The sequence below is a fragment of the uncultured Alcanivorax sp. genome (genome assembly GCF_947258575.1).
In the GTDB taxonomy this organism is placed as follows: Bacteria; Pseudomonadota; Gammaproteobacteria; order Pseudomonadales; family Alcanivoracaceae; genus Alcanivorax.
This window is the reverse complement of record NZ_CAMYIV010000004.1, coordinates 57672-285469: the sequence shown is the minus strand read 5'-3', so window position 1 is coordinate 285469 and position 227798 is coordinate 57672. Positions and strand designations below refer to the sequence as shown.

Here is a 227798-nt window from a genome sequence, read left to right as displayed (position 1 = left end):
CGCTGAACACGACGAGGCCCCGTTCAACCCCCAGCGCCTGATCCCGGCCCTGGATGCCCTGCTGGACGAGAACAGCCCAGCCCTGACAGACAGCCGGATACTGCTTTGCCTGCCGGCGCCGGACCGGGCACGTCATGAACGCCTGCAGCAGGCCCTACTCACCTGGCTACACAATCGGCTGGCAGAGGTATCCCCTGCCGGCGAAATACGGGTGACCTGCCCCCGCACCCTGCCCGAAGCGCTGGCGGAAGAGTGGCAGCATCTGCAGCAAGGGCACCTCACCGCGCTCACCCTGCTCGGGGTCGACAGCCTGCTTAACGAGGAAACCCTGAACGAACGGCAGCCCGCTAACGACGTACGCACCCATAGCTGGAGCCATGGCCGGATACTCTCGGAGGCCATCGCCCTGGTGAGATTCGAAGCAAGCGACACCCTGCAACCCGGCGACATTAGTTGCACCGGCCTTGGCAGCCACTCGGCATCCGCAACGGATCACCCCCATCAACAGGGCCAGGCCCTGGCCACCGCCGCCCGACAGGCCGTAGAAAATGAGGCCGTTTCCCGTCCGGATCGGCTGGTACTGGCGCACGCACAAACCCGCGACCATGAACTCAGCTGGCATTCCACCCAGACAAGCCTGTGGCCGGTGCGTCTTTCCAACCGCGACAACCTGGCCATGCGAAAAGGGGAAAAAGAAGCGCCGCAACCGACACTGCCAGCACCACTGCATATCCTGCGCCCGGCGCTCACCATCGGCGATAGCGGAGCAGCCACCCTGCCAGTGGGCCTGATCACCGCCTGTGAAGCGCTGCGTTTTCGCATCTGCCCGGCGGATACCGCCCTGGTACTGGACAGCCCCGGCGGCCCGCAGCACCTGGCCATGCAACTGCACCATCAACGACAAGACATCGCACAACACCCCGGTTCAATGGAAGGAACCCGCCATGAGTAATATCCTGATCAACGGCCTCACCGCTGTTCACGCCGGCTCCGGTGGCACCCTTGTCACCATGGATATCTGCAAGACCCCGCCTTTCTGTCAGCCCATTCCCTACAGCAACGTGGCCATGAGCACGGATGCCGCCGGCACCGCCAGCTCCGTTCTGGTCAACGGCAATCCGGTTTGCCATGTGGCCTCCACCTTCGCCAAAAGCAGCGGCGACATGGCGGGAACCTGCGGCGGGATCATGTCCGGCACCATTGCCGGGCAAGCGGAATTTCTCACCTTCTCACCCAACGTCTTCGTGGAAGGCCAGCCCGCCGTGCGCCAGAGCGACATGATGGTGTCCAACATGCGCAACACCGCACCCGCCCCGCTTCAGCAGGCCGGCGCCGGCCTGCCCCAAGGGCTCACACCGGAAGAAACCGAAGAACAAACCATCGCACCGACCCATCGTCTTGATGTGGACAACCAGGCTCCCGCCCAGCCCCGTCGTCGCCACTTCGTGCGCCTGCGCAGGAGGGTAAAATGAACGCCCAAACCCGCTTCCTGGCCGACAATGAAACCGTCGGCAACAGAACTACCGCCTCTTTCTACGTCAACGGGGAAGACGCTTCGGAACTGTTTCTGGAATTCAACGACAACCGCACCCGCTATCCGGATGCCGTTGCAAAAGGCCTGAAAGAAAGCGGTTACCTGAGCAAAGACAGCGACAACCTATATCTGGTGCCACTGGGGCAAGGGCTGCCTGTAGTCCGGGACGACACCAGCACAGACGCCCTCACCGCCCTCGGCCACATCAAACCCGTGCGCTTTGCGGACCCGGAAGGCCAGCATCTTGCGCCCCTTCGCGACAACGGCAGACTGTATATTTTTGTCGGTGGCTACCTGTGGCGGGAACTGGTGGTCAGCGATGACGGTAACACCTTCCGCGACATCAACCTGGCCAAGTACCAGGGCTGCGACCAGCGCCCACCGGACGACGGCATGGAAACCGAAATCGGCGCCATCACCGTCCCCCACCGCCTCAATGGCGGCCCGGTACTACTGCAAATCGCCTTCTCGGAAATCCCCTGGAGCTGGGCCCTGATCGAAATCCTCGGCGGCCTGGCCGATGAAGACCCCCGTTACCTGCCCAGCCTGCCGGAACACGCCCCCTACCAGTGGCATCGCGACAACGTGGACCACGCCCTGCGCCTGCAGCGGACCACGCTGTTAAATGTGAATAGTTTCGATGGCCAGGGCTCGCCGGACACCCTCAAACAAACCGCCCTGATCGGCGCCCAGCAAGCCAACGACCTCTACAACCAGCCCGACGAAAACGGGCTGCTAGCCCTGCCCCAATTGAGCCGCGCAGATATTCAGGACAACCTGCCAGTGGCCGCCCTGCAGGACCCGCTGGGGATTGCCTTTGAAGGAGTCGGCAAACTCACCCTGCTGATGAATGAGCTATGCCAGCATGTAATGGAAATCGACCGGCATGAACATGCCAAAAGTGCGGTGTATGCCTATCAGACGTTTTTCAACCAATCCCTGCACCAACGAGAAACCTACATAGCGGGCCGAGCAGGCGAGCAGAGCCGCTATGTACAACACTCCGACTCCGCCGACAATCTCCGAGATGCCGCCGACAGGTTGGACCGGGACCATCTGGAAGCGATTTTGCGCGTGAAAGAACGCCGCGAACTGCGCCAGACAATCCGCCAGCAACGCCGGGAAACCATCGCTTGGCTGGATAGCAAAACCCCGGAGGGCAACGACGCCAGCCAGGGCTTCCAATACTTCCTCTCCCCCTGGGAAGCCCTGCGGGACTACGCCTGGCTACCCGTTCCCGGTGACGAGCAACGCCACACCCTGAACCCGGACGAAGACCATGCCACCCCGGACTACAGCGCCTTCTGGAAAGCCATCTCCGGCCTGCTGTCCGGCCTGGGCTCGGATCCGTCCGTCATCGACAGTGCCTACGATGCCGACCCGGATCCGGAATGGGATGACGATAACGACCCCGTGCATGCACTGAGAAGTCAGCTCCTGAAGCCAGATCATCCCCTCCACGCCGCCCTGATCCCCGGCGCAGATCAGATCCCTGTGGATGACGACTACCTACCGGAACTGGAAGAAGCAAAAAAACCTGCCACGGACAGCAACTTCCGTCACGCGGCCTATGCCGCCGTCACCGGTAGCCACCCGGACTGGTGGTACTGGCAGCAGACCCGCAACCAGACCGAGAGCATCGTCGCCAGCCTGCTTTTCGGTTTCCAGAAGCAATGGCAAGACGCTCTGGCCAACCAACAAGAAGACACCATTGAAATACTGATGCGCCTGGGAAAAGGGTCCGGCCCGCCGGATCTGCACGGCGCCCGGCTGTTCAAGACAGGCAGCGTCATCCCCGAAGGCTGGATGATCATTGATGCCAAGGAACGCGTCTTCGAACCCCTGAAACGCTCACAACGGCGCGACATCATTCGCCAGGGCGGCCTGGACGCAGAAGGCCGGGTCAAGGTGCTCGACCCCACCGACCCCGGCAAGGTACTCGGCAGCAGCGACGCCACGGAACTGACCTATAACCGGGGCATCCCACGCCAACTGACTAATCAAAACTGGACCGACCTGTATCAGGAAGTCGGCCAGGACGGCTTGACCCGCGTAAAACAGACCGTCATGGCCGTACCGCCCACCAGTGAATATGCACGGCACTGGAATCAGCCGGACAGTCAGGCGAGTACTGGTGCAAGACTCACAACCGGAGCCATCAAGGTAGCGAACAAGACCTTGCCGCCTGCGATGGGGCTTTTGGAGGTTTTTAATTTACTTTCTGTATATGAGAACGGAAAAAAAAATGGCTGGGGTATACGCAACGCCTCTCAATTCTTTATTGGAGGAATTGCATTAACTTACTGCATAGCAGATACCGCAGTCCAGTTAGCCGGGGAGGATAGAGTAGCGAACTGGTTGACCTTTAAAAAATGGAAAAGGGTTTCCAGATTCACCAAAAATATAATTACCGGAACAAAAAACTTTAGAACATTCAAGGTCTATAACTTCAAAATGATAGGGGTGGGACTAACCGGGTTTGGTGCTTTCTTAAGCGCCTGGGATGCCGGCATACAACTGGAGAAGGGAAATTACGAAAGCGCCGCAGCCCATGGAGTGGCCGCCGGGGCCATGGCAGGCGCAACCTTTTCACAACTGGGCCGCTCCCTGGTATTAAACTCCATTAAAAGCACCATGTTCACCCGGGCACTGGTAGTGCTGGGCCCCTGGGGCTGGGCCTTTACCGCCGTAAGCATCATTGCGGTCATTACCGCCGAGTGGCTCAAGCTGAGCCCCTTGGAACGCTGGGCCCAGTTCGGCCCCTTCGGCGACGACCCGGAAGACCGCTTTACGGAAGAATACCGTGACCTGACAGTCGGGCAGGTCTATCAATCCCTGCTGTCCCTGCTGATGACTCCCAAACCCATCATTACCGAAAGCCAAAATCCGTCGAACCAGTTCAAGGTTGAAGTCCATGCCCCGGTGGCCGGCGAAAACGGCAAGATCCACCATGCCGTGGTCTATCAGGATCAACATGGCGACCTGCAAACGCTCAAGTCCCTCGCCTGGGTGCCCATACTGGCGAATAAAGAAGACCCGCAAAGCCGTACCGGCCTGATCGCCTGGTACGAAAAACCGGAATTCTTTGGCACTTGCACTTTCTATGTGCGCGCCCGCTTCTTCCATGAAGAGGAGGAATGCTGGCTTCCGTTCAGGCCCGAAGACGTCGCCCTGGACAGTGGTAATGATCACACAGCGTTAGACCCGGACACCGCCCCAAGAGGCTGGGCTCAGGCCACCCTGACACTGAAGAAAGCTGATCCCAGAACTTTCGCCTTCTAACGCAACCCATGGCTATTGCAAATATTTAATCGATATGGATAGAGAAAGCACTTACCAACCCTCGGCCTACAACAGCCAGATCCCTCGTGATTTACCCAAGGGGAAATCACCGGATGAGCGCGGCGGTTACTTCACCCGAACAGCCTACGGCACACCGCTGCCTCTTCCTGGCGCCCAATGTCGGGAATATATCGCCGAAGCCCAATGCGATGTATTTGACCTGGAGAAAATACAGAATAATGGCTCCGATGAGAAAAAATGTCGTTATATGCGGAATCCACATCTGATGGATTTCTGGCCTACCCTTTTTGAATGGCCGGTTATGGCAAGTACACTCTGTTACGTCGCAGGGTGGTTTTGCTTTGGGGGAGGGTTATCAGTAACAGTTTTATTATTTCTAATGGGGGGAACTGAGGAGCTATTGAAAGCGCTACCCCACATGATGCCTATATTCCTGTTTTTTTTCCTTTCTTGGGTAATATTAATGCTATTAACAAGAGGTGAACCAAAACTAAAAAAAGACACCCGCTTCTACCGCCGCTCCGGCATGGTCAGCATCTACCAGAAAGACGAAGACCGCCTGGAAGTGCCATTCGATGAGTTCGATCCTCATCTGACCCCCCGCACCGGCCCCACCGGCTCAACGGGCTTCCTGCTTCAACTCGTTCACCGTTACTCCGACCTATTGATTCAGCATATCAACGTCTATAACGAAGAATTCGAGGTTTATCTGGAATGGGAGCGGCTGCATCAATTCATGGATATTTCTCAGCCCATTCCGGACCGCGTGATCACCGAACCCGCCCGTCAGTTCGACCCGGTCACCGCCGAATACGACGAGAAACACGATCGACCCAAACACTTCTGGCGCGACATGAGTGATGAAGAGTTTGAAATACGCCGCGAAGCCGCCAGAAAAGCCGCCAAGGACTTCCCCTGGGGAAAAACCCGGAAACAGGCCCTGGCCAGTGGATGGAAACCCTCAGAGCATCGCATCGACTGGCAGGTCCTGAAGGAAAAGCAACAGACCGCATGACTGAAGCCCAATCCACAAAGTCTGTTGCGTACAGCATGGAGCATGAATCGGTTTACGCTGTCACTGCTTACAACAGTCAAAATGAAAATCTCCCTAAGCGTGAGAAGAGCAGAAACAATGACAGTTATTTCACCAAGGTTGCCCGCGGCAACCCGCTTGGCCTTCCAACAGGTACGCACTGCCAAGAATATCTGGCAGAATGGCAATGCAATACTTTCCAGCAAGATGCTTTACAAACCAAAAAATCCGACGAGCAACAATGCCTGGAAATGCGAAACCCCCACCTTATGGAGTTTTGGCCGACACTATTTGAGTGGCCTGTATTTTCACATATTTTAAAACACGGATTCGCATGGCTTACATTTGGAGGAGGAATATCAAGCACAATATTTTTATTTATAATGGGAGGAACTGAAAGCGTAAAACAAGCCGCACCGCACATAGCTCCTCTCTTGTTGTTTTGTCTATCCATATGGCTACTATTAAAAACAATCACTCGAGGGTCTCCAAAACTAAAAAAGGACACCCGCTTCTTCCGCCGCACCGGCATGGTTAGCATTTATCGGAAAGGTCAGGATCGACTGGAAATCCCCTTCGAGGAATTCGAACCTACCATGACATACCGAACCGGGGCTGCCGGCTCTACGGGCTTTATGCTGCAACTGACCCATCGGCAGTCGGATATCGTTATCAGTCATATCAACGATTACCCTGAAGAGTATCAGGTCTATCTGGAGTGGGAACGACTCCACCAGTTCATGGATATATCGCAACCCCTGCCTGACAGAATCGTTACTGAACCTGCCCGCCAATTTGACCCTGTCACTGCTGAATACGACCGGAAAACAGGACGCCCAAAACACTTGTGGCGAGACATGAGCCGAGAAGAGCTCCGTGAGCGCCGTGAAGCAGCCAAGAAAGCAGCCAAAGATTTCCCCTGGGGAAAAACCCGCGCACAGGCCCTAGCCAGTGGATGGAAACCCTCCGAGCAGCGCATAGACTGGAAAGCCCTCGAAGCAACTCGGCAGGAAACCTGAAAGGTCATTCAGGCTGATCATTTTTCTGGATCACCACCGCCACAAAAACGGGCTATTCGCAAAATGGTGTAGAGGAACAATACGCCCGTAGCTGAATCATGCCGTCTGTGTAGGGTGGATTAGCCGCAGGCGTAATCCACAATCCTCTCTCTGCCGGTGGCTCCACGGGTTGGGGATCTGATCACAACTCGTTGGTGGGGACTTGAGGTTGGCGTTACCGGCAGCAAGGTGGATTACGCCTGTGGCTAATCCACCCTACGTATAAACAGGTCTTTGCCGACAAACCTGTGTCACTGCCCCAGCATCAGCCCCGCATAAAACCGCACCATGTGCGGGTACTGCTCACGGGGCAGGCGTTCGTTGTGGCCGTGGAAGCGGGCCAGGTCGTCCTGGCCGAGGGAGACCGGCATAAAGCGGAACACCTGGTCGGACAGGTGCTGGTAGTGGCGGGCGTCGGTGCCGGCGATAAGCAAGTAAGGGGCGACCACCGGTTGTTCCGGTAACGCCCGCGCCAATGCCGCCAGACGGTCAAAGGTGGCTGAGGGAATGTCGGTGACGGCCGATGGGTCGGACAGGAAGGCGCCCCTGGACGTCACGCTGATATTTTCCGGTAATTCGTTTTGCAAATAGGCCTGCAGGCTGTCACGGGTCTCTCCGGGGGCCAACCGGAAATTCAGGGTGGCGCTGGCGGTAGCCGGCAGTACGTTTTCCTTTATCCCGGCTTCCAGCAAGGTAGGTGACATGGTGGTGCGAACCAGAGCATTGGTTTCCGGTTTGCCTTCCAGTTGGCGAATGATCAGCGGCTCGAACAGCCACAAGTTGGCGAACACCAGCCGCTTGGCGAAGGGTTGGTGGGGCGCCACCTGTTCCAGCATCTGCCGGGTGGGCAAACTCAAAGAAGCCGGGCGGGGGTGGGTCTGCAGATGATTGATGGCTGCCGCCAGATCACCGATGGCGGTTCTCTCTGGCGGCCGTGACGAATGCCCCGGCTCGGCCTCTGCCTGCAGCTCCACTGTCATGTAGCCTTTCTCGGCAATGCCCATTAATGCCACCGGGCGATCAAGGCCCAGAGTGCTGCCAGGTAGCATCATGCCGCCCTCGTCCAGGATCAGACCAAACCGCAGGCCCTGCTGTTCCAACCAGGCGGCAATCTTCACTGCGCCCTCGCGGCCACCGATTTCCTCATCGTGACCGAATGCCAGATACACATCACAGGCGGGCGTCTGGCCGTTTTGCAGCAAGGCTTCCGTGGCTTCCAGAATCGCCATCAGGCTGCCCTTATCATCCAGAGCGCCGCGCCCCCAGACAAAGTCGTCATCCACTACTCCGGCAAACGGTGGGTGCTGCCATTGTTCCGGGGACGACACCGGCACCACATCCTGATGGGCCAGCAGCAACTGTGGCGGGCAGTCGTTCTGGCTGTCCCAGTGATACAGCAGGCTGTGATCGAAGGTTTTCAGGGAAAGGGTCTGGTGGGTCAGCGGAAAGCTGGCGCGCAGAAAATCATGGAAGCCCACAAAAGCATCGGGCTGCTCCGGCAGCGTCGCAAAACGCAGGGCGCTGGCCAGTCGCTCCACCATAGCGTCCTCATCCATGGCCTGGTGCAATTCGGGCAGGTCGGCAACGCGGTTATCCGCCTGCGGCAATGTCAGGGTGTTATAGAGCAGGACTGCGAGCAGAATCAGTACGGCCAATACCAGCAATTGTAGCAAGCGCTTCATGTTTTCCCCGCCTTTATTGATGCGTTGTTATTATCACACTCCCAGACTAGCGAAGAGTTCTTCGCTGCAGGCCTGCGCAGACTTTCCCGCCGTATCAATACCAATAACCGGCACCAACCAGGCTTCATACTCCCGGGCCTGAACCGCTGACCAGGTCGGCACAATCAGGCCAGGTAGAGAGGATTCCCGATTTTCCACTCGGCAACGGTGTTCTTCAGCATCGGAACAGATGACTTCGATATTGATGCACGCGGCCCCAGCCGCGTCTGCCGCCTGCTGCCAGCCAACCCGAGAGGCTGCTACCGTGTTGCAGGAATCGCAGATCACCGACAAGCCCTGTTTCAGACAGTCCGTGGCCATGTAGGCCGCCAACTCATAGCCCTCGGCATGGATATGCAGCCCGCAGGTATCGCGCAAGCCCTGCTCCACAGCATCCACACGCAGATAGGTGGCGCCCGTGCGTTGCGCCAGCGCTATGGCCAGTGTGGTTTTACCCACACCGGGCAAACCGGCAAACGCATAGAGCACTGCCATCTGCGGGTCAGACCAGCGCCTTGCGATTGCGCAGCAATTCGCCCAGCCCGGCCTTGTCCAGTTGCAGGTCCACGTAGGCGGCGATGACTTCGCCGTTGTCCATGGCCAGCACTTCGTTGAGCAGCTGGCGGGTGAAGCTGGCTTTGACCTGGCGCACGGCGGCTTTCACCTTGAGCAGGTTGGAAGCATTCATGGACAGGGCATTGACGCCCATGGCCATCAACAGCAGCGCCGAACCCACTTCCCCGGCCATCTCACCGCACACGGACACCGGCACGCCTTCTTCATGGGCCTGCTCGACCACATGCAAAATGGCATGCAGCACCGCCGGGTGATAGGAGTTATACAGCGACGCCACCTGGCGGTTGTTACGATCCACCGCCAGCAGATACTGGGTCAGGTCGTTGGTGCCGATGGACAGGAAATCCACCCGCTGGGCCAGGGCTCGGGCCTGGTAAACGGCGGCGGGGACTTCGATCATCACCCCCACCTGGGGCATGGCAATGTCGAGGCCTTCGTCGCGCACTTCCAGCCAGGCACGGTGAATCAGATGCTGGGCCTCTTCCGCTTCGATCACGCTGGTGACCATGGGCAGCATGATGTGCAGGTTATTCAGACCATCGCTGGCCTTGAGCATGGCGCGCACCTGCACCATGAAAATTTCCGGATGGTCCAGGGTGACACGGATACCCCGCCAGCCCAGGAAGGGGTTGTCTTCCTCGATGGGAAAATAGCTCAACGACTTGTCGCCGCCGATATCCAGGGTACGCATGGTTACCGGGTGCGGCGCAAAAGCGGCGAGCTGCTCCCGGTAGATCACCCGCTGCTCCTCTTCGGAAGGAAAGCGGTCACGCACCATGAAGGGAATTTCCGTGCGATACAGACCCACCCCTTCGGCACCACGCTCGATGGAGCGGTTGATGTCGGTCATCAGGCCGGTGTTCACCTGCAGGGGGATACGGACACCATCCAGGGTTTCTGCCGGCTCATCGCGCAGCTTTTCCAGGCCCGCCTGAAGATTGGCTTCCTCGGCGATGATTTCTTCGAACTGTTCCTTGAGCTCCGGCGAGGCATTGGCCACCACCCGGCCGCGGAAACCATCAACGATGATTTCCTTGTCGTCCATTTGTTTCAGCGGCAGGTTCTGGGCACCCACCACGGTAGGAATACCCATGGCACGGGCGACGATGGCCATGTGCGAGTTGCGCGAACCACGGGTGGTGACGATGCCGCGAATCCGCTCACGGGGGACTTCCATCAGCATGGGCGCGGAAATGTCTTCGCCCAGCAGGATACAGTCATCCGGGAACACGATATGCCGGCGATTCTGGCTCTGCAGTTGCGCCAGTACCCGTCGCCCCAGGTCGCGCACATCCGCTGCCCGTTCGCGCAGATAGGGGTCATCCATCATCTCGAAATTACGCACGTGGGCATCCACCACGGTGCGCAGGGCACCCTGGGCCCACTGCCCCTCGCGAATATGAACGATCACTTCGGCGGGTAACGCATGCCGATCCAGCATGCGCAGATAAACATCAAACAGCGCCTGCTCTTCGGTACCCAGGCTCTTGGATGCGCGCTCGGCAAGATCTCGCACTTCCTGGCGCACGCGCACCAGCGCATCGTCCAGGCGGGCGATTTCCGCGCTGACATCCTCCACCAGACGATCCGGGACGGCAGACAGATCCGCTGCCGGAAACAACAGCACGCCGAAGCCGATGGCCGCACCAGCACAGCCGGGCAGACCATCATAAAAACTGGGCAGGTCTGCCCCTCCCGGATCCAGCTGATCGAACAGCACCCCGGAGGCATGGGCGTGAGCAATCACCGCCGACAACTGGGCGGAGATGGTCACCAGAAAGGCTTCTTCACTCTGATCGAAACGGCGCACATCACGCTGCTGCACCACCATCACGCCAAGCACCTTGCCATGGTGCATCACCGGCACGCCGAGAAAGGCATGGAACGGGTCTTCGCCGGTTTCCGCCAGATAATGGAATTTCGGATGGCTGAAGGCATCTTCCAGGTTCACCGGCTCTTCGCGCAAGCCAACCTGACCCACCAGACCTTCCGACAACCCCAGGCTGACATGCCCAACGGCCTCCTGCTTGAGGCCTTCAGACGCCATCAACACATAACGCTGCTCTTCTTCGTTACGCAGATAAATGGAGCACACCTCGGTGCCCATGGCATCCCGGACCCGTTTGGCCATCAGGTTCAGCGCGGAGGGAATATCCGCCGCGTTGTTCACTTCCTGGACAATGCGTCGCAGGGTATCAAGCATTGGGGTTGTCTCCCGGTGAAATCCGGTTCTTTTCCTGCTCTTCCCGTTCTCCCTTCAGGGCCGGGGCCAGTTCACGCAGGGCGCGGGCATAAACGCCGCGTTTGAAATGCACCACCTTGCGAATCGGATACCAGTAATTGACCCAGCGCCAGGCCTTGAATTCAGGGCTGTCGCTGGCGAACAGATCAATGGCTGCCTCTTCCGCCGTCAGCCGCAACAGAAACCACTTCTGCCGCTGACCAATACAATGGGGACGATTGCGAGGCCGACGCAGAAAGCGGCGCGGCAGACGATAAGTCAGCCACCCTTCAGTGCTGGCCACAATCTCCACATGTTCACGACGCAGACCGACCTCTTCTTCCAGCTCGCGAAAAAGCGTTTCCTCCGGGGTTTCTCCGGGCATCATGCCCCCCTGGGGAAACTGCCAGGCATCGCGGTTACCCACGCGGCGACCCCAGAATACCCGGCCATCCTCGCCGGCAATGATGATCCCGACGTTCAGCCGGAATCCCTTGTCATCAATAATGCCTGTCATGGTGTCTCTACGAGCCGGCACACCATTGCCGACTCTGGCTCCTTGTTGGCCCATTAAACCTTGCCGGGCAACCCGCAATCAATGCACAACCGTGCAACATCTGGTCCAGAAACGCTGTTAGCACGCCTGGCCACTCCCTATAACTTGTCATTCGCTTCGCATAAAATGTGCTGTTCACGTAAGGAGAGGCCATGACGCTCGCAATTTTCGACCTGGACAACACCCTGATCGCCGGCGATTCCGACCACTTGTGGGGGGACTGGCTGGTAGAAAAAGGCATTGTCGACCAGCAACATTACAAGGACACCAACGACCAGTTCTACGTGGATTACCAGAATGGCCGTCTGGATATCATGGCTTACCTGCGTTTTTCCCTGAACGTGCTGGCCGAGCATGACATGGCACAGCTGCATTTCTGGCGTGAGCAGTTCCTGGCAGAAAAGCTGGATGCCATGTGGCTACCCAAGGCAGAAGCCCTGCTGCAGAAGCACCGCGACCAGGGCCATACCCTGATGATCATCACCGCCACCAACGATTTCGTCACCGCACCGCTGGCGGACCGCCTGGGCGTGGATCACCTGATCGCCACCGTGGCCGAGTGCAAGCGTGAGCGCTATACCGGTAACGTGGCCGGCATTCCCAGCTACCGGGACGGCAAGGTGGAACGGCTGGCAGAATGGCTGCGTGCCAACAACGAAAGCCTTGCCGGCAGCTGGTTCTATAGTGATTCCCATAATGACTTGCCGTTGCTCCGAAAAGTGGACAACCCGGTGGCGGTGGACCCGGATGCCACCCTGGACCGGGAAGCACGGGAACAAGGCTGGCCGGTCATCAGCCTGCGCTGAGATTCATAGAAAGGGGAAGGGGAACCATGCGTTATTTTTTGGCCGCACTGCTGGCACTGGTGTTAAGCGGCTGCGACAGCAACACACCGGAGCCGGCGCCGGCCGAAGAGGCCGATCTGTCGGCCACGATGGCGGACATTCCGGCCACCGACTGGCAGCAAAGTGCGGACAAGGCCTTTCAGGACAATGCCGCCGCATGGCAGCAGGCCCTGGACGATTTCACGCAGAATCGCGAGCAGGCGCAACTGGATGAACTGCGCGATCGCCTGCAAAGCTGGTATGCCGCTTTTGTCGACCATTACCTGCTCGCGGCCAGCCGCTCCTGCCAGCTCGGGCAGCAGGAATTGCTCAACCGCATGGACACCTGGCCGCTCTACCCCGGCTATCTGGATGCCCTGCCGCAATGGCCGGAATCTGGCCTGATCAGTGACCCCTATCTGGAAATGACGCGTAAATCCCTGCGCACCCAACACGGCGCCACCGATGCCAGCGAAGCCAGCCTGGGCTTCGCCGCCCTGTTTGTGGCACTCAATGGCACGGAAGAAGCCCCCAAGGCATTGCCCTTGCTGGCCGGCGATGACGAGATCGCCCTGCGCCGGCGACAATATCTTCAGCTCGCCGCCGAGCAACTGGTGACCGATGCCAAGCTGCTGTCCGTGGAGGCGCCCCTTGATTCACAGGCCCTGAAATGCGGCCTGGAACAAACCCTGGCACGCCACGCCCGTAAAGACAGCAGCGATCTGGAAGCAGAAGGCCTGTTTATCCCGGCAACCGTGCGCGACGTGAATGCACAACGGTTGCTGAAGGGTGTGCGCAATATGGATCAGACCACTCTGGAGGCCTGGTCAGAAAAAGCGCCGGGGATTAAAGAGTCCATTGCGGCATCGGAAGAAGCAGGCAGCGAGGCGCTATCAGCCTGGTTGAACCAGCCCTGAAAGAGTAAAGCCTTTGTAGGAGCGGCGCTCGAGCCGCGAACCTGCTTGCGAAAACGCTGGTGAATCTGTTTCCCCTAGCTTCCCTCGGTTCGCGGCTCGAGCGCCGCTCCTACGAAGACAATCAACGCAGGACTGCACGCAGGGACAAACCATCAACCACAAAAAAAGCCCGCCGGACTCTCATCCGGCGGGCTTTTTTTGTGCTGAACGCTATTAGAAATTGTAGCGGCCGAACACACCGTAGGTATCACGGTCGCCACCGACGATAACGCGGGCGCCCAGATCCACCACCGGGGTCAGTTTGAACAGACCCTGGCCGTAAACACCCAGATCATCGTCGTACAGATCCATGTAGGTCAGGCCACCGGACAGTTCCAGCTGTTCAGTAGTGGCATGACGCAGACCACCACGCAGCTCGAAACCGATCTCGTCATCGGAATTGCCCGGATCAAAATCACGGTCATCGTAGATGATGTCGGCAGTCGTCACGAAGTCCAGGCCCCGCTGCAACGGCGTATGGAAGCCGGCACCGGCAGAAAGGCGAGTGCCATCCACATCGCCATCACGGAACGGTCCACGGTCATAATCACCGTCAAAGAAACCCAAGCCACCGCGCAGGAAGATGTGCTCGTCGAGGGCAAATGAGCCCTCTGCGGTCAGCGCATCCACGTCCACATCGTTATCCAGATCCCAACGATCATAGGCCAGCTGGCCGTAGGTGTAGGAAAAACCGTTATCACGGACCATGGACGTCCGCTGCTCAGCCATGGCCGGTGCAGCAACAGCCAGGGCGATCCCTGACACAAGCAAAGTTTTCTTAAACATAGAAAAGGTCCTCTCAATATCGATGAACGGCATCAATGTGCTCGCACTGTAATAGGAACATGGAGTCTCTTTCGCGCGAGCGGTTCCGTCTTTTTGACGGTTTTATAAAAATTTTCAATGCCGTTGGGTCTGCCAAAGCTGCTGTGGCGCTTTCAACCACAGCGGAAGTCTTCTTTATAAGCCTTAACAGGTGCACCCTTATAGCACAGGCTTGACCTTGGGGTTACCCTTAAGTTTGACAATCTGTGACAACACGCATGGTTCCGCCTTTGCAGGCCTATGGAGATCCCGATGCAGACACAGAGGTTCGATATTCAGGGCGCCAGCTGCCAGGGCTGCGTCCGCAAGATTCGCCAAGCGCTTGATCCTGTTGCTGGTGTCGACGATGTGCAGGTGGATCTGGACGCTCAGCAGGTGACTGTCACCGGCACCCCCGACAGTGCCGACGTGCAGGCGGCGCTGGCCAAGGCCGGTTATGCCGCCGAAGACAAACAGCAGACGGCACCATCATCGCCCGCCAGCACCGATCAGGAGCAGCAACTCGCCATTACCGGCGCCACCTGCGCCGCCTGCGTGCGCACCATCGAAAACGCCCTGCGCAACACGCCTGGGGTCACCCAGGCACAAATGAATTTTGCCGACCGCACTGCAAGAGTCAGTGGATCGGCAGACAGCCAGGCCTTGATCGACGCCGTGGAAAAAGCAGGCTATGGCGCCAGCCCGCTGGACGACAGCGATGACGGTAACGCCCGCGAGGAGCAGGAGCAGCAACACTATCGCAGGCTGTTACGTCATATGTGGCTGGGTCTGGGGCTAGGCGTACCGTTAATGGCCTGGGGGCTGCTCGGCGGTGACATGATGGTGCGCCCCGGTGAAGCCAGTCAGTGGGTCTGGCTGGGCATCGGCCTGCTGACCCTGGCGGTGCTGGCCACCGCCGGCCGCCACTTCTTTGTCGGTGCCTGGAAGGCATTTCGCAATCACAACGCCAACATGGATACCCTGATTGCTCTGGGCACCGGCGCCGCCTGGCTCTACTCCATGGCCGTGGTGCTGATTCCCGCTGCCCTGCCGGAAGCCGCCCGGCATGTGTACTTTGAAGCCAGTGCCATGATCATTGGCCTGATCAATCTGGGCCAGGCACTGGAAGTGCGTGCCCGGGGCAAAACCAGCGCGGCGGTAAAACGGCTGCTGGACCTTGGCGCCAAAACCGCCCGGGTGGTCCGCGATGGCAAGGAGCAGGACATTCCGGTGGACCAAGTGCAGACCGACGATATCCTGCGTGTGCGCCCCGGTGAAAAAATTGCCGTGGACGGCATCGTCGAGGAAGGCGAAAGCCGGCTGGATGAATCCATGCTCACCGGCGAACCCATGCCGGTGAGCAAGAGCGCCGGTGACACGGTCAGCGCCGGCACCCTCAACGAAGGCGGCACCCTGCTTTACCGGGCCACCGCCGTGGGCAAGGACACCGCCCTGTCACGCATCGTGGCGCTGGTGAAAAAGGCCCAGGGCAGCAAGCCACCCATCGGCCGCCTGGCCGACGACGTTTCCGCCGTGTTCGTTCCCACCATCATGCTGATCGCCGTGGTCGCTGCCCTGGCCTGGTTCAACCTGGGGCCAGAGCCGCGCATTACCCACATGCTGATCAGTGCTACCACGGTGCTGATCATTGCCTGCCCTTGTGCTCTGGGACTGGCCACGCCCATGTCGATCATGGTCGGCGTCGGCAAGGCTGCCGAGCACGGCATTCTGATTCGTGAAGGCGATGCGCTGCAGACCAGCAGCAAGCTGGACACCATTGTGCTCGACAAGACCGGCACCATCACCGAAGGCAAACCGGCGCTCACCGAGATTCTCTGCGCCGAAGGCCAGCAGGAAGACACCCTGCTGCAGCTGGCTGCCAGCCTGGAGAGCGGCTCTGAACATCCATTGGCACGCGCCATCGTGGAAGCGGCGGAGCAACGTGAGCTTACACCCGACCGTGCCGACAATTTCCAGGCCCTCAACGGCAAAGGCGTCAGCGCCACCCTGGACGGCAAACAATACCGACTCGGCAACCGTCGCTGGCTGGAAAGCGAAGGCATCACCGTCAGCCTGAACAGCGACTCGCTCACCGAGCGTGGCGCCACCCCCCTGTTCCTGGCCGAAGACAACAGCCTGCTCGGCATCCTTGGCGTGGCCGACCGTATCAAGGAGGACTCCCGGGAGGCCATTGCCCGTCTGAAAGATCAGGGCCTCACCGTGGTGATGATTACCGGCGACATCCAGGCCAGCGCCGACGCCATCGCCAAACAGGTGGGCGTGGACCAGGTCATGGCGGAAGTGCTGCCCGAGGACAAGGCGAAAAAAGTGCAGTCTCTGCAGGAAGAGGGACGCATCGTGGCCATGGTGGGCGACGGCATCAACGATGCCCCGGCGCTGGCCCAGGCGGATGTGGGCTTTGCCATCGGCACTGGCACCGACGTGGCCATCGAATCTGCCGCCATCACGCTGATGGGCGGCTCCCTGCACGGTGTGGCCGATGCCATGGCGATCTCCTCCGCCACGGTACGCAACATCAAGCAGAACCTGTTCGGCGCCTTTATCTACAACAGCCTTGGCGTGCCCGTGGCCGCCGGGGTGCTCTACCCCCTCACCGGCAGCCTGCTCAGCCCGGTGATCGCCGGCGCGGCCATGTCGCTCAGCTCAGTCACCGTGGTCAGCAATGCCAACCGGTTGCGGCTGTTCAAAACCCAGCGAGACAAGCGATGACCCCGGAACAACTGGCTGCCCAACTGCGCTGCCCCAGTGGCGATGACGGCGCTCAGGTCGCCGACAACATGAATCAGCATAACCAGCCGATCATTGCGGCCAGCTACCAGGCGCTGGCGCCGTCGGCCGGCGATCATATTGTGGAAGTGGGCCCCGGCACGGCGGGCCACCTGCCGGACCTGTTGGCCATGGCCGACGATCTGCACTATACCGGGCTGGACCTGTCACCGGACATGGTGACCCAGGCGCAGCAGCATCATAGCCATCTGGAGCGGGTACGTTTCCTGGCAGGGGATCTGCATGATGCGCCGCTGGCCCCCGGCAGCGCAGACCATGCTGTCGCCATCAATGTGGTGTACTTCTGGGATCCGCTGCTGCCGGCCTTGCGCGCCATCCGCACACTGCTGCGCCCCGGCGGCCAGCTTTGCCTGGGCCTGCGCGATAGACACAGCATGGCCACCCTGCCGGTGTTCCGGCACGGTTTTCTCACCTACGACGGCCCGGATCTACAACAGGCCCTGAAGACGGCGGGCTTTGTCGACGTTCGCCAGCAGATCATTCCAGAGCAAAGTATCAACGTGATGGGCCAGGTCATGCACAAGACCGGCCTGGTCATCACCGCCCGCAACCCGGAGGTCATACCATGACACTGCTGATCAATCTTGCCGGCCTGCTGCTGATGGTGGGGATCGTCTGGTGGTTCTGGCTGTCCAAATCCACAACACAGAGCCAGCCGGTCAGCGACCAGGGCACCACCATTGTGGTCGCCGACGGCGTCTACAATCCGGCCACCCTGCGCGCCAGGGCCGGCGAGACACTCACCCTGCACTTCGACCGACAGGATCCCTCCCCCTGCGCCGAACAGGTAGTGTTTCACGGGCTCGACGTGAGCGAGTTTCTGGAAACGGGTACCATCACCACCGTGACCCTGAACAACCCGCCCGCCGGCGAATACCGTTTCACCTGTCAGATGCAGATGTATCAGGGCAGATTAATTGTCAGTTGACGGCGGCATACCCACGCAACTGCCGCACGCACAGAAGAGGAAACATCATGAAAGTCTTTTCGGCACTCCTGCTGGCTTTTCTGGTCACCGCCTGCGGCGACGACGGCCCGCCCGAGCCCCAGGCAACAGAAACCACAGCCCCGGCCTCTGAAGAAATGAAAACCGCCAGCACCGACCCGGTCCTGGAAGTGTACAAATCCCCCACCTGTGGCTGCTGTGGCGCCTGGGTGGATCACATGAAAGAAAACGGCTATGACGTGGTGGTTCATGAGCAGCAGAACCTGCAGTCCATCAAGGAAAAGGCCGGCATCCTCCCCGGACAGGGCTCCTGTCATACCGCCTTTATCGGTGACTACGTGATTGAAGGCCATGTGCCCGCCAGCGACGTGGATCGTCTGCTCGCCGAGCGACCGGACGCCAAGGGGCTCACCGTTCCCGGCATGCCGGTGGGTTCCCCGGGCATGGAAATGGGCGACCGCGTGGATGCCTATGACGTGCTGCTGTTCGATGAAGAAGGCACCGAAGTGTTCAGTCACCACCCGGGGAACTGATCCTCCCCTGCAGGAACAGAGCGTAGCGGGGTAACGCCCGGAGGGCGGCCCCGAAGGGGTGAGCGAAGCGAATACAGCCTCTCGAGGTGCGAACCCGAGCTCAGGCGAGGGAAATCTCCGGTAACGTCAAACCTGCTAACCGGTTCGCACCTCGAGAGGTGCTCCTACAGCGGCTTCGTGGACACGGCTGCAAAGCCCTTGCCTGTGCTTCAACCTGTCACACCAACCCGTTACAGTTTCCCCTTTGCGTGTATCGAGACCCTGAATGCTTCCTCTCCACGACTGGCTGCTGCTGGCCAGCGTCTGCGCCCTGGGTGCCATGGCGCCGGGCATCAGCCTGGCGGTGATTACCCGCCACACCCTCCATGGTGGTCCCCGTGCCGGGGCTATCGCCGGCATAACCCATGCCCTGGGGATCGGCATCTGGGCCACCGCTACCGTCACCGGGCTGGCAGTACTCTTTCACCGCTACCCGCCCCTGGAACTGGCATTCAGTCTGACCGGTGCCCTGTTCCTGCTATGGATGGCCTGGAAAAGCTGGCAGGCGGGCAAGCAGCCATTGGCACCGGCCAATGCCGACAGCCAGTTCAACGTCCTGCACGGCGCCGCCCGGGACGGTTTCCTGGTAGCGTTTCTGAATCCGAAAGTGGCGCTGTTTTTCCTGGCTCTGTTCAGCCAGTTTCTGCAAGCGGACATGGCCCAGGCCGCGCGCATCCAGATGGTACTGACCTCCATGTTCATCGATGGCGGCTGGTATGTACTGGTGGCCGTACTGCTGGGCCGAAGCCGTTTCCTGCCCTGGCTGCGGGCCCACCATCACTGGGTGGAAAAAGGCACCGCCGTGTTGCTGGTCGTCATCGCCGCCAGTGTGGTGTGGCAGGCGGCGTAACGTCGGGCGTGCCGCAATTTCCCCTTTGACCTTGGGGTAGCCCCGAGGTTAATAATGGTTTCATGAAACGGTATCTGCGCCTCGATTACCGGTCGTTACTGGCCGGTCTGCTTGCCACCCTGATGTTGGTGGTGACAAGCAGTGTGTCTGCGCAGGTTTCCCTCGGTCATCTGGATACCGCTCCCCAGACCCACTGCCATCACCATGCAGAGATGGCACAGGCGGATCATGGCGAAGACAGCCAGCACTGTCCCCAGGATGATGGCTGCCAGTGCCTGACCCTGTGCCAGATCAGTGCCACCACCGTGGCCCTGTTCAGTGGCCAGGCGGATATCCCCGATCGCCCCTGGCACTCCGGCCTGGAGTCCGGCCTTCACGATGGCATCCACCACCTGCCGTTACGGCCACCGTCCTTGACTGTTTGAGTTCACCCTTCCACTCAAACAATCAGGAGATACATCATGAAAACCGCACACCCGTTTTCCCTGCCGCGACGCCGTTTCGTGCAGGGCCTGGCGCTCGGCGCCACCGGGCTGGGGCTGGGGCTGACACCCGCCCAGCTGCTGGCCCGTCAGGGCCACACCGGTGCCCCCACGCTGACCGGTGACACCTTCCACCTGACCCTGGGTGGCGCCGACGTCAACATCACCGGCAAGACCCGCCCGGCCACCACCATCAACGGCATCGTCCCTGGCCCCACCCTGCGCTGGCGCGAAGGCGACACCGTCACCCTCAAGGTCACCAACCTGCTGCCGGAAACCAGCTCCATCCACTGGCATGGCCTGCTGCTGCCGTTCGAGATGGATGGCGTGCCCGGCTTGTCATTCGATGGAATCAAACCCGGTGAAACCTTCACCTACCGTTTCCCGGTCAAACAGAGCGGCACTTATTGGTATCACAGCCATTCAGGCTTTCAGGAACAGACCGGTCTCTACGGTTCCATCATCATTGATCCGAAAACCCCTGAGCCGCACGCCGTGGACCGGGACCAGGTCATCGTGCTGTCAGACTGGAGTGACGAGGACCCGAAGCACATCTTCGCCACCCTGAAAAAGCTCAGCCACTACTACAATTTCAACGAGCGCACCGTGTTCGATACCCTGCGCGATTTCCGCCACAAGGGCGTAATCCAGACCCTCAAGGATCGCCACATGTGGAACACCATGCGCATGAGCGACCGGGACCTGTCCGACGTGACCGGCTACACCTACACCTACCTGATGAATGGCCAGAGCCCCAACGGCAACTGGACCTGCCAGTTCAACCCGGGCGAGCGCATCCGCCTGCGCTTTATCAACGCCAGCGCCATGACCTTCTTCGACATCCGCATTCCCGGCCTGGACATGACGGTGATTGAAATGGATGGCCAGCCAGTCAAACCGGTGCCTTTCCACGAGGTGCGCCTGGGTGTGGCAGAAACCCTGGACGTGATCGTGGAACCCAAAGCGGACCAGGCCTACACCCTGTTTGCCCAGAGTATCGACCGCAGCGGCTTTGCCCGCGGCACCCTGACGCCGAACCCGTCGATGTCAGCGCCGGTGCCGGACATGGACCCGCCACCCTTACTGGGCCATACCGAAATGGGCATGAGTGCCATGCAGCACAGCGACAACCATGAAGGCATGGATCACGGCCAGATGAACCATGGGCAGATGAACCACGACATGGCAGGCATGGAGCACAGCGATCACGGCAACGCCGTCCCCTTTGCCGTCGATCCCAACAACCCGGACCTGCCTCCCAGAGACAACGCCACCGACCATGCCGACAGCGAATACGGCCCCGGCGTGGACATGCGCGCCATGGCCCCCGGCGAGATGCTTGCCGACCCGGGCATCGGCCTGCGCGACCGGGACTGGAAAGTGCTCACCTATGCGGACATGGAAACCGCAGGCGGGCCACCGGACAGCCTGCACCCGGACCGGGAAATCGTGTTGCACCTGACCGGCAACATGTCCCGCTACATGTGGAGCTTCAACGGTATTCCGTTTGCCGATGCCGTACCGCTTGAGCTGTACCACAACGAACGGGTACGCATCACCCTGGTCAACGACACCATGATGACCCACCCCATCCACCTGCATGGCCTGTGGAGCGATCTGGAAGTGGGCGATGGCAAGCTGCTGCGCAAGCACACCGTCACCGTCAAACCCGGCGAAAAGCTCAGCTACCTGGTACGCGCCGATACCCTGGGCCGCTGGGCCTATCACTGCCACCTGCTCTACCACATGGACGCGGGCATGTTCCGGGAAGTGCGCGTGGTCAAGGCGCAGGTCGACGGTGACCACTCACACCATGGCGCACACGGGGAGGACGCATGATGAAAACACCGACTTTTCTGCTCAGCGCCCTGACAGCCATGATCGTCGCCACGCCGGCTTGGTCCATGAGCGAACACCCGCCCCGCTTCAGCAAAGTACTGGTGGACCAGCTTGAGCTGCGTGACAGCGACGAAGGGACGGTGCTGGGCTGGGATGCCAGCGCCTGGTATGGCGGCGACCTGAACAAGCTTTACCTGTCCACGGAAGGCGAACGGCTGATGGACCCGGAGCACAGCGACGAAGACGCCGGCACGGAAAGCGCACAAACCCGCCTGGCCTGGAGTCACGCCTTCGCCCCCTACTGGGACTGGCAACTGGGCTGGCGCCGCGACTGGCAACCGGACGATCCCAACCGGGACTGGGCCAGCCTGGGTATCCAGGGCCTGGCACCCTACTGGTTCGAGGTGGACGGCCAGCTCTTTCTGGGCGAAGACGGCCTCAGCGAACTGCGTCTGGAGGCGGAGTACGAGCTGATGCTGACCCAGCGTCTGGCGCTGGTGCCGGAGGTGGAAGCCAGCTTTTACGGCAAGGACGATGACGAGCTGGGTATCGGCGACGGTCTTGTCGCCATCGAATCCGGCCTGCGACTACGCTACGAAATCCGCCGGGAGCTGGCGCCCTACATCGGCGTGCACTGGGAAAAACAGTACGGCGATACCGCCGACAGGACCCGGGCAGCAGGCGGTGATCCGGAGGAGGCATCGCTGGTAGCAGGGATCTACTTCTGGTTCTGAATAACCCGAAGGCAGCAATCTTGCGTAGGGTGCCACTGAGCCTGAGGCGAACTGCACCAACCATCACCGGCAAATGGTGCAGTTCGCCTTAGGCTCAGTGGCACCCTGCGGGGATCCTTGCAGACACCTTATGCCGAGGAATTATCGTATTCCTCGTTTTCCAGCGTCCGCAATTCCTGGTTGTTCTGGATCTGGATATCCAGGTCGCGCAGGCGGCCATCGCCGATACCGTAAATCCAGCCGTGGATGGTCAGTGGCTGGTCACGACGCCAGGCTTCCTGAACCACGGTGGTGTTGGAGACGTTGATCACCTGACGGGCCACGTTCAGTTCGCACATGCGATCCAGTTGAGCCTTGTCATCCGGCAGCTTGACCAGATGCTTGCGATTACGCAGATACAGTTCGCGCACCTGCCGCAGCCAGTTGTCGATCAGGCCATGGGGCACATCTTCCATGGACGCCTTTACCCCGCCGCAGCCGTAATGGCCCACCACCATGATGTGCTTCACTTTCAACACGTCTACCGCAAATTGCAGCACCGACAGCAGGTTCAGGTCGGTGTGATTCACCAGGTTGGCCACATTGCGATGCACGAACAGCTCACCGGGCATCAGCCCCACCACCTCATTGGCGGGCACGCGGGAATCCGCGCAGCCGATCCACAGATACTGGGGACTCTGCTGTTCGCCCAGCGCCTTGAAGAAGCCGGGATGCTCCTTCTCGATGTCATGACGCCACTGTTCGTTGTTGGTAAAGAGTTCAGGAAGGGATTTCATGGTCTCTCGCTACATTCATTTGCTGGACGCCGGACGCTTGCGGCCTGACGTTTAACCACCGGTCATATTCATGAACCGTACCAATTGCTCACCCGGGGCCAGATTGAAGTCGTGCCGCTCCGGTTTGATGGCCATGGCATCAATGATTGCCTGACGCAGGGGGGCATCGTCCGTGGGGTGCGCCCGCAGTACTGCCCGCAGGTCCACACTGTGCTCGTGCCCCAGGCACAGAAGCATACGGCCCTCGGCGGTAATTCGCACCCGATTACACAAATGGCAAAAGTTTTGCGAGTGGGGAGAGATAAACCCGATGCGGCTGTCGCTGCCCGGCACCTGCCAGTAACGGGACGGCCCACCGGTCTTTTCCGCCATGGGCACCAGGGTCAGGCGCTCGGACAGCTGATCTCGCAGCTCCTGGGAAGACACAAACTCCAGCCCCCTGTCGTGCTCGCTGATGGCGCCCAGGGGCATCTCCTCGATAAAGGAGATATCCAGCCCCCGCGCCAGGGCAAAATCCACCAGTGCTGGCACCTCATCCTGATTACGCCCGCGCAGGATCACGCTGTTCAGCTTGATACGCCGGAAGCCGGCCCGGCGGGCCGCCTCGATCCCCGCCAGCACCTTGTTCAACTCGCCCGTGCGCGTGAGGGCACGAAACCGCTGCGGGTCCAGGGAGTCCAGGCTGATATTGAGCCGATCCAGCCCACCAGCCTTCAGCTCACCGGCAAAACGGCCCAGCCCCGCGCCGTTGGTGGTCATATTCAGTTCATCCAGCCCCGCAAGCGCACCAAGATCGCTCACCAAGTGCGCCACATCACGGCGCACCAACGGCTCGCCACCGGTCAGGCGGATCCGTCGTACCCCCAGCGACACCAGCACCCGTCCCAGCCGCCCCATCTCCTCCAGAGTCAGCACCTGGGCCCGGGGCACAAAGGTCATATCCTCCGCCATGCAGTACACACAGCGGAAATCACAGCGGTCCGTCACCGACAGCCGCACATAGTCGATGGTGCGGCCGAAACGGTCCTGCAGTAGCGGATTGTCAGTCAAAGTGTCAGCGGCCATGCCGGTACTGTAGCAAATGCGGGGCCAAGCCGGGGAACCGCTGCTGACTCAGACAATAACCTCCGGATTTCGCCCTCCAGCCGAGCTCTTCGTGGCGCCTCAGCCCTATTGGCGACCCCACGCCCGTCGGCCGGGACTGGCTCCGGTTGGTCAGGCCCTTGCCGGTCTTGTTAGAATGTTCGCCGACCTGAATGCGGGGCGCTGCCGGACCATGAAACGCCATGTCCGCCATACCCCTTATTCCGAATTCATCTACCCCTAAAGGGTTTCCATGCAAATTTCAGAAAACTCCGTAGTGTCCATCCACTACACGCTCACTAACAAAGCCGGCGAGACCATTGATTCTTCTATCGAGCGTGGCGAGCCCCTGGCCTACCTGCACGGCGCGGGCAACATCATCCCCGGCCTGGAAAATGCCCTGGTGGGCAAGGCCGCCGGCGACAAGCTGGACGTAACCGTCACCCCGGAAGAAGGCTACGGCGAGCGTCACGAGCAGCTGATCCAGCAAGTGCCGAAAACCGCCTTTGAAGGCAACGAAGAAAATCTGCAGCCGGGCATGCAGTTCCAGGCTCAGACTGAAGCCGGTCCGCGTATCTTCACCATCACCGCTGTGGAAGGTGAGGAAGTGACCGTTGATGGCAACCACCCGCTGGCAGGTGAAACCCTGAACTTCGCCGTGGAAGTCACCGAAGTGCGTGAAGCCTCCGACGAAGAAAAAGAACACGGCCACGTACACGGCCCGGAAGGTCACGACCACTAAGGTCTTTACCTCCCGAAAAAAAGGCGCCTCTGGCGCCTTTTTTATTGCCCCTTGCTCTTCAGGGCCTCCCCAAAAACTCGCCTGACAGTGAAAACCAGGTGAAAATTACACCGTTTTCTCCCTTCTTTTTTATCAAACTGGCTTTCAACCCGAACTTACTTCAGCTTCTTGTTGTGGATTGTGCACAATTTTGTAAAGCCATATTGAATGTATACTCAGCGCCCAAATAGGATCGATGCTCTTTGATATTTCTGTGTTTCACGGGAGAGCGTCATGCGCTACATAACGATACTAATTCTTTCTGCTTTGCTTTCGAGTATTTCCTTTTCCGCTCATGCGCTGGAAAAACGAAAATTCTGTGTTTTCGACATCATCGGCGCCAACGGCGACATCTATAACATCATGAAGGACTACAAGACCGCCGCCGTTGCATGGGGCGTGGATGTGGAACTGAAACCCTTCACCGATGAAAAGATTGCTGCCGAAGATCTGAAAGCCGGGCAATGTGACGCCGCCGTTCTTACCGGTATCCGCGGCCGCCAGTTCAATAGCTTCACCGGCAGCATGGATTCCATCGGCGCCATTCCCAGCTATGAAGCCATGAGAACGGTCATTTCCGTTATTGCCAGCGACGCCCCGTCCATCAAGAAGCAACTGGTTTCCGGCCCCTATGAAGTGGGCGGTGTCGTTCCCATGGGCGCCGCCTTTCTTTTTCTGAAAGATCAGGAAATCGATACCGTTGAAGAACTCTCCGGTAAATCCATTGCTGTTCTGGAATATGACAGTGCCCAGGCAAGCATGGCATCCCGGGTGGGAATGTCGCCGGTGATGTCCGACATCACCAATTTCTCTACTCGCTTCAACAATGATTCCGTGGATATCTGCTTCGCACCCATCATGGGCTTCTCTGCCCTGGAACTGTACAAGGGCATGGCGCCGGATGGCGGCATTCTGGACTACGTGCTGGGTCAGCTCAGCGCCCAGATCATCCTGAAGAAAGACAAGTTTCCTGCCGGCTATGCCCAGCAGTCCCGGGAATTTATGTTTGGTCAATTTGATCGCGCCATGCGCATGATTGATAACGCCAGCAGTGAAGTGGAAGACAAGTGGTGGGTGCGCATCCCCGATGCCGACAAGCTGCGTTACGATGAAATGATGCGCGAAGCGCGAATTGCTCTGACCCAGGATGGCGTCTACGACAAGTCGATGATGGGCCTGCTCAGAAAGGTGCGTTGCAAGCTGGAGCCGTCACGGGCGGAATGCGTCAACCCCATGGAGTAATGTTACTCGGGCCGGGTTTCCCCCGGCCCTTTCTTCATTCTGCAAAACCTCACATCAAGTGCCTCAAGGCCTGATCCCTGAAAACAGTGCCATGCACCCTTCCACCTGAACCTCCACCTGCTCCAACCGGCTTTCCAGTGCCTGCTTCAGACTGGCCAGCGAATCATTCTGATTGGAAAAGATGCCCTTGCGGTTATACACCTTCATCAACCCTCTGGCGGCAACATTACGGGGCACGTCGCCCTGCAGAATCGTGGCACCAAACACCCGGGCACCGGGAGTCAGCAACGGCAGCAGGTGATCAAACGCGCGCGCTTTCTCCACCATGGTTCCAGGCAGGCAATGCAACAGCAGGTTCATGCCGAGCGAATCGAATTTGCCGCCCTGGTAGTCGATGGGTTCCAGCACATTACGTTGCAGCGTTTCCGGCTGATAGCGACTAATGCGCTGAGCGCAATAGTCGAGGCTATTCGGGTTCAGATCCATCAGTGCCACCCGCGGACTCGGAGAGGGGAAACGCGCCTTGTCCAGAAAGTAGCCACTGCCCACGCCCACATCCAGATGGTTGTCGCTGATGTGTTGCTGGTAGTGCGCCAGCAGGGTGGACGCCGGACAGCGCCATAACCAGCGGCAGGACAGGCCGAGTACGCCCAGATCATAGAGAGTAAGCACAAAAGGGCTGTACACCGCCTGGCCAGCGTGAGCATCATCCTTGTGCATGGTTTTCTCCCTTTGTTTAGAAAGAAAAACACTCTAGCAGGCCAGCTTTACAAAGCGGAGAGCAGTTTTTCCGTATCCAGATGCTGATCGATCATATCTGCCAGCCTATCCAGATCCTTCTGCCGATGGGCATCGTAATCCACCGCCCGCTCACTGCGCAGTCCCGCCCACTGCAGGATGGCATTGCCCGCCTCGGCGCTGTCGAACAGGCCGTGCAGGTAACAGCCCATGATCTGGCCATCGTCGCTGATGGCGCCTTCGTCACGGACACCCAGTTTCAGCATGGGCCGCGACAGGGCCGGGCCTTCGCTGATGCCATTGTGAATTTCGTAACCGTGGATGGCGGTCTGGGTTGGCAGGAAACCCCCCTGCACATTGCGCAACTGCTTGCCGGCAATCAGCCGGGTACTCATGGGTAACCAGCCAAGACCAGGGCTGCTGCCGTCATCGCTTTCCAGACCGTCAGGATCATCGATCCGTTCACCCAGCATCTGAAAGCCCCCGCAGATACCCAGCACCTTGCCGCCATAACGCAGATGTTTTTCGATCTGTGTGTCCCAGCCCTGCTCACGCAAGAATGCCAGGTCAGCGCGAGTCGCCTTGCTGCCGGGCAGGATTACCAGATCCGCCGCCGGCCAGGCCTCTCCCATTTTCACAAAACGCAGATCCACCTGTGGATGCAATCGCAGCGGATCGAAATCATTGTGATTGCTCATGCGCGGCAGCAGCGGCACGACCACCTTGAGCGCATCAGTATCATGGTCACCCTGCTCGGCCACCGCGTCCTCCGCATCCAGGGTCAAACCATGCAGGTAAGGCAGCACTCCGAACATCGGTTTGCCGGTGCGATCTTCCAGCCAGTCCAACCCGCCCTGCAATAACGACAAATCACCCCGAAAACGGTTGATGACAAAACCCAGGGTGCGTTGCTGTTCGGTTCTGGAAAGAAGATCCAGCGTGCCGGTGAGATGGGCAAACACCCCGCCGCGATCAATATCCGCCACCAGAATCACCGGGCAATCCACCATTTCGGCAAAGCCCATGTTGGCGATATCATTTTCACGCAGATTGATCTCCGCCGGGCTTCCCGCCCCCTCGGCAATAATCACATCATAGCGGCTCGACAAATCCTGCCAGGCCGCCAGCACCGCGTCGCGGGCGGTTTTCTTGTAGGCGTGATAATCCAGCGCCTGCATATTGCCCAGCACCTGGCCACGGATGATTACCTGGGCGCCCATGTCGGTCTGCGGCTTGAGCAACACCGGATTCATATCACTGTGCGGTTCAATCCCGCAGGCCAACGCCTGCAACGCGGTAGACCGCCCGATCTCCCCGCCGTCCACGGTCACGGCACTGTTCAACGCCATGTTCTGCGGCTTGAACGGCGCCACCGAATACCCCCGCCGCGCAAACCACCGACAAAGTGCCGCAACAACCGTGCTTTTCCCAGCATCCGAGGTACAGCCCTGAACCATCAGTGTTATCGACAAACGACCAGCCATCGCTTTGTTTTCGCTATTAACTATTAACTATTCACTGTTAACTATTAACTAAAGTTCCACGCCCTTCTGCGCCTTTACTCCAAGATCCTTGAAGGCATGCTTCACCACCTTCATCTCGGTAACCGTATCAGCCAGCTCAATCAGCTCTTTCGGCGCATAGCGACCGGTGACAATCGCGTGCTGCATGGCGGGGCGGTTTTGCAGATCGTCGAGCACCCTATCCAGATCCAGATACTCGTAACGCAACGCAATGTTCAGTTCATCCAGCAACACCATGTGATAGCTGTCGTCCTGCAACATTTTTTTGGCGATATCCCAGGCGGCATTGGCAGCGGCCACATCCTTTTCCCGGTCCTGGGTGTCCCAGGTGTAACCCTCACCCATGACGTGATAATCCACGTTGGGCAGGTCACGGAAAAAGGCTTCCTCACCGGTGCTGAACGCCCCCTTGATAAACTGCACCACCCCCACCTTCATACCATGCCCCAGGGCCCGGGCCAGCATACCGAACCCGGAACTGCTCTTGCCCTTGCCGGGACCGGTGAGCACCAACAGGATGCCCTGATCCTTGTCAGCATTGGCAATACGCTCACGCATGATTTGCTGTTTCTTTTCCATCCGCCAGGCATGACGTTCAGGACTCTTCGGGTCGGGTTTCATACTGTTTCCCATTTTCGATTTTGGTTCTTTTCTTTACGCTTTTGACTTTCGCTATTAACTGTTAACTGTTAACTACTCTCATCCCGGCACAAACACCGGCACACCATTGATCTGCCCCACACTGAGTTTCTGGTCATACAACCGCTCCAGTGCTTCCGGCACCAGCATGGTCTCGGCGGGGCCGAAACACAGCTCACCATCGGGATAGAGCAGCAGCAGGTGATCACACCAGCGCGCAGCCAGATTCAGATCATGCAGGCACATAAACACCGCTGCGCCCTGCTCCGCCTGGCGATGCAACAACTCCATCACCGCTACCTGATGATGCAGGTCCAGATGGTTGGTGGGCTCGTCTGCCAGCCAGATGGCCGGCTGCTGGGTCAGGGCCGTGGCGATGGCCACCCGCTGGCGCTCGCCCCCGGAAAGGGTGCTGACCAGCCGATCACTGAGCAGACGCAGGGACAGGGCATCCATGGCCTGGTTGGCCAGACGAAGATCGCTGCCACTTTCCCGCTGCCAGGGAGAAAGAAAGGGATGACGGCCAATCAGTACGGTTTCCTGCACTGTGGCCGGAAAACTGTCCTGGCGTTCCTGAAAGACCACCGCCAGTTTTTGCGCCAGTTGCCGGCGGCGCAGCTGAGTCAGGCAGTCACCATCCAGCAACACCTGACCACTGCGCGGCGGCCTTAACCCCGCCAGGGTATGCAGCAGGGTGGACTTGCCCGCGCCGTTGGGGCCCAGCACGCCCCAGCGCTGGCCCGGCAAGATCCGCGCGGAAAACGGCTGACCTGCCGCACGGCCGGGAATATCCACCACCAGGTTGCTGGCTTCGAGAATCGCCATTACCGACTCCGATACAGCAGGAAGAGGAAGGTAGGCACTCCGAGCAGGGCGGTGATCACACCTACCGGCAACTGCTCTGGCGCCATCAGGGTTCGCGCCAGGGTATCGGCGATGGTCAGCAAGGCGCCGCCGGCCATGACACTGGCCGGCAGAATGATGCGCTGATCATTGCCCAGCACCAGCCGCAGCATATGCGGCACGATCAGCCCCACAAAGCCCACACTGCCGGCGGTGGTTACCGCCACCGCCGTGAGCAGGCTGGCCAGCCCATAGACCAGCCAGGCCAGCGGTTTCACTGCTACCCCCAGGGCCGCTGCCTGCAACGGCCCCCGGGCCAGCACATTGAGGCTGCGTCCCAGCGGCAACGTGACAATCAGCACCGGGATCAACACCAGCCAGGCCAGCCACGGCGAGCGGGCGTAACTCAGGTCGCCCATCAACCAGTAGAGCATGCCGGGCAAGCGGTCCGCCGGGCTCAGCGACAGCATGAAGGTAATCACCGCTCCCCAGCCGGCGGCGATAACCACGCCGGTCAACAGCAGGCGTGTGGGCGTCCAGCTGCCTCGCCCCTGGGCCAGGCCAAAGACCAGCAGAGTGGACAGCAGGGCACCGGCAAAGGCAGAGCCGGACACCATCGCCGTCCCCAGGCCCAGCAGCATGGACGCCAACGCCCCCACCGCCGCCCCACCGGAAATACCCAGCACATAAGGATCGGCCAGCGGATTGCGCAACAGCACCTGCATCAGGGCGCCAGCCAATGCCAGCAAGCCACCGGTGGCAAACGCCGCCAGCGCACGCGGTAATCGCAGGGAAAACACCAATTCACGGAACAAGGGATCGCCGCCACCGCCGATGGCCAGCCACAACTCGGACAGGGTCATGGAAACACTGCCCACCGTCACCGCCACCAACAGGGCCATCGCACCCAGTGCTGCCAGCATCAGCAGGGACGAAACGGATCGGGCACTAATCACGGGCGCGCACGGTGTCGAGATGGCTGCACAGGGTGCGGGTGCCGGCCAGCATCTGTGGGGTGGGCCGCTGCAAGGTGGAGGGCGCCACAAAGAACAGGTTGTCGTACTGCACCGCACGCAGGGAAGAGAACTGTTTCCAGGGATCCAGCCAGGCCGGATCATCCTCGCCCATGCCACCGGCGATGATCACCTCCGGGTCCTTGGCGAGCACCGCCTCGCGGCTAATCTTGGGCGCCAGGGATGCCAGCTCCCCGAACACATTGACGCCACCGCAGATCTCGATCGCCTCGCTGATCAGGTGGTCGTTATTCACGGTCATCAGCGGCTCTTCCCAGACCTGATAGAACACCGTCACCGGTGCCGCCTCCGCATAGCGCTGGCGCAGGGAATCCATGCCACTGCGCAGGGCGTCGGCCGCCCCCTGCCCCACCGCCTCGGTACCGGCCAGCACCGCCAGGCGTTCCAGGGTGGTGCTGATGTCGTCAAAACGGCGCGGCTCGCTGTGGTACACCGGCACGCCCATGGCCTGCAGGCGCTCCACCTGTTCCATGGGATTACCACTGCGCCAGGCGATGATCAGATCCGGCTTCAGCGCCAGCACCGCTTCCAGATCCAGCCGCTTGTAGCTTCCCACCCGCGGCAGTTTTTCCGCCGCCGGCGGATAGTCACTGAAGCTCACCGCCCCCACCACCTTTTCACCGGCACCGGCCGCGAACAGCAGCTCGGTGGCACCGGGGGACAAGGCAATGATGCGGTTGGCCGGCTGCTCCAGGCAGACCTGCCGGCCAGAATCATCCTGTACGCAAGGCGCAGCAAGAGCCGGCACCGCCGCCGTCATCAAACACAAAGAAAGCAAAAAAAACTGACAAGAAGCCGACATCTTTCCGGTTTTTCGGCACATTTTCAGACTCCTTGAATATGACTGGATGGCAGAATTGCCGCCACTCGCGATTGACTTTTCGCCAGCGACCACTAGGATTGCCGCCATCGAATTCAATCCGTGGCAGGTGTCGCCGCTCCCGGTTTCAGGAGCGGAGATTAAACGGGAAGACTGGTGAAAAGCCAGCGCTGCCCCCGCAACGGTAATCGGTTAAGGCTCTGACAGGTTAACAGCCAGCCACTGCGCAAGCGGGAAGGCGTCAGAGCCGGAGCGAGTTTTTTTATCGCCCGACCGAGAGCCCGGAGACCGGCCTGCCACCGGCTATCAACGCGACTGCGGTGGGCAGTAGCGTGGGGTATGTCACCTTTTCCCTTTGGTAGCTAGCACATATGCCTGACCTCTCTGGAGGCCAGGCCTTTTTTGCATGCGTATCAGAGGCGTCATGAAACGGCCCACGTACACATTGGTTTCCCTGTGCCTGCTCGCCAGCCCCTTGCCATGTCTGGCCGAGGCGTTCGTCAGCAATCAGCTGGCACCTGTGGTTGTGACCGACAAGCCGGTGAATCGTGCCGCAACACTGACGCCTTACCAGGAAACCAGCGTGGTTCGCGTGGTCGACCGTGAGCAGTTCGACAATACCACCACCACCCTCGCCGACACCCTGAGCCGCCAGACCGGCGTGCAGATTCGTGAAAGTGGCGGACTGGGCAGTTATTCCACTGTCTCCATTCGCGGCTCCACCGGCAAACAGACTCAAGTCTACCTGGACGGCATGTTGCTCAATGATCCGCTTTACGGTGGCCTGGATCTGAGCTTTTACACCCTGCACGACATCGCAGAGATTCAGATCTACCCCGGTAACGCCCCTGCCCGCTTCGCCCAGGCCGGTGTCGGCGGCATCGTCGCCATGGAATCTCTGGGCCGGCAAACCCGGGACACGACACGGCTCAACCTGGGCACAGGCTCCTTCGGCACACGACGTTATGGCCTGTTCAACAGCGGTAGCCATGAGCGCTTCCACTACTGGCTGTCACTGAACCGCCAGCAGGCCGAAAATGACTTCCGCTATGCCAATGAACCGGAATGGTTCAACCCCACCGACGGCGAAGAAAGCACCCGTCGCAATGCTGATGTGGAGCAGAATGACAGCAGCCTGAAACTCGGTTACCGCTTCACCCCGCAACGCCAACTTGATGCACTGCTGCAATGGTCCGACAAGGACCAGGGCATACCGAGCATCCAGAACTGGGCCAATAATCGGGCCAGGCTACACACCGAACAACAACGACTTCAGCTCCATTACCAGGACAGCAGCTGGCTGGCTGGCGCCGTGCAAAGCAGCCATCGCTTGCTGGTCGGCGATACCGAGGAGCGCTATCGGGATCTTGTCGGCCGCGTCGGTATTGGCACGTATGACACGCGCAGCCGGGTAGACCAGCTTGCCCTGAACAATAGCGCGACCTGGCAACAGGCCAATCATCAATTCAGTGCAGCCGTCGATATTGCCTGGTACGACATGGATCAGCGCGACCGGCTGCAACAGGACCCTGACAGCCACCGCGAGCGACGCGTTATCGCTTCCGCATTAAGCCACGAGTGGCACAGCGATCAGGAGCGCCTGCGCACCCAGCTGGCAATTCGCCAGTTCAATGTGGATGACGACACCGAAAGCGTCGACGTCAACAGCACCCTGGCGCGCACCAACACCAGCAACCGTTATCAGGCCTGGCAAGTCGGCACCCGACTGATTGCCACCGACTCTCTCTGGCTTTACGCAAACCTGGCCCGGCAGATTCGCATACCCACCCTGGTGGAGCAGTACGGTCAGCAAGGGCTGTTTATCGGCAACCCGGATCTGCAAGCAGAAGAATCCTTGAACAAAGACCTCAGCGCCCGCTGGCTATTGGCTCGTGGGCATCTGGAAATCACCGGCTTTCAGCGACATCTCGATCCGGCTATCACCGCCATCTATGACGCCCGCGGCGTGGGTCGCTATATCAACGTGGAAGCAGAGTTCAGCGGCGTGGAACTGGAAGCCCAGTACACCCTCCTGGACAACTGGACACTCACCGCCAACGCCACCTTTCAGGATTCGCAAAACTTGTCCAATCAGATTGCCGATCAGGATGAAAAACGACTCCCCGGCATCTATCACCGGTCCGGCCTGGTCAACAGCCAGTGGCGCTTTTCCCCTTTCACCCTGGACCTGACCTGGCGCTACGACGACAACCTTTATTACGACTCGGCCAACCTGCTTGAAGCCGATGCCCGCAACACGGTAGATGCCGCCATTGGCTGGCAGCACGCATGGAGCACAAACCGGAAAACGGCTCTGCGACTGGAAGTGAAAAACCTTACCGACGAGCTCTACCAGGATTTCAATCGCTTCCCGAGCCCGGGACGTACCTGGTTCCTCAACCTGCAACAGACACTCTGAACCGTAACTGTGAGGAACGCCCATGATTGCCACTGTCTTTACTCACTATCACAGCAAGCGACGTCCGCTGGCTCTGCTTTTTCTGACCCTGGCGCTCACCGCCTGCGGCGGCGACTCCAGCAACCCGGCACCGGCAGAAGTGTCTGCCCGCGAAGGCGTGGTAGTGGTGGCCACCGCCGCCTCGGATTTCAGTTCCGGTGCCGTGGAACTGGTCAGCGTGGCTGACAAGACCAGCTCCGGCAGTTACCACCCCACCATTTCCGACATTGGTGTCACCACCAACGGAACCGACTATTACCTGTATGAACGCTTTCAGGCCGATCGCGTCAAAAAGGTAAATCTCGACAACCCCGCCCTTCTCGAATGGACCTACTCCGCCATCGATGGTGAAGATGGCAATTCCAGCAATCCCTATACCCTGGTGTTTGCCCAGCCGGACAAGGCTTACCTGATTCGTTACGGTAGCGACACCGCCTGGATTGTTGATCCCACCGCCAACACAGAAGGCGATTTCAAGATCGGTGAACTCGACCTCTCTGCCTACACCCCGGACAACGGCGTGGGGGTGCCCAACATGTCCGCCGGCACCATCGTTGATGGCAAGCTCTTCATCTCCCTGCAGCGGCTGGATGGCAGTTTTCAGCCCACCAATACCGCCTATGTGGCCGTGTTCGACACCAGCAGCGATACGGAAATCGACACGAACCAGGACAGCGGTGATCTGAAAGGCATCCCACTGATTGGCAAGAACCCCATGGGTCTGACTCACCACGACAGCCTGGGCTTGCTGGTCCAGAATCAGGGTGCCTTTACGCCGGATTACACCGGCGGCATTGATGTGGTGGATGTGAATAGCTATGCAGTGGAACAGCGCGTGGATGATACCGCCGCCACCGGCCTGATCGGCAGCACCGTGATCGTCGACGCCACCCGCGGCTACTACCTGAGCTATGGCGGTTGGCAGAACATCACCCTGCGTGCCTTCAACCCCACCAGCGGCGTGGTGGCAGACAGCGCCGTTGCCGGCCTGAGTGCCATGGACCTGCGCACCCTGGGTATTGGCCCGCAAGGTAGTTTGTGGGTAGCCGATGCCACCAATAGCAAACCGGGCCTGCGCGTCATCGACCTTGAGACGGAAACCCAAACCGGGTTTGTCAGCACCAGCCTGCTGCCCGTCGACCTGGCGTTTGCGCAACAGTAACCATCACCTCAATAAAGGGCGTGTCGAAGGCGGCCCGGCATCAACCCGGCCGGCCGCCAACTTGACACACTACCCACCGGGGCAGAGGATTTGCCGCTTTCCGGCCTCTGTCCTTTTCGGGAGTTTTCCGTGCATCTAGCTCACCCCTGGCAACAACCGATGGCTTCCCCCAGCGCCCCCCATCGGCAACGGGCTCGGGAACGCCAGGGCCAGCTCACCAAACCCGCCGGTTCGCTGGGTCGTCTGGAAGCACTGGCGGTGGATCTGGCTGCACTGCAACACACCGATACACCGGCTGCCGACCGCATCAGCATTGCGGTGTTTGCCGCCGATCATGGTGTCTGTGCAGAGGGCATTTCCGCCTTTCCCCAGGCGGTTACCGGGCAGATGATTGCCAATTTCGTGGCCGGCGGGGCGGCCATCAGTGTCATGGCCCGGCATCTTCAGGCCCGGCTGGACGTGATCAACCTGGGTACCGCCAGCCCGGCGCCTGTCACCGACGGCGTGATTGATGACAGCATCGCCGCCGGCACCGCCAATCTGGCCCGCGAGTCGGCCATGTCGTCGGCACAACTGGAGCAGGCCCTGGCCGCCGGTGATCGTGCTGCCCAACGCGCCGCACACCAGAATGCCCAGCTTTTTATCGGTGGCGAAATGGGTATCGGCAACACCACCAGCGCCAGCGCCGTGGCCTGTGCCCTGCTGGCCGAGCCGGCATTGGCACTGGCCGGGCCCGGCACCGGCCTGGATGCGGATGGCGTCAGTCATAAAGCCACCGTGATCGAGCGGGCCCTGGCCCGCCACGGAAACAACCGGGAACCGCTGGCCGTCCTCGCGTCCCTGGGCGGTTTTGAAATTGCCGCCTTGGCCGGCGCTCTTATAGGCTGCGCCGTCCGAGGCATTCCCGTGCTGGTGGATGGCTTTATTGTCACCGTCGCCGCCCTGGCTGCTGTACGGTTACGACCAGAGCTACGTGACTGGCTGTTGTTCGGCCATCACTCCCGGGAACCCGGCCACACCCGGCTGCTCGACGCCCTGAACGCAGAGCCGGTTCTCAACCTGTCCATGCGTTTGGGGGAAGGCAGCGGCGCGGCGGTGGCCGTGCCGTTAATTCGCAGCGCCTGCGCCCTGCATAACGGCATGGCGACTTTTGCCGATGCCGGCGTCAACAACGCGGAGTAGACCATGACCACCACCCTTTTTGATCTGATCCGCCACGGCGAACCCGCCGGCGGGCACATGTACCGCGGTCACAAGGACGATCCACTCAGCGACCTGGGCTGGCAGCAAATGCGCGATGCCATCCAGGCGGGGGATCAGTGGGATCACATCCTCACCTCGCCCTTGTTGCGCTGCCGGGAATTCGCCGCCGAATTGTCAGAGCAGCAGCATATTCCCTTCACCGTGGCCCACGACTTCAAGGAAATCAGCTTCGGCGACTGGGAAGGAAAAACCCGGGAACAGGTGGCGCAAGAGTACGGTGATCACCAGGCCAACTTCTGGCGCGATGCGGAAAACCACCCGCCGGTGAATGGCGAAACCATTCAGGATTTTCACCAGCGTATCGGCGACGCCTGGGCGCTGTGGCAACAGGCGCTACAAGGTCAGAGGGTCTTGCTGGTCTGCCACGGCGGCGTGATCCGCATGGTGCTGAGTCATGTACTGGGGCTAAGCCCGGGCAAGGCCATGGCGGGATTTCAGGTCCCCTTCGCCTGCCGCTCGCAGGTGCGCATTGATGACACCGAGCATGGCACCTTGCGTTGCCTGGTGAGGCACGGGGGCTAACCCGCCGCCATTCTACGAAGCCGCTGTAGGAGCCCATGCTTGCATGGCGAACCGCGCTTGCGCGGAAATCGACCGTAGGGCGATCAGGAATATCAGCACTCGACAGGTTTCAGAAACAACGAGGGACAAACCTTGATCGTTACCGCCTCGCTACGCGAGGTTCGCCATGCAAGCATAGCTCCTACGGGCAGGCCTCCCCCTTCAACGTTTGCGCAATCCCCGCCACCGACATCACCACCCGATCACATTTTTTCGCCAACGCCTGATTCAACCAGCCCAGCTCATCGGCAAAGCGGCGAGTGAGCGGGTCCATGCCGATGATGCCCAGCCCCACCTCATTACTGACGATCACCACCGATCCCGGATAGCCTGCCAACGCCGTCAGGAAATTTTCCTTTTCGCGCACAAAAACCACATCTCCCGCATGCAACAGATTACTCACCCACAGGCTCATGCAATCAATCAACACACAGGGCGGCGGTGACAGGGTGGCCTGGCGGCTCAACAGGCTGCCCAGCTCCACCGGTTCTTCCACCAGCCCCCAGCTGGCAGGGCGGCGTCGCTGGTGGCGACGAATACGCTCACTCATTTCGCCATCGCCGGCGGTGGCCGTGGCCACGTAAACCACCGGGTCGGGTTGCTCCGACACCAAGCGTTCCGCCAGCGAACTCTTGCCGGAACGGATGCCACCGAGGATCAGGGAATGTGGCATCAATTCTTTTTCACGAACTGGGTAAGGATGACAATCCGCTGGCCTTCCACCCGGCCTTCAATCTGCTCCGGGTTATCCTGCACCAGCGAGATATTGCGCACCGGTGTGCCACGCTTGGCGGTGAAGTTGGCGCCCTTCACATTGAGATCCTTGATCAGCGTGACGCTATCTCCGGCCTCCAGCACAGCGCCGTTGCTGTCACGGTGCTCGACTTTTTCGTCGTCGCTCTGCCCTTCGCCGGTGGCCTGGGCCCAGGCCAGGGTCTCGTCATCCAGATAGAGCATATCCAGCAGATCCTGGGGCCAGCCTTCCGCCCGCAACCGGGTCAGCATACGCCAGGCCAATACCTGCACCGCCGGCTCCTGACTCCACATGCTGTCGTTCAGGCAACGCCAGTGGTTGATATCTTCATTGCCGGGATTGTCGATCTGAAAACTGCAGGTTTCACACAACAAGGCGCTCTGCGCCGCCGTGCCATCCCCTTCCGGCGGCACCGCATACACCGCCAGCGCCTCACCGGCACCGCACAATTCACAGGCCGAGTCGGCTCGCGCCAGCAGGGTGGATTCCAGGGTCATTCGTTTACTCCATCAATGTACCGACCGTAGGGTGGATTAGCCGCAGGCGTAATCCACCGCTTGCCGTTTTTTTTGGTGGATTACGCCTTAGGCTAATCCACCCTACTTTTCTACATGAGTGCCGGAAACGGCCAGTATGCCAGCATGCTTCCCGGCGCTACCGTTTCTCCCACCGGCACCACCGCTAGCCCGTCCGCCCACACCGCAGAGCTCAACATGCCGGAGCTCTGATTGGGGTGTTTTTCCAGCATCATATTGCCGTTCTTCGGCACACAGCGAACGCGTAAATATTCCTGCCGCTTGCCGGCTTTTTTGACAGAAAAATCCGCCGGCAACCGGAACGGTGCCGGCAAGACATTTTCGGCACCACAGCCCCGACGCAAGGTGGGCAACACCAGCATCAGGTAACAGACCAGCACGGCAGACGGGTTGCCGGGCAGGCCGAAAAACGGAATGCCATCCACGCTGCCATAGGTGAACGGCTTACCCGGCTTGATCGCCAAGCGCCAGAAATCAAGCTGGCCCTGCTGTTCCAGCACCGCACGCAGATGATCTTCTTCGCCCACGGACACGCCGCCGGTAGAAATAATCACATCCGGGCGCTGCTGCGGGTCGCTGAGAGCCCGGCTCAGGGTGGCGCGAATAATAGCCGGGTCGTCGGGCAGATGCTCCCGTTGCACATCGGTAAAACCACTCTGAATCAGCAGCTGCTCCAGTTGCGGGCCATTGCTGTCGTAGATCCTGCCGGGCAACGGCGCCTCATCCGGGGCCTGCAGTTCATCCCCGCTGGTCAGCACCAGCACCCTGGGGGCATACACCCGCACCCGGGAGACGCCCACCGACGCAATCAGCCCCGCGGCCTGGGGAGTCAGGCGCTGGCCGGTGCGCATCACCACTTCATCCAACCGGGCATCCTGGCCCGCCGGGCGAATATTCTGCCCATCGGTGACCGACGCCTGTGCCGGCAGCCTTACCCGGCCGTCAGCAATCTCACAGTCTTCCTGCATCAAAACGGTATCCGCCCCGGCGGGCACCGGCGCGCCGGTGAAGATCCGTGCCACCTGCACCGGCATCAGGGTACCCGGCGGGTCACCGGCGGCAACGCGCAGCGGCATGGGCAGGGTCAGTCCCGGCTCGTCCAGGTCCGCATAGCGCAGGGCCACACCATCCACCGCGGCGTTATCGAAGGCGGGCACATCCACGCGGGACACCACGTCCTGGGCCAGGTACTGGCCACGGGCGTCACCAACAGCGATCTCCTGCACACGGGCAAACGGCGCGGCGCTGTCCAGCAACCGGGCCAGGGCGTCCTCTACCGGCATCAAACTCATCGTCGCATCCTTCCATCCTTCATCATTGTCATCGCTCTCAACGCCGAATCTGCGCGACAAAGTTGCAGGGGCGATGACGGGCATCCAGCTGGTCGCGGATGATGCGATCCCAGCCGGTGGCGCAGGCATTATTGGAACCGGGCAGGCAGAAGATCACCGTGCGATTGGCCAGCCCGGCCAGGCAACGGGACTGAATCGTGGACGAGCCGATATCCTCCACACTGACCTGGCGAAACAGTTCACCGAAACCTTCGATGTGCTTGTCGAACAAAACCCCCAGGGCTTCCGGGGTGGAGTCGCGCCCGGAAAAGCCGGTGCCGCCAGTGGTAACAATGCCCTGAATACGCTCGTCGGCGATCCAGTCGGACACCACCTTGCGCAGCTGGTAGATGTCATCCTTGACGATCTGGCGGGCCTGCAAGTGGTGGCCGGCTTCCTCCAGACGCTGGACCAGCAGGTCCCCGGACGTGTCGTTATCCGGGGTACGGGTATCGCTGACGGTCAATACCGCCAGGGCCAGGGGCTCGAAGGCTGCCGCGGGCTTGGACATAGATTTCTCCTTGATGATGGCGCCAATGCTAGCACGAGCCATGCCATGGTGGCTGGACAGCACATCCCGCATTGACCGCTGCCAACAGCCCCCTGTTCGCCACAGTATGCTCACAGTACATTGACGCTATACAACGTGTTTATCGGGAGAGCTGACAATGAGCAGCAGCATGGAAACCGCCCAGCAGGATGCCGCCCGTCTGCCGCGCCTGCCACAACGCAAGCTGGACAATATTCCGGGGGATTATGGTACGCCGTTACTGGGTGACACCATCGAGTTCCTCAAGGACTACCACAAGCTGGTCACCCGGCGGGCCGCAAAATACGGTCTGGTCTCCAAGGGATCGGTGCTGTTTCAACGCGGCGTTACCCTGCTTGGGCCAGAGGCAAACGAGTTTGTCCTCAAGGACCCGGATCACGTATTTTCCAGCCGCGCCGCCTGGAACCCGTTCCTGGAAAAGCTGTTCACCGACGGGCTCATGCTGCGCGACTTTGCCGACCATAAATTTCATCGCCGCATCATGCAGCAGGCATTCAAGAAGCCGGCACTGGCCAGCTACCTGGACCGCATGAACGCCCATATCAGCAGCCAGATCCAGCCCTGGCAAACCGGCGAAACGCTCAGCTTCTTCGACCATATCAAGGCGCTGTTGCTGGATGTGGGCGCGCAGATTTTCTTCGGCCTGGACATGGGCCCGGAATCCGACAAGGTAAATAAATCCTTTATCGACTCCGCGGATGCCTCCCTGGCGGTATTACGCCTGCCGATTCCCGGCACCCTCTGGCACCGGGGCATGACAGGACGCCGCTACCTGGAAAAATTCGTCACCGACCTGATTCCGCAGAAACGGGCCAGCGAGACCCCGGATTTCTTCAGCGAGCTGTGCAAGGCCGCTGAAGAAGAAGGCGGCCTGAGCGATCAGGACGTGATGAACCACATGATCTTCCTGCTGTTCGCCGCCCACGACACCACCACCAGCACCCTCTGTTCCATCATCTACCTGCTGGCGCAGCACCCCTACTGGCAGGATCAGCTGGCCGAAGAAATGGCCGACCTGAACAAGGACAGCCTGGACTACGACGACCTGGCCAAACTGGAAAAGACCGGCTGGGTGTTCCGCGAAACCCTGCGCATGCGACCACCGCTGACCGCCTTCCCGCGCCGCACCGTGAAGGAAGTGACCTTCCAGGGCCACACCCTGCCGCGCAACACCCTGGTCAACCTCTCTCCCCTGTTCACCCATTACATGGAAGAGTACTGGAGCAACCCGCACACCTTCGACCCGGAACGTTTCAACAACGAACGCGCCGAGCACAAAAAACACTTTTACCAGTGGATTCCCTTCGGCGGTGGCCACCACAAGTGCCTGGGCCTGAACTTTGCCGAGCTGCAAACCAAGACCTTCCTGTTCCACTTTCTGCAGCGCTACAAGGTCAGCCTGAAGCCGGGCTACGAAATGCCGGTGCAACAGGTGCCGCTGATCATGCCCAAGGATGGTTTGCCGGTGGTATTGGAGAAACGGTAAAGCAGCACGGCTTCGCCTCCAGCGACGAGCTGCTAGGCACTAGCTACAACGCCGCTGCGGGAGCGCCGCTGGCGGCGCGATTGAATGTAGGAGCACCTCTTGAGGTGCGAACCGAGCGTAGCGAGGCGACAGAGATTCGAGCGGCAGCAATCTTTTTTGAAACCTGTCGAGCTCTGCCGTCCCTGATCGCCCTGCGGTCGATTCCGCGTTCGCACGCGGTTCGCGCCTCGAGAGGCGCTCCTACAGAGGCTTCGTCGAGATGACGAAGCACGAGGAACTTTCCAGACCTTCCCTATCCAACGAGCCTACCTCGTAGCTCAGCTCTGCTGATACAGATGCACATCCCGCTGCGGATAAGGGATGGTAATGCCAGCCTTATCGAAGGCCAGTTTGACCTGCTCGAACAGGCCGAAATACACCGGCCAGTAATCCTCGGAATTTACCCAGACCCGGGTCAGCATATTGATACTGCTATCGGCGTGGGCGGAGACAAAAATATTGGGGTTGAACTTGTCGCCACTGAGGATACGGTCGTCGTTATCAATCACGGACTGTATCGCTACCCGGGCATCGGCGATGCTGTCGTCATAGCTGATGCCGAATTCGATATCCACCCGCCGCTGCGGTTCGCAAAAGACATTCTTGATACAACCATTGGACATGGGACCGTTGGGAATCACCACCCGCTGATTGTCATAGGTAATCAGAATAGTGTTAAAAATCTGAATGTCGTGGACCCTGCCCATATGCCCCTGGGCGTCGATGATATCCCCCAGACGGTAAGGCTTGAAAAAGAGGATCAACACACCACCGGCAAAGTTGCCCAGGCTACCCTGCAGGGCAAGGCCCACCGCCAGACCGATAGCACCCAGCATGGCGATAAAGGAAGTGGTCTGCACGCCAACCATGCCGGCCACTGCCACCAGCAACAGTAGCTTCAGCAATACCTCCACAAAACTGGTCATGAACTTCTGCAGGGTATCGTCCACCGCCTTGTGCCCCAGCACCCGGTTCAGCCCCTTGGTGATCCGCCCGATGATCCAGAACCCCACTATCAGGGTAATGATGGCCAGCACTACCTTGGGCAGGTAGCCCATACCAAGCTCGATAGCCTTATCCAGATAAGGCTGCACCTGTTCCATTTCCATGGTTCCCTTTCCTTTGCGAGATAGATAAAGGCGCTAAAATAGCACCGCCTCCGTCCCCCGCCGCGGCAGCACGTCGGAATTTGCCATTATTTACGCTTTGCAGGGAATGAACCGGATTCCGGTTTGCGGCTATACTGCGGGCACATTTTTTACCCGATAGACAGCCATGAAGTACGCCATCCTGCCGGTCACGCCCTTCCAGCAAAACTGCTCCTTCCTGAAATGCGACACCACCGACAAGGTGGCCATCGTCGATCCCGGCGGGGATCTGGACAAGATTCTGGAAGCCCTGCAGCAGGTCGGTGGCACGCCGGAGAAGATTCTCGTCACCCACGCCCACCTGGACCACATCGGCGCCGTGGCCGAGCTGGCGGAAAAACTGGACCTGCCCATCGAAGGGCCACACACCGACGACCAGTTCTGGATCGACATGCTGCCCCAGCAGGCGCAGATGATGGGCTTTCCGCCATCACGCCCGTTCACCCCGAACCGCTGGCTGGAAGACGGTGACACGGTCACCGTGGGCGAGACCGAATTCCAGGTGCGTCACTGCCCGGGCCACACCCCGGGGCACGTGGTGTTCTACCAGCCGGAAAGCAAACTGGTGGTAGTCGGCGATGTGCTGTTCAACGGCTCCATCGGCCGCACGGATTTCCCCAAGGGGGATTTCGACACCCTGGTCCAGGCCATCAAGGACAAGTTGCTGACCCTGGATGACGATGTGTCCTTCATCCCCGGCCACGGCCCCATGTCCACCATCGGTCACGAGCGGGTCAACAATCCCTTCGTTTCCGGCAAACACGGTTGAGGCAGCCATGGAATCCAGCGCAATGAAATGGGGCCTGACGGTTGCCGTTATTCTGGTGGCCTGGCTGTTGTCCGTATTACTGAGAGGTGCCACCCGGCGCCTGGGCCGCCGCCGGGATTTCAGCCGGGCACGCATCTTCCAGACAGCCGTGGTTATCAACAGCGCCTGCGTGGTGCTGGCGCTGTTGTCCATCGGCATCCTCTGGGGCCTCAACGGCAGCGGGCTGATGGTCTTCGCCACGTCGATGATGGCCCTGCTGGGTGTGGCCCTGTTTGCCAGTTGGTCCATGCTCAGCAACACCACCGCCGCCATTATCCTGTTCTTCAGCGCCCCCTACCGGGTGGGTGATCGCATCCGCCTGCTCGATGGTGACAACACGGTCACCGGGCAGATCCGTTACATGGGGCTGATCTTCATCACCGTGCAGGACGAGCTGGGCCACCGCTACACCCTGCCCAACAACCTGCTGCTACAGAAAACCGTGATTCGCCTGCGCGGCGACACCCTGCCCAAAGACCAGAAACACTGCCGGGCTGACTAGCACACCTCCGACAGAGTAAAGTGACACCTTATTGAAAGGCCTTGCCGGTTTGGCAGGGCCGTTGCTGATCGACACAAGGACGACACCATGCGACTGCTATTTCCCCTGATCTTCATCACCCTGCTGGCCGGCTGTCAGAACGGTACCGAGGCTGGCAATACGCTGCCGGACGCCTGTTACCAGCCGCCGGAAACCGGCATGTGCAAGGCCGCTTTCCAACGCTATTACTACGATCAGGAAAGCGACAGCTGCAAGAGCTTTACCTGGGGTGGCTGCAAGGGCAGCGTGCCCTTCGAAACACAGGACGCCTGCGTGCAGACCTGTAATGCCAGCAACAGCGAACCTGCCAGCCCGGCGAGAACCTATCGCAGCAAGGGAGACCCGCAATGAGCCAGACATCGTCCCTGGGCATGGCCCGGGCGGTTTATGTACTACACCTGGTAGGCCTGATCACCGGCGGGCTGACCGCCGTTGCCGGGGTTATCATTGCCCACCTGCACGCCGGGGATGCGCCGCCACCCCTGCGTGAGCACTTCCGCTTCCAGTACCGTACCTTCTGGATCGGCCTGCTCTACAGCGTCATTGCCGGCATCACCACCCTGGCCTTTATCGGCTGGTTGCTGATGGTAGTGCTCACTATCTGGTGGATCGTGCGCTGTGCCCGCGGCCTGAGCACCCTGAATCGCAACGTGGCGCCTGCCCGGGTCGACACCTGGGGCTTCTGAGTTGTCACAATATTGTCACCACGGCCCGCCAGACTGGTGGGCCAATCAAGGAGATACCATGCTGTCCCTGCGCCTTATACCTCTCGTTCTCTGCGCCCTGTTTCTGTCCGCCTGCGCCCGCAGCCCGGTGGTCCAGCTCTATGATGGCCCCGCCAAATCCGACAGCCAGGTGCTGACCGTGCGCGTGCCCAGTGAAATCGAAGTGTTCACCATCAACGGCAAAGAAGTGGATGGCGTAAACACCTTCTTCGCCACCGACTTCAAGGAACTCAAGCTGACCCCTGGCCGCTACGAGATCCTCGCCTACTACAAGGAATTGTGGCAGCTGGATGCGGACAACCACGATATCGTGAAAACCAACCCGGCCAACTTCATCGTCGATGGCAAGGCTGGCGAGAAATGGCAGCTGGATTACGACAAACCGGCCAACGTGGAAGAGGCCCGCGCCCTGGAAGACGCCTTTACCGGCCAGGCCATCAACACCACCACCGGTGAAAAAGTCGCGGCCACGGAATCCAACCTGATCCTCAAGCGTGGTTTCCTGGCCCCCATCACCGGCGAAGAAGTGAGCACCGCCGCCTCCGAAAGCGTTGCGCCCCAGCAAGCCGCCGCCCCGGCGCCTGCGACCAGCGCCTCAGCTCCGGCTACTCAGACAGCCCCTGCACCGGCCCCGGCCGGCAGCTACCTGGATACCCTCAAAGCCCAGTGGAACCAGGCCACCCCGGAAGAACGCCGGGAGTTTCTGCAGTGGGTAGCTGAATAACGTTACGAGTCACGAGAAGCGAGTCGCGAAAGGCACCTGGGATATGGGATTTCGCTTCTCGCGACTCGGTACTGACACACTTCTCCTCGAAGCCGATGCAGGAACGGAGCGTAGCGGAGTAACGCACGTTTTGCAGTGCGGCCCGAAGGGTGAGCGAAGCGAATAACCCCGCCCTTCCAGGGCGCGAACCTTGCGAAGCAAGGAATCGCCCAAAGGGCGATCAGGACTTGCCGGACGGCACTGGTCTTCCTAGATATGGCTGCCTATCGCTGAGATCCTTGTCGCCTCGCTACGCTCGGTTCGCGCCTCAAGAGGCGCTCCTACAGCGGCCTTGTAGATGAATTAGTCGCAACGTCCGCCGATCACTCCCCCTGAATCGTCGCCACCAGCCGTCTTGCCCCACCATGATCCCGGTGCTCGCACAGATAAATCCCCTGCCAGGTGCCCAGCGCCAGTCGGCCATTGCTGATTGGCAGGCTCAGTGACGGGCCGATCAGCACGCTCTTGATATGGGCGGGCATGTCGTCCGGGCCTTCCAGGGTGTGTTCATAATAAGGCGCGTTTTCCGGCACCATCACATTCAGGTGCCGCTCCAGATCGCCGCGCACATCCGGGTCGGCATTTTCGTTGATGGTCAGCGACGCGGAGGTGTGCTGGATAAACAGATGCAGCAAGCCCACCTTCACCTCCGCCAGCTCCGGCAAGCCTTGCAGCACCTCACGGGTCACCAGGTGGCAACCACGGCGTTGGGCAGATAATGTCAATGTTCTCTGGAACCACATTTTCGTTCCTCCGGATATTGGCGCCTCCCGATACCGGCGGCACACTCAAGGCTGCAACCGACAGACAAGGGAACACCATGAAACTTAACGGCCAGACCATTGTACTGACCGGCGCCTCCAGTGGCATCGGTGCCGAGGCGGCAAAAATCATGGCGCGCCGTGGCGCCACCGTGTGCCTGGTGGCACGCCGGGAAGAGCAACTACGGGAAGTCCAGGAACTCATCGAAGCCGACGGCGGCTGCGCCTTTATCTACCCCTGCGACTTGAGCGACAACGTGGCCATCGAGGCCTGCGCCGCACGGATTCTCGCCGAGCAGCCGCGTATCGATGCGCTGGTGAACAATGCAGCCCATTCCATCCGTCGCCCCATAGAACAATCCCTGGATCGCCTGCACGACTATCAGCGCACCGTGCAGTTGAACTACATCGGCGCCGTGGCCATGACCCTGAAACTGTTGCCGCGTTTTCTCGACCAGGGCCATGGCCATGTGGTGAATATTTCCAGCCTTTCCACCCAGGTGCCCATCCCCCTGTTTTCCGCCTACCTGGCCAGCAAGAGCGCCCTGGAATCCTTCACCCGCTCGCTGCAGGCGGAAATGGGCCACCAGGGCATCAGCACCACGGTGGTGTACTTCCCCATGGTGCGCACGCCCATGTCATCGCGCACCGCCATCTACAAATACATGCCGATGATGCACGTGAAAAAGGCCGCCGGCTGGATCGTGGAAGCCTGCGAAAAACGCCCGGCCCGCATCGCCCGCCCCATGGGCAAACTGGGCAGCGTCCTGCTCGCCGCCCTCCCCGGCCCGGCCACAAAATTGCCGCAGCCATTGTTCAGAGGCATGGATAAACTGCTGGCCAGCCAGCTTAAAAAGAAAGGTTGACCCATTACCGTAGGAGCTATGCTTGCCCCTCAGGGGATCTGCGACATGCGAACCTGCTCGCGATTGCGGTTATTCGCCATGCAAGCATAGCTCCTACAACAACCTTCAATTCACCACGTTAATCGCACTCCCCGCCTGCCATTGACGAATGTTCTCCACCACCCCGTCCAGCAATCGTTGCCGGCATTCCCTCGTACCCCAGGCGTTGTGCGGGGTAAGGATCAGGTTGGGGATATCCTCCGCCAGCAACGGGTGATCCGCCGGCGGCGGTTCGCTGCTGAGTACGTCCAGGCCGGCGCCACCCAGGTGGCCGCTACGCAATGCATCGGCCAGGGCCGGTTCATCGATCAGGCCGCCCCGGGCGGTGTTGATCAGCAGGGCGCCGGGTTTCATCTGCGCTAGAAACGACGCATTCACCAGCTTGTCGGTCTGGGGTGTCAGCGGGCAATGCAGGCTGAGCACATCCGCCTGCGGCAGCAACTCCGCCAACGACACTCGCCCGGATTGGCCACCGTGGCGCTGGAAGGATTCCGCCACCAGTACCTGCATGCCCAGCGCCTCGGCCAGTCGTGCCACTTCCCGGCCCAGATCCCCGTGGCCGATCAGCCCCAGGGTCTTGCCGGCCAGTTCCATGATCGGATGATTCAGCAGACAGAACTGCTCCGCCCGGCTCCAGGCCCCGGCCTTCACATCCCGATCGTAAAGCTGCCAGCGGGTGGCCAGTGACAACATCATAGTCAGGGTGTGCTGAGCCACCGACGCCCGCGCATAGCCACTCACATTACACACCGTAATCCCCAGCTCCCGGGCCGCGTCCAGATCCACATTATTGGTACCGGTGGCACAAATGCAGATAAGCTTGAGAGACGGGCAGGCTTTCAGGGTGGCGGCATCCAGCACCACCTTGTTGGTGATGACTACCTGGGCACCGTCCAGACGCGCCAGCCGATCTTGCGGGCGGGTCAGCGGATGAAAGGTCCAGGGCATCAACGCCTCCAGGGCGGAGAAGTCCATCTCGTCGGGATTGAGGGTATCGGTGTCGAGAAAAACGCCCTGCATGTTCGGTCACCTTTATCGGGGAAGAAGGGAGGTGTTCCATGCTAACGGATTTGCTGGAAAAGATGGGCTTCACCCTGCCACAGCATGACTGGCAGAAACCGGTAGTGGGCGTCAGCGCCTGCCTGCTCGGCCAGAAGGTCCGCTACGACGGCGACCACAAACACAACGCCATCCTGGTGCATCAGCTCGGCCCCCTGCTGCGTTTTCGCGACACCTGCCCGGAAGTGGCCATCGGCCTGCCGGTCCCGCGCCCACCCATTCAGGTAGTGCAGGTAGATGATGCCCTGCGTGTCAAAGGCGTGGAAAACCCGCAGCAGGATGTCACCGAAGCACTGGAAGACGTGGCCGCCGGCATGACTGAACCCCTCAGCGGCTTCGTGCTCAAAGCCCGCTCACCCAGTTGCGGCCACCTGAGCACCCCGGTGCATAACGCCGGCGGCCAGCAGATCGGCATGGCCTCCGGCGCCTTCGCCCGCAAGCTCCACGAACTGTTCCCGCGCATTCCCCTGGCCAACGACAGCGACCTGGAAAAGCCCGCCTTCCTGCAAAGTTTTCTGCTACAGGTGTACTGCTACCACCAATGGCATCACAGCGACCACCAGGGCCAGTGGCTCAATGACATGCAGATGCAAAGCGAACAGCTGGACGAACCGCTGCACAGTGGCCTGCGCCACTATCTGGATAAACTGGGGCAAGCGATGCATTGAAAGGCAATGAATAGTTAATAGCTGCCGCGATCCGTGCTTTTCATAATTTTTAACGCAAGAGGCCGCGCCCTGATTATGGGCGCGGCCTCTTTGCTTTATGGACCAAAGGTCTGTTTCTCGGCGTTATTAATTATTCATTCAGAAAATCAGCGTCAGCCCGCCGGTGACAACGGCAAAAAGGATGGACAACCCGATCAGGGTCTTCCAGGGGAAAGGCGGCGGAGGCGGCTCGACTTCCAGCTGCTCCTCCAGATAGTTCTTCAACAAGCGAGTATTACGGGTATTGGCCTTGTAGATGGCATCGAAGGCATCGCCCACCACCGGCAACAGGCCACCGAGAAAATCGATACCCATGTTACGCAGCATGCGCAGCTTCACACCCTTGCTGGCCCCGGCCCGCTGCGCTTCGATCAGCACATAGCTGGACAGCACCAAACCGGCGGCATCACCCACCAGCGGCACTAGGCCGATAATGGCCTCGGCACCGATCTGGAACTTGGTAAAGGGAATGCCGATGCTGCTGTCGGTAAAACGGCTGAACTTTTCCAGCCGCTCAAGCGTTGCCCGTTGCTGGGCTTCTGTCCTTGCTGCCATTACATCTCCACAAACAGGTGGCCGTCTTCTTCCGTGACCGGCCAGGTCTCCAGGGCTTTCTCACCCCGCACCACATTCAACAACTGCACCCCCGGCGGAAAGTTGGCCCACTCGCTCACTTCCCCGGTACGAATATCAAACCGCGCCCGATGCAACGGGCACTGCACACACTTGTCCTCGAGAATCTTGCCCTTACCCAGCGACGCAAACATATGCGTACAACGGGCCTGAGTGGCATAGAAACCATCACTTAGGTGATACACCACCAGCTTCTTCTCACCGGCTTCCAAAGCACGGCTTTTCCCCTGGGGAATATCCTGGCTGGCACAGAGTTCATAACGCATGTTGTTCTCCTTGCTGGCTGAAAATCGGTGGTGAGCGACGAAGCACCTGTAGGAGCACCTCTCGAGGTGCGAACCTTGCGCAGCAAGGAAATCGCCCGCAGGGCGATCAGGCATTACAGCACTCGACAGGTTTCATTCATGGCATTGCGGAATCCCTGAATCTCTGTCGCCTCGCTGCGCTCGGTTCGCGCCTCGAGAGGCGCTCCTACAGCGGCTTCGTGGAAAACGCCTTTTAAGATTGGCGCCTATCACTCCAGATAGGTATACCCGGCTAACCCCTCGCGTACCAGCCCGATGAAGGTTTCCTGCTCGCCGTCGCTCAAATGCGCCTGGCGACAATGCTGTTCCAGCGACGCCAGCAGCTTGTCGGTATCGTAGTTCACGTAGCGCAGCACGGTACTCACCGTATCGCCCTGGATGGCGTGGCTCAGGGTGATGGCGCCATCGGCTTCCACATCCACATCCACGGAATCCGTATCGCCGAACAGGTTGTGCATGTCGCCGAGGATTTCCTGGTAGGCGCCCACCATGAAAATCCCCAGATGGCCGTTGAGCTGCTCCGGTAGCGGCAAGGTGGCTTCCACGCCTTCGCCATCCACGAACTGGTCGATGCGGCCATCGGAATCACAGGTAATGTCCTGAATCACCGCCCGGCGGGTGGCGGGCTTGTCCAGGCCGGACAGCGGCAGCACCGGGAACACCTGATTGATACCCCACACATCCGGCACCGACTGGAACACGGAGAAATTCACGAACAGCTTGTCCGCCAGGGTTTCGTTGAGGCTGTCGAGCAGCTCGCGCTGCTGCTTGCGCAGCGGGTTCAGGCGACCGCGCAGGGCCAGCAGGCAGTTGATATACAGCTGCTCGCCGCGGGCGCGGGTGCTCAGGCCCAGGTCACCGGCAATATAGCGCTGGTGAATGTCCTGCCAGGCGCCGGTCACTTCCGAGAAGCGCTCCAGCAGATTGCCCGGCTCACCAGCCAGCGCCTGCTGCAGTTCCCACAGCTGATGCAGCTCGGCCACATCGTCCGCCGCCGGTGCGTCCACCTTCACCGACGCCATCTGCTCCTGGTCGGTGATATTCACCAGCAGCACCGCATGGTGGGCGGTCAGCGCCCGGCCGGATTCGGAAATAATGTTGGGTTCCGGCAAGCCGTGCTGGGCACACTGCTGCTGCAGGGTCTGCACGATATGACGGGCATAGTCGCCCACCCCGTAGTTCATAGAGCAGTAGGAACGGGAATGGGTGCCTTCATAGTCCACCCCCAGGCCACCGCCCACATCCACGGTTTCCACCGCCGCGCCCAGGGCGCGCATCTCGGTGTAGTAACGGGCCGCTTCGCGCATGCCCGCCTTGATGTCCTGGATATTGGCCACCTGGGAACCCAGGTGGAAATGCAGCAGCTTCACGCAGTCCAGCCGCCCGGCGGCGCGGCAATGCTCGATGGCCGCCATCAGCTGCGGCGCACTCAGGCCGAACTTGGACTTCTCGCCCCCGGTATTCTGCCAGTTGCCCTTGCTGATGCTCATCAGCCGCACCCGCAGGCCGATACGCGGCGACACGCCCAGCTCGTCCGCCAGCGACAGCAGCGCCGGCAGCTCGGACATTTTCTCCACCACGATATGCACGTGAAAGCCCAGCTTCTCGCCCATCAGCGCCAGGCGCAGGTATTCCGCGTCCTTGTAGCCGTTGCAGACGATGGTATCGCCCGGGTTGGACAGCGCCAGCACGGCCAACAGCTCCGGCTTGGAGCCTGCCTCCAGGCCGATACGCTCGCCATCTTCACGGGCCCGCAGGATCTCGTGCACCACCCGGCGCTGCTGGTTCACCTTGATCGGGTATACCGGCGTATAGCCGCCCTGGTACTGATTGGCCTCGATAGCCTCACGGAAGGCCCCGGCCAGCAGCTTCACCCGCTGGCGCAAAATCCCGGAAAAGCGCGCCAGCACCGGCGCCCGCAACCCGGCCGCCCGGCAGTTTTCCAGCACCGCTTCCAGCGTGGCCTGGCCGCCCTGCTCGCCATTGGGCCGCACACACAGCTGGCCCTGGTCGTCGATACGGAAGTAGCTGTCGCCCCAGCGATCCACGTTATAGATGTCGCTGGCGGGTACGGGAGATCTGTCGGTCATTACGGGTCCTGAATAAGGGTGTCGTCTGGGGGCATTATGCCTGCCGGGGCGCCGCACTCGCACCCCTTTTTCCTGCTTTACATGGGGGGCGCAAGCCTTACAATCCGGCCCTGAGAGGCTAGGTTTTTGTGGGCTGTCATGCTTGCATGACGAAGGCAGAAGCTCCATGCCTGTCATGCCCCCACACCACTCCACCGGGAACCACCATGAGCAGCACCAAAGACAACTGGTTTTACGAGCACTTCGACACCGCCGGCACCGCCTTCGGCCTGCGCCTGAAACAAAAGCTGGAAGAAGTGCAGACCGAGTATCAGCACATCGAGATGTGGGAAACCGACACCTTCGGTTACCTGATGACCATCGATGGCGCCACCATGCTCTCCACCCGCGACAACTTCCTCTACCACGAGATGATGTCGCACCCGGTGCTGTTCAGCCACGCCAACCCCAAGCGCGTCATCATCATCGGTGGCGGCGACTGCGGCACCCTGCGTGAAGTGCTGCGCCATCCCAGCGTGGAAAAAGCCACCCAGATCGACATCGACGAAATGGTCACCCGCTACTCCGAGAAATACTTCCCGGAACTGTGCGAGTCCAACAACGACAGCCGCGCGGAACTGCTGTTCGAAGACGGCGTGCAATACATGCGCAACTGCGACGACGGCAGCGTGGACGTGATCATCGTGGATTCCACCGACCCGGTGGGCCCGGCGGAAGGCCTGTTCAAGGCCGACTTCTTCCGCGATTGCCACCGCGTGCTGGCCGATGGCGGCATCATCGTGCAGCAGTCCGAATCCCCACTACTGCACAGCGATACCATCATCAAGGACCTGCACGCCAACATGCGCGAAGCCGGCTTCACCACCACCCAGACCCTGCCCTTCCCGCAGCCGGTCTACCCCAGTGGCTGGTGGAGCTGCACCCTGGCGGGCAAGAACACCGACGTGAGCGAATTCCGCGAAGGAGATGCCACCGGGAAAGGGTTTGAGACGAAGTATTATTCAGCGGCGATGCATAAGGGGGCGTTGGTTATGCCGCCGTTTATGGAGAAGGCGATTAAGGGCTGAGTTGAAAGTTGAAAGTTGAAAGTTGAAAGTTGAAAGTTGAAAAAATAATGCCCTTGTCTTCATTGAAAGCAAGGGCATTCTTTTAGATATATCGACCACCAGGAACCAGAAGCGCATGGGGAAAAACCTGGCCCATTGCCTTATGGACGCTATAGAGTAGTCTTCGCAGCCTTTCGTCGGGCTTTGACCGCATCCACGAGTGCTCGAAGATCGGCAATATCTTGCTTGAGTTCGTCAGGTGTAGGGGGCGGATCTTCCTTCGCAGAAGCAGGATCATGCGCTTCAACGACATCGTGGCACCTTTGATTGAGCCGAAATAGTTCGTCCACCTCTTTTTGTTGGAGCCCAACCACCTCCGCCAAGCGCTTCACCTCGATATAGTCTCTGAACCGCTGAACCGTTCCATTGAGTAAATGGTCTTGGACTACACGCTCAATCGTGGCCCGCAGAAAACTATACTGTCGCGTAATTTCTCCTGCCAGCTCCTCAGAAGGCTCGGCCGGCCACGGCAACTTTTCGAAGGCTTTTTGAGCTTTTTCCAGTGCATCTATGCGTTCCCCGAAGCTTTTGTGTACCCACGGCAATCCAGGCGCGACAATCCCTGCACTTTTTCCCACACGTTCGAGGCTAGTAATTTCTGGCTCGATTGAAGCCCTCTTACACTCAGTCCGTAATTGCTCTAGAAACACGACGTCATGTGTAAATACAATCACCTGCCGAGTGTTTGCCTCCCTGACCATGCGTTTTGCGACTCGCCCTCTTCTCTTATGATCCAGTGAAGAGACAGGGTCATCAAAGACAATTCCGCACGAGTGATTCGCCAACGCCAATTCCGCAAAAAACGAACCAATGGCGACCGCACGCTGTTCACCTTCGCTCAATATCTCGTCGATTTTGTGCGTATTCGGCAGGTCAAGCAGTAACTGATGGAACATCTTTCCCCGGACGCTTCGCTCCTTAAGCTTCGTCTTGATGTGCCCGATGCCCAATGTTTTGAATTCTTCATCAAGTGCCTTTCGGAGTTCATCGGTGACTGCTACCGAAGCAAATTCCTTCGATTTGTCAGAAATCGGGCGGGTCTTTAGTTGGCACTTTTCGAGCGCAGCCTTTATTTTCATCCGCTCAAGCAATTCGATGACTGCCTTCAAGCTCTTGGCGAGACTTTTTCTCGCTGAGAGTTCGTTCAGTTCCTTCTCTAGCCTGTTCCGATTTTCTTCGTCCGCTGCCCTCACCAGCGTCCGATATGCCTTAATCTGATCAGCCGCAAGCTGCCGGACTCGTGTCCTCGGCGATTCCCTCAGACTAGGTATATCGTTCCATTTTGATTCCCGAAGGCAATTGAGTATCGATTCTCTTCGGTACTCAATTGAAGCCTGGAAATCGGTAATTGCTCCCAATATCGAGTCATCGAGAGCCTTTAGTTCATCGCCTAGGGCTTCGTCAGCGGCAACCTGAAGATCAGCCGCTTCAATTTTGCTCTTTGCTGTTTCGACCTTCTGGCGATCTGCGTCAGCGGTCTTAGCAACATCGTTTGCTATGTACTCGTCGAATCGTTTGAGGCGCTGATTCGCTGTTTCCGGCAAATCCTCCTGACACAGAGGACAGACCTTGCCATCAGTAGACGCCGGGAAATTCTCGCCCGGATAAGCTGCTTCTGTAAAGTAACGCCTCGCGGCTTCAAAGAGATATTTCCACGTTTTATCTCCCGTTCCCGGAAGCAATTTCTCACCAGATCGCAGCGTCTCTGCCGCCTTCTTTTCGGCGATCTCCGCAGCATTCTTCTCTTCATCGATTTTCTGGAGCTTTTCAATTGCTTTATCACTTACCCAGACGAGAGGTCTGGATAATTTTTCTGCGTAGCCCTTCAATCGCATCGCCGAAAGACGAAATTCTTCGGCCTTCGCCAGAGGATTGGTTTCCTTAAGGGCTGTTTCGAGCTCAGTGATTCGCTTGGTTTCTTCTTCTGTCACCGTTCCAAGAAAAGTAATAGCAGCCGCATCTGATTTTTCGGAAAGACCTTCGATGACTTTACCAACTTCTGTATCTCCAAGGAGATGTTCGAACGGGAGCTTTCTGACGTCGATTCCCGATATTTCGGCTTCGAGCTTCTCTGCGAGTTTAGGGATAACCTGATTTGCGAGATTTTCAAGAATATCGAGACCGTAAGGGAGGTAGGCGACATCTTTCTCCGCCGTAATGTATGAGCGCGCACACTTCGAATCGAAGACTGAAATTGTGGAAAGACGATCTGGCGGTGTCTCGTCGCGAGACCATTCAATCTCCTCCGATGTGCCAGATACTATTACATCGAATTTTGCTCTCGGTTCCTTTGTAGCAGCTGCGGGATCGTTTGCATTTGGGTGAATCGGCTCGGACTGATCCCTGGCCCGGCAAGCTCTTTTCATGACTCGTGCATACCCAGACTTACCGCTTCCGTTTCCTCCATATATCACGGTCATTCCAGTTTCCGAGAAAGTCAGCTCGTGATTATTTGGAATCTGATTGATGTTGTTAAGGTCACGCAGCGCTACAAGCGTAACAGTCTCTCCGGGGGCGTGTTCAGCGGGAAGATGCTCCTTGGCCAATGGCACCGCCGCCACGACATTATCGACATCTATCCCATTTTCATTCTTTAGAAGTGTGTAGAGTTCGGAGAAGTCGACTGCATCTAATCCGTCTTCTTTTTGAAGGAGGCGCCGGCACGCATCCCGCTGCCACGACGGGCAAGATTGAGTCCATTCTAGGATTTTATTAAGAAGAGTCATTTGGTTTCCTGCGTCGTGACAATGCATTTCGCTTTATAGGTACTTCCTTACATAAGGACCAGCGTAGCGAAAAATTGGCGCAACGAAGGAGCGGGAATTTTATCCTTCTGTCGCCTCTTTTCAGCCATTCTTCTTCGTAACTGGAAAATCAGGTAATGACTTCCTTAAGTCGCGCAGCTTTCTTTCGCCACGACAAATTCTATAGATTTCAGAAAGAGTAACCCCTGCTTCAATTGAGCCAACACCCTGCTGCACCAATTTACGATGTAGAGCTCTAGGAAGAAGCTTATCAGAAGGCACATCAGGGACCCCTTCACTCCTCAATGCCGACAACAAGACGCGCCGACCGACTTTTTTGCTTTTTTGATATTTCCTATTAATTCGATCACTTTCCACATCAGCGATACTTCTAATTTTTGCGGAATTAACTTGCTCTGCAATTTCTTTTAATTTTTCTTCACTTCCATAGCGCATATTTTTTAGTTCGTGACCTTCTCTGATTAGACTAATCACATACCAACGCTCATTATCGGGTGGATATTCCCCCTCTGGTATATCTTTCAATACCTCTATATTCCACTCGATGCCACGCTCTTCAATCTCTCGAATAAATTCGTATTTATCTTCATGGCCATCTTTCTTCGCATATTGGTGCTGCTTTAGTCGACGAAAAACATCAACACTTCTTCCAACATAGAAGTACCTCTTGCGACCGATTTCGCCCCTATCAAGATAGAACAATCCGTAAATAGCTGTACTCATGGTCACCTAATGCGTCTAACGCCGCTATAACCGGAAACTGGAACGCAGCGCAAGCTGTCCGGCGCCACTAGGCGCGAAGTTCATGGGCTTATGAGCATTTACTTATCGCACTGCATCATTTTTCCTTCTCGGCGATTAACCCAGCAATCACTAATTATTCTATTTGCCATAGCAAAAGCACAATCTCTATGCATGAGCATAGTGCCCACCAATAGATAACCTTGGTACTCTACAGTCGGGCCATCTAGCTGTTTAGCACATAAAAAACACTTTTCTGGATCGTGTATTTTCTCGACCGAGTAATCTATTGCTTTTTTGTGATCTTTAAAATATGCCATACAACAAAACATCCTCCACAATGAATCAGAATGCTAACAGTGCGCGATTGGGGTCAGGTTTTGCCCCACGCGCTGAGCTAAAGAAGAAAGGCAATTGCAGAAACCAGCCGCTGACTGGCATAAAGATAAACAGACAGGCATCCCTTCCCCCGATTCGCTTTCGCAGGCCACGCCACCCTGGCTGACCGTTTTTTATTTGTGATCCAGTTCCGAATCTACACAATCTTGGCGGACAAGGAAACGTGGACATTAATTAACAGTGAATAGTTAATAATGAATAGCGACAACCGACACCCCCAAGTTAGCAATCGCTATCATTCCAATCAGGCTTCCGGAATCACCGCCGGTTTATCCAGGAACAGGGCGGTGCGGATCAGGTCCACGTAGATCTGTTCCTTGCCGGCGTGACTGAGCAGGGACAGGGATTCGCCGTTGCGCAGGTTCAGCTGAATCTGGCTGTTTACGAAGCTGCGTTCGCCGGTGGTGAGTACCTGGTTGAGTTGGACGGATTCCACTTCATTAAAAGCCAGGGTGCGGTTGTCGCCAGGCAGGGTGATGGTTTGTTGGCGGCGGTCCAGGCGGGCGTTGCTGGTGGTGGAGAACAGCACGAACAGGCCGGCCAAGGTGAAGGAGATGGACAGCATCAACGCCTGCATGGTGCCGCCCCACGTCATCTGCGCGAAGGGAATTTGGGACACGAACAGGGCGTCGGCAATGTAGTAGAGCTCCACCGCCAGGCCGCCCTGGGGAGCAATCAGAAAGGCCAGGCCCATGCCACTGAGTGCCCGGCTGCGGGTGATGCGTAGCAGGTCGGCCCTGGCCGGTTTGATGCGGGCGGTGACGAAGTTGCTGCCACCGCGAACCGGCGCCGCATTGTTGCGGTAGGCGCCGGGGTCGAGCAGCAGGCCGGGGATGTCGCGAGGGTGGCTCGTCAGCCACTGTTTCTCTTCGCGGGTAAGCGCCTTGCTGGGGCGCACCAGCAAGCAGAACGCCAGCACCACCATGGCGAGCCCCAGAAAGGCAAAGCCCACCCAGGTGCGCAGCAGCCCGCGATAGAGCTGGGCGGAATGGGTTTGCTGGCCGTCGACCACCTTTTCCAGGCCATCGAGGGTTTTCTGCAGGTGGGCGATCAGCCAGAGGTCGTGGTCGTTGAGGGAGGGCTTGGCCTGGGTGCGGGCGATGCGGTCGCGGATTTCGTCGTACTTCTGCCGTTGTTTCTGCTGGCTTTCCTGCATCATGGTGATGGCACGCTGCTGGGCCTGCCAGGAATCTTTGGCCTTGCTGACCGCGCCGCCCACCACCATCGCGATAAACGCGGCAATCAATACACCGTAAACCCATTTCAGCATCAGCACGCATCCGTCAGCGACAAAAGATCGGCGACGATAGCAAATAATTGCGTAATTTTCAGGCAAGGCATCGCAATGGGTGCGTGGCCTTAAGTGGCAAGGACGGAGAGGTAGGGACGGGCCGCAAACGGCGATGAGCGCGTTGTTGCTTGCGGCCTTATTGAATCAGGGCAACACGCTGGCCTGGCCGGTTGGTTCCTGTGGCTCTTCCAGCTGGCCACGATAGCGGGGCAGGTACTGGGGAAAGCGCTGCTGGATAAAGGCGATCATGTCTTCGCGGATGGAGCACCTCAGGTTCCAGAGTGTGGTGGAATTTTTGGCGCTCATCAGGAAGCGGATCTGTATGGCTTTTTCCCCGGCTTCCACGACCTGAACGGTGCCGGTGGAACCATCCCACTCCGAGGCCTCTTCCAGCAGGCGATAGAATTCCTCACGTAACGGCTCGATGGGGATACCGTAGTCTGCCCAGATCAGGGTGCTGCCGATCTGGTCGGCGGTATTGCGTGACCAGTTCTGGAAGGGGTTTTCGATAAACCATTGCAGCGGCACCACCAGACGGCGTAGGTCCCACACCCGCAGGACCACATAGGTGGCCGTGACTTCTTCTACCCAGCACCATTCGCCCTGCACAAACATGGCGTCATCGATGCGGAAGGGTTGGGTGAGCGCGATCTGCATGCCCGCCAGCAGGTTGCTTAGTACCGGGCGGGCGGCAAAGCCGAGGATAATGCCGCCAATACCGGCGGAGGCCAGCAGGCTGGTGCCGATCTGGCGGACGGAATCGAATGTCATCAGAGCGGCACCGGTGCCGACCAGCACAATGACGATATTCAGGCAGCGAACCAGAAAGCGCGTCTGGGTTTCCACCTTGCGCGCCCGCTTCCATTCGTTTTCGTAGGCCGGGTTCAGTTTGACGATGACGTCGCCAATGGCAGAGGTGAAGCCCACGGCGGTCCAGGTGAGGGCGATGATCAGCAGCAGCGTGGTGCCGTGGCGGATTTGTGCCAGCCAGGGAAGTTCTTCGGGCACGGTATGCAGCACACTGCTCAGGGCGATAAGGGCTAACGACACACCAATGGCCCGCGCCGCCGCATCAAAGAAGATGCGGCCGACAGAAGCAGACTGGGCAAAACGGCCAATCAGGTAGACCAGCGCCTTATAGACAAGCAACCCGGCAATGATGGCGAGCAGGGCCAACCCTGCAGCATCTACCCACGCAACCAGAGCATCCTGAATCATCTGCTGCATATGTCCCCCGCCAAGGCGTCACCGACTCCTTGGTAACTTAACAGGGGCAATGGGGGCAGGTCTTCCCCCGATTTGCTTTCGAAGCCGACGCCGGTTCGCATGTCGCAGATCCCCTCGAGGGCAAGCATAGCTCCTACAGATGCAGGCTGTGTCCGCCCCGGACATTCGACTCCTGGTTTTTGCTTTTCGCTATTAACTATTCACTGTTAACTATTAACTGCCTTTCAATTCTTCTTCCACAAAATCCAACCGATCCTGCCCAAAGAACATCTCATTGCCCACGAACAGGGTCGGCGCGCCAAACACACCGCGCTTTACGGCGGCTTCGGTATTGGCCTTGAGCTGCTCTTTCACTTCATCGCTGGTCGCTTTGTCCAGCCAGGCTTGCGCATCCAGGCCGGCGGCGGTGAGCACGCGGGTGATTTCTTCCGGCTCGGAGAGTTTGCAGGGCTCGCGCCACATGGCGTTGTAGAGTGCGGCGATCACGGCGTCCTGTTCCGGGGTGCCGATGGCGGCGGTGATGATGCGCATGGGGGTGATGGTGTTCACCGGAAAGTGCGGGTTCATGGTGAGTGGCACTTGGTAACGCGCGGAGTAGCGGGCCAGGTCGCGCATCATGTACATGCCCTTGGCGGGCACAGCGCCGGGCGGGTTGTTGCCGGTGGCCTTGAAGATGCCGCCCAGCAGCACGGGCACATACACCAGCTCGGCGCCGGTGCGCTCGCATAGGGCTGGCAGCTGGCTCCAGGCCAGGTAGGCAGTGGGGCTGCCCACGTCGAAGAGGAATTCGATTTTTTGGGTCATGTTGTGGCTCCTTGGTCGTTTTGTTTTTACCACAGAGGGCACAGAGAACACTGAGTAAAAACAGTACATACCGGTTCACGCCCTAACGGCATCCAGCTGTACAGCCTTGAACACCCTTAACAGAAACCGACTCTGTCTCAGGCTCCCATTGTTTTAACTCTGTGCGCTCTGTGACCTCTGTGGTGAAAAAAGGCTTTTAGAAAGTCTCCATCCACGGGCGGAGGTCGATTTCGTGGGTCCAGGCGTCGCGGGGTTGTTGGTGGAGCATCCAGTAGGTGTCGGCGATGTGTTCCGGGTTGAGGATGCCACCTTGCTCTTTCTGGGCATACTTTGCCGGGAAGTTGTCGCGGATAAAGGCGGTGTCGATGGCGCCGTCGATGATCGGGTGCACCACGTGGATGCCTTCCGGCCCCAGTTCCCGGGCCATGCTCTGGGCCAGGGCGCGCAGGGCGAACTTGGCGCCGGCGAAGGCGGAGAAACCCTTGCCGCCACGTAATGAGGCGGTGGCGCCGGTGAAGATGATGGTGCCCTTGTTGCGCGGCACCATCACACGGGCGGCTTCGCGGCCCGCCAGGAAACCGGCGAAGGCGGCCATTTCCCAGACCTTGCGATAAACCCGGGCGGTGGTCTCGCGGATGGAGAAGAACACGTTGGCGCCGATATTGAACACCACCACTTCCACCGGCCCGACCTCTTTCTCGATGGTGTCGAACAGCGCCACCATCTGCTCTTCGTCGCGGGCATCGCAGCCGAACGGGCGGGCCTTGCCGCCCGCCTGTTCGATCTCCTGCACCAGGGGCGTAAGTGCCTCTTCATTACGGCGGGTGACGCAGACGGTATAGCCTTCGCGGGCAAAGCGCCTGGCGATGGCACCGCCGGTGGCATCACCGGCACCGATGATGACTGCGACAGGTTCTGGCATGGAGCCTCCCGATTTCAGTGGGATTAACAGTTGGTTCCTATTTGGAACTTATAGTCGGTTCTTTTTAGGAACGCGTCAACCCGGTATGATCAGAAAACGTTCACGGAGGTTTAGCATGCGCTGGCAAGACATCGATCAACAGCCCTGTTCCCTGGCCCGCACCCTGGCCATTATCGGCGACAACTGGACGCTGCTGGTGCTGCGCGACTGTTTTATGGGCGTGCGCCGCTTCGATGATTTCCAGCAACGCCTGGGCGTCACCCGCCATGTGCTCAGCGACCGCCTGCGCAAGCTCACCGAGGGCGGCGTGCTCGACAAGGTGGCCTACCAGGAACGCCCCCTGCGCCATGAATACCGGCTCACCGCCATGGGCAAGGAACTCTACCCGGTGATCGTGCACCTGGCCCAGTGGGGCGACAAGCACCTGGCCGGCGAACACGGCGCCCCCCTCACCCGCTACCACCGCCAATGCGGCGAACCCCTGGAAGCGCAGCTGCAATGCAGCCACTGCGGCGACACGGTGAAGCCCACGGATATTCGGGTGGAGGAGAACCCGTATTGGGCGGGGCAGATTTTAGTGAACAGTTAATAGTTAACAGTGAACAGCTCGCGGGGAAGGTTTTCTTTGCCTGCAACCATAGAGGTCGCCCCATCGCTGGGACGCGGCCTCTATGCTTTGGGCAACACTGGCGCGATACCGCGCGCTGTTAACTATTCACTGTTAACTGCTCCTGCTGTTCTTTCAACAACCCCAACACCCTCTGCCGCAACCAGCTGTGAGCCGGGTCGGCGCTTTGGTCGCGGTGCCAGTAGAGGTGCATTTCCAGGCCGGGCAGGTCGGCGGGGAAGGATTTGATCACCATGCCCTTGCGGGACAGGCGCCCGGCCAGGGTGGCCGGCAGGGTGAGCAGCAGGTTGGTGTTCTGCACGGTGCTGATGGCCGCCTGGTAGTGCTGGCAGCGCAGGCGGATATGGCGCCGGTAGCCCTGCCGGGCCAGGCCGAAATCTTCCAGCCCCGGGCCTTCGCGGCGGGACGATACCAGCACATGCTGGGCGGCCAGGTAGCCGGGCAGGTCCATGTCATCGGCCAGCTCGTGGCCCTCGCGCATCATCACCACCAGCGGCCCGCTGAGTACCGGCAGATGCTCGATGGATTCCGGCAGGGCCAGCATCACGTCACAGGCCAAGTCCAGCCGGCCGCTGGCCAGCTCAGTGGCCATCTGCTTTCGGCTGATAGTAAGTGATTGCAAACGTACCCCGGGAGCGTCTTCCATCAGCTGCGCCATCAGCGACGGCAGCAGGCAACCTTCCAGGCCATCGCGCAGGCCAAGCACGAAGGTGCGCTCCGCCTCGCTGGCATCGAAACCGCCTTCATCACTCAAGCAGCGCTGGAAGCCGCCCAGGGCATGGCGCACCGGGCTGACCATGGCCCGGGCCCGGGCGGTGGGCACCATGCGGCTGCCCTGGCGCACGAACAAGGGGTCATCCAGGCGGTCGCGCAGGCGCCCCAGGGCATGGCTTACCGCCGGCTGGGTCAGGTTGAGCACCTTGGCGGCGCGGGTCAGGGAGCCCTCGGTGTAGATGGCATCAAAGACCACGAAAAGATTGAGATCGAACCGCGAAACATGCATGGCGTTTATCATTGATCATTGCGAGGATTCATTGGATTTATTGAAACGCCGTCACTAGCATCGGTCAATGGATAAGACCCCGGATTTCGGCGGGTCGACGCCTGACGCACAATCCGCGACCGAAACCACCATGACCACAGGACACACCATGAGCCAGACCCCACAACGCATCCTGATCACCGGCGGCGCCTCCGGGCTGGGGCGCGCCATGGCCGAGGCCTGGCTGCGCGATGGCGCCCGGGTACTGATCGGCGATGTGAATCAGGAGCGCGCCGCAGAGACCCTGGCGGCCCTGAAGGATCTGCCCGGCGAGCTGCAATTCCAGTATCTGGATGTGCGCGACGCGGCCAGCTTCAACAATGCCCGCGAATGGCTGGAGCAGAACTGGGGTGGCGTGGATGTGCTGGTGAACAATGCCGGGGTGGCCGGTGCCGCCCGTATTGATCGCGGCGACATGGCCGACTGGGACTGGATTTTCGATATCAACGTGAAGGGCGTGGTGCGCGGCTGCAAGGTGTTCGTGCCGATGATGAAGCGCCAGGGTCACGGCCATATCGTCAATATCGCCTCCCTGGCCGGGCTGCTGCACGCGCCGGTGATGGGCAGCTATAACGTGACCAAGGCCGGGGTGATTTCCCTGTCGGAAACCCTGCGTTTCGAGCTGGCGCCTTACGGCATTCACACCACGGTGGTGTGCCCGGGCTTCTTCCGCACCAACCTGCACGAGTCCATGCGCACCCCGGAACCGGGCATGATCGAGACGGTGGACAAGCTGCTCTCCAGTGACGAGCTCACCGCCGACCAGATCGCCGAGATGATCAAGAAGGCGGTGGCCAAACAGCAGTTCTTTCTACTGCCCCACAAGAGTGGTCGCCGGGCCTACTGGATGAAGCGTTTTCTGCCGTTTGTGTTCAACCGGGTGATGCTGAAAGGCGCCGAGCGACTGCAGGGCAAACTGGAAAAAGCGGAGAAAGCCTGATGCCGGTGATCTACCTGATCCGCCATGGCCAGGCCAGCTTCGGCAAGGAAGATTACGACCAGCTGTCTGATGTGGGCTGGGAGCAGAGCCGCATTCTCGGCCGTGCCCTGCAGAATCAGGATCTGGGGGTGCCCCGCGCCATCTGCGGCACCATGCGCCGCCATGTGGAGACGGCGGAAGCGACCCTGGGCGAACTGGGCCTGGCAAAGGAATGGCACACGGATACCGGCTTCAACGAGTACAACCACAGCGAGTTGCTGGCCGTGGACTGGCCCCTGGCCACCGACCGGGCGGCGCTGACCCAGTGGCTGGCGCAGCAGGAACACCCACGCAAGGTATTCCAGGCCCGCTTTGAGCAGGCCCTGCGTCGCTGGCAAAGCGGCGACGGTGATTACAGCGAAAGCTGGTCCGCCTTTCGCGAGCGGGTGCTGGCCAGCACCTACAGCCTGGGCAACAGCCTGAGCAGCGGCGACAGCGCCCTGGTGTTCACCTCCGGCGGCGCCATCAGCGTGATCATCCAGCGCTTGATGGGCCTCACCGACGAGGCCCTGATCACCTGGAACCGCACCCTGATCAACACCAGTGTGACCCGGGTGCTTGTGAATGCCGGCAAGCCAAGGCTAGTCTCGGTGAACGAGCATCTGCATCTGCCGAGCGAGCAGGTGACGTATAGATAGAAGCAAGCTACAAGCTACAAAGATTGGATAGAAGCGCTCTGAAAGGTTCCGCAGTCCCGGTATTTCTACAACGCCGCTGTAGGAGAACCGCGCGCCAGCGCGGAAATCGTCCGCAGGACGATCAGAAATCCCAGCGCTCGACAGGTTTCAGAAAGGATAGGCGGCGACACAAACGTTGTCGTTCGCGCCTCGAGAGGCTGTATTCGCTACGCTCACCCTGCGGGCCGACTTACAGTCGTTACTACGCTACGCTTCGTTCCTGCAACAGCCATTAGCAAGGGGATAACAATGCCGACACGCAAGAATATTCTAATCACCGGTGCCAGCTCCGGGCTGGGCGAAGGGATGGCGCGGTTGTTTGCGGCCATGGGGCGCAACCTGGCGCTGTGTGCCCGGCGCATGGACCGGCTGGAAACCTTGAAGGCCGAGCTGGAAGAAAAACATCCGGGCATTACCGTGCTGATCAAGCCGCTGGATGTGAACGATTACGACCAGGTGTTTGCGGTGTTCGATGCGTTCCGCACGGAAATGGCGGGCATTGATCGCGTCATCATCAACGCGGGCATGGGCAAGGGCCAACCACTGGGCACCGGCTACTTCTACGCCAACCGGCAGACCGCGGAAACCAACTTTGTGGCGGCACTGGCACAGACCGAAGCGGCCATGGAAATTTTCCGCGCCCAGAACAGCGGCCACCTGGTAATGATTTCCTCCATCAGCGCCATGCGCGGCATGAAGAAAAACCTCACCACCTACGCCGCCACCAAGGCCGGCGTGGCCATGCTGGCCGAAGGCCTGCAGGTGGAATTGCAGAATTCCCCGATCCAGGTGACCACTATCTTCCCCGGCTTCATCCGTTCCGAGATCAACGAGAAAGTGAAGAACACGCCCTTCCTGGTAGACACGGAAACCGGCTGCAAGGCACTGGTGAAAGCCATCGAGAAAGAGCCGAAGAATGCGTCGGTGCCAGGCTGGCCGTGGGGGCCGCTGGGCTTTGCTATGCGACATCTGCCGCTGGGGATGGTTGGAAAGATGATGTAGGCAGCTGCAATGAGGTTTGGGAAGAATGATATCGCCAATCACTAAACCCTGGCCTCTCTATTAGGTCCCCTCTCCCTTGAGGGGAGAGGGACAGGGAGAGGGTGATACGGCGCTGAAAATCACTTCCAACACCTGATCCGTATTCTGCAAAATGTCGTTATTCCAGAACCGCAGCACACGATAGCCTTCGGCTTTTAACCAGGCGTCACGCACCTGATCCGTTGCACTGTCGTTGTGCTGACCACCGTCAGCTTCAACAATCAACCGCGCCCCGAGGTGAACGAAGTCAACAATGTAAGGCCCTATCGGCTGTTGGCGACGGAATTTCTGTCCATTTAGCCGATGTGCTCGAAGATGTTTCCATAGCAAGCGTTCGGCATCTGTCATTCGGGTTCGCAAATCCTTTGCGAAGCGGTGACGGTAGTCCATTACTCTGCCTTTTGTGCTTCCTGCACTTTGTAGCTTCACCCTCTCCCTGTCCCTCTCCCCTCAAGGGAGAGGGGACCCTCTAGACAGGATAGGGGGATAGTTAACTTGCCTTCCTTCTTCCCCCACCTTTAACAATAATCGCGGGCAAGACGTTTCCGTTTACCTACCACCTTTCCCGCGTTGAAGCTTGCCGCTTTTCTTCAATCAATCGGCCCGGGGGTTTTCCGTTTTTTCACCGTAGCAAAACCACTATTGGTATCCGGTACCGCGGGCTTATTAGTGCGCGAATTCTTCTTCGCCACCGGTTTTTTCCTGGCCGGCTTTTTGCCCTTTTTGGCGTCCTCTTTCTTTTTCATTTTTTTCTTTTTGCTGCCGGCGGCCTTGCCGTTGGACTTGAGATTTTTCGGCCCAAGGAAGTTGCCCTTCAAGGCTTCGATCAGGCGGTATTCAAAGTTCTGGCGCAGGTAGCGCTGGATGCCCGCCATCAGGTTCCATTCGTGGGCGGCGATCAGGGAGATGGCGGTGCCGGCGCCGCCCACCCGGCCGGTACGGCCGATGCGGTGGACGTATTCGTCGCCACTGCGTGGCATGTCGAAGTTGATTACCAGGTCCAGGCCGTCCACGTGGATGCCCCGGGCGGCCACGTCGGTGGCGACCAGCACTTTTACGGCGCCAGCCTTGAGGCGATCCATGGCCAGTTTGCGGTCTTTCTGGTCTTTCTCGCCGTGCAGCACAAACACTTTCAGGTTGGAGGCCACCAGCACGCCGCCCATGCGGTCGGCCTGCTCGCGGGTGTTGGTGAACACCACGGCCTTGTCGTAGGTCTCGTTGGCCAGCAGCCACTGCACCAGACGTTCCTTGTGTTTCACGTCGTCGGCGGTGATCACCTGCTGAACCACGGATTCGTTCAGGTCACGCACGGAATCCAGCATCAGGGACTTGGGCTCGCGCAGGGTGGAGGCGACCATTTTCTCCATGGCGTTGCCGCCGCTGGTGGCGGAGAACAGCAGGGTCTGACGCTCGGCGCGGCATTCTGCGGCCAGGCGCAGTACGTCGTCGCTGAAGCCCATGTCCAGCATGCGGTCGGATTCGTCCAGCACCAGCATTTCCAGATCCTGCAGGCGCAGGTTACCGGCTTCCAGATGCTCGATCAGGCGCCCCGGGGTGCCGATGAGGATTTCCGGGTTCTTGCGCATCTTGGCGGCCTGCACCTTGAAGTCTTCCCCACCGGTGACCAGCTCCGCCTTGATAAAGGTATAGCGCCCCAGCGCTTCCACCTGCTTGAGGGTCTGCTGGGCCAGCTCGCGGGTGGGCAGCAGGATCAGGGCGCGGGTGTCGGTACGCGGCCGGGAGTGCTGCAGCAGCTGGTGCAGCATGGGCAGCATGAAGGCGGCGGTCTTGCCGCTACCGGTGCGAGCCACCACACGCAGGTCGTGGCCGGCCAGGGCCTCGGGAATGGCTGAGGCCTGCACAGGCGTGGGGGTGGTGATTTCCAGTTCGCCGAGTGCCCTGGTCAGGCGCTCGTGCAAATTGAGGTCGGCAAAAGTGGTCATGCAATGGGCTCCGCTATCGAGGCGCCATTGTAACGACTATCTGGGCGAATGACTGCCTTATTGCGCTAGGAGCTGTGCCCACATGGCGAATAAGGTTCTGTTTCCTGCAAACGCATTGTGAACCTGACAGCCATTCGCCATGCAAGCATAGCTCCAACGGGGAGGGGTGGGCTAATCGCCCACTCGGGCGAAGCGTGGCTGGACCTTGCCGTCGCGCTCCACGGTTTCGGTGAACATGGCCAGGGGGCGCACCCACAGGGCCTGGTCGCCGTAGAGCGGGCGATAGACCACCAGGGTGTCACCGGTTTCCGAGTGGGTGGCGGTGCCGATGACCTGGTACTCGTTGCCCTTGAAGTGCCGGTAGCGGCCCGGTTGCAGATCACTCATTGCCGGTCTCCGGGCAGCGGGCCAGGCGCTCGGCGATGGCCGCCAGCACCTGGGGGTTCCAGGGCAGGCCCACGTGGGTGCCCTGCACTTCCACGTTGTCGGTGAGCGGGCCGTCTTCTTCCTGGCTGCATTGCCAGGACACGATGCCGTCCTGTTTGGTGAAAATGGCGGTACAGGGCACCGGCGGCGCCGGGATACGGGCCTCGAAGGCTTCCCGGTCCGGTGGTGGCCGCTTGGGGTTAAAGAGGTTGAACAGGGTGGTCACATTGTTGGCTTCCGGGTCGCCGTTGATGGGGCTACCCAGGGTGAACACCTGGCTGACCCGGTCCGGGTAGGCCCGCGCCAGTTCGCGGGCAAACACCCCGCCCAGGCTCCAGCCGATCAGCGCCACGGGCTGACCATGACGGGTGTGAATGGCCTGTAGCTGGCTCACCAGCATGGCCTTGCGCTTGCTGTTCATGCCCAGGTTGGTGCCCTGGGCCCAGCCGTAGACGTTGTAGCCCAGCCGGGTCAGCGCCCGTCGCAGGGGGCGGGTGCTGGCATCGCTGGCGCCAAAGCCGGGCAGCACCAGCACCGGCTGGCCACGGCCGGCGGGCAGCTGACGATGGCCCAGGCCACGCAGCAGGTAGCGTCCGTAGGCCAGCATGGCCCGGCTTTCTCCCAGCAACAGCCCCAGGGAGGGCGCGGATGGCTTCTCTGTCATCGCAAATTCCTCATATTTCTCTGCCCCCATCGTAACCGGCGTGGCGGTGACCACCTTGGTCATGACGCGGGCCGGGGCCGCGCCCGGGTCATGGCGCATCCGCTTTGTTTATCGTCGGTAACGGTGTGCTGGCAATGCGCAACAGCGGTGGCCCGTCCGCACGCCTTGGGCCATGATGAAATGAACCAAGGAGGTGCACAATGAGCAAAAATAATAATGCTGCCCAGGCCGATCATCAGGTGATTGTGGTGGGCGCCGGGTTCTCCGGACTGTGTATGGCGATCCAGCTGAAGGAAGCCGGCTACGATGATTTCGTGGTGCTGGAAAAAGCCGGCGATATCGGCGGCACCTGGCGGGACAATATCTACCCGGGCTGCGCCTGCGATGTGCCCTCTCATCTGTATTCCTATTCCTTTGCCCCCAACCCGCGCTGGTCGCGCATGTTTGCTCCCCAGCAGGAAATCTGGGATTACCTGAAGCGCTGCGCCGACAAGTTCGGGGTGACACCGCACATGCGCTTCAACTGCGAGGTGGAGCGGGCGGTCTACGACGAGCAGAAGCAGATCTGGCATGTGACCACCCATGACGGCACCGAGCTGACCACCCGCATTTTCGTTTCCGGCATCGGCGCGCTGAGCATCCCCGCCTACCCGAAACTGCCAGGGGTAGAGAACTTTCAGGGCGAGGCCTTTCACTCCGCCCGCTGGAACCATGATTACGACCTCACCGGCAAACGTGTGGCTGCCGTGGGCACCGGCGCCAGTGCCATCCAGTTTGTGCCGCGCATTGCCCCAGAGGTCGAGCAGCTGGACCTTTACCAGCGCACCCCGCCCTGGGTGCTTAGCAAGCCGGACCGGCGCATGACGAAAATTGAAAAGCTGCTGTTCAAGACCCTGCCGGTGACGCAGAAGTTGTTCCGGGGCGGCATCTACTGGTGGATGGAAAGCCGGGTGCTGGGTCTGGCGGTGGATCCACGGGCCATGAAGCTGGCCGAGCTGTATGGGCGCCACTTTATCCGCCGCAACATCAAGGACCCGGAGCTGCGCAAGAAAGTCACCCCGGATTACACCATCGGCTGCAAGCGCATTCTCATGTCCGATGAATACTACCCGTCACTGAATCGCGACAATGTGGCGGTGCTCACCGACGGCATCAAGGAAGTGAAAGCCCACAGCATTGTCGATGGCCAGGGGGTGGAACGCGAGGTGGACTGCATTATCTACGGCACCGGCTTCAAGGTCTCCGACCCTATCGGCCCGATGCAGATCATCGGCAAGGGCGGCGAGGAAATCCGCGACACCTGGGACGAGACCGGCATGGAAGCCTACCTGGGCGTCTCGGTAAGCGGCTTCCCCAATTTCTTCATGCTGCTGGGGCCCAATACCGGGCTGGGGCATACCTCCATCGTGTTCATGATCGAGGCGCAGGTGAACTACGTGATGCAGGCGGTGAACAAACTGCTTGGTGAAAACGCCGGCTCCCTGGATGTGAAACCGGAGGTGCAGGCAGGATTCAACCGGCGCCTGCAGGCGCAACTGGATGATGCGGTATGGTCTTCCGGTGGCTGTGAGAGCTGGTACCTGGACGAATTCGGCAAGAACCGTACCCTGTGGCCAAGCTTCACGTTCCAGTACTGGATGCGCACCCGCAAGTTCGAGCCGGACAAGTACCTGTTTGAGCCCGAATCGGTCTGATCGGGACACCCGGGGAACCCGGCGGCAGGCATCCTGTCCTAACGAAGACCCGAATCATCAAGGAGATGCCATGCCTCGCCTGACACTTGCCCTGCTCCCCGCCCTGCTACTGCTGGCCGGCCAGACTTTCGCCGCCGATCGCCCGGTATTCGGCTGGGTGGAAAAGACCACGCTGGAACCCTGGGGGGTGGAGCTGAAGGCGAAGCTGGACAGCGGCGCCCTGACCTCGTCAATGCATGCCACGGATGTGGAAGTGTTTGAAAAAGAGGGCGATGACTGGGTGCGCTTTACCGTGGATGTGCGCGATGAAGCGAGCGGTAAAAAAATGCAAAAAACCTTCGAGAAGCCTCGTTACCGCAAGGTGTTGATCCGCGGTGCCGGTGGTATTGATCGTCGCCCGGTGGTGTTGATGAATCTGTGCATGGGCAACACCGTCTATGAAGAGCAATTCACCCTGAACGATCGCTCGGACATGATCTATCCGGTACTGCTGGGTCGCCGCACCCTGTCGCATCTGGGCTATCTGGATGTGACCCGGACCTTCACCCACTCCCCGGACTGTGATGAAGGCTCCATCGTCAAACTGGACAAGGACCAGGAAGACGACGAGGACATTGATGATTAAGCCTCGCGCCCCCTGTGGGAACCGAGCTCGCGAAGGTAACAGCCGCAGGCTGGCCCGAAGGGTGAGCGAAGCGAATAACGCCGCTTGAGGCGCGAACCAATCAGTCACGAGTGACGAGAAGCGAGTAACGAAAGGCAAAACCGGTTTTGTTGTTCGCTCCTCGAAACTCGTCACTCGCAACTTCCGACCTTGATTACGCCGGATTCACCTCGAAATACCCGAACAACCCATCCAGCGCCTCGCGCAGCACATTGCCCTGCAGGCTGATGCGCGCCTGCAGTTCTGCCACTGCATCGTCCGCGTCCATGGCGTCGATATTTTCCTGCAGCAGATCCAGCGCCTTGATGCGCTTGATCTCCAGCTTGTCGTTGATATCCAGCTCCAGGGAATCCTGCCACGCCAAGTTGATGCGGGTGGCCACCATGCCGGTTTCCAGGTGGGCGAGAATTTCTTCCTGGCCCAGATCCACGGCGGTGAACTTCACCGCAGCGCCTTCGTCCTTGGTGCCTTTCAGCTCGCAACGGTCACCCAAGGTGAAGCCTTCCGGCAACAGCTTGGTGTCTTTCAGCCAGTTGCTGAAGCTGGTGTAGGGGGCGGAGTTGGGGGCCGGGTACGCTACCGGCAGGGTGCCGATGGCCTTACGCAGGCAGGCCACCACTTCTTCGGCACGGCTGGCGGACGAGGCATCTACCATCACCCGCTTGCGTTCGGTATCGATCAGCAGGGAAGTACGGCGAGAGCGAGTGAAGGCGCGGGGCATCAACTCGAAGGTGATCTGCTCTTTCAGATCCGCCTTTTCCTTGCGACCCACCTTGCGGCCTTCCTCGTCCTGGATGTGCTCCACCTTCTCGTCGAGCAGCTCCTTGATCACCGGCCCGGGCAGCAGGCGGGAGGTTTCCTGATAGGTGCAGTAGATAAAGCCGTCCACCGCATAGACCATGGGGTCCTGCCCTTTCAGGGGCGGCACAAAACCTTCCGTGCGCAGGGTCTGGGAGCCACAGGGCTGGCAGCGGTTCTGGTCCAGGGTTTCATCGAGCTCGGCCACGGAGGAAGGAAAGGCCTCTTCGCCCACAAACACAACCAGATTCTTGATCCACATAAACAGGTTCCAAGCAGGGGGCGGCGAGAAAAGGCGCCGCCGGACAGAAAATAAAGGCTGGCCACAGTAGCGAAATGGCCGAATCGGCTCAAGCGCTCATTCCGGAGAATCGGACAACAATCCGGCAGGAACTGCGGTGCCCGTTGGGAGTCACTGTGGGTAGGGTATTTGTTTTGCCTTTCCGGCTGCCAAAAGCGACCGGGACTATCACACAGCATCTACAGGAGCAGGTGATGAAAACACTGACATTCCCCAACGGCGACACCATGCCGCAACTGGGCCTGGGTACCTGGAAATCCCAGCCCGGCGAGGTCTACGAGGCCGTAAAGGCCGCCATCGAGATGGGTTACCGGCACATCGACTGTGCCCATATCTATGGCAACGAGGACGAAATCGGCCAGGCGCTGCAGGATGTATTCGCCGCCGGTACCGTTCAGCGTGAGGATCTGTGGATCACCTCCAAGCTGTGGAACAGCGACCATGCCCCGGAGGATGTGCAGCCCGCCCTGGAAACCACCCTGAACAACCTGAAGCTGGATTATCTGGACCTGTACCTGATGCACTGGCCGGTGGCCCTGAAGAAGGGCGTGCCCTTTCCCCAGTCCGGCGATGACATGGTGTCCCTGAACGACTTACCGGTGGCCACCACCTGGGCGGCCATGGAAGCGCTGGTGGACGAGAATCTGACCCGGCAGATCGGCGTGTCCAATTTCAGCGTGAAGAAACTGGAAGACCTGGTCGGCAAGGCACGGTTGAAACCGGCCATGAACCAGATCGAGCTGCACCCCTACCTGCAGCAGACCGCCATGCTGCGCTTCTGCCAACAGCAGGGCATTCACCTGACCGCCTACTCCCCGCTGGGCTCCTCGGATCGCCCGGCCGGCCTCAAGGCCGAGGACGAACCGGTGCTGCTGGAAGACCCGATCATTCATGACATCGCCGACAACCACAGCGCCAGCCCGGCACAGGTGTTGATCGCCTGGGCCCTGCAACGCGGCACGGCGGTGATTCCGAAATCGGTGAACCCGCAACGGCTGCAACAAAACCTGGCTGCCGCCGACCTGACACTCAGCGAGGACGACATGCAGGCCATCGCCGAGCTGGACCGCCACCGCCGCTACGTGGACGGCGGCTTCTGGGCACAGCCGGGCAGCGATTACAGCCTGGAAGGTCTCTGGGACGAATAACCCCAAGCCAAGCTAAACCGTAGGGTGCCACTGAGCCTAGGGCGAACTGCACCGCAACCGCCGTGGTCATGGTGCAGTTCGCCCCAGGCTCAGTGGCACCCTACGCAAACCATCCCGTATCGCCCTTTGGCCCGGGAAGACATGGTCATCCGCGGTCGGGAACGGCCATCCTTGGGTTTTCCTTTTCATCAGGATGACCCATGGATTTTCTGCGCACCCCCGATTCCCGTTTCGAGCGACTGCTGGACTACCCCTTCGAGCCCAACTACACGGACGTGGGTGGCCTGCGCATGCATTATCTGGATGAAGGCCCGGCGGATGCCAAGCCGGTGCTGATGATGCATGGTGAGCCGTCCTGGTCGTACCTGTATCGGCACATGATTCCGATCTGCGCCGCCGCCGGCCACCGGGTGGTCGCGCCGGACCTGATCGGTTTCGGTAAATCCGACAAGCCCACCGACATCAACGCCTACAGCTACCAGAGCCACATGGACTGGCTGCAATCCTGGCTGGAACAGCTGGACCTGCGTGATATCACCCTGGTCTGCCAGGACTGGGGCTCACTGCTGGGCCTGCGCCTGGCGGCGGAAAACCCGGAGCGCTTCCGGGCCATCGTGGTGGGTAACGGCATGCTGCCCACCGGCGATCTGAAAGTCCCCAAAGCCTTTACACTGTGGAAAAATTTCGCGCTCTACAGCCCGGTATTCCCCATCGCCCGCATCATCGGCAGTGGCACCTTCAAGAAGCTGGGGCCTGATGAGCGACGGGCCTACGATGCGCCCTTCCCGAGCAAGAAATACAAGGCCGGCGCCCGGGCGTTTCCCAAGCTGGTGCCGGTGACCCCGGATGATCCGGCCAGCGATGCCAACCGCCAGGCCTGGAAAGTACTGGAGCAATGGGACAAACCGTTCCTGACCACCTTCAGCAATGGCGACCCGATCACCCGAGGTGGCGACAAGTACATGCAGGAACGCATCCCCGGCGCCAAGGGACAGCCTCACCAGACCCTGGTGGGCGGTCACTTTCTTCAGGAAGATTCGCCGGTGCAGTTTGCCCGAGCCGTGAATGCGTTGATTGCCGGGCTGGAGTCGTAGCTTGTTGGAGCCAGCCTTGCTCGCAAGGCGAAGGGTTATCTGACCACTTCGCCTTGCAAGCAAAGCTCCAACGAACACCTACCGCTATCCCTCAGGCTGTCGCCGCTTGCTGCGGCCGAGACCAGAACGCCATGCGGTTACGTCCTGCCTCCTTGGCCTGATAGAGCGCCTGATCTGCCCGGGTGAAGAGCTGCTCCTCTCCCAGGGTGGCGCCAGTGCCAGAACAGGTGACACCGAAGCTGGCGCTGACATGGAACGGCGCCTGCCCCTCCACCTCTACCGGTGTATCGCAGAGCCTCTGTCGGCAACGCTCAATCACCTTGGCGGCACCCTGCTGATCCGTTTCCGGCATCAGCAACATGAATTCCTCGCCACCGATGCGGCCAATGCGATCGGTTTCGCGCAGACACTCACGTAACACCCGGGCCACCATCAATAGCACCTTGTCCCCGGTGGCGTGCCCGTAGCGATCATTAATCTGTTTGAAATGATCCAGATCCATCACGCAGACCGACACCGGGCTGCCGCTGCGGCGACTGCGGGCCAGCTCGTAGCTGAATTGGTCGAACAGGGCGCGGCGATTGTCGAGGCCGGTAAGCGGGTCGGTCACCGCCAGGGCCCGGATCTGCTTTTCACGAATCTGCCAGCGCCGCAGCAACACATAGGTGAAGCCGAACACCATGGCCAGAAACGGCGTGGCAAAGGCGATCATGCTGTTAACCCAGTACACGGAGACCAGATCCTTGGTCACCGGGTCCGCCTTGAGCAGCGGGGCGTACTGCAATTTTCCCTGCACGATCAGCGCATAAATGGCCAGCACCATAACGGTGTGAATCACCAGGCTGCAGGTGACCCGCTTGAAATCAAAAAGAATAAAGCCGGTGAGCGGCGAGCCTACCAGCACCAGGCCCATGATCGGGTTATACAGCCCCATCACATAACCAATGCCGAGAAAGGAAAAACCGAAGAAATGGATACACACATTGGGGTAGGCCACCGAGTGACGCTTGGTCTTGTGCAGGACAATTCCCCAACAGGTCAGCAACAGCCAGCCAGTCACGTTGAAAAGAAAAATATCCCGGGCCAGCCCGGCCCCTTCCACAGACAGGAACTGCTCACCGAAACGGGTGTAGTTCACCGTCAACAGCAGCCAGCCGAGAAAACCGAGCATCAGCAGGCCTGTGAGCACCGACAGCAACAGGCTCTTGTCCCGATCGCTCCAGTCGAGCAGATCGGTGATGGGCAGCGGATTGCGCTCAACCGCTGGCATGGCATGAGTTCTCATTCATACCGGAATTATGTCACAGGGCCGATCCCGCTGAGTGAAATCTGATCAACGCTGGTGCCCCGGCTGCCACCAGTGGTCGGAAAGGCGGCACGGCAATTTCACTGCTCTGGTGCAAATCGGCGCACAGGCAGGCCTCATCATAGAGCGCGGTTTCGGCCGCACCAGAGCTGTCGCTCGCTATCACAACAGCCATCAGGAGCGGGGGCAGGTCATCAGCAGGGCTGGCCCGTCCGGTGTCTTCACCACCTGGCGAGCCACAAAACCGGCGTTGCGAAAACAGTGGATGGCGCGAAGGTTATCCGGTGCCGGGTCGGCGATCACTTCTGTTACCTGGGGATCATCAAACAGCTGGTCCACAAAGGCCCTCACCGCCGATGTGCCCAGCCCATGATCCAGGTGACTTTTGCTGGCGATAAACACATCGACCCCGCGTATGCCCGGGTCATCAATGTCCAGCCACCAGCCTTCATGGTGATGTTCGATGGGCGCATACCCCTGAATAAACCCCAGCGGCTCGTCATCCAGGCGGATAAAGAAAAACATGGCGCCACCGAAACAGCGCTGGGCCGGATGGTAATCGCGAATCACCTCTTCAAGACTACGCTGCGGCCCCCACCAGCGACTGACATGCTCGCGGCCCAGCCAGTCATGCAACACCGGCAGGTCCGCGTCGGTGAGCGGCGTAAAGGTGAGCCTGTCCGTTGCTACTGAGACTTTCATAACGTTTTTTGCCACCTTCCCTGTATGGCGCATGGTGCTGTGCGCATCAGTCCTATCTTTTTAGCAAAAGACTAACCCGCATCCTTTTTAACAACTGCTATCTGTTTATCATTTCACCATGTTAATCCGCTCTTCCTCCATCGTCTCCAGCAACTGTGGCATGTGACTTCGATGCTTTTTGACGGCGCTGATCAGAAATATACGCGCCGATAAAGAACAGAACAGAAACAACCATAAAGGGGCCGACACTGCCCGGCCAGCTCCAGTAATTCAGCCCGGCATAAGCGCCCATCAGCAGGGAGACTGCTACCACGGAAAAACCGTTATCGGTTCGTGTCACCCGAATCAACACCCACCCAGCCAATAAGGCACCTATTCCCCAGGCGTGATACGCGATAACCCAGTAATTCTCCATGACCTTGTCCAGGTTACCTGCTATCCAATCGGCTTTTCCCTCCGGCGAAACGTTCTCTACCCTCAAGTGCATGTAGCCGACTGTCACTGCCATGGTTAGCATAGGAATAACCGACGCCGTAAAAGACATCGTCAACCATCCGGCCAGAATCCCCAGAGTCCATCTCATCCCTGATCCCCTCTATCCTTTATTTTTATATTGAGACTTTACATCAACCTGAGTTGAGGTTTTATGCTTGCCTCTCCTTTTTCCGACAAGGACCCATACCATGGCGCTGGATATTGATGGCTACCTGCAGCGAATCGGCTATCAGGGAGAAAAGCAGCCTACCCTGAATACCCTCAAGGCTCTGCAATGCTTGCACCTGCAAGCCATCGCCTTCGAGAACCTTAACCCTCTGCTGGGGCTCGCGGTGTCACTGGACAGCCAGGCCCTGATGGACAAGCTGGTTGATCAACGTCGCGGCGGATACTGTTTCGAGAATAACCTGCTGTTTCTGGAAATCCTGACTGGGCTGGGATTTCAGGCACGTGGTATTACCGGGCGGGTCTACTGGAACCAGCCCGACGATGCCTGGCCACCGCGCTCGCATATGCTGCTACTGGTGACGATTGACGGTGAGGACTACCTCAGCGATGTGGGGTTCGGCGGCATGACTCCGACCGCCCCGCTGAAGCTCCATGCCCGTCATCCACAAAGCACACCGCTGGAGCCTTTCCGGGTGGATGCGCATCAGGATCATTACAGCCTGTGGGTACAGCTCGGGGAACAGTGGCGATTGCTCTATCGTTTCGACCTGATGCAACAGGGTGCCGTGGATTTCGAGATGGCCAACTGGTATGTGGCTTGCCACCCACAATCCAAATTCGTGAACAACCTGATTGCCGTGCGCACTGACGAAGACCGCCGCCACACCCTGCTGAACGATCTTTATACGGTGCGCTTTCCGGATGGCAGCAGTGAAAAGCACACGCTCGCATCCGTGGCAGAATTATGGGAATTACTGGAAGGGGTATTTGCCATCAATATGGCGGGGATAGACAGGAAAGAACTGGGAAAATCGCTCAAAGAGAAATCGCTATTTCAGCAATGAAACCAAAATCAAAAACTTCGCCTTGCAAGCAAGGCTCCAACAGCATGACGCAGTGCTGTTGGAGCCTTGTTCACAAGGCGAATTACTACTCGTAACTCAGATGCGTCGCTTTGCCCCGGAATACCCGATAGATAAAGATCGTGTAGCCCAGGATCATCGGCAAGGCGATGATGGCACCCCAGAAGGTGAACAGCAGGGACTCCGTGGCCGACGCCGCTTCCCAGATGGAAATCCGCCCCAGGACAATATCCGGGAACAGGCTGTAGGCCAGCCCGATACTCGCCAGTACACACACCACCATCAACGCCACAAAGGCCAGCCAGCCATAGCCGTTGTGCAGGATCTGCTTGCTGTTGAACACCCAGATCAGCCCTGCATAGGCCAGCGCTGTCGCCAGAGGAATGGGCATCAGACCGATGGCGTTGGGCAGGGTAAACCATTTGTCGGCGATGGCACTGCTTACCAGCGGGGTGGCGATGGAAATCAGCAGCAGAAAACCGCCCATGGGCCATACCGCCATTCGCCCCCAGCGTACGGCCTTGTTGAACAGCTCGCCTTCGGTCTTGATCAGCAGCCAGGCGGCGCCGAGCATGATGTACAGGGACGGCAGCGCCACCGCGATCAGTGCGGCAAACAGGGTGCTGGTGGCATCGCCGGTGAGGCCGGTGACAAAGGCGCCCAGCATCCAGCCCTGACAAACCGACGCCACCAGTGAGCCGAAGGCAAACAGACGATTCCATTTCGCCTTGTGCTTGTCGCCGGCCTTGACCCGGAAATCGAACGATACCCCGCGCAGAATCAGCCCCATCAGCATCAGTGTCACCGGCAGGTACAGGGAGGTGAGCACGATGGAATGGGCCTGCGGAAAGGCAATCAGCAAGATACCCACACCCAGCACAATCCAGGTTTCATTGGCATCCCAGAACGGCCCGATGGCCGCCACCATCACATCCTTTTCGTCATCGCTGGCAAAAGGCAGCAACATGCCGATGCCCAGATCGTAACCATCGAGAATCACATAGATCAGCAGTGCCAGCCCCATGGCACCAGCAAAGAACAACGGAAGCCAGTATCCCAGATCCATCATGCTTCTCCTTCGGCAGTTTCCGCGTCGTTCATGGCCCGTTGCTGAGGTGTCAGCGTCAGGGAACGTGCCGGCTTGGTGGCCATATGGCGCAGGGTGGCGATATAAGACACCAGCAGGAACAGATACAGCAGCACATAGCCGAACAAGGTGCCGGCAACGGTGGCACTGCTGTGATCCGCCACCACATCGGCGGTCCGCAACAGCCCATCCACCACCCAGGGCTGGCGACCAATTTCAGTGACATACCAGCCCGCCAGCACCGCAATCCAGCCGGAGAAGGTCATCACTGACAGGGCACGCAATAGCCAGGTCTGTGTCTCACGATTTTCATCCCGGTTGCGGAATAACCGCCAGGCGGACCACCAGCCTACCAGCACCATCAGCATGCCAATGCCGACCATCACCCGAAACGCCCAGAACACCGGTGCCACCGGTGGGGTCTCCCCCTCGAACTCATTGAGACCCAGCACTTCACCGTCCCACTCATGGGTGAGGACCAGGCTGGCCAGATTGGGCACCTTGATGGCCATGTGCGTGGTCTTTGCTTCCTCATCGGGAAAGCCGAACAGGGTCAGCGGCGCGCCCTTCTCGGTTTCCCAGATACCTTCCATGGCGGCGATCTTGGCCGGCTGATGCTCCAGGGTGTTGAGCCCATGCAGGTCACCAATCCACACCTGCAGCGGCGCCAGCACCGCAGCCATCAACGCACCGGTACGCATGACTTTCCAGGTGGCCGGGCCGTCCACACCGCGCATGGCTCGCCAGGCACTCACCCCCATGATCAGGAAAGCCGCAGTCAGCAGAGAGGCGTTGAACATATGCGCCAGGCGATAGGGGAACGAAGGATTGAAGATTACCTCCCACCAGCTCTCCACAAAGAACACGCCCTCTTCGATGCGATAGCCTGTCGGTGTCTGCATCCAGGAATTGAGGCTGAGAATCCAGAACGCGGAGAATGAAGTCCCCACTGCCACCAGCACCGTGGCGATCAGGTGAGTGCGATTGGAGACCCGGTCCTTGCCGAACAGCATGATGCCCAGGAAAGAGGCTTCCAGGAAAAAGGCGGTGAGCACCTCATACCCCAGCAGTGGCCCGGCAATATTGCCGGCACGCTCCATGAAGCCCGGCCAGTTGGTGCCGAACTGGAAACTCATGGTGATGCCGGACACCACCCCCAGGGCGAAGCTCAAGGCAAAAATTTTTACCCAGAAGAAGTAGGCATATTCCCAGGCCTTGTCACCGGAAAAGGTGTAGCGCAACCGAAAATAGAACAGCACCCAACACAGGCCGATGGTGATAGTGGGGAAAAGAATATGGAAACTGATATTGGCGGCGAACTGCAGACGGGCAAGCAAAAACGGATCGAACTCCACGGGCGCAACCTCCACATGTCAGGCCTGCGAACAGGATTCATGATTTTCATTAGGCTAGCACATAGACATCGCCGCGTTGTGTGACAAATTGCCCTAGCGCAGCCCTGGTTGTTGGCCCCTCTTACAAGAAGCCAACAAACACTTAAATTTCGCATTACTCACCGGCGAGAGAAATATCACCGAAAACCGGCAACTTGATGACGAAAGCCCCAAAAAACCTGAACTTCATGCCCTCCTTTTTGCATAAATCAAAGCCATCACCGTACCGGGACAAGCGTGCTATTGTGATTATGAAGGATACCCAAGCCGCCAGGAGGGCGAGGCCATGTTCAAGCTCATCACTGCATTTTTACAGGAAGAAAGTGGCGCTTCTATTGTGGAGTACGCCATTCTCGTTTCATTGATCGCCATGGTGGCCATCGCTACCATCGTACTCGCCGGTGGCGAGGTGAAGGGCCTGTTTGATGGCGCACAGACGACCATCAGCGACGCCACCACCTGACGCTGACGGGGCTCGCCTCAGCACTGGCAAGGCGGGCCCTGGTCAGCAGCCAGCCAACGGTACTTGCCGCACAGCAATTGAACGCATCGGCAAAGCTGGGTAGCTTATTGTCTGAACATCCCTGCATCGTTTTTGCTCGATGCCGACAATAACCTGACCTGCAGCGAGCCATGGCCCTGACTTCCGCGGACGTCCGCAACGCCGAACCCCTGAAGAAAGACTACAAACTCCGGGACGACAAGGGGCTCTACCTGCTGGTAGAGACCAATGGCAACCGTACCTGGAAATTCAGCTATCGGTTCGATGGCCGCAGCAAGGTCATTACCCTGGGCCCCTGCCCCGAGGTCACGCTGGCCTTCGCCCGTCAGCTTCGTGACGAAGCCCGGGAGCTGATCGCCGACGGCACGGACCCGATCACCCGTTGCGAAAAACGGGAAGTGTTCAGCCCCTCGGTGGAAACCTTCGAGGCGGTGGCGCGGGACTGGCTGGAACGGGTCTACCGGTTTGAAGTCTCGGAAGAACAATTCCGCCGCACCAAGCGACAGATGGAAAACTACCTGATCTCCAGCATTGGCAAGCGGGTGGTCAGCGAAGTGACCCCGGAAGATCTGAAATCCCTGGCTGCCGCCCTGGGTGCCGAGGGGCATCTGGACAAGGGCAAGCGGGTACTGGGTATCGCCAAACGGGTCTACGGCCACGCCCGCGATACCGGCGTCGCCGGCTTCCAGCAGACCGGCGCTCTGCGCCGCCGGCTTACCGGCTCCGGCACCGAGCCGGAATTCCTGCTCAGCACCCGTGAGCAACTCTTCAATCTGGCCAGCGGTGTGCTTGGCCAATGGAGCCGCACCACCACCACCGCGGCACTCAAGCTGACCGTCTGGCTGCTGGCCCGGCCCAGCGAGATCGTCAACGCACGTTGGTCGGACATGGATCTGGATGCCGGAGAATGGCGCATCCGCCGCAAGAACCCGGACAGCCCGGACGGCAGCAAGATCATTACCGTGCCCCTGCCCCGCCAGGCGGTGGAGCTGTTGCGGGAGATGGAACCGATCACCGGCCGTCAGGAATATATCTTCCCCGGCACCCGCGATCGCAAGAAGCACCTGGGCGCCAGCACCCTCACCGGCGCCCTGAAAAAAGTCACCCGCACCACACCCGTGTCCACCGATAACCTGCGCACTCTGGCCGCTACCGCGCTGGGCGAGCTGGGCTACCAGGCGGAACAGATCCAGTCACAGTTGCTCAACCAGACCGGCGACGAACAGAGCGACCGTCAGCTCTATCAGGAAAAACGCCGGGAAATGCTGCAGGCCTGGGCGGACTATCTGGATAACACCGTGATCGGCAAGGTCACCCGGCGCTAAGGGGCACGCCGGCAAATACTGGCGCGCCATGCCATTACCCCAGAGCTCTGAACCATGGAACCGCTCCATAATCACCAGAACCTGATCCAGACGGTCCTCGCACTCGCTGAAGATAATGTTCGCCAGGGCTTGGGCGGCCCCTTTGCGGCACTGGTGGTAAAAGATGGCATCATCATCGGCCAGGGCTGCAACCGGGTCACCGGCCAGCATGACCCCACCGCCCACGCAGAAATGGAAGCCATCCGCGCCGCCTGCCACCAGCTGGGTAGCCATCAGCTGCATGGCTGTGTGATCTACAGTAGTTGCGAGCCGTGCCCCATGTGTCTGGGTGCCATCTACTGGGCCCGGCCCGACAAACTGTTCTATCTCAACAGCCAGGCCGATGCGGCCCGTATCGGTTTTGATGATCAGTTTATCTACCAGGAGCTGGCTCTCCCTGCGGCACAACGACAACTGACCACTGAACAGCTTGATCACCCGCAACGGTTAACGGCGTTCCGGTTATGGCAGGCCAGTGACGACCGGGAAGATTACTGACCCATCACACCCAATGACCCCGCCCAGCCCGTCCTGTTAACCTGTACGTCCATGGTTAGCAGAGCACCCACAATGACCCGCCCCTTCGGTTTCCAGTTCGACAACAGTTACATCCACCTGCCGGAAGACCTGTTTTCCCGCTGCCCCCTGCAGCCGGTGAAGGCACCGCAGATGGTGTTGTTCAACCGGTCCCTGGCCGGGGAGCTGGGACTGGACGGCGAGGCACTGGACAGCCCGGCCGGGGCAGCGATTCTGGCGGGCAATGAGCAGATCGACGGCAGCGACCCGATCGCCCAGGCCTACGCGGGCCACCAGTTCGGCAACCTGACCATGCTGGGCGATGGTCGCGCCATTCTGCTCGGTGAGCAGCTCACCCCGGACGGGGCGCGCCGGGATATCCAGCTCAAGGGCGGCGGGCGCACGGTATTTTCCCGGGGCGGCGATGGCCGCGCGGCACTGGGCCCCATGTTGCGCGAATTCATCATCAGCGAGGCCATGCATGGCCTGGGCATCCCCTCCACCCGCAGCCTGGCGGTGGTGGCCACCGGGGAGTCGGTATTGCGGGAAACCGCCCTGCCCGGCGCCATCCTCACCCGGGTTGCCGCATCGCACCTGCGGGTAGGCACCTTCCAGTACGCCGCCGGCCGACAAAACCCGGCGCTGCTGGAAGCGCTGGTGGATTACACCCTGAACCGCCACTACCCGGACCGCCAGCCTGCCGACAATCCCGCCCTGACCCTGCTGGATGCGGTCATGGACAGCCAGGTGGACCTGATCGTCCACTGGATGCGAGTGGGCTTTATTCACGGCGTTCTCAATACTGACAACGTAACCCTCAGTGGCGAGAGCATCGATTACGGCCCCTGCGCCTTCATGGACAGTTTTGATCCGGACACCGTGTTCAGCTCCATCGACCACCAGGGCCGCTACGCCTATGGCAACCAGCCCACCATCACCCAGTGGAACCTGAGCCGTTTCGCGGAAACCCTGCTACCGATGATCGACGAGGATGTGGACAGCGCCATCGAGAAAGCCACCGCCATCATCAAGTCCTTCAGCGAACGCTACAGCGAAAAATGGCTGGCCATGATGAAGAAAAAGCTGGGCCTGTTCGGTGACGACCCGGTCGATGAAACGCTGATTACCGATCTGCTGGAATGGATGAAGACGCACCAGGCGGATTACACCAATACCTTCCGCGATATCACCAGCGAACACTTTCCCGCCGATGGTATTTACCAGGATGACGACTTCAGCAACTGGCACCAGCGCTGGCAGGCCCGCCTGGGGCGCAACCAAAAACCTCTCAAGTCGTCCCTGTGCCTGATGCGCAATCACAACCCGGCGGTGGTTCCTCGCAACCATCGCGTGGCAGAAGCATTAACCGCAGCGGAACAGGGTGACCTGGCTGTCACCACATCACTGCTGGAGGCGCTGGCCGACCCCTATGCGGAGCGCGACCCGGACGACCGCTATCGGCAGCCGCCGGCCCCGGAGGAGCAGGTCTGCCAGACTTTTTGCGGGACCTGATAACCGGTTGGCCGACCCTGGATTTCCCCGGCCCGCAAAAGACTCCGCAGGTGCGTCGCTAGCGGCGCGATAGCCCAACGTCGATAAAGAAAGTATTACCACAGAGATCGCGGAGAAAAAGAAAAGGTTTTCTCGATGTGCTCTGTGCCCCTGTGGTGAGAATGCTTTTAAACACAGGTTGGGTTATGCACTTCGTGAACCCTGCGGATCGCAATAGCGGGTCAGGAATTTAAGGAAAATTCACCGCAAAGCCGCTGCGTTGCCAAAGCCACGCTACCCACAACGTATGCAGATTGATCAACACCGCCAGAGCCCATTCAAACCCGTCATCCATGGTGTCGTAGTGCTCGGGCCAGATCACACCCAGTATCAACGACACTATTCCCACCAACAGGGTAAAACCGCATAACCGCAGCAGCGATCTCCCCGCGGCTGACATGGCACTGTGCCGCAGTGACGCGCTCAGCCCCAGCTGGGCCAGAAACGTGAGGCCAAAGAATCCCACCACCCCGATCCGGCGCAGCATGTAAGGCGTCTCGCCGGCATGGCCAAGCACCACCGTATAGAGCGCCAACGGCAGCGCCGCCAGCATCCCCAGCCACCACCAGGTTGTCGGCTCCACCTGCATGTGGCGCAGCCAGTGACGGTTGGCCCACCAGAACAGCATCATGCAGACGCAGGCTGGCAGCATTCCGGCCTTGAAAACGAAATAGGCGGTACCGGAACGGGACGCCCGGGAAATACTGGTGCAGCCTTCAAACCAGGGTAAACACCAGGGCACCAGCTGCTCACTGGCAGACAGCAAATAACAGACATGCATGGTCACCAGGGGCAGCAAGGCGGTGGCCCAGGCCAAGGGAGACAAGCGAACCGGCGTCGATGGCATCGTCATGGCGTCAGCGTAGCGCAACACAAGGCACCGTCACACCTTGCTAACACCCCAAACGCTGCGCACTGCCCAGGGCGCGCTGAGGCCCATCGAACCACGCCACCGGGCAGGCAGAGGGGAAACAATTCCATTACAAAACATAGCAGTAAATGGCTATAAAAACGTTTTCTTAAGAACAGAATAAAATCAATCATAAAAACACAGTTCAGCACCGGCAACCTTTCTGCAGTAACCCGTCAGATGGCGATACCGCGCTCTTCCTGTTCGCTATGCCTTATGACTTCTCTCGCCTTTGTCAGGCAGGCTTTCATCAGCCACTAAAGAGACACATGGCGCATCCGGTTGCCCCGTCGCTGTCACCCACAGGCGGATAATAATCATGAAAAAACATTACGTATCCATCGCCAGTCTCGCATTGCTTGTTACCGCCTGCGGTGGCGGCGGCAGCTCTGACAACGTGTCGCAGACACCTGGCCCGAGCCCGCAACCCCCTACTCCCAATCAGCCCGAGCCGCCGCCCGAAATGCCGGTGGACTGCCAGCGAGACAGCTGGGTGGCAGGCACCACAGAATTGTGCGACGGCACCTTTATCTATCGGGACTATGTCTACGATGACTACGGGGCGGATACCGGCCTGATCGGCCTGTCACCCTTGACCGTCATGAATCTGCTGTCGCGCGGTGGCGGCTTGTTCAATCCGGTTGCCAACACACCGGGGCTGCTATCACCCACAGCCGGGGATGAACGCTACCCTGCCGGCATGGAAAACACCGCCGACCTGGTCTCGCTGGCACTGTCACTGGATGGCGATGAACTGTCTGTTCGCTTCGAGCTGAATACACTTTATGGCAGTGATGACAGCCTCGCCGTCATCGCCATTGATACTGACAACGACAGCAGCACCGGTGGTGGCGTCTGGCCGGGCCTGGGCATTCGCAGTGACGGCTGGGAAGAGATCTACACCTTCGCTGAGGGTGACCCGATCAACAACATTATTGCTGGTCGGATTCCTGCGCCAGAAACCGAACAGTGGCGCATTCAGGCTGTGGTGGCGCAGCACGACGGCACGGTCATGAATGTGGCTTTCCGCGGCCCCCATGAATCCGCCCGAGCGGCTTCTATCCCGGAACAAATTCTTCCCGATGCGGGAAATTTCTGGGAAGACAAACAGTCCCGGGCACTAGGTAGCGGCGACATTTCCGTTTTCGGGGAAGTGGTTTCGCGCAGCGATCTTGAAAACGGCACCACACGAGCAGCGGAGTCGGTGACCGGTTTTCAGCAGCGCGTTTACACCTCCCAATACACCCTCCCCCCCGGTGAAGGGGTTTCACTGCGCGGCGTACCAGGCCGCCAGGGCGATACCGGCCTGCCCTGCGACCAGTATTTTCATTACCTGGGAAAATACCAGCCATACGGTTTTTACGTACCGGAGCAGGACGGCCCCCACGAACTACAGCTGGTACTGCACGGCTGCGAAGCCAACCACGCCAGTCAGATCAACCAGGGCAATTTCCAGACATCCTTCGCCGATGCCAACAACCGCATTCTGGCCGCCCCACTGGGCCGAGGGCCGCGGGGCTTCTATACCGGACTCTCGGAGCGTGATGTGCTGGATGTCCGCGCGGACGTGGAAGAAAACTATCCGATCGACAGCCGCAAGATACTGGTAAGCGGCTACTCCATGGGCGGCTACGGCACACTGAGAATGGCGGCACTGTATCCACAGGATTACGCTGCCGGTGTGAACTGGGTGGGCTTTACCGGCAGCGTCTTGAACCTGCCACTGGAAAGAACCCTGCTAGGGTCCCTGGCGGATCTGACCGGCATTGAGCTGCTGGAGACCCCCTTGTCTGCCTTCCAGGAACTGCAGCAGGAGTTCAGTATCGGCGCGGAAGACAATGTGCTGGATTACCTGGGCAATCTGGAGCATATCCCGATGGCCAATGCCTACAGTGCTGCGGATGAGATCGTACATGTCACTACGGCTCTGGCACTGCAGGAAAAGTTTATCGCCGGCGAGTCCGACTATGTTTTCTATCTGCATCTTCCCGCAGAACATCTGACCTATATCCTGCTCGATGAATGGCAGAAAATGGCCAATTACAGCGCCAACCGCGTGATCGTTAGTCGCCCGAGCACCATCCGCTACTACTACGATCCAGCCCAGGCCTACCCGGAATATGCCATTGACCACAATCGCGCTTACTGGGTTAGCAATATCGTCAATCGCTCCACCGAGCCCAGCCAGATTTCACTGGATAGTGATGGCTGCGGTACACCGCAAATGGATAGTCAGTTCACCCCGGGGGCTGGCACTTACCCGATACCCTGGGTAAGCACGCAACGCACAGTGAGCAGCGATGCCTTGCTGCCAGGCGGTAACACCCTGTCCGGGTCGCTGGAGAATATTCATCAACTGACCATTGATGTTACCGATAGCTGCCTTGCAGGGGCCATCAATCTGGACATCGATAGTGACGGTAGCAGCACCCTGGTATTCAGCGATGGCAGAGAGGTAGATCTGGTTCAGGGGCGCAACCAGCTGTTCGTGAACCCGCTATAAACGGATGAAACCGAAAGCCCCGGGGACGGGGCTTTCACCATGCGTGGCATGGCCCGGTTATTGATTCGCTTGCAGTTTATCCAGCGTACGCAATTCGAAATCGCTGGCGTCATGCCGCTCCCATAGCTGGCTGGACGGGTCGCCCCAGGCCCGGTTGACTTTACGGCCACGTTCCACCGCAGGGCGCTTGCTGATCTGCTCGGTCCAGCGCAGCACATTCTTGTAGGTGTGCGCTTCGATAAACTCCGCCGCTTCATAGACCTTGTTGGTGACCAAAGCGCCGTACCAGGGCCAGATGGCCATATCAGCAATGGTGTATTCATCACCGGCGATGTAGTCGTTGTCGGCCAGCTGGCGATCCAGCACATCCAGCTGCCGCTTGATCTCCATGGTGTAGCGATTGATCGGGTATTCGTACTTTTCCGGGGCGTAGGCATAGAAATGACCGAAGCCGCCACCCAGCAGCGGCGCACTGCCCATCTGCCAGAACAACCAGCTGAGCGTTTCGGTGCGTTTTTCCGGGTCCTTGGGCAGGAACTCGCCAAACTTTTGTGCCAGGTAAAGCAGGATATTGCCGGACTCGAACACCCGGCGTGGCGGGGTAACGCTGTGATCCATCAAGGCGGGGATCTTGGAGTTGGGGTTCACCTCCACAAAGCCACTGCCAAACTGGTCGCCATTCTGGATATTGATCAGCCAGGCATCGTACTCCGCATCCTTGTGGCCCTTATCAAGCAGCTCTTCCAGCATCACCGTGACCTTTACCCCGTTGGGAGTGGCCAGGGAGTAAAGCTGCAGGGGGTGCTTGCCCACTTGCAGGGCCTTGTCATGGGTGGGCCCGGCGATGGGGCGATTGATATTGGCAAAGGCGCCGCCATTGGCCTGGTCCCACTTCCAGACACGGGGTGGGGTGTAGGTGGGGTCAGACATAGTTGCTCCCGATCGATGACAGGCATGGCCTGTGCACGTTGAATGTTGTCTCATCATGGCCAGCCCGGGCGCCGGGAACAAGCTGAAAAAAATGAACAAACGCTTCAGATTAATCGATCGGTTGACCCACTCTCATGCTGCTGCACTTCCCACAGGTGCGCATACAAACCGCCCCGGGCCAGCAGCTCAACATGGTTGCCCTGCTCCGCCACCTGGCCGTTGTCCAGCACGATGATGCGATCCGCATCCATGATGGTGGACAGACGATGGGCAATCACCAGGGTCGTCTGCTGGTGGGAAATCTCGCGGATGGCCTTGAGAATGATCTTTTCCGAATGGCTGTCCAGGGACGAGGTAGCTTCGTCAAAGACCATGATCGGCGGATGCTTGAGCAATGCCCGGGCGATGGACACCCGCTGCTTTTCGCCGCCGGAAAGTTTCAGACCCCGCTCGCCCACCATGGTGTCCTCCCCCTTCGGCAGGGAAGCGATGAAATCCGACAGGTAGGCCAGACGAATGGCCTCGCGCACTTCCTCGTCACTGGCATCAATGCGACCGTAACGCACGTTTTCGAAGATGCTGGTGTTGAACAACACGGTATCCTGGGGCACCACGCCAATCTGCTGACGCAGGGAGGTCTGGCTGACCTGGCGAATGGACTGACCATCAATGGTGATGTCGCCCCTGTTCACGTCATAGAAGCGGAACAGCAGCTTGAACAACGTGGATTTGCCGGCGCCACTGCTACCCACAATCGCCACTTTCTGTTTTGACGGCACGGTGAAGCTGACGCCGCGAATAATCTCCCGCGTATCGCCATAGCCGAAGTGCACATCATGGAAGCGGATCTCGCCGTCGCTCACTACCAGTTCGGTGGCGCCTTCACGGTCCACCACCCCGGGTTTTACCTCCAGCACCGCAAACATGTTTTCAATATTGGTCATGGCCCCCTTCATTTCCCGGTAAACAAAACCGAGAAAGTTCAGCGGCATGAACACCTGCATCATGAAGGCATTGATCAGTACGAAGTCACCCAGGGTCATCACCTTGTCGGTCACCTGCACTGCCGCCAGCACCATGGCCGCCGTCATGGCCGCCGCGATAATCAGCGATTGCCCTGCATTGAGGGCAAACAGTGACAAGCGGTTTTTGCCCCGTGCCAGCTCCCAACGCTCCAGGTTCTCGTCGTAGTGACGGGCTTCAAAGTCCTCGTTGGTGAAATACTTCACCGTTTCATAGTTGAGCAGGCTGTCGATGGCGCGGGTGCTACTGGAGGATTCCGCCTGGTTGGCCTCGCGGATAAAGGCCAAACGCCATTCCGTGGCGAACACGGAAAAGCCCACGTAGGCAGCCACCGATACCGCTACGATCAATGCGAACCAGACATCGTAATTCCACAGCAACAAGCCGATCACCATGCCGATTTCCAGCAGGGTGGGCAGGATATTGAACACCATGAAACGCAGCAGAAAACTGATGCCATTGGTGCCCCGCTCGATATCACGGGACAGCCCGCCAGTACGACGGTTGAGATGAAAATCCAGGTCCAGGGCATGCAGATGCCGGAACACCTGCAGGCCGATCCGGCGCATAGCGCGCTCAGTGACCCGCCCGAATAAGGTATCGCGCAGCTCACCGAACAGCACATTGGAAAAACGCACCACCCCGTAGGCCAGCAGCAGCCCCAGCGGCAGGGTGATCAGCTCACTGACATCCTTGGCGTCCAGCCCGTCGACGATGTGCTTGAGAATAAACGGCAACCCCACGCTTGCCAGCTTGGCCAGCACCAGGCAGACCACCGCCAGAGCAATACGGGTACGGAACTCCAGCAGGTAGGGGAACAGGGTTTTCAGCACGGACCAGTCGATGGGCTTGGGGGTAACGTCCTGGCTCATACCGCGCATAAAAAGGCCTGCTTTGGAGAAAAGAACCCGCAGTATAACAACATGGCGGGCAACAATCGGATCACTGAACGCCTGGAAAACCTATTACCGTTAATGAAACATTTTCCGGCTTTCCGTAGGAGCGTCGCTCGCGGCGCGATTACTAACGCCGGGTTAACGGGAACGTGACTGCAGCCACACCGCCAGGCCCTGACTGTTGAGCTGGATATCCAGCCCCAGCACGGCTTCCAGCTGTGCGTCTGACATGTCGCAGCCGTGCTCCCGGGCGCAGCGAAACAGATACTCTCTCATGGCCGTCATCAACGCCTGTTCCAGTGCAGCATCGTCGGCGGTTTCTGCCACGGTTTCCGCCAGCGCCACATAGTCGTCCACCATGGTCAGCAGTCGCTCGCCCAGGGGTTGCGGGTTTTCCACCATGCTGTAATGGGTGAGGTAAATACGCTGGGGCTGCCGCGCCAGCAGCTTGCGGATGGAGGCCTTCAATGCCGGCGGATCAAATTGCACCGGGGTGGTGGTCGGGCAGATAAAGGGGCCGTTGACGGTGGTCAGCGGCGGATAGGACAGGCCAAAGGTGTCACCGGTGAAAATGCCACGGGACGTGGGGTCATACACACAGAAATGATGGCGGGCATGCCCGGGGGTATCGATGAATACCAGCTTGCGACCTCCCACGGTGACCTCATCGCCGTCGTCCATGGTGCGCACCCGGCGTTCATCCACGGGAATGATATCGCCGTAGATCTCGGCAAACTGGGCCTCACCGTAGACCGCTGTGGCACCGGCCTTGAGTTTGGCCGGATCAATCATGTGGCGAGCGCCGCGGGGATGCACCAGCAGAGTCGCCACTGGCAGCGCCTGCATCAGGCCACCGACGCCACCGGCGTGGTCCAGATGCACATGAGTGGGAATCACATATTTCACCTTTGCCAGATCAATCTTGCGCGCTTTGAGCAGCGCCAGAATGGTCGGCACGGTGTTGTGGGTACCGGTTTCGATAATGGCGTACTCGTCGCCACCGCGCAGCAGATAACAGGCCGCCAATCCTTCGTGCACCATGGCCGTATCGATACGGGTAATGTGCTGGCCGAGGTCGTCAAAAGTCTGGAATGCCATGCATGGCTCCTGAGGTCGATAAGTCCAACGACTATAGGCCACGCAACCGGGGCCAGCCACCCGACCTTTGCTCAACCGGCCGCTCTTTTCAATCGGGGACACCCATCCCTTTTGCTACTGCTGGGAGACTGACAGGCAGCGCCTGACGTAGCTGGTGCCGGCGGGAAACCCCAGGCTTCACGCCATCTTGCCCTTCACCTCACCACACTGTGATTTTATGCGTGGAAAAGGGCCGCCCCATGACCGGAATGACTGCACTACTGATTTATATCGTCTGGACGCTGATTCTGGCACTCAGCTACGCCACCTATCGGTTGCCACTGGTACTCACCGGCAAGAAGGCCGCAAATCATTGGGAACGAGGCAAGGCGGTTGATGACCCGGCCATCCTGGTTCGTGCCAAGGCGGCACATCTCAATTGCCTGGAGAACCTGCCGCTGTTTGCGGCCCTGGTGTTGGTGGCAGCGGCCACCGGCCAGAGCGATACCGTGAACGCACTAGCAGGCTTTATTGTGGCGGCACGCATCGGGCAAAGCCTGGTGCATCTGATCGGCACCAGTTTTCCACTGGTATTCATCCGCGCCAGCCTGTTTCTCGCCCAGGTGGCCCTGATGCTGTACCTGGCCTTTGCGTTGATGTAATCCCTTCAATCGGGGACACGCACACAACGACTCAATTCATGCGTGTCCCTGATTGCTGTGTTGCAAACAAAAAACAGCGGCCCAGGCCGCTGTTTTTGTATCACCACCCAGTGCATCGAGATTACTCGGCGTCACCGGCAAGAAAGGCATCCAGCAACAAGGTGCTGTTGGCCTGCACCGCGGTGGTAATCGCCAGGCCCGGATTGTCGATGCGGAATTTCGGGTTGTGATTGAGCGGCGGCAGTTCGCCGGTGCTCATGTATTTCTTCATCACATCCGGGGCGCCACCGCCCACTTCCACAAACAGGGTTTCAGCGTCTTCAATGCCCGCCACCAGCATGGGGAAATCCTCGGAGCCCATCACCGGGGGGATGCCGGGCATGATCCGCTTTTTGCCCAGGGCGGCCACCAACGCTTCATTGGCCTTGGCTGCCAGGGCAGGCTCGTTAATCACCGGCTCCGCATACCCCAGCATGGTCATGGTGGGTTTACGCTCCTCCGGCACACCCGCAGCAACGGCAATGCCCTGGGTTTCCCGCTCGATGGCATCCAGCATGGTCTGGCGCACGCCCTTGTCGAACCAGCGCAGGTTCAGTTTCAGGGTGCCGGTTTCTGGAATCACGTTATGGGTTTCGCCCACCTGCATGGCGCCCACGGTCAGCACCGCCGGGTCCTGGGCCGGGATATTGCGGCTGACGATGGTCTGGTAGGCCATCACCGCCCGCGCGCCCATCACCACCGGATCAATGGTGCCTTCCGGGCGAGAACCGTGGCCGCCAATCCCGGTGAGATGCACATCCAGTTGATCACTGCCGGCCATGCGGCGGCCAGCTTTCACCGCCACCGTGCCTGCCGGCCACACCGGGTACACGTGGGCGGAAATCAGCAGGGAGGGCTTGGGGACCTTGTCGTACAGACCATCGTCGACCATGGCCTGGGCACCGGCGATCAGTTCTTCCGCCGGCTGGCCCACCAACACCAGGGTGCCGGACCAGGCATCGCGGGTTTCCATTATCACTTTGGCGATGCCCAGCAACCAGGCGGTATGGGAATCATGGCCACAGGCATGGGACACGTAGCTGGTGCTACCGTCATCCAGCTCCACCTGTTTCTTGCTGGCATAGGACAGGCCGCTCTCCTCTTTCACCGGCAAGGCATCCATGTCACTGCGGAACATGATCACCGGGCCATCGCCGTTTTTCAGCACCGCCGCCAGGCCGGTTTCCGCAATCCCGGTATGCACCCGGTAACCGAGTTTCTTCAGCCGCTTGGCCACCAGCGCAGAGGTATCGTGCAGGTCGAAAGCCAGCTCCGGGTTGGCATGCAACTGGCGGAACACCTTCTCCAGCTCCGGCTGCTGGTCCGCAGCCAATTTGCCCACCTTTTCGCTCAGTGATGTGGGAATACCGGCCTGTGCCAGGCCGCAGGCCATCACTGCGCCAGCCAGAAGGCTGCTACGCAGCCCATTGATGAGTGACATGTGCTCTCCCGTTGTTTTTTGGAATATTGTTCCATTAATTGATCACAGGATGGGGCAGCGGGTCAAGCGCATACGCTTTCATCGGGGACACGCACACATCCGGAGGTCACCGGGATGCCACCGGAAAGAGGGAACAAGGTGAGTCAGTCGCCAGTCTGGCGCTTGCGCCATTCCCGGGGAGACAGCCCAGCCCAGCCCTTGAAGGCACGGGTGAAATTGGCCGGGTCGCCATAGCCAAGCGCCTCACCAATGCGGCGAATCTCCAGGTCAGGGTCGGCCAGCATCTGACAGCTGTCCCGTCGACGGGCGGCTTCCAGCAGCTGCTGATAACTGTAGCCCTGTTCCTGCAGGCGCCGCCGCAGGGTGCGGGGCGTCAGATGCAGGCTATCGGCCAGGGCCTCCGGGGATGGGTACCCATCAGCGCCCAGGGTCAGAGCGGCACGGGCACGGCGCAAGGTATCATCGGCGTCATCCACCAGCGCGCTTTCCCGTTCACACTGGGCCAGCGCCAGTGTCAGGGCTTCCGGGTTGGCGGTGGGCAGGGGCTGATCCAGCAGGGAGATATCCCCCGCCAGGGAAATACCGGCCTGCGGCATGCCAAAACGCACCGTCGGCAGCCGCCTTCGCCAGCGATCAAAGCCCGCCGGCTCCTGGCCATACAGCCAGATTTGCCGTTGCTCAGGCAGCTGCGGTATCAGGAACTCTATGCCGCGATACATGCTGGTCAGCATGGAGCTCATCAGCATGTCGCGCAGGGCATCCGGGGCGGAAAGCTCCAGCACCAGCTCCATGAACAGGCGATCCTCGCTTTCGCTCACCATCAACTGCGCCCCGCGCCCGCGCAGATGCCAGAAGCGCTCCAGAATGGCGATGGCTTCACGGGGCGTTCCGGCACACATCAGGGCATAACCCAGGTTGCCGTGGGCGGTGAGGGGCATGCGGTCGCCGGAGGCAAATCCCAGGCTGCCATTGCCAGTGAGCGATAGCGCCGCCGCCCCCAGCTTCCAGGTTTCCTGCAACGACAGCCGCCCGGCCGGATCGTCAATCTGGTCGGGGCTAATATCGGCCGCCTGTAATAACTGCTCGCGGGAGGCGCCGCTCTCCATCGCCGCTTCCATAAAGGCACGCGGGTAGGTGGCGGACTGATTACGCTGCCGCACCCAGGCCGGAAGCGCTGCCAGTTGCTGTGTGGTTGCTGCCAGGAGTTCGCTTTGCGGCATTTGGCCACCGATGACAAGTACAATGTCCGTGCAGAATCTCACGCCCTTGGGCCGTTCACCAGTACCGTATGAGCCATATTAAGAAAATACCTCAACGAGGAGTTCTGACATGAATGCTGTGGTCCCTGTTCGCCCGGGCAAGGCAAAGGCTCGCAAAGGCCTCGCCGGTTCGCTGCGCACCCTTGCCGGCAAAACCCCCAAGGACATGATCCCCAAGGTTCGTCGCCCCCAGTTCACCTTCAGCGAGGCCGAAGACCTGCCGCGCTATTGGTGGGACAACGATCCGGTGAAGACCCTGCTACTGGCTGCCATGTCCGCCAGCTTCCCGCCCGGTGAGCGTTTTTTCATTGATTCGGTGCGTCACTACCAGGACCAGATCACCGACCCGGAACTGAAGAAAGCCATCAAGGGCTTTATCGGCCAGGAAGCCCACCACTCCCGTGAACACGAATTGATGAACGGCTTCCTGCAGGAACGCGGCGTGGATCTGGCGCGACTGGAGCGGGAGATTCTGGGTTTCATGAATGTGTTGCGCAAACACCTGAGCCCGGAACGTCAGCTCGCCCACACCGTCGCCGTGGAGCACTTCACCGCGCTGATGGCCGAGGAGTTCCTGCTCAAGTACGACGCCCTGGAAGAGATGGACCCGCGCATCGCCCCGATCTGGGCCTGGCATGCCATTGAAGAATCCGAGCACAAGGCGGTGGCCTTTGATGTCTACAAGGCCGTGGGTGGCAGTGAATTCACCCGTGTCACGGAGATGATGATCGTCAGCGTGCTGTTCCCGGTGTTTTCTGCCGTGCACCTGGTGCAACTGATGAAAGAAGACGGCCAGCTGGGCAATGTGAAATCCTGGCTTGGTGCCGTGAACTACATGTGGGGTCGTCCGGGGGTATTCCGCAGGCTGCTGCCCGCCTACTTCAAGTTCTACAGCCCCAACTTCCACCCGTGGGATCACGACGCCCGCGGCCTGGTGGAGAAAGCGAAAAAGAAATGGCTGGGCGATTGGGCCTGATTATTCAGCAAGTGAAAACAGAAAGCCCCGCTTGAGCGGGGCTTTCTGTTTCAGAGGGAGTAAGCATACGATGCCTCTGTGTTTTCTATTTCTCCCTCTAGAGTCAGGCAGAGCTAGGCGGGCAAGGCGCTCTCGGTAAACCACTGCAGGATGGCCTCGCGCTGGCGCTCACTGTGCGGATGGGCCAGCAACCCCTCCACCAGAAAAGTCCCCACTGTCGCCAGCATGGTCGCGCGTTCCTGAGCCACACCGTCCGCTTGCAGGGTATGGATCACCGCCGCCTCTACAAAGCGGTGGAACTGGTCATGCCATTCCCGGATCACCGCGGACTGTTCCAGCCGGGCATGCACCGTGGTGACCAACTCGCGGCTCTGCTCGAATTCCCGCAACGCCCAAGCCATCTTCTCCTTCAAGGGTTTGTCCACGATCGCCGGCAGGCGGACCAGAGTGTGTGACATCTGCCGGTTTAGCACAGCCACCAACAGTTCGTCCTTGCTGGCGTAATACCAGTACAGGGTATTCGGGGCGACCCCCAGCTCCCGGGCGATATGACTCATGGATGTGCCGTCATAGCCCAGTGACAGGAACAGCCTGGCTGCTGTGCTCTCCAGCTCGTCCTGCTTTACCTTCAGATCGATATCGCGCTTGTTCTTGGCCAAGGGGCCTTCTCCCACAGTCTGCCCGGTCATCTTGTATGGTATTCAAGAATGCTAGTCTTTGCTCTTGAATGCTATACAAGAAACCCGGAGCCAGACCATGGACACCCTGCGACACAGCCCCCGAGACCTGACCTGTGACAGCCAGCGAACCGGTTTTTACTCCGGCGGAACCTGGTGTGCAGCCACCCTGCACCGGCCAGCGAAGGCCACGGCAGAAACACTGCCAGCTATCCTCATGCTGCACGGCTGGGGCGGGATTCAGGATGCGCTAACGGTATCCTACTATGAGGAATTTACCCGCGCTGGCTACGTGGTGATGACCTTTGATTATCGCGGCTGGGGCGACAGTGCCGGCCTGCCGAGGCATGTGATTTCCGCCCGCCAACGGGTAGCCGATGGCGACGCCGCCCTGGCCTTCCTGAAAAGCCAGCCGGGCATCGATCCCCGTCGCATCGTGCTGTGGGGCTCGTCCTTTGGTGGCGGCCACGTGGTGGAGCTGGCCGCCGAACACCCGGAACTGGCCGGGGCCATTGCCCAGGTCCCCATGCTCGATGGCATGGCCGCGGTGCGCGCCGTCCCCTTGCCACGACTGCTGCGTTTTGGGCTCTACGCCATGGCCGATCTGCTCAAGCCAGGCCATCCGCTCTACCTGCCCGTGGTCAGTGAACCCGGGGCGTTTTCCTCCATGGACCGGGATGATGCCGGCAAGGCACTGCAACTGGCCGAAACCAGCATAGGCCGGCGCTACGACAACCGCGTGGCGGCCCGCTCCATGATGACCATGGGCCCCTACCGTCCTTTCAAACGCCTCAAGGACATCCGCATTCCCACCCTGCTGATGGGGGCCAACCAGGATTCCGTCGCCCCCTTTGTGGAAAGCACTATCCGCGAGGTGAACAACCCCAACCTGACCATCGCCAGCATTAACGCCAACCACTTCGAACCCTATTTCGAACCGGCATTCAGCAACGTGATTCGCCAGCAGCTGACGTTTCTGGAAGGACTGGACCGCTTCGTGCAGCCGGCAAACCACAGGAAGAGTGCCTGAAAGGCAAAGGCTGATTGGCTGGCGTCACTGTCGTGGCGTCATGCCTATCCAGCGCTTGAAGGGGCGGAAAAACTAGCTGTACCAGATCACCAGCCCTTTGCCTGTTCTTTTTTTTCTTTTTTATTTTTCCTGAACGCCTCGTTTTTTCTCCACTTTCATTCGTGCCGAGGCAATATTCATCAAGCGCCGAAACTGTCCGCATTCCAGGTGACTGGGCGCCGGGCATTTTGCCGCGTGGCGCAGGCCGTCACGCATGGCAGACAGTTTGCGGATGGTGTCATCCAGCGCATCGGCTTTTGCCGACAAGGCATGCCGGTCGATGCTGGGCTCGCCGCCGTCATCGAACATTTCGCCAATTTCATCCAGCGTGAATCCCGCTGCCCGTCCCAGGGCAATCAATGCCAGCTGATCCAGCACCCGCGGTGCGAATATTCGCTTTAGTCCTCTGCGCCCGGTGGAGAGGATCAGCCCTTTCTCTTCGTAATAGCGCAGCGTCGACGCCGGTACGCCCGACCGACGCACCACTTCGGTAATATCCAACACGACCTTGACCTCAAGCCAGCTTCAAGTTGCACATTACCAGCAAAGTCATCTTGAGGAAGCCCCATGGATAACGTTACAGAGACCTTGGCCAGCATGATCATCATCGGCATTTTCGCCACCCTGGTCATGGATGTCTGGGGCTGGCTTCGCCAGCCACTGCTCGGTGTCGCCCCACCCAACTACGCCATGGTGGGCCGCTGGTTGTTGCACATGGGCCACGGGCAGTTTCGACACACTGCCATTGCCGCATCGCCAGCCATGCCTGGAGAAAAGGCCGTCGGCTGGCTGGCCCATTATCTGACCGGCCTGGCCTTTGCCGGGATTCTGCTGGCTATAGAGGGGCAGAGCTGGATCCACCTGCCCACCCTGGCGCCGGCTCTGCTGGTGGGTATCGGTACCGTTGCCGCGCCGTTCCTGTTGATGCAGCCAGGCATGGGAGCCGGCATGGCAGCCTGCCGCATGCCTGACCCCAACGCCGCCCGCCTGCAGAGCCTGCTGACCCATGCGATCTTCGGCATCGGCCTGTACCTGGGCGGCTGGGTGTCACACGGCATGCAAGGCTGAGCGTAATAACGATAAAACCGTACTGAACGGTGGTAACCATTGGCGCGCGCAGCCATGTATCCTGTATGCACCTCTACGCCCTGCCCGGCTCTACCCGGCAGGCCTGGACACATCATCAGGAGCACCATGACCACCTTACTGCTGAATCTGCGCCGGGTTCCGGACGACGAGGCCGATGAAGTTCGCACCTTGCTGGAACAAAACCAGATCCTGTTCTATGAGACCGCCCCAAGCATGTGGGGGATCTCTTCTGGCGGTATCTGGCTGAGCCGGCCCGAGGACCGGGAGCGCGCCAAGGCATTACTGGCCGATTACCAGCAGGAGCGGGCCCGGCTACAGCGGGAAGCCTATGAGGAAGCGCAACGGGACGGAACCGCACCGACGCTGACACAACGGTTGCGCGAACAACCCGTCAAGGTGATCGGGCTGTTCGTAGCCGTGCTGGTGTTATTGCTTGTGACCCTGTTGCCGTTTCTGACTCTGGGTTAGCGCGCATTTTCTAATGTGGGAAGCGATGCTCGCATCGCGAATAACGACGCTTATCCACTGCGCTCAGTGCTTGCGAGCCCCCAGCACTTTTCGCCAGAGCGGCCGCGGCTGCTCCTTTCGCTCTTCATCCATGCGCGAGAGCATGCCGGTAATGGCATCAGAGACTTGTTCGCGCAATTGCCAGAGCACTGCAGGATCTTTTTCCTGGCCTTTCAGGTGCGCCGTCGCAATGGGCTTGCCAATGGCAAAACGGAAAGGCTCGGCTTTGGGCAACAAGGTAGGGCCGATGCCTTTTACCAACGGCATGAACAGATCACCACCGCGCATCAGAGAGTTGATCTTGTCGTTGCCCAGCAACCGCTTGCCAAGCCAGCCATTGGCAAAATCGTCACCGTCATAGACGATGTCGTAGGCTTCATCACAGCCCAGTGAGGCAAAGGGGATAATGTCGAACCCCTGCTCAATGGCCATATAGACAAAGCCGGTTCGTTTCTTCCATACCAGCTTGTTGATCTCGTCACGACGCTTGGCTACCTCGCGGGCACCGCCCGGAAATACCAGCACATGCTGGCCGCTTTCCATCAGCCGACGGCAGTTTTCACGGGTGCCGGGTACGGCGCCAAAACGGGTGACCAACTTGCCCCACACCGGCGTGGGGAAGTGGAAGTGATCCCCCAGAGAGCGCGGAAACACCCCGGTCTGTCGATACAGTTCGTAGACAAACAGCGGCGAATCCAGCACACCCATGAGCGCATGATTCCCCACAAACAGGCCCGGTCGCTGTGGGTCCACATTTTCCGCGCCTTCCAGCGTCGCAGCGAAATAGCGGCGCTGCATTGCCGTCACCCCGGCCATGGTACGCAAGGAGGGAGGGCGGAAATCTTCAATGGGGATCTCGATATCGGACACGGTTACCTCGGTCTGTCTTCGCTGGCGACATCGCCAGGATGGGCAAGACTAGCATTATACAGGCTGGTTACCATGGCAGGCCCGCCCCTGACGGCCAGTCACCAAGGGCTTGAAATCGGCGCAAGGCGGGTAATCGGGAAGGGTGCGAGCCCCATGGGGCCCGGACAATCACTCGTCGGTATCAGTGGCCGACAGCTGCAGCAGATCACGGGCATAGGCGTTCACGTCAAAGGGGGTATCATCCTTCATGGTGAGCGCAATATGCGCCGCCAGCACATCCGCCATTTTCTCCAGGGCGTCTTCACGACCCACCCCCTGGCCGATCAGGTCCATAATCACCAGCCCAGCCTCGCGAGGGTGTCCATCGGCGATCTGGTTTTCCACCGCGTCCACCAGGGCCTTCTGTGCAAAATCGTCTTCTGCCTGTTCCATTTCCTGCATGATGCGTCCCGTTCTTTGTTCACTGTGTGTCGCGCACAGGATATCACTTGGTGTTCCATCCCATAACAACAGACAAGCCACCCTCGGCCTTTTAAGCGCCAAACCACCGCCGGGCAGGGACTGCCTCCTGATAAATGTATATACATTGACTATCTATATGATAGCCGATAGGGTTGTTGAGTGCCGCGCTTAAACCGGCGAACATGCTGCCCTATTTTCTTAATGACGGTTATCGATATGTCGAAGACCAAAACGCCAAAGAAAAATAGCCAGCTGATCATTCGCATTAATGATGAAGAGCGTGCTCGGTTTGTCTCACTCTGTGAGGAGCTAGATACCAGTGCTGCACGCGAGGTACGCCGGTTTATTCGCAGCTTTATCAAGGACCAGGAAAAGCAGTCCGGCAATTAGCCCTGCTTGCCCGGCCCGCTACAACTATCCAGAAAAAGGAAACTGCGATCATGTCTAAGCGTAAAAAACTGAAGAAAGCGATCAAGAACAGCAAATCCAAAATCTCCAAGCAGGAAAGCACGCTGAAGAAGCTGAAGAAGAAGCTCAAGAAGCTGTAAGCGCTTCAAGAATCAAGGGCCAGTTCCGCTGGCCCTTCTTGCCTCTGATCCACATCAAACCTTCCCTCCCCGGCTCAATCCTGAATCAACCAGGCAGTCAACTTCGACGCCAAGATATCCAGCACGGCCTCCTGATCCATCCCGGACGGTGCCATCAATACCAGATGCAGCAAGCTTCCCGCGGTTGAAGTCGCCATCAGATAGAGCGAGTAAGGGTGCACGTTCACCCGATACTGCTGCCGGGTTTTCTGCACGCCGGTCTGCAACACTTCCTGTAATTCTTTCTGCAATTGCCGGGTCGCCGGCAACCGGTGCAGATACGGCACCTGAAACACCAGCACCCGCAACAGCTTGCGCTGCCTGCGCATCAGTGAATACAGCGCGCCCAGAAAATGACGCATGGCCACATGCAGGTCGTTACGGTTATCGGTCAGGTCCAAGCGGTTTTGCAGCAGGGACGTGGTTTCCGACAGCAGCTCTTCCGTAAGGCGTGCCACCACGGCTTCCTTGCCAGGGAAATACTCATATACCGAACCGATGCTGACCCCGGCCACCTCGGCGATCGCATTGGTGCTCAGCCCCGCATAACCATGACGCTCCATAATCCGAGCACAGGCGCCCACCATGGCGGCCACCGATGCCTTCGAGCGCACCTGCTTCGGTTCTTTTTTCATTTTAAAATCAGTAGCTTGCCACTTTTCTGTGCGCATGATTGACGGGCCTGTTCCAGTCAGCAAATCCGAGTTTTTCCGAGTATATGCTCAGATTAGAATGACTGCACGAATACCCCTTAGCGCAAGTCGTGAGACCCGTATGAGCAACGATATCCAGTTCAGACGCCCCAAAGTCAGCACCTACTTCAGCCGCTTCCGTCATCACTGGGCCTGGAACGCCAAAAGCCTGTTGGCGCCGAGGCAGGCCCTGCGAGACCGTGTGCTAGGCAAGGTGGTGCTGCTCACCGGTGCCAGTTCCGGCATTGGCGAAGGCGTGGCCGAGAAACTGGCCGATGCTGGTGCCACCCTGTTACTGGTGGCGCGCAATGCAGAAAAACTGGAAGCCATTGCCAGCAAAATAAAAAAACGTGGCGGCAAAGCCTGCATTTATCCTGGCGACCTGACCGACCTGGAAGAGTGCGACCGCATCTGCCAGCAGGCTCTGGCGGATCATGGGCGGGTAGATATTCTGATCAACAACGCCGGCCGCTCCATTCGCCGCTCGATCAAATTTACGGTGAACCGTTTCCATGATTACGAGCGCACCATGCAGCTCAATTATTTTGCGGCTTTGCGTCTGGCCATGAACCTGTTACCGGGTATGGAAGCCCGCGATGAAGGCCACATCATCAATGTGTCCACCATGGGCGTGCAGGCCAACCCGGCCCGCTTTTCCGCCTACCTGGGTTCCAAGTGGGCACTGGAAGGCTGGACCTGGGTCGCTGCCAATGAATATGCCCATACCAACCTGCGCTTTTCTTCCATCAACTATCCGCTGGTGCGCACGCCAATGATTGCGCCCACCAAAATCTATGACTACCTGCCGGTCATGTCGCCGGATACGGCGGTGAACTGGTTGCTGGATGTGATCATCACCCAGAACAAACGCAAGCTGGGCATCTTCGGCAAGGGCGCCCTGGCCATGTATTACCTGCTGCCAAAGACCTCGGAATCCATCGTCAACCTGAGCTATCAGAGCCTGTTTGAAACACCGCCAGCAGATTATCTGTCGCGCAAGGATCGCTCTGCAGACGACCACGCCATAGCAGACAGGGACAACGACAGAAAGGTGGCGCCGTTTCGTACCAGAGAAAACAAGCACCGGGCCTAAGCCCGTCTGCTCAGTGAACCCCCCAGCGGGCCGGGAGGCGGCCAGGCTCTCATGCAATATCCACACACCGAATAACGACGCGGTCACCGGCTCAACCATGGCCACGATAGACGCCACGGCTGGAGCCACATTCCTGAGACCGACCACATAAAGCACAAACGATAACCCGGCGCCCAGAACACCCAGACCGACAAATAGTGGCCAATCCGATGAATTGGCGGCAGCCATAATCTGCCCCACATCCGCTGGCCACACCAGCATCATGACCAGTACTGAAAATGCGATGAACAGAATCGCCTGGGGGCTGCCATGGGGTGCGGCATACTTGAATCCGAAAATGAATACGGCATAGCAGACCCCGGCCAACAAACCGGCTGCAACACCGATCGCCGTCACCCCTTGCGCCTCCATGTCATAAACGCGGGTAAGCAAAACGATACCCAGCATCACCACCGCAATGGCGGTCCACTTCATTACAGAGGGTTGCTCAAGTCTCAAGGCAAACGACACCAGGTAGACGAATACCGGGGCGCAATACATCAGCGTGGCTGCCACCGCCACACTGCCCTGGGAAATGCTGAGAAAATAGAATGCGAAATTACCCGCCACACCCAGACCGGCAACCACAGACCAGCACCATAGCCGCTGGCTCGTCAGGCCATGGCCTCCCGGCTGCAACATCAGCCAGATCAGCACGAGGACCAAGCCAATCGCGCCCCGGTAGAACGACACCAGGTACGCCCCCCAGCCTTCGGTCATCAGCATCCCGCCGATGCCACCTGACAGCCCCCAGCACAGGGCCGCCAAAACTACCAACGCTGTGCTCACGCGCGCCATCTGCACTCCCGCCTGCCCGGCACCCCACAAGGCGCGCCAGGCGACAACGAACGAACCAACACGCAAGCCGCATTCTCATGGGCTCTCATCTGTCACTGAAACGCAGATTTTTTCTGTATGCAACATCCGCGCAAAGCGCCGCAGGAAGGAAAGAAGGAAGGAAACAGCACGCCGCATTATCATCACCGGGCTACTGAAACGTGATCACCGGTGAGAAACGGGAAGGTCAGAGGTCGGCTGGCAACCCGGTCATGCAGACCAGGATGCCAGCCTTGAAGGAACAAAGGGGGAATATCAGGCGGAGGCAGCCACTTCCTGCTCAGCCAAAAAACTGTCGATCTGCAGCAGCAACTCACGGTTGTCGTGATCCCAGGGATGGAAACCCGGGCGGAAGTAGTCCAGGTAGTTGCCAATCTGCTTACGCAGCATGCCGATATCACCGAAGGTGTAATGGAAAAACTTCTGCCAGCCCTTCCAGTCCGTCAGCTTGCCCTGCTCGCGCAACAGTTCAAGGAAGACCGGAATCACCAGCCCCCAGAACACCACCGTCGCCAGACCCAGCCCGAAACAGCGCAGCCCGTAGGCTCCCACGCCTTTACCCATGACCGCCGTCCAGACATCAAAGGCCACCGCCTTGTGCTCGGTTTCTTCCAGCGCATGCCAACGCCACAACGCGGCATAGGCCGGGTCGGCCCCTTCCACCACGCGAGGATCACTCAACACGCTATCCGCGAGCAGGCCGGTGAAATGCTCCAGGGCAATAGTGCCACTCAGGGACACCGGCGCACTGTACTTATTGAAGGTCTTGAGTACGCCTTCCACAAAACGCTCGAATTTGGGCGCCACCGAAGACACCGCAAACAGGGCATCGTTATATTCTTCATGCTCCCGGCCATGCATGGCCTCCTGACCGATGAACGCGGTCACCGCCTTCTTCAGCTCGGGATCGGTGATCTGATCCCGGTAGGCGCGCACACTGTCGATAAAAAAGCGCTCACCCACTGGCAGGATGGTGGAGAAGGTGTTCAGAAACGCCGTCAGCACGGGCCCGCCCGGAGTGTGCCAATCTGAAATCCGTTTGGGATCCACGTTAAACCGGATACTCCTTCGCGTCGGCACCAACATGGGCTTTACGCGGGTATTATCTGTTACCAGACGTAGCGCTGCAGACAGCTTATTCATTGTAATTTCCAGTCATAATAATGCCCTCGGGCACACTGATCGCATGCCGGGAAAACAGGCGCCTCATCTAAACATACGCAGTGACCCTTGGCACGATGCTAAAACTTGCATCGCGAAAGCTATTACTCATCAGGCACCAGTAGCCGTTAAAGCCGCGTGAGGCCTGATTCAGCAGGCCGAAAATCAGCATTGGCAATGGCCTAATCAGGGTGATTTTTTTACTGTCTGGGTTTGTATGGAAAAGGTCTCAGGAGCGCCCTGTCGGTCACACAAACAGTACTTACCACCATAAAAACCCGGTGATAATCTGTTTCACTGACGTTGTGATGGATATCGGCACCAGCCCCCCCACCAGCGAACGCTTGCCGGAGCCAATGCCTCTGCCGAGCCTCACCGGCAATAACAGACAAGAAAAAGGGACCCAGCCATGGAAAACGACTTTGACTATCTCATTATCGGTGGGGGATCCGCAGGGTGCGCCCTGGCCGGGCGACTGAGTGAAGACCCTGATACCCGCGTCTGTCTGCTGGAGGCCGGGGGCCAGGGTGATGGGCTGCTGGTCAATGTGCCCTCCGGCGCCGTGGCCATGCTCTCCAAACCCATCAACAACTGGGTGATGGAAACTGTGCCGCAGAAAGGCCTGAACGGCCGCCAGGGCTTCCAGCCCCGCGGCAAGTGCCTGGGCGGATCGTCCGCCATCAATGCCATGGTGTATATCCGTGGCCACCGCGAGGACTACGACCACTGGGCCGCACTGGGTAATGATGGCTGGTCCTACAACGATGTACTGCCCTACTTCCGCCTTAATGAGCACAACGAGCGTCTCGATAACGAATACCACGGCACCGACGGGCCGCTCTGGGTCAGCGACAGCCGCACCGGCAACCCCTTCCAGGATTACTTCCTGGATGCCGCCAGAGAATGTGACATCCCCATCACCGACGATTTCAACGGCGCCGAGCAGGAAGGCGCCGGGGTTTTTCAGGTTACCCAGAAAGACGGCGAACGCTGGAGCAGCGCACGGGCTTACCTGTTCCCCCATATGGATCGCAGCAACCTGACCGTGGAAACCAATGCCCAGGTTCAGCGTATTGTCTTCGAAGGCAAACGTGCCGTCGGCGTGGAATTCAAGCAAGGCAAACAGGTGCGTACCATCAAGGCCAACAAGGAAGTGCTGTTGTCGGCCGGGGCCTTCCAGTCACCCCAGCTTCTGATGCTCTCCGGTGTAGGCGACTCCGACGAACTGAAAAAGCATGGCATACCCGTGGTCCACCATCTGCCCGGCGTGGGCAAGAACCTTCAGGATCACCCGGATTTCATTTTCGGCTACACCACTGACAGCCCGGCCACCTTTGGCTTGTCGCCGGGGGGTATGTGGCGCGCCATGATGGCCATGGGCACCTACCGCAAGGAACGGCGCGGACTATGGACGTCCAATTTTGCGGAAGCCGGTGCCTTCCTGAAAACACAGCCGGATCTCTCTGCGCCAGACCTGCAGCTGCACATGGTCACCGCCCTGGTGGATGATCACGGCCGCAAAATGCATTTCACCCAGGGCTACTCCTGCCACGTTTGCCTGCTACGCCCCCGTAGCCGCGGCAGTGTGCAACTGGCCAGCGCCAACCCGGACGATCTGCCCCTGATCGACCCGGCGTTCCTGGAAGATCCTCAGGATCTGGAAGATATGGTGAAGGGATACAAGATCACTCAGAAAATCATGGAAGCGCCGTCACTCAAACGGTGGATGAAAAAAGACATGTTCACCGCAAACGTGAAAACTGACGACGAGATCCGCGACGTGATCCGCCAACGCGCTGACACCGTTTACCACCCGGTGGGTTCCTGCAAGATGGGCACCGATGAGCAGGCCGTGGTCGACCCGCAATTGCGCGTTCACGGCATGGAAGGCCTGCGCGTCATCGATGCGTCCATCATGCCCACCCTGATCGGCGGCAACACCAATGCGCCGGCAATGATGATTGCGGAAAAAGCAGTGGATATGATTCGGGGCAACAGCCGGGTGGCTTAGGCTTAGCCCCGATCAAACCGACAAGGCAGCCGCATTCTCATGCCACCGAGATACCCGCTCATGAATGAGCGGGCATATGCCTGCCAAGCAGCATTTTCCGGACATCCCCGTTTGTCTGCACACTGAGCACCAGCAGATAGCAGGAGAGGAACAGAGCTCCCCCGAAAAACGCGCACAGCGCCAGCCCGATCCCGGAAAGGGATATCCCCTGCCGCCACAGCACCCAGAGTGCCGAAAGCGCCAGCATGAACATGAAATCCAGGTTGAATTGGCCGGGCCACTCTATCGCCGCCATATCGGCGAAGAAGACCGTCAGCAAATTCATTCCGTGATTCCCCACCACAACCGCGGTGTACGCGGACAGAATCACGAGCATGGCGACAAGCAAACTGCGAAAAAAGATCATGAACCTCACCTCCCAGACGCCGAGAAAACGATGATTTTATCGGTTTTACGCTGGTATACCATTACCTGTGAGGTAATGGCACAGATTGCTTGCCCCCCGCCCTATTGCCTATGGAAGGGGGTAACGGATCGTGGCCCTCGCTGATGATTCACAGTTGGCCCGGATCAATCAGGATCTTGGCGTGCTGCTCCGGATTCCCCAACGCGGCAAAGGCGTCGTCCACTGCGGACAATCCCACCGTGCCGGTAATCATCGGCCCCACATTCACTTTGCCTTCGGCGATCATGTGTAATGCATCGCGGAATTCGATGGGCATGTAGCCCAGGGTAAAACGCAGATCGATTTCCTTGTTGATGGCATTCACCGGGAAAAAGTGGTCCCGCTTCATGCAAACGCCCACCACTACAATGCAGGAACGCAACGGCGCATCCGCGACGATGCTCTCGATCATTCCCGGAATACCGACGCACTCGAAAATCACCGGCCGCTTCGGATTGGTCACCCCCGCCACTTCCGCCGCTCGCCACAGGGGCTCCCAGGGCAACGGCGTCATGCGCAGCATGGCCATGCCATCCAGAGCCATGTCGAACAGCTGCGGTGCATTCACCACAAACCCGCGTTTCTCAAGGCCTTCATAAGGACTGCCTTGTGACGGGTCTACCACCACATGAGCCCCCATGGCCTTGGCCAGGTTGCGCCGCGTCGGCGAATAATCGCTGGCGACGATATGACGCACCCCCTTGGCCTTGAGCATGGCAATCACGCCCAGACCGATCGGCCCACAACCGATCACAATCGCCGTGTCACGACGGCGGATCTCGGACCGATTCACCGCATGCAGAGACACCGCCATGGGTTCGGTCAGGGCAGCGTGGTCATCAGAAATGCCGTTGGTTACCGGAAAGGCCAGCGACTCTTCCACCAGCACACGCTCGGCATAGGCGCCGGGCGCCTGAGTGGACAAACCTGTCAGGTGTGCCACCCCGTTATTGCGACGCATGGGCATGGCCACAACACGTTTTCCTGGCTTCCAGCGACGGTGCGTTTTTGCACCGTAGTCTGCAATCTCCCCCACAAACTCATGCCCCAGCACCACATGCTCATGACTGCGCATGATATGCGGATAGCCAACGCGCTCGGTGGCCTCCGCCAGCTCATCCGCATGATGCCGGGCATGCAGGTCTGACCCGCAGATACCGCAGCGCAACACATTCAGCAGGATCTGACCTTTGCCGGGCTCCGGCTCAGCCACATCCTGAACCTGAAAATCTCCGTGATGACAGACAACCGCTTTCATGGCCTCTCCTTCGGGCAGGGATTGATCTTGGGCTTGACTCATGGTTCCACCGGGAAGATCAGGAAGACAGGTCGGGGGGAGCCAATAACCTGTTTATCCGGAAAGCACGTCAATGCAATAGCCTTGCTAGACCACCCAAAAAAGGGATGCCAGCGGAGACAGTGCCGCCGGGCCGAGAAGGAACCAAAGCACCAGACACATGAACGATTCACGAATCCAGTTGCTCCAGTAAGACCAGCGGTCAGAAGACCGGTTTACCACTCGAGCTTTCCAGACAACCAACACAGGCTCAATGCCTGCATTGTTAAGGAAATTAAAACGGCGAGTCATACAGCCTGACCGGTGCGGGATCACCAGGCGCGCCAGCCAGAAAACGGGAAGCAGGATGATGACTGACCGCCCGATGGCTTCCCCTAATGGCACTACCAGAGAAAGCATCAAAATAAAGAAACCTGACAAACCGACAGTCAGACCCCAGGTTTTGCCCAGCCCCGTGCTCACCGAATCCACTGCACCGCTGTTGTCCATTACCTCACTACCCCTCTTCTTCTCCCGCGCTACCCCACCCTTCAGCATGGACCAAGAGACGTTTTTTTAATCGGTGAATCCAGTAAAGCACTGGCCATAGCCCCGGACAACGTCAAGAACAAAGAAAGACAGGCTGCCCTGCATTTACCGGATTCCCCTTTTTATCGTCTATTCCATTTCAGAAAAAATAAGCGTCAGCTTCAAATTTTCCAGCTCTTCCAGGCAGTAACTATCACGCCCCGGGGCGGGGTTTTCCACGCTGACCAGAACTGCATGGTAAGGGTCGGGAGCAATCCATTCCTCGGTGGCGAAGGTGTCAGCCAGTCTCGCCACTTCCCGGTCACTCAAGGTATAAACAAAGTTAGGCGCGCTTCCATGCCTCCCCTGAGTGAATTGTCCGGCAGCGGAGAGCCGCTCATGGTATTCACGAAAGCTCAGATGCTCGTCATCAATGATGGCCGAGGGGGCCTCTATCCCACTGTGGGGTGTGCCATCCTCCATTGTCGGCACGACTACCGACGGCGGCGCAAAATTCAGCCAGGCAATAAAGGGAGTGTCGGCCTGGCAATTGGCGTTATCAGTATCAGGGTGCGCCTCGCCACTGAGCGTTGCCTTGATCAAGGTACGGGGCTGGCCATCCCGCGTGATTTCGCTTAAATCAAACAACAGCCACGCATGGTGTTCCACGTTCACATCAACCCGGCAGCGCGGTCGGGCGCTTTTGGGAAGATCCGTGCTTTCATAACCGACGACCGCCACCGTGGGTTCCGTCAGTCCGGGATACGTCTGCCCAGGAAGGCCAGACACATTCACTCCGCAGAGCACATCTACACCTGCCATCTCCCCCTCATCGCGCATGAAAAGCTGCTGGCGAGCGGTAGGCTCCAGATATCTCACTTCATAGCTGCGGCTTGGGTGGTGGCAGGCGGACAGAATTACCGCCGTTATCAACAACAGTGCGCTTCGCATTGGTCGCTCCTTGTACCCGTTTTCCCCATATCCCTGGGGTTTCCTATCAACCCATGGGAGGCGGATGGAATCCCCCACGCCCACGGCCTTTCAAGCTACCACCGGTATAGCATCCGGATAGCTAGCCAATCCGTGATGCCTTCCGCTAATTCGGCAAGGCGCCAATGCAGGACATGCATATATTCCTGCAGAACCACAAAAGAGGCCGATGAGGTATACAACGGGAGCCGCACAAAGACAGCGACGTACCCCAAATGAGGGATGCGAATGCCCCGGCACCCTGCCAAACTCGATTTGTAAAATAGCTTTTAATGTCGCCATCCAGCGAAAAAGGCGGGGATCCATCCGCTGGGTGCCATTAGCAGCTCCTGAACCACAAATAGGCTCATCGTAGCGCGCCCCCTCTATGGTTCCGCCAGGCATGGCGGGTTTCAACTCCATTCGGCGCACAAGGCCCATTCACAAAAACAGGATGAATCTATGTACCGCCCTTTCTGGCTACTGATTTTTATTGTGATGCTTTCGGGCTGCGCGAAAAACTGGTATTCGACCATTTACGACGGCGATTTGAATACCGTACAGACACGCCTGGACAGAGGAGCGGATCCAAATGGTCACTTTGAAAATGAGAGTTATCTAGTTTCTGCCGTGCGTTCCGACAATGAGCAAATAGTTCAGGCATTGCTCGAAGCCGGGGCTGATCCGAATCTGGCCCTGGGCAAGTACGCCGGGACGGTAGCCGGAATGAGGCCACTGCACTTCGCCAAATCAGCCGAGGTGGTGGAAGCACTTGTCGAGGCCGGGGGCGATCCGAACATGACCCCGAGCAAGGACGGCTGGGAGGGGTTGGACTTCGGGATGCGGCCACTGCACCTCGTCTCATCAGCTGAAGAAGTGAGGGCGCTTGTCGAAGCCGGAGCTGATCCGAATGTATCCAACAGCCGGGGAGTGACGCCACTGCACAAATCTTCAAATTCAGCTGAGACGGTAAGCGCTCTGCTCGAATACGGTGCCGACCCTGAAGTGACGGATAATAACGGGTTTAGGCCTGTGGACCACGTGGAATACGGCTTGATTGTCGCCCGTGCAGAAGCGGCAAAAGCCGACGGGGTAGTGGCCGACCACTATAAACGCGAAATCAGCCGACTCAAGACCGTCCTGGAAATCTTCGGCCGCACACCGATCACCCAAGAACAATCATGGGAACAATGGCCGGACGTGATGGCGAAGCTCTACCCGGATCAGGCGACGTCCCGGGCCATGGAAACGCTTACCGCCAACGGGACCATCGGCATCAAATTCAAAGAGGAAAGCGGCGTCCCGATAGTGATAGCGCTGGTTCCCCAAGGGCCAGCAGCACGCAGTAAACAGATTCAGGAGGGTGATTTTCTTATCGGTGTGGCACCGAATGGTGGCGATGACATTATTGACCTGGACGGCCTCAGCCTGGGCGACACCATGGAGCTGATTCGCGGTAAGAAGGGCCACCCGGTGACACTGGTACTGCAGAGCAAGGAAGCCAGTCAGCCCCACCAGGTCACAATGACGCGGGGCAGCATCACTCGTGAACAATGGCAGGCCTTTAATCAAGCACAACAACAAAAAACCATTCAGTCACTGGTGATACAGGACAATAGCGGTCAGTACCTGAGCCCCTACACCTCCGATGGGGTGGTGACCGAGTGGGTCAACAAGGCTATCAATAACCAGATGGGCAGCGCCACTGGCTCCGCTGTGGGCGGTGTCGCCGGGGCCTACGCCGCCAACAAGGCGCTGGAGAGCGTGCCCGGAGGCAGTTTGATTGGCGGCTTCCTGGGCTCCAAAGCGGGCAAGGCCGTGGGCACCAAGATGGCAGACGATGTCTCTGGCGGTGACACCTACCGCCGCCAGACCTCGGATCTTTCCTTCCGCAGCCTGAACGACATGGCCTCCTGGCTCAAGAAAGAACATGGCGACAAAGCCAATTTTGCAGAAGTCACCAAAGCAACGGATGCGGTCTATCCCGGATTGCTGAAAAATCTGGAGGGTCTGTGAGCAGCTTGAGCAGCCTTACTCCAACTTCAACTCACTTGTCACAGGGAAAGGCCCCCTCTTCCCCAAGCAACGGGCCGAGGGCGGGAGGATCAGATGACGACGCCCCGCCTCCCGTTCAAAGCTTCGGTTGATATTGAAAACAGGTGTTCTGCCATGGATCGTGTCTCGCTATTACTGTTTATATCGTTCCTTCTGGGCGCCTGCGTGCCCCGAACAATGAATATGGCTATTCATAACGGCGACCCCGTTGCCGTACAGGAGCACCTGAATGCCGGCACCAATCCCGACGGCGCCGACGCCGTGATTCCGTATTTACACTCTGCCGTCCGAAGTCACAAACCTGATCGTGAACAGGTCATTCGCGCTCTGCTTATGGCCGGCGCAGACCCCAATATGCGCAGCCACGGCCACACACCTCTACACATGGCCGCCAGCGCGGAAGCTGTGAATAGCCTCATCGAATACGGCGCAGACGCTACCTTACGCACCGAGCAGGGCGCGCTGCCCGCCGATAGCATTGAAAAAAATTTGATCATGCAGCGTTCGGCCAGGGAAAAATCACGCGAGGAATTTTACTGGACCCCCAGCCTGGATGCCCTGCAAGAACGTCATATAAATCACCTCGAGGCGGCACTGGAAGCCCTTGGGCGCACACCGATCACCGAAGACCAGGCCTGGGACAAATACCCGCAGATGATGGCGTCCATGTACCCCGGTGGCGCAACTCCGCCATCGCAAGCGACAGGCTCCACCAATCCCGGCGCCCAGCCAGCCCCAATCGGTAATAACTCCGGCCGCTACCTGAGCCCCTACACCTCCGATGGGGTGGTGGCCGAGTGGGTCAACAAGGCTATCAATAACCAGATGGGTAGTGCTACCGGCTCCGCCGTGGGCGGCGCCGCCGGGGCCTACGCGGCCAACAAGGCGCTGGAGAGCGTGCCCGGAGGCAGTTTGATTGGTGGCTTCCTGGGCTCCAAAGCGGGCAAGGCCGTGGGCACCAAGATGGCAGACGATGTCTCTGGCGGTGACACCTACCGCCGCCAGACCTCGGATCTTTCCTTCCACAGCTTACGGGATATGGCCACCTGGTTGAGGGAAGAGCATGGCGACAAGGCTAATTTCGCGGAAGTTAGCAAAGCCGCCAACGCGGTCTATCCAGGATTGCTGGACGCCATTTCTGGCCAGTGACCGGAATGCAAATTTTTAAATATTTCAACTCGCTTTGGGGCAGTTACAGTATGATATTAACGATCAGATTAGCCCGCGCACTGAGGAATGCTCGAATATATTTTACGTTACCCGGCATTCTAATAATTACATGCCTGCATGGACTATTATCCGGTTGCACTTCATATGCTACATATGAACTGCAAAATGCAGTAATACAGAACGATCTTCCCGCCGTCCAGCAGAGCCTGAGCCAGGGTGGTAACCCCAATGGCAAAGGGGGAACCGGTCTTACTCCCTTGATGTTCGCCTCTTTAAGTCATGCTCCCGAGCGGGAAAAAATAATACGAGCATTACTCGCCGACGGAGCCGATCCCAACAAACCCGTTACGAAAAGCGGTAGGAGTCAAGGTCAAACGGCACTGCATATTGCGCGATCTGCTGAAGCGGTTGAGGCGCTACTGGAAAACGGCGCCGACCCCACCCTGCGAGATAAGCAAGGCAGGCTCCCGGCGGACGTGATTGAAATGTATATCGTATGGCGTCGTGACGCACCTGGACTTGAAGAAGCGGTAGCTCAGAGTGAGGCAGCACTGGAAATTCTGGGTAGAAAACCCATGTCCGAGACACAAGCATGGGAACAGCACCCGCAATTGATGGAAGAGCGAAAACAATGGATTGCCAAGCGCGTACAACGTGAAAAGTTGATGCAGCGCGCCAATGAGGGAAAGCCCGCCGTCGCCACAGCAGATACCTCTGAAAAAACGCCCGCGGACACTCCCATCATTCGGAATAACTCCGGTCGCTATCTAAGCCCCTACACCTCAGACGGTGTCGTCGCCGAGTGGGTCAACAAAGCGATCAACAACCAGATGGGCAGCGCTGCTGGTTCCGCTGTAGGCTCCGCGGCCGGCAACTATGCTGCCCAGAGAGCTTTGGAAAACGTTCCCGGCGGTGCATTGATCGGTAGTATCTTCGGCTCTATGGCGGGCAAGACCGCGGGCAATAAGGTGGCCGACGATATCTCTGGCGGTGACGCCTACCGACGCCAAACCTCGGACCTTTCCTTCCACAGCCTAAACGATATGGCTGCCTGGCTCAGAGCAGAACATAGCGACAAGGCCAATTTCGCGGAAGTCACCAAGGCAACCAATGCGGTCTATCCTGGATTGCTGGACGCCATAACAGGGCTGTGAGACTTTCCTTGCCTGCAGATTATGCGTGCTCTATTTTTTTCCTTTATGGATAGCCTCAATGAAAGCCTTTCTTGTGCTCATGTCAGGATTCATTGAAACCTAACGCTGAGCAAACCGGCGCTACGTCAGTGGCGTCCGGTGGAGGGCCAAAGCCCCGGAACAACCTTAATGGCCTTGTTATGTGGCATGCCCTACAGCCCGAGCAATTTTGATGCAATCGAATCAAAATGAATGCCGAGATAGAGCAAAGCGGAAAGATTAGCAAACAAAATCGTTGGAACAAGCCAAAGAACTGCTGCAAGGGAACCTTCGTGTAAGTAGATGAAGACCTGAAACATAAAAAGCCCAAGATAAAGATCTATTCCTATCTTCTTACCCCAGTGAAACTCCGCAATCTTGCGAATGGTGCGAAATATGTTTTCCTGAAAACTACAGTAAACGCTATATGCTAGAAATGCTGCGAATGCCACCCAGACGACAAGCTTTAAAATTCCCAAGTTACCAGTGAATGAGAAAATATCAGGATGCCAGTTAAGGTACAGGGCGGCGGTGGCAAATATCGAATAGACCGACCATGAAATCGTGTTCGCCGACATTAGGTGTATCCTCCTGTGTGTGCCACATAACGCCTATGCTAATCGGACGCAGCTTGCTGTGGTCCGCTTGAGCAAATTGTTAAATCCGTCTGCATCAGTCGGTAATAAATCACCTGAATCAGGGCTCCGTACAAGATGCCTGTTACTTCCCATACGTAAGCAGGAAAGCCACTTGCCCAACCTATAGCGCTCGCCCCAACTACAGCGCCATAAACAGCCCCTAAAACGACACTGATAATGAGCACTTGAACGCCGACAGGCAGCGAAAGAGCCGCCCAACGAAGAAAAAAATCTCTACCGTCACCCTGGCTGTTAGTTCTATAGAGCCGTTTCATTCCCCAATACTGCACTCCCGCGAATGCAATGAACCCCAAAGCCTGATATCGAAATCCGTACTCCAATTCAGCCGAGCAGGTAACCACAACAGGAATAGAGATATAGCCTGCAAATAACATGCTATAAAGAAGCAAGTGATTGAAAGCCAAATCATCTGTCACTTCGCCTCTACTCAGCTTCTCAGACAATTCACCAGACCTGAGGAAATACACTCCCCTAAACATAAACCCCCTTACCATTTAACGCCCGGCACATCGCCCCAGCTGCCGATTATTAGAAGTCACGCGGGCAAACCCTCATTTATAAATTCAAGTTCTGCTGTGAGCAGTGCATTCGCAGGTATGATGCCGGGAACGCCCTGCTCGCGATAAGCAAGATGGGGAGCAATGCGCAATATTCGCCTCCCTCCGACATGCATACCCTCACACCCGTAAAACAAACCAGCAATAAGTTGCTCCCTGTCTATTCGAACATGAGTGACGAGTGTTTCTCCGTTATCATTTAGCTCTGCTGGTGATGTACCCCAAACCCTTTCCCAACGTACTGACTCGCCTCTATGAAGCCAGATTTTTAAGCGAATCTTATACCAGTTGTGCCGAGCGACTGGCGCCCCACATCCTGGTACATCTTCAATAATTTCAATTCCGGTACGCATCTTTCAGACTTCTAACGCCCGCCATCATGCGCTTGTCGCATGCATGGCATTGTTATAAATTCTCACCATTTACCCGATTACTAAAACTAGAGTGATGAATTGCCCAATAGATGAAAACCACAATCAACGGCCCTTGAAAAAGGCAGCAAAGCGACCAAAACCATGGTTTCGTCCCTAGAAACAGTTTTGGAAGAGACTTGGCATCCTTATATATCAAAGGAGCCAGAACCAAGCCAATAAAGAAAGAAAATCCCAAATAGCTTAAAGCAGCAAAAATTTGTGTTTCATCCATCAACTTCCCCCTAGAATTTATAACGCCCGGCTCACCGGGTAAATTTTTGATGGCGGCCTTTGTGCGGCTTTATGCACAAAGGGTGACAGCGGAAATTTATCCGGTGCAGCCGATTGTTATGCACTTTGGTCATGTTTAGCCTGCCAAAACGTTATCTGGTATGCCTCGAAGTTATATTGATCATCCGGAATATGAAACTCGACAATGCACGGTTTATCTGGAAAAAAGTAGCTAAGCCTTGCTTCATATGTTTCTTTTAGGGCATTACCCAAGAAAACCAGCTTGTCAGGTGATATATCTTTTGACCCCAAATGGATGAAAGACAGGTGGAAATGGTTCATAACCCATTCAACGGACTTGGGAGTAGCACCCTCTCTAGATTCGAACCCTTTCAAGTTTCTTAGATACTCCTCATGCAAGGGCTCTTCTGCTGCAAGAATATAGCCCTTGTGCTCAACAAACTTAGGGCAAAATATCTCTGTATAACCTACGGCTAGAGAGTAATCCCCGGCACTATCCAGCCAGGTCTCTAAATCTATCCCATCCCCACCATTCCAAGCCTGAAGTTCTTCTTTCATGCTTTCCGGCATGCTCACTTAGGCCTCCCCCGTGCATAACGCCCCGCGCAGCGGGAAAATTGTAGCGACGAAGGAGCGGAAATTTGATCCGTCTGCCGCGGCTTGTTATATCTCTAGCTCACTGCCACTAATACAACCCACCCAATTGGAGCGGCCAACCATCGAAGCAAGTTCGCATTGGGGCGCCAAATACAAAAGGCGGCGATCGCCAGTAAAGACGGCACAAGCCGGTAAATTACATATACGCCGAACCCCCAATCTCTGTACACGAGAGAAAGAACGACCTCCGCCCACCATTCTGGCTCTGCTTTATCCAGAAGCCTAATTATTGCTCTGGCAATGAACCAATATCCCAGGAAAACGGAAATAGCCCTAAGGCCTTCCTCAATTTTCTTGCCACCAACATCATTCCATTCGCTAAGTTTTTTCATCTCACCCGATATAACGCCTGAGCTCAGGGGCGTTTGAGTCGACGGGTGCTTTTGCGGCAGCAAAAGTGCCTGGCGAGTCAAACGTCCACTGCAGCGATTTGTTAGATTTCTTATGGCACATCAAAGATTTTTTGCCAATCCCATGGACCGCCGTTATTAAACTTACCTTCTTCATCAGCGTCCCAAGCACCAATAAAGTCCTCTGTTTGCCCTTCGGTCATTGTTGCTGACAAATTAAAGGGCCTAGGCATTTTGCGTCTTAAATAGTCGAGACGGTAAGAATCTTCTGAATCATGAAAGGTTAACCCTTCAATTTCAAAGGTCGACAGCTGCGCAACGCACTCCCTATTAACCACGAACATTGAAGGATCGGCATTCTTGGAGAGGGACTGTTCAAGTAGTTCCGTATTGAACTGGGCCAACTCTGACAGAATGGTAAGCAATTCATAAAGATCGTATTCACCGTCCAGAATCGAGTCCCCACTTGCCGGCGCACGATATGAAATCACCTCACGCTGCGCCTTCAACTGCTGCGCGAGCTCCTTCAAGCGTTTCGCTGTAGCTTGATCAAGCTTGGCGAGCCAATCAAAAGCTAAATTAATGGCTCGCGAATGGGAAATCGAGATGAGGTCTCCACCTGACCACTCAACTGTGGGCAGCGTGTAAACAACGGCCCTCATCAAAGACAGCGCCGCGTAGTATTCGTAGTAAGGATTCGCAATTCTGAGTCCCGTTTCAGAACTGTGCTCAAGTGCATTCGTCAGAACAGTGGCATTCAATATCATCTTTGTGCAGAGATACGTACGGCAAACCCATGCTGAATTTGCTTCAACGTCCCAAGCCTTGGTCAAGCCTGAATATTGTGTAAGTACACTTCCCGCAACCCGGGACAGTTTCTTCTCCGAGCAAACATCGAATAGCTCGCGGTACGAATACCACCATTCACGACCTGCGTATTCCACTTCATCTCCCAAGAAATCTAACAGCGTATTAAATTGCAGATGCGATATATCACTTCGCTGTATATCCCAGACCTACCCCACCCGAAGGATCACAGCAAACTGGCTACCGATCAGCAGCTTACCGCAAAATTACGAATCGCTCTCAACAGATTTTTCTTGCACTTGCGTGTTGAACGGGAATTTTTACTCGGACTTTTCTTGCATCCTCTTTTGCTAAAACCAACCTTATCTCAGCAACTTACAAAGTTCTGTAAGCCATATCTTACAAATTCAACTTGCGCGCTGATGAAAAACGGGACGCTACCCCCGACCTGGAAGGCCGGGGATATAAGATTATCGCTGTAACCCTGCTACCTTCTCCTTCGAAAACACCCCATAAAGACTCGGCAACACCAACAAGGTCAACGCCGTCGCCGATACCAGCCCACCCACGATCACCACCGCCAGCGGCCGCTGCACTTCACTGCCAACCCCGGTGGCCAGCAACATAGGAATCACCCCCAGCATGGAGGTCAGCGCGGTCATCAGTACCGGGCGCAGGCGGGAGACAGCGCCTTCGAAGATGGCGGTGTCCAGCGCTTCGCCATCGCGCAGCCGATGATTGATGGCTTCCACCATCACCACCCCATTGAGCACCGCCACCCCGAACAGGGTGATAAAGCCCACGGAGCTGGGCACGGACAGGTACTGGCCGCTGAGGGCCAGGGCGAGGATGCCGCCAATGAGGGCCAGGGGAACGTTGACCAGGATCAGGGCGGCCTGGGCGACTGAGCCGAAGGCGAAGTAGAGCAACAGGGCGATCAGCCCCACGGCCACGGGCACCACCATGGCCAGGCGTTGCTGGGCGCGCTGCTGGTTTTCGTATTGGCCGCCTATATCCACGCTGTAGCCGGCGGGCAGGTCGACGTCGCTGTCGATGGCGTTCTGAATGTCGGCCACCACGGAGCCCATGTCGCGGCCGGCCACGTTGGCCTGGATGACCACGCGACGTTGCACGTCGTCGCGGCTGATCTGGGGTGGGCCGGAGACCAGGGACACATCCGCCACATCCATAAGCCGCACCCAGGCACCGTCGGCGGCTTTGAGGCGCAGGTTGCGGATGGCTTCGGCGTCCTTGCGGGCGTTCTGTTCCAGACGCACGTAGATGTCGTAACGTTCGTTGCCGTTAATCACCTGCCCGGCGCTGCCGCCACCCAGGCCGTTGCTGACCAGATCCATGACCTGATCCACACTCAGGCCGTAGCGACTGAGGGCGTTGCGGTCCGGGGTGACGACCAGCTGGGCTTCACCGGCGATCTGTTCCAGTTGCACATCGGTGGCGCCATCCACGGCTTTGACGACCTGAGTGATGGCTTCGCCTTTTTCCTGGAGCACGTTGAGATCCGGACCGAACAGTTTGATGGCCAGTTGCGCCTTTACGCCGGAGAGCAGTTCGTCCACGCGCATGGCGATGGGTTGGGAAAAGTTGAGAAGCAGGCCCGGATGCACATCGAGCTTTTGCTGAATTTTTTCCTGCAACTCAAGGCGATTGCTGGCGCTCTCCCATTCATCTACAGGCTTGAGACCGATATAGATTTCCACGTTGCTCACCGGTTCCGGGTCGCCACCGATTTCGGCACGCCCTACCCGGCTGAGCGCGTAGGTGACTTCCGGGAAGGCCATGATTTCCTTCTCCAGTTTTTTCCCCACGTCCAACGCAGTATCGAGACTGGAGGACGGCGCCAGCGTCACACGTAACGCCAACGTCCCCTCTTCCAGCACCGGCACGAATTCAGTGCCAATAAACGGCGTGGTAGCCAGCGCCAGGGCAAACAAACCCACCGCTCCACCGACCACCACTTTACGGGCCTGCATGGCTTTGCCCAGCAGGGAGCGATAGCGGGCTTCCAGCCACTGCATCAGTTTGTTGGGTTTTTCTTCCACGCCATTACGGAACACGAACCCGGCCAGTGCCGGCACCACGATCAGCGCCACCAGTACGGCGGCGGTCATGGCGAGCATGATGCTGATAGCCATGGGCACGAACATCTTCGCTTCCACCCCTTCGAAGGCGAACAGGGGCAGGAACACCACCAGGATAATGCTGGCGGCAAAGAACACCGGCCGCGCCACTTCCTGGGCGGCGTCTTTGACTCTCAAGGCGATGCCGCCCTGTGAATCGTGACTGCCCTCTTTCTGGCTCAGGTGTTTGAAAATGTTTTCCACCATCACCACGGAGCCATCCACCAACATGCCAATGGCCACGGCCAGGCCACCCAGCGACATCAGGTTGGCAGACATGCCCAGGCTGGCCATCGCCAACAAGGCCAGACCAATGGAAAGCGGAATGGACAACAGTACCAAGGCCGTGGCGCGGATGTTCATCAGGAACAGAGCCAGCACGATGACGATAAACACGAAGGCCAGCAGCAAGGCGGTGACCACGGTGCTCACCGCTTTTTCCACCAGATCTGCCTGGTCGTAGAACACCTGGAACTGCACACCGTCCGGCAGGGCCTGCTGGATGCGCGCTTCGCGGGCCTTGATGCCATCGATGGTGGCCTTGGTATTGGCGCCCATGCGCTTGAGCACGATGCCGGCTACCACTTCACCCAGGGCTTCCGGTTCGCCGTTGGCTTCACGGCGGGTCATGGTGAGGGCGCCCTGACGGATCTCGCCGCCGAATTCCACTTTCGCCACATCGCTGACGCGCACCTGGGTGCCGTCCACTTCCTTGAGGGGAATGGCGGCAATGTCACCGAGCCCTTGCTGGCCGCTGCCGACCCAGCCCATGCCGCGAATCACCAATTGCTCGGCGCCGCGATCCAGATACCAGCCACCGGCGTTGCGGTTGTTGGCGGCGATGGCATCCATGACCTGTTGCAGGCTCAGGTCGTAGGCCAGCAGCCGGGTGGGGTTCACGTTGACCTGATACTGGCGCACTTCACCGCCATAGCTGAGCACATCGGTGACGCCACCCACCGGCATGAGCAGCAGTTTCACCACCCAATCGTTGAGGCTGCGCAATTGCATGGCATCCACATTGGAGCCGGGCTCGGCGGTGAGCAGGTATTGATAGACCTGACCCAGGCCGGAAGTGTTGGGGCCCATTTCCGGGGTGCCGACGCCGTCGGGAATATCTTCCCGGGCGGCCTGCAAGCGTTCGAAAACCAGCTGGCGGGCGAAGTAGATATCGGTGCCTTCCTCGAACACCACGGTGACGATGGACAGGCCGGTTTTGGAGATGGAGCGCACCTCTGCCACCTGCGGTAATGCATACATCACCGCCTCGATGGGGTAGGTGATGAGCTGTTCCACTTCTTCCGCGGCCAGGCCTTCGGCTTCGGTGTTCACCTGCACCTGGACGTTGGTCACGTCCGGGAAGGCATCCAGTTTCAGATTGGGGAGTTGCCAGCCGATCACGCCGATGGTGATGATCAGTAGTAGCAAGACAATGAGGCGGTTGTTCACCGCCCAATCGACAAGTCGATTAAACATGACGGTGATCCTCAGTGATTGTGAATATCGAAACCGGACTTGGCCATTTCACTGGCCAGGAAAAAAGCACCGCGAGTGACCACGCGTGTGCCTGGTTCCATGCCGGTGACGATGCGGCGGTTTGCCAACTGGCCATGGAGCTCAATTTCCACTGGCTTGTAGCGGCCCGGTTCTTCTTCCACGAACAGTTGCCAGTCGCCATCGGCGCTTCGGGTGAGCGCCTCTTCGGGCACGGTGAGCGCGCCATGCGGCGCCGCCAACGACAACGCCACATCGGCGAACATGCCCGGGTGCAACAGGTGGCCGGCATTGGGAATGGCCACGCGCACGGCAAGGGTACGAGTCACTGGATTCAGACGGTGGCCGGATTGAATCACCCGGCCCTCCACTGAGGTATCACCCACGATCACTCGCGCCGGGGTGCCGGTGGCAATTTGCAGGCCGGGGCTCGGTGGCAGGGCCGCTTCTGCCCACAGTTCGGATTCATCCACCAGCGTCACCAGGGCGCTGCCGGCCGTGAGCCACTGGCCTTGCTGAAAAGCATCTTCCAGCACCAGGCCGTCATCCGGGGCGGTGAGAGTGTAGACGCCCTTTTCGCTGTTGCCGGCTTCGATGGCGGTGATGGCGTTGTCATCCAGGCCGTAGCCTTTGGCACGGGCGCGCAGGGCCTGATAGTCGCCACGGGCATCCAGGTAACGCTGGTTGCCCACGGTGCGACGGCCCAGATTGTTGACCCGCCGCCAGGCATCGGCAGCCACCTGCAAATCACTTTGCAGTTGCGCCATGGCCGGGCTGAACAGGGTGGCGATGGGCTCGCCCTTTTCCATGTGCTGACCCAGGGTAGCGCTGCGCGATTGCACCTGGGAGTCGATGCGTACCGGTACTACCCAGGTGCGATACTGGTTGCTGATAATTTCTGCCGGGACGGTCAGGGTCCGGGTGGCGTTTGCTTTCGGCTGCAAGGTGATGACCTGCAGGTTCAGCATTTTTTGCTGTTCCGCGGTTAGCTCCAGGACAGTTACTTCCTCATGGGCGTCTTCGGATGCACCGCCGTGGTCATGGCTATCGTGGCCGGCATTGTCGTCCGGTGCCGGTTGTTGGGTATGTTGCTGTTTTTCGTTGCTTTCGTTGTGGGCATGGGCGTGGTTTTCTTCGCCCCAAGCGGGGAGAGACAACGTCGCCAGCAGCGCTATCGCCAATGGCTTTTTCTGAAGTTTCATTTTGATTTTCATAAAATTTCCAATTTTTTTGTAGGCGCGCCGTTAAGGGCGCGAAGAAGTTGGCACCGCTTGTCGCAGAAACCATTCGCGCCTCAAGTGGCGCTCCTACAGCAATTGTTAAGGTCAGTCGTAACCTGATGGATTAGTTCGCCAGCTGATTCAGCCAATCGTTGAGCTGGGCACTTTCCCGGAGCCATCGAACCCAGGCCTGTTGCATGGCTTCGCGCAGGGCGATACCGGACAGGCGGGTATCGAGACGCTGGTTAAGAGCCTGCAGGTAGTTCTGGGTGGTGAGCTCGCCTTGTTGCCAGACCCGTTGCAGCAGCGCATCGCTGCGAGACAAGGTGTCGCCGGTGAGTTGCTGCCAGGTTTGCCAGCGCTCACGACGCTGCTGGTAATCGCGCAGGGCACCGTCCAGGCGAGCGGCGATATCGGCGCGGGTTTTCTCCAGCAGGGCACGGCGGGCATCGCTGTCGGCCAGGGCGGCCTGGTATCGCTCTTTACCGGTATTAAAGAGCTTCAAGGGCAGGCTGATGTCCACGCCCCACAGGTTATCGTCGCCTTCCTTGCCGACACTGACACCCAGGGTGGGATCGGCCCGGCGCTGCCGGCCCGCCACGGTGGCGTCCTGCTCGGCCAGCGCCAGCTGCTGCTGGGCCAGACGCAGATCGAAGCTGGCCGGCAAGCGTTGTGAGGCATCGGTACTGACGGCAACCGCCTGCCAATGGCGAGCGGCCGGTAGAGGTTGGCCCGGCTGGGCACTGGCCAACACCTGCCGCAGCCGGGTGGCGGCAGCGGTGGCGTCGCTTTCCGCTTGCGCCATGGTCTGTTGGGTCTCGGCCAGGGACAGCCAGGCCAGTTGTGCATCCACCTGCCCCAGGTCGCCGGCCTGTTCGCGGCGGCGTATCAGGTCGCTGAGTGCAGACAGCTGCTGTTCCTGTTGTCGGGTGGCCGCCAGGCGGGCACGGGCGGCATCGAATGCCACCAGGGCATTCAGGCTGTCCGCCACCAGGCTGGCGCGGGCCTTGTCGGCACGCAGTTGCGCCAGGCTATCGCGTACCGCTACGGCATCGCGGTTGGCGCGGGCCTTGCCGGACCAGTCCAGGGTCTGGCTAAGGCCCACGGTTCTGGTGGTGTCGGCACTGTCTTCATAGCCGATGTTCAGTTCCGGGTTATAGAGCGGCTGGGCCGCATCGCGGTTTTCCGCCAGCCAGCGTTCCTGTTCGGCATTGATGGCCCGGCTGGCGGGCAGATTGTTGATCTGTTGTTGCAGCCAGCCGGCCCACTGGCCGGGGGCAGTTTCTGCCTGCGCGCCGGTGGCGCACAGCAGCAGTAGCAGTGCGCAACGGCGCACTACTGCGGACAGACTTTCCATAGGAAAGCTCCTGATCGGTTATCCGGAATCTGTCGCGCTCAGGCGCGACTCAGGGTCGGGAAAACGATCAGGCGATGGGAGGGCGGAACGGATTGTCAGCCGGGGCATCCGGCAAGGGAGGGCGCAGCGCCAGCACTCGGGCCGGCGGCGCGGGCAACCGTGCGGGGGCGCAATCCGCGCTGGCCATGAAACCATGGCACTGGCAGCAGTGATCACCACCGGCATCGAGCACATCCAGCTGAGCGGGAGCGGCGTCGAGCTGCTCCATGGCCACGTCGGCATCGTGCTCATGATGCATGGCATCAAGCACCAGCACGTGTGTGCAGATGATCAGCAGCAATGTCCAGACCAGTGCCTTCATGGTGCCTGCCGTGGGTTGAGGGGTTTCTACTGTGCGAATAGTGAAGACCCCGGTCAAGGGATTTAGTTTCATCCGGTCATTCACAGCCAGCACCGCAGGAGGCAGAGTAATGGCCCCCTTTATCAGACGAGAGAGACCATGAGCCGCCTGGAAGAAGTCCGTGATTCCGTTCTTGCCCACCCCCTGCATAGCGCCTGCGAGCTGGAATTGCTGAGCGCCGGCGAAGGCCGCAGCGAGGTGCGGTTTGCGGTGAACGATTTCACCGCCAACCCCATGGGCGCCCTGCATGGCGGCATTGTCTACGCATTGATGGACGTGGCCTGCTTCTTTGCGGTGGTGCCATCACTGTCCGCGGATCAACAACCGGTGACCATCGAAACGCACAGTAGTGTGTTGCGCGCGGCCATGAAAGGCGAAAGCGTGGTCATCCGCGCGCGGCTAGATCGACTGGGCCGCACTCTGGCAGCCATGCGGGCAGAAGCCCTGGCGGTGAATGCCAGTGGCGAAGAGCGCCTGATTGCCACCGGCTCGGTGACCAAGGCCATTACCACTGTCCGCTAGCGCCGCTTTTCCGCCAAATCGGGGCATCCCTGACAAACGGCAGAACAGGCAGCATGACTGGGACCAAGCACGACCTGCCATCAATTGTCAGCACCGAGACCCGCGAGTATCGTCAAAGATGACGGCCCGGCGCAGCCTCCCCCCATCATATGATGTCGCACTGCGCCCGGATGGCCACGGATGAGGATCGCGATATGTATCAGGTTATGCTTGTCGATGATGAGGATTACATCCTCAAGGCCCTGAAGCGCACCATCAACATGTACACCGACTGGGACGTGGAAACCTACCAGGATCCACGAGAAGCCCTGCGTCGGGCACGTACCACCGTTTTTGACGCGGTTATTACTGATTACATGATGCCCGAGATCAACGGCCTGGAGCTGTTGCAGGAACTGCGCGATATTCAGCCGGACACCATCCGCATCCTGCTCACTGGCGTGATTGATATCGAAACGGTCATGTCCGCCATCAACAAGGCCGGCGCATTCCGCTTTATTCCCAAACCCTGGGATGACGAACAATTACTGGACAATATTCGTGAAGGGCTGAAGTTCCGTGACATTCTGCTGGAAAATCGGATTCTGGCGGAAACCGTTCGCGAGCAGAAAAAAACCCTGCGCAGTCTTGGCTATGAAAGCTGATCACGGCTAGCCAAATACGGGAAGGCGTTTTCCATGGAAAGCATCATGAACAAAACCGATATCGGTTTCGGCATGGAGGCGCAAGGGCTGTTCCTGGTGTCTTCCACTGTCATCCTCCTTATCATCATCTTCTTTCTCTATAAAACCTATCGCACCTCCATCAATGTGGAAGCCAAGCTGGCGGAGTTTGCTTCGCTGACGGATAACCGCTTCGGGCGCAAGATGCACCTGATCGAGGTCAATGCGGACGAATACAAGCTCAACAAGAGCCTGCTCGGCCCCCTGGCTCGCATCATTGACGAGTATTGCGTGCTGACCACAGATAACCAGGGCACCATCACGTTTGCCAATGGCAAGTTCCTGTCACTCAGCGGCCACGCTTTTTCTCATCTGGTTGGCAAAAACGAGAGCATCAACCACCCGAAAAGCCATGACAGCAACCTGCCCACCATGCAGTGCAAGCATGCAGCGAACGGGGTCTGGAATGGCGAGGTGTGCAATCAGCGGGCCGATGGCAGCCTTTACTGGATGAACATGTTCCTGTTTCCGCTTTCCTATATTTCAGATGAGGATGATGGCTATATTTACTTCGGCACGGACATTACCGATATCAAGACGGAGAACAATCAGCTGATCCAGGAGGTCAAGGAGAAAGACCAGAAGCTGAGCCATGTGGAAACCATGTTGCTGCACTCTGAAAAGATGGCCTCCCTGGGCACTATCTCTGCGGGTATTGCCCATGAGATCAACAACCCGATTGCCATGCTGTCTTCCAACCTGAATCGATCACGAGAATACATGGACGCCATGTCACGCGTGATCAATGGCTTGCAGAAACGTATCAGCGACGAAAAGTTCGAACAGTTTCTGCAGGTTGAAGCCAATCTTAAAATTGACCCCAATAAACTTCGCTTCATTCTGGAAGATCACCCTGCGCTGATTGATGAAACCAGCGAGGGCATAGAACGCATCAAGCAAATTATCCGTGATCTGAAAAATTTCTCGCACAATCAGCCGGAGCACTTCTCCCCCACCAACATTGCCGCCTGCATCGCCACATCCCTGAATCTGGCCAAGCACGAGCTGAAGAATCGCATCCATGTCAGCCATACCAACCTGGAAACCCTGCCATTGATTCCCGGCTCGGAAAGCCAGCTTTCCCAGGTTTTCATGAATCTCTTCGTGAATGCGGCCCAGGCTATAGAGGGCAAAGGCACCATCACTATTACTGCCGACTGTGATGACCAATGGTGCACGCTGAAAGTGGCCGATGACGGGCCCGGCATCCCCGGCGAGACCCTGGAGCAGATCTTTGAGCCGTTCTACACCACCAAACCCATCGGCAAGGGCACCGGGCTGGGCCTGTCGATTTGTCATGACATCATTCGCCACCATGGCGGCTCCATGACCGTGGAAAGCCACCCCGGCACGGGCACGACTTTCTTTATCAAGCTGCCACTGAAACAGTCTGAAAAAGTTCATGCAGCCTGATTATGTGTACACCCTCACCACACCGGAAGGCGAGCAACAACGCATTGCCATCGAGCTCGCAGATGACACCATCGCCATACCGGACAGTTTCACCCCGCCTGCATGGGCAGAGCTGACTTACCATCAGTGCAGCCACTGCCCGCTGGAAAAAGAGACGCATCGCTATTGCCCCATCGCGCTCAACCTGGCTTTTCTGCTGCCGGAGTCGGCGCTGGGTGACTCTTTTCAGCCGGTTTCCGTGCAGGTGGAGACGCCACAGCGGCAGTACAATCAGACCAGCACTCTACAGCGGGCGCTCAGCTCTCTGTTTGGTCTGATTTGCGGTCTCAGCGACTGCCCACACACGCGCTTTCTGCGGCCGATGGCCAGATTCCATCTACCGCTCAGCAATCAAACGGAGACCCTGGTGCGCACCGCCAGCTTGTATCTGCTACAGCAGTATATGAATGGCCATCAGGAGAACGACAAGTCACTGGCAGATCTCAACGCGCGCTACGCAGCGCTCAACGAGTTGAACCGTTGCTTTACCAAACGTTTGCGCGGCAAACGTCAGTCCGATGCGCCCATCAATGCCCTGATACTGCTGCACGTGACGGCCCGGGAAATGCATTGGAATCTGGAGGAGGAACTGGCAAGCCTGGCGCCGCTGTTTGGTGATGACAGCGACGCCTGAAGCTTGTTAGTGACGGGGGCTCAGGACTACTGGTCTGCACCAAGATAACGATTCAGCACCAGCCGCCAGTCCTGAGAAGGCACGATATCAAGCATGGCCTGATCAATAGGTTCACGCAGCTGGCTGCCATTCGCCACCGCGAACGCATAGCTTTCCTCGCGTACCAGCTTGGGCAACACCAGCACCTGGGAGGTTTCCCGTTCGCGCAACATGTAGCGCATTACCGGGGCATCTGCCACGAGCGCGTCCACCTCACCAAGCACCACCGCACGCATGGCCTTTTCCAGGTTCGGGTATGGGCGGTAGTTGAGCCCTTCGCCCACCAGCCATTGCTCGCCACTGGTGTTTTCCACGACCGCAGTGTCCACCCGGGGCAGATCACCAGCCCCGGCCACCCGGGTCTGCAACTGGTTGACGGTGACGCTGGAGGCGATGGCGGCGGTGAAACCGGAAATGGTGATGATGCTGACGAACATCCACACCAGCCCGATAACGCGCCCGGCGGCACTGACCGGTGCCTTGTCACCATAGCCCACGGTGGTCATGGTCACTGCCGACCACCAGAAGCCGCTGCCGATACCCTGGCCCACGGAACCACCGAACTGTTCCGGGTTTTTCTTGCGTTCAAACAGCCACACCAGCAGCCCTACCAGCAGCAACACCAACCCCAGGGCGAGCACCGCGGAGAAGAACTTCCAGGAAAACAGACCTTGCAGGGTGGTCATCCAGCCGCTGGCTTCGGTGCGGGTGGCAATACCCAGGCCGCCCCGATACATGGGCTGGGTGAAGTCCAGCCGCCGCTCCCGGTCGGCGGTGACACTGATCGCGCCAATGGCCACATCCGCCTGGCCCAGCTCTACCGCTGCCAGCATGTCGGACACCGTCTTGTAGGGGCGGAAGCGGTATTCATAGCCGGCCTGCTCGGCGATCTGTTCCCACAGCTCAACGCTGACACCATCCCAGCGATCACCATTCTGAAAACTGAATGGGGGCGAGGCCTTTACCGCCACAGTGAGTGGTGCGGCACTAGCAGACGCCACCCACACGCACAGGCAAGCCATCAGCAAAACACGTATTCTTGTTCTCACAGAGATCCCTCCACTTCATACACGATGCCATGCCTGACCGACTGAAATATCCTATTGTTGTGCTGCTGGCCGGCACGCTGTCTTTACCGCAGGGTAGCGGGGCCCATGGCTTTCTGCCAGACGAGATCCCCATGGCGGCGGGCACGGCACTGCGAAACCCGGTGGATTTACCCATCCTGGCGGCGAGTTTTTACAATTCCTGGGCGCCAGCCCGCCTCGAGATCCCGCATCAACACAGTGTCCGGTTAAGCCTGACAAACCTCAGTGATGATTGGCACCTGTTTGCTCTGGGAGATGACACTGCCCTGCGCGATCAGGATCTGATCCACAAGCTGATGCCCGATCTGCGCAAGGATTACCCCAACACGCGCCTGAGCGAGCCGGGTACTACGGTAACCTTGCCGTGGCGATTTGACCGGGCAGGAACCTTCAGCGTCCGTTGTGTAAGGGCGGCACATCAGGTTCGGAGCGAGGCGCTGACTATCGAGGTTGCACCGTGATAACCCAGTTGCGAGAGACGAGGAGCGAGGAGCGAAAACCTGACTTCGCAACTTGCAGATTTTGACTTTCGAAACTCGCTTCTCGTGACTCGCCACCGCTGGGTGATCGCGCCGCGAGCGGCGCTCCTACAGGGGTGAACCCTGACTGATTGCGTAGGGTGCACTGAGCCTAGGGCGAACTGCACCGTTAGGGCGTTTGATGGTGCAGTTCGCCCTAGGCTCAGTGCACCCTACCTTTTGAAAAACCGTGGGCATTTGCGCCACAAAAAAAAGCCCCGGCAGTACCGGGGCAAGGGGAAGCCGGTGATGACCGGCATTTCATCAGCGTTCGTTGTGTGTGGCTGTTGCGTGTTCTTCCTTGACCCGGAACCAGGCGGCATAGAGCGCCGGCAAGAACAGCAGGGTCAGTGCTGTTGCCACGATCAACCCACCCATGATGGCCACCGCCATGGGGCCAAAGAAGACGCTGCGCGACAGCGGAATCATGGCCAGTACAGCGGTCAGCGCGGTGAGCACGATGGGCCGGAAGCGGCGCACGGTGGATTCAATGATGGCATCCCAGGTGCTGAGCCCCTGGTCCATGTCCTGGCCAATCTGGTCTACCAGAATCACCGCGTTACGCATGATCATGCCGGCCAGCGCAATGGTGCCGAGCATGGCCACGAAACCGAACGGCTTCTGGAAGATCAGCAGGAAGAAGGTCACACCGATCAACCCCAACGGCGCAGTGATAAACACCATCAGCGACAACGGCATGCTGCGCAGTTGCAGCATCAGCAAAGTGATCACCACAAGGATGAATAACGGCATACCGGCATTCACTGATTTCTGCCCGCGAGCGGATTCCTCCACGGTGCCGCCCACTTCCAGCAGGTAGCCCGGTGGCAGATCGGCACGTACCCCTTCCAGTTGCGGCATGATCTGGCTGACCAGGGTGGCCGGCAGGGCATCGTCCTTCACGTCGGCGAGAATGGTCACCGTCGGGAGACGGTCGCGATGCCAGATAATGCCTTCCTCGAAACCGTACTCCAGGGTGGCAATCTGGTTCAGCGGTACGCTGCGGCCGCTGTCGGTCTGTACCGCCAGGTTGCCGAGCAGTCCCAGGGCATGGCGTTCGTGGCTGTCGCCGCGCACTTCCACATTGATCAGCTCGTTATCTTCCCGGTACTGACTCACTGCCACACCCGACAGGGAAGCCTGCAGGGCAGTGGACAGCTCCGCAGTGGTGATGCCCAGGGTTCGTGCACGATTCTGGTCCACGTTCAGGCGCACCACCTTGCTGGGTTCTTCCCAATCCAGATGCACGTTCTGGGTGTGAGGATTATCGCGGACATGTTCTGCCACCCGCCGGGCCAGTTCACGAACCTGGGGAATGTGCTCCCCGGAGACCCGGAACTGCAATGGATAGCCCACCGGAGGCCCGTTTTCCAGCCGCGCCACACGGGTACGGACCATGGGGAAATCCCGGTTAAGGATCTCTTCCAACCAATCCATTACCTGTTCCCGCTCCTCGATATTGCGCGTCAGAATAACGAACTGGGCCACCGAAGCCGCCGGCAGTTTCTGGTCCAGGGACAGGTAATAACGGGGGGAACCACTGCCCATGTAACCCACGTAGTTTTCTATCAACTCGTTCTCAGCAAGCATGGCTTCCAGACGCAAGGCTTGCTCCTGGGTGGCGGTGAGCGAGGCACCCTCCTCCAGCTTCATGTCGACCATCAGTTCCAGCCGACTGGACGACGGGAAGAATTGCTGGGGCACCAGGCTGAACAACAGTAGGGAAAACACGAAGATCCCCACGGTCAGACCGATAACGGTTTTGCGGTAGCGCACGCACCACTCCACCACGTTACGAAAGCGCTGGTAGAAGGGTTTCTGATAAGGGTCGTGCACGTCGCCACTGGCATCGCGTTTTGCCAGGTTCGGCAGCAGCTTCTCACCCAGATAGGGCACAAATACCACCGCCGTAATCCAGGAAGCCAGCAGCGCAATGGTCACCACCTGAAAAATCGAGCGGGTGTATTCCCCGGTGCTGGATTGTGCGGTGGCAATAGGCAGAAAGCCGGCAGCGGTAATCAGAGTGCCGGTGAGCATGGGAAAGGCGGTACTTTTCCAGGCAAAACCAGCGGCCTTGATACGGCTGAAGCCCTGCTCCATTTTAATCGCCATCATTTCCACGGCGATGATGGCGTCATCCACCATCAGGCCCAGCGCCAACACCAACGCGCCCAGAGAAATCTTGTGCAGGCCGATGTCGAAATACTTCATCGACACGAACGTCATGGCCAACACCAGCGGGATGGACAGGGCCACTACCATGCCGGTACGCCACCCTAGCGAGAAAAAACTCACCAGCAGCACGATCACCAACGCTTCTATCAGTACCTGAACAAATTCACCGACGCCGGCTTCCACCGCCGCCGGCTGGTCGGAGACCTTGCGAAGCTCCATACCCAGCGGCAACGATAGCTGTAGTTCCCGGAAAGCCTGGTCCAGATTTTCGCCGAGGGCGAGTATGTCGCCGCCTTCTTTCATGGACACGGCAATACCAATGGCATTCTCGCCCATGAATCGCATGCGCGGCTGGGGCGGATCGCTGAAACCACGATAAACGGAGGCAATATCACCCAGTTTGATGGTGCGGTTGTCCACCTGGATGGGGAAGTGACGAATGTCTTCCACGCTGGTGAATTCTCCAGACACCCGCAGGCGCACCCGACTGCTTGGGGTTTCAAAGAAACCCGCGTCGGCCACCGCATTCTGCGACTGCAACGCCTGCTGCACGGTGACCAGGGGAATGCCCAGGGACGCCAGCTTGGTGTTGGAAATTTCCACCCAGATCTTTTCGTCCTGCAGGCCGACCAGCTCCACCTTGCCCACATCGTCCACCCGCTGCAGGGCCAGCTGCAGGCGGTCGGCGTAGTCTTTCATGATGGCGTAGTCGAAACCCGGGCCGGTGAGGGCGTAAATATTGCCGAAGGTGGTGCCGAATTCGTCGTTAAAGAAAGGCCCGCGCGCATCCTGGGGCAGGGTATGGCGAATATCGCCCACCTTTTTGCGCACTTGGTACCACAGGTCCTTGATCTCCTTGGAGCGCATTTCGTCACGCGCCATAAACATGACCAGCGACTCACCCGGACGGGAATAGGACGTGATGCGCTCGAAGTCGCCGGTTTCCATCAACTTCTTTTCGATGCGCTCAGTGATCTGCCGGGAGACCTCTTCAGCGCTGGCTCCGGGCCACTGAGTATTGATGGTCATCAGCTTGAAGGTGAACGGTGGATCTTCACTCTGCCCCAGGCTGCCATAGGAGATCGCTCCCATGACACCGAGAAGAAGCATGGCGTAGAGCACCAGAGCGCGGTTCTTCAGCGCCCATTCCGAGAGATTGAATGACATGGTGGCGCTCCCTTATTGGCTCTCGGTCTCGGCGTCGACATCCGTTTCCGGGCCAGCCGTATCAGCACTCGCCAACTCGATCTGTCGGTTCTGGCGATCCACGGGGATGACCGTTTGCCCTTCACGCAACAGATGGGTGCCTGCTGCTACCACCCAGGCATCCGCCGGCAGGCCGGACAGTACCGGCACGGTTTCCGAGCTATAAGGGCCGGTTTCCACCGGGGTTTTCACCAGCGAGGCGTCATCGGGATTGACCACCCACACATAGCGCTGGTCCCCTTCCGCAGTGACGGCCGGCAGGGGGAGGGTGAGCACGCCATTACCGGCAACACCACTTGCCACCACCCGTGCCGACTGGCCCAGGTCTGCGCCCACATCATCGTTGTCGAAGGCCACCCGGGCTTCAAAGGTCCGCGAACGCGGGTCCGCCGACGGGGACAGCTCCCGCAGGGTGCCGGGGAACACCTTGCCCTTGCGTGACCACAGCTCGATAGCCACCGGCATGCCGATCACGAAACGACCTACGTCCTGCTCCGGCAGGTCGATACGCACTTCCCGGTCTCCATCGACCGCCAGCACAAACACTGGCTGCCCGGCAGCGACCACCTGGCCGGCTTCCGCCCGGCGCTGGGCGATCACCCCATCCTGGGGCGCTTGCAGGGTGGCGTAGTCGGTCTGGTTGCGGGCTACATTCAGGTTGGCGCGGGCCTGGCGCAACTGAGCCTGGGCCGCATCGAAACGACTCTCTACCGCGTCGTACTGGGAGCGGCTGATGACCTGGCGCTCCAGCAGTGCCTGATGACGATCCAGCTCGGTGCGGGCCAGCTTGTGGTCCGCCTGGGCGGAGGCAAAACGGGCACGGGCCGCATCCAGCTGCAGGTTCACATCATCGGTATCGAGGGTGGCCAGCACATCGCCCTTGCTGACGCGATCGCCCACATCCACCTTGCGCTGGCTGATCTTGCCGGCAATACGAAAGCCCAGCTCCGGCTCGTAGCGGGCGCGGACTTCGCCAGGGAAAACATCCTGACTGGCCCCGGCGGTCAGCGGCTGGACCACCAGCGCCGGACGCGGCGCTTCGGTTTTCCCTGACTCTGCATCGGAGCAACCCTGCAGGCCGAGAGCCCCCACGGCTCCGACAATCAGCCCCGATATCAACAATGAACGAAACATGGCAGCTACCCTCTAGCCTTGCTAACCCGTGTATACCTCGAAAGCCACCGACGGCGACCTTTCCAGTATGCTATACTGTCCGGTATAGTAATTTTATTAAACTGAACCGTCCAGTATTGAAATATGACCGAGATGACAGACACCTCCGCCCCTGCCGCCCGTGGCCGCCCCAAGGATCCGGCCAAGCGTGCCGCCATTCTGGATTCCGCCAAGAAACTCTTTGTTTCCCAGGGATTTGCCGGCACCAGCATGGATGCAGTGGCCAAGGAGGCCCGGGTCTCCAAGCTGACGGTTTATAGCCACTTCAGCGACAAGGAAACGTTATTTTCCGCCGCTATCGAGGCGAAATGCCAGAATATGCTGCCGGTGCCGATCTTTGCATTGGACGAAAGCCAGCCCCTGCGCACCACCCTCACCAAGATCGGCCTGGCCTTTCTCGAGTTGATCCACAGCCCGGATGCCGTGGAGCTTCAACGGCTGATGAACAGCCAGGCCACCCAGGACCCGGAAATGTCTCGGTTGTTTTTCGAGGCGGGCCCGCAACGCACCCTCACCGCCATGGAAAATCTGATCCGCAGCGCCAACGCCTCCGGTCAGCTTGACGTCAGTGATCCCAAGCAGGCATCGGAAAACTTCTTTGCCCTGTTGCAGGGCTGCCAGCACATGCGGGTGATGATCGGCTATCAGCAGCCGATGACTGCCAGCGAAGCCCAGCCCCATGCGGAACAGGTGGTGGAAGTGTTTTTGCGGGCATACGGGAAAGGCAATTAATAATTAACAGTGAATAGTTAATAGTTCGCGCAATAGCACTTGTCGATACTGGAAACAAAGAGGCCGCGTTCCTCAATGACGGAGCGCGGCCTCTTTTTTTTAAAACCCAAAAGGTACTCGATCACTAAACCGGTGAAAGAAAATTTTCCGTTGACTGATAAAGATGGAAGTATTTTTCCTGGAGCAAGAAGAAAAACGGGATCCGCAAGCGGATCCCGGGCCAGGATGATCAGAAGGATTTTCTTACACCAATTGAGAAGTGATCGTAATCCAGGTCAAGTTTATCGTTGTCGATCTCGAGTTCGTGGGTCGCATCAACGTACCCCAACACCAGCTCGGGCGCATCCGGGGCGAAGGAGATGGCCACATCCAACCCCAGCAATTCCGGGTCAATGTCCAGGGAGTCTCCACCGATCTTGGTATCCGTCTCACCCATGTTGTACCAAAGTGATGCGGTCACCATTTCAAAGTTGGCACGGGCGCCGACTTCCAGGCCATACCCCTCTCCAGCAATACCAATGAACGTTGGACGGCTGAACCCGACTGCACCATAAAGGTCGACCATATCCGCCACCGGGATATGCGCACCAACACCAATAAACGTCATGTCGTTAAACACGGCATTATCAGTATCACCCAATGCAAAACCCAGGTCATCCTCATAGTCCAGCGACAAATGACGGCCCATGACCATGACATAGTCACCGATTTCGAACCCGCCTTGCAGACCGAAACCCTGTTCAAGATCAAACGACTCGGACAGACCACCCTCGCTAACTTCCGAGTCACCGGATACCACATAGTCGAACTGCACGTAGTTGAAAGAAGGCGCTTCAGCCATGGCAGTCTGGCTGATGGCACCGGCAAGCGCGGCAATCGCAAACACTGGAATTTTCTTATTCATGACTTTCTCCCTGATTAATAAAAGTGAACCAAGGCCATCCTGAGCCCGTTCATGGACTCCCTTGGTCCGCGTTAAGTAGTAACCCAATTGTAAAAAAACCGCAATATTCACAAGATTGCCTTTGGCGGCGAATTGATGGGTGGGTTTCGCGTTATCAAAAAGGCTCCACGGACCTGCGGAAAACAGGACCTCCAGGGGATCGATGGAGTGCTTTGAATATCTCCCGGCCTCGGCGCCTTGCCCCCAGCTGCCACCAGATAACACCCAGCCAAACAAGCGCGTCACCATCGTTAGCGTTTCCGGCAAGGGCCTGCTGGGTCAGGCGTAGAGCCCGCCCCAGCAAACCGCGACGGTGGGCGGGAAAGCGTCGACTGGCGCGCAACAACCGTGCAATGCGACTACTGCTCATGGCCGTCATCCTGGTCGTTTTTTGCTTTTGCCGTGGCCTTGCCGGGGACGGCAAAGGCATACCAGTCAAGGTTGCGGGTAACGACCATAACCAGGGTCAGGGCAGCAAACAGCAACAGGGCGCCGAGTAGCAGGGCATAGTCTTCTGCCATCAGGATGCCGTAGATCAGGCCCTGTACCAGTAGCAAACTGACGGCAAAGATCCAGCCGGCTTTCGGTGATCGCAGTACGGCCATCAGGTAGACGCCGATCAGGGCACAGCAGGATAGAGCCGCCACCAGGTAGGCCAGGGCAAAATCAATATGCTCGCTTAACGCCACCAGCAACAGATAGAACATGGCCAGCGCCAGACCCACCAACAAGTACTGCATGGCGTGCAACGGGTAACGACGCAATATCTCGAACAGGAAAAAGGCAGCAAACGTCAGCCCGACAATCAGGTAGCTGTATTTCAGGGCCCGCTCGCTCGACAGCAAACCGGTTACCGGCTGCACCAGTCTTACCCGCAGGGCCTGACTGGCATCACCACAGGCACCATCACCCCGGGCACAGAGAATGGCACTGGCCGCTGCCAGGCTGTTGGTGCGCCACTGGCTGGTGAAACCATCCGCATTGATCTCTCTTTCCACCGGCAATACCAGCCCTTCGAAGCTGGGGTGAGGCCAGTCAGCGCGCAAGCCGATGCGGGTTTCTTTCGCCAGCGGCAAGGCAGCGAGGGATTCGGTACCGTTCAGGTTCAGGCGCACCTTGACGGTAAAGGCACCGGCCAGATCATCGGGCAATTGCACTGCCACCGCGTTGGCGCCCAGACCGGACGGCAACTGCTCGGTTTCCACCAACGGCAGGGGCACATCGTTAACCAGAATTTGCGGACGCTCCACCAGACCGCGCAGGTCGCTGATTTGTAGCACCAACAACGAGGGCCGCGACGCCAGGACTTGCTCCGCCTGTTTGATTTGCTGCCAATTGGCCGGAAACACCGCTTCCAGATGTAACAGGCTGCGATAGACCGGCGTGCCGTAGATGCCCCGGTAACGCATCTGCGTCTGTAGCTGGCCATCCACATTCAGCACATCAGGAATCTGACTTTCCAGTACGGTGCGTTTTTCCACCACGGTACAGCTGTCGCCGCGACGACAGTCCGCCTTCTCCACCAGTTGTTTGCGGACCCGCTGGGTAACAATCACCGGGCCACTGATCTGCTGCTCGCCACTGACCTGACGGGCGATCTGTTGTTTTACCTGCCAGGCTTCCTGGCTACGGTCGATAACCTTGTCCTGGATCATCAACAGGGGAATCACCAGCACCATGAGCAGGCCGGCAATGGTGAGCATCTTCAATAACAGGTTGGGTCGCATGGTTCCTCTCCCTCATTTGGAGAGGCCAGTTTGCGTAGTCAGCTTGGGGGTTTTGTGGGGATTGTGTGGGGGCAGGAGAGCGGCAAGCTACAAGGAAAATCAAACCCCAAACCTGACTGACCCTAGGAGCGTTTTCAGTTCTGGGGGATTGTCAGGGTGGCGCGCACGCCGTTGTTGGTGTTGGTCAGTATCAGGCTGCCGCCGTGCAGGCTGGCGATTTCGGCCACCATGGTCAGGCCGAGGCCGGAGCTCTTGTCGTGGCCTGGGGCAGGCAAGGAATAGAAGCGTTCGGTGACGCGGTCCAGGGCGTAGTCGGGGATGGCCGGGCCGATGTTTTCCACGGTCAGGCTATCTCCTTCCACTTGTACTGTAAGGGTGGTTTCTGCGTTGGCAAAGCGCAGGGCGTTATCCAGCAGGTTGAACAGGGCCAGCTTGAGAGTTTCCGCTTCTGCCTGGAGTACACCGTCATTCACGCTGACCTCCAGATGTTTTTCTGCCAGCAAGGAATAGCGGCTGCTCTGCCAGTCTTCGACCAGCGCCGAAATAGTCACGCGACTCTTGCGGGCGGGCAGGCTTTCCAGCTTTTCCAGTTTTGCCATGGCCAACAGCCGATCCAGCAGATCGCTGAGTCGCTGGCTTTCGTGGATCACGTTGTCGGTGAAACGCGTCAGTGATGGGTCGCTGATTTCATCGTGGAGAATTTCCCCAGCGCCACGAATGGCCGCCAGCGGGCTTTTCATTTCATGGGTCAGCAGGCTCACGTTATCTTCCAGCCGCGCCCGCTCTTCCAGGCGACGACGCATGGCGGTAACCGCATCCGCCAGATCACGGATTTCATCGTTACCGCGAAACACCGGTGGTGCCGGGCGTTCGTTGTTGGCCACCGCCTCCGCATAACGGCGCAAGCGATTGACCCGACGGCTTAGCCACCAGGCAAGCAGCACACCCAACACCAGACAACCGAACAGGGCCAAACCGCCATACAGCATCAGATGACGCTCTGCCTGTTGCACAAAAGGCTCGATGGCCCGGCCCGGTTTGCCCAGGCTGATCACCCCGACCAGGCTGCCGCCATCACGGATCGGCGCGGCCACATACATCACCGAGGTGGATGGGTCCTCAGGGTCCGTACGGGTGGTGCGCGCTCCGTAGCGCCCCTGCAGGGTCAGGTGCACATCGTTCCAGCGGGAAAAGTCCTCGCCTTCATCTTTTCCTCTGGAGTCGAACAGCACCACACCGGTGGGGCCGGTGATGTAGATATGGGTATGAATGCGATCTTTTTTCAGACCCCAGATATCCGCATCCGGGGTACGGCCGGCGTAACGATTGAGCGCCTGGCGCAGGGACGGGGTAATCACGATCTGGCCGTTAGCGGCATCCTCGGCAACGATTTCCGCCAGCAGGTTGGCCGCGTCCACCAGGGTTTCTTCGGCGGACTGGCGCACCAGCGGCTTGGCCTGGCCGAACACCAGGTCCAGCACGAACCAGCCCACCAGCCCGAGAATCAGGAAGTAGAACACCAGTAAGCGCTGCCCGAGTTTCATCTGCGTTTAACTCTCCAGGTAGTAGCCGATGCCGCGCCGGGTGGCGATAAGACTCTCACCGTCCAGTGGCCGTAATTTTGCGCGCAGGGTTTTGATATGGGTGTCCACACTGCGCTCGAAGCTGTCTTCATCGCTGTCGCAGATATCCAGTAACTGCGCGCGGGTGAATACTTGCCCGGGATGTTTCAGCAGGGCAGACAGAATCCGAAATTCCGAACGGGTCAGCGTCAGTGAGGTGCCACGAAACAGAATACGCGCACCGGCCTCGTCCAGCTGCCACAGACTGGTGTTGCTGTCATCCGCGCGAGGGGAAAGCCGTTTCAGGATGGCGCGAATGCGCGCCACCACTTCACGGGGGCTGAAGGGCTTGGTCACGTAATCGTCGCCGCCCAGTTCCAGTCCGAGGATACGATCCACTTCATCCTGGCGGGCGGTGAGAAACAATACCGGTACCTGGCTGGTTTGTCGTAGCTGCTTGAGCACCTCGAAACCACTCAAGTCTGGCAGGCCCACGTCCAACACCACCAGATCGAAGGCCTGAGCGGCCAGACAATCCAGCGCCTGCTGGCCAAGCGGCACATGGTCCACCGCGAAATGCTCGCGCTCCAGCGCAAACATCAATGGCTCCGCGATGCGTGGTTCATCGTCCACAATCAAGATTCGACTCACAGCCACCCCCTCCCAAGACCATCGCATCATAACCACAGAGGACAGTCAGCCCAAGGAAAGGGCACATGGATCATCACAATGACTTAATCAGGAGGCCTGTCGGACGGCCAGTTTCAATGCTTCCAGCAGATCCTTGCCGGCACTGTGCAACTCCCTTATATCCTTCAGGAAAAAGGTCTTCTTCGCTTCCGTCTGCACCACCAACACCCCGTAGAGCCGACCGTCCTGTTCCAGGGGAATACCCAGATAACTCTGAAAGCGCTCCTCATCGGAGCCGGGTACATAGTGATATTCAGCGTGGGCCTTGATGTCACGGGCCACCACCGCCCCTCGACTGCGGGCCACCTTGCCAGTAAGCCCCTGCTGGAAAGAGAGCATGGCGCCCCGCGCTTTCTGGTTGAGGCCACTGGTGGCAACTATCACCAGAATTTCCCGGATCTCATCCGCCTGGTAGAGACTACATACCGGCACATCCAGACGGTTCTTTACCGCATCCACGCGGGCCTGCATAAAATCCGGAGGTAACGACACAAGCGCCCCTTGTATGGCATTGGGAGTTCTCCGTTATCCATTCAATTTGTGTGCCGGTTTCGGTTGCAGGGCGCAGTTCGTTTACACTGTAAGCCCAAACCCCGGCACCGGAGCTACAGCTTGGCGAAGAAGCCCAAAACCGACGAGGAAATTGCCGCTTTCCGCGACAAGGTCTGTGATGTGGCCACCCGGCTGTTTATCGAGCGGGGGCCGCAGAATGTGACCATGCGTCAGATCGCCAGCACCCTCGGGGTCAGCCCGATGACCCCCTACCGCTACTTCCAGGACAAGGACGAGATCCTTGCCACCGTGCGCGCAGAAGCCTTTCATCGCTTTTCCGCCAACCTGGAACAGGCGGTGCAGCAGGCCCCGGATGCCCGCGCCAAGGCCCGGGCGGTGGGCGATGCCTATGTGGCCTTTGCCAAGACCTATCCGGCGGCCTATCAGCTGATTTTCTCTTTCACCCAACCCGACGAAGAGCGTTACCCGGAGCTGCGTCAGGCCAATCTCCGTGCCCAGGAAACCATGGTAGCCTATGTGCGCGAAATGATTGACGCCGGCCTGCTGGAAGGGGACGCCCAGCTGATCGGCTATATGTTCTGGGCCACCCTGCACGGCATCGTGGTACTGGAACTGGCCAGCGGCCTGCGCGGCATGGATGGCGATACCCTGCGCGAGAAGATCATGCGCACCCTGTATGCGGGTATGCGCGTTAACCCTCCCACCCTGGACCACTGACCGGTTCGCTCACCGGCACGGACAGGCGGGACTTGACCTTTATTATATACAATGTAAATTTTACAGGGTAAACCAACTATTGGAGGACCCATCATGTCCCTGCCCGCTTCCATTGCTGACCGCCTGCGCCTGCCCGTGATGGGCTCACCCCTTTTCATTATTTCCAACCCGGATCTGGTGCTAGCCCAGTGCAAGGCCGGCATCATCGGCTCCTTTCCTTCCCTGAATGCCCGCCCTTTATCGCAACTGGACGAGTGGCTGCATCGCATTACCGAGGAACTGGCCGCCTGGGACCGGGACCACCCGGAGCAACCCGCCGCCCCCTTTGCGGTCAACCAGATCGTGCACCGCTCCAACGACCGCCTGGAGAAAGATCTGGAGCTGTGTGAGAAGTACAAGGTACCGATGGTGATCACCTCACTGGGCGCCCGTGTCGAAGTGAACCAGGCAGTGCACGGCTGGGGCGGCCTGGTGATGCATGACGTGATCAATGACCACTTCGGCCGCAAGGCCGTCGAGAAAGGGGCTGACGGCCTCATCGCGGTTGCCGCCGGCGCCGGTGGCCATGCCGGCACCCAGTCCCCCTTTGCCCTGATTCAGGAACTGCGCACCTGGTTTGATGGCCCGCTGGCCCTGTCCGGCTCCATCGCCAATGGCCGCAGCGTGCTGGCCGCCCAGGCCATGGGCGCCGATCTGGCCTATATCGGTTCCATGTTCATTGCCACCGAAGAAGCCAATGCGGCCCAGGGCTACAAGCAGATGATCGTGGACAGCCGTGCGGACGATATCGTCTACAGCAACCTGTTCACCGGGGTGCATGGCAACTACCTGGCCCCCTCCATCATCAACGCGGGCATGGACCCCAACGACCTGCCGGAAAGTGACCCCTCTGCGATGAACTTCGGCTCTGGCGGCGATTCCGACAAGAAAGCCTGGAAAGATATCTGGGGCTGCGGCCAAGGCATTGGTGCAGTGGACGCCATCCAGAGTGCCGGCGACGCCATCGCCAGGCTGACGGAAGAATATGAACAGGCCCGCCGCGCACTGAATGCAGCCTGAAGGAGATCATCCATGGCGAATATTGATGCCTGGCACGCAGTGGTGAAAACCCGCGATCCGCAATTACTCAGCGATCTGATTGCCGACGAAGCCGTGTTCCACTCTCCGTTGGTGCATACCCCGCAAACCGGCAAGGCACTGACCACCGCCTACCTCACCGCGGCACTGCACGTACTGCTCAACGACAGCTTTCGTTATGTGCGCGAAGTGCATGACGGGGATCATTCCGTTCTTGAATTTGCCGTCGAGCTGGACGGCATCGCCGTCAATGGCGTGGACATGCTCCAGTGGGATAAGGACGGAAAGATCATCGACTTCAAAGTGATGATCCGCCCCTACAAGGCCATTGAAGTGGTACGAACCCGCATGGCAGCCATGCTGGAAAAACTGAAATAACGGCCTCTTTCGCGTTGAAGCAGCCGCCCCCACAAACGCCCAATCGAATCACCGTGGGAGCGGCCGTTTGCTATGCCCTGCGGGTGCGGCCGCGATTATCCGGCTTCGCAGTGGCCGGTCCGCCCATTGACGATTCACCGGAAACCCGGCACGTTCACTTCCTACCGCAAGGAGCGCCGTACCCGTGACTCTCTTCATCGTCTTTCTGTTAGCCAGCCTTGCCGTGGCGTACTACCTGAAAACGGCCGCGCGCAAGCCGCAACTGGTCTACCGGAATACCGGCTTTAACCGGGACATGCTGGCTCGGCTACCGCAGTTGTCACAACGGTTTTTCCCCACGCCCTGGCTGTTCAACACCCACCTGCAATTGATATTGCTGGGATTGAAAAAAGCCTTCTCCCCGCCACTGGCTTATTCCCACACCGACATTCTCACCATGCGCGACGGCGGCACCACCTCGCTGGATTGGGTTGGCCTGGATACCCCCACCGACACCCCCACCTTGCTGGTCCTGCATACCATTACCGGTTCACCGAAAAGCATGCGCGGGCTGGTAAGGGACCTTCATCAACAAACGGGCTGGCGGGTGGCGGTCTGCACCCGGCGCGGCCACGGCGACCTGCCATTGACCGCACCGCGCATCAACACCATGGGCGACACCGATGACTTGCGCGAACAGCTCACTGTCATTCAGCAACGCTATCCGCAGTCCCCCTTGTATGCCGTAGGCATTTCGGCGGGTTCCGGGCTACTGGTCCGCTACCTGGGTGAAGAAGGAGAAAGCGCCCCGTTTCGCGGCGCCATGGCCTATTGCCCCGGCTACAACATCGAGGTGGCCTTCCGCCGTGCCCGGCAACCTTACAACCGCATGATGGCCCGCAAACTGGCGCGCACCTTTGTCACCGCCAATGCCGAGGCATTCAGCAAACTGCAAAGCTATAACGCCTGCGCCAACGCCCTGGATCTGCATGCCTTCCATGCCAACCTCCATGAAATGGCCGGTTACCCCAGCCACGCCGATTTCCTGCAAGCCAGCAATCCCATGGTGGTCATGAAGCGGATCAGCATCCCATTGCTGGTGCTGAACGCGGAAGACGATCCGGTGTGTGTGATCGGCAATGTGCGCGAATATGAATCGTTGGTGCGCGAGTTGCCGCGAACCCTGCTGGTGGTTACCCGCAGGGGCAGTCACTGCGCCTATTTTGAAGGCTGGCGACCGCGAAGCTGGGCCAACCGGTTAATCGCGGATTTTTTGATGAATCTGGAGAAAAACCCGGGCTGACATCGGTGATGTCGAGGAGTCAGGCCGGGGCCTCTTTTGGGCGTACACACCCGCGGCATTTCAAGACGTAGGGTGCACTGAGCCTAAGGCGAACTGCACCATCAAACGCCGGATCGGTGCAGTTCGCCTTAGGCTCAGTGCACCCTACGCAATCGGTAGCGGCGGTCAGGGATTCAGATTTACGGTTAGGTCATCCGGAAGGGTGACCCTGGGGCAAGTCGCCTGACGCCTTACCCGGGAGCCGGTCGCTTCCGCTCACGCAATCTGCGATGAATCTGTTTCCAAACTACAGGGAAAAGTTGATCCGACAGAACCAGCTTTTCAGGTAAGAGGTTTCGGCAATGGCCGGGTGCACCGGATGGTCCGGCCCCTGCCCTTGATAACCGATCACCTGCACACTGCGGTCAATGTGTCGGGCGCTGCTGTGGATCACGTCCAGCAAGCGGTCCGCCGGCATATGCATGGAGCAGGACGCAGAGATCAGGTACCCCCCCGGCTTGATCAGACGCAGGGCCAGTTCGTTGATGGCGTGATAACCGGCCAGGCCGTTCTTGAAATCCTTTTTGCGCTTCACGAACGCCGGCGGATCCAGCACCACCAGATCATACTTTTCGCCATCGGCAATCAGCTGTTTCATGGCGGCAAAGGCATCGCCCTGGATGCTGCCCACCTTGTCCGCGACCCCGTTCAGCTCCGCATTGCGGTGCACATAGTCGGTGGCGGTTTCCGAGGCATCCACGCAGGTGACCGATTCCGCTCCGGCCAGTGCTGCCTGCACCCCCCAACCACCGCAATAGGAAAACACATCCAGCACCCGCGCCCCTTTTGCCAGTGGCACCATGGCCTGGCGGGCACTGCGGTGATCGTAGAACCAGCCTGTTTTCTGCCCTTCCGCCAGCGGCGCCACAAAGCGGGCGCCGTTCTCGGTGAGTGACACCTCGTCGACCAGGTCGCCTTTCAGCGCCTTGGTATAGCGCTCCATACCCTCGATTTCCCGAGCCGCCGCTTCGTTCTTGGCAATGATATGGGTCGGGTTGAGCACCGCATCCAGAGCACTGACGATGGTGTCCAGGTGCGCTTCCATGGCCCCGGAGCCGGTCTGTACCACCAGCACATCAGCAAAACGGTCCACCACCAGGCCGGGAAGGCCGTCGGCTTCGCCGAAGATCAACCGGTAGCTAGGTTCATCGAACAGGGTCTCGCGCAGGGCCAGCGCCTGCTCGATGCGTTTCTTGAAGAAACTGCGCGACAGCTCCTGCTTTACGTCACGGCTGTAAAGACGAGCCGCAATCAGCGAGTGGGGGCTGAGCAGAGCCCGACCCAGCGGCTTGCCACGGCTGTCTTCCACCACGCAGGCAACACCAACGGGCAAGTCCCGCAGCGGCGTTTGACGGGTATCGATCTCGTTGGCGTAGACCCAAAGGTGGCCGGCCTTGAGGCGGCGTTCTTCGTTCTTACGCAGGCGGATAACAGTGGTTTCGCTCATGGTGCTCACAGAGGGCTGGCGGGAAAGGCGGCATGATAGCACAGGGCAAAGGCGCTACTGATCCCCCAAAAGGAACGAGCCGACAGAAGCGAGTATCGAAAATTAAAATCTTCTCGCTTTTTTTAAAACAAAAAAAGGGCGCCCGAAGGCGCCCTGTCATTTCAAGGAAATCGTTGTGAAGGATTAACCTTTCACGAATTCCGGGTAGGCTTCCATGCCGCAGTCGGCGATGTCCATGCCTTCGTACTCGTCTTCTTCGGAAACCCGGATACCCATGACGGCTTTCAGGATGCCCCAGACGATCAGGCTGGCTACGAATACCCATACGAAGATGGTGATCGCGCCGATGATCTGGCCGGAGAAGGAAGCATCACCGTTGGTAACCGGCACCAGCAGCAGACCCAGCAGACCAACCACACCGTGTACAGAGATGGCACCGACCGGATCGTCGATTTTCATCTTGTCCAGGGTCAGGATGCTGAACACTACCAGCACACCACCAGCGGCACCGAACAGAGTCGCCAATAGCGGGGTCGGAGTGGACGGCTCGGCAGTGATCGCCACCAGACCGGCAAGGGCACCGTTAAGCAGCATGGTCAGGTCGGCCTTGCCGAACAGGATGCGGCCAACGATCAGGGCAGCAACAGCACCACCAGCGGCAGCAGCATTGGTGTTCAGGAACACCATGGCGACAGAGTGCGCGCTTGCAGCATCGCCCAGCTTCAGTACAGAGCCGCCGTTGAAACCGAACCAGCCCATCCACAGGATGAAGGTACCCAGGGTAGCCAGCGGCAGGTTGGCACCGGGGATAGCGTGTACTTCACCGTTCGGACCGTACTTGCCTTTACGAGCACCCAGCAGCAACACACCAGCCAGAGCAGCAGCAGCACCAGCCATGTGAACGATGCCGGAACCAGCAAAGTCAGAGAAGCCCAGGTCGCCCAGGTTATACATGCCAAACACGTCGGCACCACCCCAGGTCCAGGAACCTTCCAGCGGGTAGATCACACCGGTCATGAATACCGCGAAGACCAGGAAGGCCCACAGCTTCATACGCTCGGCAACCGCACCGGAGACGATGGACATGGCGGTAGCCACGAACACCACCTGGAAGAAGAAGTCGGACGCACCAGAGTAGACGGAGTCACCATCGAATCCGTTCTCGGTAGATGCGCTCAGCACACCGGCCAGATCGAAGGCGTCGATACCGTCCAGGAAGATGCCGCCGCCGTACATGATGGCGTAACCACACACCAGGTACATGATGCAGCTAATGGCAAACAGCGCCACGTTTTTGGTGAGAATCTCGGTGGTGTTTTTCGCACGCACCAGGCCGGCTTCCAGCATGGCAAAGCCGGCAGCCATCCACATTACCAATGCGCCACACACCAGAAAATAAAAGGTGTCCATGGCGTACTGAAGTTCAAAAATTTGATTTTCCACAATGCAACCCTCCGAAAATGGAAGCGTGTTCTCTAAAACCCTGGCATGGGTCGATTTACAACACGGTAAAACTTAAATCGCGTCCTCGCCGGTCTCGCCGGTACGGATACGAATCGCTTGCTCCAGGGAGGTGACAAAGATCTTGCCGTCACCAATCTTGCCGGTATTGGCAGCTTTCGCGATGGCTTCAATCACCTGATCCAGGGAGGACTCGGCGATGGCCACCTCGATTTTTACCTTGGGCAGAAAATCCACCACGTACTCGGCACCCCGGTACAGCTCGGTGTGACCTTTCTGGCGTCCAAAGCCTTTCACCTCGGTAACGGTGATGCCTTGCACGCCGATCTCGGAGAGTGCTTCACGCACGTCATCCAATTTGAACGGCTTAATTACGGCAGTAACCAGTTTCATTTCATTCTCCTCAGCTTTCACCGCGTCCGGTGTCGTCCGTTTCACTTCGAGCCCCGTTATGGTTCCCGATCCACAGTTTGCTCGAACGCTCTGACCCAATAAGTGCACGACCCATGCCAGGTTTAGAAAATCATGCATTTTCAGTGGGTTATATCCCGATCCCGATTCAGGAAACGGGTTCGGCGCGCCATTATAGCGCACCACCTTGGGGCGGGTTCCAACTTGGTGCAGAGCTGCTGCCCTGCACCGCCGGTGCCGCGCCAGCGGACACCGTGCTACCATCCGCCCACCAATACAAGCACCGCCGCCACAGACCGCATTCCCGGCGGCCCGGGCCAGCCATTGCCCCTGGTCCCCGATGGAGATTCAAGATGCCTGATCAACCCTTTATCGACCGCCTGATGGCCGACATCAGCGGGCGCCTGCCCACGGATCTGGGCGGCCTGCGCAACGAAGTGGAGCGCAATGTGCGCAGCGTACTGGCGGAAGCCGTCAGCCGCCTGGATCTGATCACCCGGGAAGAGTTCGATATTCAGCAGCAGGTACTGATGCGCACCCGGGAAAAGCTGGAAGCGCTGGAGAAGCAGGTGGCGGAGATGGAGAAGACGACGGACGCCTGACGCCCGGTATTCTCCCGTAGGAGCTATGCTTGGCCGTTGTTCGCCATGCAAGCATAGCTCCTACGAAAGTCCGATTTCCTACATCTGCAGCTGCCAACCTCGCACACGTACCAACACCGCCTCCCCGTACACTGCCTCGCAACCCCTGAATTCTGCGAGGAAACGTGACGCACGCATTGCTCTACAGCCGGGCACCGCTGGGCATTCAGGCCCGGGAAGTGCGGGTGGAAACCCACCTGGCACCCGGGCTGCCCGCCTTCACCATCGTCGGCATGGGTGACACCGCGGTGCGGGAAAGCCGGGACCGGGTGCGCTCGGCACTGGTCAACAGCGGCTTCGAGTTCCCCCAGCGACGCATCACCGTCAGCCTGGCACCGGCGGATCTGCCCAAAGATGGCGGTCGGTTTGATCTGCCCATTGCCCTGGGCATCCTGCTCGCCAGTGGCCAGCTCGGAAAGCTGGACAGCAACCAATACGAATTTATCGGTGAGTTGGCATTAAATGGCGCCCTGAGCCCGGTGCCCGGCATGCTGCCCTGCGCCCTGGCCTGCCAGCCTACCGGCCGCACCCTGATCGTTCCCCGCGACAACGCGGATGAAGCCGCGCTGGCCGGAGCCACGACCGTGGCCGGTGACCAACTCGCCCAGGTGGCAGCCCATTTGGTGGGCCAGTCTCCGCTGCCATTCCATGATCACCCGGCACCGCAGACCATCACCCATGAGGGCGGCTGCCTCTCCGAAATCCGCGGCCAGGCCGCCGCCAAACGGGTGCTGGAGATTGCCGCGGCCGGCGGCCATTCGCTGCTACTCAGCGGCCCGCCTGGCGCTGGCAAAAGCATGCTGGCTTCACGCCTGCCCGGGCTGGTTCCGCCGCTACATCCGAAACAGGCGTTGGAAGTGGCAGCCATTCATTCCCTGAAACAGCCGCGCCCGGCCCACCAGTTCCACCAACGCCCCTATCGGGCGCCCCACCATACCGCCTCAGCCACCGCCCTGGTTGGCGGCGGTAGCCACCCGCGCCCGGGAGAGATTTCCCTGGCGCATAACGGCATCCTGTTTCTCGATGAATTACCGGAGTTCGACCGGCGGGTACTGGAGGTATTACGCGAACCGTTGGAGACCGGCGAGGTGAGCATCGCCCGGGCCGCCCAGCAGCTGACCTTCCCGGCCCGCTTTCAGTTGATCGCGGCCATGAACCCTTGCCCCTGCGGTTACCTGGGCGACCCGGAGAAGGGCTGCGGCTATCGGTGCGAAAAGGCCAAGCGCTACCAGAGCAAACTGTCCGGCCCGTTGCTGGACCGCATCGATCTGCATCTGGACGTGCCCGCAGTAGAGGCGCAGGAACTGCTCGGTGATCGTCAGGGAGAAACCAGCGACACCGTCCGCGCCCGGGTCCGCGAGGCCTGGCAACAGCAATGGCAGCGCCAGCGACGCCTGAATCGGGAACTGGGCAGCGACGACTTGGAGCCACTGTTACGCCCCCACCGGGACTGGCTGGCCAGCGTCATGACCCGCATGGGACTGTCCGCCCGTGCCCTGCATCGCAGTGCCCGGGTGGCACGCACCATTGCCGATCTGGCCGGTGCCGACACCGTCGACCGCGACCACCTGCGCGAAGCCCTGAGCTATCGGCAAACGGTAGCTGACACCCGCTAACCCTGCTCAGATTTCCTGCGGTCTCTTCACGGCTAATCAGCCGGCGATCAATATCGCCACCAGCACAGCAAGCAGTGACAATGGCACGATAATGAGTGCGCTCTTGAGGAGTTTCTCCACATAGAGGTGTCTGGTGTAGTAATCCAGCATGATGTATTTCCCCACAACCCGTTGAAATGGCAACCGCGCCACTACCCCCGTAGAAAGGCGCTTTTCTTTTTATCGTCACTCAGTCCCCAGCCCACAGTCAGACAGCGCTCGACCTGCGGCTGAGCACCCTGCCTGTCAATTGGCACAACCAGAGGGGCAAACGTGACTCATGTCACGTCAATTTTTTGCAGCCTATCACAGTTATGAAAAAACAAGCATTGCCAGATTGACATTATCTGACAGCCGACATTGACCTAAGGTGACAGACGTGGGGCGCCGATACGGCAGTCAGGGAAGGAACGCAGTGTGTCGACAGCCCCGCAACGCGGAGCCGATGGCGCGGAGACATAGCGACTCAGCCACGACAAGCAATTGTTTTAAAATGGATTTACTGGCAGTGAACGGCTATCGACGAGATATCCCTTGCCGCCTCGCCCGCAGGGCGGTGCGCGACGGCAAGGGCTGGACGACAGGATTGTCGCTAGCAGACGACATTAACCCCATTGAAAGAAATCACGTTTCTCTTTCAGGTAGAACCGCGACAACACCATCTTGTGCACCTCGCTGGCACCGTCCACCAAACGCGCCTGGCGGGCGTAGCGGTAGATCCATTCCAGCAGGGTGTCCTTGGAATAACCACGGGCACCGCACAGCTGGATCGCGGTATCAGCGGCCTTGTGCAGGGTATCGGCCACGTGGATCTTGGCCATGGAAATTTCCTTCTTGGCAAAGTCCCCCTGATCCAGCTTCCAGGCAGCCTGCATGGTGAGCAGACGTCCCACCTCAATATCCTTGGCCACGTCACCCAGCATCCACTGCACGCCTTCGTGCTCGGCAAGCGTGGTGCCGAAGCTCATGCGGTTTTCCACATAACCGGCTGCCTCTTCCATGCAACGTTTGGCCAGACCCAGCCAGCGCATACAGTGCGTCAGGCGAGCGGTGCCAAGACGGATCTGAGTGACCTTCAGACCATCGCCCACTTCCAACAGACGGTTCTCATCGGGAATCACCAGGCCATCGAACTTCAGTTCGCAGTGACCACCATGTTCTTCCGGGCCCATGATCGGGATACGGCGCACCACTTCCCAGCCGGGCTGGTCCGCATCAAACAGGAAGGCAGTGAGCCCCTTGCGCGGGTCGTCACTGGTCTTGGCGATCAGAATAAACGTTTGCGCACCTTCTGCCCCGGTGATGAACCACTTGCGGCCCTTGATGATCCAGTTGTCACCGTCCTTGGTGGCGGAGGTATAGGTCAGAGACGGGTCGGAGCCACAGCCACCATCGGGCTCGGTCATGGCAAAGGCGGAACGTACCTTGCCGTCGATCATCGGTTGCAACCAGCGTTCTTTCTGCTCGTCGTTGAGGATCTTGTTGAGCAGGATCATGGTGCCGTCATCCGGCGGCGCACAGTTGAACACCACCGGGCCGAACGGACTGCGAGCGGCTTCTTCGTAGAGCACTGCCATACCGGCCACGCCCACATCCAGACCACCGCGTTCCTTGGGCAACTGAAAGCCCCACAGCCCTGCGGCTTTCGCTTTTTCTCGCAGGCTATCGACCACGCTTTCCTTGAAATTTTCGTGATCGTCGTAATTGGCCTTGTCGTTTTCCAGCCGCATGATTTCCGCTTCCACAAAGGCGGCCACTTGCTGGCGCAGGCTTTCCAGCTCCGGGCTCAGGGAGAAATCCATGGTCTGTCCTCGATCTAGGTTAGAGAGTATTACAGAGGTGACCGCCATCCACGGCGATCACCGAACCGGTCATGTAGGACGACGCATCGGACGCCAGCAGCAACAGGGGGCCAACCAGTTCATCGATCTGCCCGAGGCGGCGATAGGGAATGCGCTTGAGCATTTTTTCAGCCAGCGGACTGTTGAAGAAATCCCGATTGATATCGGTTTCCACATAGCCCGGGCAGATGGCATTACAGCGAATGTTGTAACGGGCAAAGTCCAGCGCCAGGGATTTGGTGAGCTGCACCACCGCCGCTTTGGAGGCCGTGTAAGGTGCCACCCGGCCTCCGACACGCAGACCGAGAATGGAAGCGATATTGATCAGGCTGCCCGGGCGCCCGTCGCGCCGCCATTGCTGGATGGCAAACTTTGACACCGCCCAGACTCCCTTCAGGTTGGTATCCACCACCGCGTCCCAGTCTTCCTCGCCGAGCTCGTCGGTGGGGCCTTCGTGGGACACACCGGCATTGTTGACCACCACATCCACCGCCGGCATATCGGCAAAGGCCGCTTCCACACTGGCGTGGTCACTCACATCCATCGGCACCACGGTGGCCTCACGGCCCAGAGCCCTTACCGCTTCGGCAGTGGCTTCCAGTTTTTCCACTCGGCGGGCCGCCAGCATCACGTCGGCTCCCTCTTCGGCCAGGGCAATGGCGAAGTGGGCACCAAAGCCACTGGACGCGCCGGTGATCAAAATGCGTTTACCGGCCACACTGAATCGTTGGGACATAACTTCCTCATCGTTCTCTGCATCAGTGAGAGAAGCTACCCAGCCAGCACGACGGCCACAAGGACGAAAACGCTCAGGAGGAAGGTGACAACAGCAAGGAAAGTGCGTGACGGGTATCAGGAGTGGCATCGGGCAATAGCAGCGCGTCCCGGACCGGCAACCATTCAATGGCGACCACTTCATCGCTGAGCGATACCGCCTGCGGACACACCACCACAGATGCCAACGCGCCCCAGACCTGGTGATGGGGATTGGAGAAGAAGAACCATTGCCAACGGGAAAACTGGCGTTGCACGCCCACCTCCTCGAACAGTTCCCGTGACAGGTTTTCGCCCACGGTTTCATTGGGGCGCATGACACCACCGGCAGCCAGATCCCAGCCACCGGGGTAAAAATGTTTGTCGGCAGCACGCTGTTGCACACAAACCCGCCCGGCCAGATCACGCACCACCACGTAGGAGGCACGATGGATCAGCCGCTGACGCTGCATACGGCCACGCTGACAGCTGCCCTTGGGGTAGTTGTCCTGGCTGACCAGCAGTACAGGTTCAGAATTCCCTTTCATTGTGTTTTCATTCTTTCTTCGTCTAGGGCGTTAAACTCTGACAATACTGTAAGGTGAGGCAATTCCGGAATGTTCGAAAATATAAGATTTCAGTTTGAAACCTTTGACTGGGGAGGCGTATCCGGAATATCTGACATCCTGATGGTTGTTCTGACCATCGTTCTGCTCCTTGGACTGAGGCAGGGCTCACATAATATCCGTGAAGCCTCTCTCTCCCGCGATGCCGATATTCTTCGTTGGGCCATGGCGGAAATGGATACCCTCAAACCCTTGATACGTACTGTTACAGATGCACACCAGCGGCAACCCTACAACGAACAGAGCCGTGAAGAAAGCTGGCTTCCAGCGGAACTGGATGCCGCCCACCAAGTCAGCATCAAACTGCAACGTATCGGCTACATGGCTTGGAACAACCTGATATCACGCCAGCACTTCATGAACCTATGGGGGCCGATGTATCTTTGCTGCTGGTACGCTCTGGAACCATGGGTTATCGAAAAACGGCGCAAACTGGAAGAGCCAGATAGCATTGAAGACGGAGCCTTTTCCCGCCACTTCTTTGAAATATACGCACTCTATTGCGAAGCTTGGCTACCGCTGGGCTTAGTCAATAATGAACGCTCAAGGCTCGGGCTAGCGGTTATTGACAGTATTGATCAGCACCATAAACGCCAGCACAAGGCGTTGAAGCAAAAAAACGGTGGCTATTACGGCTGGAAATGACTGGGCGGGTGACCGGTCCATTTGCGGAAAGCGCGGGCGAAGTTGCTGGGGTCGGCGTAACCCAGTTTCGAGGCCACCTGCTGCACGGTGATATTGGCCTGCAGATACGCCATGGCCTTGGTCATGCGCACCTCTTCCAGCAGGGAGCGATAGCTCACGCCCAGGGCATTGAGATAACGGCGCAGGGTGCGGGAGGTAACGTGGAAGTTGCACGCCAGCTGCTCCAGGCTGGGCAGCATGCCCTCTGCCTGCATCAACCGGGCGCGCACGCGGCTGGCCCAGTCCTGATCCGCTTCCAGCCGTTGCAGTTCTTCCTCACATTTCTGTGCGGCCATCTGCCGGGACGCCGGATCGGAGAGGGTAAAGCGCTCACTGAGCAGGGCCTTGGGTAGCCGCAGCGCCGCCACCTCGGCACCAAACTCCACCGGCATGGCCAGCAGTTCCCGGTAACGATCCGCATGGGCCGGGGCGGCATAGGGCAACTCCAGCACCACCCCCTGGAAACGGTCGCCCAGCAGATAACGAATCCCGCCGACCACCGCAGCCACCACCACTTCCAGGTAGGTTTCACGGATATCGCCCAGCGGCACACTTTCCACCAGGCAGAAACGCACGCCTTCCTGTGAGGGTTCGATACGGGGAACACACAGGCGGGTACGGGTGCGGAAGTAGCGCTCCAGCAGCCTCAGGGCATCGCCCAGGTCGGCACTGCTGATGGCGGCATAGCCGAGCAGGCCATGGGCGGTGAGGGTCAATTGCTGGCCCAGCGCCAATCCCAGGGCCGGATCGCCGGTCATTTCACGGGCGCCCACCATGACCCGGCGGAACTGCTCGAAGCGCAGGGCCGGTTCCGGGTTATAGACCTCATCCTCGCTCAGCCCCACCTGAGAAAGCAGCCGACGAGTATCCACGCCAACCTCGGCGATCAGTTCCACCAGATTGCGCACATAGTTGACGGGGACCGGGGAACGACCCGTACCTGGGTCCAGCTGTATAAAGCGCTCATGATTCATGGGTCTACTATACGTTAATTTTACACCTGTCCGAAAATGACTGCTTTCTGTCCAGCCCTGCACTTCGCCCAAGCACAACTGTTCACCAGAATGCCTGCATCCGAATTCCCCGGCCCGACAGCCAAGGACAACCATGACCATGCAAGAACCTGCTTACAGCCGCCATTTCGGCGCCAATGACGCCCGCGCCATCCGCGATGCAGTGAAAAAGGATCTGGGCCCGGCCACTTTCAAGGCCCGCCCCCTGCGCGCCCTGTGGTTTATTCCCATGAGCGCCGTGATCATCGGCAGCATCGCCGCCATCCTGCTGTTGAGTCTGCCCTGGTGGGGCAACCTGCTACTGGGCATCCTCGCCGGCCACACCCTGGCCTGCCAGGCCCTGCTGGCCCACGAAGTGCTTCACGGCGCGCTGGGCATGAGTCGTCGCATGCAAGATTTTCTCGGCTGGGTCGGCTTTGGCCCGGCCCTGATCGCCCCGGAATTCTGGCGCCGCTGGCACAATGTGGCCCACCACGCCAACACCAATCTGGGCGACAAGGACCCGGATTCCTTCGGCACCCTGTACCGCTACGAGAAACACCCGCAGACCGCCAACTTTACCAAGCTGGCCCCTGGCGGGCGCACCTGGTACAGCTTTTTGTTCCTGTTCTATTCGTTCATGTTCCACGGCCAGCTGGTGCTGCGCATGCAGACCCGCAAGCGTGAGGAGTTCAAGGGGTTCAACCGCAAGAAAGCGATCCGCCAGTCCTACCTGTGCATGGCGGCATGGATCACACTGGCCATCGTATCCGGCCCACTGGCGATCTTCACCGTGCTGATCCCGATGATGATCATCAACTTCATCGGCCAGAGCTACATTCTCACCAACCACATGCTGCGCCCGCAGATGGACAACAACCATCCGGTGGACAATTCAATGAGCGTGCGCGCCTGGCGCTGGATTGATCCGCTGCACTTCCATTTCAGCCATCATGTAGAGCACCATCTGTTCCCGAAGATGGGTTCCGACCAGGCCCCGAAAGTACGTGCCTGGCTGCAGCAGGAAATGCCTGAGCGTTACGTGTGCCCCAGCCATGTCAAAGCAGTGGCCATGCTCTACAAGACACCGCGTGTTTATCAGGATGCCAACACCCTGGTCGATCCCCTTAACCGGGAACGGACCGTGGATGTGATGGAGCTGCAGGGGCAGTTGAACTAAGCGGGTTCCCGTGGGATCTGCTGCAGAAACGGAGTGCAGCGGAGTAACGCAACTGGTTCCGTGCGGCCCGAAGGGTAAGCGAAGGGAATCACATCGCTAGCAGCGCGACCATTAGCGTAAAAATGCAACTCACACGGCCAAAACGAAGCCGCTGTAGGAGTTCCGCTTGAGGGACGAATCCGAGCCTAGGCGAGGAAACGGACTATGCTGATACCGCCAGATCACTCTGACGACGTCGCTCTCTTCTGATTGCCCGCGGGTGATTTCCACGCTGACGCGTGGTTCGTCCCTCAAGCGGAACTCCTACAGCGGCTTCGCTTTAAACGTCGCTGGTGATCGCGCCGCCAGCGACGCTCCTATGAAAAACCTTACAGACTGTGAATCTCTTCCTCGCTCAGGGCCCGGAACTCCCCCGGCGCCAACGCCGCATCCAGCGCGATCTCGCCAATCTGCTCCCGGTGCAGGGCCACCACCTTGTTGCCCCGCGCCGCCAGCATCCGTTTGACCTGATGGTAACGCCCTTCATGGATGGTCAGCAGCAACTGGTGCGTATTCACCCGTTCCGCCCTTGCCGGCAACGTCGGGGCGTCTTCGCCACGTAGCAGAATGCCGTCGCACAGGGCCTGCAGATCCGCATCGCTGACCGGGTCGGCGCAGCTCACCCGGTAGCGTTTGTCGCACTGGTGATTGGGCGAGGTGAGCCGGTGGGACCACTGGCCATCCGTGGTCAGCAGCACCAGGCCGGTGGTGTCCCGGTCCAGGCGGCCGGCCGGGTGCAGGTCCTGGCGCAGCGCCACTGGCAGCAGGTCCAGTACGGTGCGATGCTCCGGGTCAGCGGTGGAACACACCACCCCCGCCGGTTTGTGCAGCATCAGATAACGGTGGCCCGGCAATTGCACCGGTTCGCCGTGCAGCCAGACGCCCTGCCCGTCCTGCAGCTGCAGGTTGGCTTTGGGGCGCGCTTCGCCCTCCACGGTGACTGCACCGCGGCTGATCAGCTGTTTGGCCTCCTTGCGGGTCAGGCCGGCACTGTGGGCGAGAAAATAGTCAAGACGCATGGGCAAACCGTTACCGGGAAAACCGCCATGATAACCGACATAAGGTGTCTGGAGTGCAGGGCCATCGCTGGTATCATAGCGGCCCGATTTCACCCCCCAGATTTTCCGGAGCCCTATGAGTAAGCTCAACCCCCGCCAGCAGGAAGCCGTGCACTATGCCGATGGCCCGTTGCTGGTACTGGCCGGGGCGGGTTCCGGGAAGACCAGCGTGATCACCCGCAAGATCGCCTGGCTGATCCAGGAACGGGGCATGTCGGCCCGGCATATTGCCGCGGTGACCTTCACCAACAAGGCCGCCCGGGAAATGAAGGAGCGGGTGCAGTCGCTGGTGAGCCGCGATCTGACCCGGGGGCTGATTGTCTCCACCTTCCACAACCTGGGCCTGCGCATTCTCAAGTCAGAGCTGAAAGCCTGTGGCCTGCGCAACGGCTTTTCCATTCTCGATGGCGCCGACAGCAAGGAGATCCTCAAGGAGATCCTGCGCCAGGGAGAATCGGAACGGGACCTGGACGCGGTGGATGTAATCCACAAGCGCATTTCCGACTGGAAGAACGCGCTGGTGCTGCCAGAGGAAGCGGTGAGCACTGCCGAGACCGACGAGGACCTGCGCGCCGCCATGGCCTACGGCGGCTACGACCGCATGTTGCGGGTCTGCAACGCGGTGGATTTCGATGACCTGATCCTGATGCCGGCGCGCATGTTCCGCGAACAGCCGCGCATTCTGGAAAAGTGGCGCAACCGCATCCAGTACCTGCTGGTGGACGAATACCAGGACACCAACGGCGCCCAGTACGAAATGGTGAAAATGCTCACCCTGCCGGAAGGCAAGTTCACCGTGGTGGGCGATGACGACCAGTCCATCTACGCCTGGCGCGGCGCCCGCCCGGAAAACCTGGCGCAACTGCAGCAGGACTGGCCCACCCTGAAAGTGGTCAAGCTGGAGCAGAATTACCGCTCCACCGGGCGCATCCTGAAAGCTGCCAATACGGTGATCGCCAACAACCCCCACGAATTTGAAAAGAGCCTGTGGTCCGACTACGGCTACGGCGAGCCGATTCGCTTTTCCGCCCTGCGCGATGAAGAAGCAGAAACCGAATGGATCGCCAGCGATATCTTTCATCGCCGCCTGCAGCATGGTCTGAAGTGGAAAGACTTTGCGGTGCTGTATCGCGGCAATTTCCAGTCACGCATTCTGGAAATGAAACTGCAGAGCCTGTCGATTCCCTACAAGGTGTCCGGCGGCAAAAGTTTCTTCTCGCGCAGCGAGATCAAAGACCTGATGTGCTACCTGCGCCTGCTGGTGAACCCGGACGACGACAACGCCTTCCTGCGCATCATCAACACTCCGCGCCGGGAGATTGGCCCGGCCACCCTGGAGAAACTGGCTACCTGGGCGTTAAAGCGGGAACAGGGGCTTTACCATGTCTGTGACGACATCGCCCTCAGCGAAGTCATGAACCCCAAGGCCGCCGAGAAGCTGCAGAAGTTCAAGGCCTGGCTGGATGCCAAACGCCAGTTCTGCTTCGGCCACAACAGCCTGCAAGCGGTGCAGGAACTGATCCGCGACATGGACTATGAAGGCTGGCTAATGCAAAACGCCTCCAGCCCGCGCATCGGTGAAAAGAATATCGAAAATATCTGGCAGCTGGTGCGTAGCATCGAACGCATGCTGGAAAAACAGGAAGACGAAGAAGGCGGCGCCAGCGATCTGGAAGCAGTGATCAAGAAACTGGTGCTGCTGGACATGCTCGAACAGCAACAGGAAGAAGACGATTCCGACCGGGTACAGCTGATGACCCTGCACGCCTCCAAAGGGCTGGAGTTTCCCCACGTCTACATGATGGGCGTGGAAGAAGAATTCCTCCCTCACCGCACCAGTATTGAAGAAGACAACATCGTCGAGGAACGCCGGTTGATGTACGTGGGTATCACCCGCGCCCGGGAAACCCTGGCCATGACCCAGGCGCTGACCCGCAAACAGTACGGCGAGAAAATCGACACCACCGCCAGCCGCTTCGTGGACGAAATGCCGCAGGACGATATCGACTTTCTGGGTATCGGCATGATTAAAGACGAGGCAAAGGAAACCGCGGTGGCAGAGGCCAGCATTGCTAATCTTCGGGCGTTGCTGGATTGAGCCTTGCGACACACTCTTTCCCGTAAAAACGTCACCGGTAGCGCGGTCACGACAGTATCGAGTTGCGAGAAGCGAGTTTCGAAAATCAAAACCTGAAGTTCGGGAAACCAGGTTTTCGCTTCTCGCTCCTCGTCTCTCGCAACTGGGTTTTGCGCCGCCAGCGCCGCTCCTACAGGAAGGGGATTACTTGGCGCCGCTCAGCTGCAGCATGTAGATGACAGTGTTGCGGATTTCGTCGTCGCTGCAGTCGAAGCAGCCTCCACGAGGGGGCATGGAGTTGATGCCGGCGATGGCTTCCTGGACCAGGGTGTCGAAACCTTCTTCCTCGATTTCGTGGGACCAGTAAAGGCGGTGTTCCTTGCCGACACGGGGAGCGCCCAGGGCGCCGGAACCGTGGCAGGTAACACAGTATTGGCGATACAACTGCGCCCCGTCACGCGTCTGCGAAGCATCCGCAGTGGCCGGAGCGCTATCGTCGGAACAGGCTGCCAGCCACAGGGCCGACAGCAGAATTCCCAGAGGTCGCAGCAAGGTTACTGGCTCTGCTCAACCATATACTCGACGGCGGCCTTGATCTCGTCGTCAGAGCAATCCATGCACATACCCTTGGGCGGCATGGCGTTGAAGCCTTCAATGGCGTGCTTGACTAGGGTGGCATTCCCCTTGGCGATACGCGAACCCCAGGCTGCGGAATCGCCGGTCTTCGGGGCGCCCGCAGCACCCGTAGTATGACAGGCCGCACAGGCAGACTGGTGCACTTGCTCACCGCTGCGCGGGCCACTGGCCACTTGCTCTTCGGCAGCGGCAGCGGTGCCGCAATCTTCACCCTCGACACACACAGAACCCACCGGCTGAAGACGTTCGGCAATGGCCCGCTCACTGAATACAGAGCGTTCGCCCAGCGGATACGGGGAAATTTCCTTGGTGCTCTTGGCAGCCACGCTACCGGCGGCAAACAGGGTAGCGACCAGTACCAGGCTGGCAGTCAGCATCTTTTTCACGATTCCACCTCTATTCTCTGTGATTCGCCCGAGGGCGCTGCGGCGGGATTATACCCGCTCAGGGCGTGGGGACAAAACGCTTGCTGTTATTTAGTCTATCTCCACCCGAGGTAATGACAGGGTGAAGCGGCTACCTTCGTTTGGCACACTTTCTACCTGAATGTCACCGCCGTGGCGCTCCGTCACTACCTTGACGAAGCGCAACCCCATGCCCGCGCCCCGGGTGCGGGCGCCACCACTGGTGCTGGCGCGACTGAAACGCTGGAACAGCCGTTCCTGAAATTCCGGCGGAATGCCCACACCCCGGTCGCGCACTTCACAGAGCACGGCCTCTTCCCGGGCGTACAGGCGCACATCCACGGAACTGCCCGCATGGCTGTACTTGATGGCATTGGTGAGCAAATTCACCATTAATCGCTCGAGTAATTCGTTATTGCCCAGCACCCAGACCTCCTGATGGGGGTCATAATCAAAGCGCAGGGTGATACCGGCCTGCTGGGCCTGAATCTGCACCATGTCGATGGCGCTCTCCACCACATCGAGCATGTCCTGCTCGTTCATTTCCACCGATTCCACCGCTTCCACCCGGGCCAGCTGCAGGAACTGCTCGGCGATACTCAGGTTGCGCTGGGCATAGTGCTGCACGTTGTCCAGAAAACCCTCCAGGGACTGCCCATCCCCCTGCTGACGCATTTTCTCGGTAAGCGCCAGCACCGACACCATGGGGGAGCGCAGGTCGTGGGAGAGGAAATCCAGCATCTCCGAGCGGGCCCGCAAAGCCTGCTTCACGTCGCTGATGTCCTTGAAAGAGATGATCATCATTCGCCCCGGATTATCGCCGGCATGCACCAGCAGAATATCCAGGTAGAGGTCTGCGCCCTGGCGATTGCGACATTCCAGCTGAGTACGCCCTTCGGCCAGGGACTGACGCAACAGCTCGTCCCAGCTGTGCTCGCGCAGGTCCAGCTCCCGGCCCAGATCTGTCACCATGGGCTGGCCCGCATCCAGGGCGCCCATTTCCAGACCGAGCAGAAAAGAAGCCTGGGGGTTGGCGTAGACAATCACCCCGCAGGCATCGGCGATGATCACCCCTTCACGGATCTGCGCCAGGGTCACCTGGAAGAAGCGGGTCAGGGCTTCCTGACGATCTTCTTCCCGGCGCAGCCGATCGATATGTTTTTCCAGCACTTCATAGCGCGGCCCCACGGTGGGGGCATGGGTGCGCACCCGTACCAGCATGGCCCGTACCCAGTAGTCATAGGTATCCGCATGCAGGGCCTGATGCCACACCAGGTCCAGTTCGTAGCGACGTCCCTCATGTTTGAAGCGGTACTGGCGCGCCAGCGAGCCTTTCCAGGTAGCTGCGGGGAGGCTGTCGCCACCCCGCCAGGGTTTCTCCCCTCCCAGCAATCGCCAGGCACGCACGGGCAGCACCTGATCGAACATCCGCCCCATCTGCTCCAGGGTGGAGGGCCGGGTCAGGCGCTGATTCAAATCGCTGTATTCGGACAACCGCTCCAGGGCGTGACGCATATAGGACAGGGAGTATTCCAGGCGTCGCCAGGTCCACAGCGGGTACCCCATCAACGCCGCCGCCATGGCCCCGGAAGGCGGGAACCACAGCCGCAACACGATCAACACCACCATGCTTGTCAGCAGACAAAGCAGAATTACCCCGGCCACCAGAGGAATGCTCCAGCGCGGCAGTACATAGGGCAGCAACAGCGGCGCCAACAACGCCAGCACAGACCCCAGCACCAGCACACTGCTCATGGGCAGCTCCCGGATCAGCCGGTCCGAGCGCAGGGCATCCAGTAGATTGGCGTTGACCTCCACCCCGGCCATCAACTCGCCCTGGCTGGCCATGGGCGTGGGCAACATGTCACCCAGGCCGGCGGCGGTGGCACCAATCAGCACGATCTTGTCGCGGATCAGCTGTTCCGGAATCAGGTTATTCAGCAACTCCACCGCGGACACCTGCGGGTAGCTGTTGGGGCCGCTGACAAAGGGCACATAACGGTGGTAGCGACGGACATTGGCCAGCCCGGAGAATTCCTCGCCCTTGTTGGCCGGGAAGGTATTCTCCGGGAGCATCCCTTCCTGGATCAGCAGGGTCTGGGTGATATGCGGCCACCAGGCCTGACCGATGCCGGAGCGCATGTACACGGAGCGGGCCACACCGTCGCTGTCCAGCTCCAGATCCACGTGCCCAAGGCCGGCTGCGGCACGGGCAAACGGTGCGTAGGGCAAGACTTCGATGAGCTGGCCACCGGCCCGCAGTTGCTCCACGTGCACCGGCAGGTAGACATGACCATTGGCCGCCATGGCCTGCACCAGGGCCAGATCGGAATCCGGGTTGTTGCGGTCCGGCTCGGACAGGATCAGGTCCACCAGTATCGCCCGCGCCCCCATCTCGGTGAGACGGTTGATTAACTGGGCGTGGACCTTGCGATCCCAGGGCCAGCGACCGATTTCCCGCAGGCTGTATTCGTCAATACCGACGATAACCAGATCCGGGGACGGGTCGTCCGGGAGGGTTTTGAGAAGGTTGTCGTAGATGTAGCGGTCAACGAAGGACAAGGCCCCGCTGATACTCAGCAGGGCGCAGAGGCCGACCACCAGAAACAGCACTGATATGTGTTCAGCCAGATAGCGGCGCTGATAGGTATTCAGGCGCGAGCGCATCCGTTACAGCGCCAGCAACAACGCAGCCCCGCCCAGAAAGACCCACAGATCCCATTTTGACTCTTTTTCCGGCTCCACCGGCGGCGCAGGCTCAATGGAGAAATGGGTCCAGCTCTCGTGGCCACGCAGGCCGTTTTCATCCACCGCACGTACCAGCAGACGGTAATCGCCTACCGGTAGATCCTGTTGCCAGTGGCCGGTCTGCAGGGATGCCTGCCCCAACAACAACGCATCCCGCTGGCGATACCACTCCAGCCAGTAGCTGTCCGCATCCGCCTGGGTAGGCCACGCTGCCGTCACATCCTCATGGGTCACTGCCAGCTCCACCGCCGGGGCCGGCAACAGGGGAACCGGCTCGATGGGCGGCTGGTCGAGCCGGGCCAGGGTGGCGAACCCGGCTTGCACATCACGGCGGGTGCCCCGGGCACTGACATCCACCCGACCATCCACGACTTCGTTGCGGGTGGTTTCGCCGGCGTCCACGCTGACGTAGTACTCGGTACCTCGCACCGCCGCGACCGCGCCGGGAGTGAAGACCTTGAAGGTACGATCATCGTTGCTGGCCGGGGTCACCGTGTTGCGAATATTACCGCGCTGCAGACGCAGTTCGGTCTGCTCGCCCTGCTGATCCAGGAAACGGCGATAGCGATTGACCACCAGCAGGCTGCCAGGCTTGATCACCACTTCGGACTGATCGGCAAACTGTAATCGGGCACTGGCTCCGGTAGCGGTTTCCAGCGCATCCCCAAAGGCGACCGTCTCGCCATTCTGCACCTGACGGGCCTCGCCACCCGCCGCGGGGTACAGCATGACCTCACCGCTGACTGCGACAATCCGCGCAGGAATGGGCTTTTCCTTCAGCCAGGCAATGGGCACAAGAAGGTTCTGGCCCGGCTCGACACTGTGAGGGTTTTTCAGGGAATTATGGCTGGCCAGATCGCGCCAGCAGGCTGCCGGCTCCTGGGCAAACTGCTGGCAGACCTTCCACAGGGTGTCACCCGGGCGCAGGGTGTAATGCCAGTCGTCGGATGCTGCTGCGGCAGTCGTCAGTCCCAGCAGCAAGGCTGCACACAACCAGACCCTCATAGCGTTATTCCTCAATCGGCTCCAGGCGGTAACCATGCTGGTAAACCGTCTTGATGCGGTAGCCCTGTTCCGGGCGTATCTGCAGGCTGCGACGGATGCGGCTGATATGCACATCCACAGTACGAGATTCGATCGGAGTCATGATACCCCAGACCTTTTCCAGCAGGTGGGCACGACTCATCAGCTTGCCCACATTCTGGAACAGATAGCTGGCAAGCTCATAATCCTTGTCGGTCAGCTTCACCGGCTCGTCCGCCAGCAGGATCTGCCGCCGCGACCGGTCCACCGTCCACGGCCCCACTGTCAGGGCTGTTTCATCATCCATATCCGATACCCCCGCCCGGCGCCCTAACGCGGCTATCCGGGCCAGCAATTCCGCTTGCTTGGTAGGCTTGACCATATAGTCGTCCGCACCCTGGGACAGGGCTCCAACAATGGAGGACTCATCGTCCCGCTGGGTGGCAAACAGCACCGGGGTGCGGTTGCCGCTGGCCCGAACTTCCTCCAGCACGGCGTAGCCATTCATATCCGGCACTTCCCAATCGAGCACCAAAATGTCGAAGGTGTCGCGCCGCAACAGGGACATGAACTCGCGCCCGCTGGCCAGGTGAATACAGTTATGGCCCGCTTCCTTAAGCCAGTGAGTGACAAGCTCAGCCTGAGCCATGTCATCTTCCAGATAAGCAATGCGCACAGTTTTCTCCATCAGTTGGCGGCCAACATCTGCCCGCAGAGGGTACCGATTTATCGGGGGATTCATGGGAAAAGATTGTAAAATGGACAGCACAAGCGTGCGAGCCGAAACTCGCCATCAGGCTGACGATGCGGTCAACTTGAGACCGATAATACCGACCACCACCAGCCCCATGAAGGCCAGCCGTGACAGGCTGGCAGGGTCCTTGAAGAACAGAATGCCCAACACGGTAATCCCCACTGCCCCGAGCCCGGTCCAGACCGCATAGGCGGTACCCACCGGAATGCCCTTCATGGCATAGGACAACATCAGCATGTTCAGGGCGGTGAGCACCAGCGCCGTGCCGATGGACGCCACACCGGGCTGCATCTGAATCCATTTGAGGCTCATGGCCCAGGCAATTTCCACGATCACTGCCAGTAATAGCACAATCCAGTACAGGTTCATCCTGTTTCCTCCGATACACTTGCCTGTTGTTACAGACACGGGCTCGTTGGGGGAAACAGCACTGCCGGAAACCCGAAAGAGGCAGACTGCCGCGAAATGACTGCCGTGATCGCACGGCGCGCGCAGATTATAAGCATCTGCGTCCACAATGCATCCCATCCATGGACGCCAACGCCACAACCGGCTATCATTCGCGCCCGTTGAACCCCCAAGTTCTTCATCTGCAGACCGCCGGCACTGACCAACCTCATTCGGCTATCTGCAATACGTTTTGCGCCCGTAGCTCAGCTGGATAGAGCGTTGCCCTCCGGAGGCAAAGGTCAGAGGTTCGAATCCTCTCGGGCGTGCCAAATAAAAGAAAGGGGCCTCCCACCCGGGAGGCCCCTTTTTTGTGCCCCATCGCGGATATCACCCAGGCAAATCCTCCCTGTACTCGCTGGGCGAGCAGCCCTGCCAGCGCCGAAAAGCGCGCACGAAGCCGCCGGCGTCGTTATAGGCCAGGTGGGCGGCGACCTCTTCGATTTTCATTGTGGTGTTGCCGAGCAGCTGCAAGGCCAGTTGCCGGCGCTCCTCTTCGACCAGGTCGCGGTAGCTGGTGCCTTCCTGTTCCAGTTTGCGACGAAGACTGCGCGTAGAGAGGGCCAGCTCGCTGGCCATGTCGTTAAGGGTAGCGCCGAGGCCCAGCTCTCCGAGCAGTTTCTGGCGAACCTTGCCGGCGACGCCACTGCTTTCCACGGTGTCCATACGCTGCCGGCATTGCTGCTCTAGCATGCGGGTCAGCACCGGATCGTAGCCGGGGAACGGCTGGTTGGCCCCGGCACGGCTGACCAGGATACGGTTGGCGCGGGCATGAAAGGTGGGCATCACCCCGCACAGCTCCGCCACGGCGGACGCCGCCACATCCGGTTCGCCAGTGAACTCGATACCCGTAAACGCCACCCCCTGAAACGTGATTTCCCTGACCAAATTGAGAGCAGTGGCCATGTCCCGCTCGAGCAAAAACTGGCGCAAGTGCGCCGGTATCGGGTCGGGATCGAATGTCACGCCGAACGTATCGCCCTGCTCACAGACCGTAATCCGGCAGTAGGCGGTGCTCAACGGCAGGTAACGTACGCCCAGAGCGGCGGCATCGCGCAGGGTCTTGCAGGTGCGCAGGGCGAACCCCCATACCCCGAAGGTGGCCAGGTTGTATTGCCGGCCCAGCTCAAAACCGCCCACTCCTGCTGCCGGCAGTGCCAGCATGAGGTTTTCGATCAGGCGCATTTCCTGGGTGCGGGTCACCAGACCCTCGCCACTGGACAGGGCTTCGTCGGCAATGCCGGTGCCGAGCAGGCAGGTTTGCCGGTCGATGCCATGTCGTTGGGCGAAGTTGAGCATGACCTGACTGATGGCCACCGGGTGAAGCTTGTCGTCTGAATGCTGCATTGCCCGTCCCGTCACACTCTGGCCACTTAGGCAGGGCGATTGGCCACGGCGGCTATTCTGGTTGTTGTGGGAGCACCGTAGTGTTGAGCCTGATGATACTCACAAGAGGCAACACCATGGATGCGGCCACATTGAACAAGCAGGCCATTGCCTGCGCCAAGCACTATATGGGGAAAACCGCCTGGCCGACAATCTTGCTGACCCTGGCCGTGGTCACCGCCTTTGTTGTCACTCTCGTTCTGTTTGCCAGTGGCACCCTGCCGGCCTGGGGCGCCTATCTGTTGGTGGCGGCGCTGACTTATATGTCCTACACGCCGCTGCATGAGGCGGCCCATGGCAACATCCACGGGCAAAATGACCGCCATAAATGGATCAACGATCTGTGCGGGTATCTGGTGGCGCCGATCATTGCGATTCCCTATGCCTCCCACCGCATCGAGCACTTTACCCACCACCGCTATACCAACCAGCCGGACAAGGATCCGGACTTCATTATCAGCGGAATGCAGAAAGGCCCCCTGGGCCTGTTGGCCGCCGGGCTGCGCTTCCAGTGGGTGCAGAATACGTTTTTTGTACAGCACCGCTGGGGCAGCGCATCGCTGCAAGAAAAACTGATTTATTGCGCCGAGCTGGTGGTCTCACTGGGCTGGCGGATTGCCTTTCTGGTCATGGTGGATCAGCCCGGCACGGTGGCGGTGATTCTTCTCGGCTACTACACCGGCGGACTCTTCACCGCCTACTGGTTCGCCTATCGCCCGCATCACCCCTACAAGGTCAGTGACCGCTATCGCAATACCAACAGCCTGATTATGCCTCGCTGGATGAAACCGCTGGAGTGGTTCTGGCTGGGGCAGAACCTGCATTCCATCCACCACCTGTTCCCACGAGTGCCATTTTATCGGTACCACGCCCTGCATCGGGACATCGAGCCGATTCTGCAGGCACAGGGCACACCGATCATCGGGGTGTTCTCGCGCAAACCGGTAACAGGCCGCTCCTGACAACAGCCACCCCTCCATTGCCCCAGTCTGGCGCGGCAACTCCGATTGACGCGCCCATGCCTTCTCGCTGCCCTGACCAACGCATTCGCCAGCACCTTACTGGCGCCGAAAAGGGCTTCCTGCCGTCCACGCTACTCGCCCCATCACTGTGCCATTGCGCAACACCAGCGGGCCTCCATCCACAAAGCCAAAAGCGGTAAACACTCAATTTGTTTTCGAATCACCTTCACAACAATAAACATCATGTTTCCGCAATAATGACGCTTTTATCCTGTTTTTTCGGCGACATTGACGATAAACACTCTGTAATAATTTGTGTCCGAATGTTAACTTGCGCGCGCAAAAAACAACTCGGGAAAGCTATCATGAAGTATTCGAACAACGTCCTGCTGGCAGCAGCCATTGCCGCGGCTTCCGGCCAGGCCCTGGCCAACGGCCTGGCCCTCAACGAACAAAGCGCCAGCAGCGCCGGCTCCGCCTACGCCGGTCGCGCTTCCAGCGCAGCCAACGCCAGCACCCTGTATGGCAACCCGGCCGGCATGAGCCGCCTCAAACGTGCCGAGATCAGCGGTGGTCTGGCCTTTATCGACGCCAGCACCGACATCCGTAATCCCCAGGGAAAACTGGGCCAGGGCGGCAGTAACGACGGTGACATGGTGCCCTTCACCACCATTCCGTTCGGCTATTACGTCACCCCGCTCAACAACAAATGGCATGCCGGTATCGGCGTGTACGCGCCTTTTGGCGTGGTCAGTGATTACGAGGATGGCTGGCAGGGCCGCTACAACGGCCTGAAAAGCGAAGTACAGGTTGTGACCATCCAGCCAACCCTGAGCTACGCCTTCACCGACAAGGTATCGGTGGGCTTTGGCCCCACCCTAAACCGCATCGACGGCGCCCTGAGCAGCAATGTGCCCAACGCTGCCGTGCCCGGCCCGATAGCCGGCAGCGGTGATGCCGAGGTGGATATCGAAGGCGACGATCTGGCCGTGGGCTATACCCTGGGCCTGCTGGTAGCAGTGAACGACCGGCTGGACTGGGGGCTGACCTATCACTCCAAGACTGACTACTCCCTGGAAGGTCGCACCAAGGTCAGTGGCGCCAACGGCATGCTGGGCCCGATTCCACCCAACCCGATGATTCCCACCGGCCTGCCCGGGCTCAATGGCAGCTATGATGCAGAGCTGGACATCACCATGCCGGAGTCCGTGGATACTTCCGTCAGCTTCCGGGCCACCGACAAACTGACTCTGAATCTGGGCACCACCTGGACCCGCTGGAGCCGCCTGAGAGGCATTGAAGTGAACAACAGCGGCGTACACCCGGCTTACGCGGGCAGCTTCGCCACCATTTCCGAAGAGCTGAAATGGGAAGACACCTGGGCCGTTGCCTTCGGTGGCGCCTACCAGCTGAACCCGCAATGGGTGGTGCGTGCCGGCTACGCCCGGGACAACTCGCCCACCAACGATGCCCATCGCACCGTGCGGATTCCGGTCAGCGACCGGGATATCTTCACCCTGGGCGCCGGCTGGAGTCCCACCGCCGATCTGACCCTGGATGCGGCGTACGCGTACCTGCAAGAGAAGAAAGGCAAGGTGGATCAGTCAAGCTACCGCGCCGAGTTTGAAAACAGCGCCCACGGCTTGAGCCTGCAGGCCACCTACCGCTTCTGAAGCGGGAACAAAAAAGGGCCGGAATATCCGGCCCTTTTTTTGTGCAAGCGTCTGCGTTATCTGGCCGAGTGCGAGGCCGCCGCATCGGCTTCCCGCTCGGTGTCGGCAAGATGCTTGGGATCGCCCTCGGAGACCTTGCCCACCCACAGCGGATGGGGCTCGGCCTGGCGTATCCGCTTGCGGAACTGGCGGCGCACCACCCACAGGCTGGCCGCCACGGCCAGCAACAACAGATTCACCAGCCGGTTATCCGCTTCCAGCCAGGCATGACTGCCTTCCAGCACCGTCTGCAACAGGGGAATGGCGAGATAGCAGAACGGCGCGATGCGCAGCATCTGGCTGCTGAATCGCAGCGGCGACGCGCGCAGACTCCAGACCACCAGCAACACCAGGATCAAGGCAAACACCCCCCGTTCCGCCATGGCCACCAGCCCGGCCAACGGGGTATGGGGCAACAGCTTGCTGGCCAGGAAACTGAAGGCAATACCGATCACCACGCCGGCACAGATCCCCACAGTCAGACGCAACAGGAAGGCCGAGGAACGCCCCGGACCGGTGCGATCCGAACGGCGCTCGCACCAGAGAATATTACCGGAAACAAACAGCAGCGAGCCCAGCAGCCCCAGGACGAAATACAACAGTTTTACCAGCAGGCCGCCGTAATCACCGAAGTGCAGGGAGTAAACCGGCGACAGACTGGCAAAGTTGAGACTGCGCTGCCCCGGCGCAATCACGCGCAACGGCCCCAGGGTCGGGTCCAGCACCACATGGGCATGGTGCCCCACATACCCGGGCACGGAGCCGGCCACATCAATCCAGCCGGCGGCATCGCCATAGCCACGAATTTCCAGCCAGTCCACGGTCAGTTCCGGCAGCTCATTGCGAGCGGCGGACAGCACATCGTCCATGCGCGGCATGATCACGCTGTTGCCCTGGCTTTCCACTGCGGACCACACTTCGGTTTGCTCGGTGATCACCCCGCGCAACTGGGGCCCGAACACCAGTGCCCCCAGCAACAGCGCCACCACCGTGAACATGCCCATGGCAGCGCCGGTCACCGACATGATCAGATGGAACGGGAAACTGATAATGCCGATCACGTTGTGCAGGTTTTTCCAGTAACGGCGCATGTTGCCCTCGTGCTTGAGAGCAAAGAATTCCTTGCGGAGTTTCGGCCAGTGAATCAGCAGCCCGCTGAAAAGCGCGACCCCGTACATCACCGAAATCAGCCCCATAAACGTCATGCCGATATTGATCGGCCAACCGGGATTGGGAATCCCCAGGGCAAAATGCAACTCGTTGATGAAATCCGCCAACGCCGAACGGGGAGCGTCTTCATGCACTCCCTGGGCATTGAAATCAGTGGCATGGGCGGTGACCCAATCGTCCTTGGAGGACTCCAGCCACATCACCCCGGGGTCTTCATCGTCGGGAAGCAGGTAGAGACGTTTGCGGGCATCCGGGTATTGTTCGGTGACCTGCTCCAGCAGCCGGTCCATGCCCATGGGCGTGGCGGACTGCTCCGCGAAATGCGGCTCCTGCCAGTGATGCAGCTCGTGGTGAAACACATTGATGGCGCCAGCGAAAAAGGCCACAAACAGCGCCAGTCCGCTGGCCACGCCCACCCAGGCATGCAGATCGATCATCCGGCGCAAACGCTCTCCTTTCATGCGCCCACTCCGTACAATGGTGTGGCCTGCAGGGCCAGCCAGGCAGCCAGATTGCCCACCAACAGGGCGATCAGCGGCGGCCAGGTCTTTGTCGGCAGGGCCACCAGCAATGCCAGCAGCATCCACAGCACGATGGCCGCAATCAGTTGCAGCACCAACCAGCCATGCCAGGGCATCGGCAATACCGCCGCTACGAGCCCGATCAGCATCAACGACAAGGGAAGACTGAGCAGCACGCCCAGAAAATATCTCATCCGCGCTGCCCCCGCTGGAAGCTGTCGCGATAATGCCCTGCCATCAACGGCAACAGCATCGCCGGCAGGGCAAACACCCAGAGCCCCACAAAGAGCCCGACACCCACTCCCAGAATTACCACCCAGAGGGCGGTGGCTGCGACCAGCAACAACAAGGCCAATAGCCGCGACAGCCCCGGTAGGGGCTGATCCAGCCAGCGCTGTTGGCGATCACTGAGATAAAAAAGGACAACACTGGCCAGGGTGGCCAGAACGGCAAACCACATGGGAGAAGAACCCTGAAGACCTGATAATGGTTCTCATTTAATAACAGTCCGGCAGGCCCCGTCAATCCGTACGGACACCACTCTCCTCACGCAACGGCAATAAGTGCTGGGTAGCTTCACTCAGTTTGGCGGTGGACAGCTGGTTCCAGTCCACTGCGCCCCGGTCCGGCATCCACACATCCTGGAACGCCGCCGCATCGGCCAGCGCCATTTCCGGGGTCAGCATGGCCACGCCGTGGTGATCACCGGCAATACCACCGGCCTGCCGCACCGCCGCCCACCATGCCGGGGGCCGCCAGCGCAGGGCCACGCCCGGCAGGTTGCAATTCAATTCACGCTCCGACACACAGCATTCCAGGAGCGTGTCGCGCTGGGCACTGAGGCCCTGCCGCCAGAGGACCGAGCCTGCCACCATCACCAGCGAGGGAAAAGCCCGCAACAGGCCACGGCAGCGATCCGCCTCATCCAGTTCCTCGCCCAGTATTACCTTGAAGAAAACCGGCCGCGGTGGCGCCACCTGCTTGATGACGCCAGCTTCCAGCCAGCGCAGGGCCACATCCAGAGCCTGGTCTTCCTCTCCGGGCAACAATTGCTTCAGGTCTGACAGGGCAAACACCCGCGGCAGGCTTTCCAGAGCCGGGGACAGTCGATTCGCTGCCAACATTAACGGTCCACCAGATTAGCCAGAGGTAACTGCAGACCCAGCCACTGGCGCATCGTCATTACCCGATGCAGAAGATGACAGATCGCGGTCAACCGGCGCGGCTCGGGCAAGCCGCTGCTGCGCAGGCCCGCCACTTCTTCCAGTTGTCGCTGCAACATGTTGATCTCTCGACTACGGCTGTCCGTGGGGCGCTGATACTGGGCCAGCCGCAGGGTCAACAGCTGCCCCTGGAGATCGTCCTCAAGCGCCGCATAGGCCCGTTCGATCAGGCTGTGGCTGGTCAGGTGGCGCAGCATCCCGGAAGAATGGCGACGCCGCCCGGCACGGCGCACCGGGCTGACAAACATCGCCAGCAAGCCCACCACACGATGCAACAGCGGCAACCAGGAAGCGCCTCTGCGGGTCGCCTGCAGGTACCACCACCAGGCCCGCAATCGACCAATGTCCTTGCGCAGCATCCGCACCCTGGCGTAATGGCGCCCCTCACCGCTGGAGGCATAACTGGCGCGATAAACCGCCAGATACTCACCCAGCGCCTGAAGGCGATGTTCTACGGCGGTAAGCGCCAACTCCTGCTGACGCCACCTCTCCGTTTCCGGTTGGCTTCCCATAGCCGAGACTCCTGCAACTGCTACTACTTGAAATGCACTGCAAACAACACTCTGGACAGACCGCACGCATGAAGCGGCCACAGCCCGGCAGCTTCACTCTAGCGACGACCCGGAGCTATCCACAGTGGAATTTCGTTTTGCCTCGTTGCCGTTTGTATCTTGTTGCTATCGGATCATTGCCTGAATTTGCAGTGTAAGATATCGCCTACATATTTGCGGGGTGATATCCTGATCATATTGCCGCTCCCCTCCCAGGACTTCCCTTTTGCCCAATCGACTCCTTGCTGGTTTCCTGATCGCTATCGCCAGCCTCGTCCACAGCCACCCCGGGGGGCTGGACAAGCAGGGCGGCCACACCGACCGGACCAGCGACCAGTACCACTGCCATCGCGAACCCTGCCTGACCCTGCATCGCCAGCAACAACAGGCGGAACAGGAAGCCCGCCAGCAGCAACGGGCTTTTTCCGGCCTTTACGAGCGACGTGACTGGCCCCACTGGCTGGATGAGGATGGCGACTGCCAGGACACCCGGGCAGAGATCCTGATTGCCACCAGCCAGGTCCCCGTGACCTTTACCCGGGATGACCGCTGCACCGTGGCCAGCGGACGCTGGCACGACCCCTATAGTGGCGAGACCTTTACCATCGCCGGCGACCTGGATATCGACCACCTGGTGCCACTGCGCCATGCCCACGGCCATGGCGGCGATGGCTGGGAAGAGCGCCACCGGCGTCAGTTTGCCAATGATCCGGCCAATCTGTTGCCAGTATCTGCCAGCGCTAATCGCAGCAAGGGCGCGGGCAGCCCGGACCAGTGGCTACCGGAAAACCAGGATTACTGGTGTCAGTACGGGCAGCACTGGCAACAGATCAAGCAGCGCTACCGGCTACTGATCACGCCACCGGAACAACAAGCCATCGACAGATTACTGGCGACCTGCCAAGTGGCAGAAAGGCGCCCATAAAAAAAGCCGCCCGAAGGCGGCTTTTTCAGCATGTATCCGCTGCCATTACTGCTCGGCGGCGTCCTTCATGCTCTCGGCTGATTCTTCAGCGCTGTCATAGGCATTGTCCAGATCTTCGCCCATTTCTTCCATGGGACCTTGCGGGTTCATGGAGTCTACCGCTTCGTCCACTTTTTCACCGGCCTTTTCCACCGGCCCGTCGCTGCTGTCACAACCCGCCAGCAGGGCGGAAGAGGCAAACAATGCTGCTAAAGCTGCTTTACCGAAAGTATGCATAGACTCACTCCTTGAAATATCAGCCATTAAGACAATCCAGACTGTATCGTCATCTCGGGCTACTCACCAAGAACAAACACGCAAAGCCCGGGCATTTTACGAATCATTACGTTGCCAGCCCAATATGCCGAAGGATTTTTACGCAGCCACGCCCAGTCGTTTCCGACAGACTGGCAGCGCCCTGCTATGATGCGAGCAAGATAAGGAGAACCCATGAAGCAATTAGGCCGAAATGTGGGCGGGCTGGCGCAACTGGTTACCCGTGTGGGCAACGAAATCACCCAGGTGGTGCAGGATATTCATGGCACTGTGGCCAATCCGTTCGGCCTGCGCGGCAACGACTACACCCCCGCGCCGATGGTCTACAACCTGATCCGTTACGGCTTTCGCCAGGCGGGCAATGTGGCAGGCATGGCGGACCTGCTGGCGGACCCCAACCGGGAACTGCGCGACAGCCTGGATCTGCAAAGCATCGTCAACGGGGTTTTCGGGCAATTACTGGCCGAACAGAACAGCCCTTATGCCCTGCCGATGAAGTTACTACCCACCGGCCCGGCGCAAGGCGACACCCTGGTGGTGTTTGTCCATGGCCTGTGTATGAACGATGCCTGCTGGAACAACCCGGCGGCTGATGCCTTCAGCCACTGGGCCCGCGGTGAGCTGAAAGCCGATGTTCGCTATCTGCGCTATAACACCGGCCTGCACATCTCCGACAATGGCCGCAAACTGGCCGGGCTGCTGGCCCATACTGCCCTGCCCCGGAGAGTCATCCTGATTGGCCACTCCATGGGTGGGCTGGTGGCCCGCAGCGCCCTGCATCAGGGCCGCCAGCGTGGCGACGCCTGGACCGACAAGGTCACTCATCTGGCCTGCCTGGGCTCCCCCCATCAGGGCGCCCTGCTGGAGCGCGCCGGCAACCAGGCCAACCGCCTACTCGGCGCGACTCCCTACTCCCGCCCGCTGATGCGGCTGGCCAATCTGCGCTCCGATGGCATCCGCGACCTGCGCTTTGGCTATGTGCTGGAAGACCAGTGGCGCGACCGCCCCCTGGACGAGCCACGCCCCAGCAGCAAGGTGCCACTGGACTCTCAGGTGGAGCAGTTGTTCATCGCCGGCAGCGTCAGCGAACCCGGCCACCCACAACCCCGCGGGGACTGGCTGGTAACCGTGGACAGCGGACTCGCCACCCGCCTCTATCCAGAGGCTGAGGGACTCACCCGAGAGCTGTTCTACCAGATGGGGCATATGACCATGATCGAGGAAAGCCGGACTTATGCGCGCATCCAGCGGTGGCTGGAATCAAGCTGACATGCAGCATTGCACGCTTTGCGGCAACCTCGCACAACCGTTTGCCCAGCTGGATGCCCGTGACTTTTTTCGTTGCGACACCTGCCACCTGACCTTTGCAGACCCGGCCACCCTGCCAGACCCGGAAACCGAAAAAGCCCACTACGACCATCACAACAATGCCCCGGGGGACGCCGGCTATCGGCGATTCCTGTCACAGCTGGCCGACCCGCTAGGTGAGCGCCTGAAACCCGGTGACTGCGGCCTGGACTTCGGCTGCGGACCGGGCCCGGCGCTGGCACAGATGCTGACCGAGCGCGGGTTTGCCTGTCGCACCTATGATCCGATCTACGACCCGGACCCGGCACCGCTGGATCAGCAATACGACTTTGTCACCTGCACGGAAGTGGTGGAGCATCTACATCGCCCCGAACGGGAATGGCAGCAATTCACCCGGCTGGTGAAACCCGGTGGCTGGCTGGGCATCATGACCCACTGGCTGGTCGACGATAACGCCTTCGCCCACTGGTATTACCACCGCGACCCGACCCATGTGTGTTTCTGGCAGCCGCACACCTTCGCCTGGCTGGCCCGCGAACAAGGCTGGCACGTCACGCTGGTGGACAACCCGGTGGTATTGATGCAGAAGGCGCCGTAGGTCGATCAGTGGAGAAACGACCCCCCGACATATTGCATGCTTCGAATTTTTTCCGACGTCCTGTATCGAACCTGTCGCTACCCAGCCACCATCACCGCCACCCCCACCGCCAGCAATGCCAGCGGCACGATAATGATAGCCTGGCGGGCAAAGCGAGCTGCCCAGTGTTGATGCGTGCCGTAATCCCGTTCCATGAAGCCCCCTTCACAACAAATTCACACCCGAGGCACCGAGTATAGGAGGCACAAGTTGACGGTTAATCGCCCATATGGGTGAAAGATTGATGGCAACGCCACACAAACGCACTACGCAATTATTGTATTAATGGGTTCATCGCAACGCTTCATATCAGGCAAAATAAAAGAAAGGCCTGTAAAAGCAGTAGCTTGCAGTCAGCCCTCCACCGGCGTCACGTCGCCGACCCCCCCCTTTTTCCTTACTCCAGATTAAAGGCTATGGAGCCAGAACTGCATGGCCTTGCGGGTCGGCGCGGCCTCACCCACGTCAGTCCAGTCGAAATGGGCTACCAGCTGCTTCTGGGGGAAATAGCCCCGGCCGCGCCAGAAATCATCCAGTGGGCGATAATTTTCAGGGCGCAGCGGGTGGTCATGCGGACGTTTTACGGCGCAGAAAGCCGTGTGCAGAAAGCCAAAATCCGCCGCGTACTGCTCGCGTAGATCAAAGAAGCGGTGGCCAACCCCCTCACCCCGATAGGGCTGGAGCAATACCGACTCGCCAAAATAGAACACGGAACCCAGCTCCGCGCCCAGTTGCCGGAAAGGTGCCTGAAATTCCTCATCCGCCTCCAGCAACGGCAACGCCGTGGCCGCCCCCACCAGCCGGTTGAACTCCAGTGCCAACACAAAGACGCTGCGATCAGACTGGGCATACCGATCCAGATAACGACGCTCGTAGTCCCGGTTCCCCTCGTACAAATAGGGAAAATCCCGAAACACCTGAATGCGCAATTCAGCCAGCTCATCCAGCCAGGGCTCTACGGCAAAACCGGTAACCGGACGAATTTCCACATGGGACATGAGGGCTCCTGAACATCAAACGGACGACAGGAAACCAATAGCATGATGAAAGAGGAAAGGAAAATTGCCTTTTGGGGTAAGAGTGGAGCCACGAAGTACATGCCACCAGGCAATCCACATTGGCCTGAGGTCGTGCTGGTTGCGTTTGGATAGCCCTGTCGAGTGCTGAATGGCCTGATCGCCCTACGGTCGATTTCCGCGCAAGCGCGGTTCGCGGCTCAAGCGCCGCTCCTACAGCGGCTTCGTCGAAATGACGAAGCACGAGGAATTTTCCAGACCTTCCCTATCGAACCAGCGTAGCTCGTAGCTCAACTCACCCTGGCCAGGCCAGAATCCCCCCGGTCACCGCCAGCACCACAAACACTGCCTGACGGAAACGCTGCTCGTTGACCCGGTGATGCAGCACCTCCCCCAACACCATGGCAACGATGACCACCGGCACCAGCATGGCAATGCGCGGCGCCGCCGGCAGCAGACTGCCATCCAGCAGGAATACCAAGGTGAGCAGACTGTTGAGGGCCAGCCATACCAGAATCAGGGTGGCGCGAAAGCGTTGTTTGTCCAGGGACAGACCGCTGAGGGCATAGACCAGCAGCGGGCCACCGGAGGCAAACAAGCCATGGGTGATACCCGCCAGAAACATCCACACGCGGGCCCACAGGCCGCCATGGGCCGAGGCGGTCGCACCACGCCACATTCGCCACAGCTCCCGGCCGCTGAACCACAGCACCAGCACACCGAAGGCATTCTTGAGCAACTGATCCCCCAGCCAGGGACGCAGCCCGTAACCGGCCAGCGTCCCCACCACCATCAATGGCAGAATCAGTTTCCACAGGGTGGGCCAGTGAATGGCGTGGCGGTGCCGCCAGCTCAGGGTGCTGCTCATGACGATATTGAGTGGCACCAGCACCGGCAGGATCTCCGCGATCGGCAGCACCAGCGCCCCCAGCGACAGGGCGATGACGATGCTGCCAAACCCGGTAGCGGCTTCGGTGGTAAAGGCCAGAAAAATAAACAGCCCCAGCAGCAGCCAGGGTAGCGTGGCCATGTCTGCCATTAACGGGCTTCCAGTTCGGCAGCAAACTTGCGCACCATCATGCGCTGGTAGACGTCTGGCGCCAGCCGCCACAGCAGGCTGGCGAACCAGGTAAAGCGATCCGGGAACAGTCGCTTTTTCTTGCGGTAGTAGGCCTCGAACACCCGCTCGGCCATCCACTCCGGCGTCTGCATGGCCCCCACCATGGAACGGGGATGGGCAGCGGGCTGACCATCGTGACCCAGGGCATTGGTTTCAATAGGCGTGTCCAGGAAGCTGGGATACACCATCAGGATATGCACCCCGTACTGCGCCACTTCACCGCGCAGCACCTCGAAAAACTGGCTCAGGGCACTTTTCGCGCTGCAGTAGCCGGCTCGCCCCAGCACCGGCATCCAGCCGGCCATGGAACCGATATTGATGATGCCACCACCGCTACGCTTGAGCAGCGGCAAGCAGGCCACGGCCATTTCTACCGGCGCCTGCCAGTCCACCGCCATGACCTTGCGGAACACGGCAATGTCGGTCTTGTCTGCCAGCGAACGGTGGGTAATCCCGGCGTTGTTGATCAGCACATCCAGGCCACCCTCCTTTTCCTTGAGCAAGGTCACCAGTGCGGTGATCGCATCACTGTCCGTCACGTCCAGCCGGTGAAAGGTGACGCGGGATGGGTCCTGGCTGGCCAGTGCATCAGCACGCGCCGCCAGCAGCAAGGCATTCATGTCGGTCATGATGACCCGATGGCCCAGCGAGAAGGCCTGCTGGGACAGGGCCCAACCGAGGCCGGATGCGGCACCGGTAATCAGTATGGTTTTCATTAATCCTTCCTCTGTTGTTGGCCGGCCATATAGAAGCGAAACACCTGCTCAGAGGTCTTGCGCGGGATATAGCCGAACTCTTCCTTGAGTCGTCGATTATCCAACACCGGCCGATAGCGCAGGAAGTTCACCTGCGCCGGGGTGTAGTTAGTCAAGCCCAGCCGATTACCAATCCACAAGGCGGCGCGAATCAGCCCGGCGGGCACGGAGACCACCGGCTTATCCAGCAAGCGGCCCAGCTCATGAATACTGAGGGCGCCGTCACCGGCCAGGTTGTAGCGACCGGCTTTGCCTTCCAGTACGCCTTTCTGAATGATCGCCACCACATCCTGATCCCAGATAAAGACAAAGGGCGATGGCGAACCGGCCACCGCCACCAGGCGGGGTTTCTCGAACAGACGGGTAATCAGGTTACGGGTATTGGCGCCCAGCACGGTGCCCGGGCGCAGCACCAGTTGCTTCAGTGCCGGGTGTGTCTGGCGATACTCCGCCAGCAGGGTTTCCACCTGGCGCTTGTGATCCGAGTAGGGGAATTCCGGGTTTCCGCGCAAGGCATCATCCTCATCCAGCCAGGCGGGATTATCCGGGTGATAGCCGTAGGCGGCGCCGGAACTGGTCACGACCAGTTGCTCCACGCCCGCCGCCACACAAGCGTCCAACACGTTACGGGTACCATTCACATCGATGTCAAAATCCCGTGCCCGGTCGCCGGAATCCTCCAGCACGGCGGCCAGGTGGACCACCTGCTGAATGTCGTGCTCACTGAGCAGGCGCCCCAGATCCGGGTTACGGATATCCATCTCGTAAAAGGGAAAGTCGGCACTGTCATCCGCGCGAATATCCACCCCTACCACATGGTGGTCCTGGCTGAGTCGGCGAGCCACCTGGCTACCGATATAGCCGGCGGCGCCGGTAATCAGGATGCGTCGTCGCATGGGCCCTCCTCACGGTCATGGCCTCGTGACCACCACCAGGCCAGCAACAATCCGGAAATCAGATGCCAGACACCCCAGAAAGCGGCGATCAGGATCATGCCACTGGCTTGCGGGAAAAACGTAAACAGGATGGCCAGCCCCAGGCCGGAATTCTGAATCCCCACCTCCATGGTGATGGCACGACGATCCTGCCGGGGCAGCCCCGTAAGCATGCCGGCAAAGGCCCCCATGCCCAGCGCCAGCATATTCTGCAACACCACCAGAATGACGATGCGATCCGCCGTGGCCAGGAACACATCCATGTTGTTGCTGAACGCCACCCCAACAAACAACAGCAATACCAGCAGCGTGATCACCCGCATGGGCTTCTCGGCTTTCGCGGCAAAGCGCGGAAACAGCTTGCCGGTCATCATTCCCACCAGCAGCGGCAGCCCCAACACCAGCACCACCAGGATCAGGATGTTCATGCTGTCCAGCTGGATTTCGGTGAGCATGGACCGGGTATGGGGGTTGAGCCAGCCATAGAGGGCAAAGTTGAACGGTGTCATCACCATGGCCACCAGGCTGGAGATCGCGGTCATGCTTACCGAGACCGCCACATTGGCCCGCGCCAGCCAGGTCATGATGTTCGAAAACGAGCCCCCCGGGCAGGACGCCACCAGGATCATACCCAGCGCCATTTCCGGGTCCACTTCAAAGAACCAGGTGGTCAGGCAGGTGGCGGCGGGCAACAGTACGAACTGGGCAAGCAGACCGACAATGGGCGCATCCGGGCGCTTGAGCACGCGCCGGAAATCCTCACCGGTGAGCGACAGGGACACCCCGAACATCATGAACGCCAGGATGACGTTGAGAATCAGCAGATTCTCGCTACTGAACTGCACCTCCACCTCACACCCCCTGTTTCAGGTCGGCGATGTGGGCGTTGACCGCCTTGCGATAGCTGTCCTTGTGCACGTAGTAAGCCATACGTTCCAGCTTCAGGTAGTCGAAGCCGCCATCCAGGGTCTGCCCCGCTTCCGCGCTGGCTTTCTTCTCCAGCTTGTCTGCCTCCGGGTGCTGGTTCTGCCGGGCCTTGATGTAGAGCGCCACCATCTCCGCCTGCTCATTGCGCCCTTCCCAGCCCAGTCCGGCGGCTTCCACCATGCCCATCATGAACAGGTTACGGTACTGCGGGTGGAACACATTCAGGTATAACTGCGGCGCATCGGCGTTGTGCCAGTTCAGCTCCGAGGCATCGATAAAGGGGTAATCCAGTTTGTAGCCAGTGGCCATCAGAACCAGGTCATACACCCGGGATTGACCGTCGGCAAAGGTCACCGTGTCACCCACCACCCCGACAATGTCGCCGTGGGGTGTGATGTCACCATGACCAAGATGGTGCAGTACCAGGGAATTGATCACCGGGTGGGATTCATACATCCGGTATGACGGCTCCGGCAGGCCGTAATCACTGGGTTTGCCGACGATAAGACGAATCAGCCGGGCATCCAGTCGCTGCTTGAGTCCGCGAGGCAACTTGAGCTTGCCACCGATGCTGTCGGTGGGTTTGCCGCCGATAAACTTGGGCAGGAAGTAATACCCGCGACGTACGGACAGATCCACACTGGCCGCCCGGTGCACCGCGTCCACCGCAATATCGCAGGCAGAGTTGCCACAGCCCACGATCAGCACCCGCTTGCCATCAAACACCGCCGCATCGCGATAATCGCAAGAATGCATCAGCTCACCCTCGAACTTGCCCGGCAGGCTGGGCTGGTTGGGTGTGTGCAGGGTGCCATTGGCGATCAGCACACCGTCGAAATAACGACTTTGCGTTTCGCCATCGCGTTCGGTAGTGATCTGCCAGCCGTCACCGTTGCGCTCCACACGCACCACCCGGGTGGAAAGCTCGTAGTGCCGATACAGGTCGAAATGGCGCGCATAACTCTGGAAGTAGCGCTTCATTTCACTGTGATGAGGATAAGTCGCTACCTCATCGGGCATGGGGAATTCACTGAATTCGGTCATCCCCTTGGAGGAAATCAGATGCGCGGACTGATACATGGTGCTGTGGGGGTTATCGATATCCCACAGGCCACCCACATCGCTGTTCAGATCGAACCCGATGAAAGGAATATCGTACTTGTTAAGATTTCTGGCGGTGGCCAGGCCCATGGGGCCGGCGCCTATCACTGCGTACATGGCTGTCCCGATAACTATTATTATGAACCCGGATCCGGGTTGGCCGAGTTGGACTCAGCATTTGGTATGATGTCTACTCTACGGTCCACCGGGTGCAGGCTCACGGCCAATTCGGGACCTTGCCACGGTTAATTCGGGACCTCATGGACCTCATAGCAGCATGACGCACACACCCACCGTTACAGTGCGCTTTACCCAGGCCATCAGCCACGCAGCAGAACAGCTGGGCTTCGCCCTGCCCACCGCGCTGCAACAGGCGGTCGGGGAACAGGATCGTGTCAGCCTGGCACTGCAGGGAAAAATCTGGGAAAGCTTCTGCGAACAGGCCCGCGACCCGCTGGTAGGCATCCAGTTCGGCCTGGCCCTGCAGGTCGGGCATCTGGACACCGTGGGCATGGTGCTGATGAGCTGCGATACGGTGGAAGATGCCCTCGATTCACTGATGGATTACTACCCCATCGTTGGCGAAGGGGGCGCCTTTTCGTATCAGGTGCACAACGACGAATGCGAGATTCGCTACCAGCCCGAGTACACGGTGCGCCAACGAGAGCGGGTGGAAGCCGCGATGACCGCCCTGCTGCAGCTGTCACGCTGGACCACCGGCGATCACCTGCAGGCCTGTCGCATCACCTTTGCCCACCCGGCGCTGGACGACAATCGGCGCTACGAATCCCTGCTCGGATTACCGGTACGTTTTGCCGCCGACCATAACACCCTGGTACTGCCCGCCAGCGATCTGAGCCTGCCACTGATTCATGCCAACCCGTCTCTGTGCCATCACCTGCGCACTCTCGCCGACCAATTGCTGGATAACCTGGGCAGCCAATCTCTCAGCGCCACCGTGCGTGACCTGCTCCGCCAGCACCCGCACTGGGGCAAGGAAAAAGTGGCCGACCAGCTGGCCATGAGTGGGCGCCATCTGGTGCGCAAACTGGGCGAGGAAGGCAGCAGCTTCAAGTTGCTGCGCGATGCGCTGCTGCAAGGCATGGCAGAAACGGAATTACAGGCGGGTACCCGCCTGGCCGACATTGCCGACAAGCTGGGCTTTTCCGATGAAAGTGCTTTTTCCAAGGCCTTCAAACGCTGGACCGGCACGACGCCGGCGCAATACAGGGAGAAGGCAGTTAATAGTGAATAGTTAACAGTGAACAGCGGCGCGGGGCAGCGGCGCGGTGTTTCAAACGCAGGAGGCCGCGACCAAAGTTTGGTCGCGGCCTCCTGGTTTTCAGCAATCACGAATCATGATCGCGCAGCTATTAACTGTTAACTATTCACTGTTCACTGATCTCCGGCTCTTTCCAGAAATCGAACTGCTTCGGAATATCCGCCATCGCCGTTTCGAAGCGCGGCTCGCGTTTTTCCAGGAAGGAGGTGAAGCCGTCGCGGCCGTCCCAGAATTCGTTGGACCAGTAGATCATTTTTGATTCCACCGCATGGGCCTGCATGGGGTGCGCAAAGTTGGGGTTACGCCAAAGCATTTGCTTGGCCAGCGCCACCGCCACCGGGGAACTCTTGGCGATCATTTTGCGGGCAATGCAGCGAGCCACATCCACCACTTCACCCTTGTCATGGGCACTGTGGAACAGCCCCGCCTCCACGCCTTCTTCGGCCATGAAGATATCACCGCTGATGACCCATTCCATGGCTTTCTGAATACCCACCACCCGCGGCAAGAACCAGGAGGAACAGGCTTCCGGGGTCAGCCCCCGCTGGGTGAAGACAAAACCAATCTTGCTGTTGGCGGCCACCAGGCGAATATCCATGGGCAGGGTCATGGTGATACCCACCCCCACTGCAGCGCCATTGATGGCACCGATGACCGGTTTGCGGCAGTTGTAGATGGCCAGGGACACCTCACCACCGGAGTCACGAATCTGCTCCAGCGGCGGATTCATCCCTTCGGCGTCATCGTAGCCGAACACATTGCCGCCCTCTTCGGGCTGCATTTCCATGCCGGCACAGAACACCTTGCCGGCACCGGTAACGATCACCGCGCGCACCGCGTCATTCTGATCCGCCGCGCCAAAGGCATGTACCAGCTCATCCTTCATGCGCAGGGTAAAGGCGTTGAGCCGGTCCGGGCGATTCAGGGTAATGGTAAGAATGCTTTCATCCAGATCGGTGCGAATATGCTGGTAATCCATGGGGCCTCCATAATTATTCTTTCAGGTGCAGTACCTGCACCGGCAGACTTCGAGCATACCGCGAAGGCAGGGCGTCGAACATGGCGCGCAGGGTACGATTGAGATGAGGTTGATCGTAAAAGCCGGCAGCCACCGCCAGGTCGGTGAAATTCATGCCGCTACGCCATAATGCCAGCGCTCGCTGACACTTGAGATGCAGCTGATAACGCTTGAGGGATACGCCGAGCTGCTCGCGAAACAGATGCCGGAACCGGGAGGCAGACAGGTTGGCGTGCTCCGCCAGGGCATCCATGGATGGCATCGCCTCGCCGACACGCATCAGGCTGCAGGCATCGGCGATACGCGGGTCCAGCGGCAAGGGGTCAGCCACGCCGCGCAGGCCGTGCAGAAATTGCCGTGCCTGGCTCTCGCTGCCAGTCTGCACCAGGGCGGCAATCTGTTCACCGCACCAGCGCTGCTGCGGTTCATCCAGCCCGTCCAGACAGGACAGCGCCCGCCAGGCCGGCTCATCCGGATCCAGGTGAACCACCGCCACCGGCCCCTGACTGTTCAGGCTCTGGGACACATCCGGCGGCACCAGCACCACCCGTTGCTGGCGCAGACACCCCTCCACGGTGACCCGAATCGGCTGGTCCAGGCCCACCAGCAGGGACGCGGCCACATGCTGGTGGGGCTGGTTGGCGATGGCAGGCATCACCATCAGCCAGCCCCCCTGCCAGAGAAACAGGGGGGTTAGCGGCAAATCCGATAAAGGCGGGGTGTTGTCATCCATAACCGCCGATCATGCCCGCCCGGCCACGGGCGGGCAATGGACGATCAGGCCGATACGCGGCGGCCAAAACCCAATTTGTGTGCCAGCTCGATACTGACAAACATGGGCCCCACCAACAGGAACACCAGATCATCCACAAAGGACGGCTTCTTGCCTTCCACCTTGTGGCCCCACACCTGCACCGCCCAGGCCAGCAGCCATACCGCCGCGGCGCTCCAGCCAAGCGACAGGGCACTGCGATCCACGGCGACGATCACCGCCAGGGACGCCGCCAACCAGACGGTCATCAGCATCGTCATGCCCAGGGACATGCGCAGATAAAACGGCATGCAGATTAGCGCCAGCAGGGTGCCACCATTGACCCAATAAGCGGCAGCACCCTCCAGGCCCAGCCAGCGCCCCAGGGGCAGCAGCCAGAACAGGCCGAGGGTGGAGATAAAGATGGCCGGCACACAGAGGATATGGACCCACTGGTTGACCGGGTTCTGGTGACTCTCGCCGTAATCGGCCAGAAAGGTTTGCAGGTTACGCATGACAGCTCTCCCGAGTTGTTGTTTTGAGCTGCCATGAAAGGTAACGCCTGTCATGAACACGGGATTGTACGCAGGGGTCAAGCGATGGAGCGCTGACAACGCCGCCACGTCTTTTGCTACCGGTGACCCGTTTCCTCAGTCGCAGCCCCGCCGACTGTCCTTGAGAGCCCGCAGCACCTGTTCCCGGGTCAGCAAGCCCACCAGAATGCCCTTGTCGTCCACCACCGGATAGATCTTGGGTTTCTGGGTGACCATCAACTCGGCCACATTCACCGCGGAATCGTCCTCGTGCACGGTGAGAGGCTGACCATGCATGAATTCTTCCACCACCAGACTGCCCTCGCAGTGATAGCTGGATATCAGCAGCTTGCGCAGGCAATCCTGTTCGGACACAAACCCGACCACCTTGTTGTGATCATCCACCACCGGCAGGCCAGTAAATTTGTGCTGCAACAGGATGTCCACCACCGCCGTCAGCTCCGTGCCGGTCTTCACCGCCGCCGGGTGCTTGGCCATCAGGGCCCGCACAATCAGTTCGCTCATGGCTGTCTCCTTGGATTGAGCCTCCCTTGACTATAACACCCCGTTTCCTTCGCCAGGGAGCCCAGGGAGCCTCAATAACCCATGGGCAATATCAATGGATGACGGCATGGCTACCGGTTCCTACAATGGACTCTGCTGAGGAGAAGGAATTGCGAATGGTATCGCCATGTTTACGGCTGTGTGTTGCTCTTATCGTTCTGGCCCTGACCGCCACGGTGCAGGCCAACGGGGTGGCCGCCTGCGAAGCGGCTGGGCAAACCCTGGAACAGCTCCAGCAGGAGAAGCAGCAGCAGGCAGGGCAGCTGCAGCAGCTACAGGGCTACCTCAATGGTCAGGTACCGGACCCTGTTCAGCTGGCGGCCTTACTTGGCCATCCCCTTGAGGAGACCGCCCCCCTGTCCCAGCGCCGACCGGGTGAGCGCAGCGTGCCGGACAACAAGTGCGACGCCCTGCAAAACGACATTGATACCCTGCTGGGGCAACTGAGCCGGCAGGACCAGAAACTGCACACTCTGCGCCAGCAATTTACCCAGCTCCCCGACACCCAGCGCCAGGCCTTCTCCTCCCTGGCAGCGCTTTACCAACATCTGCAGACACTGACCGACCCGCAAGACACCCAGGAGGCGGTGAGCCTGGCGTCCACCACACTCAGCGACCATGTCCGCCAGGCCTGGGCCATTCTTCCGCTGCTCGGGTTATCACCCCAACAGGCCCTGCAACAACTGGATCAACTCTGGTATCGGAGCCCGTCCCTGACGCCGCCACCCCAGCCCACGGCACAATGGCGCGATCTGCTGCGCACTCGCCTGGAAATGCAGAGCCAGCTGCGCCAGCTGCGTGCTGACCTGTGGCAGCGACGCTCCCTGTGGAGCCAGATTGACGCCATGGGCGGCCCCGCCCAGGCGCCGGCATTGCTCCACCACGAAGCAGAGCGCATCGGCCAGCGGCTGCTGGATACCGCCCATGTGATCGATCTGGATCTGCAGGAATCGGCACAGAACAAACGCTTTCTGCCGCTGGTGCAGAACAGTGTGGCGCTGATCCTCGGCATCGCCGGCTTCATGCTGCTGATCCGACTGGCCCGGCGCACTCGCCAATGGACCCTGACCCTGCACGAATCCGTGGTCCGGGCCAGCGGTGAGCACCGGTGGCTGCGCAACGCCAGCCGCCTGATCAGCGGCCTGGCGCCCATGCTGCCCTGGGTGCTGTTATGGCTGATGCTGGACCTGCTGGCCCCGTATCTGGATACCCCGTCCACCCGCATTCTTGTCTGGCTGCTACCGCTGGCCCGGCTTTATGTGATTTACGGCTTGTTCTGCCTGGTCGGCGAATGGCTGGTGATCCGGGTGGCACAAAGCGCCAATGCCTATCTGAGCAGCGATCAGTCCCGACAGGTCCATGACCACGCGCGGTTTATCTCACGCTGGCTGATACTGCCCTGGTTGCCGTTGTTGATCGTGTGGGAAAGCCTGGGCCCGTCACTGCTCTATTACCTCTGTCTGGGCATTTTGCTGGTAGCCATTTACTGGGGACTGGGCCGACTACTGGCGCTTCGCCCCCAGGATTATCAGCGTTGTCTGCAGGCCATCCTCCCTTCGCGGCTGGATCCGCTGGCGGAAAAACTGCTCACCCCGGTCCTGTTCTGGCTGTTTGCGCCGCTGCTGCTGCCGGTGGCCCTGGCCAGTTTCCTGGTGGGCTTTGTGGACCGGGTGCTGGCGGACTTCGACTGGTACATGCGCTTCAAGGCCCGCCTGTTTCGGCTGCGCACCCGCATCAACAACGATGAAGAAGATCCCGACAATGAGCAGCCGGTGGATGAACATTACGAACGCTGGTTTGCCACCGCCCTGCCAGAGGGCAGCAAGACGCCCTTTGTGGATACCGGCCTGGTGACGGCCATGGAAAAGAATATCCAGCGCTGGCACGAGGACAAGACCGACGAGAATGCCCAGGTGGTAGTGGGCGAAAAGGGCTGCGGCAAAACGGTCAGCATTGAGCGGCTGGAACGGGCGCTGGCGGAAAGCTGCAAGGGCCTCAATCTGGTCAAGCTGACAGTGCCGGCCAAGACCATCGACCCGGATGCCATTCTCTCCCTGGTCGGCGACGCCCTGGACGTGGACCTGGCCGGCGAAGGCCCGGCGGCCCTGGTGAAAAGTGACGAGGAGCGCCAGCCCACCCTGGTGGTGCTCGACGAGGCACAGAACTTTTTCCTCAAGGAAATCGGCGGCCTGGAAGGCTGGCGCACGGTACTCAGCCTGGTCAATGCACGGCTGGATAATGTGTTCTGGTTGCTGATGATCAACAACCAGAGCTGGGCCTATTTGTGCAATGTGTTCGGCCGTGATTACCAGTTCCGCAACGTGGTGAAAGTGAAACGCTGGGGACAGACGGATATCCGCTCACTGATCCTGGCACGCAACCACCTCAGTGGTCATCGGGTTCGTTATGACGAGGTGCTGCTGTCTTCCCGTGGACCGGAAGCGGGCAATGTGCGCAACGCGGAGCAACGCTATTTCAGCCTGCTGTGGGATGCCTGCCGCGGCAACCCCATGGTGGCCCTGCGACTATGGCTGACTTCGGTGAAGCCCAAGGGTCGACAGGTGCTGGTGGGCCTGCCCACGCCGCCCTCTGCCAGCATTCTCGACAGCATGGGCGAGAACGCCCTGTTCGTGTATGCCGCCATTGCCACCCATGAGAACCTGACCAGCCAGGAAATCAGCCATGTCACCAATCTGCCGGGCAATGTGGTGCGCTACGCCCTCAAGGGTGGCTTCGATGCCGGTTTCCTGAATAAATCCGAGGATGGCCGCTACCGGCTGAAGCCCCTGTGGTATCAGCAGGTGATCAGTTACCTGACAAGGAAGAATCTGCTCAATGAATGAAGGCAATATCGTCAATGATCTGGCGGTGGTGGTTGAGCTGTTCAACATCTACGCCCTGTTGCTGCTGTTTATCGGCGGCTTTGTGCTGTGGGCACTGAACTGGGGCATCAGCAAGGCCAGCCTGAAGATCACCGAAAAGCTGCCCACCCGGCGCTTCCTGATTCTGCAGATCACCACCCTGATCGGCTTTGTGCTCTACACCGTAGGCTCCGCCGCGCTGATCATCGGGGTGCTGCAGCCGCCCAAGGAATTCATGCTGGCCGCCGGTGGCTCCATCGCCGTGGCCCTGGGTTTTGCCCTCAAGGACATCGCCGCCTCCCTGGTGGCCGGCCTGCTGCTACTGTTCGATCGCCCCTTCCGGGTGGGCGACCGGGTCAGCTTCGCGGATGTCTACGGAGAGATCGTCTCCATCGGCCTGCGTACCGTGCGCCTGCAAACCCTGGACGACAATCTGGTCACCATCCCCAACTCACGCTTCATCACCGATGTGGTGGCCTCCGGCAATTCCGGCGAACTGGACATGATGATCGTCACCGACTTTCACGTGGGCCTGGATGCGGACCTAGAAGACGCCAAAGCGATTATCGAGGAAGTGATTGTCACCAGCCGCTACGCCTATCTGAAAAAGCCGGTGTCTTTTGCCATTGAGGAAGTGGAAATCGGCGACATGCTGGCCATTCGCCTACGCTCCAAGGCCTACGTGCTGGACGTGCATTACGAGAAGGCCTTCCAGAGCGATATTGTGGTGCGGGTTTCCAAGCGTTTTCAGGAACAGCAGATTCCCCGGCCTCGCCGCGGCAGCGATGCCTGACACCCTTGGCCGGGGCTACTTTTTATCTTTGCGGTTTTTCGACAGGGCCTCTTCCAGCTCTTCGCGGGGCATGTAATCCAGATCCCAGTGGCTGGTAAAGGTTTCCTTGATTCGGTGTCGGCCACGGTGCAGATCATCCGGGGTTTCCCCTTCATGGGCCGGGTGATAGTCCAGCGGCTCGTGGGCCGACTCAGCATCGGGCTGATGACGAGAGGGCAAGAGCTTTTCTTTCAATGTAGTAAACCAGCGCATAAACACCTCCATGGTGTTTTCCCACCGTAACACGCCAGCACGACAGGAAAACATGAAGGGCCTGGGCAGGGCCGATCAGCCAGTCAGGTCCGGGCGATCCAGAAGCCGCGACAGCTTCTTCAACCCCTGCTTGCGCAGGAAGGTGCTGTCGCGCTTGCCGGGATGAAAATCCCGCTTGTAATACGCCAGGTAGGATTTTCCCAGTTTACGCAGCCAGCCCGGTTTGCCGAGCAGCCAGTTGATGCCGCCCCGGACGGATCGCCAGTCGGTGGGATCGTCCATGTCCTTGCGCAATTGGTAGTAGTGGAAAATGGTAAAGCTGATGAATTCCACCGTGGTAAGCGCCATTTCCGAGGTGCGCACCCAGTAGCTGTCCACCTGGTCCTGGTAGACATCAAAGGCCACTGCCTTGTGCTCACTTTCTTCCACCGCATGCCATAGCCACAGTGGCAACATGCGCTCATCCATGCCTTTGAAAAAATCCGGATGTTCCAGCATCAATTCCGCCAGCATGGCGGTGAAGTGCTCCAGGGCACAGGTCTTTGCCAGCTGCCGTTGCGGTGACAGGTGCTTGGCCATGAAACGCATGCCGCGATTGACGAACTCATCCACCTTGCCGGTGGGCACGCCCTTGGACTCCATGAAGTGATTGAAGGCATCGTGCTCGTTGCCATGATGGGCTTCCTGGCCAATAAAGCCTTTTACCTGCTCGCGCAGCAGCGGGTCCTGGATCTGTTTCTGGTAATGGCGCACGGAGCGCACGAAGAAACGCTCGCCTTCCGGGAAGGTGCAGGACAGGGCTGTCAGCAAAATGGTCTTGAACTGGTCGTCGTCAAACCAGTAACGCGGCATGGCCGGATCGAAGGAGAAATCCATCTTGCGGGGCTGAATATCACTGTTGTTCAGTTTCTTTGGCGTTTTCGGCGATGTGGCAACCGCTTTGCTAGTCATGGCAAACCCTCCTGCGTATAGGCACAGTATTCGCCAGTCAAAAATGGGACACTAGTTCAGGTTGTGCCATTTCCTGCCTGCCGCCGACGCGCGAAGGGCATGGATTGTGGGTGACCGCAGGGTGATTGTGCCTGCGCGCCACCATTACCCCGCGTCCGCCTTGGGTGGGTCTGACTGGCCGGACAGGGCCGCATGCACCGCCTGATCCCGCCCGCGCTGCTTGGCCAGGTACAGACCCCGATCCGCTTGACGCATCAGCTCGCGGCCGGTGATGGCAGTGCCAGGAGTACGAGTCGCCACGCCCACGGACAGGGTAACCGGCTGCCAACTGTCACCGGACGGGCAGCCCGCATTGTGATTGCGCAGGGTCATCACCAACCGCCAGGCCACTTTCAGGGAGGCATGGATATCCGCCCCCGGGAGCAATACCCCGAACTCTTCTCCGCCAATACGGGCCACCTGATCATCACGACGGGTAAGGGTCCCGCTCAGCAACCGGGCCACACGCTGCAGCACCTGGTCGCCCAGATCATGACCGTGGGTGTCATTGATGGCCTTGAAGTAGTCCAGATCCAAAATCATCACGGACAACTGTTGCTGTTGATCGGCCAGTGCCGCCGCCAGCCAGTCATCAAATGCGCGACGATTGGCAATACCGGTCAGCGCATCCCGGGAAGCCTGGGTCTGCGCCACCAGCGCGGTTTTCTCCGCGGCCGCTCGCTCCCTTTTCAACGCCGTCGTCCGCTGGACCATCTGGGAAAGTTGATGCATGCCGCCCACCACCCATTGTCTTGGCAGCAGCTCCAGCAACCAGAAATCCAGGACTTCGCCTTGTCGGGCAATCCGGGTGCTGGCGATATAGCTATCTTGCAAGGGCTCAACAAGACGCAGGGCCAGATGGGAAAAGGCCTGATTGCGGCGCATGGCCCGCAGAAACTCCTCACTGCGTGAGGGCGACGCCAGCAGACACTTGATCGTTTTCGGGGCGCGATCGCCGAGTAACTGGTTGGCCCTGCGATTCAGCCACTCTATCTGGCCATCGGCGTGGACCACGAACACCGGCATAGACATGGCATTGATCAGGGCTCGGCAGTCCGCCGACCACGGCATCACTCACCGGAGCGAAAATATTCCCGCCCCGCCCCCGTTTCGCTGGCTTCCAGAGAAATGACCACATGACAGTGGCCATCGCCATTGGCAATGGATTTCTGGATATCCACGCGGCCATAACCGGCATTTTCCGCCGCGATCACGCCGAACACGTTGGAGGTCATCATACAAAGCGCCGGACGGCCAATCACCTTGTCGCCGAACGGGCAGCGCCGATTGCCCAGCACCAGTTGTCGCTCATCCGCATGGATCAGGTAAAAGTCGCCGTCGATACGACGCTTGAGATCGACCAATACTGCCGGAATTTGAAAACGATCCAGCGTGGTCAGATTCAGGGATTGCAGGTAGTGACCATTCAGCTCATCACCAATTTTCTGCCCCACCAGGGAGATGAACCCTTCCGCTTGATCCATGCCGGTGACTTCCTGCAGAGACTCGGCCAGATAGCCCAGCAGCTGACGCAGAAAGCGGTCTTTATCCAGACCAATCGATACAGTGTGAATCCGTTCCGGTATCTTTTCCATTGTGCTGCCCCACCCGATCCATGTGCCGTGTATCCACCATCCCCAGCCATGCCTAATGGCTTAATACACATGATTCACCGGCATGACTGCGACATCAATCACGTTCACTGAAGTGGTCATACCGTTTACACGGGTAATTGTGCCGATTGTCCGTGAAGTCGACACAAACCCGACGAATGGGAGTCAAATTTCTTCCCGGCGGAATAAACGGGCACGAATATCCCCACCGCTTTTTTCCCGGTGCAGCTGCCAGTTCGATGGCACAACCGGTTCTTCAGCGTGCCGACGGCTTTCCACATAGACCCAGGCTTGTGCCGCCAGCAAGCCTCTTTCTTCCAGCGCGGCACAGGCCGGCTCCGCCAGCCCCAGGTCGTAGGGCGGATCCACAAACACCAGGTCAAACTGCAAGGCGCTTTGCCCTGCCCATTGCAAGGCATCCGCAGTGTGGATCTCGATGCGATCACCAAACAGGGGCAACAACTGGCGCTTCAAGTCGGCGGCCCGTTCGCGCTTTTTTTCCACCAACACCGCCCGCTGAGCGCCGCGACTCAGCGCTTCTGCCCCCAGCACGCCGGAACCGGCAAACAGGTCCAGCACCCGCAGGCCCGGCAGCTCGAACTGCAACCAGTTAAACAGGGTTTCGCGCATGCGATCGGAGGAGGGGCGCAGATCGCCCCCCTGATCCACAAACTGCAGGCGATGGCCGCGCCGCTCACCGCCGATAATCCGCACCTGACCCTTGCTGGTGGCACCGCCTTTGCGATTCGGGCCTCTATTCGCCACTGCGCTCTCCCTGTTCCGCGGGGGGCTCATTGTCCTGACTCTGGAGGATTTGTGGCGCCTCCGGACCGATACTGACGATGGCCAGGTCCTCCACATCCAGGGTTCTGCGGAACGCATCGCGGATATCCGCCACGGTGACCTGGCGTACCTGGCGGTTAAACCACTGCAGGTAATCCAGCGGCAGATCATAGAAACCGATGGCTCCCAGCTGGCCAATGATGTCGCTATTGTCGGCGGTGCTCAGGGCAAAGCTGCCAAGGATATTGGCCCGCGCCTGTTCCAGCTGCGCCTGGCTGGGCCCTTGCTCGACAAACTCACGGATCAGATCCAGCGTCAGGGTCAGTGCGTCGTCGGCATTCTCATTGGCGGTCTTGAACTGCACCTGGAAAGGGCCGCCCGCCGCCATGGCCGAGAAACCGCTGCCGATGCCGTACACATAGCCACGCTTCTGGCGCACCTCGTCGGTGAGGATGGACGCGAAGCCGCCACCGCCGAGAATCTGGTTGCCCACGTGCAGCGCCACATGATCCGGGTTGCCCCGCCAGGTGGCCTGGTTGCCCAGCAGGATATGGGTCTGGGCGGAGGGGAAGTCGATGTGCTCGCGTTTGCGCTCGCTGAGCGTTTCTGCCCGGGGCAGCTGCGGTGCCGCCGGGCCCGCCGGCAATGCTGCGCTGATCTGTGCGGCAATCTCCTCAGCCTCGCTGCGCGACAGGTCCCCGACCATGGCAATCACGGTATTGCCGGCGGCGTAATAGGTGTCATAGAAATCCACCAGCTGCTGCCGCTGGATCTGCGGCAGGCTCTCCAGGGTCCCTTCGCTGGGCTGGCCATAGGGGTGGTCGGCAAACACTGTGGCCATGAACGCCTTGCTGACCTGCGGCCCTGGCACCTGTTGTTCCATACGTAACCCTTGCATGGCGCGGGTGCGCAGACGGTCCAGCGCATCCTCAGGGAAACTGGGCGAACCGATCACCTGATTGAACAGCGCCACCACCGGCTGGCGATATTCCGCCGCCGACAGGGTACGCAGGCTGATGATGCCCATGTCCCGGTAACTGCTGGAGGAAAAGCTGGCGCCACGATCCTCAAAGCCCCGGGCGATGTCATCCACACTGAGAGCCTCGGTGCCCTGACCGATCAGGGCACTGGTCAGGGAGGCCACACCGGGTAAGCCGTCATCCTGGGAACTGCCCGCCGCCATCACCAGACGAATATCCAGCATGGGCAAGGCATCGCTTTGCACGAACATGACCTTGGCACCCTGCCCGGTCTGCCAGGATTGAATATCCAGCTGCGGCGCCTGGGGCTCGCTGGCCGCCACCTGTTTTTCCGTCGTCGGAAAGCTGGTACAGGCGCTGAGCATCAGCGCCGCCACCGCGGCTCCCATCATTCCTGGTAACCGCATCATTGTTCTTCCTCCTGCTCAGGGACCACATGGGCCACCGCCAATCGCTCCGGCACCAGCCACTGGCGGGCGACTCGCTGCACATCCTCAGCCGTGACCTTGCCCAACTGTTCCTCGAACTGATCGGCCAGATCGATATCCAGCCCCAAAGTGCTGAGCATGCCCAGCTCCATGGCCTGGCCCATCACCGAATCCTTTTCAAACACCTGGCTGGCCAGCACGCCGGCCTGTACCCGCGCCATTTCGTCCTCACTCGGCAAGGTGCTCTGCAGGGTCTTGATCTGCTCGCGCAGAGCTTGCTCTACCTGATCCAGCGTGACACCCGGGTTCGGAGTCGCGGTAAGGGTAAAGGTGCCATCGCCGCGCTGGATGCCGCTGTAGCTGGCCCCGGCGCCGGCCACCAGCTTCTCGCCACGTACCAGCTCGGTTTCGATACGGGCACTCATGCCGCCATCGAGCACTCCCGCGAGCATGGTCAAGGCGTAGAAATCCTCTTTCTGCTCGGCAGTCACCAGGGAGGGCACGTTATAAAGCATGTAGAGGGCGGGCACCTGCACGGCCATGGCCAGATCCAGGCGGCGCTCACCGGCAGGGGGGGTGACCGTCTGCGTTGGCCGCGGCGGCGTGGTACCGGCGGGCAAATTGCTGAAGAAGCGGCGTACCAGTGGTTCCACCTGATCGCGGGTCACATCACCGGCAACCACCAGGGTGGCATTACCCGGCACATAGAAGCGGTCGTACCAGCTACGAGCCTGTTCCGGCTGCAGCTGGGCCAGCAGGGAGCGCCAACCGATGATCGGGTGGGCATAGCCGGTACCCGGGCGGGCCACCGCCTGGAATTTTTCCCAGGCCAGGGCATTGGGGTTGTCGTCGGTGCGGGTACGGCGCTCTTCCAGCACCACCTGCAACTCGCGATGGAACTCGTCATCGTCGATCTTCAGGTTGCCCAGTCGCTCCGCTTCCAGCTCCAGGGCCAGCGGCAGGCGCGACACCTCATACTGCTGGAAATAGGCGGTGTAGTCATAACTGGTGAAGGCATTGTCACTGCCCCCATAACGGGCCACCAGTTTGGAGAAATCCCCCGGCCCCAGCCTCTCGGTGCCCTTGAACATCATGTGCTCAAGCACATGGGCCAGGCCGGTTTCATAGGGCGCTTCGTCGAAGCTGCCGGCCTTGAACCACACCATCACGGTAACCACAGGAGCCCGATGATCCTCGCGGATCAGCACCTTGAGACCGTTATCCAGGGTAAAGCCGTGGGTGGGCAGCTCGGCCCGAGCGGTCAGACTCCAGAGAATGACCACCAGTGCCACCATGAGTTTTCTCATGCATTGTCCTCATTGTGTCGCCCCCGGAAGCTGCTCCCCCGTGAGCGAAGTGTTAGGATAGCCGCGCGTTCGTTAGCGAACGTCCAGCCTGCAGGAGGGCGCATTTTATTTATCGCCGGCATAGCATACCGGTTTACCGCCCTGTCCTTGCAGCCTCATTGCAAAGGAAGAGGCCCGATTTACCCTCTTCGCGATTGGATAAGACTGAACATGAGCGACGAAGTTTCCCGCGACGACGACAACGCCCCCAAGCCGGAAGAAAAAAAGACCGGTTTCTGGAAGCGCATGTTTACCGGTGTGGATGCCGATGAACTGAACGACACCGACTCGGCACCCGCCCCGCAAGACAATGCCTCTGGCGAACCCGAGCCCACAGTCACTCCCCCGGCAACTGCACACGTTGAAGCCCCTGCCGCTGACCCGCAACCATCGCCACAGGCCGAGAGCCAGGCCGAACCGGCGGATGACAGTGACAATGGTGAAGGCTTCTGGACACGCATGAAGCTGGGCCTGGGCAAGACCCGCAAGGGCTTGGGCAAGGGCCTGGCTGACCTGCTGGTGGGCGCCAAGGAAATCGACGACGAGATTTTCGAGGAAATCGAGACCCAGTTGCTGGTCGCCGATGTGGGCGTGGAAGCCACCGACGTGATCATCGAGGCACTGACCGGCCAGGTCAGTCGCGAAGAACTGGTGGATGCTGACGCCTTGTACGAGTCCCTGCAGAACGAACTACGCAAGCTGCTGGTGCCAGTGGACCAACCGCTCACCATCTACGGCAGCAAGAAACCCTATGTGATCCTGATGGTCGGCGTGAACGGGGTCGGCAAGACCACCACCATCGGCAAGCTGGCCTGCCGCTTCAAGGCGGAAGGCAAGAGCGTGATGCTGGCCGCTGGCGATACCTTCCGCGCCGCTGCCGTGGAGCAGCTGCAGGTATGGGGCGAGCGCAACGACATCCCGGTGGTGGCACAGCACACCGGCGCGGATTCCGCCTCGGTAGTCTATGACGCGGTCCAGGCCGCCCAGTCCCGCGGCGCCGACGTGCTGATCGCCGACACCGCCGGTCGCCTGCACACTCGCGGCAACCTGATGGAGGAGCTCACCAAGGTCACCCGGGTGATGAAGAAACTGATCCCGGATGCGCCCCACGAAGTGCTGCTGGTACTGGACGCCGGCACCGGCCAGAATGCCATCCAGCAGGCGGAACAGTTTCGCGATGCCGCCGGCGTGACCGGGTTGGCACTGACCAAACTCGACGGCACCGCCAAAGGGGGTATCCTGTTTGCCTTGGCCAAACGCACTGGCCTGCCGATTCGCTTTATCGGCGTAGGGGAACGACTGGAAGACCTGCGCCCCTTCCATGCGGAAGAATTTGTGCAGGCATTGTTTGAAGACGTGGCGGGATAAACCAGCTTCAAGCTACAAGCCTCAAGCTGCAACGCGAGACAAACACTGCCATTGGCACCGTCCTCGCCGCGCACACTTGTTTTCCTTGGAGCTTGCAGCTTGAAGCTTGTAGCTGCTTAAGGACTCTCATGATTCAGTTTGACCGGGTCAGCAAACGCTACCCGAACGGCAAAGACGCACTCAGCAAGGTGAGCTTCACGCTCCCCGCCGGGCAGCTGACGTTTTTGACCGGTCATTCCGGGGCGGGCAAATCCACCCTGTTGAAACTGATCATGATGCTGGAGCGTCCCACCCAGGGTCAGGTACTCATTGATAACCAGAATCTGAATGGCTTCGGCAACCGGCAGATCCCACTGCTGCGCCGCAAGATCGGCATGGTTCACCAGAACCACCAATTGCTGTTCGATCGGACCGTGTTCGACAACGTGGCCCTGCCGCTGATTATCGCCGGCTATGCGCGCAGCGATATCGGCAAACGGGTGCGCGCCGCACTCGACAAGGTGGGCCTGTTGGACAAGGAAAAGTTAAACCCGATCATGCTCTCCGGCGGCGAGCAGCAGCGCGTGGGTATCGCCCGGGCGGTGGTCAACAAGCCGCCGCTGCTGCTGGCGGACGAACCTACCGGTAACCTGGACCCGGCCCTCTCCGAGGAGATCATGGACCTGTTCAAGGATTTCGCCCGGGTTGGTGTAGCCGTGCTGATCGCCACCCACGACCTGAGCCTGATCGCCCGCTATAACCACCGCCTGCTGACCCTGCGTGAGGGGCGCCTGATCCACGACGGCGACGAAGGGGGCCACCATGGCAGCTAACAAGGGGCCCAGAAACGCCACCCCGATCAAGGCCAACCGCCAGAAACCGGAGCGAGTGCGCCGGGTGGCCGGGGCGCACAGTGCCCGCACCTCCCTGCAGGACCGTTTCCGCAGCTGGCGTCAACACCATCAGGACTCCTTCAAGGATGCCCTGCAACGGCTTAACGCCGCACGTACCAGCAGTGCCATGACCATTCTGGTGATCGCCATCGCCCTGGCACTGCCTGCCGGGCTGGCGGTGCTGCTGGATAATGCCCGTGCCATTACCCGCGGCTGGGACGGCAATGCCCACCTGTCCGTGTTTATGGAAATGAATATCAGCGAGCAGCGCCAGCGTGATCTGGCCCGGGACTGGCAAGGGCTGGACAACATCAGCCGCACCGAGGTGATTACCCGGGAGCAGGCGTTGGCGGAATTCAAGGCCCTGTCCGGCTTTGGCGACGTGTTGGAGGCCCTGCCGGACAACCCGCTGCCGCCGCTGATTGTGGTCTACCCGGACGAGACCGACCCGGTCACCCTGCGCGCCCTGGAAAACCGCCTCGCAGAGGCGGACGGGGTGGATCTGGTTCAGCTGGACGTGGAGTGGGTGCGCCGTCTGCATGCCCTGATAGAACTGGGCGAACGGCTGATTTCCGCTCTCACCCTGGCGCTGGCCGCCGCCGTGGTGCTGGTGGTGGTGAACACCATCCGCCTGGCCATCGAAAGCCGCCGGGAGGAAATCGTGGTGGTGAAGATCGTCGGCGGCACCGACGGCTTCGTGCGCCGACCCTTCCTCTACTCCGGTTTCTGCTTCGGCTTTGCCGGCGGCGCGACGGCAGTCATCCTTGTACAGGTGGCCCTGTGGTGGCTAGGCGGGCCCATCGACGAACTACTGGCCCTGTACAATAGTGAGGAGTCACTCACCTCCATGGCCGCATCCAGCCTGATCATCCTGCCCGCATTCAGCGGCATCCTGGGGCTTCTGGGCGCCTGGTTGGCCGTGGGCCGGCACCTGGGCGATATCGAGCCGAATTTTTGAGTTGCAAGCTACAAGCTTCAAGCTGCAAGGCGCGGTCAGGGCCGCATCCTAATCCTGTAGGCCGTGCCCGCGCCCAAGGGCTGCAGCGCGAAGCCTATCCATATCCGCTGGCAGCACCACACCCTCGTGTTGCAGCTTGAAGCTTGTAGCTTGCGACAGCCCCCGGAACCTTCCCCCCTCCATCCGTGTCCAATTCCCTGTTCATCCCCGGTTCACATGGCCGGCCTAGACTTGGTGATTGCTCCATCGACCCTCTCAATCGGCGGGAACCTTTTTGCCTATTAGCACTCCAAAGAACCGAGTGCTAAGATCAGCGGCACATACAGGACATAGACTGGTCTTCAACGAGGAGACAACGCGCATGACAAACCCTTCAACGCAAGCACAGGCGCTGATGTTGGCCGTACCGGGTAATAACCTGGACGCCTACATGCGAGCCGTTAATGCCGTGCCGGTTCTCAGCGCAGACGACGAACAACGTTTGGCAGGACAGTATTTCTACGAACAGGACGTGGATGCCGCCCGCAACTTGGTACTCGCGCACCTGCGGTTCGTAGTGCACATCGCCCGCAGCTACACCGGCTATGGTTTGCCCCTGGGCGACCTGGTCCAGGAAGGCAATGTGGGCCTGATGAAAGCGGTGAAACGCTTCGACCCCACCAAGGGCGTACGCCTGGTGAGCTTCGCGGTGCACTGGATCAAGGCGGAAATCCACGAATATGTGATCAAGAACTGGCGCATCGTCAAAGTGGCCACCACCAAGGCCCAGCGCAAACTGTTCTTCAACCTGCGCGGGCAAAAGAAGCGCCTGGGTCGCCTGAGCATGGAAGAAGCGCAACGAGTGGCCGATGATCTGGGCGTTACTGCCATCCAGGTAAAAGAAATGGAAGGCCGCCTGGGTGCCTACGACGCCAGTTTCGATGGCCCCACCAACGACGACGAGGACAGCACCGTAGTGTCCCCGGCCGCGTACCTGCACAGCGACAACAGCGATCCCGCGGACCTGCTGGCCGAACAGGATCAGCAGGAACGGGAAAGCCGCCAACTGGGCTCAGCCCTGATGGCGCTGGACGAACGCAGCCGCGACATCCTCGAGCGCCGCTGGCTGGCCGATCAGAAGTCCACCCTGCAGGACCTGGCGAACGAGTACGGCGTGTCCGCCGAGCGTATCCGCCAGTTGGAAAACAACGCCATCAAAAAGCTGCGTAACGCCATCGCAGCGTAACGCCGACCGCAAAAAGCCCCTCCTTCGAGGGGCTTTTTATTTTCACCGGTTACGTGCTGCGCGCATGCCTGCAAGCGGGTAACATACCGTCCATGAAAATTCTCCTCGTACTCGGCGCCCTTAACGGCGCACTGGCCGTTATCCTCGGCGCCTTCGGTGCCCATGGCCTGAAATCCCGCGTGGATGAATCCATGCTTGCCGTGTGGTCCACCGCCAGCGAATACCATTTCTACCATGCCCTGGCGATGCTGCTGTGTGGGTTGCTGGCCAAGGCGTTTGGCGCCAGCGGCATGGTCACCGCTGGCTGGGTGCTGTTTGCCGGCACCCTGGTTTTCAGTGGTAGCCTGTATGTGCTGGTGCTCAGCGGTCAGAAATGGATCGGCGCCATTACCCCGCTGGGCGGCACCGCACTGATCATTGGCTGGCTGATGCTGGCCTGGTCCCTGTTCAAGGCAGTTTGATCTCTATCATGAAGCTTACCGTCAACGGCGATACCCTGACTCTGGATGGCACCACCATCGCGGATCTGGTCACTCAGCTGAATCTGGCCGGCCGCCGCCTGGCGGTGGAAGTGAACCGGGACATCGTCCCGAAAAGTCAGCATGACGATTTCACCCTGAACGATGGCGATGTGGTGGAAATCGTCCATGCCATCGGCGGTGGCTGACACCACCCGGACCCTATTTATTACGCAGTAACCCGAACCGAGGCGAGGCCCCATGTCCGACCTGCTCACTATTGCCGGCAACACCTATTCTTCCCGACTGCTGATCGGCACCGGCAAGTACAAGGATTTCGAGGAAACCCGCGAGGCTATCGAAACCAGTGGCGCCGAGATCGTCACCGTGGCCATTCGCCGTACCAATATTGGCCAGAACGCAGACGAGCCCAACCTGCTGGATTTCATTAACCCGGACAAGTACACCATCCTGCCCAACACCGCCGGCTGTTTCTCCGCCGAGGATGCGGTGCGCTGTTGCAAGCTGGCGCGGGAACTGCTGGACGGCCATGATCTGGTAAAGCTGGAAGTGCTGGGTGACCAGAAAACCCTGTATCCGAACATTACCCACACCCTGCGAGCGGCCCGGGAACTGATCGATGACGGCTTCAAGGTGATGGTCTATACCAACGATGACCCGATTGTGGCCAAGGAACTGGAAGACATGGGCTGTGTGGCGGTAATGCCGCTGGGTTCACTGATCGGGTCCGGCCTGGGCATTCTCAACCCGCACAGTATCCGTCTGATCCTGGAAGAGGCGAACGTGCCCATCATCGTGGATGCCGGCGTCGGCACCGCCTCCGACGCCGCCCTGGCCATGGAAATGGGCTGTGACGGCGTGCTGCTCAACTCCGCCGTGGCCCATGCACAGAAACCAGTATTGATGGCTTCCGCCATGAGAAAAGCGATCGAGGCCGGGCGCGAAGCTTTCCTGGCCGGGCGCATGCCCCGAAAGGCGTATGCCTCGGCCTCTTCACCGCTGGACGGCATCAGTCGATAAAAAAAAGGCGCCGATCTTGGGGGAGAGTCGGCGCCGGGGTAATGGGGTTTTCAATACCATGACTTGCAGGGTGATAATCACCCACTTGCCATCAAGGTGACGTGAACCCCACCCACTCGCGGTTTTTGCTACAATCGCTCCCCGCTTCAACTCACCTGGCAGCCCCATGCTCGATTTCATCAAACAGGATCAAGACCCGGAAACCGGCAAGGTCATGCGCAAGGTGCGCAGCTTTGTGTTGCGCGAGGGCCGCCTCACCGCCGGACAGCGTAATGCCCTGGATAGCCTCTGGCCGCAATTTGGCCTGGAGCGCGCCGATGGAGTGCTGGATCCACAAGCGGTCTTCGGTCGCGATGCCCCTCGGGTTCTGGAAATCGGCTACGGCATGGGCCACTCCCTGGCGGATATGGCACAGGCCGATCCAGACAAGGATTTTATCGGTATCGAAGTGCATCGCCCTGGCGTGGGGGCCCTGCTGATGGAAATCCAGCAGCGCGGCCTGAACAACCTGCGCAGCTACTGCGATGACGCGGTGGAGATTCTCGAGCTGTGTATTCCCGATAACAGCCTGGCCCGGGTCCAGCTCTATTTCCCCGACCCCTGGCACAAGAAAAAGCACCACAAGCGCCGCATCGTCCAGCCCGCCTGGGTGGCTCTGGTGCATCGCAAGCTGCAACCCGGCGGCGTGCTGCACATGGCCACGGACTGGGAGAATTATTCCGAATACATGATGGAAGTGATGAACGGTGCCGAAGGATTCACCAACACGGCCGGTGCCGGACAATTCTCACCACGGCCGTCATGGCGCCCGGAAACCAAGTTTGAACGCCGCGGAGAAAAGCTCGGGCACGGGGTGTGGGATTTGTTGTTCGAGAAGTCGTAGGGCCTGATTCTGCCAGGCCCTACCGGCCCTACCTCTGCAAACCTTAAAAGAAATACGCTTCCAGACCCAACTGAAGGCTGCTGTATTTCAGGTCATCTCCTCCCTCAACCTCAAAACTGTAACGGTTATAGCTAGCTACCAGAGCGGCGCGCCCCTCATTGATAAGGTATTTGGTACGCAGACCAAAGAAGAAATCCCTGCCATCTTCAGAAAGCCGATCCCGAACACCGGGAGCACTCAGAGTGATGTCACCATCCCAGTTCTGTAGCCCCAGGGTTCCACCCAGGTAGAAATTTTCACTGAGCGGGAACAACAGATCAGCCGCCAGGTATGTACCATCCGCTTCCACGCTGTAGCCACCGAAACCGAGGCCCGAGACATTGATATCGCCGCTCTGCTCACCGAATTTCCGGTAGCCGAAACGCAGGCTGGAAGCCCCTCCGAAGGCGTAGCCGATATAGGCATCAAGGCCGGTATCGAAGCCATCATCATCGGTGGTAATGTCCTGAGACACGAACGCCTGAAACTCATCTTCCAACTGTTCCCCGAAATCCCCCCGGTCCAGCGACAAGCCACCACCAACCATGAAGCCGGAAGGCTCTTGAGCCAGTACAGCCGACGTCAGCCCCAGCAAACATACCCCCACAAACACATTTTTCATCGTTCCCTTCCCTTCGTTTGAAATAACGAAGGAGCCTAGCCGGTCCATCCGGAATGTAAAGTTTTGCACATCGTTTTGAGATATCACTTACACGTCTTTCAGCAATCTCCCACTGACGACCCCTGTCGCTCCCATCCCCCCCAGCACCAGCAAGGCCCAGTCATTCCCCAACAGCGCCACCCCGGCACTGATGCCACCCACCGCCAACAATAGAACGCCGATAACGGTATTACTGACGGCGGTGTAGTCCGTGCGTTTGGTGCCACCGGCCATGTCCACCATGTAGGTCTTGCGGCCGATACGCACGCCGGCATGGGCAATGGCGAGCACAAAGAAGGCCAACGGGTACAACCAGTGGAGCCAATCCGCTTGCGGCCCCCACGCGGCAAGCCCACCGGCCAGCAGACAGACCAGCGCCGCCAGCGCCCCACCCCGCACCATCACATTGCGGCTGGAGGTATCAGCCATATAGCCCCAGACCGTGGCGCTGACGGTGCTGGCCAGACTGGAGGCCAGTACAAAGCTGCCCAGCAGCAGCGGTAGAGAAGCCTGCTCCTGGGCCACCAGCACCAGGAACGGTGAAGCCAGCGACGAGGCCATCAGCAAGGCGCGGGTGATCACAAAGCGGCGAAAAGGGGCATCGGTTTTCAGCAAGCCAAGGCTGGCCAGCGCTTCCTTGAAGGCGTTGTTGCCGCCTTCGCTGGCCCCAGGATACTCATCGACGGTAAAGAACACCGCGGCAGCCACCAACCAGGCCACCCCTGCCGACGCCAACAACGCGCCATAGAACGCCATGGACGGGTCCTCACCCCCGCGGAAGATCACCAGTGACAGCGCAAACGTGATCGCCCCCGACAGCGTGGCGGACAACCCGGTAAGGCGACCACGGCGAGACTTGGGGATGCATTTCCCCTGCACATCCTTCATGGCCACTGAGCAGAAGCCGCGACTGATACTGAACAGCACCAACAAACCGATAATCGTCAGACCTGCCTGCATTCCCTCCAGTAACCAGACCGCGGCGGCCATTGCCAGCACGGCAATCCCCTGCAGCGCCGCCCCCAGGGTCCAGAAGCCCTTGCGTACCGGGTAGCGACGCACCAGGGCGCCGATCATCAACTGGGGGATCAGCGAGCCGGATTCCCGAATGGGCACCAGTAACGCCGCCAGGTAAGACGGCGCTCCTACCGCGGTGATCAGCCAGGCCAGCACGGTTTTCGGGTTGATCAACAGATCGCCGATCTTGGTCAGGGTGTTCGCGCTGATGATACGAAAGAAATTCCCGGGCACCTCCCGACAGGCGGCATCACTGATGTCCGTGCAGGTTCGGGCGTCTTCCTCATTGGCCACCTGGGCGTAGAGGCGGTCGAGAAGATCCTGTTTTGCCATGCTTCACCCCATCTTGATCACTTTTTGACCCGGCACTCACTGTGGCAGGCTTAGCGTGAACCCAACATATAACGACGGAGGGTAAGACGCATGTATCGGGTTTACTATCTCGTCCCCAACCTGCAACAGGTCAGCAACGCGATCACCCGCCTGGATACCGCCGGTATCAGTGGAGATCGTATTCATGTCATGGCACGGGATGCCGGTGAGCTGGATCGCCACGGCATCAACGCCACCACCCCCTGGGAAGATACCGACATCATGAGTAATGGCTATAGCGGCGCCACCCGCGGCCTGCTGATCGGTCTGCTTGCCGGTTATGCCATCGCGTTCATCGATCCATGGGGCGTGGATGCCCATCTGGGTGTATGGCTGCTTACTGCCCTGTTTTTCACCTGTTTCGGTGCCTGGGCCGGCGGTCTGCGCGGCATTTCCCAGTCCAATCATCATCTGGCCCCCTACCTGCAGTCAGTGAAAAACGGCAATTACCTGCTGCTGATCGATGTGGATCGCAAACATGAACGCAATCGCGTCCACCAGGCGCTGGATCATCACATCGACATCCGCAACCACAGCGAAGAGGAACATTTCTCCCCTCTGGCATAAATCATCCACTGATTCGCAGGCCAACCGCCCGGTCGCCGATTGCACGGCCACCGGGCGGGCTTTAGACTTTGCGGCATCCTTTGCAAGCGAGTCATCATGCCGCAACAGATCCCCGACGACGCTCCATGGTCTGCTGAAGACTCTGTAGGTCTGGTCGAGCCCAAAACGCTCCAGTTTGATACTGCTCTCGAACTGGAATGCGGCCGTACCCTGACGTCCTACGAGCTGGTCTACGAGACCTACGGCACCCTCAACAGCAACGCCTCCAATGCGGTGCTGATTTGCCATGCCCTGTCCGGCCACCACCATGCCGCCGGCTATACCAGCAAGAGCGACAAGCGTCCCGGCTGGTGGGATGCCTGCATTGGCCCCGGCAAGGTGATCGATACCAATCGTTTTTTCGTGGTCAGCCTGAATAACCTGGGTGGCTGCCATGGCTCCACCGGCCCCGCGTCCATCAACCCGGAAAGCGGTCAGCCCTGGGGGCCGGATTTTCCCATGATGACGGTAAAGGACTGGGTGAACAGCCAGGCCCGGCTGGCGGATGTGCTGGGCATTTCCCGCTGGGCCGCGGTCATCGGTGGCAGCATGGGCGGCATGCAGGCACTGCAGTGGTCCATCGACTATCCGGACCGGCTCAGCCATGCGGTGGTCATCGCGGCGGCACCGAAACTGTCTGCCCAGAACATTGCCTTCAATGAAGTGGCGCGCCAGTCGATTCTTACCGATCCCAACTTCCACGGCGGGCGCTATTACCTGCACGACACCTACCCCCGTCAGGGGCTGATCCTGGCGCGCATGGTCGGCCACATCACCTACCTGAGCGACGACGCCATGCGCATGAAGTTCGGCCGCGATCTGCGTGCCGGTCGCTTCCATTTCGGCTTCGACGTGGAATTCCAGGTGGAATCCTATCTGCGCCATCAGGGCGAAGTGTTCTCGCGCAATTTCGACGCCAACACCTACCTGCTGATGACCAAGGCGCTGGATTATTTCGACCCGGCCCGGGAATTCGATAATTCCCTGGAAACCGCCCTGGCAAAACCGGAGTGCAAATTCCTGGTCATGTCGTTCACTTCCGATTGGCGTTTTGCGCCGGAGCGCAGCCGCGAAATCGTCAACGGCCTGGTCCATGCCGGCCGCGATGTGAGCTACGCGGAAATCGATACGCCCAAAGGCCACGACGCCTTCCTGCTGGATATCCCCGAATACACCAAGCTGTTCGGCGCCTATATGCACAGGGTCGCCAACGAAGTGGAAAACGGCGTCAACAATGTGGAGGCAGGCAACCATGCGTGATGACCTGCAACTGATCAGTGACTGGATCCCCGCTGACGCCAGCCTGCTTGACCTGGGCTGTGGTGACGGCACCCTGCTGGCCCATCTGCAGCATCACAAGCAGATTCGCGGCTACGGCCTTGAGATCAACCAGGACAACCTGGCGGCCTGCTTTGAAAAAGGCGTCAATGTTCTGGAGCAGGATCTGGACGAAGGCCTGGGCAATTTCCAGAATCACCGCTTCGATTACGTGGTGATGACCCAGGCCCTGCAGGCCGTGCTGCGCCCGGACCAGATTCTCAATGAAATGCTGCGCGTGGGCCGCGAGGCCATTATCACCTTCCCCAACTTCGGTCACTGGCGAGTGCGCGCCTACCTGGGCCTGAAAGGACGGATGCCGGTGTCTTCCACGCTGCCCTACGAGTGGTACAACACCCCCAACATCCACTTGTGCACCGTGCAGGATTTCGAGACCCACTGTCGCAAGAGCAATATTCGCATCCTGGAACGGCAGGTGATCAACCGCCGTCATCGCAGCGGTCTGCTGGCACGGCTCTGGCCCAACCTGTTCGGGGAAATTGCGATCTATCGGGTGACGGTATAAAAGCAGCTACGAGCTAAACCGTTAGATAACGAAGAGCCGGGCACCCACGTTCCCGGCTTTTCTCTTTTCCTCGCAGCTCGTCGCTAGAAGCTCGCAGCTAACGACGTCAGGAGTTTTTCATGGAAAAAATCGTTCTCGCCTCCGGCAACGCCAAAAAACTCGCCGAAATGCAGCGCCTGCTGGAGCCGCTGAATATCGAGGTGGTGGCCCAGAGTGAGTTTTCCGTGCCGGAAGCGGATGAAACCGGTACCACCTTTGTGGAAAACGCCATCATCAAGGCTCGCAATGCCAGCAAATACACCGGCCTGCCCGCCATCGCCGATGATTCAGGCATTGAAGTGGCAGCGCTGAAGGGGGCACCCGGAGTGTACTCGGCGCGTTTTTCCGGGGTCGGCGCCACCGATGCCAAAAACAATGCCTTGCTGGTGGAGATGCTGACCGATGCGCCCGACGTCTCCCGTGACGCCCGCTATGTGGCCGTGATCGTACTGATGCGCCACGAGGATGATGCCACGCCGTTAATCTGCCAGGGCACCTGGAACGGGGAAATCGTACTGGAGGCCCAGGGAGATCAGGGTTTTGGCTATGACCCGCATTTCTTCGTGAGAGAAAAGCACTGCACCGCCGCCCAGCTACCCGCGGAAGAGAAAAACGCCATCAGCCACCGGGGCAAAGCCATGGCCCAACTGATTCAGGCACTGCAGTAAGCGTCACACGCCGCCTTCACCTGGATATCGCCCCTGCCTGCTAACATGTTCGGCCAATGCAGCAGGGATGCCATATATGCGAAAACACCAACTTGCCACTGCCAGTATCCTGGTATCGCTGGTCTCACTGGCCCAAGGCAGTGGTCTGGAGGGCAGCTTCCAGTCTCAATGGCAAAGCCGCTATGTGACCGAAGGGCGGGACAACCTGGACAGCAACCCACTGGTTTCCGCCGGCGTTGATTTGACTCATCAGGCAGTCACTGCCGGAGTCTGGCAGGCTTGGGCCAATGGCAGTGATTACAGGGAAAACAATCTCTTCGTGGAATACGCTCCCTATGTGGAGCACTGGAGCCCCTACCTCAACGTCACCTACCTGCAGTTTCACCCGCAAGGCGCAGATGATGTGGAAACCGGTGCCGGTTTTACCGCGCCGATTCAGCCCTGGTTATCCGTGTCTCTGGATGGCACCTGGAGCAAACAAGCCTCTGGCGCTTTCTATGCCCTGACGCTGCACACCCAGAGAGAGCTGATCCCTAACTTGACCGGTAAACTGCATATCACCCAGACCTACGATGACGGTTATGCCAGTGACGATTACAACGGCCCGAACCACAGGGAGGCAGGTGCTCATTTACTCTGGGACGTACTGCCTGCACTGGAACTGCATGCGGGCTGGCAGCATAGCTGGGCCGGAGAAGACGTACGCCGGGACGGCGGTGATGATCTCAGCTGGGGCCAGGTCGCCTGATCCGTTATTTCTGAACGCGGGCCAGCCAGCGATCCAGGGCATTGGCGAATCTCGCCTTGTCCTGGCCAGAATAACTGCTGGGGCCACCGGTCTGCATGCCGGCCGAGCGCATCTCCTCCATGAAATCACGCATGTTCAAGCGTTCGCGCACGGTATCCTTGTCCAGCCAATGTCCGTGTGGGGTTACCGCCTCTGCCCCTTTGGCGACCACCTCTGCCGCCAGCGGGATATCCTGGGTCACGACAAGGTCGCCGGGTTCGCAGCGGCGCACAATTTCGTTATCGGCCACATCAAAACCCTGCCCCACCTGAATGGCACGGATCAACGCAGAACGCGGCACGGCCACCGGCTGATTGGCCACCAGCGTGCACGGAACCTGCACCCGCTGAGCCGCCCGAAACAACACTTCTTTCACCGGCCGCGGACACGCGTCGGCATCTACCCAGATATGCATAAATCAGTGAACAGTTAAAAGTGAATAGTTAACAGCGAAGGTCAAAAGACACACACCTCCACCCCGGCAGTTTGCTACCATACCCGAACCAGGTGAATTTTAGCTGTTCACTGTTCACTTTTAACTGTTCACTGCCCTCATGCCCCTCAAGAACCCGCCCCTCTCCCTCTACATCCACACTCCCTGGTGTGTGCGCAAATGCCCTTATTGCGATTTCAATTCCCACGAGCGGGGTGAATTGCCAGAGGCGGCTTATCTGCAGGCACTGCTGACGGACCTGGATCAGGATCTGTCGCTGGTCGGGGACCGACCGGTGGAAACCGTGTTTATTGGCGGCGGCACACCGAGCCTGCTGTCCGGGGATTTTTATCAGCAACTGTTTCAGGGTATCCGGCAACGACTATGCCTGAGCGATCAGGCTGAAATCACTCTGGAAGCCAACCCTGGCACGGTGGAAGCGGGTCGCTTTGCCGGCTTTCGAGAGGCCGGCATCAACCGGCTGTCGATCGGGGTGCAGAGCTTCAACAATACCCATCTGCAGGCCCTTGGGCGCATCCATGATGCCAGTGCCGCCATTGATGCCGCCCGCCAGGCCCGGGAAGCCGGCTTCACCACCTTCAACCTGGATATCATGCATGCCCTGCCAGGACAGAGCAGGGCCCAGGCCCTGGAGGACCTGCAACAGGCCATGGAGCTGCAGCCGACACACCTGAGCTGGTACGAACTCACCATCGAGCCCAACACCGTCTTCTACCGCTCCCCCCCCGACCAGCCGAGCCCTGACAACATGGCCGATACCGAAGAGGCCGGCTTTGCCCTGCTGGCCAGTCAGGGGTTTCACCGCTATGAGGTTTCTGCCTTTTCCCAGGACGGCCGTGCCTGTCGACATAACCTGAATTACTGGCAATTCGGTGATTATCTGGGTATCGGCGCAGGCGCCCACGGCAAGATCACCAATGCAAGCCGAGGCACCATCCACCGCTACCAGAAAACCCGTAAGCCGGAAGACTATCTGGCCAACCCGGAAGAAGCCCGCCGCCAGTACCAGCCAGTGGCAGAAGACGACCGCTTGTTTGAAGCCCTGATGAACGGCCTGCGACTCGTGGACGGCATCCGGTTACAGACTGTAGAGGACAACACCGGCCTTCCTGCGGCACAATGGATAAAGAATCTGGGGGAACTCCGGCAACAGGGATTGCTGGAGATCACCGCTCAGCGACTGCACTGCACCGACAAGGGCATGCACCACCTGAACGGGGTATTGGCGAAGCTGGCAGAGGCGCTATAACAAAGCGCTTGAACCACTCCCCAATGCTATCCACACTGTTTCCATGCATCACAACAGATACCGACTATGATCAAGACACGGAGCGGGCGCGAACAGGCGCTGGCAGAACGCGAACAACTGTTTATTGAAGCCACCCGCCAGCAACTGTGCAACGAAGGCCTGCTCGGCATCCAGATGGCTGCCATTGCCCGAAGCTGCAATTTTGCTACCGGCACCCTTTATCACCATTTTGCCTCGAAAGAAGACCTGCTGATTGCGGTCTGTACAGAACTGACCACCACTCGCCGGGACTATTTCCAGCGCGTCGCCGACTCCAACCTGAGCACCCGTGACAAGATGCTGGCCTTCGCCGTGGCCTATGCCCTGTTTGCCCAGCACTACCCGGAACACTTCCGCCTGGAACAATATGTAATGACCGAAGTGGTCTGGCAGGCAGCGTCCGCCAACCGTCGGGAGCAACTGCTGGAAGCGACCCAGCCCATTGGGCGCATGGTGGAACAGGTGGTCAAGGACGCCATGGAAAACGGCGAACTGGAAACCCACGGTCTGGCGCCGCTGGCTTTCAGCATCGGCCAATGGTCCATGAGCATGGGCATGCACACCCTGATCCATGCGGAAGGGATTCTGGACATGTACGACCTGAAAGACCCCTACCGGATGTTGCTGCGCAATATCCAGCTACAGCTCAATGCCATGCAGTGGCAGCCGCTAGCTGGCGATCCTTTCGACGATGCTGAACTCGACCAGAAAGTAGATGACTTGTGCAGAACACTTTTCAGCGATCTTTGCAGTGAAAAGAAGCATTGTCTCGCGCTTGGCTGACAAGCCCAGCCCTCCAAGCTTCTTCTCACATAAAAAAACCCGCGAATGCGGGGTTTTTTTATTAGCCATTTCCAGGGCAGGAAAAGACTAGAACTTCCATACAGCAGACACGGAAGGCCCATCAATGCTGATGTCGTATTCATCATCACGATATTGGGTATATTCAGCATTGATGCCGATACGATCCGTCAGATCCATGTCTACGCCTGCAGCATAGGAGGCATCATTCCAGTTATCACGACCTGAGACACTCCCGTCCAGACGCTCTCGACCACCAGCTGCACCCACAGCCGCATAGGGCGTCAGGGCTGTCTTGTTTTCCCATTTCACCCGCAGATATGCGCCATAAAAATAATCCTGCTTGTACTCCACATCTGCACCGCCGAAGGTTTCTTCGTGATTCACGACGGTGGTGCCCAGTCTCAGTTCGGCACCGAAGTAGGGTGAAATATCAGCACCCAGTTTGGCAACCAGATTCCCGGTATCAAATTCACCATCGCTGAAGGAACGGTCACTGTGGTCAAGCTGCGCGTAACCCACGGCAAGGTACCCATCAGCATGGGCATTACTGGCGGACATCCCAAGCACACACAGCGCTAGAGAGGCATAAACCTTTTTCATGTCGACTCCTTGTTATTCAGCCTTGCCGGCTTATTTTTCCTGAGCTTTTCTTGTTTTCTTTTCAGCAACAAGCTGGTCGTGCTGGGCCGGGGTGCAGCCGAGACAACGCAGAAACGTGCTGCGGGCCGGAGCTCTTACCAGTTTCTCGGCAGCCTCATCTTCATTACCCCCCAGCAGACTGACTGGCAGCGTGACGGTAAAGAGCGCAAAGCCCACCAGCGTTGAGGCCGCCAGCACCGGGCGGGCAATCAGGGCGTCCCCGATCATGGCCACTTCGCCTGGGCGATTATCCACGTCCCCCATGGATCGGGCATGGGTAGCAAGCGGCGTCATTGCACTCAGCACCAAGGTGGAGGCGAGAACAGATGCCACTACCGGGCGCTTTGCTCGCTTCATGGTGAATCCCTCTTGTGTTTTTATAGTTAAAGTATCGCTGACATTGTTCCAGCTAAGTCGTTAATATTCCGACAATTGCATCACAATCTACACCTTTGTTCGTAGCCCAGCAATAGGTTGCATGGTCAATTCATGACCAACTTCCCCTGGCTGCGGACCCGGTCTCACCCGAGGCAAGCTCCTCACAAGACGCCCTGCATGCAAGGGCCCCTAGCGCTGGCACTGCGGGCAATAGCAGGTACTGCGCTGGCCATGGCGATCTGCCTTGAGCAACGCCCCACATTGCAGGCAGGGCTGCCCGGCCCGACCATAGACATTAAGGGACTGGGCAAAATAGCCTGGCTGGCCATCCGCACTGGTAAAGTCTTTCAGGGTCGTGCCTCCCGCCTCGATAGCCTTGGCAAGCACCGCCCGAATGGCATCCGCCAAGCGCTGATACCGCTCCCGGGAAATCCGGCCTGCCGCCCGGGAAGGATGGATGCCAGCAAGAAACAGGCTCTCCTGCGCATAGATATTGCCCACGCCGACCACCGTGGCGTTATCCATGATGAAGCTCTTTACCGCCACCTTGCGACTCCGCGAGCGGGCAAAAAGCCAGTCACCATCGAAACCCTCCCCCAATGGCTCCGGACCAAGCGCCGCCAGTAACGAATGGGGCTCGCCTCCAGGCTGATACAACACGCTGCCAAAACGGCGCGGATCGTTGAAACGAAGCACCTTGCCACTGTCTAGCAGCAGATCCACATGGTCATGCTTGCGCAGCGGCAGAGCGGCTTCGACCACTCGCAGAGTGCCGGACATGCCGAGGTGAATCATCACCTGGCCCGCCTCCAGCTCAATCAGCAGATATTTGGCCCGGCGGCGCAGAGCAATGACGGGGCAGTCCTTCAGCCCATACAGGCCATCGCTGACCGGCCAGCGTAAACGCGACTCACGCACGGTGACGCCTTTCAGGATGCGCCCTTCCAGATGGGGGCGAATGCCTCTGAGGGTGGTTTCCACTTCGGGTAATTCGGGCATGAAAAAAGCAGTGAATGGTTAATAGTTAACAGTGAATAGTTAAAATTCACCCGCTTCGGGTATGGTAGCACCACCGGGGCCAACAGATACGCCCTGTTTTTCGCTGTTAACTTTTCACTGTTCACTGTTCACTGTTCACTGCTATGTCCGTTTCCTACTGGCTCGGCGTCGACACCGGCGGCACTTTTACCGATTTTGTACTGCTCGGGGACGGCGAACCGCGCATTCACAAGGTACTGTCCACGCCCTCAGCTCCCGAACAGGCCATCCTGCAAGGCATAGGCGAGCTTGGGCTCGGGGACGCCATGAGTGCGGGCCAGCTGGCCATCATCCACGGCACTACGGTGGCTACCAATGCGGCACTGGAAGGCAAAGGCGCCCACACAGTGCTGATCACCAACCAGGGGCTGGAGGATATTCTTCGCATCGGCCGGCAGAACCGGGCAGAGCTGTACAACCTGACGCCGACACCACCGCCCTCGGTGCTGGAGACCCTACCCGTTGCCGGAACACCTTGCCGACTTGATGCCCAGGGCAAGGAAGTAACACCACTCAATGACGCCGAGCTGTCAAAACTGGTGGAGGAGGTGCTTGCCCACCAGCCGCAATCTGTGGCCCTGTGCCTGCTGTTTTCCTACCTGAATCCGGCCCATGAGCAGCGCATCCGCCAGGCCCTGGAGGCTGCCGGCCTGCCGGTCAGTGCTTCCCACGCCATTTTGCCCACACGGGGAGAGTATGAGCGTGGCATGGCCACCTGGCTGAATGCCTGGCTGGCTCCGAAAGTGTCGGACTATCTGCAACGCCTGCAGCAGGCGACGACGCCCGCGCCACTGGCCATCATGCAATCCCACGGCGGCACCATTGCCTCCGATCAGGCCGCCGACCTGGCAGTTAATCTGCTGCTGTCCGGCCCTGCCGGCGGCCTTGCCGCCGCCAAGCGGCTGGGCGAGCAACTCCAGCAACCGCAACTGATGACCTTTGACATGGGCGGCACCTCCACGGACGTTGCCCTGCTGGACGGCGACCTGAGGCTAACCCAGCAGGGCCACATTGGCCCCTATCCGGTGGCGGTTCCCATGGTCGATATGCATACCATCGGCGCCGGTGGCGGCTCACTGGCCTATGTGGATGATGCGGGCCTACTCCACGTGGGGCCGCATTCCGCTGGCGCCGACCCGGGGCCAGCCTGTTATGGCCGTGGCGGTGACCGGGTCACAGTCACCGACGCCAATGTAGTGCTCGGCCGTCTGCAACCGGATTTCGCCCTGGGCGGGACCCTGTCACTGGATGTGGCCGCCGCGAAAAATGCCATGCAGCAGCTGGCAACACAGCTTGGGCTCGGCATGGAGGAAACGGCCGAAGGGGTATTGGCACTGGCCAATGAACACATGACCCAGGCACTACGGGTGATTTCCATCCAGAAAGGCTTCGACCCGGCGGATTTTGCCCTGCTCAGTTTTGGCGGTGCCGGTGGCCTTCACGTCTGCGCCCTGGCAGACAATCTGGGCATGCGCCGGGCCATTGTCCCCCGTCGTGCCGGCGTCCTTTCTGCCGAGGGGCTGGTGTATGCGCCACGTAAACGCGAACACCTGCAGGCGCTGCCCGAGGACAGTGACGACAAGGCACTGCAATCCCTGATCGCTGCTCTGCAACTGCAAGGCGACGAAGAGCTGATTCACGAAGGGGTCCCTGAGCGCGACATTCAGCACCGGGTCTTTGTGGATATGTGTTACCAGGGCCAATCATCCGTATTACAGATACCATGGCAAATTGACGCCGCAGTGCGAGAAAAGCAGTTCCACGCTGCCCACGAGCAGCGCTTCGGCCACCGCCTCGCACTGCCAGTACAACAGGTGAATATCCGGGTGCAAAGCCTGGCCACCACCTCGCCGCCTCGCCAACCGCCTTTGCCTGCGCGCACCGGCAAGGCGACCCGACACGCGCAACTGCCCGGCGTGAACCAGCCGGTGACCGTTTATGACCGTGAAGCCCTGGGCACCGGCCAGACCCTGCATGGCCCGGCATTGATCAGCGAAGCGGTGGGAACGACCTGGCTGGCCCAGGGCTGGCAGGCCTCGGTGGATCAATATGGGCATTTCTTGCTGGAACGCTCTCCCACCTGACGCCAATCCGTTTGGGCGATCTCTGGCCGCATCACCCGGGTTTTGCTTTTTTACGTCCTGCGTCAGGCGTCAGGTCCAGGCGCTCTTTTTCCTACCGTTCATCCGCCCCTGGCCAACCCTTGGCCCGAAAGTCCGAATTTGACCCATCCGGCACCTTCTTCCTGTCATCCCGACTGGGCACAATAGGAGCTCCGTTTTTACCTTGTGCGACTTTCATGCTGAATTATCTGAGCAACGGCCTGCTGGCCCCGAGTCTGGGTGTCCTGATTCTGATCACCCTGGCCATGACCCACATCACCATTGTCGGCGTCACCGTATACCTGCACCGCTATTCCGCCCACCGGGCCCTGGAACTGCATCCGGTGCTGAAACATTTCTTCCGGTTCTGGCTGTGGCTGACCACCGCTCAGAACACTCTCGAGTGGACCGCCATCCACCGCAAGCACCATGCTAAATGCGAAACCGAAGACGACCCGCACAGCCCGCAGGTCAAAGGCATCAAAAAGGTCCTCAGCGAAGGTGCCGAGCTTTATCGTGAAGAAGCGGAAAACCAGGAAACCCTGAAAAAGTACGGCGCCGGCTGCCCGGACGACTGGGTTGAGCGCAATATCTATTCCCGTTTCCCCATGGGCGGCGTGACTCTCATGGCCGTGATCGACCTGCTGCTGTTTGGTGCCGCCGGCATCACCGTATGGGCGATTCAGATGATGTGGATTCCACTGTTCGCCGCCGGTGTCATCAACGGCATCGGCCATTACTGGGGCTATCGCAACTTCGAGTGCGCCGATGCTTCCCGCAATATTTCGCCCTGGGGCATCCTGATCGGCGGTGAAGAGCTGCACAACAATCACCACACCTACCCGAACTCCGCGAAACTGTCCGTGCGTCGCTTCGAGTTCGATATGGGCTGGGCCTGGATTCGTCTGTTTGAAATGCTGGGTATGGCCAAGGTGAAAAAAGTCGCCCCCAAACCGGCCTTCGAGAAAAGCGCCAGCAAAGTGGACCTGGATGCACTTCGCGGCATCATGCAGCATCGCTTTCAGGTAATGGCTACCTATCGCAAGACTGTCATCGTGCCAGTTTTCAAACAGGAACAGTCCCGCGCTTGCGACGCTACCCGCGACTTGTATGCCCGTGCCCACGCCCTGTTTCATCGCGACATCAGCCTGATCAAGCCCGGCCAGAAAAAGCGGCTGCAGAAGCTGACGGAAAGCAACGAAACCCTGGATGCCATCTACCAGTTCCGTTTACGCCTGCAGGACATCTGGACCCAGACCAGCCGTAATTCTTCGGAGATGGTAGAAGCTCTGGAGCAGTGGTATCACGATGCCCGAGAGTCAGGCATTGCGGCCCTGCAGGAGTTTGCCGACCAGCTGACTCGCTATCGGCCAGCGACTGTGTCGCACTGATTTTCAGTTGTCGAGCACCACAAAAAAGGCCGCATTTTTGCGGCCTTTTTTTGTGGTGCCAGGTTGGCAGTCTTCGAAGAACACGAAACTCAATATCCAGGCTGAAGCAGAGGAGAGGGCGCGAATAGGCAGAGTACTCCAGTGCCAACATCACCTCTGATTAGCCGTTTCCTAAAAGAGCGACCGAAAGGGCCATCACTGATCCGGCTGCTCAACCGCAATATTCTCGATCAGTTGGATACCATCCTGGTTGGCCGCACTGACATTAACGCTAATACCCCCCAGCCCAACACCCAGGGTTCGTAGCAAAGGATTGATAACAGCCTCCGCGAGGCTTGATATGACATCATTCAAAAGCACAAGCACCGGATCCACAATAGGGGTCAATAGCGGCGTCAGGTTAATCAAGCCAAAATTGCTCCTGAGAAGCGAAGCCTCATGAACCGTTATATCCAGATCCAGACCAGACAACCCATCACCCAGATCGTTGTGTTGTGACTGATCGCATCCTTCAATTGGATCACAATACAAATTATAGCGAGGGTCCATGAACACCGTTTCTTCAACACCGGGAACCTCCCCCTCCACTTCCGCGTTCAGATAAAGTATGCCTTCGATGGGGGGAAGCAGCCCAGACAACAGCGACAATCTACCAACATTTGCTTCCAATCGCTCTGGCAGTAACTCGCCCCCCGGCCCCAACCGCCCGGTTACAATACGAGCCACTTCCCGCTCAAGATTAACGCCAAACTCCACCGAGTTTGAGCGCCCTCTAGCGCAATCAGCGGAAATTAATTGGCCTTCGCCGCCGCCTGCATTGACGGCCAGAGGGACCGTTAAATCCGCAAGAGAAAATGTCAGCAGGGGACCCAGGCTTATCGGCAACAATTCTACCTGTGCGGATAACTGCAACGTCACATCCGGCGCATAAAAACGGGTGACCCATTCCCCATCCGCGTCCTGACGAGCAGGACCGACAGCTACAGTCGGTGGCTCACCCACGTTCAAGCCAAGGTCCACCGAATTAATATTGGCGATAAGCGGGACAGACAGGTTGTTGATAGTTAGCGGCAACGACAGCAGGCCGCCGGCTCCAGCCTGCTGCTGCTCAGCCAGATTGAGCACCAGGCTGATGACTAGATCATAGACAGGAAACTCACTGGAAGCAGGAACAGAGGCATTTTCCACCACATTGATAATGTCTCCCACTTTGACAGTATCGATTCCTTGGGCCGTTACAATATCATCCAATAGATCGGCAACCGGCGCCGTAACGTCTCCAACATCACCAATGGCCGCCGCTAATTCGGACGCATCAAGCGCCAGGAGATCCACCAGGTCATCAACACCGACTGCTGTCAACAAATCGCCTAATTGCACGGTGGTATTTTCTAGGCTGTTGAGGTCAGTCGGATCAAGACTGAACCCCGGCTGATTGAGAACAACGCCTAGCAAACTGCCCAGCAAGGTGGCATCACCGCCCACGCCTGCAGTGCTGCCAGCCGCACTGACGGTTGCCACCACCTCCTTGCGCACAGCAGCATTGACGGAAATATCAATGCCCCCGAACACCGATTGCGGCAACAGCATGGAAATCGGTTCTGTGCGGGTATAGCTCACCAGCACCGCATTACTTTGTTCGATAATATTGACGGGAGCGAAAGCCACCACACCATCATTATCGGTATCATCAATCACACCGAGCTGCACTTCCAGCTCTTCAGCAGCACCCTGAAAGCCCTGGGCGGCTGCCGCCGCCAATGCGCGCTGCTGGACAAGGGCAGTGCTGGGTGCTTGCCCACCACAGGCCTGAGCCTCTCCTGCTGCAGCCTGGGCCGCCACATTCACTTGAGCCTGCATATCACTGCGCAAACTGTAAAGGCGCGCACCATCCAGCGCCATGACCGTGAGGGTAATGACGATCAACAGCAACAGCGGGGTAATGACTGACAAGGCCCCGCGTTGCCGGAGACGGTTAATTGTCGTCTCGGGTCTGTTCACCGAAGCTTTCCGGAATCGCGGTACGGAAGGAGTCTGCCAGTCGGCGCTGGGTATCCACATAAAGCGGCGCAGCCAGCTCGCTCTGCCCTGCCGGGCGAGAATCGCGCTGCTGGTTGAGCAACCAGTCAGTCACTGTCTCGGATTCATTGCTGACGACCTGCCCGGAAACACCAAAGCTATAGGTTTGCTGCGGTTCCGCCGCCAGAACCGCTCCAGGCAACACGAGTATCAAGGCCAGTTTTTTCATTGTCGGGTCCTCCCGAACTGTTCACTGAGCTTCTCGGCATAGGCGATTTCATCCTCCGAGAACCCATAATTGGACTGTAACGCTTGCAGCCCCTCACGGTCATCGGTCATCAGATAGGCTACTGCCAGATTCTGACGAACCGGTCCCTTGCCATTCGCCAGTTCCAGGGCGGTACGCAACTCGAAGGCGGCATCTTCATAACGCCCAACCAGCATCAACGCATAGCCATAATCATTACGCACCTGTGAGGTGGCGGGCGCAAGGCTTCGTGCACGCTCCAGATGGGACAGTGCCGCCATCACCTCATGACGCTTTAGCAGCACCATACCTAGCCCATGGCGGCTGCGCCCATCATCACAGCGGTTGGCCAAGGTCCGGTATACCTGTTCGGCCTCATCAAGCTTGCCGGAGGCCGCCAGCAACTGGCCGTATCGCAACCAGTGGTCAATGGCGCTCATGGGCTTGCTTTCCAGCTGAGCAAGAGCCGCATAATTGCGCCCCTTGGCCATCAGGGTATCGACCATTTCCAGATCCACACGCTGCTCTGGCTGCAATGCGTCCTTGCAGGCAATTGCTGATACATCCACTGTGCCGGGGGCCGACTCCGGCACTGACTGGTGGGCACAACCCGCCAGCAATACCAGTGCTCCCCAAACCATGCCACGCATGTTGTTACTCCCTTGTTATCGTGCCAATGCATCGGCGATGGAAATCACCGCCGGTCCGCCGATCAAGATGAACAGTGCTGGCAGCATGAACGCCATCATTACCACCGTCATCTTGGCGCCAATCCGGTTAGTTTCCTCCCGGATGCGGCTACGTTCCACGTTCTGGGCTTCTTCAATAATCTGATCCAGGCTCGCTGAGACACCCGCACCCAGTTGGCTGCTTTGCTTCATCAGCACCACATAGCTACGCAACACTGGAATACGCTTGTTCTCACCCAATTCATCCAGCGCCTGTGTGCGCTCCGCACCAGACTTCATCAGCCGGTTAAAGCGATCTATCCGCATAATGAGAATGGGTAGAAGTGGTCGACCCTGGCGGCCGATGATGCGCAGCACTCGTTCCAGCGAGAGCCCCGCCTCCATCAGCATTCGCGTCATGTGACAAAGCTCAACGGCTTCCAGGTTCTGCCGCAACTCGGCCTGAGCACCCATGCCACGAATCGTCCGCCGCGGCACAATAAACCCTAGAGCCGACGCCAGCAGACCACCCAGCAAACCAAAAACCAGAAACCCCACCAACGCCACCAGGCCCGGCAGCAGCCAGCAGGACAGCAGATAGATAACCTGGGATTGTTCGCGGCTCTTGCCCATGCCTGCCAGCGCCTGGCGAATCTCCTGATAATCGCCGGAAGCGACAGAGGAATCCGTCAATGCACTGGAAAGCTTCCAGAGCCAGAACCCCCGATCCTCATCGTCCCGATGACTGCCGCTATCCTGCAAACGCTGACTGACACGCGCGCGAAGCGCCCAGTCCCGAGTCTTGTATACCAGCCACAAGGACAACGCGGACAGAAGAATGGCGATTATCAGCAACACATTATTCACGGCCCACCCCCTGGATCATCCGCCAGATCACGAGGACACCCAGACCCTGCAAGATACCGGCGATCAGCAGCATGGTGTGGCCGGTATCCGTGTTCAGCAGAACCTCGGCATACTTCTCATTGATCAACATCATGTACGCGGCCATACCCAACGGCAGCAGGGTAAAAGCGCCGGCGGTAAAACGGGTCTCTGCGGTGGAAGCAAGAAACTCCCGGCGCAGCTCCTGTTGAGAGCGCAGCGAGCCGGCAACCTGCTCCAGAACCGGCCGAATGGAGGAACCAAACCGGGCAGAAGTGCGCAAGGCAATGGAAACCAGCACCAGGGACGACACCTGATAAAGCCGGGAAAAATCTTCAAACAGGCCGGTGTAATCCCGTCCGGATTCAATGGCACTGCGCAACCGGAAGGTCAACGGCGCAAACACGGGCGGCGCATCCTGAAAGGATTCCAGTAGGGATGCCTCCAGAGACCGACCCGCGCTCATATAGCGCAAGGTGGATTCCATGATTCCGGGCAGTGATTCAAAAATCATGCGCCGTTGTTGCTGGAAGCGAAACCGCCAGTACATCCACAGACTTGCTGCCAGCAACGCCATTACCACGGCAGCCGCAATGAAACCCGACGATGCCATAACCAGCACCACGATCAGGAAGATAACGATACCGAGCAATGACAACTGCACTCTGGACAGGCGGATATCCGCACGCAGCAACAGCCGCTCCAACGGCCCGGCCACTACCCGCACCTGCCCGGACTCACTGCCAATTTCCGTACGCTGCTGCAAACGCTGGCGTACCCGCTCGGTGAGCAGGCTACGTTGCCGGTAGCGGAACCAGACGAGCTGCATCAGCACGGTCAGCACGGCAATAATGCCGAGCATCTGTGCCATGCCGAGCAACTCCACCGCACTCATTCCTGACTCCTGTACAGGTAATCCATGTGGTAGAGGTCATTTTCCGTGGGTGTCAGCGCCACCACCTCACTGACTCGGCGGCGGCCATCGGGCAGCCTTTCCAGCTGAATGATGATATCCAGCGCCGAGCCGATCAGTCGGCCGATGGCGGTTTCGCTGGCTTCATAACCACTTACCGCCAGCAGGGTTTCGATTCGCACCAGGGCATCGCGGGTGCTATTGGCATGAATGGTACTCATGGAGCCGTCATGGCCGGTGTTCATGGCCTGGAGCAATTCGATGATTTCGTTGGAACGCACCTCGCCAAGAATAATCCGGTCAGGGCGCATCCGCAGGGCGTTGATGACCAACTCCCTGGCACTGATTCTACCCTTGCCTTCGGTATTGGCCGGGCGGGTTTCCAGACGAACCACATGGGGATGGTTAAGCACCAGTTCGGCAGAATCCTCAATGGTGAGAATACGCTCCTGACGAGGAATGTACTGGCTGATCAAGTTCAGCATGGTGGTCTTACCGGTACCGGTACCACCACTGATGATGATATTTCGCTGCGACTCCACTGCCTTGACCATAGTGTCCAGGCACGCCTCGGTCAGGGAACCGCTGTCAATCAGCTCCTGGGCACTCAGGTGGTTACCGGTAAATTTGCGGATACTGATACTGGGGCCATCAAGGGCCAGCGGTGGAATAATCGCATTGACACGGGAACCATCCGGCAGACGGGCATCCACCATGGGACTGGATTCATCCAGCCGGCGCCCCAGGGGAGCCAGCATGCGACGAATCACCCGCACCACATGATCATCATTGATGAACCGCACCGATGCCTTTTGCAGCACCCCGGCCACCTCAATGAAGACGCTGTCAGGACCATTCACCAGAATATCGTTGATCCGAGGGTCTGCCAGCAACGGCTCCAGTGGGCCATAGCCGGTAACCTCGTCCAGCGTATCGCGGACCAGCTGATTAAGATCCTGGGTGGACAGGGGCACCCGGTTAAGCGCGATATGCTGCCCTGCTGCGGTCCGGACAAAATCCGCAAGCTGATCGCGGCCGGCATTGCCTACCTCGATGCCCTCTTCATCCAGCCGCTCCACCACCCAGCGATGAGTGCGATCCTTGAGGTGCTGGTACTCCGCGTCGATTCGTCCCGCCACAAGCGCTCCTGCTATCCGTTGCTACGCAGTCGTTGCCACCAGCTGTCACCGGCACCGTTTTCCTGCTGGGACTCCAGTTTGTTCATCAACGTCTGCAGGCTACGGCTGTAACGACAGCGGGGAGACTGCTCTTGAATCGGCAATCCACTGTTCATGGCCATCAGACGATGACGCCAGTCCATGGGCAATCCACCCAGCAGACTCACGCCGGCGGTTTCCGACAGTTCATCCAGCCCCGGCGGCACCTTGCCTTCCATGCCGTCCACAACAAGATGAACCTGGCTATCGCGGCCAAGATGGGAACGCCATTCATTGCCCAGGGTCCGCACGGCATGGGCCTGGTCCACCAGCGGCTGCATGGTGATCAACAGGTGGCGAGCATGGATGCCCAGCGCCCGCACCCAGTGGCGGCTCTCCAGCGTGCCCACATTAATCACGATGCGATCGAACATCTGCATCAGATGATTGAGCGCAATAAACAGATCAGCACTGCGATCTCCCTCCAGCTCACGGCTGTCGATACCGCCGGCCAGCAATCGCAGTCCCGGCCGATACTCTTCCAGAGCGGTGCCGATCAGGGTTTCATCCAGGGTTTCCGGGCTCGCCAGCAAGTTCTCCAGGGTGTATTCGTTATGCACATCCAGATAGAAAATACCGCGCTCGGCGGGCTGGGTATCAATGGCCAGGCAACGCTCATTGGGAAACAGGCGATTCAACCCCAACGCCACATTCTGAGCCAGAAAACGGGTATCCACCGTGGGGCTGGCTGCTGCGACCAGGGTCAGATTATTGGTAGCCGAACGCGCCTGATCATCATAGTGACCGACCCGTAGCAATTGATGGCGGCGCAAGCGATCCCGCACATCACCGGCTTCACTGCCTGCCACAAAACAATCCCGGGCACCGGCACGCATGGACTGCAGCAGCAATTCCTGATTGGCGCGGGCACAGACGGTAATCACGGTTACCCAGGGGCGTGCACTGGTCAGGGCAGTGATAATGGCCAGTGACTGGTCCATATCCACTTCGGAAATTTCCACCATCACCACATGCGCAGTGGTGGCTTCCAGCAAACGCAGCACCCGGGTCAGGTCGCTGCGGCTGACCTGTTCCAGCCGGAAAGGCTCATCCACCACCCGTTCCAGCCAGGCCTCGATGCCTTCATCGTCAACGACGGAAAGAACAATGTCATGATCACTCATAGCATCACCAGCTCAGGCCGTGACGAATGGGCTGGGAACCACGACGGCTTTCCGTGGCCATATCCAGCCAGCCCATGCTGCTACTGTGGTAACCAGCACCAGGCAAGGTCACAGGAGGTTCGGTACTTTTCTGTGGTGTCACCAGATGGGGCGTCACCACCATCACCAGCTCCTTGTCACTTTTCTCGATACGCGAAGAGCGGAAAAAGGCACCCAGCAGCGGAATATTGCCGATACCCGGCAGGCGGTCACTGTTGTTGATGGTATTGCGACTTACCAAACCACTGATGATAAAAGTCTCTCCTGGCGCCAGAGACACGGTGGTCTCTGCTCGCCGCACCCGTAGGCCCGGCACCGCCACGCCGCCCGTTTCCACCCCGGCGGAAAAATCCAGTTCGGACACTTCCGGCGCCACCTTGAGGATAATCTGCCCGGCATCAATCACCGTAGGCGTCAGGCTCAGGCCAATACCGAATTCCTTGAATTCGATCTGTATGCCGCTGTTGTCACTGCGAATGGGAACGGGAAACTCACCGCCTGACAGGAAACTGGCGCTCTGCCCGGACAGGCTGGTCAGCGAGGGTTCCGCCAGGGTATAGGCAAAACCGCCGGCTTCCAGGGCGTTGATCGCCAGGACGGAATTGGGACCGAAACCAAACAAATTAAACCCGTCACTGCTCAGTGGTGCCGGCACCACTCCCGGCACCTGGAAACCGGTCCCCGGCGGAGCAATGCCCACGGCCGACTGGCCATCATTGAAGATATTGCTATAGCTCATGCCCAACTGGTTAAGTTCCGAGCGACTCACTTCCAGCACCCGGATATCTGTCTGCACCTGGGTACCAAAGGGCAACGCTGACCCCAGTGTTGTTGCGACTACCACAGTACTGCGTAGCGGTTTTGACTCACCGCGCAACCATACTGATATCACCGCCGACCCCTCAGCCTTGGCCGTGAGTAACAGCTCCTCACTGCCGGTCACGGTAAGCGCTGCCACCTTGGGGTCCGACGTCGCCACCTTGGCCACAGCATCCGGGAAATTCAGGACTTTCTGATCTCCGGGCGCGACCCGCATGGTGCCTTGAAGGGTTTCCGCCTGCGCCACCATGGCAAGCGACAGGGAGAACCACAGTGCCAGGCAGGTCCCGGCCCCCTTCCACAACCACTTAACGCACATAGGTGCTCCTTGACTCTGATCCCTCATACACTTCCACTTTCTGACCCGGTGTCGCCCGTGGTGCAGGTGCGCGGGCCGCCGGGAACAGATCCTTGTAGTAAACCGGTTTGGCTTTCTTTTCTTCGTCGCTGTCGTCAGCTGCCTTGTCCTGGCTGGCCACCACCGCCAATCGCAACGTACCTTCTTCCGAGGCAAGCAGCAGTGTCGGCACCTTGTCTTTGGGCACCGCCAGAACCACCGTATTGTTGCGGCGCTGGGCCTCGCGATCCTGATCGCTGCTGGCCGCTGCCATGGCACCCTTCACGGCAAGCACCTGAAGGCTGCGCAGCAGCACCATGGCAGCCGGGTTATCCCGTTCCGATTTGCGAAATGCCACCGCCACATCCACCAGATCGCCGGGTTGCAGCAAACCACCGGCCATGACCACATCATCCACCCCTACCGCCACGGCGCGGAAGCCGGAGGGCAGAGTGCTTGGCAGGGTGCCGCCAGGCTCAAGGTGGTTGCGGGAAAGCAGCTCGCCCGGACGGGCGTATTGACGTAATTCCTTGCCGACTACCTTTTCATCGGCGGTCAGCACATTGGGGATGGGGGCCGGCGAGGACACTACCGCCAGAACCTCTTCATCCAGGGAGTCACCAATGTTGAGACTTTCAGTGACGACCCAATAGCGGTAACTGGGCGTTTCCTGATCGCGCACATCCTCGCCAGCGGTATTATCGCGGACTACCAGCGACGGTGCCGGGTCGCGACTTAATCCCACCAGCGCCAGTATCAGCGCAACCAATGCCACCGCCAACGCCGGCAGCATGTAGAGCAGTCTTGATCCCATGTTCTCTCCGGAACATCCCTGTCAAATATTGATTCTTTTGCCGATCCGCATTTCTAGATCAAAACGCAGCCCGGGCATCCACATCCAGTTGTGCCGGCAGGGGCGGAAAATCCCCCAGCATGCCGAAACTCAACACCGGCACAATCGGGTTGGTTTGATAATTGGGGTATACCAGACTGCAGCGAAGCACTACTACCCCCCCCGCGATGGTTTCCAGCCCGCAGGCCGAAGCCGTATTCAGGTTATCCCTCAGGGTTTCCGGTAACTGCGCCACCAGGCCAGCCAGAGCCGTGTTCGCTCTCTGCGTTACAGCTGTGCCGATGTTACTGGCCTCGTTATCGGACCTGTCCACATACAGCGCCGTGGATACTGCGGTATCCACGGCGGCCTGCATACGATACTGGGCAAAGAAGGTCAGGCCGTAGACCGCCGCACCATAAAGCATGGCTATCACGAAGGGGAAAAGCATTAAAAACTCTAATGCCACCGCCCCTGTTACTCTCCGGCGTATCCGCATACTTCGCACCCGAACGTCGGCTAGACCTTACGAACCACCAGCGTTGGAGGCGTCAGAGAACAGATCTGTAAATGCAGTATTAATAGTGGTCTGGACAGTATCATTGGTTGCCAAAACACCAATGATAATTATCAGTGCGGCAGCCAGCACGATGTATTCAAGCGCACTGGCACCACGCTGGTTACGTGCCCGCCCTGGCAATTGGGTGTACAGGCGGATCATCAATAAACGAAACATATCTTTAAAGGTACTCATAGTGCTCTCCGTTGCACGTCCCTTGATGTGAACATTACGTGAATGCATATGCGAAAAAGTGAACTACTTATTTAATGCTATGCATCTGAGAAGTGCATCACAACTTTCACTGCGTAGTGTTTTGTTGCGATGTACCGCTTTCTGTAAACGTAGCACCAGAGTACCGGCAGCAGCATGGCAAAAGCCCCATTCGGGCCTGAAAGGTGACGAACGGTGTTTCAAAAGCACAGAATTGCACGTATGTGACAGACAAAGGTGGTGGCTTTGTGATATCGAT

At 59.3% G+C, this 227798-nt stretch carries 224 protein-coding genes, 1 tRNA gene, 1 pseudogene and 1 riboswitch (1 of these 227 only partly in view); of the genes and pseudogenes, 96 read left to right on the top strand and 130 right to left on the bottom strand.

Translation table 11 applies throughout. From position 1 onward, the window contains the following. The 5 genes in view from Q0Y02_RS04840 to Q0Y02_RS04820 are tightly spaced (at most 34 nt apart) and all read left to right on the top strand, a layout consistent with a single transcriptional unit that may run on beyond the window. Positions 1–952, top strand: the 3' portion of a protein-coding gene (locus tag Q0Y02_RS04840; RefSeq protein ID WP_297765130.1) for a hypothetical protein. The gene continues 176 nt to the left of window position 1, outside the view; 952 of the gene's 1128 nt are visible here — the last part of the coding sequence; its start codon lies off the left edge, out of view; it ends in the stop codon at positions 950–952. Beyond that, entirely contained in the window at positions 945–1472 is a 528-nt protein-coding gene (locus tag Q0Y02_RS04835) for a DUF4150 domain-containing protein (RefSeq protein ID WP_297765127.1), read from the top strand. Before Q0Y02_RS04840 ends, Q0Y02_RS04835 begins: the two co-directional genes overlap by 8 nt. Next, positions 1469–4816, top strand: a complete 3348-nt coding sequence (locus tag Q0Y02_RS04830; RefSeq protein WP_297765124.1) for a hypothetical protein — start codon at positions 1469–1471, stop codon at positions 4814–4816. Before Q0Y02_RS04835 ends, Q0Y02_RS04830 begins: the two co-directional genes overlap by 4 nt. 34 nt (positions 4817–4850) lie before the next feature. After that, a complete protein-coding gene (locus tag Q0Y02_RS04825) occupies positions 4851–5852 on the top strand; it encodes a hypothetical protein (protein ID WP_297765122.1) in 1002 nt (333 codons plus the stop codon). Further along, positions 5849–6889 carry a hypothetical protein gene (locus Q0Y02_RS04820; protein WP_297765121.1) on the top strand — a complete coding sequence of 347 codons (1041 nt, stop codon included), beginning with the start codon at positions 5849–5851 and terminating at the stop codon, positions 6887–6889. The genes Q0Y02_RS04825 and Q0Y02_RS04820 overlap by 4 nt, the downstream gene beginning before the upstream one ends. 290 nt (positions 6890–7179) lie before the next feature. Here Q0Y02_RS04820 and Q0Y02_RS04815 read toward each other — a convergent pair whose 3' ends face one another. Genes Q0Y02_RS04815 through Q0Y02_RS04800 form a run of 4 tightly spaced genes read right to left on the bottom strand, consistent with a single transcriptional unit; the run spans position 7180 to position 11954 of the window. After that, positions 7180–8610 (bottom strand): M20/M25/M40 family metallo-hydrolase, encoded by a 1431-nt coding sequence (locus Q0Y02_RS04815; protein ID WP_297765119.1) that lies wholly within the window; start codon positions 8608–8610, stop codon positions 7180–7182. A 33-nt stretch (positions 8611–8643) separates the two neighbouring features. Beyond that, positions 8644–9144, bottom strand: a complete 501-nt coding sequence (locus Q0Y02_RS04810; protein ID WP_297765115.1) for an AAA family ATPase — start codon at positions 9142–9144, stop codon at positions 8644–8646. Positions 9145–9151: 7 nt separating this feature from the next. Beyond that, positions 9152–11428 carry a phosphoenolpyruvate--protein phosphotransferase gene (ptsP, locus tag Q0Y02_RS04805; protein WP_297765112.1) on the bottom strand — a complete coding sequence of 759 codons (2277 nt, stop codon included), beginning with the start codon at positions 11426–11428 and terminating at the stop codon, positions 9152–9154. Beyond that, entirely contained in the window at positions 11421–11954 is a 534-nt protein-coding gene (locus Q0Y02_RS04800; protein WP_297765231.1) for an RNA pyrophosphohydrolase, read from the bottom strand. The genes ptsP and Q0Y02_RS04800 overlap by 8 nt, the downstream gene beginning before the upstream one ends. A gap of 200 nt (positions 11955–12154) precedes the next feature. Here Q0Y02_RS04800 and Q0Y02_RS04795 point away from each other — a divergent pair, with 200 nt between their 5' ends. Together Q0Y02_RS04795 and Q0Y02_RS04790 are read left to right on the top strand one after the other, a co-directional pair. Beyond that, positions 12155–12808 carry an HAD family hydrolase gene (locus tag Q0Y02_RS04795; protein WP_272975546.1) on the top strand — a complete coding sequence of 218 codons (654 nt, stop codon included), beginning with the start codon at positions 12155–12157 and terminating at the stop codon, positions 12806–12808. A gap of 26 nt (positions 12809–12834) precedes the next feature. Then, positions 12835–13743, top strand: coding sequence for a hypothetical protein (locus tag Q0Y02_RS04790; RefSeq protein ID WP_297765105.1), 909 nt, complete (start codon positions 12835–12837; stop codon positions 13741–13743). 213 nt (positions 13744–13956) lie between these two features. Here Q0Y02_RS04790 and Q0Y02_RS04785 read toward each other — a convergent pair whose 3' ends face one another. Continuing rightward, complete coding sequence (locus Q0Y02_RS04785; RefSeq protein ID WP_297765102.1) at positions 13957–14568, bottom strand: outer membrane beta-barrel protein; 612 nt, start codon at positions 14566–14568, stop codon at positions 13957–13959. Between the two features lie 291 nt (positions 14569–14859). Here Q0Y02_RS04785 and Q0Y02_RS04780 point away from each other — a divergent pair, with 291 nt between their 5' ends. From Q0Y02_RS04780 to Q0Y02_RS04745, 8 genes are all read left to right on the top strand, one after another. After that, a complete protein-coding gene (locus Q0Y02_RS04780) occupies positions 14860–17316 on the top strand; it encodes a heavy metal translocating P-type ATPase (RefSeq protein WP_297765098.1) in 2457 nt (818 codons plus the stop codon). Beyond that, on the top strand, positions 17313–17963 hold the full coding sequence (locus Q0Y02_RS04775) for a class I SAM-dependent methyltransferase (RefSeq protein WP_297765095.1): 651 nt from the start codon (positions 17313–17315) through the stop codon (positions 17961–17963). Before Q0Y02_RS04780 ends, Q0Y02_RS04775 begins: the two co-directional genes overlap by 4 nt. Further along, positions 17960–18322, top strand: a complete 363-nt coding sequence (locus tag Q0Y02_RS04770) for a cupredoxin domain-containing protein (protein WP_297765092.1) — start codon at positions 17960–17962, stop codon at positions 18320–18322. The genes Q0Y02_RS04775 and Q0Y02_RS04770 overlap by 4 nt, the downstream gene beginning before the upstream one ends. 47 nt (positions 18323–18369) lie before the next feature. Further along, on the top strand, positions 18370–18873 hold the full coding sequence (locus Q0Y02_RS04765; protein ID WP_297765089.1) for a DUF411 domain-containing protein: 504 nt from the start codon (positions 18370–18372) through the stop codon (positions 18871–18873). Between the two features lie 265 nt (positions 18874–19138). Beyond that, positions 19139–19762 carry a LysE family translocator gene (locus Q0Y02_RS04760; RefSeq protein WP_297765086.1) on the top strand — a complete coding sequence of 208 codons (624 nt, stop codon included), beginning with the start codon at positions 19139–19141 and terminating at the stop codon, positions 19760–19762. Positions 19763–19824: 62 nt separating this feature from the next. Then, the gene (locus Q0Y02_RS04755; RefSeq protein WP_297765083.1) at positions 19825–20187 is read left to right on the top strand and encodes a hypothetical protein; all 363 of its coding nucleotides are present in this window, start codon (positions 19825–19827) and stop codon (positions 20185–20187) included. A gap of 36 nt (positions 20188–20223) precedes the next feature. Then, on the top strand, positions 20224–22083 hold the full coding sequence (locus Q0Y02_RS04750) for a copper resistance system multicopper oxidase (protein ID WP_297765081.1): 1860 nt from the start codon (positions 20224–20226) through the stop codon (positions 22081–22083). Further along, positions 22080–22817: a copper resistance protein B gene (locus Q0Y02_RS04745; RefSeq protein WP_297765078.1), complete on the top strand. Its 738-nt coding sequence runs from the start codon at positions 22080–22082 to the stop codon at positions 22815–22817. The genes Q0Y02_RS04750 and Q0Y02_RS04745 overlap by 4 nt, the downstream gene beginning before the upstream one ends. A 128-nt stretch (positions 22818–22945) precedes the next feature. On the opposite strand, the gene can is transcribed toward Q0Y02_RS04745, so the two are convergent. Further along, positions 22946–23593 (bottom strand): carbonate dehydratase, encoded by a 648-nt coding sequence (can, locus tag Q0Y02_RS04740; RefSeq protein ID WP_297765075.1) that lies wholly within the window; start codon positions 23591–23593, stop codon positions 22946–22948. Positions 23594–23644: 51 nt separating this feature from the next. Beyond that, positions 23645–24658 (bottom strand): GTP 3',8-cyclase MoaA, encoded by a 1014-nt coding sequence (gene moaA, locus Q0Y02_RS04735; protein ID WP_297765073.1) that lies wholly within the window; start codon positions 24656–24658, stop codon positions 23645–23647. Between the two features lie 271 nt (positions 24659–24929). Here moaA and Q0Y02_RS04730 point away from each other — a divergent pair, with 271 nt between their 5' ends. After that, complete coding sequence (locus tag Q0Y02_RS04730; protein ID WP_297765071.1) at positions 24930–25418, top strand: peptidylprolyl isomerase; 489 nt, start codon at positions 24930–24932, stop codon at positions 25416–25418. A 273-nt stretch (positions 25419–25691) separates the two neighbouring features. Next, positions 25692–26699 (top strand): putative solute-binding protein, encoded by a 1008-nt coding sequence (locus Q0Y02_RS04725; protein ID WP_297765068.1) that lies wholly within the window; start codon positions 25692–25694, stop codon positions 26697–26699. Positions 26700–26762: 63 nt separating this feature from the next. On the opposite strand, the gene Q0Y02_RS04720 is transcribed toward Q0Y02_RS04725, so the two are convergent. The 6 genes from Q0Y02_RS04720 to Q0Y02_RS04695 form a co-directional block, all read right to left on the bottom strand. After that, a complete protein-coding gene (locus tag Q0Y02_RS04720) occupies positions 26763–27419 on the bottom strand; it encodes a class I SAM-dependent methyltransferase (protein ID WP_297765066.1) in 657 nt (218 codons plus the stop codon). A gap of 47 nt (positions 27420–27466) precedes the next feature. Continuing rightward, positions 27467–28894 (bottom strand): cobyric acid synthase, encoded by a 1428-nt coding sequence (locus Q0Y02_RS04715; RefSeq protein WP_297765228.1) that lies wholly within the window; start codon positions 28892–28894, stop codon positions 27467–27469. Positions 28895–28969: 75 nt separating this feature from the next. Beyond that, complete coding sequence (gene cobO, locus Q0Y02_RS04710) at positions 28970–29581, bottom strand: cob(I)yrinic acid a,c-diamide adenosyltransferase (protein ID WP_297765064.1); 612 nt, start codon at positions 29579–29581, stop codon at positions 28970–28972. A gap of 78 nt (positions 29582–29659) precedes the next feature. After that, complete coding sequence (locus Q0Y02_RS04705; RefSeq protein WP_297765062.1) at positions 29660–30424, bottom strand: ABC transporter ATP-binding protein; 765 nt, start codon at positions 30422–30424, stop codon at positions 29660–29662. Next, entirely contained in the window at positions 30424–31365 is a 942-nt protein-coding gene (locus Q0Y02_RS04700; RefSeq protein WP_297765226.1) for an iron ABC transporter permease, read from the bottom strand. Before Q0Y02_RS04700 ends, Q0Y02_RS04705 begins: the two co-directional genes overlap by 1 nt. Before the next feature lie 25 nt (positions 31366–31390). Next, positions 31391–32236: a cobalamin-binding protein gene (locus tag Q0Y02_RS04695; RefSeq protein ID WP_297765059.1), complete on the bottom strand. Its 846-nt coding sequence runs from the start codon at positions 32234–32236 to the stop codon at positions 31391–31393. Between the two features lie 150 nt (positions 32237–32386). Further along, a riboswitch (cobalamin riboswitch) is annotated at positions 32387–32608 on the top strand. Positions 32609–32720: 112 nt separating this feature from the next. Here Q0Y02_RS04695 and Q0Y02_RS04690 point away from each other — a divergent pair. The 4 genes from Q0Y02_RS04690 (at position 32721) to Q0Y02_RS04675 (ending at position 37701) form a co-directional block, all read left to right on the top strand. Further along, complete coding sequence (locus Q0Y02_RS04690) at positions 32721–34715, top strand: TonB-dependent receptor (protein ID WP_297765057.1); 1995 nt, start codon at positions 32721–32723, stop codon at positions 34713–34715. Positions 34716–34737: 22 nt separating this feature from the next. Beyond that, positions 34738–35916, top strand: coding sequence for a hypothetical protein (locus tag Q0Y02_RS04685; protein ID WP_297765055.1), 1179 nt, complete (start codon positions 34738–34740; stop codon positions 35914–35916). Between the two features lie 129 nt (positions 35917–36045). Further along, complete coding sequence (gene cobT / locus Q0Y02_RS04680) at positions 36046–37098, top strand: nicotinate-nucleotide--dimethylbenzimidazole phosphoribosyltransferase (protein ID WP_366516903.1); 1053 nt, start codon at positions 36046–36048, stop codon at positions 37096–37098. A 3-nt stretch (positions 37099–37101) separates the two neighbouring features. Beyond that, entirely contained in the window at positions 37102–37701 is a 600-nt protein-coding gene (locus Q0Y02_RS04675; protein WP_297765052.1) for a histidine phosphatase family protein, read from the top strand. A 181-nt stretch (positions 37702–37882) separates the two neighbouring features. Here the strand turns inward: Q0Y02_RS04675 and cobU are convergent, their stop codons facing one another. The 4 genes from cobU to moaB all read right to left on the bottom strand — a co-directional run bounded on the left by cobU (position 37883) and on the right by moaB (position 40872). After that, complete coding sequence (gene cobU, locus Q0Y02_RS04670) at positions 37883–38413, bottom strand: bifunctional adenosylcobinamide kinase/adenosylcobinamide-phosphate guanylyltransferase (protein ID WP_297765049.1); 531 nt, start codon at positions 38411–38413, stop codon at positions 37883–37885. Further along, positions 38413–38991 carry an alkylphosphonate utilization protein gene (locus Q0Y02_RS04665; RefSeq protein WP_297765046.1) on the bottom strand — a complete coding sequence of 193 codons (579 nt, stop codon included), beginning with the start codon at positions 38989–38991 and terminating at the stop codon, positions 38413–38415. The genes cobU and Q0Y02_RS04665 overlap by 1 nt, the downstream gene beginning before the upstream one ends. 110 nt (positions 38992–39101) lie before the next feature. Next, positions 39102–40322 carry a gephyrin-like molybdotransferase Glp gene (glp, locus tag Q0Y02_RS04660; protein WP_297765043.1) on the bottom strand — a complete coding sequence of 407 codons (1221 nt, stop codon included), beginning with the start codon at positions 40320–40322 and terminating at the stop codon, positions 39102–39104. Between the two features lie 37 nt (positions 40323–40359). Further along, positions 40360–40872 (bottom strand): molybdenum cofactor biosynthesis protein B, encoded by a 513-nt coding sequence (moaB, locus tag Q0Y02_RS04655; protein ID WP_297765040.1) that lies wholly within the window; start codon positions 40870–40872, stop codon positions 40360–40362. Positions 40873–41029: 157 nt separating this feature from the next. Between moaB and Q0Y02_RS04650 the strand changes: the two genes are divergently transcribed. After that, the gene (locus tag Q0Y02_RS04650; protein WP_297765037.1) at positions 41030–42397 is read left to right on the top strand and encodes a cytochrome P450; all 1368 of its coding nucleotides are present in this window, start codon (positions 41030–41032) and stop codon (positions 42395–42397) included. 317 nt (positions 42398–42714) lie between these two features. Here the strand turns inward: Q0Y02_RS04650 and Q0Y02_RS04645 are convergent, their stop codons facing one another. Then, a complete protein-coding gene (locus Q0Y02_RS04645) occupies positions 42715–43545 on the bottom strand; it encodes a mechanosensitive ion channel domain-containing protein (RefSeq protein ID WP_272979995.1) in 831 nt (276 codons plus the stop codon). Between the two features lie 166 nt (positions 43546–43711). On the opposite strand from Q0Y02_RS04645, the gene Q0Y02_RS04640 reads away from it, so the two are divergent. The 5 genes from Q0Y02_RS04640 (at position 43712) to Q0Y02_RS04620 (ending at position 46382) form a co-directional block, all read left to right on the top strand. Further along, a complete protein-coding gene (locus Q0Y02_RS04640) occupies positions 43712–44353 on the top strand; it encodes an MBL fold metallo-hydrolase (RefSeq protein WP_297765031.1) in 642 nt (213 codons plus the stop codon). A gap of 7 nt (positions 44354–44360) precedes the next feature. Then, entirely contained in the window at positions 44361–44894 is a 534-nt protein-coding gene (locus Q0Y02_RS04635) for a mechanosensitive ion channel domain-containing protein (RefSeq protein WP_297765028.1), read from the top strand. A gap of 87 nt (positions 44895–44981) precedes the next feature. Beyond that, entirely contained in the window at positions 44982–45284 is a 303-nt protein-coding gene (locus Q0Y02_RS04630) for a BPTI/Kunitz domain-containing protein (protein WP_297765023.1), read from the top strand. After that, positions 45281–45619, top strand: coding sequence for a hypothetical protein (locus Q0Y02_RS04625; RefSeq protein WP_297765020.1), 339 nt, complete (start codon positions 45281–45283; stop codon positions 45617–45619). The genes Q0Y02_RS04630 and Q0Y02_RS04625 overlap by 4 nt, the downstream gene beginning before the upstream one ends. 58 nt (positions 45620–45677) lie before the next feature. Beyond that, entirely contained in the window at positions 45678–46382 is a 705-nt protein-coding gene (locus Q0Y02_RS04620) for a DUF2057 domain-containing protein (RefSeq protein WP_297765017.1), read from the top strand. A 362-nt stretch (positions 46383–46744) separates the two neighbouring features. On the opposite strand, the gene Q0Y02_RS04615 is transcribed toward Q0Y02_RS04620, so the two are convergent. Further along, complete coding sequence (locus Q0Y02_RS04615; RefSeq protein ID WP_297765015.1) at positions 46745–47164, bottom strand: secondary thiamine-phosphate synthase enzyme YjbQ; 420 nt, start codon at positions 47162–47164, stop codon at positions 46745–46747. Positions 47165–47241: 77 nt separating this feature from the next. Between Q0Y02_RS04615 and Q0Y02_RS04610 the strand changes: the two genes are divergently transcribed. Then, positions 47242–48048: an SDR family NAD(P)-dependent oxidoreductase gene (locus Q0Y02_RS04610; RefSeq protein ID WP_297765010.1), complete on the top strand. Its 807-nt coding sequence runs from the start codon at positions 47242–47244 to the stop codon at positions 48046–48048. Between the two features lie 105 nt (positions 48049–48153). Here the strand turns inward: Q0Y02_RS04610 and Q0Y02_RS04605 are convergent, their stop codons facing one another. Continuing rightward, entirely contained in the window at positions 48154–49107 is a 954-nt protein-coding gene (locus Q0Y02_RS04605) for a 2-hydroxyacid dehydrogenase (protein ID WP_297765007.1), read from the bottom strand. A 38-nt stretch (positions 49108–49145) separates the two neighbouring features. Between Q0Y02_RS04605 and Q0Y02_RS04600 the strand changes: the two genes are divergently transcribed. Then, positions 49146–49814: a DUF523 domain-containing protein gene (locus Q0Y02_RS04600; protein ID WP_297765004.1), complete on the top strand. Its 669-nt coding sequence runs from the start codon at positions 49146–49148 to the stop codon at positions 49812–49814. A gap of 138 nt (positions 49815–49952) precedes the next feature. Here the strand turns inward: Q0Y02_RS04600 and Q0Y02_RS04595 are convergent, their stop codons facing one another. From Q0Y02_RS04595 to speA, 3 genes are all read right to left on the bottom strand, one after another. Continuing rightward, positions 49953–50408: a DUF4112 domain-containing protein gene (locus Q0Y02_RS04595; RefSeq protein ID WP_297765001.1), complete on the bottom strand. Its 456-nt coding sequence runs from the start codon at positions 50406–50408 to the stop codon at positions 49953–49955. Then, positions 50408–50752: a Rieske 2Fe-2S domain-containing protein gene (locus tag Q0Y02_RS04590; protein ID WP_297764998.1), complete on the bottom strand. Its 345-nt coding sequence runs from the start codon at positions 50750–50752 to the stop codon at positions 50408–50410. Before Q0Y02_RS04590 ends, Q0Y02_RS04595 begins: the two co-directional genes overlap by 1 nt. Before the next feature lie 248 nt (positions 50753–51000). Next, positions 51001–52881, bottom strand: a complete 1881-nt coding sequence (speA, locus tag Q0Y02_RS04585) for a biosynthetic arginine decarboxylase (protein WP_297764995.1) — start codon at positions 52879–52881, stop codon at positions 51001–51003. 206 nt (positions 52882–53087) lie between these two features. On the opposite strand from speA, the gene speE reads away from it, so the two are divergent. Beyond that, the gene (gene speE, locus Q0Y02_RS04580; protein WP_297764992.1) at positions 53088–53948 is read left to right on the top strand and encodes a polyamine aminopropyltransferase; all 861 of its coding nucleotides are present in this window, start codon (positions 53088–53090) and stop codon (positions 53946–53948) included. A gap of 149 nt (positions 53949–54097) precedes the next feature. On the opposite strand, the gene Q0Y02_RS04575 is transcribed toward speE, so the two are convergent. The 6 genes from Q0Y02_RS04575 to Q0Y02_RS04550 form a co-directional block, all read right to left on the bottom strand. Beyond that, positions 54098–56713, bottom strand: coding sequence for an AAA family ATPase (locus tag Q0Y02_RS04575; RefSeq protein WP_297764989.1), 2616 nt, complete (start codon positions 56711–56713; stop codon positions 54098–54100). Between the two features lie 120 nt (positions 56714–56833). Beyond that, a complete protein-coding gene (locus tag Q0Y02_RS04570; RefSeq protein ID WP_297764986.1) occupies positions 56834–57475 on the bottom strand; it encodes a hypothetical protein in 642 nt (213 codons plus the stop codon). 661 nt (positions 57476–58136) lie between these two features. Continuing rightward, complete coding sequence (locus Q0Y02_RS04565) at positions 58137–59162, bottom strand: hypothetical protein (protein ID WP_297764983.1); 1026 nt, start codon at positions 59160–59162, stop codon at positions 58137–58139. 165 nt (positions 59163–59327) lie between these two features. Further along, positions 59328–60410 carry a mechanosensitive ion channel domain-containing protein gene (locus tag Q0Y02_RS04560; RefSeq protein ID WP_297764980.1) on the bottom strand — a complete coding sequence of 361 codons (1083 nt, stop codon included), beginning with the start codon at positions 60408–60410 and terminating at the stop codon, positions 59328–59330. A 213-nt stretch (positions 60411–60623) separates the two neighbouring features. Continuing rightward, positions 60624–61214, bottom strand: a complete 591-nt coding sequence (locus Q0Y02_RS04555; RefSeq protein WP_297764977.1) for a 2-hydroxychromene-2-carboxylate isomerase — start codon at positions 61212–61214, stop codon at positions 60624–60626. A 196-nt stretch (positions 61215–61410) separates the two neighbouring features. After that, positions 61411–62136 carry an SDR family oxidoreductase gene (locus tag Q0Y02_RS04550; RefSeq protein WP_297764975.1) on the bottom strand — a complete coding sequence of 242 codons (726 nt, stop codon included), beginning with the start codon at positions 62134–62136 and terminating at the stop codon, positions 61411–61413. A gap of 115 nt (positions 62137–62251) precedes the next feature. Between Q0Y02_RS04550 and Q0Y02_RS04545 the strand changes: the two genes are divergently transcribed. Next, entirely contained in the window at positions 62252–62725 is a 474-nt protein-coding gene (locus Q0Y02_RS04545; RefSeq protein ID WP_297764972.1) for a helix-turn-helix domain-containing protein, read from the top strand. A gap of 118 nt (positions 62726–62843) precedes the next feature. Here Q0Y02_RS04545 and Q0Y02_RS04540 read toward each other — a convergent pair whose 3' ends face one another. Further along, positions 62844–63767, bottom strand: a complete 924-nt coding sequence (locus Q0Y02_RS04540) for a LysR family transcriptional regulator (protein ID WP_297764970.1) — start codon at positions 63765–63767, stop codon at positions 62844–62846. A gap of 148 nt (positions 63768–63915) precedes the next feature. Here Q0Y02_RS04540 and Q0Y02_RS04535 point away from each other — a divergent pair, with 148 nt between their 5' ends. The 3 genes from Q0Y02_RS04535 to Q0Y02_RS04525 all read left to right on the top strand — a co-directional run bounded on the left by Q0Y02_RS04535 (position 63916) and on the right by Q0Y02_RS04525 (position 66464). Further along, entirely contained in the window at positions 63916–64746 is an 831-nt protein-coding gene (locus tag Q0Y02_RS04535; RefSeq protein ID WP_035245391.1) for an SDR family oxidoreductase, read from the top strand. Continuing rightward, positions 64746–65423 (top strand): histidine phosphatase family protein, encoded by a 678-nt coding sequence (locus tag Q0Y02_RS04530; RefSeq protein WP_297764965.1) that lies wholly within the window; start codon positions 64746–64748, stop codon positions 65421–65423. The genes Q0Y02_RS04535 and Q0Y02_RS04530 overlap by 1 nt, the downstream gene beginning before the upstream one ends. Positions 65424–65711: 288 nt before the next feature. Then, complete coding sequence (locus tag Q0Y02_RS04525) at positions 65712–66464, top strand: SDR family oxidoreductase (protein ID WP_297764963.1); 753 nt, start codon at positions 65712–65714, stop codon at positions 66462–66464. A 60-nt stretch (positions 66465–66524) separates the two neighbouring features. Here Q0Y02_RS04525 and Q0Y02_RS04520 read toward each other — a convergent pair whose 3' ends face one another. The 4 genes from Q0Y02_RS04520 to Q0Y02_RS04505 all read right to left on the bottom strand — a co-directional run bounded on the left by Q0Y02_RS04520 (position 66525) and on the right by Q0Y02_RS04505 (position 69635). Further along, positions 66525–66893, bottom strand: a complete 369-nt coding sequence (locus Q0Y02_RS04520) for an endonuclease domain-containing protein (protein ID WP_297764960.1) — start codon at positions 66891–66893, stop codon at positions 66525–66527. A 200-nt stretch (positions 66894–67093) separates the two neighbouring features. Then, on the bottom strand, positions 67094–68446 hold the full coding sequence (locus Q0Y02_RS04515) for a DEAD/DEAH box helicase (protein WP_297764957.1): 1353 nt from the start codon (positions 68444–68446) through the stop codon (positions 67094–67096). A 171-nt stretch (positions 68447–68617) separates the two neighbouring features. Further along, the gene (locus Q0Y02_RS04510; RefSeq protein ID WP_035245397.1) at positions 68618–68833 is read right to left on the bottom strand and encodes a DUF1653 domain-containing protein; all 216 of its coding nucleotides are present in this window, start codon (positions 68831–68833) and stop codon (positions 68618–68620) included. Further along, positions 68826–69635: an alpha/beta fold hydrolase gene (locus Q0Y02_RS04505; protein ID WP_297764952.1), complete on the bottom strand. Its 810-nt coding sequence runs from the start codon at positions 69633–69635 to the stop codon at positions 68826–68828. Before Q0Y02_RS04505 ends, Q0Y02_RS04510 begins: the two co-directional genes overlap by 8 nt. Positions 69636–69736: 101 nt before the next feature. On the opposite strand from Q0Y02_RS04505, the gene Q0Y02_RS04500 reads away from it, so the two are divergent. Next, a complete protein-coding gene (locus tag Q0Y02_RS04500; protein WP_297764949.1) occupies positions 69737–71230 on the top strand; it encodes an NAD(P)/FAD-dependent oxidoreductase in 1494 nt (497 codons plus the stop codon). Positions 71231–71300: 70 nt separating this feature from the next. Continuing rightward, positions 71301–71855, top strand: coding sequence for an ATP-dependent zinc protease (locus tag Q0Y02_RS04495; RefSeq protein ID WP_297764947.1), 555 nt, complete (start codon positions 71301–71303; stop codon positions 71853–71855). 193 nt (positions 71856–72048) lie between these two features. On the opposite strand, the gene Q0Y02_RS04490 is transcribed toward Q0Y02_RS04495, so the two are convergent. Continuing rightward, positions 72049–72954 (bottom strand): recombination-associated protein RdgC, encoded by a 906-nt coding sequence (locus Q0Y02_RS04490; protein ID WP_035245402.1) that lies wholly within the window; start codon positions 72952–72954, stop codon positions 72049–72051. A 233-nt stretch (positions 72955–73187) separates the two neighbouring features. Between Q0Y02_RS04490 and Q0Y02_RS04485 the strand changes: the two genes are divergently transcribed. After that, positions 73188–74141, top strand: coding sequence for an aldo/keto reductase (locus Q0Y02_RS04485; RefSeq protein WP_297764943.1), 954 nt, complete (start codon positions 73188–73190; stop codon positions 74139–74141). A 200-nt stretch (positions 74142–74341) separates the two neighbouring features. Beyond that, entirely contained in the window at positions 74342–75235 is an 894-nt protein-coding gene (locus Q0Y02_RS04480; RefSeq protein WP_297764940.1) for a haloalkane dehalogenase, read from the top strand. Positions 75236–75326: 91 nt separating this feature from the next. Here the strand turns inward: Q0Y02_RS04480 and Q0Y02_RS04475 are convergent, their stop codons facing one another. The 3 genes from Q0Y02_RS04475 to Q0Y02_RS04465 form a co-directional block, all read right to left on the bottom strand. Further along, complete coding sequence (locus tag Q0Y02_RS04475) at positions 75327–76505, bottom strand: GGDEF domain-containing protein (RefSeq protein ID WP_297764937.1); 1179 nt, start codon at positions 76503–76505, stop codon at positions 75327–75329. Between the two features lie 210 nt (positions 76506–76715). Beyond that, positions 76716–77243 carry a GNAT family N-acetyltransferase gene (locus Q0Y02_RS04470; protein ID WP_297764935.1) on the bottom strand — a complete coding sequence of 176 codons (528 nt, stop codon included), beginning with the start codon at positions 77241–77243 and terminating at the stop codon, positions 76716–76718. Positions 77244–77364: 121 nt separating this feature from the next. After that, a complete protein-coding gene (locus tag Q0Y02_RS04465; RefSeq protein WP_297764932.1) occupies positions 77365–77826 on the bottom strand; it encodes a hypothetical protein in 462 nt (153 codons plus the stop codon). A 100-nt stretch (positions 77827–77926) separates the two neighbouring features. Here Q0Y02_RS04465 and Q0Y02_RS04460 point away from each other — a divergent pair, with 100 nt between their 5' ends. Continuing rightward, the gene (locus tag Q0Y02_RS04460; RefSeq protein ID WP_297764930.1) at positions 77927–78751 is read left to right on the top strand and encodes an arylamine N-acetyltransferase; all 825 of its coding nucleotides are present in this window, start codon (positions 77927–77929) and stop codon (positions 78749–78751) included. Positions 78752–78836: 85 nt separating this feature from the next. On the opposite strand, the gene Q0Y02_RS04455 is transcribed toward Q0Y02_RS04460, so the two are convergent. Beyond that, positions 78837–79838 (bottom strand): cytochrome d ubiquinol oxidase subunit II, encoded by a 1002-nt coding sequence (locus Q0Y02_RS04455; RefSeq protein ID WP_297764927.1) that lies wholly within the window; start codon positions 79836–79838, stop codon positions 78837–78839. After that, complete coding sequence (locus Q0Y02_RS04450) at positions 79835–81211, bottom strand: cytochrome ubiquinol oxidase subunit I (protein ID WP_297764924.1); 1377 nt, start codon at positions 81209–81211, stop codon at positions 79835–79837. The genes Q0Y02_RS04455 and Q0Y02_RS04450 overlap by 4 nt, the downstream gene beginning before the upstream one ends. Before the next feature lie 325 nt (positions 81212–81536). Here Q0Y02_RS04450 and Q0Y02_RS04445 point away from each other — a divergent pair, with 325 nt between their 5' ends. The 4 genes from Q0Y02_RS04445 to Q0Y02_RS04430 all read left to right on the top strand — a co-directional run bounded on the left by Q0Y02_RS04445 (position 81537) and on the right by Q0Y02_RS04430 (position 85144). Next, positions 81537–81713: a hypothetical protein gene (locus Q0Y02_RS04445; RefSeq protein WP_297764921.1), complete on the top strand. Its 177-nt coding sequence runs from the start codon at positions 81537–81539 to the stop codon at positions 81711–81713. Positions 81714–81883: 170 nt separating this feature from the next. Beyond that, positions 81884–83077, top strand: a complete 1194-nt coding sequence (locus Q0Y02_RS04440) for an integrase arm-type DNA-binding domain-containing protein (protein ID WP_297764918.1) — start codon at positions 81884–81886, stop codon at positions 83075–83077. A 54-nt stretch (positions 83078–83131) separates the two neighbouring features. Beyond that, positions 83132–83614, top strand: a complete 483-nt coding sequence (locus tag Q0Y02_RS04435) for a nucleoside deaminase (protein ID WP_297764915.1) — start codon at positions 83132–83134, stop codon at positions 83612–83614. Positions 83615–83686: 72 nt separating this feature from the next. After that, positions 83687–85144 (top strand): protein adenylyltransferase SelO, encoded by a 1458-nt coding sequence (locus Q0Y02_RS04430; RefSeq protein WP_297764912.1) that lies wholly within the window; start codon positions 83687–83689, stop codon positions 85142–85144. A 229-nt stretch (positions 85145–85373) separates the two neighbouring features. On the opposite strand, the gene Q0Y02_RS04425 is transcribed toward Q0Y02_RS04430, so the two are convergent. Next, the gene (locus Q0Y02_RS04425) at positions 85374–86036 is read right to left on the bottom strand and encodes a hypothetical protein (RefSeq protein WP_297764910.1); all 663 of its coding nucleotides are present in this window, start codon (positions 86034–86036) and stop codon (positions 85374–85376) included. A gap of 376 nt (positions 86037–86412) precedes the next feature. On the opposite strand from Q0Y02_RS04425, the gene Q0Y02_RS04420 reads away from it, so the two are divergent. Continuing rightward, a complete protein-coding gene (locus Q0Y02_RS04420; RefSeq protein WP_297764907.1) occupies positions 86413–88596 on the top strand; it encodes a hypothetical protein in 2184 nt (727 codons plus the stop codon). 57 nt (positions 88597–88653) lie between these two features. Here Q0Y02_RS04420 and yghU read toward each other — a convergent pair whose 3' ends face one another. From yghU to Q0Y02_RS04405, 3 genes are all read right to left on the bottom strand, one after another. Further along, entirely contained in the window at positions 88654–89526 is an 873-nt protein-coding gene (gene yghU / locus Q0Y02_RS04415; RefSeq protein WP_297764904.1) for a glutathione-dependent disulfide-bond oxidoreductase, read from the bottom strand. 104 nt (positions 89527–89630) lie between these two features. Beyond that, entirely contained in the window at positions 89631–91430 is a 1800-nt protein-coding gene (locus Q0Y02_RS04410; RefSeq protein WP_297764901.1) for an ABC transporter ATP-binding protein/permease, read from the bottom strand. Between the two features lie 153 nt (positions 91431–91583). Continuing rightward, the gene (locus Q0Y02_RS04405) at positions 91584–92543 is read right to left on the bottom strand and encodes an MBL fold metallo-hydrolase (RefSeq protein ID WP_297764899.1); all 960 of its coding nucleotides are present in this window, start codon (positions 92541–92543) and stop codon (positions 91584–91586) included. Positions 92544–92782: 239 nt separating this feature from the next. Here Q0Y02_RS04405 and Q0Y02_RS04400 point away from each other — a divergent pair, with 239 nt between their 5' ends. Further along, entirely contained in the window at positions 92783–93184 is a 402-nt protein-coding gene (locus Q0Y02_RS04400; protein WP_035245434.1) for an MAPEG family protein, read from the top strand. Positions 93185–93305: 121 nt separating this feature from the next. On the opposite strand, the gene Q0Y02_RS04395 is transcribed toward Q0Y02_RS04400, so the two are convergent. After that, positions 93306–94664, bottom strand: coding sequence for an amidohydrolase (locus Q0Y02_RS04395; RefSeq protein ID WP_297764893.1), 1359 nt, complete (start codon positions 94662–94664; stop codon positions 93306–93308). A gap of 143 nt (positions 94665–94807) precedes the next feature. Then, positions 94808–95884 carry an AraC family transcriptional regulator gene (locus Q0Y02_RS04390; protein ID WP_297764890.1) on the bottom strand — a complete coding sequence of 359 codons (1077 nt, stop codon included), beginning with the start codon at positions 95882–95884 and terminating at the stop codon, positions 94808–94810. A 109-nt stretch (positions 95885–95993) separates the two neighbouring features. On the opposite strand from Q0Y02_RS04390, the gene Q0Y02_RS04385 reads away from it, so the two are divergent. Then, entirely contained in the window at positions 95994–96899 is a 906-nt protein-coding gene (locus Q0Y02_RS04385) for a metal-dependent hydrolase (RefSeq protein ID WP_297764888.1), read from the top strand. A gap of 113 nt (positions 96900–97012) precedes the next feature. Here Q0Y02_RS04385 and Q0Y02_RS04380 read toward each other — a convergent pair whose 3' ends face one another. Then, on the bottom strand, positions 97013–97558 hold the full coding sequence (locus Q0Y02_RS04380; protein WP_297764885.1) for a TetR/AcrR family transcriptional regulator: 546 nt from the start codon (positions 97556–97558) through the stop codon (positions 97013–97015). A gap of 97 nt (positions 97559–97655) precedes the next feature. Here Q0Y02_RS04380 and Q0Y02_RS04375 point away from each other — a divergent pair, with 97 nt between their 5' ends. Beyond that, positions 97656–98606, top strand: a complete 951-nt coding sequence (locus Q0Y02_RS04375) for an alpha/beta fold hydrolase (protein ID WP_297764882.1) — start codon at positions 97656–97658, stop codon at positions 98604–98606. 120 nt (positions 98607–98726) lie between these two features. On the opposite strand, the gene Q0Y02_RS04370 is transcribed toward Q0Y02_RS04375, so the two are convergent. Next, the gene (locus tag Q0Y02_RS04370) at positions 98727–99149 is read right to left on the bottom strand and encodes a helix-turn-helix domain-containing protein (RefSeq protein ID WP_297764879.1); all 423 of its coding nucleotides are present in this window, start codon (positions 99147–99149) and stop codon (positions 98727–98729) included. A 63-nt stretch (positions 99150–99212) separates the two neighbouring features. Between Q0Y02_RS04370 and Q0Y02_RS04365 the strand changes: the two genes are divergently transcribed. Together Q0Y02_RS04365 and Q0Y02_RS04360 are read left to right on the top strand one after the other, a co-directional pair. After that, on the top strand, positions 99213–99713 hold the full coding sequence (locus Q0Y02_RS04365) for a DUF2938 domain-containing protein (RefSeq protein ID WP_297764875.1): 501 nt from the start codon (positions 99213–99215) through the stop codon (positions 99711–99713). 126 nt (positions 99714–99839) lie between these two features. Further along, positions 99840–100202 (top strand): DUF6164 family protein, encoded by a 363-nt coding sequence (locus Q0Y02_RS04360; RefSeq protein WP_297764873.1) that lies wholly within the window; start codon positions 99840–99842, stop codon positions 100200–100202. A gap of 63 nt (positions 100203–100265) precedes the next feature. On the opposite strand, the gene Q0Y02_RS04355 is transcribed toward Q0Y02_RS04360, so the two are convergent. Next, the gene (locus Q0Y02_RS04355) at positions 100266–101111 is read right to left on the bottom strand and encodes a lysophospholipid acyltransferase family protein (protein WP_297764870.1); all 846 of its coding nucleotides are present in this window, start codon (positions 101109–101111) and stop codon (positions 100266–100268) included. A 168-nt stretch (positions 101112–101279) separates the two neighbouring features. After that, entirely contained in the window at positions 101280–101552 is a 273-nt protein-coding gene (locus tag Q0Y02_RS04350) for a hypothetical protein (RefSeq protein ID WP_297764867.1), read from the bottom strand. A gap of 237 nt (positions 101553–101789) precedes the next feature. Between Q0Y02_RS04350 and Q0Y02_RS04345 the strand changes: the two genes are divergently transcribed. Beyond that, positions 101790–101963: a hypothetical protein gene (locus Q0Y02_RS04345; protein WP_198030612.1), complete on the top strand. Its 174-nt coding sequence runs from the start codon at positions 101790–101792 to the stop codon at positions 101961–101963. Positions 101964–102195: 232 nt separating this feature from the next. Here Q0Y02_RS04345 and Q0Y02_RS04340 read toward each other — a convergent pair whose 3' ends face one another. Beyond that, positions 102196–102795: a TetR/AcrR family transcriptional regulator gene (locus Q0Y02_RS04340; RefSeq protein WP_297764864.1), complete on the bottom strand. Its 600-nt coding sequence runs from the start codon at positions 102793–102795 to the stop codon at positions 102196–102198. A 139-nt stretch (positions 102796–102934) separates the two neighbouring features. Between Q0Y02_RS04340 and Q0Y02_RS04335 the strand changes: the two genes are divergently transcribed. Further along, a complete protein-coding gene (locus tag Q0Y02_RS04335; RefSeq protein WP_297764861.1) occupies positions 102935–103945 on the top strand; it encodes an SDR family NAD(P)-dependent oxidoreductase in 1011 nt (336 codons plus the stop codon). A 42-nt stretch (positions 103946–103987) separates the two neighbouring features. On the opposite strand, the pseudogene Q0Y02_RS04330 reads toward Q0Y02_RS04335, so the two are convergent. Together Q0Y02_RS04330 and Q0Y02_RS04325 are read right to left on the bottom strand one after the other, a co-directional pair. Further along, positions 103988–104782: pseudogene (locus tag Q0Y02_RS04330) on the bottom strand (DMT family transporter); the annotation flags it as partial. 294 nt (positions 104783–105076) lie between these two features. Then, complete coding sequence (locus tag Q0Y02_RS04325; RefSeq protein ID WP_297764858.1) at positions 105077–105964, bottom strand: metal-dependent hydrolase; 888 nt, start codon at positions 105962–105964, stop codon at positions 105077–105079. A 427-nt stretch (positions 105965–106391) separates the two neighbouring features. On the opposite strand from Q0Y02_RS04325, the gene Q0Y02_RS04320 reads away from it, so the two are divergent. Then, complete coding sequence (locus Q0Y02_RS04320; protein WP_297764855.1) at positions 106392–107993, top strand: choline dehydrogenase; 1602 nt, start codon at positions 106392–106394, stop codon at positions 107991–107993. 58 nt (positions 107994–108051) lie between these two features. On the opposite strand, the gene Q0Y02_RS04315 is transcribed toward Q0Y02_RS04320, so the two are convergent. The 4 genes from Q0Y02_RS04315 to Q0Y02_RS04300 all read right to left on the bottom strand — a co-directional run bounded on the left by Q0Y02_RS04315 (position 108052) and on the right by Q0Y02_RS04300 (position 111193). Further along, positions 108052–108399, bottom strand: coding sequence for a hypothetical protein (locus Q0Y02_RS04315; protein ID WP_035245456.1), 348 nt, complete (start codon positions 108397–108399; stop codon positions 108052–108054). 148 nt (positions 108400–108547) lie between these two features. Beyond that, a complete protein-coding gene (locus tag Q0Y02_RS04310; protein WP_297764851.1) occupies positions 108548–109738 on the bottom strand; it encodes a zinc-binding dehydrogenase in 1191 nt (396 codons plus the stop codon). Between the two features lie 84 nt (positions 109739–109822). Continuing rightward, a complete protein-coding gene (locus Q0Y02_RS04305; RefSeq protein WP_297764849.1) occupies positions 109823–110224 on the bottom strand; it encodes a hypothetical protein in 402 nt (133 codons plus the stop codon). Positions 110225–110392: 168 nt separating this feature from the next. After that, positions 110393–111193 carry a hypothetical protein gene (locus Q0Y02_RS04300; RefSeq protein WP_297764847.1) on the bottom strand — a complete coding sequence of 267 codons (801 nt, stop codon included), beginning with the start codon at positions 111191–111193 and terminating at the stop codon, positions 110393–110395. A gap of 480 nt (positions 111194–111673) precedes the next feature. Here Q0Y02_RS04300 and Q0Y02_RS04295 point away from each other — a divergent pair, with 480 nt between their 5' ends. The 3 genes from Q0Y02_RS04295 (at position 111674) to Q0Y02_RS04285 (ending at position 115590) form a co-directional block, all read left to right on the top strand. Further along, the gene (locus Q0Y02_RS04295; RefSeq protein ID WP_297764845.1) at positions 111674–113227 is read left to right on the top strand and encodes an ankyrin repeat domain-containing protein; all 1554 of its coding nucleotides are present in this window, start codon (positions 111674–111676) and stop codon (positions 113225–113227) included. Positions 113228–113449: 222 nt separating this feature from the next. Beyond that, entirely contained in the window at positions 113450–114415 is a 966-nt protein-coding gene (locus Q0Y02_RS04290; protein WP_297764842.1) for an ankyrin repeat domain-containing protein, read from the top strand. Positions 114416–114420: 5 nt separating this feature from the next. After that, entirely contained in the window at positions 114421–115590 is a 1170-nt protein-coding gene (locus Q0Y02_RS04285) for an ankyrin repeat domain-containing protein (protein WP_297764839.1), read from the top strand. Between the two features lie 191 nt (positions 115591–115781). On the opposite strand, the gene Q0Y02_RS04280 is transcribed toward Q0Y02_RS04285, so the two are convergent. From Q0Y02_RS04280 to Q0Y02_RS04235, 10 genes are all read right to left on the bottom strand, one after another. Then, entirely contained in the window at positions 115782–116186 is a 405-nt protein-coding gene (locus Q0Y02_RS04280) for a hypothetical protein (protein WP_297764835.1), read from the bottom strand. A 38-nt stretch (positions 116187–116224) separates the two neighbouring features. Continuing rightward, positions 116225–116683, bottom strand: coding sequence for a hypothetical protein (locus Q0Y02_RS04275; protein WP_297764833.1), 459 nt, complete (start codon positions 116681–116683; stop codon positions 116225–116227). A 119-nt stretch (positions 116684–116802) separates the two neighbouring features. After that, a complete protein-coding gene (locus tag Q0Y02_RS04270) occupies positions 116803–117177 on the bottom strand; it encodes an FKBP-type peptidyl-prolyl cis-trans isomerase (RefSeq protein ID WP_297764830.1) in 375 nt (124 codons plus the stop codon). A gap of 52 nt (positions 117178–117229) precedes the next feature. Further along, the gene (locus Q0Y02_RS04265; RefSeq protein ID WP_297764827.1) at positions 117230–117469 is read right to left on the bottom strand and encodes a hypothetical protein; all 240 of its coding nucleotides are present in this window, start codon (positions 117467–117469) and stop codon (positions 117230–117232) included. A gap of 116 nt (positions 117470–117585) precedes the next feature. Then, positions 117586–118065 (bottom strand): hypothetical protein, encoded by a 480-nt coding sequence (locus Q0Y02_RS04260; protein ID WP_297764824.1) that lies wholly within the window; start codon positions 118063–118065, stop codon positions 117586–117588. A gap of 523 nt (positions 118066–118588) precedes the next feature. After that, positions 118589–119440 (bottom strand): hypothetical protein, encoded by an 852-nt coding sequence (locus tag Q0Y02_RS04255; protein WP_297764821.1) that lies wholly within the window; start codon positions 119438–119440, stop codon positions 118589–118591. A gap of 333 nt (positions 119441–119773) precedes the next feature. Continuing rightward, positions 119774–122917 carry a CusA/CzcA family heavy metal efflux RND transporter gene (locus tag Q0Y02_RS04250; RefSeq protein ID WP_297764817.1) on the bottom strand — a complete coding sequence of 1048 codons (3144 nt, stop codon included), beginning with the start codon at positions 122915–122917 and terminating at the stop codon, positions 119774–119776. A gap of 11 nt (positions 122918–122928) precedes the next feature. Then, positions 122929–124137, bottom strand: a complete 1209-nt coding sequence (locus tag Q0Y02_RS04245; RefSeq protein ID WP_297764814.1) for an efflux RND transporter periplasmic adaptor subunit — start codon at positions 124135–124137, stop codon at positions 122929–122931. Positions 124138–124279: 142 nt separating this feature from the next. Next, positions 124280–125512, bottom strand: a complete 1233-nt coding sequence (locus Q0Y02_RS04240) for a TolC family protein (protein ID WP_297764811.1) — start codon at positions 125510–125512, stop codon at positions 124280–124282. A 67-nt stretch (positions 125513–125579) separates the two neighbouring features. Then, on the bottom strand, positions 125580–125945 hold the full coding sequence (locus Q0Y02_RS04235; RefSeq protein WP_297764809.1) for a hypothetical protein: 366 nt from the start codon (positions 125943–125945) through the stop codon (positions 125580–125582). A gap of 66 nt (positions 125946–126011) precedes the next feature. Between Q0Y02_RS04235 and Q0Y02_RS04230 the strand changes: the two genes are divergently transcribed. The 4 genes from Q0Y02_RS04230 (at position 126012) to Q0Y02_RS04215 (ending at position 129242) form a co-directional block, all read left to right on the top strand. Next, positions 126012–126434: a PaaI family thioesterase gene (locus Q0Y02_RS04230; protein ID WP_297764806.1), complete on the top strand. Its 423-nt coding sequence runs from the start codon at positions 126012–126014 to the stop codon at positions 126432–126434. A gap of 194 nt (positions 126435–126628) precedes the next feature. Continuing rightward, the gene (locus tag Q0Y02_RS04225) at positions 126629–127078 is read left to right on the top strand and encodes a response regulator (protein WP_297764804.1); all 450 of its coding nucleotides are present in this window, start codon (positions 126629–126631) and stop codon (positions 127076–127078) included. 45 nt (positions 127079–127123) lie between these two features. Beyond that, positions 127124–128569, top strand: coding sequence for an ATP-binding protein (locus tag Q0Y02_RS04220; RefSeq protein ID WP_277672503.1), 1446 nt, complete (start codon positions 127124–127126; stop codon positions 128567–128569). After that, positions 128559–129242, top strand: a complete 684-nt coding sequence (locus Q0Y02_RS04215; protein ID WP_272975381.1) for a hypothetical protein — start codon at positions 128559–128561, stop codon at positions 129240–129242. The genes Q0Y02_RS04220 and Q0Y02_RS04215 overlap by 11 nt, the downstream gene beginning before the upstream one ends. A 26-nt stretch (positions 129243–129268) precedes the next feature. Here Q0Y02_RS04215 and Q0Y02_RS04210 read toward each other — a convergent pair whose 3' ends face one another. Continuing rightward, the gene (locus tag Q0Y02_RS04210; RefSeq protein ID WP_277672504.1) at positions 129269–130330 is read right to left on the bottom strand and encodes a transporter substrate-binding domain-containing protein; all 1062 of its coding nucleotides are present in this window, start codon (positions 130328–130330) and stop codon (positions 129269–129271) included. Positions 130331–130359: 29 nt separating this feature from the next. Between Q0Y02_RS04210 and Q0Y02_RS04205 the strand changes: the two genes are divergently transcribed. Further along, positions 130360–130830 (top strand): hypothetical protein, encoded by a 471-nt coding sequence (locus Q0Y02_RS04205; RefSeq protein WP_277672505.1) that lies wholly within the window; start codon positions 130360–130362, stop codon positions 130828–130830. A 321-nt stretch (positions 130831–131151) separates the two neighbouring features. On the opposite strand, the gene Q0Y02_RS04200 is transcribed toward Q0Y02_RS04205, so the two are convergent. Both Q0Y02_RS04200 and Q0Y02_RS04195 read right to left on the bottom strand, forming a co-directional pair. Next, a complete protein-coding gene (locus Q0Y02_RS04200; RefSeq protein WP_297764797.1) occupies positions 131152–134229 on the bottom strand; it encodes an efflux RND transporter permease subunit in 3078 nt (1025 codons plus the stop codon). Between the two features lie 12 nt (positions 134230–134241). Beyond that, positions 134242–135402, bottom strand: a complete 1161-nt coding sequence (locus tag Q0Y02_RS04195) for an efflux RND transporter periplasmic adaptor subunit (protein ID WP_272974683.1) — start codon at positions 135400–135402, stop codon at positions 134242–134244. Positions 135403–135525: 123 nt separating this feature from the next. On the opposite strand from Q0Y02_RS04195, the gene Q0Y02_RS04190 reads away from it, so the two are divergent. Further along, a complete protein-coding gene (locus tag Q0Y02_RS04190) occupies positions 135526–136173 on the top strand; it encodes a TetR/AcrR family transcriptional regulator (RefSeq protein WP_277672507.1) in 648 nt (215 codons plus the stop codon). 229 nt (positions 136174–136402) lie between these two features. On the opposite strand, the gene Q0Y02_RS04185 is transcribed toward Q0Y02_RS04190, so the two are convergent. From Q0Y02_RS04185 to Q0Y02_RS04165, 5 genes are all read right to left on the bottom strand, one after another. Continuing rightward, a complete protein-coding gene (locus Q0Y02_RS04185) occupies positions 136403–137365 on the bottom strand; it encodes a hypothetical protein (protein ID WP_277672508.1) in 963 nt (320 codons plus the stop codon). A gap of 110 nt (positions 137366–137475) precedes the next feature. Continuing rightward, positions 137476–138843 carry a cell envelope integrity protein CreD gene (creD, locus tag Q0Y02_RS04180; protein ID WP_277672509.1) on the bottom strand — a complete coding sequence of 456 codons (1368 nt, stop codon included), beginning with the start codon at positions 138841–138843 and terminating at the stop codon, positions 137476–137478. A gap of 134 nt (positions 138844–138977) precedes the next feature. Further along, a complete protein-coding gene (creC, locus tag Q0Y02_RS04175; RefSeq protein ID WP_272974786.1) occupies positions 138978–140387 on the bottom strand; it encodes a two-component system sensor histidine kinase CreC in 1410 nt (469 codons plus the stop codon). A 6-nt stretch (positions 140388–140393) separates the two neighbouring features. After that, the gene (gene creB / locus Q0Y02_RS04170) at positions 140394–141056 is read right to left on the bottom strand and encodes a two-component system response regulator CreB (RefSeq protein ID WP_272974785.1); all 663 of its coding nucleotides are present in this window, start codon (positions 141054–141056) and stop codon (positions 140394–140396) included. Positions 141057–141143: 87 nt separating this feature from the next. Next, entirely contained in the window at positions 141144–141587 is a 444-nt protein-coding gene (locus Q0Y02_RS04165) for a GAF domain-containing protein (protein ID WP_297764786.1), read from the bottom strand. Between the two features lie 120 nt (positions 141588–141707). Here Q0Y02_RS04165 and Q0Y02_RS04160 point away from each other — a divergent pair, with 120 nt between their 5' ends. From Q0Y02_RS04160 to Q0Y02_RS04145, 4 genes are all read left to right on the top strand, one after another. Then, complete coding sequence (locus Q0Y02_RS04160) at positions 141708–142325, top strand: TetR/AcrR family transcriptional regulator (RefSeq protein ID WP_277672511.1); 618 nt, start codon at positions 141708–141710, stop codon at positions 142323–142325. 93 nt (positions 142326–142418) lie between these two features. Next, a complete protein-coding gene (locus tag Q0Y02_RS04155; protein WP_277672512.1) occupies positions 142419–143384 on the top strand; it encodes a nitronate monooxygenase family protein in 966 nt (321 codons plus the stop codon). Positions 143385–143396: 12 nt separating this feature from the next. After that, positions 143397–143780 carry a nuclear transport factor 2 family protein gene (locus Q0Y02_RS04150; protein ID WP_277672513.1) on the top strand — a complete coding sequence of 128 codons (384 nt, stop codon included), beginning with the start codon at positions 143397–143399 and terminating at the stop codon, positions 143778–143780. Between the two features lie 184 nt (positions 143781–143964). After that, complete coding sequence (locus Q0Y02_RS04145) at positions 143965–145062, top strand: alpha/beta fold hydrolase (RefSeq protein WP_297764778.1); 1098 nt, start codon at positions 143965–143967, stop codon at positions 145060–145062. 286 nt (positions 145063–145348) lie between these two features. On the opposite strand, the gene Q0Y02_RS04140 is transcribed toward Q0Y02_RS04145, so the two are convergent. From Q0Y02_RS04140 to glnK, 3 genes are all read right to left on the bottom strand, one after another. Continuing rightward, positions 145349–146548 carry a class I SAM-dependent rRNA methyltransferase gene (locus Q0Y02_RS04140; RefSeq protein WP_272980087.1) on the bottom strand — a complete coding sequence of 400 codons (1200 nt, stop codon included), beginning with the start codon at positions 146546–146548 and terminating at the stop codon, positions 145349–145351. Positions 146549–146731: 183 nt separating this feature from the next. Then, positions 146732–147991 carry an ammonium transporter gene (locus Q0Y02_RS04135; protein WP_297764773.1) on the bottom strand — a complete coding sequence of 420 codons (1260 nt, stop codon included), beginning with the start codon at positions 147989–147991 and terminating at the stop codon, positions 146732–146734. 72 nt (positions 147992–148063) lie between these two features. After that, positions 148064–148402, bottom strand: coding sequence for a P-II family nitrogen regulator (glnK, locus tag Q0Y02_RS04130; protein WP_008930504.1), 339 nt, complete (start codon positions 148400–148402; stop codon positions 148064–148066). 371 nt (positions 148403–148773) lie between these two features. On the opposite strand from glnK, the gene Q0Y02_RS04125 reads away from it, so the two are divergent. After that, positions 148774–149022, top strand: coding sequence for an accessory factor UbiK family protein (locus tag Q0Y02_RS04125; protein WP_297764770.1), 249 nt, complete (start codon positions 148774–148776; stop codon positions 149020–149022). Between the two features lie 164 nt (positions 149023–149186). Then, positions 149187–150677: a YifB family Mg chelatase-like AAA ATPase gene (locus Q0Y02_RS04120; protein WP_297764767.1), complete on the top strand. Its 1491-nt coding sequence runs from the start codon at positions 149187–149189 to the stop codon at positions 150675–150677. Between the two features lie 644 nt (positions 150678–151321). Here the strand turns inward: Q0Y02_RS04120 and Q0Y02_RS04115 are convergent. The 3 genes from Q0Y02_RS04115 to Q0Y02_RS04105 all read right to left on the bottom strand — a co-directional run bounded on the left by Q0Y02_RS04115 (position 151322) and on the right by Q0Y02_RS04105 (position 153858). Continuing rightward, positions 151322–152518 (bottom strand): acyl-CoA dehydrogenase family protein, encoded by a 1197-nt coding sequence (locus tag Q0Y02_RS04115; protein ID WP_297764765.1) that lies wholly within the window; start codon positions 152516–152518, stop codon positions 151322–151324. A 19-nt stretch (positions 152519–152537) separates the two neighbouring features. Continuing rightward, complete coding sequence (locus Q0Y02_RS04110; protein WP_297764762.1) at positions 152538–153293, bottom strand: SDR family oxidoreductase; 756 nt, start codon at positions 153291–153293, stop codon at positions 152538–152540. 73 nt (positions 153294–153366) lie between these two features. Then, on the bottom strand, positions 153367–153858 hold the full coding sequence (locus Q0Y02_RS04105; protein WP_297764760.1) for an NUDIX domain-containing protein: 492 nt from the start codon (positions 153856–153858) through the stop codon (positions 153367–153369). Positions 153859–153927: 69 nt separating this feature from the next. On the opposite strand from Q0Y02_RS04105, the gene Q0Y02_RS04100 reads away from it, so the two are divergent. Further along, entirely contained in the window at positions 153928–154581 is a 654-nt protein-coding gene (locus Q0Y02_RS04100) for a hypothetical protein (protein WP_297764757.1), read from the top strand. Here Q0Y02_RS04100 and Q0Y02_RS04095 read toward each other — a convergent pair. After that, positions 154566–155594: an AraC family transcriptional regulator gene (locus Q0Y02_RS04095; protein ID WP_297764754.1), complete on the bottom strand. Its 1029-nt coding sequence runs from the start codon at positions 155592–155594 to the stop codon at positions 154566–154568. The two genes, Q0Y02_RS04100 and Q0Y02_RS04095, sit on opposite strands and share 16 nt — an antisense overlap. Before the next feature lie 133 nt (positions 155595–155727). Between Q0Y02_RS04095 and Q0Y02_RS04090 the strand changes: the two genes are divergently transcribed. Then, a complete protein-coding gene (locus Q0Y02_RS04090; protein ID WP_297764751.1) occupies positions 155728–156792 on the top strand; it encodes an acyl-CoA desaturase in 1065 nt (354 codons plus the stop codon). Between the two features lie 368 nt (positions 156793–157160). Here Q0Y02_RS04090 and Q0Y02_RS04085 read toward each other — a convergent pair whose 3' ends face one another. Continuing rightward, the gene (locus Q0Y02_RS04085; RefSeq protein ID WP_297765221.1) at positions 157161–157850 is read right to left on the bottom strand and encodes a 16S rRNA pseudouridine(516) synthase; all 690 of its coding nucleotides are present in this window, start codon (positions 157848–157850) and stop codon (positions 157161–157163) included. Positions 157851–157965: 115 nt separating this feature from the next. On the opposite strand from Q0Y02_RS04085, the gene rep reads away from it, so the two are divergent. Beyond that, the gene (gene rep, locus Q0Y02_RS04080) at positions 157966–159987 is read left to right on the top strand and encodes a DNA helicase Rep (protein WP_297764749.1); all 2022 of its coding nucleotides are present in this window, start codon (positions 157966–157968) and stop codon (positions 159985–159987) included. A 183-nt stretch (positions 159988–160170) separates the two neighbouring features. Here the strand turns inward: rep and Q0Y02_RS04075 are convergent, their stop codons facing one another. The 6 genes from Q0Y02_RS04075 to Q0Y02_RS04050 form a co-directional block, all read right to left on the bottom strand. Next, positions 160171–160518 (bottom strand): c-type cytochrome, encoded by a 348-nt coding sequence (locus Q0Y02_RS04075; protein WP_297764746.1) that lies wholly within the window; start codon positions 160516–160518, stop codon positions 160171–160173. A gap of 2 nt (positions 160519–160520) precedes the next feature. Further along, positions 160521–160979: a cytochrome c5 family protein gene (locus tag Q0Y02_RS04070; protein WP_035248751.1), complete on the bottom strand. Its 459-nt coding sequence runs from the start codon at positions 160977–160979 to the stop codon at positions 160521–160523. Between the two features lie 99 nt (positions 160980–161078). Further along, positions 161079–163673, bottom strand: a complete 2595-nt coding sequence (locus Q0Y02_RS04065) for a CHASE2 domain-containing protein (RefSeq protein WP_297764744.1) — start codon at positions 163671–163673, stop codon at positions 161079–161081. 3 nt (positions 163674–163676) lie between these two features. Further along, a complete protein-coding gene (locus Q0Y02_RS04060) occupies positions 163677–164759 on the bottom strand; it encodes a FecR domain-containing protein (protein WP_297764741.1) in 1083 nt (360 codons plus the stop codon). 4 nt (positions 164760–164763) lie between these two features. After that, the gene (locus tag Q0Y02_RS04055; RefSeq protein ID WP_062814841.1) at positions 164764–165453 is read right to left on the bottom strand and encodes a response regulator transcription factor; all 690 of its coding nucleotides are present in this window, start codon (positions 165451–165453) and stop codon (positions 164764–164766) included. 117 nt (positions 165454–165570) lie between these two features. Further along, complete coding sequence (locus tag Q0Y02_RS04050) at positions 165571–165900, bottom strand: multidrug efflux SMR transporter (protein WP_297764729.1); 330 nt, start codon at positions 165898–165900, stop codon at positions 165571–165573. A 273-nt stretch (positions 165901–166173) separates the two neighbouring features. Here Q0Y02_RS04050 and Q0Y02_RS04045 point away from each other — a divergent pair. Further along, positions 166174–166250, top strand: a tRNA-Arg gene (locus tag Q0Y02_RS04045). A gap of 58 nt (positions 166251–166308) precedes the next feature. On the opposite strand, the gene Q0Y02_RS04040 is transcribed toward Q0Y02_RS04045, so the two are convergent. Next, on the bottom strand, positions 166309–167325 hold the full coding sequence (locus Q0Y02_RS04040) for an AraC family transcriptional regulator (RefSeq protein WP_297764725.1): 1017 nt from the start codon (positions 167323–167325) through the stop codon (positions 166309–166311). A 92-nt stretch (positions 167326–167417) separates the two neighbouring features. Between Q0Y02_RS04040 and Q0Y02_RS04035 the strand changes: the two genes are divergently transcribed. Both Q0Y02_RS04035 and Q0Y02_RS04030 read left to right on the top strand, forming a co-directional pair. After that, positions 167418–168326, top strand: coding sequence for a fatty acid desaturase (locus tag Q0Y02_RS04035; RefSeq protein WP_297764724.1), 909 nt, complete (start codon positions 167418–167420; stop codon positions 168324–168326). Positions 168327–168691: 365 nt separating this feature from the next. Further along, a complete protein-coding gene (locus Q0Y02_RS04030) occupies positions 168692–169999 on the top strand; it encodes an outer membrane protein transport protein (protein ID WP_297764721.1) in 1308 nt (435 codons plus the stop codon). 56 nt (positions 170000–170055) lie between these two features. On the opposite strand, the gene Q0Y02_RS04025 is transcribed toward Q0Y02_RS04030, so the two are convergent. The 5 genes from Q0Y02_RS04025 to Q0Y02_RS04005 form a co-directional block, all read right to left on the bottom strand. Then, complete coding sequence (locus tag Q0Y02_RS04025) at positions 170056–171669, bottom strand: PepSY-associated TM helix domain-containing protein (protein WP_297764717.1); 1614 nt, start codon at positions 171667–171669, stop codon at positions 170056–170058. Next, positions 171666–171923 (bottom strand): hypothetical protein, encoded by a 258-nt coding sequence (locus Q0Y02_RS04020; RefSeq protein ID WP_297764714.1) that lies wholly within the window; start codon positions 171921–171923, stop codon positions 171666–171668. Before Q0Y02_RS04020 ends, Q0Y02_RS04025 begins: the two co-directional genes overlap by 4 nt. Beyond that, positions 171920–172189: a hypothetical protein gene (locus Q0Y02_RS04015; protein ID WP_297764710.1), complete on the bottom strand. Its 270-nt coding sequence runs from the start codon at positions 172187–172189 to the stop codon at positions 171920–171922. The genes Q0Y02_RS04020 and Q0Y02_RS04015 overlap by 4 nt, the downstream gene beginning before the upstream one ends. 61 nt (positions 172190–172250) lie before the next feature. Further along, entirely contained in the window at positions 172251–172853 is a 603-nt protein-coding gene (locus tag Q0Y02_RS04010; protein ID WP_297764708.1) for a hypothetical protein, read from the bottom strand. Continuing rightward, positions 172853–173464: a hypothetical protein gene (locus Q0Y02_RS04005; protein WP_297764705.1), complete on the bottom strand. Its 612-nt coding sequence runs from the start codon at positions 173462–173464 to the stop codon at positions 172853–172855. The genes Q0Y02_RS04010 and Q0Y02_RS04005 overlap by 1 nt, the downstream gene beginning before the upstream one ends. 265 nt (positions 173465–173729) lie before the next feature. Between Q0Y02_RS04005 and Q0Y02_RS04000 the strand changes: the two genes are divergently transcribed. Next, a complete protein-coding gene (locus Q0Y02_RS04000; protein WP_297764702.1) occupies positions 173730–174428 on the top strand; it encodes an HNH endonuclease in 699 nt (232 codons plus the stop codon). 45 nt (positions 174429–174473) lie between these two features. On the opposite strand, the gene Q0Y02_RS03995 is transcribed toward Q0Y02_RS04000, so the two are convergent. After that, on the bottom strand, positions 174474–174704 hold the full coding sequence (locus Q0Y02_RS03995) for a hypothetical protein (protein WP_035248566.1): 231 nt from the start codon (positions 174702–174704) through the stop codon (positions 174474–174476). 213 nt (positions 174705–174917) lie between these two features. On the opposite strand from Q0Y02_RS03995, the gene Q0Y02_RS03990 reads away from it, so the two are divergent. Together Q0Y02_RS03990 and Q0Y02_RS03985 are read left to right on the top strand one after the other, a co-directional pair. Further along, positions 174918–176012 (top strand): alpha/beta fold hydrolase, encoded by a 1095-nt coding sequence (locus Q0Y02_RS03990; protein ID WP_297764697.1) that lies wholly within the window; start codon positions 174918–174920, stop codon positions 176010–176012. Next, positions 175978–176649 (top strand): class I SAM-dependent methyltransferase, encoded by a 672-nt coding sequence (locus Q0Y02_RS03985; RefSeq protein ID WP_297764693.1) that lies wholly within the window; start codon positions 175978–175980, stop codon positions 176647–176649. The genes Q0Y02_RS03990 and Q0Y02_RS03985 overlap by 35 nt, the downstream gene beginning before the upstream one ends. A 446-nt stretch (positions 176650–177095) precedes the next feature. Here Q0Y02_RS03985 and Q0Y02_RS03980 read toward each other — a convergent pair whose 3' ends face one another. From Q0Y02_RS03980 to Q0Y02_RS03955, 6 genes are all read right to left on the bottom strand, one after another. Further along, positions 177096–177686, bottom strand: coding sequence for a GNAT family N-acetyltransferase (locus Q0Y02_RS03980; RefSeq protein WP_297764690.1), 591 nt, complete (start codon positions 177684–177686; stop codon positions 177096–177098). 313 nt (positions 177687–177999) lie between these two features. Beyond that, positions 178000–178743: a sulfite exporter TauE/SafE family protein gene (locus tag Q0Y02_RS03975; RefSeq protein WP_297764688.1), complete on the bottom strand. Its 744-nt coding sequence runs from the start codon at positions 178741–178743 to the stop codon at positions 178000–178002. Then, positions 178743–179540 carry an SDR family NAD(P)-dependent oxidoreductase gene (locus tag Q0Y02_RS03970; protein WP_297764685.1) on the bottom strand — a complete coding sequence of 266 codons (798 nt, stop codon included), beginning with the start codon at positions 179538–179540 and terminating at the stop codon, positions 178743–178745. Before Q0Y02_RS03970 ends, Q0Y02_RS03975 begins: the two co-directional genes overlap by 1 nt. Continuing rightward, the gene (locus Q0Y02_RS03965; RefSeq protein ID WP_297764682.1) at positions 179540–180475 is read right to left on the bottom strand and encodes an SDR family oxidoreductase; all 936 of its coding nucleotides are present in this window, start codon (positions 180473–180475) and stop codon (positions 179540–179542) included. Before Q0Y02_RS03965 ends, Q0Y02_RS03970 begins: the two co-directional genes overlap by 1 nt. Then, entirely contained in the window at positions 180457–181365 is a 909-nt protein-coding gene (locus Q0Y02_RS03960) for a bile acid:sodium symporter family protein (protein WP_297764679.1), read from the bottom strand. The genes Q0Y02_RS03965 and Q0Y02_RS03960 overlap by 19 nt, the downstream gene beginning before the upstream one ends. A gap of 1 nt (position 181366) precedes the next feature. Then, on the bottom strand, positions 181367–182659 hold the full coding sequence (locus Q0Y02_RS03955; RefSeq protein ID WP_297764674.1) for an NAD(P)-binding domain-containing protein: 1293 nt from the start codon (positions 182657–182659) through the stop codon (positions 181367–181369). Between the two features lie 160 nt (positions 182660–182819). Between Q0Y02_RS03955 and Q0Y02_RS03950 the strand changes: the two genes are divergently transcribed. Further along, on the top strand, positions 182820–183797 hold the full coding sequence (locus Q0Y02_RS03950; protein WP_297764671.1) for an AraC family transcriptional regulator: 978 nt from the start codon (positions 182820–182822) through the stop codon (positions 183795–183797). Positions 183798–183930: 133 nt separating this feature from the next. On the opposite strand, the gene Q0Y02_RS03945 is transcribed toward Q0Y02_RS03950, so the two are convergent. The 4 genes from Q0Y02_RS03945 to Q0Y02_RS03930 form a co-directional block, all read right to left on the bottom strand. After that, on the bottom strand, positions 183931–184803 hold the full coding sequence (locus tag Q0Y02_RS03945; protein ID WP_297764667.1) for a crotonase/enoyl-CoA hydratase family protein: 873 nt from the start codon (positions 184801–184803) through the stop codon (positions 183931–183933). A 13-nt stretch (positions 184804–184816) separates the two neighbouring features. Beyond that, complete coding sequence (locus tag Q0Y02_RS03940) at positions 184817–185575, bottom strand: helix-turn-helix transcriptional regulator (protein ID WP_297764664.1); 759 nt, start codon at positions 185573–185575, stop codon at positions 184817–184819. 44 nt (positions 185576–185619) lie between these two features. Further along, positions 185620–186108, bottom strand: coding sequence for an Mpo1-like protein (locus Q0Y02_RS03935; protein WP_297764660.1), 489 nt, complete (start codon positions 186106–186108; stop codon positions 185620–185622). Between the two features lie 135 nt (positions 186109–186243). Then, positions 186244–186651, bottom strand: coding sequence for a CBS domain-containing protein (locus Q0Y02_RS03930; protein WP_297764657.1), 408 nt, complete (start codon positions 186649–186651; stop codon positions 186244–186246). Between the two features lie 155 nt (positions 186652–186806). Here Q0Y02_RS03930 and Q0Y02_RS03925 point away from each other — a divergent pair, with 155 nt between their 5' ends. Next, positions 186807–189533 carry an AAA family ATPase gene (locus tag Q0Y02_RS03925; RefSeq protein WP_297764655.1) on the top strand — a complete coding sequence of 909 codons (2727 nt, stop codon included), beginning with the start codon at positions 186807–186809 and terminating at the stop codon, positions 189531–189533. Then, positions 189526–190344 (top strand): mechanosensitive ion channel domain-containing protein, encoded by an 819-nt coding sequence (locus tag Q0Y02_RS03920; protein WP_035248595.1) that lies wholly within the window; start codon positions 189526–189528, stop codon positions 190342–190344. Before Q0Y02_RS03925 ends, Q0Y02_RS03920 begins: the two co-directional genes overlap by 8 nt. A 15-nt stretch (positions 190345–190359) precedes the next feature. Here Q0Y02_RS03920 and Q0Y02_RS03915 read toward each other — a convergent pair whose 3' ends face one another. From Q0Y02_RS03915 to Q0Y02_RS03885, 7 genes are all read right to left on the bottom strand, one after another. Further along, complete coding sequence (locus Q0Y02_RS03915; protein ID WP_297764652.1) at positions 190360–190596, bottom strand: hypothetical protein; 237 nt, start codon at positions 190594–190596, stop codon at positions 190360–190362. Positions 190597–190671: 75 nt separating this feature from the next. Continuing rightward, positions 190672–191547 (bottom strand): metal-dependent hydrolase, encoded by an 876-nt coding sequence (locus Q0Y02_RS03910; protein WP_297764649.1) that lies wholly within the window; start codon positions 191545–191547, stop codon positions 190672–190674. Between the two features lie 144 nt (positions 191548–191691). Next, positions 191692–192657 carry a sensor domain-containing diguanylate cyclase gene (locus Q0Y02_RS03905; protein WP_297764646.1) on the bottom strand — a complete coding sequence of 322 codons (966 nt, stop codon included), beginning with the start codon at positions 192655–192657 and terminating at the stop codon, positions 191692–191694. Then, positions 192657–193181: a methanogen output domain 1-containing protein gene (locus Q0Y02_RS03900; protein WP_297764643.1), complete on the bottom strand. Its 525-nt coding sequence runs from the start codon at positions 193179–193181 to the stop codon at positions 192657–192659. Before Q0Y02_RS03900 ends, Q0Y02_RS03905 begins: the two co-directional genes overlap by 1 nt. Before the next feature lie 183 nt (positions 193182–193364). After that, positions 193365–193964 carry a 16S rRNA (guanine(966)-N(2))-methyltransferase RsmD gene (gene rsmD / locus Q0Y02_RS03895; protein ID WP_297764641.1) on the bottom strand — a complete coding sequence of 200 codons (600 nt, stop codon included), beginning with the start codon at positions 193962–193964 and terminating at the stop codon, positions 193365–193367. Further along, a complete protein-coding gene (locus Q0Y02_RS03890; protein WP_297764638.1) occupies positions 193954–195372 on the bottom strand; it encodes a pitrilysin family protein in 1419 nt (472 codons plus the stop codon). Before Q0Y02_RS03890 ends, rsmD begins: the two co-directional genes overlap by 11 nt. Next, entirely contained in the window at positions 195369–196697 is a 1329-nt protein-coding gene (locus Q0Y02_RS03885; RefSeq protein ID WP_035248604.1) for a pitrilysin family protein, read from the bottom strand. The genes Q0Y02_RS03890 and Q0Y02_RS03885 overlap by 4 nt, the downstream gene beginning before the upstream one ends. Positions 196698–196907: 210 nt before the next feature. Between Q0Y02_RS03885 and ftsY the strand changes: the two genes are divergently transcribed. From ftsY to trmB, 8 genes are all read left to right on the top strand, one after another. Continuing rightward, positions 196908–198104: a signal recognition particle-docking protein FtsY gene (gene ftsY, locus Q0Y02_RS03880; protein WP_297764635.1), complete on the top strand. Its 1197-nt coding sequence runs from the start codon at positions 196908–196910 to the stop codon at positions 198102–198104. A gap of 128 nt (positions 198105–198232) precedes the next feature. After that, positions 198233–198916 (top strand): cell division ATP-binding protein FtsE, encoded by a 684-nt coding sequence (gene ftsE / locus Q0Y02_RS03875; RefSeq protein ID WP_035248610.1) that lies wholly within the window; start codon positions 198233–198235, stop codon positions 198914–198916. After that, a complete protein-coding gene (gene ftsX, locus Q0Y02_RS03870) occupies positions 198906–199934 on the top strand; it encodes a permease-like cell division protein FtsX (RefSeq protein ID WP_297764631.1) in 1029 nt (342 codons plus the stop codon). Before ftsE ends, ftsX begins: the two co-directional genes overlap by 11 nt. Positions 199935–200295: 361 nt before the next feature. Then, positions 200296–201159, top strand: a complete 864-nt coding sequence (gene rpoH, locus Q0Y02_RS03865) for an RNA polymerase sigma factor RpoH (RefSeq protein WP_035248615.1) — start codon at positions 200296–200298, stop codon at positions 201157–201159. A gap of 92 nt (positions 201160–201251) precedes the next feature. Next, positions 201252–201620 (top strand): DUF423 domain-containing protein, encoded by a 369-nt coding sequence (locus Q0Y02_RS03860; protein ID WP_272962280.1) that lies wholly within the window; start codon positions 201252–201254, stop codon positions 201618–201620. Positions 201621–201628: 8 nt separating this feature from the next. Beyond that, positions 201629–201826, top strand: coding sequence for a sulfur carrier protein ThiS (gene thiS, locus Q0Y02_RS03855; protein ID WP_035248621.1), 198 nt, complete (start codon positions 201629–201631; stop codon positions 201824–201826). 52 nt (positions 201827–201878) lie between these two features. Next, complete coding sequence (locus tag Q0Y02_RS03850; RefSeq protein WP_035248624.1) at positions 201879–202658, top strand: thiazole synthase; 780 nt, start codon at positions 201879–201881, stop codon at positions 202656–202658. Positions 202659–202824: 166 nt separating this feature from the next. Continuing rightward, positions 202825–203541, top strand: a complete 717-nt coding sequence (trmB, locus tag Q0Y02_RS03845) for a tRNA (guanosine(46)-N7)-methyltransferase TrmB (protein ID WP_297764622.1) — start codon at positions 202825–202827, stop codon at positions 203539–203541. A gap of 43 nt (positions 203542–203584) precedes the next feature. Here the strand turns inward: trmB and Q0Y02_RS03840 are convergent, their stop codons facing one another. After that, positions 203585–204202 (bottom strand): outer membrane beta-barrel protein, encoded by a 618-nt coding sequence (locus tag Q0Y02_RS03840; RefSeq protein WP_297764619.1) that lies wholly within the window; start codon positions 204200–204202, stop codon positions 203585–203587. 87 nt (positions 204203–204289) lie between these two features. Beyond that, complete coding sequence (locus Q0Y02_RS03835) at positions 204290–205591, bottom strand: MFS transporter (protein ID WP_297764615.1); 1302 nt, start codon at positions 205589–205591, stop codon at positions 204290–204292. Between the two features lie 90 nt (positions 205592–205681). Here Q0Y02_RS03835 and Q0Y02_RS03830 point away from each other — a divergent pair, with 90 nt between their 5' ends. The 5 genes from Q0Y02_RS03830 to Q0Y02_RS03810 all read left to right on the top strand — a co-directional run bounded on the left by Q0Y02_RS03830 (position 205682) and on the right by Q0Y02_RS03810 (position 209534). Next, the gene (locus tag Q0Y02_RS03830) at positions 205682–206197 is read left to right on the top strand and encodes a hypothetical protein (protein ID WP_297764612.1); all 516 of its coding nucleotides are present in this window, start codon (positions 205682–205684) and stop codon (positions 206195–206197) included. A 96-nt stretch (positions 206198–206293) separates the two neighbouring features. Continuing rightward, positions 206294–207496, top strand: a complete 1203-nt coding sequence (locus Q0Y02_RS03825; protein ID WP_297764609.1) for a homoserine O-acetyltransferase — start codon at positions 206294–206296, stop codon at positions 207494–207496. After that, positions 207489–208079: a methionine biosynthesis protein MetW gene (gene metW, locus Q0Y02_RS03820; protein ID WP_035248636.1), complete on the top strand. Its 591-nt coding sequence runs from the start codon at positions 207489–207491 to the stop codon at positions 208077–208079. The genes Q0Y02_RS03825 and metW overlap by 8 nt, the downstream gene beginning before the upstream one ends. A gap of 119 nt (positions 208080–208198) precedes the next feature. Beyond that, positions 208199–208786, top strand: a complete 588-nt coding sequence (gene rdgB / locus Q0Y02_RS03815; RefSeq protein WP_297764603.1) for an RdgB/HAM1 family non-canonical purine NTP pyrophosphatase — start codon at positions 208199–208201, stop codon at positions 208784–208786. A gap of 76 nt (positions 208787–208862) precedes the next feature. Beyond that, the gene (locus Q0Y02_RS03810) at positions 208863–209534 is read left to right on the top strand and encodes a hypothetical protein (protein ID WP_297764601.1); all 672 of its coding nucleotides are present in this window, start codon (positions 208863–208865) and stop codon (positions 209532–209534) included. A 4-nt stretch (positions 209535–209538) separates the two neighbouring features. Here Q0Y02_RS03810 and Q0Y02_RS03805 read toward each other — a convergent pair whose 3' ends face one another. Next, positions 209539–209988, bottom strand: coding sequence for a YaiI/YqxD family protein (locus Q0Y02_RS03805; RefSeq protein ID WP_272975161.1), 450 nt, complete (start codon positions 209986–209988; stop codon positions 209539–209541). 139 nt (positions 209989–210127) lie between these two features. Between Q0Y02_RS03805 and hemW the strand changes: the two genes are divergently transcribed. Continuing rightward, a complete protein-coding gene (hemW, locus tag Q0Y02_RS03800) occupies positions 210128–211276 on the top strand; it encodes a radical SAM family heme chaperone HemW (RefSeq protein ID WP_297764594.1) in 1149 nt (382 codons plus the stop codon). A gap of 66 nt (positions 211277–211342) precedes the next feature. Continuing rightward, positions 211343–212098: a TetR/AcrR family transcriptional regulator gene (locus Q0Y02_RS03795; protein ID WP_297764590.1), complete on the top strand. Its 756-nt coding sequence runs from the start codon at positions 211343–211345 to the stop codon at positions 212096–212098. Between the two features lie 87 nt (positions 212099–212185). Here the strand turns inward: Q0Y02_RS03795 and Q0Y02_RS03790 are convergent, their stop codons facing one another. The 3 genes from Q0Y02_RS03790 to mutM form a co-directional block, all read right to left on the bottom strand. Further along, positions 212186–212719 (bottom strand): porin family protein, encoded by a 534-nt coding sequence (locus Q0Y02_RS03790; RefSeq protein ID WP_297764588.1) that lies wholly within the window; start codon positions 212717–212719, stop codon positions 212186–212188. A 30-nt stretch (positions 212720–212749) separates the two neighbouring features. After that, positions 212750–213115, bottom strand: coding sequence for a hypothetical protein (locus Q0Y02_RS03785; RefSeq protein WP_297764586.1), 366 nt, complete (start codon positions 213113–213115; stop codon positions 212750–212752). A gap of 210 nt (positions 213116–213325) precedes the next feature. Continuing rightward, positions 213326–214135, bottom strand: coding sequence for a bifunctional DNA-formamidopyrimidine glycosylase/DNA-(apurinic or apyrimidinic site) lyase (mutM, locus tag Q0Y02_RS03780; RefSeq protein ID WP_297764584.1), 810 nt, complete (start codon positions 214133–214135; stop codon positions 213326–213328). Positions 214136–214278: 143 nt separating this feature from the next. Here mutM and Q0Y02_RS03775 point away from each other — a divergent pair, with 143 nt between their 5' ends. Next, on the top strand, positions 214279–216258 hold the full coding sequence (locus Q0Y02_RS03775) for a hydantoinase/oxoprolinase family protein (protein ID WP_297764580.1): 1980 nt from the start codon (positions 214279–214281) through the stop codon (positions 216256–216258). Between the two features lie 215 nt (positions 216259–216473). Beyond that, a complete protein-coding gene (locus Q0Y02_RS03770) occupies positions 216474–217667 on the top strand; it encodes a fatty acid desaturase (RefSeq protein WP_297764577.1) in 1194 nt (397 codons plus the stop codon). 195 nt (positions 217668–217862) lie between these two features. Here the strand turns inward: Q0Y02_RS03770 and Q0Y02_RS03765 are convergent, their stop codons facing one another. Genes Q0Y02_RS03765 through Q0Y02_RS03715 form a run of 11 tightly spaced genes read right to left on the bottom strand, consistent with a single transcriptional unit; the run spans position 217863 to position 227521 of the window. Beyond that, positions 217863–219620, bottom strand: coding sequence for a hypothetical protein (locus Q0Y02_RS03765; RefSeq protein WP_035248669.1), 1758 nt, complete (start codon positions 219618–219620; stop codon positions 217863–217865). A 22-nt stretch (positions 219621–219642) separates the two neighbouring features. Continuing rightward, positions 219643–219915, bottom strand: a complete 273-nt coding sequence (locus Q0Y02_RS03760; protein ID WP_297764573.1) for a hypothetical protein — start codon at positions 219913–219915, stop codon at positions 219643–219645. Next, on the bottom strand, positions 219912–220583 hold the full coding sequence (locus tag Q0Y02_RS03755; RefSeq protein ID WP_297764570.1) for a tetratricopeptide repeat protein: 672 nt from the start codon (positions 220581–220583) through the stop codon (positions 219912–219914). Before Q0Y02_RS03755 ends, Q0Y02_RS03760 begins: the two co-directional genes overlap by 4 nt. A gap of 15 nt (positions 220584–220598) precedes the next feature. Continuing rightward, on the bottom strand, positions 220599–221468 hold the full coding sequence (locus Q0Y02_RS03750) for a type II secretion system F family protein (RefSeq protein ID WP_297764567.1): 870 nt from the start codon (positions 221466–221468) through the stop codon (positions 220599–220601). Next, positions 221461–222381, bottom strand: a complete 921-nt coding sequence (locus Q0Y02_RS03745) for a type II secretion system F family protein (protein WP_297764564.1) — start codon at positions 222379–222381, stop codon at positions 221461–221463. The genes Q0Y02_RS03750 and Q0Y02_RS03745 overlap by 8 nt, the downstream gene beginning before the upstream one ends. Continuing rightward, entirely contained in the window at positions 222378–223538 is a 1161-nt protein-coding gene (locus tag Q0Y02_RS03740) for a CpaF family protein (RefSeq protein WP_297764561.1), read from the bottom strand. The genes Q0Y02_RS03745 and Q0Y02_RS03740 overlap by 4 nt, the downstream gene beginning before the upstream one ends. An 11-nt stretch (positions 223539–223549) precedes the next feature. After that, positions 223550–224740 (bottom strand): hypothetical protein, encoded by a 1191-nt coding sequence (locus Q0Y02_RS03735; protein ID WP_297764557.1) that lies wholly within the window; start codon positions 224738–224740, stop codon positions 223550–223552. Positions 224741–224744: 4 nt separating this feature from the next. Next, positions 224745–225917 carry a pilus assembly protein N-terminal domain-containing protein gene (locus Q0Y02_RS03730; RefSeq protein WP_297764554.1) on the bottom strand — a complete coding sequence of 391 codons (1173 nt, stop codon included), beginning with the start codon at positions 225915–225917 and terminating at the stop codon, positions 224745–224747. Further along, positions 225907–226749: a Flp pilus assembly protein CpaB gene (gene cpaB, locus Q0Y02_RS03725; RefSeq protein WP_297764551.1), complete on the bottom strand. Its 843-nt coding sequence runs from the start codon at positions 226747–226749 to the stop codon at positions 225907–225909. Before cpaB ends, Q0Y02_RS03730 begins: the two co-directional genes overlap by 11 nt. 58 nt (positions 226750–226807) lie before the next feature. Continuing rightward, on the bottom strand, positions 226808–227266 hold the full coding sequence (locus Q0Y02_RS03720; protein ID WP_297764548.1) for a TadE/TadG family type IV pilus assembly protein: 459 nt from the start codon (positions 227264–227266) through the stop codon (positions 226808–226810). 27 nt (positions 227267–227293) lie between these two features. Further along, on the bottom strand, positions 227294–227521 hold the full coding sequence (locus Q0Y02_RS03715) for a Flp family type IVb pilin (protein WP_297764546.1): 228 nt from the start codon (positions 227519–227521) through the stop codon (positions 227294–227296). Between the last annotated feature and the right edge of the window lie 277 nt (positions 227522–227798).

Coding starts and splice junctions, on each gene's coding strand:
- cobO (WP_297765064.1), bottom strand. CDS start 29,581: ATGAAACCCGACCCGAAGAGTCCTGAACGTCATGCCTGGCGGATGGAA.
- Q0Y02_RS04545 (WP_297764972.1), top strand. CDS start 62,252: ATGCGCTGGCAAGACATCGATCAACAGCCCTGTTCCCTGGCCCGCACC.
- Q0Y02_RS04410 (WP_297764901.1), bottom strand. CDS start 91,430: ATGCGCGGTATGAGCCAGGACGTTACCCCCAAGCCCATCGACTGGTCC.
- Q0Y02_RS04340 (WP_297764864.1), bottom strand. CDS start 102,795: ATGAAAAAAGAACCGAAGCAGGTGCGCTCGAAGGCATCGGTGGCCGCC.
- Q0Y02_RS04085 (WP_297765221.1), bottom strand. CDS start 157,850: ATGCGTCTTGACTATTTTCTCGCCCACAGTGCCGGCCTGACCCGCAAG.
- Q0Y02_RS04485 (WP_297764943.1), top strand. CDS start 73,188: ATGAAAACACTGACATTCCCCAACGGCGACACCATGCCGCAACTGGGC.
- Q0Y02_RS03945 (WP_297764667.1), bottom strand. CDS start 184,803: ATGGATTACCAGCATATTCGCACCGATCTGGATGAAAGCATTCTTACC.
- Q0Y02_RS04445 (WP_297764921.1), top strand. CDS start 81,537: ATGTTCAAGCTCATCACTGCATTTTTACAGGAAGAAAGTGGCGCTTCT.
- Q0Y02_RS04755 (WP_297765083.1), top strand. CDS start 19,825: ATGAAACGGTATCTGCGCCTCGATTACCGGTCGTTACTGGCCGGTCTG.
- Q0Y02_RS04245 (WP_297764814.1), bottom strand. CDS start 124,137: ATGAAACTTCAGAAAAAGCCATTGGCGATAGCGCTGCTGGCGACGTTG.
- Q0Y02_RS04760 (WP_297765086.1), top strand. CDS start 19,139: ATGCTTCCTCTCCACGACTGGCTGCTGCTGGCCAGCGTCTGCGCCCTG.
- Q0Y02_RS03850 (WP_035248624.1), top strand. CDS start 201,879: ATGTCCGACCTGCTCACTATTGCCGGCAACACCTATTCTTCCCGACTG.
- Q0Y02_RS03770 (WP_297764577.1), top strand. CDS start 216,474: ATGCTGAATTATCTGAGCAACGGCCTGCTGGCCCCGAGTCTGGGTGTC.
- Q0Y02_RS04720 (WP_297765066.1), bottom strand. CDS start 27,419: ATGCACAAGGATGATGCTCACGCTGGCCAGGCGGTGTACAGCCCTTTT.
- Q0Y02_RS04635 (WP_297765028.1), top strand. CDS start 44,361: ATGGAATCCAGCGCAATGAAATGGGGCCTGACGGTTGCCGTTATTCTG.
- Q0Y02_RS04750 (WP_297765081.1), top strand. CDS start 20,224: ATGAAAACCGCACACCCGTTTTCCCTGCCGCGACGCCGTTTCGTGCAG.
- Q0Y02_RS03860 (WP_272962280.1), top strand. CDS start 201,252: ATGAAAATTCTCCTCGTACTCGGCGCCCTTAACGGCGCACTGGCCGTT.
- Q0Y02_RS03975 (WP_297764688.1), bottom strand. CDS start 178,743: ATGGCAGACATGGCCACGCTACCCTGGCTGCTGCTGGGGCTGTTTATT.
- Q0Y02_RS03775 (WP_297764580.1), top strand. CDS start 214,279: ATGTCCGTTTCCTACTGGCTCGGCGTCGACACCGGCGGCACTTTTACC.
- Q0Y02_RS03925 (WP_297764655.1), top strand. CDS start 186,807: ATGGTATCGCCATGTTTACGGCTGTGTGTTGCTCTTATCGTTCTGGCC.
- cobU (WP_297765049.1), bottom strand. CDS start 38,413: ATGCCACATTCCCTGATCCTCGGTGGCATCCGTTCCGGCAAGAGTTCG.
- Q0Y02_RS04240 (WP_297764811.1), bottom strand. CDS start 125,512: ATGGAAAGTCTGTCCGCAGTAGTGCGCCGTTGCGCACTGCTACTGCTG.
- Q0Y02_RS04615 (WP_297765015.1), bottom strand. CDS start 47,164: ATGTGGTTCCAGAGAACATTGACATTATCTGCCCAACGCCGTGGTTGC.
- Q0Y02_RS04835 (WP_297765127.1), top strand. CDS start 945: ATGAGTAATATCCTGATCAACGGCCTCACCGCTGTTCACGCCGGCTCC.
- Q0Y02_RS04110 (WP_297764762.1), bottom strand. CDS start 153,293: ATGTCCCAACGATTCAGTGTGGCCGGTAAACGCATTTTGATCACCGGC.
- Q0Y02_RS04565 (WP_297764983.1), bottom strand. CDS start 59,162: ATGCTGAAATGGGTTTACGGTGTATTGATTGCCGCGTTTATCGCGATG.
- Q0Y02_RS04020 (WP_297764714.1), bottom strand. CDS start 171,923: ATGAGATATTTTCTGGGCGTGCTGCTCAGTCTTCCCTTGTCGTTGATG.
- Q0Y02_RS03970 (WP_297764685.1), bottom strand. CDS start 179,540: ATGAAAACCATACTGATTACCGGTGCCGCATCCGGCCTCGGTTGGGCC.
- Q0Y02_RS04690 (WP_297765057.1), top strand. CDS start 32,721: ATGAAACGGCCCACGTACACATTGGTTTCCCTGTGCCTGCTCGCCAGC.
- can (WP_297765075.1), bottom strand. CDS start 23,593: ATGAAATCCCTTCCTGAACTCTTTACCAACAACGAACAGTGGCGTCAT.
- Q0Y02_RS04560 (WP_297764980.1), bottom strand. CDS start 60,410: ATGCAGCAGATGATTCAGGATGCTCTGGTTGCGTGGGTAGATGCTGCA.
- Q0Y02_RS04070 (WP_035248751.1), bottom strand. CDS start 160,979: ATGCTGACTGCCAGCCTGGTACTGGTCGCTACCCTGTTTGCCGCCGGT.
- moaA (WP_297765073.1), bottom strand. CDS start 24,658: ATGGCCGCTGACACTTTGACTGACAATCCGCTACTGCAGGACCGTTTC.
- rdgB (WP_297764603.1), top strand. CDS start 208,199: ATGGAAAAAATCGTTCTCGCCTCCGGCAACGCCAAAAAACTCGCCGAA.
- Q0Y02_RS04270 (WP_297764830.1), bottom strand. CDS start 117,177: ATGCGTACCGGAATTGAAATTATTGAAGATGTACCAGGATGTGGGGCG.
- Q0Y02_RS03890 (WP_297764638.1), bottom strand. CDS start 195,372: ATGATGCGGTTACCAGGAATGATGGGAGCCGCGGTGGCGGCGCTGATG.
- Q0Y02_RS04765 (WP_297765089.1), top strand. CDS start 18,370: ATGAAAGTCTTTTCGGCACTCCTGCTGGCTTTTCTGGTCACCGCCTGC.
- Q0Y02_RS04100 (WP_297764757.1), top strand. CDS start 153,928: ATGTTCGAAAATATAAGATTTCAGTTTGAAACCTTTGACTGGGGAGGC.
- Q0Y02_RS04325 (WP_297764858.1), bottom strand. CDS start 105,964: ATGAATAAGCTGTCTGCAGCGCTACGTCTGGTAACAGATAATACCCGC.
- Q0Y02_RS04495 (WP_297764947.1), top strand. CDS start 71,301: ATGCCTCGCCTGACACTTGCCCTGCTCCCCGCCCTGCTACTGCTGGCC.
- Q0Y02_RS04625 (WP_297765020.1), top strand. CDS start 45,281: ATGAGCCAGACATCGTCCCTGGGCATGGCCCGGGCGGTTTATGTACTA.
- Q0Y02_RS03805 (WP_272975161.1), bottom strand. CDS start 209,988: ATGCATATCTGGGTAGATGCCGACGCGTGTCCGCGGCCGGTGAAAGAA.
- rpoH (WP_035248615.1), top strand. CDS start 200,296: ATGACAAACCCTTCAACGCAAGCACAGGCGCTGATGTTGGCCGTACCG.
- Q0Y02_RS03720 (WP_297764548.1), bottom strand. CDS start 227,266: ATGCGGATACGCCGGAGAGTAACAGGGGCGGTGGCATTAGAGTTTTTA.
- thiS (WP_035248621.1), top strand. CDS start 201,629: ATGAAGCTTACCGTCAACGGCGATACCCTGACTCTGGATGGCACCACC.
- Q0Y02_RS04510 (WP_035245397.1), bottom strand. CDS start 68,833: ATGAGTGATCTGCAACCGGGCCGCTACCGGCACTTCAAGGGCAACGAG.
- Q0Y02_RS04590 (WP_297764998.1), bottom strand. CDS start 50,752: ATGCGTTATGAACTCTGTGCCAGCCAGGATATTCCCCAGGGGAAAAGC.
- Q0Y02_RS04785 (WP_297765102.1), bottom strand. CDS start 14,568: ATGTTTAAGAAAACTTTGCTTGTGTCAGGGATCGCCCTGGCTGTTGCT.
- ftsY (WP_297764635.1), top strand. CDS start 196,908: ATGAGCGACGAAGTTTCCCGCGACGACGACAACGCCCCCAAGCCGGAA.
- Q0Y02_RS04360 (WP_297764873.1), top strand. CDS start 99,840: ATGACCACCTTACTGCTGAATCTGCGCCGGGTTCCGGACGACGAGGCC.
- Q0Y02_RS04435 (WP_297764915.1), top strand. CDS start 83,132: ATGGAACCGCTCCATAATCACCAGAACCTGATCCAGACGGTCCTCGCA.
- Q0Y02_RS04420 (WP_297764907.1), top strand. CDS start 86,413: ATGAAAAAACATTACGTATCCATCGCCAGTCTCGCATTGCTTGTTACC.
- Q0Y02_RS04700 (WP_297765226.1), bottom strand. CDS start 31,365: ATGCTGGCAGCACTGGGTGCGATGGCCCTGTTGGTGGCGGTGACGGTG.
- Q0Y02_RS03810 (WP_297764601.1), top strand. CDS start 208,863: ATGCGAAAACACCAACTTGCCACTGCCAGTATCCTGGTATCGCTGGTC.
- Q0Y02_RS04195 (WP_272974683.1), bottom strand. CDS start 135,402: ATGTTTCGTTCATTGTTGATATCGGGGCTGATTGTCGGAGCCGTGGGG.
- Q0Y02_RS04025 (WP_297764717.1), bottom strand. CDS start 171,669: ATGAAAGGAGAGCGTTTGCGCCGGATGATCGATCTGCATGCCTGGGTG.
- Q0Y02_RS04350 (WP_297764867.1), bottom strand. CDS start 101,552: ATGCAGGAAATGGAACAGGCAGAAGACGATTTTGCACAGAAGGCCCTG.
- Q0Y02_RS04550 (WP_297764975.1), bottom strand. CDS start 62,136: ATGCCAGAACCTGTCGCAGTCATCATCGGTGCCGGTGATGCCACCGGC.
- Q0Y02_RS04225 (WP_297764804.1), top strand. CDS start 126,629: ATGTATCAGGTTATGCTTGTCGATGATGAGGATTACATCCTCAAGGCC.
- Q0Y02_RS04570 (WP_297764986.1), bottom strand. CDS start 57,475: ATGAGTACAGCTATTTACGGATTGTTCTATCTTGATAGGGGCGAAATC.
- ftsX (WP_297764631.1), top strand. CDS start 198,906: ATGGCAGCTAACAAGGGGCCCAGAAACGCCACCCCGATCAAGGCCAAC.
- Q0Y02_RS04730 (WP_297765071.1), top strand. CDS start 24,930: ATGCAAATTTCAGAAAACTCCGTAGTGTCCATCCACTACACGCTCACT.
- Q0Y02_RS04540 (WP_297764970.1), bottom strand. CDS start 63,767: ATGCATGTTTCGCGGTTCGATCTCAATCTTTTCGTGGTCTTTGATGCC.
- Q0Y02_RS04400 (WP_035245434.1), top strand. CDS start 92,783: ATGACCGGAATGACTGCACTACTGATTTATATCGTCTGGACGCTGATT.
- Q0Y02_RS04185 (WP_277672508.1), bottom strand. CDS start 137,365: ATGGTGACGCGCTTGTTTGGCTGGGTGTTATCTGGTGGCAGCTGGGGG.
- Q0Y02_RS04440 (WP_297764918.1), top strand. CDS start 81,884: ATGGCCCTGACTTCCGCGGACGTCCGCAACGCCGAACCCCTGAAGAAA.
- Q0Y02_RS04290 (WP_297764842.1), top strand. CDS start 113,450: ATGGCTATTCATAACGGCGACCCCGTTGCCGTACAGGAGCACCTGAAT.
- Q0Y02_RS03915 (WP_297764652.1), bottom strand. CDS start 190,596: ATGCGCTGGTTTACTACATTGAAAGAAAAGCTCTTGCCCTCTCGTCAT.
- Q0Y02_RS04795 (WP_272975546.1), top strand. CDS start 12,155: ATGACGCTCGCAATTTTCGACCTGGACAACACCCTGATCGCCGGCGAT.
- Q0Y02_RS03745 (WP_297764564.1), bottom strand. CDS start 222,381: ATGAGTGCGGTGGAGTTGCTCGGCATGGCACAGATGCTCGGCATTATT.
- rep (WP_297764749.1), top strand. CDS start 157,966: ATGAGTAAGCTCAACCCCCGCCAGCAGGAAGCCGTGCACTATGCCGAT.
- Q0Y02_RS03980 (WP_297764690.1), bottom strand. CDS start 177,686: ATGTCCCATGTGGAAATTCGTCCGGTTACCGGTTTTGCCGTAGAGCCC.
- Q0Y02_RS03825 (WP_297764609.1), top strand. CDS start 206,294: ATGCCGCAACAGATCCCCGACGACGCTCCATGGTCTGCTGAAGACTCT.
- Q0Y02_RS03905 (WP_297764646.1), bottom strand. CDS start 192,657: ATGCCGTGGTCGGCGGACTGCCGAGCCCTGATCAATGCCATGTCTATG.
- Q0Y02_RS03965 (WP_297764682.1), bottom strand. CDS start 180,475: ATGCGACGACGCATCCTGATTACCGGCGCCGCCGGCTATATCGGTAGC.
- Q0Y02_RS03785 (WP_297764586.1), bottom strand. CDS start 213,115: ATGAAGCGAGCAAAGCGCCCGGTAGTGGCATCTGTTCTCGCCTCCACC.
- Q0Y02_RS04230 (WP_297764806.1), top strand. CDS start 126,012: ATGAGCCGCCTGGAAGAAGTCCGTGATTCCGTTCTTGCCCACCCCCTG.
- Q0Y02_RS04820 (WP_297765121.1), top strand. CDS start 5,849: ATGACTGAAGCCCAATCCACAAAGTCTGTTGCGTACAGCATGGAGCAT.
- glnK (WP_008930504.1), bottom strand. CDS start 148,402: ATGAAACTGGTTACTGCCGTAATTAAGCCGTTCAAATTGGATGACGTG.
- Q0Y02_RS04220 (WP_277672503.1), top strand. CDS start 127,124: ATGAACAAAACCGATATCGGTTTCGGCATGGAGGCGCAAGGGCTGTTC.
- Q0Y02_RS03755 (WP_297764570.1), bottom strand. CDS start 220,583: ATGCGTGGCATGGTTTGGGGAGCACTGGTATTGCTGGCGGGTTGTGCC.
- Q0Y02_RS04610 (WP_297765010.1), top strand. CDS start 47,242: ATGAAACTTAACGGCCAGACCATTGTACTGACCGGCGCCTCCAGTGGC.
- Q0Y02_RS04520 (WP_297764960.1), bottom strand. CDS start 66,893: ATGGACTACCGTCACCGCTTCGCAAAGGATTTGCGAACCCGAATGACA.
- Q0Y02_RS04645 (WP_272979995.1), bottom strand. CDS start 43,545: ATGGAAATGGAACAGGTGCAGCCTTATCTGGATAAGGCTATCGAGCTT.
- creD (WP_277672509.1), bottom strand. CDS start 138,843: ATGCGACCCAACCTGTTATTGAAGATGCTCACCATTGCCGGCCTGCTC.
- glp (WP_297765043.1), bottom strand. CDS start 40,322: ATGAGTTTGATGCCGGTAGAGGACGCCCTGGCCCGGTTGCTGGACAGC.
- Q0Y02_RS04190 (WP_277672507.1), top strand. CDS start 135,526: ATGACCGAGATGACAGACACCTCCGCCCCTGCCGCCCGTGGCCGCCCC.
- Q0Y02_RS04375 (WP_297764882.1), top strand. CDS start 97,656: ATGGACACCCTGCGACACAGCCCCCGAGACCTGACCTGTGACAGCCAG.
- Q0Y02_RS04200 (WP_297764797.1), bottom strand. CDS start 134,229: ATGTCATTCAATCTCTCGGAATGGGCGCTGAAGAACCGCGCTCTGGTG.
- hemW (WP_297764594.1), top strand. CDS start 210,128: ATGCCCCTCAAGAACCCGCCCCTCTCCCTCTACATCCACACTCCCTGG.
- Q0Y02_RS04515 (WP_297764957.1), bottom strand. CDS start 68,446: ATGACCACTTTTGCCGACCTCAATTTGCACGAGCGCCTGACCAGGGCA.
- Q0Y02_RS03940 (WP_297764664.1), bottom strand. CDS start 185,575: ATGGATGACAACACCCCGCCTTTATCGGATTTGCCGCTAACCCCCCTG.
- Q0Y02_RS04095 (WP_297764754.1), bottom strand. CDS start 155,594: ATGAATCATGAGCGCTTTATACAGCTGGACCCAGGTACGGGTCGTTCC.
- Q0Y02_RS03900 (WP_297764643.1), bottom strand. CDS start 193,181: ATGGAAAAGATACCGGAACGGATTCACACTGTATCGATTGGTCTGGAT.
- Q0Y02_RS04665 (WP_297765046.1), bottom strand. CDS start 38,991: ATGACCCTGGAATCCACCCTGCTGGCGCGAGCCGACTCGGCCTGTGAA.
- Q0Y02_RS03990 (WP_297764697.1), top strand. CDS start 174,918: ATGAAGCAATTAGGCCGAAATGTGGGCGGGCTGGCGCAACTGGTTACC.
- Q0Y02_RS04575 (WP_297764989.1), bottom strand. CDS start 56,713: ATGACTCTTCTTAATAAAATCCTAGAATGGACTCAATCTTGCCCGTCG.
- Q0Y02_RS03920 (WP_035248595.1), top strand. CDS start 189,526: ATGAATGAAGGCAATATCGTCAATGATCTGGCGGTGGTGGTTGAGCTG.
- Q0Y02_RS04650 (WP_297765037.1), top strand. CDS start 41,030: ATGAGCAGCAGCATGGAAACCGCCCAGCAGGATGCCGCCCGTCTGCCG.
- Q0Y02_RS03735 (WP_297764557.1), bottom strand. CDS start 224,740: ATGAGTGATCATGACATTGTTCTTTCCGTCGTTGACGATGAAGGCATC.
- yghU (WP_297764904.1), bottom strand. CDS start 89,526: ATGTCTGACCCCACCTACACCCCACCCCGTGTCTGGAAGTGGGACCAG.
- Q0Y02_RS04815 (WP_297765119.1), bottom strand. CDS start 8,610: ATGAAGCGCTTGCTACAATTGCTGGTATTGGCCGTACTGATTCTGCTC.
- Q0Y02_RS04265 (WP_297764827.1), bottom strand. CDS start 117,469: ATGGATGAAACACAAATTTTTGCTGCTTTAAGCTATTTGGGATTTTCT.
- Q0Y02_RS03715 (WP_297764546.1), bottom strand. CDS start 227,521: ATGAGTACCTTTAAAGATATGTTTCGTTTATTGATGATCCGCCTGTAC.
- speA (WP_297764995.1), bottom strand. CDS start 52,881: ATGACCGACAGATCTCCCGTACCCGCCAGCGACATCTATAACGTGGAT.
- Q0Y02_RS04725 (WP_297765068.1), top strand. CDS start 25,692: ATGCGCTACATAACGATACTAATTCTTTCTGCTTTGCTTTCGAGTATT.
- Q0Y02_RS04315 (WP_035245456.1), bottom strand. CDS start 108,399: ATGATCTTTTTTCGCAGTTTGCTTGTCGCCATGCTCGTGATTCTGTCC.
- Q0Y02_RS03730 (WP_297764554.1), bottom strand. CDS start 225,917: ATGTGCGTTAAGTGGTTGTGGAAGGGGGCCGGGACCTGCCTGGCACTG.
- Q0Y02_RS04505 (WP_297764952.1), bottom strand. CDS start 69,635: ATGCGCCATGACCCGGGCGCGGCCCCGGCCCGCGTCATGACCAAGGTG.
- Q0Y02_RS04155 (WP_277672512.1), top strand. CDS start 142,419: ATGTCCCTGCCCGCTTCCATTGCTGACCGCCTGCGCCTGCCCGTGATG.
- ptsP (WP_297765112.1), bottom strand. CDS start 11,428: ATGCTTGATACCCTGCGACGCATTGTCCAGGAAGTGAACAACGCGGCG.
- Q0Y02_RS04015 (WP_297764710.1), bottom strand. CDS start 172,189: ATGTGGTTTGCCGTTCTGGCCACCCTGGCCAGTGTTGTCCTTTTTTAT.
- Q0Y02_RS04470 (WP_297764935.1), bottom strand. CDS start 77,243: ATGAAAGTCTCAGTAGCAACGGACAGGCTCACCTTTACGCCGCTCACC.
- Q0Y02_RS03795 (WP_297764590.1), top strand. CDS start 211,343: ATGATCAAGACACGGAGCGGGCGCGAACAGGCGCTGGCAGAACGCGAA.
- Q0Y02_RS04675 (WP_297765052.1), top strand. CDS start 37,102: ATGACCACCACCCTTTTTGATCTGATCCGCCACGGCGAACCCGCCGGC.
- Q0Y02_RS04640 (WP_297765031.1), top strand. CDS start 43,712: ATGAAGTACGCCATCCTGCCGGTCACGCCCTTCCAGCAAAACTGCTCC.
- Q0Y02_RS03950 (WP_297764671.1), top strand. CDS start 182,820: ATGACGCACACACCCACCGTTACAGTGCGCTTTACCCAGGCCATCAGC.
- Q0Y02_RS04830 (WP_297765124.1), top strand. CDS start 1,469: ATGAACGCCCAAACCCGCTTCCTGGCCGACAATGAAACCGTCGGCAAC.
- Q0Y02_RS04695 (WP_297765059.1), bottom strand. CDS start 32,236: ATGACGGCGGCGGTGCCGGCTCTTGCTGCGCCTTGCGTACAGGATGAT.
- Q0Y02_RS04390 (WP_297764890.1), bottom strand. CDS start 95,884: ATGCCGCAAAGCGAACTCCTGGCAGCAACCACACAGCAACTGGCAGCG.
- Q0Y02_RS03985 (WP_297764693.1), top strand. CDS start 175,978: ATGCGCGCATCCAGCGGTGGCTGGAATCAAGCTGACATGCAGCATTGC.
- Q0Y02_RS04090 (WP_297764751.1), top strand. CDS start 155,728: ATGACCATGCAAGAACCTGCTTACAGCCGCCATTTCGGCGCCAATGAC.
- Q0Y02_RS03930 (WP_297764657.1), bottom strand. CDS start 186,651: ATGAGCGAACTGATTGTGCGGGCCCTGATGGCCAAGCACCCGGCGGCG.
- Q0Y02_RS04535 (WP_035245391.1), top strand. CDS start 63,916: ATGAGCCAGACCCCACAACGCATCCTGATCACCGGCGGCGCCTCCGGG.
- Q0Y02_RS04250 (WP_297764817.1), bottom strand. CDS start 122,917: ATGTTTAATCGACTTGTCGATTGGGCGGTGAACAACCGCCTCATTGTC.
- Q0Y02_RS03835 (WP_297764615.1), bottom strand. CDS start 205,591: ATGGCAAAACAGGATCTTCTCGACCGCCTCTACGCCCAGGTGGCCAAT.
- mutM (WP_297764584.1), bottom strand. CDS start 214,135: ATGCCCGAATTACCCGAAGTGGAAACCACCCTCAGAGGCATTCGCCCC.
- creC (WP_272974786.1), bottom strand. CDS start 140,387: ATGAAACTCGGGCAGCGCTTACTGGTGTTCTACTTCCTGATTCTCGGG.
- Q0Y02_RS04790 (WP_297765105.1), top strand. CDS start 12,835: ATGCGTTATTTTTTGGCCGCACTGCTGGCACTGGTGTTAAGCGGCTGC.
- Q0Y02_RS04035 (WP_297764724.1), top strand. CDS start 167,418: ATGATACTCACAAGAGGCAACACCATGGATGCGGCCACATTGAACAAG.
- Q0Y02_RS04425 (WP_297764910.1), bottom strand. CDS start 86,036: ATGACGATGCCATCGACGCCGGTTCGCTTGTCTCCCTTGGCCTGGGCC.
- Q0Y02_RS04465 (WP_297764932.1), bottom strand. CDS start 77,826: ATGAGATGGACTCTGGGGATTCTGGCCGGATGGTTGACGATGTCTTTT.
- Q0Y02_RS04215 (WP_272975381.1), top strand. CDS start 128,559: ATGCAGCCTGATTATGTGTACACCCTCACCACACCGGAAGGCGAGCAA.
- Q0Y02_RS03840 (WP_297764619.1), bottom strand. CDS start 204,202: ATGAAAAATGTGTTTGTGGGGGTATGTTTGCTGGGGCTGACGTCGGCT.
- Q0Y02_RS04460 (WP_297764930.1), top strand. CDS start 77,927: ATGGCGCTGGATATTGATGGCTACCTGCAGCGAATCGGCTATCAGGGA.
- Q0Y02_RS04455 (WP_297764927.1), bottom strand. CDS start 79,838: ATGATGGATCTGGGATACTGGCTTCCGTTGTTCTTTGCTGGTGCCATG.
- Q0Y02_RS04500 (WP_297764949.1), top strand. CDS start 69,737: ATGAGCAAAAATAATAATGCTGCCCAGGCCGATCATCAGGTGATTGTG.
- Q0Y02_RS03790 (WP_297764588.1), bottom strand. CDS start 212,719: ATGAAAAAGGTTTATGCCTCTCTAGCGCTGTGTGTGCTTGGGATGTCC.
- Q0Y02_RS04365 (WP_297764875.1), top strand. CDS start 99,213: ATGGATAACGTTACAGAGACCTTGGCCAGCATGATCATCATCGGCATT.
- ftsE (WP_035248610.1), top strand. CDS start 198,233: ATGATTCAGTTTGACCGGGTCAGCAAACGCTACCCGAACGGCAAAGAC.
- Q0Y02_RS04480 (WP_297764940.1), top strand. CDS start 74,342: ATGGATTTTCTGCGCACCCCCGATTCCCGTTTCGAGCGACTGCTGGAC.
- Q0Y02_RS03910 (WP_297764649.1), bottom strand. CDS start 191,547: ATGACTAGCAAAGCGGTTGCCACATCGCCGAAAACGCCAAAGAAACTG.
- Q0Y02_RS04060 (WP_297764741.1), bottom strand. CDS start 164,759: ATGAGGGTCTGGTTGTGTGCAGCCTTGCTGCTGGGACTGACGACTGCC.
- Q0Y02_RS04305 (WP_297764849.1), bottom strand. CDS start 110,224: ATGGACAACAGCGGTGCAGTGGATTCGGTGAGCACGGGGCTGGGCAAA.
- Q0Y02_RS04685 (WP_297765055.1), top strand. CDS start 34,738: ATGATTGCCACTGTCTTTACTCACTATCACAGCAAGCGACGTCCGCTG.
- Q0Y02_RS03995 (WP_035248566.1), bottom strand. CDS start 174,704: ATGCATACTTTCGGTAAAGCAGCTTTAGCAGCATTGTTTGCCTCTTCC.
- Q0Y02_RS04285 (WP_297764839.1), top strand. CDS start 114,421: ATGCAAATTTTTAAATATTTCAACTCGCTTTGGGGCAGTTACAGTATG.
- Q0Y02_RS04405 (WP_297764899.1), bottom strand. CDS start 92,543: ATGGCATTCCAGACTTTTGACGACCTCGGCCAGCACATTACCCGTATC.
- Q0Y02_RS04525 (WP_297764963.1), top strand. CDS start 65,712: ATGCCGACACGCAAGAATATTCTAATCACCGGTGCCAGCTCCGGGCTG.
- Q0Y02_RS04555 (WP_297764977.1), bottom strand. CDS start 61,214: ATGACCCAAAAAATCGAATTCCTCTTCGACGTGGGCAGCCCCACTGCC.
- Q0Y02_RS04010 (WP_297764708.1), bottom strand. CDS start 172,853: ATGTTGGCAGCGAATCGACTGTCCCCGGCTCTGGAAAGCCTGCCGCGG.
- Q0Y02_RS04065 (WP_297764744.1), bottom strand. CDS start 163,673: ATGCGCTCGCGCCTGAATACCTATCAGCGCCGCTATCTGGCTGAACAC.
- Q0Y02_RS03935 (WP_297764660.1), bottom strand. CDS start 186,108: ATGCGTAACCTGCAAACCTTTCTGGCCGATTACGGCGAGAGTCACCAG.
- Q0Y02_RS04825 (WP_297765122.1), top strand. CDS start 4,851: ATGGATAGAGAAAGCACTTACCAACCCTCGGCCTACAACAGCCAGATC.
- Q0Y02_RS04745 (WP_297765078.1), top strand. CDS start 22,080: ATGATGAAAACACCGACTTTTCTGCTCAGCGCCCTGACAGCCATGATC.
- Q0Y02_RS04620 (WP_297765017.1), top strand. CDS start 45,678: ATGCTGTCCCTGCGCCTTATACCTCTCGTTCTCTGCGCCCTGTTTCTG.
- Q0Y02_RS04600 (WP_297765004.1), top strand. CDS start 49,146: ATGCTAACGGATTTGCTGGAAAAGATGGGCTTCACCCTGCCACAGCAT.
- Q0Y02_RS04385 (WP_297764888.1), top strand. CDS start 95,994: ATGAATGCTGTGGTCCCTGTTCGCCCGGGCAAGGCAAAGGCTCGCAAA.
- Q0Y02_RS04320 (WP_297764855.1), top strand. CDS start 106,392: ATGGAAAACGACTTTGACTATCTCATTATCGGTGGGGGATCCGCAGGG.
- Q0Y02_RS04430 (WP_297764912.1), top strand. CDS start 83,687: ATGACCCGCCCCTTCGGTTTCCAGTTCGACAACAGTTACATCCACCTG.
- Q0Y02_RS04810 (WP_297765115.1), bottom strand. CDS start 9,144: ATGGCAGTGCTCTATGCGTTTGCCGGTTTGCCCGGTGTGGGTAAAACC.
- Q0Y02_RS04050 (WP_297764729.1), bottom strand. CDS start 165,900: ATGAACCTGTACTGGATTGTGCTATTACTGGCAGTGATCGTGGAAATT.
- Q0Y02_RS04005 (WP_297764705.1), bottom strand. CDS start 173,464: ATGGGAAGCCAACCGGAAACGGAGAGGTGGCGTCAGCAGGAGTTGGCG.
- Q0Y02_RS04780 (WP_297765098.1), top strand. CDS start 14,860: ATGCAGACACAGAGGTTCGATATTCAGGGCGCCAGCTGCCAGGGCTGC.
- Q0Y02_RS04205 (WP_277672505.1), top strand. CDS start 130,360: ATGCCTGACCGACTGAAATATCCTATTGTTGTGCTGCTGGCCGGCACG.
- cpaB (WP_297764551.1), bottom strand. CDS start 226,749: ATGGGATCAAGACTGCTCTACATGCTGCCGGCGTTGGCGGTGGCATTG.
- Q0Y02_RS03830 (WP_297764612.1), top strand. CDS start 205,682: ATGTATCGGGTTTACTATCTCGTCCCCAACCTGCAACAGGTCAGCAAC.
- Q0Y02_RS04395 (WP_297764893.1), bottom strand. CDS start 94,664: ATGTCACTCATCAATGGGCTGCGTAGCAGCCTTCTGGCTGGCGCAGTG.
- Q0Y02_RS04595 (WP_297765001.1), bottom strand. CDS start 50,408: ATGGCAGCAAGGACAGAAGCCCAGCAACGGGCAACGCTTGAGCGGCTG.
- Q0Y02_RS04295 (WP_297764845.1), top strand. CDS start 111,674: ATGTACCGCCCTTTCTGGCTACTGATTTTTATTGTGATGCTTTCGGGC.
- Q0Y02_RS04115 (WP_297764765.1), bottom strand. CDS start 152,518: ATGGATTTCTCCCTGAGCCCGGAGCTGGAAAGCCTGCGCCAGCAAGTG.
- Q0Y02_RS04105 (WP_297764760.1), bottom strand. CDS start 153,858: ATGAAAGGGAATTCTGAACCTGTACTGCTGGTCAGCCAGGACAACTAC.
- Q0Y02_RS04280 (WP_297764835.1), bottom strand. CDS start 116,186: ATGTCGGCGAACACGATTTCATGGTCGGTCTATTCGATATTTGCCACC.
- moaB (WP_297765040.1), bottom strand. CDS start 40,872: ATGTCCAAGCCCGCGGCAGCCTTCGAGCCCCTGGCCCTGGCGGTATTG.
- Q0Y02_RS04630 (WP_297765023.1), top strand. CDS start 44,982: ATGCGACTGCTATTTCCCCTGATCTTCATCACCCTGCTGGCCGGCTGT.
- Q0Y02_RS03885 (WP_035248604.1), bottom strand. CDS start 196,697: ATGAGAAAACTCATGGTGGCACTGGTGGTCATTCTCTGGAGTCTGACC.
- Q0Y02_RS04150 (WP_277672513.1), top strand. CDS start 143,397: ATGGCGAATATTGATGCCTGGCACGCAGTGGTGAAAACCCGCGATCCG.
- trmB (WP_297764622.1), top strand. CDS start 202,825: ATGCTCGATTTCATCAAACAGGATCAAGACCCGGAAACCGGCAAGGTC.
- Q0Y02_RS04235 (WP_297764809.1), bottom strand. CDS start 125,945: ATGAAACTAAATCCCTTGACCGGGGTCTTCACTATTCGCACAGTAGAA.
- Q0Y02_RS04300 (WP_297764847.1), bottom strand. CDS start 111,193: ATGCGAAGCGCACTGTTGTTGATAACGGCGGTAATTCTGTCCGCCTGC.
- Q0Y02_RS04605 (WP_297765007.1), bottom strand. CDS start 49,107: ATGCAGGGCGTTTTTCTCGACACCGATACCCTCAATCCCGACGAGATG.
- Q0Y02_RS04705 (WP_297765062.1), bottom strand. CDS start 30,424: ATGGCGATTCTCGAAGCCAGCAACCTGGTGGTGGATATTCCCGGCCGT.
- Q0Y02_RS04125 (WP_297764770.1), top strand. CDS start 148,774: ATGCCTGATCAACCCTTTATCGACCGCCTGATGGCCGACATCAGCGGG.
- Q0Y02_RS04475 (WP_297764937.1), bottom strand. CDS start 76,505: ATGCCAGCGGTTGAGCGCAATCCGCTGCCCATCACCGATCTGCTCGAC.
- Q0Y02_RS04715 (WP_297765228.1), bottom strand. CDS start 28,894: ATGGTTCAGGGCTGTACCTCGGATGCTGGGAAAAGCACGGTTGTTGCG.
- Q0Y02_RS04040 (WP_297764725.1), bottom strand. CDS start 167,325: ATGCAGCATTCAGACGACAAGCTTCACCCGGTGGCCATCAGTCAGGTC.
- Q0Y02_RS04775 (WP_297765095.1), top strand. CDS start 17,313: ATGACCCCGGAACAACTGGCTGCCCAACTGCGCTGCCCCAGTGGCGAT.
- Q0Y02_RS04490 (WP_035245402.1), bottom strand. CDS start 72,954: ATGTGGATCAAGAATCTGGTTGTGTTTGTGGGCGAAGAGGCCTTTCCT.
- Q0Y02_RS04530 (WP_297764965.1), top strand. CDS start 64,746: ATGCCGGTGATCTACCTGATCCGCCATGGCCAGGCCAGCTTCGGCAAG.
- Q0Y02_RS04345 (WP_198030612.1), top strand. CDS start 101,790: ATGTCGAAGACCAAAACGCCAAAGAAAAATAGCCAGCTGATCATTCGC.
- speE (WP_297764992.1), top strand. CDS start 53,088: ATGAGCAGCACCAAAGACAACTGGTTTTACGAGCACTTCGACACCGCC.
- Q0Y02_RS03760 (WP_297764573.1), bottom strand. CDS start 219,915: ATGAAAAAACTGGCCTTGATACTCGTGTTGCCTGGAGCGGTTCTGGCG.
- Q0Y02_RS04770 (WP_297765092.1), top strand. CDS start 17,960: ATGACACTGCTGATCAATCTTGCCGGCCTGCTGCTGATGGTGGGGATC.
- Q0Y02_RS04335 (WP_297764861.1), top strand. CDS start 102,935: ATGAGCAACGATATCCAGTTCAGACGCCCCAAAGTCAGCACCTACTTC.
- Q0Y02_RS04030 (WP_297764721.1), top strand. CDS start 168,692: ATGAAGTATTCGAACAACGTCCTGCTGGCAGCAGCCATTGCCGCGGCT.
- Q0Y02_RS04140 (WP_272980087.1), bottom strand. CDS start 146,548: ATGAGCGAAACCACTGTTATCCGCCTGCGTAAGAACGAAGAACGCCGC.
- Q0Y02_RS03955 (WP_297764674.1), bottom strand. CDS start 182,659: ATGTACGCAGTGATAGGCGCCGGCCCCATGGGCCTGGCCACCGCCAGA.
- metW (WP_035248636.1), top strand. CDS start 207,489: ATGCGTGATGACCTGCAACTGATCAGTGACTGGATCCCCGCTGACGCC.
- Q0Y02_RS04310 (WP_297764851.1), bottom strand. CDS start 109,738: ATGAGTCAAGCCCAAGATCAATCCCTGCCCGAAGGAGAGGCCATGAAA.